The 226,355-nt window shown below is 64.3% G+C and carries 191 protein-coding genes, 2 tRNA genes and 1 pseudogene (2 of these 194 only partly in view); 94 read left to right on the forward strand and 100 right to left on the reverse strand.

The features are described 5' to 3' along the window. Positions 1-181 carry the final stretch of a family 43 glycosylhydrolase gene (locus tag VSX77_RS08180; protein ID WP_338427239.1) on the forward strand. The gene continues 1,325 nt to the left of window position 1, outside the view, so 181 of the gene's 1,506 nt are visible here — the last part of the coding sequence; the start codon falls outside the window, past its left edge; its stop codon occupies positions 179-181. On the opposite strand, the gene VSX77_RS08185 is transcribed toward VSX77_RS08180, so the two are convergent. Further along, positions 178-1,680, reverse strand: coding sequence for a UxaA family hydrolase (locus VSX77_RS08185; RefSeq protein ID WP_338427146.1), 1,503 nt, complete (start codon positions 1,678-1,680; stop codon positions 178-180). The two genes, VSX77_RS08180 and VSX77_RS08185, sit on opposite strands and share 4 nt — an antisense overlap. A 43-nt stretch (positions 1,681-1,723) precedes the next feature. Between VSX77_RS08185 and VSX77_RS08190 the strand changes: the two genes are divergently transcribed. The 4 genes from VSX77_RS08190 to VSX77_RS08205 are packed head-to-tail and all read left to right on the forward strand — an operon-like array spanning position 1,724 to position 6,572. Then, positions 1,724-2,506 (forward strand): 2-keto-4-pentenoate hydratase, encoded by a 783-nt coding sequence (locus VSX77_RS08190; protein ID WP_338427147.1) that lies wholly within the window; start codon positions 1,724-1,726, stop codon positions 2,504-2,506. Between the two features lie 22 nt (positions 2,507-2,528). Further along, positions 2,529-3,836, forward strand: a complete 1,308-nt coding sequence (locus VSX77_RS08195; RefSeq protein ID WP_338427148.1) for an MFS transporter — start codon at positions 2,529-2,531, stop codon at positions 3,834-3,836. A 4-nt stretch (positions 3,837-3,840) separates the two neighbouring features. Next, positions 3,841-5,253, forward strand: coding sequence for a glucuronate isomerase (uxaC, locus tag VSX77_RS08200; RefSeq protein WP_338427240.1), 1,413 nt, complete (start codon positions 3,841-3,843; stop codon positions 5,251-5,253). Beyond that, a complete protein-coding gene (locus VSX77_RS08205; protein WP_338427149.1) occupies positions 5,250-6,572 on the forward strand; it encodes a mannitol dehydrogenase family protein in 1,323 nt (440 codons plus the stop codon). The genes uxaC and VSX77_RS08205 overlap by 4 nt, the downstream gene beginning before the upstream one ends. Positions 6,573-6,686: 114 nt before the next feature. Here the strand turns inward: VSX77_RS08205 and VSX77_RS08210 are convergent, their stop codons facing one another. Next, entirely contained in the window at positions 6,687-7,574 is an 888-nt protein-coding gene (locus VSX77_RS08210; RefSeq protein ID WP_338427241.1) for a LysR family transcriptional regulator, read from the reverse strand. A 99-nt stretch (positions 7,575-7,673) separates the two neighbouring features. On the opposite strand from VSX77_RS08210, the gene VSX77_RS08215 reads away from it, so the two are divergent. From VSX77_RS08215 to ppa, 9 genes are all read left to right on the forward strand, one after another. Then, a complete protein-coding gene (locus tag VSX77_RS08215; protein ID WP_338427150.1) occupies positions 7,674-9,170 on the forward strand; it encodes a CoA-acylating methylmalonate-semialdehyde dehydrogenase in 1,497 nt (498 codons plus the stop codon). Positions 9,171-9,234: 64 nt separating this feature from the next. Further along, on the forward strand, positions 9,235-9,759 hold the full coding sequence (locus VSX77_RS08220; RefSeq protein WP_338427151.1) for a hypothetical protein: 525 nt from the start codon (positions 9,235-9,237) through the stop codon (positions 9,757-9,759). Positions 9,760-9,784: 25 nt separating this feature from the next. Beyond that, a complete protein-coding gene (locus tag VSX77_RS08225; protein ID WP_338427152.1) occupies positions 9,785-10,087 on the forward strand; it encodes an I78 family peptidase inhibitor in 303 nt (100 codons plus the stop codon). Between the two features lie 60 nt (positions 10,088-10,147). Further along, complete coding sequence (locus VSX77_RS08230) at positions 10,148-11,293, forward strand: acyl-CoA dehydrogenase family protein (RefSeq protein WP_338427153.1); 1,146 nt, start codon at positions 10,148-10,150, stop codon at positions 11,291-11,293. Continuing rightward, positions 11,290-12,333 carry an enoyl-CoA hydratase/isomerase family protein gene (locus VSX77_RS08235; RefSeq protein WP_338427154.1) on the forward strand — a complete coding sequence of 348 codons (1,044 nt, stop codon included), beginning with the start codon at positions 11,290-11,292 and terminating at the stop codon, positions 12,331-12,333. Before VSX77_RS08230 ends, VSX77_RS08235 begins: the two co-directional genes overlap by 4 nt. Next, a complete protein-coding gene (locus VSX77_RS08240) occupies positions 12,330-12,674 on the forward strand; it encodes a YunG family protein (protein WP_338427155.1) in 345 nt (114 codons plus the stop codon). The genes VSX77_RS08235 and VSX77_RS08240 overlap by 4 nt, the downstream gene beginning before the upstream one ends. Before the next feature lie 14 nt (positions 12,675-12,688). Further along, the gene (locus VSX77_RS08245; RefSeq protein WP_338427156.1) at positions 12,689-13,471 is read left to right on the forward strand and encodes an enoyl-CoA hydratase-related protein; all 783 of its coding nucleotides are present in this window, start codon (positions 12,689-12,691) and stop codon (positions 13,469-13,471) included. Positions 13,472-13,619: 148 nt separating this feature from the next. Next, the gene (gene mmsB / locus VSX77_RS08250; RefSeq protein ID WP_338427157.1) at positions 13,620-14,495 is read left to right on the forward strand and encodes a 3-hydroxyisobutyrate dehydrogenase; all 876 of its coding nucleotides are present in this window, start codon (positions 13,620-13,622) and stop codon (positions 14,493-14,495) included. Positions 14,496-14,565: 70 nt separating this feature from the next. Next, the gene (gene ppa, locus VSX77_RS08255; protein WP_338427158.1) at positions 14,566-15,102 is read left to right on the forward strand and encodes an inorganic diphosphatase; all 537 of its coding nucleotides are present in this window, start codon (positions 14,566-14,568) and stop codon (positions 15,100-15,102) included. Here ppa and VSX77_RS08260 read toward each other — a convergent pair. From VSX77_RS08260 to VSX77_RS08280, 5 genes are all read right to left on the reverse strand, one after another. Beyond that, on the reverse strand, positions 15,099-16,049 hold the full coding sequence (locus tag VSX77_RS08260; protein WP_338427159.1) for a mechanosensitive ion channel family protein: 951 nt from the start codon (positions 16,047-16,049) through the stop codon (positions 15,099-15,101). The genes ppa and VSX77_RS08260 overlap by 4 nt on opposite strands. Continuing rightward, a complete protein-coding gene (gene metC, locus VSX77_RS08265; RefSeq protein WP_338427160.1) occupies positions 16,046-17,251 on the reverse strand; it encodes a cystathionine beta-lyase in 1,206 nt (401 codons plus the stop codon). Before metC ends, VSX77_RS08260 begins: the two co-directional genes overlap by 4 nt. A gap of 21 nt (positions 17,252-17,272) precedes the next feature. After that, complete coding sequence (gene chrA, locus VSX77_RS08270) at positions 17,273-18,604, reverse strand: chromate efflux transporter (protein ID WP_338427161.1); 1,332 nt, start codon at positions 18,602-18,604, stop codon at positions 17,273-17,275. A 158-nt stretch (positions 18,605-18,762) separates the two neighbouring features. After that, on the reverse strand, positions 18,763-19,602 hold the full coding sequence (sseA, locus tag VSX77_RS08275; RefSeq protein ID WP_338427162.1) for a 3-mercaptopyruvate sulfurtransferase: 840 nt from the start codon (positions 19,600-19,602) through the stop codon (positions 18,763-18,765). Between the two features lie 186 nt (positions 19,603-19,788). After that, entirely contained in the window at positions 19,789-21,165 is a 1,377-nt protein-coding gene (locus tag VSX77_RS08280) for a hypothetical protein (RefSeq protein WP_338427163.1), read from the reverse strand. Positions 21,166-21,215: 50 nt separating this feature from the next. On the opposite strand from VSX77_RS08280, the gene queF reads away from it, so the two are divergent. Together queF and VSX77_RS08290 are read left to right on the forward strand one after the other, a co-directional pair. Continuing rightward, positions 21,216-21,686, forward strand: coding sequence for a preQ(1) synthase (gene queF, locus VSX77_RS08285; protein ID WP_338427164.1), 471 nt, complete (start codon positions 21,216-21,218; stop codon positions 21,684-21,686). Between the two features lie 45 nt (positions 21,687-21,731). After that, positions 21,732-22,142 (forward strand): acyl-CoA thioesterase, encoded by a 411-nt coding sequence (locus VSX77_RS08290; protein ID WP_338427165.1) that lies wholly within the window; start codon positions 21,732-21,734, stop codon positions 22,140-22,142. A gap of 111 nt (positions 22,143-22,253) precedes the next feature. On the opposite strand, the gene VSX77_RS08295 is transcribed toward VSX77_RS08290, so the two are convergent. The 9 genes from VSX77_RS08295 to VSX77_RS08335 all read right to left on the reverse strand — a co-directional run bounded on the left by VSX77_RS08295 (position 22,254) and on the right by VSX77_RS08335 (position 33,181). Beyond that, positions 22,254-24,287 (reverse strand): 3-hydroxyacyl-CoA dehydrogenase NAD-binding domain-containing protein, encoded by a 2,034-nt coding sequence (locus VSX77_RS08295; RefSeq protein ID WP_338427166.1) that lies wholly within the window; start codon positions 24,285-24,287, stop codon positions 22,254-22,256. 123 nt (positions 24,288-24,410) lie between these two features. After that, on the reverse strand, positions 24,411-25,613 hold the full coding sequence (locus tag VSX77_RS08300) for a serine hydrolase domain-containing protein (RefSeq protein ID WP_338427167.1): 1,203 nt from the start codon (positions 25,611-25,613) through the stop codon (positions 24,411-24,413). 10 nt (positions 25,614-25,623) lie between these two features. Continuing rightward, the gene (locus tag VSX77_RS08305) at positions 25,624-26,427 is read right to left on the reverse strand and encodes an SDR family NAD(P)-dependent oxidoreductase (RefSeq protein WP_338427168.1); all 804 of its coding nucleotides are present in this window, start codon (positions 26,425-26,427) and stop codon (positions 25,624-25,626) included. Next, entirely contained in the window at positions 26,427-27,203 is a 777-nt protein-coding gene (locus VSX77_RS08310; RefSeq protein ID WP_338427169.1) for an SDR family NAD(P)-dependent oxidoreductase, read from the reverse strand. Before VSX77_RS08310 ends, VSX77_RS08305 begins: the two co-directional genes overlap by 1 nt. Beyond that, entirely contained in the window at positions 27,200-28,267 is a 1,068-nt protein-coding gene (locus VSX77_RS08315) for a phosphotransferase family protein (protein WP_338427170.1), read from the reverse strand. Before VSX77_RS08315 ends, VSX77_RS08310 begins: the two co-directional genes overlap by 4 nt. Further along, entirely contained in the window at positions 28,264-29,355 is a 1,092-nt protein-coding gene (locus VSX77_RS08320) for a Zn-dependent alcohol dehydrogenase (RefSeq protein WP_338427171.1), read from the reverse strand. The genes VSX77_RS08315 and VSX77_RS08320 overlap by 4 nt, the downstream gene beginning before the upstream one ends. A gap of 111 nt (positions 29,356-29,466) precedes the next feature. Then, positions 29,467-30,756, reverse strand: a complete 1,290-nt coding sequence (locus tag VSX77_RS08325; protein WP_338427172.1) for an acyl-CoA dehydrogenase family protein — start codon at positions 30,754-30,756, stop codon at positions 29,467-29,469. A 110-nt stretch (positions 30,757-30,866) separates the two neighbouring features. Continuing rightward, complete coding sequence (locus VSX77_RS08330) at positions 30,867-32,327, reverse strand: MFS transporter (protein ID WP_338427173.1); 1,461 nt, start codon at positions 32,325-32,327, stop codon at positions 30,867-30,869. Further along, the gene (locus VSX77_RS08335) at positions 32,324-33,181 is read right to left on the reverse strand and encodes an SDR family NAD(P)-dependent oxidoreductase (RefSeq protein WP_338427242.1); all 858 of its coding nucleotides are present in this window, start codon (positions 33,179-33,181) and stop codon (positions 32,324-32,326) included. Before VSX77_RS08335 ends, VSX77_RS08330 begins: the two co-directional genes overlap by 4 nt. Before the next feature lie 172 nt (positions 33,182-33,353). On the opposite strand from VSX77_RS08335, the gene VSX77_RS08340 reads away from it, so the two are divergent. The 4 genes from VSX77_RS08340 to VSX77_RS08355 all read left to right on the forward strand — a co-directional run bounded on the left by VSX77_RS08340 (position 33,354) and on the right by VSX77_RS08355 (position 37,273). Then, positions 33,354-34,535: an acyl-CoA dehydrogenase family protein gene (locus tag VSX77_RS08340; RefSeq protein WP_338427174.1), complete on the forward strand. Its 1,182-nt coding sequence runs from the start codon at positions 33,354-33,356 to the stop codon at positions 34,533-34,535. 3 nt (positions 34,536-34,538) lie between these two features. Continuing rightward, complete coding sequence (locus VSX77_RS08345; protein WP_338427175.1) at positions 34,539-35,657, forward strand: acyl-CoA dehydrogenase family protein; 1,119 nt, start codon at positions 34,539-34,541, stop codon at positions 35,655-35,657. Positions 35,658-35,794: 137 nt separating this feature from the next. Then, positions 35,795-36,598, forward strand: a complete 804-nt coding sequence (locus tag VSX77_RS08350; protein ID WP_338427176.1) for an SDR family oxidoreductase — start codon at positions 35,795-35,797, stop codon at positions 36,596-36,598. A gap of 156 nt (positions 36,599-36,754) precedes the next feature. Continuing rightward, positions 36,755-37,273, forward strand: coding sequence for a hypothetical protein (locus VSX77_RS08355; RefSeq protein ID WP_338427177.1), 519 nt, complete (start codon positions 36,755-36,757; stop codon positions 37,271-37,273). A 111-nt stretch (positions 37,274-37,384) separates the two neighbouring features. Here VSX77_RS08355 and ppc read toward each other — a convergent pair whose 3' ends face one another. Beyond that, positions 37,385-40,063, reverse strand: coding sequence for a phosphoenolpyruvate carboxylase (ppc, locus tag VSX77_RS08360; RefSeq protein WP_338424149.1), 2,679 nt, complete (start codon positions 40,061-40,063; stop codon positions 37,385-37,387). A 192-nt stretch (positions 40,064-40,255) separates the two neighbouring features. Between ppc and VSX77_RS08365 the strand changes: the two genes are divergently transcribed. From VSX77_RS08365 to sdhA, 7 genes are all read left to right on the forward strand, one after another. After that, a complete protein-coding gene (locus tag VSX77_RS08365; RefSeq protein WP_338424150.1) occupies positions 40,256-42,664 on the forward strand; it encodes a ligase-associated DNA damage response DEXH box helicase in 2,409 nt (802 codons plus the stop codon). 82 nt (positions 42,665-42,746) lie between these two features. After that, on the forward strand, positions 42,747-43,772 hold the full coding sequence (locus tag VSX77_RS08370) for an aspartyl protease family protein (RefSeq protein ID WP_338424151.1): 1,026 nt from the start codon (positions 42,747-42,749) through the stop codon (positions 43,770-43,772). Positions 43,773-43,811: 39 nt separating this feature from the next. Then, positions 43,812-44,528, forward strand: a complete 717-nt coding sequence (pdeM, locus tag VSX77_RS08375; RefSeq protein ID WP_338424152.1) for a ligase-associated DNA damage response endonuclease PdeM — start codon at positions 43,812-43,814, stop codon at positions 44,526-44,528. A gap of 145 nt (positions 44,529-44,673) precedes the next feature. Beyond that, complete coding sequence (locus VSX77_RS08380; RefSeq protein WP_338424153.1) at positions 44,674-47,469, forward strand: TonB-dependent receptor; 2,796 nt, start codon at positions 44,674-44,676, stop codon at positions 47,467-47,469. 163 nt (positions 47,470-47,632) lie between these two features. Further along, entirely contained in the window at positions 47,633-48,076 is a 444-nt protein-coding gene (gene sdhC / locus VSX77_RS08385) for a succinate dehydrogenase, cytochrome b556 subunit (protein ID WP_338424154.1), read from the forward strand. Beyond that, a complete protein-coding gene (gene sdhD, locus VSX77_RS08390; RefSeq protein WP_338424155.1) occupies positions 48,069-48,473 on the forward strand; it encodes a succinate dehydrogenase, hydrophobic membrane anchor protein in 405 nt (134 codons plus the stop codon). The genes sdhC and sdhD overlap by 8 nt, the downstream gene beginning before the upstream one ends. A 1-nt stretch (position 48,474) precedes the next feature. Next, entirely contained in the window at positions 48,475-50,277 is a 1,803-nt protein-coding gene (sdhA, locus tag VSX77_RS08395) for a succinate dehydrogenase flavoprotein subunit (protein ID WP_338424156.1), read from the forward strand. A gap of 24 nt (positions 50,278-50,301) precedes the next feature. Here sdhA and VSX77_RS08400 read toward each other — a convergent pair whose 3' ends face one another. The 6 genes from VSX77_RS08400 to leuC all read right to left on the reverse strand — a co-directional run bounded on the left by VSX77_RS08400 (position 50,302) and on the right by leuC (position 54,947). Further along, the gene (locus VSX77_RS08400) at positions 50,302-50,595 is read right to left on the reverse strand and encodes a hypothetical protein (RefSeq protein ID WP_338424157.1); all 294 of its coding nucleotides are present in this window, start codon (positions 50,593-50,595) and stop codon (positions 50,302-50,304) included. 75 nt (positions 50,596-50,670) lie between these two features. Beyond that, a complete protein-coding gene (locus VSX77_RS08405; protein WP_422397192.1) occupies positions 50,671-50,880 on the reverse strand; it encodes a DUF167 domain-containing protein in 210 nt (69 codons plus the stop codon). Between the two features lie 65 nt (positions 50,881-50,945). Beyond that, entirely contained in the window at positions 50,946-51,941 is a 996-nt protein-coding gene (locus VSX77_RS08410) for an NADPH:quinone oxidoreductase family protein (RefSeq protein ID WP_338424159.1), read from the reverse strand. Positions 51,942-52,053: 112 nt separating this feature from the next. Continuing rightward, on the reverse strand, positions 52,054-52,644 hold the full coding sequence (gene leuD, locus VSX77_RS08415) for a 3-isopropylmalate dehydratase small subunit (RefSeq protein WP_338424160.1): 591 nt from the start codon (positions 52,642-52,644) through the stop codon (positions 52,054-52,056). Position 52,645: 1 nt separating this feature from the next. After that, a complete protein-coding gene (locus tag VSX77_RS08420) occupies positions 52,646-53,494 on the reverse strand; it encodes an N-acyl homoserine lactonase family protein (RefSeq protein WP_338424161.1) in 849 nt (282 codons plus the stop codon). Between the two features lie 22 nt (positions 53,495-53,516). Continuing rightward, a complete protein-coding gene (gene leuC / locus VSX77_RS08425; protein WP_338424162.1) occupies positions 53,517-54,947 on the reverse strand; it encodes a 3-isopropylmalate dehydratase large subunit in 1,431 nt (476 codons plus the stop codon). 217 nt (positions 54,948-55,164) lie between these two features. Between leuC and VSX77_RS08430 the strand changes: the two genes are divergently transcribed. Further along, entirely contained in the window at positions 55,165-55,683 is a 519-nt protein-coding gene (locus tag VSX77_RS08430; RefSeq protein WP_338427243.1) for a sterol desaturase family protein, read from the forward strand. 83 nt (positions 55,684-55,766) lie between these two features. Here VSX77_RS08430 and VSX77_RS08435 read toward each other — a convergent pair whose 3' ends face one another. From VSX77_RS08435 to VSX77_RS08460, 6 genes are all read right to left on the reverse strand, one after another. After that, positions 55,767-56,447, reverse strand: coding sequence for a glutathione S-transferase family protein (locus VSX77_RS08435; RefSeq protein ID WP_338424163.1), 681 nt, complete (start codon positions 56,445-56,447; stop codon positions 55,767-55,769). Beyond that, the gene (locus VSX77_RS08440) at positions 56,435-57,412 is read right to left on the reverse strand and encodes an NAD-dependent epimerase/dehydratase family protein (protein WP_338424164.1); all 978 of its coding nucleotides are present in this window, start codon (positions 57,410-57,412) and stop codon (positions 56,435-56,437) included. Before VSX77_RS08440 ends, VSX77_RS08435 begins: the two co-directional genes overlap by 13 nt. A 79-nt stretch (positions 57,413-57,491) precedes the next feature. Further along, positions 57,492-58,658 carry a serine hydrolase domain-containing protein gene (locus VSX77_RS08445; protein ID WP_338424165.1) on the reverse strand — a complete coding sequence of 389 codons (1,167 nt, stop codon included), beginning with the start codon at positions 58,656-58,658 and terminating at the stop codon, positions 57,492-57,494. Positions 58,659-58,767: 109 nt separating this feature from the next. Beyond that, entirely contained in the window at positions 58,768-59,412 is a 645-nt protein-coding gene (locus VSX77_RS08450) for a CoA transferase subunit B (RefSeq protein WP_338424166.1), read from the reverse strand. 1 nt (position 59,413) lies between these two features. Beyond that, positions 59,414-60,277 carry a 5'-nucleotidase, lipoprotein e(P4) family gene (locus VSX77_RS08455; RefSeq protein ID WP_338424167.1) on the reverse strand — a complete coding sequence of 288 codons (864 nt, stop codon included), beginning with the start codon at positions 60,275-60,277 and terminating at the stop codon, positions 59,414-59,416. Beyond that, the gene (locus tag VSX77_RS08460) at positions 60,274-60,984 is read right to left on the reverse strand and encodes a CoA transferase subunit A (protein ID WP_338424168.1); all 711 of its coding nucleotides are present in this window, start codon (positions 60,982-60,984) and stop codon (positions 60,274-60,276) included. Before VSX77_RS08460 ends, VSX77_RS08455 begins: the two co-directional genes overlap by 4 nt. 90 nt (positions 60,985-61,074) lie before the next feature. Between VSX77_RS08460 and VSX77_RS08465 the strand changes: the two genes are divergently transcribed. Continuing rightward, complete coding sequence (locus VSX77_RS08465; protein ID WP_338424169.1) at positions 61,075-61,968, forward strand: LysR family transcriptional regulator; 894 nt, start codon at positions 61,075-61,077, stop codon at positions 61,966-61,968. A gap of 159 nt (positions 61,969-62,127) precedes the next feature. On the opposite strand, the gene VSX77_RS08470 is transcribed toward VSX77_RS08465, so the two are convergent. The 7 genes from VSX77_RS08470 to VSX77_RS08500 form a co-directional block, all read right to left on the reverse strand. Further along, complete coding sequence (locus tag VSX77_RS08470; RefSeq protein WP_338424170.1) at positions 62,128-62,778, reverse strand: HAD-IA family hydrolase; 651 nt, start codon at positions 62,776-62,778, stop codon at positions 62,128-62,130. Between the two features lie 56 nt (positions 62,779-62,834). Continuing rightward, positions 62,835-63,224: a hypothetical protein gene (locus VSX77_RS08475; RefSeq protein ID WP_338424171.1), complete on the reverse strand. Its 390-nt coding sequence runs from the start codon at positions 63,222-63,224 to the stop codon at positions 62,835-62,837. A 47-nt stretch (positions 63,225-63,271) separates the two neighbouring features. After that, positions 63,272-64,375 carry a DUF2855 family protein gene (locus VSX77_RS08480; protein WP_338424172.1) on the reverse strand — a complete coding sequence of 368 codons (1,104 nt, stop codon included), beginning with the start codon at positions 64,373-64,375 and terminating at the stop codon, positions 63,272-63,274. Between the two features lie 87 nt (positions 64,376-64,462). Then, positions 64,463-65,152, reverse strand: coding sequence for a VIT1/CCC1 transporter family protein (locus VSX77_RS08485; RefSeq protein ID WP_338424173.1), 690 nt, complete (start codon positions 65,150-65,152; stop codon positions 64,463-64,465). A gap of 10 nt (positions 65,153-65,162) precedes the next feature. After that, positions 65,163-65,540 (reverse strand): type II toxin-antitoxin system VapC family toxin, encoded by a 378-nt coding sequence (locus VSX77_RS08490; RefSeq protein WP_338424174.1) that lies wholly within the window; start codon positions 65,538-65,540, stop codon positions 65,163-65,165. Positions 65,541-65,551: 11 nt separating this feature from the next. Beyond that, a complete protein-coding gene (locus tag VSX77_RS08495; protein WP_338424175.1) occupies positions 65,552-65,830 on the reverse strand; it encodes a type II toxin-antitoxin system Phd/YefM family antitoxin in 279 nt (92 codons plus the stop codon). A gap of 32 nt (positions 65,831-65,862) precedes the next feature. Then, positions 65,863-66,783, reverse strand: coding sequence for an SMP-30/gluconolactonase/LRE family protein (locus VSX77_RS08500; protein WP_338424176.1), 921 nt, complete (start codon positions 66,781-66,783; stop codon positions 65,863-65,865). 174 nt (positions 66,784-66,957) lie between these two features. On the opposite strand from VSX77_RS08500, the gene VSX77_RS08505 reads away from it, so the two are divergent. Beyond that, complete coding sequence (locus tag VSX77_RS08505; RefSeq protein WP_338424177.1) at positions 66,958-67,557, forward strand: TIGR02466 family protein; 600 nt, start codon at positions 66,958-66,960, stop codon at positions 67,555-67,557. Between the two features lie 138 nt (positions 67,558-67,695). Next, positions 67,696-69,129, forward strand: coding sequence for an NAD-dependent succinate-semialdehyde dehydrogenase (locus VSX77_RS08510; RefSeq protein WP_338424178.1), 1,434 nt, complete (start codon positions 67,696-67,698; stop codon positions 69,127-69,129). A 148-nt stretch (positions 69,130-69,277) separates the two neighbouring features. On the opposite strand, the gene VSX77_RS08515 is transcribed toward VSX77_RS08510, so the two are convergent. Beyond that, positions 69,278-70,039 (reverse strand): SDR family oxidoreductase, encoded by a 762-nt coding sequence (locus tag VSX77_RS08515; RefSeq protein ID WP_338424179.1) that lies wholly within the window; start codon positions 70,037-70,039, stop codon positions 69,278-69,280. Then, positions 70,036-70,407, reverse strand: coding sequence for a dihydroneopterin aldolase (locus VSX77_RS08520; RefSeq protein WP_338424180.1), 372 nt, complete (start codon positions 70,405-70,407; stop codon positions 70,036-70,038). Before VSX77_RS08520 ends, VSX77_RS08515 begins: the two co-directional genes overlap by 4 nt. Positions 70,408-70,497: 90 nt before the next feature. Between VSX77_RS08520 and VSX77_RS08525 the strand changes: the two genes are divergently transcribed. The 4 genes from VSX77_RS08525 (at position 70,498) to VSX77_RS08540 (ending at position 73,902) form a co-directional block, all read left to right on the forward strand. Continuing rightward, the gene (locus VSX77_RS08525) at positions 70,498-71,001 is read left to right on the forward strand and encodes a GNAT family N-acetyltransferase (protein ID WP_338424181.1); all 504 of its coding nucleotides are present in this window, start codon (positions 70,498-70,500) and stop codon (positions 70,999-71,001) included. A gap of 539 nt (positions 71,002-71,540) precedes the next feature. Beyond that, positions 71,541-72,125 carry a DUF1285 domain-containing protein gene (locus VSX77_RS08530; protein ID WP_338424182.1) on the forward strand — a complete coding sequence of 195 codons (585 nt, stop codon included), beginning with the start codon at positions 71,541-71,543 and terminating at the stop codon, positions 72,123-72,125. Beyond that, positions 72,125-72,709 (forward strand): CoA pyrophosphatase, encoded by a 585-nt coding sequence (locus VSX77_RS08535; protein WP_338424183.1) that lies wholly within the window; start codon positions 72,125-72,127, stop codon positions 72,707-72,709. Before VSX77_RS08530 ends, VSX77_RS08535 begins: the two co-directional genes overlap by 1 nt. Continuing rightward, complete coding sequence (locus VSX77_RS08540) at positions 72,706-73,902, forward strand: CCA tRNA nucleotidyltransferase (RefSeq protein WP_338424184.1); 1,197 nt, start codon at positions 72,706-72,708, stop codon at positions 73,900-73,902. The genes VSX77_RS08535 and VSX77_RS08540 overlap by 4 nt, the downstream gene beginning before the upstream one ends. On the opposite strand, the gene VSX77_RS08545 is transcribed toward VSX77_RS08540, so the two are convergent. The 3 genes from VSX77_RS08545 to glpX all read right to left on the reverse strand — a co-directional run bounded on the left by VSX77_RS08545 (position 73,875) and on the right by glpX (position 79,003). Next, complete coding sequence (locus tag VSX77_RS08545) at positions 73,875-75,557, reverse strand: putative bifunctional diguanylate cyclase/phosphodiesterase (RefSeq protein WP_338424185.1); 1,683 nt, start codon at positions 75,555-75,557, stop codon at positions 73,875-73,877. The genes VSX77_RS08540 and VSX77_RS08545 overlap by 28 nt on opposite strands. An 89-nt stretch (positions 75,558-75,646) precedes the next feature. Next, a complete protein-coding gene (gene parC / locus VSX77_RS08550; protein ID WP_338424186.1) occupies positions 75,647-77,947 on the reverse strand; it encodes a DNA topoisomerase IV subunit A in 2,301 nt (766 codons plus the stop codon). Positions 77,948-78,031: 84 nt separating this feature from the next. Continuing rightward, positions 78,032-79,003 carry a class II fructose-bisphosphatase gene (gene glpX, locus VSX77_RS08555; RefSeq protein WP_338427244.1) on the reverse strand — a complete coding sequence of 324 codons (972 nt, stop codon included), beginning with the start codon at positions 79,001-79,003 and terminating at the stop codon, positions 78,032-78,034. Positions 79,004-79,126: 123 nt separating this feature from the next. Here glpX and VSX77_RS08560 point away from each other — a divergent pair, with 123 nt between their 5' ends. After that, positions 79,127-79,522, forward strand: coding sequence for a hypothetical protein (locus tag VSX77_RS08560; protein WP_338424187.1), 396 nt, complete (start codon positions 79,127-79,129; stop codon positions 79,520-79,522). Here the strand turns inward: VSX77_RS08560 and VSX77_RS08565 are convergent. Further along, on the reverse strand, positions 79,519-80,838 hold the full coding sequence (locus VSX77_RS08565) for a homoserine dehydrogenase (protein ID WP_338424188.1): 1,320 nt from the start codon (positions 80,836-80,838) through the stop codon (positions 79,519-79,521). The two genes, VSX77_RS08560 and VSX77_RS08565, sit on opposite strands and share 4 nt — an antisense overlap. Before the next feature lie 112 nt (positions 80,839-80,950). Continuing rightward, positions 80,951-81,760: a hypothetical protein gene (locus tag VSX77_RS08570; RefSeq protein WP_338424189.1), complete on the reverse strand. Its 810-nt coding sequence runs from the start codon at positions 81,758-81,760 to the stop codon at positions 80,951-80,953. Positions 81,761-82,110: 350 nt separating this feature from the next. On the opposite strand from VSX77_RS08570, the gene VSX77_RS08575 reads away from it, so the two are divergent. The 5 genes from VSX77_RS08575 (at position 82,111) to VSX77_RS08595 (ending at position 85,799) form a co-directional block, all read left to right on the forward strand. Then, positions 82,111-82,764 carry an energy transducer TonB gene (locus VSX77_RS08575; RefSeq protein ID WP_338424190.1) on the forward strand — a complete coding sequence of 218 codons (654 nt, stop codon included), beginning with the start codon at positions 82,111-82,113 and terminating at the stop codon, positions 82,762-82,764. A gap of 140 nt (positions 82,765-82,904) precedes the next feature. Continuing rightward, entirely contained in the window at positions 82,905-83,642 is a 738-nt protein-coding gene (locus tag VSX77_RS08580; protein WP_338427245.1) for a MotA/TolQ/ExbB proton channel family protein, read from the forward strand. A gap of 100 nt (positions 83,643-83,742) precedes the next feature. Next, a complete protein-coding gene (locus tag VSX77_RS08585; RefSeq protein ID WP_338424191.1) occupies positions 83,743-84,264 on the forward strand; it encodes an ExbD/TolR family protein in 522 nt (173 codons plus the stop codon). A gap of 32 nt (positions 84,265-84,296) precedes the next feature. Then, entirely contained in the window at positions 84,297-84,722 is a 426-nt protein-coding gene (locus tag VSX77_RS08590; RefSeq protein ID WP_338424192.1) for an ExbD/TolR family protein, read from the forward strand. 498 nt (positions 84,723-85,220) lie between these two features. After that, on the forward strand, positions 85,221-85,799 hold the full coding sequence (locus VSX77_RS08595) for a superoxide dismutase family protein (protein WP_338424193.1): 579 nt from the start codon (positions 85,221-85,223) through the stop codon (positions 85,797-85,799). Between the two features lie 4 nt (positions 85,800-85,803). Here the strand turns inward: VSX77_RS08595 and VSX77_RS08600 are convergent, their stop codons facing one another. Further along, complete coding sequence (locus VSX77_RS08600; RefSeq protein ID WP_338424194.1) at positions 85,804-87,411, reverse strand: spinster family MFS transporter; 1,608 nt, start codon at positions 87,409-87,411, stop codon at positions 85,804-85,806. 107 nt (positions 87,412-87,518) lie between these two features. On the opposite strand from VSX77_RS08600, the gene VSX77_RS08605 reads away from it, so the two are divergent. Then, positions 87,519-88,007, forward strand: a complete 489-nt coding sequence (locus VSX77_RS08605) for a low molecular weight phosphotyrosine protein phosphatase (RefSeq protein WP_338424195.1) — start codon at positions 87,519-87,521, stop codon at positions 88,005-88,007. On the opposite strand, the gene thpR is transcribed toward VSX77_RS08605, so the two are convergent. Next, positions 87,917-88,531: an RNA 2',3'-cyclic phosphodiesterase gene (gene thpR, locus VSX77_RS08610; protein WP_338424196.1), complete on the reverse strand. Its 615-nt coding sequence runs from the start codon at positions 88,529-88,531 to the stop codon at positions 87,917-87,919. The genes VSX77_RS08605 and thpR overlap by 91 nt on opposite strands. Positions 88,532-88,691: 160 nt before the next feature. Between thpR and VSX77_RS08615 the strand changes: the two genes are divergently transcribed. Then, positions 88,692-89,420 carry a Bax inhibitor-1/YccA family protein gene (locus tag VSX77_RS08615; protein WP_338424197.1) on the forward strand — a complete coding sequence of 243 codons (729 nt, stop codon included), beginning with the start codon at positions 88,692-88,694 and terminating at the stop codon, positions 89,418-89,420. Positions 89,421-89,611: 191 nt separating this feature from the next. Here VSX77_RS08615 and nth read toward each other — a convergent pair whose 3' ends face one another. Together nth and dapB are read right to left on the reverse strand one after the other, a co-directional pair. Continuing rightward, on the reverse strand, positions 89,612-90,280 hold the full coding sequence (gene nth, locus VSX77_RS08620; RefSeq protein ID WP_338424198.1) for an endonuclease III: 669 nt from the start codon (positions 90,278-90,280) through the stop codon (positions 89,612-89,614). Then, positions 90,277-91,014, reverse strand: a complete 738-nt coding sequence (gene dapB / locus VSX77_RS08625; protein WP_338424199.1) for a 4-hydroxy-tetrahydrodipicolinate reductase — start codon at positions 91,012-91,014, stop codon at positions 90,277-90,279. Before dapB ends, nth begins: the two co-directional genes overlap by 4 nt. A gap of 110 nt (positions 91,015-91,124) precedes the next feature. Between dapB and VSX77_RS08630 the strand changes: the two genes are divergently transcribed. After that, positions 91,125-91,829, forward strand: coding sequence for an NAD-dependent deacylase (locus VSX77_RS08630; RefSeq protein ID WP_338424200.1), 705 nt, complete (start codon positions 91,125-91,127; stop codon positions 91,827-91,829). A gap of 5 nt (positions 91,830-91,834) precedes the next feature. On the opposite strand, the gene VSX77_RS08635 is transcribed toward VSX77_RS08630, so the two are convergent. Then, a complete protein-coding gene (locus VSX77_RS08635; RefSeq protein WP_338424201.1) occupies positions 91,835-93,928 on the reverse strand; it encodes a RelA/SpoT family protein in 2,094 nt (697 codons plus the stop codon). A 170-nt stretch (positions 93,929-94,098) separates the two neighbouring features. Here VSX77_RS08635 and VSX77_RS08640 point away from each other — a divergent pair, with 170 nt between their 5' ends. The 4 genes from VSX77_RS08640 (at position 94,099) to VSX77_RS08655 (ending at position 97,538) form a co-directional block, all read left to right on the forward strand. After that, positions 94,099-94,938, forward strand: coding sequence for a glycosyltransferase family 2 protein (locus tag VSX77_RS08640; protein WP_338427246.1), 840 nt, complete (start codon positions 94,099-94,101; stop codon positions 94,936-94,938). 86 nt (positions 94,939-95,024) lie between these two features. Then, the gene (locus VSX77_RS08645; RefSeq protein WP_338424202.1) at positions 95,025-95,546 is read left to right on the forward strand and encodes a winged helix-turn-helix transcriptional regulator; all 522 of its coding nucleotides are present in this window, start codon (positions 95,025-95,027) and stop codon (positions 95,544-95,546) included. 64 nt (positions 95,547-95,610) lie between these two features. Further along, complete coding sequence (locus VSX77_RS08650; RefSeq protein ID WP_338427247.1) at positions 95,611-96,735, forward strand: sensor histidine kinase; 1,125 nt, start codon at positions 95,611-95,613, stop codon at positions 96,733-96,735. Further along, a complete protein-coding gene (locus tag VSX77_RS08655) occupies positions 96,732-97,538 on the forward strand; it encodes a LytR/AlgR family response regulator transcription factor (protein WP_338424203.1) in 807 nt (268 codons plus the stop codon). The genes VSX77_RS08650 and VSX77_RS08655 overlap by 4 nt, the downstream gene beginning before the upstream one ends. Before the next feature lie 88 nt (positions 97,539-97,626). Here the strand turns inward: VSX77_RS08655 and ribA are convergent, their stop codons facing one another. The 4 genes from ribA to VSX77_RS08675 form a co-directional block, all read right to left on the reverse strand. Continuing rightward, positions 97,627-98,694, reverse strand: coding sequence for a GTP cyclohydrolase II (ribA, locus tag VSX77_RS08660; protein WP_338424204.1), 1,068 nt, complete (start codon positions 98,692-98,694; stop codon positions 97,627-97,629). Further along, positions 98,691-99,485, reverse strand: a complete 795-nt coding sequence (locus tag VSX77_RS08665; protein ID WP_338424205.1) for an exodeoxyribonuclease III — start codon at positions 99,483-99,485, stop codon at positions 98,691-98,693. Before VSX77_RS08665 ends, ribA begins: the two co-directional genes overlap by 4 nt. 630 nt (positions 99,486-100,115) lie before the next feature. Then, positions 100,116-100,760: a LolA family protein gene (locus tag VSX77_RS08670; protein ID WP_338424206.1), complete on the reverse strand. Its 645-nt coding sequence runs from the start codon at positions 100,758-100,760 to the stop codon at positions 100,116-100,118. A gap of 110 nt (positions 100,761-100,870) precedes the next feature. Then, a complete protein-coding gene (locus VSX77_RS08675; RefSeq protein WP_338424207.1) occupies positions 100,871-103,186 on the reverse strand; it encodes an FtsK/SpoIIIE family DNA translocase in 2,316 nt (771 codons plus the stop codon). Positions 103,187-103,498: 312 nt separating this feature from the next. Here VSX77_RS08675 and VSX77_RS08680 point away from each other — a divergent pair, with 312 nt between their 5' ends. Then, positions 103,499-104,740, forward strand: a complete 1,242-nt coding sequence (locus VSX77_RS08680; RefSeq protein ID WP_338424208.1) for an FAD-dependent monooxygenase — start codon at positions 103,499-103,501, stop codon at positions 104,738-104,740. Between the two features lie 21 nt (positions 104,741-104,761). On the opposite strand, the gene VSX77_RS08685 is transcribed toward VSX77_RS08680, so the two are convergent. After that, positions 104,762-105,412, reverse strand: coding sequence for an LON peptidase substrate-binding domain-containing protein (locus VSX77_RS08685; RefSeq protein WP_338424209.1), 651 nt, complete (start codon positions 105,410-105,412; stop codon positions 104,762-104,764). Then, positions 105,412-106,323, reverse strand: a complete 912-nt coding sequence (locus VSX77_RS08690) for a tetratricopeptide repeat protein (RefSeq protein ID WP_338424210.1) — start codon at positions 106,321-106,323, stop codon at positions 105,412-105,414. Before VSX77_RS08690 ends, VSX77_RS08685 begins: the two co-directional genes overlap by 1 nt. Positions 106,324-106,483: 160 nt before the next feature. Between VSX77_RS08690 and VSX77_RS08695 the strand changes: the two genes are divergently transcribed. Next, a tRNA-Gly gene (locus tag VSX77_RS08695) sits at positions 106,484-106,558 on the forward strand. Between the two features lie 41 nt (positions 106,559-106,599). Here the strand turns inward: VSX77_RS08695 and VSX77_RS08700 are convergent. Continuing rightward, a complete protein-coding gene (locus tag VSX77_RS08700) occupies positions 106,600-107,385 on the reverse strand; it encodes a transglutaminase-like domain-containing protein (protein WP_338424211.1) in 786 nt (261 codons plus the stop codon). 60 nt (positions 107,386-107,445) lie between these two features. Between VSX77_RS08700 and VSX77_RS08705 the strand changes: the two genes are divergently transcribed. Beyond that, positions 107,446-108,684, forward strand: a complete 1,239-nt coding sequence (locus VSX77_RS08705) for an MFS transporter (protein ID WP_338424212.1) — start codon at positions 107,446-107,448, stop codon at positions 108,682-108,684. Here VSX77_RS08705 and VSX77_RS08710 read toward each other — a convergent pair. Further along, the gene (locus tag VSX77_RS08710) at positions 108,657-109,418 is read right to left on the reverse strand and encodes a competence/damage-inducible protein A (protein ID WP_338424213.1); all 762 of its coding nucleotides are present in this window, start codon (positions 109,416-109,418) and stop codon (positions 108,657-108,659) included. The two genes, VSX77_RS08705 and VSX77_RS08710, sit on opposite strands and share 28 nt — an antisense overlap. A gap of 101 nt (positions 109,419-109,519) precedes the next feature. On the opposite strand from VSX77_RS08710, the gene VSX77_RS08715 reads away from it, so the two are divergent. Next, positions 109,520-110,155, forward strand: a complete 636-nt coding sequence (locus VSX77_RS08715) for a glutathione S-transferase family protein (RefSeq protein ID WP_338424214.1) — start codon at positions 109,520-109,522, stop codon at positions 110,153-110,155. A gap of 474 nt (positions 110,156-110,629) precedes the next feature. Here VSX77_RS08715 and VSX77_RS08720 read toward each other — a convergent pair whose 3' ends face one another. Genes VSX77_RS08720 through gdhA form a run of 5 tightly spaced genes read right to left on the reverse strand, consistent with a single transcriptional unit; the run spans position 110,630 to position 121,719 of the window. After that, complete coding sequence (locus VSX77_RS08720; RefSeq protein WP_338424215.1) at positions 110,630-114,931, reverse strand: hypothetical protein; 4,302 nt, start codon at positions 114,929-114,931, stop codon at positions 110,630-110,632. Position 114,932: 1 nt separating this feature from the next. Beyond that, on the reverse strand, positions 114,933-116,846 hold the full coding sequence (locus VSX77_RS08725) for a hypothetical protein (protein WP_338424216.1): 1,914 nt from the start codon (positions 116,844-116,846) through the stop codon (positions 114,933-114,935). A 3-nt stretch (positions 116,847-116,849) separates the two neighbouring features. Then, positions 116,850-118,826: a heme-binding protein gene (locus VSX77_RS08730; RefSeq protein WP_338424217.1), complete on the reverse strand. Its 1,977-nt coding sequence runs from the start codon at positions 118,824-118,826 to the stop codon at positions 116,850-116,852. Positions 118,827-118,830: 4 nt separating this feature from the next. Then, entirely contained in the window at positions 118,831-120,315 is a 1,485-nt protein-coding gene (locus VSX77_RS08735; RefSeq protein ID WP_338424218.1) for a multiheme c-type cytochrome, read from the reverse strand. 48 nt (positions 120,316-120,363) lie between these two features. Continuing rightward, positions 120,364-121,719 carry an NADP-specific glutamate dehydrogenase gene (gene gdhA / locus VSX77_RS08740; protein ID WP_338424219.1) on the reverse strand — a complete coding sequence of 452 codons (1,356 nt, stop codon included), beginning with the start codon at positions 121,717-121,719 and terminating at the stop codon, positions 120,364-120,366. Positions 121,720-121,877: 158 nt separating this feature from the next. Between gdhA and VSX77_RS08745 the strand changes: the two genes are divergently transcribed. Further along, positions 121,878-122,828, forward strand: a complete 951-nt coding sequence (locus VSX77_RS08745) for a tetratricopeptide repeat protein (RefSeq protein ID WP_338424220.1) — start codon at positions 121,878-121,880, stop codon at positions 122,826-122,828. Between the two features lie 174 nt (positions 122,829-123,002). On the opposite strand, the gene putA is transcribed toward VSX77_RS08745, so the two are convergent. After that, positions 123,003-126,098, reverse strand: a complete 3,096-nt coding sequence (putA, locus tag VSX77_RS08750) for a bifunctional proline dehydrogenase/L-glutamate gamma-semialdehyde dehydrogenase PutA (protein ID WP_338424221.1) — start codon at positions 126,096-126,098, stop codon at positions 123,003-123,005. Positions 126,099-126,195: 97 nt separating this feature from the next. Between putA and VSX77_RS08755 the strand changes: the two genes are divergently transcribed. Further along, a complete protein-coding gene (locus VSX77_RS08755; protein ID WP_338424222.1) occupies positions 126,196-126,666 on the forward strand; it encodes an Lrp/AsnC family transcriptional regulator in 471 nt (156 codons plus the stop codon). A 641-nt stretch (positions 126,667-127,307) separates the two neighbouring features. On the opposite strand, the gene VSX77_RS08760 is transcribed toward VSX77_RS08755, so the two are convergent. Genes VSX77_RS08760 through VSX77_RS08770 form a run of 3 tightly spaced genes read right to left on the reverse strand, consistent with a single transcriptional unit; the run spans position 127,308 to position 130,178 of the window. Beyond that, entirely contained in the window at positions 127,308-128,387 is a 1,080-nt protein-coding gene (locus VSX77_RS08760; protein WP_422397313.1) for a response regulator, read from the reverse strand. Beyond that, positions 128,384-128,830 (reverse strand): response regulator, encoded by a 447-nt coding sequence (locus tag VSX77_RS08765; RefSeq protein WP_338424224.1) that lies wholly within the window; start codon positions 128,828-128,830, stop codon positions 128,384-128,386. The genes VSX77_RS08760 and VSX77_RS08765 overlap by 4 nt, the downstream gene beginning before the upstream one ends. Further along, positions 128,823-130,178, reverse strand: a complete 1,356-nt coding sequence (locus VSX77_RS08770) for a sensor histidine kinase (protein WP_338424225.1) — start codon at positions 130,176-130,178, stop codon at positions 128,823-128,825. The genes VSX77_RS08765 and VSX77_RS08770 overlap by 8 nt, the downstream gene beginning before the upstream one ends. A gap of 484 nt (positions 130,179-130,662) precedes the next feature. On the opposite strand from VSX77_RS08770, the gene VSX77_RS08775 reads away from it, so the two are divergent. The 8 genes from VSX77_RS08775 to VSX77_RS08810 all read left to right on the forward strand — a co-directional run bounded on the left by VSX77_RS08775 (position 130,663) and on the right by VSX77_RS08810 (position 139,896). Beyond that, positions 130,663-131,091, forward strand: a complete 429-nt coding sequence (locus tag VSX77_RS08775; protein ID WP_338424226.1) for a hypothetical protein — start codon at positions 130,663-130,665, stop codon at positions 131,089-131,091. A gap of 163 nt (positions 131,092-131,254) precedes the next feature. Further along, positions 131,255-131,953: a polysaccharide biosynthesis/export family protein gene (locus VSX77_RS08780; RefSeq protein ID WP_338424227.1), complete on the forward strand. Its 699-nt coding sequence runs from the start codon at positions 131,255-131,257 to the stop codon at positions 131,951-131,953. A 4-nt stretch (positions 131,954-131,957) separates the two neighbouring features. Further along, complete coding sequence (locus tag VSX77_RS08785) at positions 131,958-134,162, forward strand: GumC family protein (protein ID WP_338424228.1); 2,205 nt, start codon at positions 131,958-131,960, stop codon at positions 134,160-134,162. After that, positions 134,128-135,360: a hypothetical protein gene (locus VSX77_RS08790; protein WP_338424229.1), complete on the forward strand. Its 1,233-nt coding sequence runs from the start codon at positions 134,128-134,130 to the stop codon at positions 135,358-135,360. Before VSX77_RS08785 ends, VSX77_RS08790 begins: the two co-directional genes overlap by 35 nt. Beyond that, a complete protein-coding gene (locus VSX77_RS08795; protein ID WP_338424230.1) occupies positions 135,357-136,856 on the forward strand; it encodes a sugar transferase in 1,500 nt (499 codons plus the stop codon). Before VSX77_RS08790 ends, VSX77_RS08795 begins: the two co-directional genes overlap by 4 nt. 17 nt (positions 136,857-136,873) lie before the next feature. Beyond that, positions 136,874-137,962, forward strand: a complete 1,089-nt coding sequence (locus VSX77_RS08800) for a glycosyltransferase (protein WP_338424231.1) — start codon at positions 136,874-136,876, stop codon at positions 137,960-137,962. Positions 137,963-137,994: 32 nt separating this feature from the next. Next, positions 137,995-139,101 carry a hypothetical protein gene (locus VSX77_RS08805; protein ID WP_338424232.1) on the forward strand — a complete coding sequence of 369 codons (1,107 nt, stop codon included), beginning with the start codon at positions 137,995-137,997 and terminating at the stop codon, positions 139,099-139,101. A gap of 114 nt (positions 139,102-139,215) precedes the next feature. Next, a complete protein-coding gene (locus VSX77_RS08810) occupies positions 139,216-139,896 on the forward strand; it encodes a class I SAM-dependent methyltransferase (RefSeq protein WP_338424233.1) in 681 nt (226 codons plus the stop codon). A 3-nt stretch (positions 139,897-139,899) separates the two neighbouring features. Here VSX77_RS08810 and VSX77_RS08815 read toward each other — a convergent pair whose 3' ends face one another. The 6 genes from VSX77_RS08815 to VSX77_RS08840 all read right to left on the reverse strand — a co-directional run bounded on the left by VSX77_RS08815 (position 139,900) and on the right by VSX77_RS08840 (position 146,697). Then, positions 139,900-141,318 (reverse strand): O-antigen ligase family protein, encoded by a 1,419-nt coding sequence (locus VSX77_RS08815; RefSeq protein WP_338424234.1) that lies wholly within the window; start codon positions 141,316-141,318, stop codon positions 139,900-139,902. A 48-nt stretch (positions 141,319-141,366) separates the two neighbouring features. Then, entirely contained in the window at positions 141,367-142,260 is an 894-nt protein-coding gene (locus VSX77_RS08820) for an FkbM family methyltransferase (RefSeq protein ID WP_338424235.1), read from the reverse strand. Positions 142,261-142,264: 4 nt separating this feature from the next. Then, positions 142,265-143,488 (reverse strand): HAD-IIIA family hydrolase, encoded by a 1,224-nt coding sequence (locus VSX77_RS08825; protein ID WP_338424236.1) that lies wholly within the window; start codon positions 143,486-143,488, stop codon positions 142,265-142,267. A 19-nt stretch (positions 143,489-143,507) separates the two neighbouring features. Then, positions 143,508-144,008, reverse strand: a complete 501-nt coding sequence (locus VSX77_RS08830; RefSeq protein ID WP_338424237.1) for a D-sedoheptulose 7-phosphate isomerase — start codon at positions 144,006-144,008, stop codon at positions 143,508-143,510. Between the two features lie 80 nt (positions 144,009-144,088). Continuing rightward, complete coding sequence (locus VSX77_RS08835; protein WP_338424238.1) at positions 144,089-145,165, reverse strand: dehydrogenase; 1,077 nt, start codon at positions 145,163-145,165, stop codon at positions 144,089-144,091. An 83-nt stretch (positions 145,166-145,248) separates the two neighbouring features. Further along, entirely contained in the window at positions 145,249-146,697 is a 1,449-nt protein-coding gene (locus tag VSX77_RS08840; RefSeq protein WP_338424239.1) for a lipopolysaccharide biosynthesis protein, read from the reverse strand. Between the two features lie 303 nt (positions 146,698-147,000). On the opposite strand from VSX77_RS08840, the gene VSX77_RS08845 reads away from it, so the two are divergent. Then, entirely contained in the window at positions 147,001-148,023 is a 1,023-nt protein-coding gene (locus tag VSX77_RS08845) for a glycosyltransferase family 4 protein (protein WP_338424240.1), read from the forward strand. Positions 148,024-148,164: 141 nt separating this feature from the next. Here the strand turns inward: VSX77_RS08845 and VSX77_RS08850 are convergent, their stop codons facing one another. After that, positions 148,165-148,884 (reverse strand): class I SAM-dependent methyltransferase, encoded by a 720-nt coding sequence (locus VSX77_RS08850; protein ID WP_422397196.1) that lies wholly within the window; start codon positions 148,882-148,884, stop codon positions 148,165-148,167. Positions 148,885-148,941: 57 nt separating this feature from the next. Then, on the reverse strand, positions 148,942-149,715 hold the full coding sequence (locus tag VSX77_RS08855; protein ID WP_338424242.1) for a metallophosphoesterase: 774 nt from the start codon (positions 149,713-149,715) through the stop codon (positions 148,942-148,944). A gap of 231 nt (positions 149,716-149,946) precedes the next feature. On the opposite strand from VSX77_RS08855, the gene wecB reads away from it, so the two are divergent. Further along, positions 149,947-151,068 (forward strand): non-hydrolyzing UDP-N-acetylglucosamine 2-epimerase, encoded by a 1,122-nt coding sequence (wecB, locus tag VSX77_RS08860; protein ID WP_422397198.1) that lies wholly within the window; start codon positions 149,947-149,949, stop codon positions 151,066-151,068. After that, entirely contained in the window at positions 151,058-152,353 is a 1,296-nt protein-coding gene (gene wecC / locus VSX77_RS08865; protein WP_338424243.1) for a UDP-N-acetyl-D-mannosamine dehydrogenase, read from the forward strand. Before wecB ends, wecC begins: the two co-directional genes overlap by 11 nt. Here wecC and VSX77_RS16450 read toward each other — a convergent pair. Further along, a complete protein-coding gene (locus tag VSX77_RS16450) occupies positions 152,336-152,890 on the reverse strand; it encodes a sigma factor (RefSeq protein WP_422397200.1) in 555 nt (184 codons plus the stop codon). The two genes, wecC and VSX77_RS16450, sit on opposite strands and share 18 nt — an antisense overlap. Before the next feature lie 749 nt (positions 152,891-153,639). Between VSX77_RS16450 and VSX77_RS08870 the strand changes: the two genes are divergently transcribed. Continuing rightward, positions 153,640-153,713, forward strand: a tRNA-Gly gene (locus VSX77_RS08870). A 226-nt stretch (positions 153,714-153,939) separates the two neighbouring features. On the opposite strand, the gene VSX77_RS08875 is transcribed toward VSX77_RS08870, so the two are convergent. Continuing rightward, the gene (locus VSX77_RS08875; RefSeq protein WP_338424244.1) at positions 153,940-154,863 is read right to left on the reverse strand and encodes an endo alpha-1,4 polygalactosaminidase; all 924 of its coding nucleotides are present in this window, start codon (positions 154,861-154,863) and stop codon (positions 153,940-153,942) included. A gap of 366 nt (positions 154,864-155,229) precedes the next feature. Then, the gene (locus VSX77_RS08880) at positions 155,230-155,718 is read right to left on the reverse strand and encodes a PilZ domain-containing protein (RefSeq protein ID WP_338424245.1); all 489 of its coding nucleotides are present in this window, start codon (positions 155,716-155,718) and stop codon (positions 155,230-155,232) included. A 482-nt stretch (positions 155,719-156,200) separates the two neighbouring features. Here VSX77_RS08880 and VSX77_RS08885 point away from each other — a divergent pair, with 482 nt between their 5' ends. From VSX77_RS08885 to VSX77_RS08910, 6 genes are all read left to right on the forward strand, one after another. Further along, a complete protein-coding gene (locus tag VSX77_RS08885) occupies positions 156,201-168,173 on the forward strand; it encodes a beta strand repeat-containing protein (RefSeq protein ID WP_338424246.1) in 11,973 nt (3,990 codons plus the stop codon). Positions 168,174-168,219: 46 nt separating this feature from the next. Next, entirely contained in the window at positions 168,220-168,948 is a 729-nt protein-coding gene (locus VSX77_RS08890; RefSeq protein ID WP_338424247.1) for an OmpA family protein, read from the forward strand. Further along, positions 168,948-170,342, forward strand: coding sequence for a TolC family protein (locus VSX77_RS08895; RefSeq protein WP_338424248.1), 1,395 nt, complete (start codon positions 168,948-168,950; stop codon positions 170,340-170,342). Before VSX77_RS08890 ends, VSX77_RS08895 begins: the two co-directional genes overlap by 1 nt. An 81-nt stretch (positions 170,343-170,423) precedes the next feature. Beyond that, the gene (locus tag VSX77_RS08900) at positions 170,424-172,526 is read left to right on the forward strand and encodes a type I secretion system permease/ATPase (RefSeq protein WP_338424249.1); all 2,103 of its coding nucleotides are present in this window, start codon (positions 170,424-170,426) and stop codon (positions 172,524-172,526) included. Further along, complete coding sequence (locus VSX77_RS08905; RefSeq protein ID WP_338424250.1) at positions 172,523-173,617, forward strand: cell wall hydrolase; 1,095 nt, start codon at positions 172,523-172,525, stop codon at positions 173,615-173,617. Before VSX77_RS08900 ends, VSX77_RS08905 begins: the two co-directional genes overlap by 4 nt. Then, entirely contained in the window at positions 173,614-174,879 is a 1,266-nt protein-coding gene (locus VSX77_RS08910) for an HlyD family type I secretion periplasmic adaptor subunit (protein ID WP_338424251.1), read from the forward strand. The genes VSX77_RS08905 and VSX77_RS08910 overlap by 4 nt, the downstream gene beginning before the upstream one ends. Here the strand turns inward: VSX77_RS08910 and VSX77_RS08915 are convergent. The 6 genes from VSX77_RS08915 to VSX77_RS08940 all read right to left on the reverse strand — a co-directional run bounded on the left by VSX77_RS08915 (position 174,825) and on the right by VSX77_RS08940 (position 181,315). Next, the gene (locus VSX77_RS08915) at positions 174,825-175,862 is read right to left on the reverse strand and encodes a transglutaminase-like cysteine peptidase (protein ID WP_338424252.1); all 1,038 of its coding nucleotides are present in this window, start codon (positions 175,860-175,862) and stop codon (positions 174,825-174,827) included. The two genes, VSX77_RS08910 and VSX77_RS08915, sit on opposite strands and share 55 nt — an antisense overlap. A gap of 98 nt (positions 175,863-175,960) precedes the next feature. Continuing rightward, complete coding sequence (locus tag VSX77_RS08920) at positions 175,961-177,418, reverse strand: cobyric acid synthase (protein WP_338424254.1); 1,458 nt, start codon at positions 177,416-177,418, stop codon at positions 175,961-175,963. Between the two features lie 25 nt (positions 177,419-177,443). Further along, complete coding sequence (locus VSX77_RS08925; protein ID WP_338424255.1) at positions 177,444-178,895, reverse strand: S41 family peptidase; 1,452 nt, start codon at positions 178,893-178,895, stop codon at positions 177,444-177,446. 49 nt (positions 178,896-178,944) lie between these two features. Continuing rightward, positions 178,945-179,637: an RlmE family RNA methyltransferase gene (locus tag VSX77_RS08930; RefSeq protein ID WP_338424256.1), complete on the reverse strand. Its 693-nt coding sequence runs from the start codon at positions 179,635-179,637 to the stop codon at positions 178,945-178,947. Further along, on the reverse strand, positions 179,634-180,725 hold the full coding sequence (locus VSX77_RS08935) for a Ppx/GppA phosphatase family protein (RefSeq protein WP_338424257.1): 1,092 nt from the start codon (positions 180,723-180,725) through the stop codon (positions 179,634-179,636). Before VSX77_RS08935 ends, VSX77_RS08930 begins: the two co-directional genes overlap by 4 nt. A 191-nt stretch (positions 180,726-180,916) precedes the next feature. Beyond that, positions 180,917-181,315 (reverse strand): glycine zipper 2TM domain-containing protein, encoded by a 399-nt coding sequence (locus tag VSX77_RS08940; RefSeq protein ID WP_338424258.1) that lies wholly within the window; start codon positions 181,313-181,315, stop codon positions 180,917-180,919. A 149-nt stretch (positions 181,316-181,464) separates the two neighbouring features. Here VSX77_RS08940 and VSX77_RS08945 point away from each other — a divergent pair, with 149 nt between their 5' ends. Continuing rightward, entirely contained in the window at positions 181,465-182,466 is a 1,002-nt protein-coding gene (locus tag VSX77_RS08945) for an esterase-like activity of phytase family protein (protein WP_338424259.1), read from the forward strand. Between the two features lie 36 nt (positions 182,467-182,502). Here VSX77_RS08945 and rpmB read toward each other — a convergent pair whose 3' ends face one another. Further along, the gene (rpmB, locus tag VSX77_RS08950) at positions 182,503-182,796 is read right to left on the reverse strand and encodes a 50S ribosomal protein L28 (RefSeq protein ID WP_037556081.1); all 294 of its coding nucleotides are present in this window, start codon (positions 182,794-182,796) and stop codon (positions 182,503-182,505) included. Between the two features lie 130 nt (positions 182,797-182,926). On the opposite strand from rpmB, the gene tadA reads away from it, so the two are divergent. Continuing rightward, on the forward strand, positions 182,927-183,382 hold the full coding sequence (gene tadA, locus VSX77_RS08955) for a tRNA adenosine(34) deaminase TadA (protein ID WP_338424260.1): 456 nt from the start codon (positions 182,927-182,929) through the stop codon (positions 183,380-183,382). A gap of 294 nt (positions 183,383-183,676) precedes the next feature. Here the strand turns inward: tadA and VSX77_RS08960 are convergent, their stop codons facing one another. The 6 genes from VSX77_RS08960 to VSX77_RS08985 form a co-directional block, all read right to left on the reverse strand. After that, entirely contained in the window at positions 183,677-187,150 is a 3,474-nt protein-coding gene (locus VSX77_RS08960; protein WP_338424261.1) for a TonB-dependent receptor, read from the reverse strand. A gap of 270 nt (positions 187,151-187,420) precedes the next feature. Beyond that, positions 187,421-188,692, reverse strand: a complete 1,272-nt coding sequence (gene clpX / locus VSX77_RS08965) for an ATP-dependent Clp protease ATP-binding subunit ClpX (RefSeq protein ID WP_338424262.1) — start codon at positions 188,690-188,692, stop codon at positions 187,421-187,423. A gap of 241 nt (positions 188,693-188,933) precedes the next feature. Beyond that, positions 188,934-189,584: an ATP-dependent Clp endopeptidase proteolytic subunit ClpP gene (gene clpP, locus VSX77_RS08970; protein WP_338424263.1), complete on the reverse strand. Its 651-nt coding sequence runs from the start codon at positions 189,582-189,584 to the stop codon at positions 188,934-188,936. A gap of 152 nt (positions 189,585-189,736) precedes the next feature. Then, positions 189,737-190,075, reverse strand: coding sequence for a ferredoxin FdxA (fdxA, locus tag VSX77_RS08975; RefSeq protein WP_338424264.1), 339 nt, complete (start codon positions 190,073-190,075; stop codon positions 189,737-189,739). Between the two features lie 114 nt (positions 190,076-190,189). Continuing rightward, positions 190,190-190,540 carry an RNA-binding S4 domain-containing protein gene (locus tag VSX77_RS08980; protein WP_338424265.1) on the reverse strand — a complete coding sequence of 117 codons (351 nt, stop codon included), beginning with the start codon at positions 190,538-190,540 and terminating at the stop codon, positions 190,190-190,192. Positions 190,541-190,547: 7 nt separating this feature from the next. Next, a complete protein-coding gene (locus VSX77_RS08985; protein ID WP_338424266.1) occupies positions 190,548-193,301 on the reverse strand; it encodes a helicase-related protein in 2,754 nt (917 codons plus the stop codon). 293 nt (positions 193,302-193,594) lie between these two features. Here VSX77_RS08985 and VSX77_RS08990 point away from each other — a divergent pair, with 293 nt between their 5' ends. From VSX77_RS08990 to VSX77_RS09005, 4 genes are all read left to right on the forward strand, one after another. Next, a complete protein-coding gene (locus VSX77_RS08990) occupies positions 193,595-195,112 on the forward strand; it encodes a M23 family metallopeptidase (protein WP_338424267.1) in 1,518 nt (505 codons plus the stop codon). A gap of 171 nt (positions 195,113-195,283) precedes the next feature. After that, a complete protein-coding gene (hemB, locus tag VSX77_RS08995) occupies positions 195,284-196,282 on the forward strand; it encodes a porphobilinogen synthase (protein ID WP_338424268.1) in 999 nt (332 codons plus the stop codon). 4 nt (positions 196,283-196,286) lie between these two features. Beyond that, the gene (locus VSX77_RS09000; protein WP_338424269.1) at positions 196,287-198,545 is read left to right on the forward strand and encodes a spermidine synthase; all 2,259 of its coding nucleotides are present in this window, start codon (positions 196,287-196,289) and stop codon (positions 198,543-198,545) included. After that, positions 198,542-199,093: a gamma carbonic anhydrase family protein gene (locus VSX77_RS09005; protein ID WP_338424270.1), complete on the forward strand. Its 552-nt coding sequence runs from the start codon at positions 198,542-198,544 to the stop codon at positions 199,091-199,093. The genes VSX77_RS09000 and VSX77_RS09005 overlap by 4 nt, the downstream gene beginning before the upstream one ends. 148 nt (positions 199,094-199,241) lie before the next feature. On the opposite strand, the gene VSX77_RS09010 is transcribed toward VSX77_RS09005, so the two are convergent. From VSX77_RS09010 to VSX77_RS09035, 6 genes are all read right to left on the reverse strand, one after another. After that, positions 199,242-199,814: a urate hydroxylase PuuD gene (locus tag VSX77_RS09010; RefSeq protein ID WP_338424271.1), complete on the reverse strand. Its 573-nt coding sequence runs from the start codon at positions 199,812-199,814 to the stop codon at positions 199,242-199,244. A gap of 78 nt (positions 199,815-199,892) precedes the next feature. Then, positions 199,893-200,564, reverse strand: coding sequence for an inner membrane-spanning protein YciB (locus VSX77_RS09015; protein WP_338424272.1), 672 nt, complete (start codon positions 200,562-200,564; stop codon positions 199,893-199,895). Then, entirely contained in the window at positions 200,561-201,487 is a 927-nt protein-coding gene (gene ftsY / locus VSX77_RS09020) for a signal recognition particle-docking protein FtsY (RefSeq protein WP_338424273.1), read from the reverse strand. The genes VSX77_RS09015 and ftsY overlap by 4 nt, the downstream gene beginning before the upstream one ends. Further along, entirely contained in the window at positions 201,484-202,806 is a 1,323-nt protein-coding gene (locus tag VSX77_RS09025) for a MiaB/RimO family radical SAM methylthiotransferase (RefSeq protein ID WP_338424274.1), read from the reverse strand. The genes ftsY and VSX77_RS09025 overlap by 4 nt, the downstream gene beginning before the upstream one ends. Further along, the gene (dapF, locus tag VSX77_RS09030; RefSeq protein ID WP_338424275.1) at positions 202,803-203,609 is read right to left on the reverse strand and encodes a diaminopimelate epimerase; all 807 of its coding nucleotides are present in this window, start codon (positions 203,607-203,609) and stop codon (positions 202,803-202,805) included. The genes VSX77_RS09025 and dapF overlap by 4 nt, the downstream gene beginning before the upstream one ends. Before the next feature lie 49 nt (positions 203,610-203,658). Next, positions 203,659-205,290, reverse strand: a complete 1,632-nt coding sequence (locus VSX77_RS09035) for a putative bifunctional diguanylate cyclase/phosphodiesterase (RefSeq protein ID WP_338424276.1) — start codon at positions 205,288-205,290, stop codon at positions 203,659-203,661. A gap of 248 nt (positions 205,291-205,538) precedes the next feature. Between VSX77_RS09035 and ffh the strand changes: the two genes are divergently transcribed. The 5 genes and pseudogenes from ffh to VSX77_RS09060 all read left to right on the forward strand — a co-directional run bounded on the left by ffh (position 205,539) and on the right by VSX77_RS09060 (position 210,900). After that, positions 205,539-207,005, forward strand: coding sequence for a signal recognition particle protein (ffh, locus tag VSX77_RS09040; protein WP_338424277.1), 1,467 nt, complete (start codon positions 205,539-205,541; stop codon positions 207,003-207,005). Between the two features lie 39 nt (positions 207,006-207,044). Further along, positions 207,045-207,506: pseudogene (gene rpsP, locus VSX77_RS09045) on the forward strand (30S ribosomal protein S16); the annotation flags it as partial. A 175-nt stretch (positions 207,507-207,681) separates the two neighbouring features. Beyond that, positions 207,682-208,173: a ribosome maturation factor RimM gene (rimM, locus tag VSX77_RS09050; RefSeq protein WP_338424278.1), complete on the forward strand. Its 492-nt coding sequence runs from the start codon at positions 207,682-207,684 to the stop codon at positions 208,171-208,173. A 203-nt stretch (positions 208,174-208,376) separates the two neighbouring features. Next, positions 208,377-209,249 carry an OmpA family protein gene (locus VSX77_RS09055; RefSeq protein ID WP_338424279.1) on the forward strand — a complete coding sequence of 291 codons (873 nt, stop codon included), beginning with the start codon at positions 208,377-208,379 and terminating at the stop codon, positions 209,247-209,249. Positions 209,250-209,382: 133 nt separating this feature from the next. Continuing rightward, the gene (locus tag VSX77_RS09060; protein ID WP_338424280.1) at positions 209,383-210,900 is read left to right on the forward strand and encodes a serine hydrolase domain-containing protein; all 1,518 of its coding nucleotides are present in this window, start codon (positions 209,383-209,385) and stop codon (positions 210,898-210,900) included. Between the two features lie 72 nt (positions 210,901-210,972). Here the strand turns inward: VSX77_RS09060 and VSX77_RS09065 are convergent, their stop codons facing one another. Continuing rightward, positions 210,973-211,173: a hypothetical protein gene (locus VSX77_RS09065; RefSeq protein ID WP_338424281.1), complete on the reverse strand. Its 201-nt coding sequence runs from the start codon at positions 211,171-211,173 to the stop codon at positions 210,973-210,975. Between the two features lie 100 nt (positions 211,174-211,273). On the opposite strand from VSX77_RS09065, the gene VSX77_RS09070 reads away from it, so the two are divergent. From VSX77_RS09070 to VSX77_RS09085, 4 genes are all read left to right on the forward strand, one after another. Then, positions 211,274-212,194 carry a LysR substrate-binding domain-containing protein gene (locus tag VSX77_RS09070; RefSeq protein WP_338424282.1) on the forward strand — a complete coding sequence of 307 codons (921 nt, stop codon included), beginning with the start codon at positions 211,274-211,276 and terminating at the stop codon, positions 212,192-212,194. After that, complete coding sequence (gene trmD / locus VSX77_RS09075) at positions 212,191-212,928, forward strand: tRNA (guanosine(37)-N1)-methyltransferase TrmD (protein WP_338424283.1); 738 nt, start codon at positions 212,191-212,193, stop codon at positions 212,926-212,928. Before VSX77_RS09070 ends, trmD begins: the two co-directional genes overlap by 4 nt. 4 nt (positions 212,929-212,932) lie before the next feature. Further along, positions 212,933-213,310, forward strand: a complete 378-nt coding sequence (gene rplS / locus VSX77_RS09080; protein WP_011542989.1) for a 50S ribosomal protein L19 — start codon at positions 212,933-212,935, stop codon at positions 213,308-213,310. A 108-nt stretch (positions 213,311-213,418) separates the two neighbouring features. Next, positions 213,419-214,444, forward strand: a complete 1,026-nt coding sequence (locus VSX77_RS09085) for an aspartate-semialdehyde dehydrogenase (protein ID WP_338424284.1) — start codon at positions 213,419-213,421, stop codon at positions 214,442-214,444. A 39-nt stretch (positions 214,445-214,483) separates the two neighbouring features. Here VSX77_RS09085 and VSX77_RS09090 read toward each other — a convergent pair whose 3' ends face one another. Next, positions 214,484-216,421, reverse strand: a complete 1,938-nt coding sequence (locus tag VSX77_RS09090; RefSeq protein ID WP_338424285.1) for a M61 family metallopeptidase — start codon at positions 216,419-216,421, stop codon at positions 214,484-214,486. Positions 216,422-216,535: 114 nt separating this feature from the next. Here VSX77_RS09090 and hisS point away from each other — a divergent pair, with 114 nt between their 5' ends. The 6 genes from hisS (at position 216,536) to VSX77_RS09120 (ending at position 224,068) form a co-directional block, all read left to right on the forward strand. Further along, positions 216,536-217,792 (forward strand): histidine--tRNA ligase, encoded by a 1,257-nt coding sequence (gene hisS, locus VSX77_RS09095; RefSeq protein ID WP_338424286.1) that lies wholly within the window; start codon positions 216,536-216,538, stop codon positions 217,790-217,792. Positions 217,793-217,871: 79 nt separating this feature from the next. Continuing rightward, positions 217,872-218,939 (forward strand): peptide chain release factor 1, encoded by a 1,068-nt coding sequence (gene prfA, locus VSX77_RS09100; RefSeq protein WP_338424287.1) that lies wholly within the window; start codon positions 217,872-217,874, stop codon positions 218,937-218,939. 129 nt (positions 218,940-219,068) lie between these two features. After that, entirely contained in the window at positions 219,069-219,902 is an 834-nt protein-coding gene (prmC, locus tag VSX77_RS09105) for a peptide chain release factor N(5)-glutamine methyltransferase (RefSeq protein WP_338424288.1), read from the forward strand. 271 nt (positions 219,903-220,173) lie between these two features. After that, positions 220,174-221,013 (forward strand): DUF4167 domain-containing protein, encoded by an 840-nt coding sequence (locus VSX77_RS09110; RefSeq protein ID WP_338427249.1) that lies wholly within the window; start codon positions 220,174-220,176, stop codon positions 221,011-221,013. 63 nt (positions 221,014-221,076) lie between these two features. Next, positions 221,077-222,501: a DUF4139 domain-containing protein gene (locus VSX77_RS09115; RefSeq protein WP_338424289.1), complete on the forward strand. Its 1,425-nt coding sequence runs from the start codon at positions 221,077-221,079 to the stop codon at positions 222,499-222,501. A gap of 10 nt (positions 222,502-222,511) precedes the next feature. Further along, a complete protein-coding gene (locus VSX77_RS09120; RefSeq protein ID WP_338424290.1) occupies positions 222,512-224,068 on the forward strand; it encodes a DUF4139 domain-containing protein in 1,557 nt (518 codons plus the stop codon). Here the strand turns inward: VSX77_RS09120 and VSX77_RS09125 are convergent. Both VSX77_RS09125 and VSX77_RS09130 read right to left on the reverse strand, forming a co-directional pair. Next, positions 224,065-224,457 carry an acyl-CoA thioesterase gene (locus VSX77_RS09125; protein ID WP_338424291.1) on the reverse strand — a complete coding sequence of 131 codons (393 nt, stop codon included), beginning with the start codon at positions 224,455-224,457 and terminating at the stop codon, positions 224,065-224,067. The genes VSX77_RS09120 and VSX77_RS09125 overlap by 4 nt on opposite strands. Further along, complete coding sequence (locus VSX77_RS09130; protein WP_338424292.1) at positions 224,454-224,756, reverse strand: hypothetical protein; 303 nt, start codon at positions 224,754-224,756, stop codon at positions 224,454-224,456. Before VSX77_RS09130 ends, VSX77_RS09125 begins: the two co-directional genes overlap by 4 nt. Before the next feature lie 124 nt (positions 224,757-224,880). Here VSX77_RS09130 and VSX77_RS09135 point away from each other — a divergent pair, with 124 nt between their 5' ends. Further along, positions 224,881-225,306, forward strand: a complete 426-nt coding sequence (locus VSX77_RS09135; RefSeq protein ID WP_338424293.1) for a CBS domain-containing protein — start codon at positions 224,881-224,883, stop codon at positions 225,304-225,306. Here the strand turns inward: VSX77_RS09135 and VSX77_RS09140 are convergent. After that, positions 225,291-226,355, reverse strand: the 3' portion of a protein-coding gene (locus tag VSX77_RS09140; protein ID WP_338424294.1) for a lipopolysaccharide biosynthesis protein. Its footprint extends 468 nt past the window's final position; the window shows 1,065 of its 1,533 coding nt (coding positions 469-1,533); its start codon lies beyond the right edge, outside the window; it ends in the stop codon at positions 225,291-225,293. The two genes, VSX77_RS09135 and VSX77_RS09140, sit on opposite strands and share 16 nt — an antisense overlap.

The following is a 226,355-nucleotide window of genomic DNA, read 5'->3' on the forward strand; positions in this document are numbered from 1 at the left end:
CGTCACCTATGACACCAGCGGCGACGGCGGAAAGACGTGGGTGCGTTTCGACCGCGGGATGGAAGTGTCGGGATACCACCATAATGTGCGCGGCGGTTTCCTGATGTTGCGCCCCGGCCTCTATTCGGCGGGCGCTGGCGAAGCGCGCTTTCGCAATTTCGTCTTCCGCGCGCTCGATTAAAGCGTCACGCCCGATTTCCAGATTGCGATGTCGCGCTCCTCATTGCGCTCGGCCTTGGTCGGGACGCCCGAAGCGGCGGCGGCGATCAGATCGAGCAGGGCACCGGCCGACTGATCGAAGCCGCTCTCGAGCACTTGCCCCGCGTCGAAGTCGATCCATCCCGCCTTGCGCGCCGCGAGGTCGCTGTTCGATGCGATCTTCAGCGTCGGTGCCGGAAAGCCGAGCGGGGTGCCGCGTCCGGTGGTGAACAGGATGATCGTCGCGCCCGCCGCGGTCAGCGCGGTCGAAGAGACGGCGTCGTTGCCGGGCGCTTCGAGCAGCGTCAGGCCCGGCACGCGCGCTTCGCCACCATAGCGCTGCACATCGACGAGCGGCACCTGCCCGCCCTTCTGCACCGCACCCAGCGATTTTTCCTCCAGCGTGGTGATGCCGCCGGCGATATTGCCGGGCGAGGGGTTCTCGCTCACCGGTTCGCCGTGGCGGATGAAATATTGCTTGAAATCATCGACCAGCGCCACCGTGTCGTCGAACACCGCGCGCGACACCGCGCGGTCCATCAATATCTGTTCGGCGCCGAAGATTTCGGGAATCTCGGTCAGTACCACCTTGCCGCCCGCCCCCGCGACCGCATCGGCCATGCGCCCGACGAGCGGGTTGGCGGTCAGGCCCGAGAGGCCGTCCGAACCGCCGCATTTTACCCCCAGCACCAGCTGCGACAACGGCACGTCGGTCCGTGCCATGCCACCGCAACCCTGGACTAATTCATCGACGAGCGCGAGGCATGCGGCCTCGTCATCCTCGACCGCCTGCGCGGACAGCGTGCGAATATGCGCGCGTCGATCGGCGGGAATCAGGTCGAGCAAAGCGTCAAGCTGGTTGCTCTCGCACCCCAGCCCGACGATCAGCACCCCGCCCGCATTGGGGTGCTGGGCCAGCGCGGCCAGCAAGCCGCGCGTGTGGCCCAAGTCATCGCCAAGCTGCGAGCAGCCGAAGGGATGCTTGAAGGCATGGACGCCGTCGACGCGCCCGGCGTGGCGCTGACCTGCGATCCGCGCAATGCGCGCGGCCAGATTGCCGACGCAGCCGACGGTCGGCAGCACCCAGATTTCGTTGCGCGTCCCGACCCGGCCGTCGGCGCGGACATATCCCCGAAAGCCCGGTGCTTCGGCGGCGGGTACGGCGCGAACCGGCGGCGGCGCATAATGATAATCCTCCTCGCCGCCGAGTGCCGTCGCGAGGTTGTGGCTGTGAACATATTCGCCCGGCGCGATGTCGGCGGTCGCGCGCCCGATCGGAAAGCCATATTTGACGACCGGCGCGCCGCACGCGATCGGCGCAAGCGCGATTTTGTGTCCGCGCGGCACTGTCGCCGCGGCGCGAACCTCCTCATCGGCGAACAGCGGCTCGCCCGCCGCAATGTCGGCAATGGCAGTCGCGACATTGTCGCCGTCAGCGACACGGATCGCGACATTAATCGGATATTCGCTTGCTATTGACACCGGTGTCTCTTACACCGCTTCGCGGAAGAGGGAAATGAGAAAAATGGCGGCAACAGTCGATCAGGAAAATGTGGCGCGCGCATTTATCGACGCGCGTGCGGGAAAGACACCGCTTACCGTCTATCCGGGCGCGATGCCGCAAACGATGGCGGAGGCTTATGCGATCCAGGATCGCGCGATCGCTCTCGACGGGCGGCGCGTCGGCGGGTGGAAGGTCGGGCGAATCGCTCCCGAACTCGTCGATCGCTTTGGCGGCAACCGCCTAACCGGCCCGATTTTCGCCGATGAAATTTTCGATGCCGCGGCTGATCCGGCGATGCCCGTCTATGCCGACGGCTTCGCCGCGGCCGAGGCCGAGGTGCTGCTCTGCCTGGGCGAGGTCGGCGCGCGCGACTATGACATCGACAGCGTGAAGCAGTGCATCGCCGACGTCCGGACGGGCATCGAGATCGCGAGCTCGCCTTTTCCCGACATCAACCGCCATGGCCCCGCGGTGACCGCGTCCGACTATGGTAACAACAAGGGGCTGATCCTCGGCCCGTCGATCCCCGGCTGGCAGGGCGCCGACCTTATCCACATGCCCGTCGAGATGTTCGTCGATGGCGCGCGCGTCGGCGCCGCGACGATGGAGGCGATGCTCGATGGGCCGTTCGGATCGGCGCTGTTCCTGATCGACATATTGCGCGCGCGCGGCATCGCGATTGCGCCCGGCACCTGGGTGTCGGCGGGCGCGATCACCGGTATCCACGAGGTTCGGCCGGGCCAGCGGGCCGAAGCGCTGTTCGACGGAAAAATCCGCGTCGGCTGCACGATCACAAGCTATTAGAAGCCAAACACGGGAGAGCAGGATGGCACAGGCAATCGCAGACACAGGTGCGGCGGTGCCGGTGCCCCGTACGGGTCGCTATCGCTGGATGATCGTCGCGGTGCTGTTCGCCGCGACCACCGTCAACTATATCGACCGCACGATGCTCGGCCTGCTCGCGCCGACGCTAGGCGACGAGCTCGGGTGGAGCGAGAACGACTATGGGAACATCGTCACCGCTTTCCAGGCCGCCTACGCGCTCGGCTTCCTGCTCATGGGCTGGCTGATAGATCGCTTCGGTCCCAAGGTCGGCTATGCGATCGCCATTTCGATCTGGACGATCGGCCATGTCGCGCATGGCTTTGCCTCGTCGGTCGTCTCCTTCATGCTCGCGCGTGTCGTGCTGGGTGTTGGCGAAGCGGGGCATTTCCCGTCGGTCGTTCGCGCATCGAGCGAGTGGTTCCCGCAAAAGGAACGCTCCTATGCGATCGGCTGGGTCAACAGCGCGACGACGATTGGCGTCATCCTGACCGCACCGACAGTCGCGCTGTTCATGCGCGTGCTTGGCTTCGACTGGCGCGAAACCTTTATCTATACCGGCGCCTTCGGCGTCGTCCTGCTGATTCTGTGGCTCTGGCTGTACAGTAATCCGCGCGAGAGCGGTAAGGTCAGTGAGGCCGAACTCGCATGGATCGAGCATGACCCGCCCGAGAAGGTCGAGCGCATCGGCTGGGGAAAGATCGTCACCAAGCGTGAGGCCTGGGCTTTTGCCATCGCGAAATTCCTGACCGATCCCGTCTGGTTCCTGATGCTCTTCTGGCTGCCCAAATATTTCAGCTCGACCTATGACGTCGATCTCAAGATCGTGCTGCTGCCGATGATCGTCATGTATCTGCTGTCCGACGTCGGCAGCATCCTTGGTGGCTGGGCGTCCTCGAAACTTATCCAGACCGGGCACAGCGTCAATTTCGCGCGCAAGGTAACGATGATCGGCGCGGGATTGTGCGTGTTGCCGCTGTTGTTCGTCACGGGTCTGGATAATATGTGGCTCGCAGTGGTGCTCATCGGCATCGCACTGGCGGGGCACCAGGCCTTTTCGTCGACGATTCTGTCGATCCCGCCTGACATGTTCCCGAAACGCGCGGTCGGTTCGGTGATCGGACTCGGCGGCTTCATGGGCGGCGTCGGCGGCATGATCATGGCGAAGTCGACCGGGCTCGTGCTCGATGCGACGGGGGGCAATTACACGCTCATCTTCGCCGCCTGCACCACCGTTTATTTCCTTGCCGTGCTTGCAGTCCATATCCTCAGCCCGCGCCTCGCGCCGGTCGGCGTGGAAGATGCAAAATAGCGCCATGCCGCGTCCGCTGCACTTGTCGCCTGACCGCCTCTTTCCGTCCGACCCGGCGCAGCGCGACATCGCGCGCCGGCTATACAAGGAGGTCGCGGGCCTGCCGATCGTCAGCCCGCACGGGCACACCGATCCGAGCTGGTTTGCGGGCAACGCATCCTTCGGCAATGCGGCCGAGCTGTTGCTCCATCCCGACCATTATGTGTTCCGGATGCTCTATTCGCAGGACATTTCGCTGGACGAACTGGGTATCGGCAATCGCGACGCCGACCCGCGCGAAAGCTGGCGCCTGTTCGCGGAGAATTACCATCTGTTCCGGGGAACCCCGTCGCGGATGTGGATGGACTGGGTGTTTGCCGAAGCCTTCGGGATCGATGTGCAATTTTCGGCCGAGACGTCGGACCTCTATTACGACCGCATCACCGAAGCGCTGGCGACCGACGCCTTTCGCCCGCGCGCGCTGTTCGACCGTTTCGGGATCGAAGTGATCGCGACGACCGAAAGCCCGCTCGACACGCTGGAGCATCACGCCGTGATCCGCGCCGCCAATGCCCGCGGCGAATGGCGCGGGCGCGTCATCACCGCCTATCGTCCCGATCCCGTCGTCGATCCCGAATTCGAGGGCTTCCGCGACAATCTCGCGCGCTTCTCGGAACTGTCGGGCGAAGATGCGTTCAGCTATGCGGGCTATTTTGCCGCGCACCGCAATCGCCGCGCCTTCTTCGCCAGCATGGGGGCGACCTCGACCGATCACGGCCACCCGACCGCGGCGACCGCTGACCTGTCGGACGCCGAGGCCGAGGCCTTGTTCGCGCGCGTCACCGGCGCTGAAGTCAGCGCTGCCGATGCCGAGCTGTTCCGCGCGCATATGCTGACGGTGATGGCGGGGATGAGCCTCGACGACGGCCTCGTCATGCAGATTCACCCCGGCGCGTTCCGCAATCACAATCCCTGGCTGTTCGCCAACTATGGCCGCGACAAGGGCGCCGACATTCCGATGGCGACCGACTATGTCCACGCCCTGCGTCCGCTGCTCGGCAAATATGGCAATGAAGCTGCGCTGACGATCATCCTCTTCACGCTCGACGAGACGAGCTACGCGCGCGAACTGGCGCCGCTTGCGGGCCATTATCCGGCGCTGAAGCTCGGCCCCGCCTGGTGGTTCCACGACAGCCCCGAAGGGATGCGGCGGTTTCGCTCGCAGACGACCGAGACCGCGGGCTTCTACAACACAGTCGGCTTCAACGACGACACGCGCGCTTTCCTGTCGATCCCCGCGCGGCACGATGTCGCACGGCGCATCGACTGCGGCTTTCTGGCGCAGCTTGTTGCCGAACATCGACTTGAGGAATGGGAAGCAGCCGAACTCGCGGCCGACCTCAGCTACAATCTCGCCAAGGCCGCGTACAAGCTGTGAGGCTCGGCCCCGAGACGGTGCTTCCGGCGTCGGTGGAGACGCCGGGCTACGACCGCGGCGCGCAGGCCGCAGGCATCGTCCATATCGGCATCGGCGCGTTCCACCGCGCGCATCAGGCGGTCTATACCGACGACGCGATGAACGCGGGCGACCGCGACTGGGGCATCATCGGCGTGTCTCTGCGTTCGGGCGACGTCGCGGCGCAGTTGAACCCGCAGGGCGGGCTTTACACGGTCAGCAGCCGCAGTGCGGAGGACGGCCAGATTCGCGTCGTGGGGGCGGTTCGAACGGTGCTGGTCGCGACTGACTACCCGCAGGCGGTGATTGACGCCATCGCCGCACCGGCAACGCATATCGTCAGCCTTACCGTGACCGAAAAGGGTTATCTACGCCGCCCTGACGGGTCGCTCGACCTTGATGCGGCGAGAGCGCCGACGAGCCTCTATCATTTCCTCGCCGCGGGCTTTGCCGGGCGCAAGGCGGCGGGGCTCGGCGGGCTGACCTTGCTCAGCTGTGACAATCTGGCGAAAAACGGCGCCGTGCTGCGGCGGCTGATGCAGCAATATCTCGCCGCCGAACACCCCGACCTAGTCGACTGGTTCGACACCGAATGCCGCTGCCCCGCGACGATGATCGACCGCATCGTTCCCGCGACCACCGACGCCGACCGCGCCGCGGTCGAAGCCGCGCTCGGCGCGCGCGACGAGGGCGCCGTCGTCACCGAGGGCTTTAGCCAGTGGGTGATCGAGGATGATTTCGCCGGTCCGCGCCCGTGCTGGGAAGCGGTCGGGGCCGAACTGGTCGCCGATGTCGCGCCTTATGAGACTGCGAAGCTCAGGATGCTCAACGGCGCGCATTCGGCGCTCGCCTATATCGGGCTGGGGCGCGGGCATGAGTTTGTCCATCAGGCGATCGCCGATCCCGACATCCGCCCGGTGATCGAGCGGCTGATGCGCGAAGAAGCCGCGTCGACGATCGACGCCGCGCCTGGGCAGGATCTTGGCGCCTATGCCGATGCCTTGCTCGACCGTTTCGCCAATCCGGCGCTCGACCACCGGCTGATCCAGATCGCGATGGACGGCAGCCAGAAGATCCCGCAGCGCTGGCTGGAAACACTGGCGTGGCATCAGGCGCACGGGGCGCGCTGTCCCTCGCTGGAAGCGGCGATTGCGGCTTGGATTGCCTTTCTGCGGAGCGATCATGCGATCGACGATCCGCTGGCGGACAGGTTGCGCGAAGCGGTGGCGGGCCAGGACGCGGTGGCAAAATTGTTCGGCGAAGGCGGCCTGATCGCGTCGGAATGGCGGCCGCAAGGCTGAGGCCATTTGAGTTCCGTTCGCCCTGAGCTTGTCGAAGGGCCGTCCTTTCTTTGCGACGTCGAAAAGAAGAACGGTGCTTCGACAAGCTCAGCACGAACGGGTTTAGGGAGCGCGCTAACCCGGCACCAGCAACCCCCGACTCTCGCGCACCTCGGCATCCAGCCAGTCGATAAACGCCCTGATCCGCGGCTGCGGGGCGACGTCGCGGTGGAGGGCCAGCCAGAAGGCGCGCGCGATCGTCTGTTCGCCCCGTACGCGGACCAGCGCCGGATCGCCGCTCGCGAGGAAGCAGGGCAGCACGCCGACCCCTGCGCCACCCGCGATCATCCGACGCTGTGCAAGTATGCTCGACGAGCGTACGGTGGCGCGAAGCCCCGGTTCGATCTCGCCCAGATAATCGAGCTCGGGCGCGTAGAGGATGTCGGGAATATAGCCGATCACCGGAATGTCTGCGCGCGACAGCGGCATGGCGGCGACCGCAGCCTGCCAGTCGGGCCGGTCGGCGGGGGCATAGAGGCCGAGGCTATAGTCGGCGAGCTTGCGCGTGATCAGTGGACCCTTGCGCGGCCGCGCGAGCAGCACCGCCATATCGGCCTCGCGCCGCGACGGATTGAGGAAACCCGAGGAGGCAACAAGGTCGATCTCAAGCTCGGGATGCGCCGCGACGAAGCCCCCGAGCCGCGGCGCGATGAAACTGTTGCCGAAGCCTTCGGACACGCTCACGCGCAATTGTCCCGACAGCGCCGACCCGCCTTCGCGCGCGGAATGGATGCGTGCCGCCGCCGCCGCCATCGCTTCGGCGTGCGGGACGAGCGCCCGGCCCGCGGCAGTCAGAACGAAACCCATCGGCGCACGTTCGAACAAGGTCTGCTGGAGCGCCGCTTCGAGCGCGCTGACATGACGGCTCACCGTCGTCGCATCGACATGCAGCGCCGCCGCGGCGCGCGCGAGCGTGCCGTGGCGCGCGACCATCAGGAAATATTGCAGCCTGTCCCAGTCCATATGCTGCGAATATGCAGGATTATGCTGCAAGTCTATCCCTTGCAATCGCGCCCCGATTAGTCTGTTGCAGCGGCAACATCTTTTGGGAGACTCACAGCTATGCGACAGATCGACCATCATATTGCCGGCGGCGGCGTACAGGGTTCGGGCCGCTTCAGCGACGTCCTCGACCCCAATAATGGCGGCGTCCAGGCGCAGGTCGCGCTCGGTGATCGCGCGATCCTCGACCGCGCGGTGGCGGCGGCAAAGGCGGCACAGCCCGCGTGGGCCGCGACCAATCCGCAGCGCCGCGCGCGCGTGATGTTCGAATTCAAGCGCCTCGTCGAAGCCAATATGAACCAGCTCGCCGAAATGCTGTCGGCCGAACATGGCAAGGTGATCGCCGATTCGAAGGGCGACATCCAGCGCGGGCTCGAGGTCATCGAATTCTGCTGCGGCATCCCGCATGTGCTGAAGGGCGAATATACGCAGGGCGCAGGCCCCGGCATCGACGTCTATTCGATGCGCCAGCCGGTCGGCATCGGCGCGGGGATCACGCCGTTCAACTTCCCTGCGATGATCCCGCTGTGGATGGGCGGCGTCGCGACCGCGACGGGCAACGCCTTCATCCTGAAACCCAGCGAGCGCGACCCCTCGGTGCCCGTGCGCCTGTCGGAGCTGTTTCTCGAAGCGGGGATGCCCGAGGGCATCTTCCAGACCGTCCATGGCGACAAGGAAATGGTCGATGCGATCCTCGACCATCCCGACATCGGCGCGGTCAGCTTCGTCGGATCGTCGGACATCGCCCACTATGTCTACAACCGCGGCGTCGCGAACGGCAAGCGCGTGCAGGCGATGGGTGGCGCCAAGAATCATGGCATCGTCATGCCCGACGCCGACCTCGATCAGGTGGTGAACGACCTGACCGGCGCCGCCTTCGGCTCGGCGGGCGAACGCTGCATGGCGCTGCCCGTCGTCGTCCCCGTCGGCGAGGATACTGCCAATCGCCTGCGCGAAAAACTGATCCCGGCGATCGAGGCGCTGCGCGTCGGCGTTTCGACCGATGCTGAGGCGCATTACGGCCCAGTGGTGACGCAGGCGCACAAGGAAAAGGTCGAAGGCTGGATCGCCAAATGCGCCGACGAAGGCGCCGAGCTGGTCGTCGATGGCCGCGGCTTCACCTTGCAGGGACATGAAAAGGGGTTCTTCGTTGGCCCGACGCTGTTCGATCATGTCACGCCCGACATGGAAAGCTACAAGGAAGAAATCTTCGGCCCCGTGCTGCAGATTGTTCGCGCGCCAGATTTCGAAACCGCGCTCGAACTGCCCAGCAAGCACCAATATGGCAACGGCGTCGCCATCTTCACGCGCAACGGTCACGCCGCGCGCGAATTCGCTGCGCGTGTGCAGGTGGGCATGGTCGGCATCAACGTGCCGATCCCCGTACCGGTCGCCTACCACACGTTCGGCGGCTGGAAACGCTCGGCGTTCGGCGACACCAACCAGCACGGCATGGAAGGCGTCAAATTCTGGACCAAGGTGAAAACCATCACCGCGCGCTGGCCCGATGGATCGCCCGATGGCGGCAACGCCTTTGTCATCCCGACCATGGGTTGATCGGCAAACGCCGATGAAACCCATGCGCCGGGTCGGACATTTCTCCCAGCGAAGGAGAAGGACGATGATGCGAAGGATAATGCCGGCGGCGATCCTGATGCTAGCCGCGTGCAGCGGCGGGCAGGATGAGGATAGGGGGCCCGAGGACAGCGCCGCGATCAGCCCGGTGCAAAAGGCCGAGCGCCCGGCGCTCGCCGAACCGTCGGTCGCCGATGCTGATGTCGATGCCGAAGTCTCCGCACCGGACGCGTCCGGGACTCGCAGCGGCGGTGACACGATCCCGGCCGCAATCCGTGGACGCTGGGCGCTGAAAGCCCCCGATTGCACGGCAAAGAAGGGTACCGACCTCACCGCACTAACCATCGATGCCACCGATTTGCGCTTCTACGAATCGCACGGCGAACTCGCACGCGTGCAGGAAAGCGATGCGAACCGCATCGTCGCCGATTACCGCTTCAGCGGCGAAGGCGAGCAATGGGATCGGCGGATAACGCTCACGCTCGTGGACGGCGGCAAGACGCTCGTGCGCCGCGATACGGGCGAGGGTGCCGCTGCGGGCGCGATGCGCTATACGCGCTGCGCCGGATGACCGCATTTTGAAAGGGAGACTCACCATGGACGTTCGCCTGCTGGCTATCGCCGCCGCCCTGCCGCTCGCCGCTTGCATGAGCAGCGAGGCGCCCGCCGAATCGACCCCGCCGCCGCCCGGCGAAATGACGTGCAACGCCGATGCCGCGCAAAGCTACGTCGGCCAGACCGCGACGTCCGATGTCGGCGCCGCGATCCTCAAAGCTACCGGCGCGCGCACGCTCCGCTGGGGTCCGCCGCGTTCGGCGATGACGATGGACTACCGCCAGGACCGCGTGAACATCATGTATGACGACGCGTCGAAAATCACGCAGGTTACCTGTGGCTGACGGCCGGGCGGCATCGGCAATCGATGCTGATTTTCGTCATCATGACGGCAGAGAAGAGATATGACCGACCAGTTCCAGCTTACCGACGACCAGCTTGCCATTCAGGACATGGCGCGCAAATTCACTGCCGATCGCATCACACCCTTCGCGGCAGAGTGGGACGAAAAGAGTCATTATCCCGTCGACGTTTGGAAAGCGGCGGGCGAACTCGGCTTCGGCGCGATTTACGTTGCTGAAGAATCGGGAGGCATCGGGCTCGGACGGTTGGAGGCGGCGCTGATCATGGAGGCGATGGCCTATGGCTGTCCTGCGACCAGCGCCTATGTCTCGATCCACAATATGGCGGCGTGGATGATCGACCGCTTCGGCGGGGCTGCCATCAAGGAACGGTTCCTGCCTGCCCTCGTCAGCATGGAAAAGATCGCGAGCTATTGCCTGACCGAGCCCGGTTCGGGGTCCGACGCTGCGGCGCTCAAGACGACCGCGAAGAAGGACGGCGACCATTATGTGCTCAACGGTACGAAGCAGTTCATCTCCGGCGCGGGTGTCAACGACATCTATGTCTGCATGGTCCGCACCGGCGAGGAGAAGTCGAAGGGCATTTCCTGCCTTGTCGTCGAAAAGGATACGCCGGGACTCAGCTTCGGCGCGCCAGAAAAGAAGCTCGGCTGGAATGCGTCGCCCACCGCGCAGGTGATCTTCGAAGATTGCCGCGTGCCCGTCGAAAATCTGGTCGGCGCGGAGGGCGACGGTTTTCGCTTCGCGATGGCGGGGCTAGACGGCGGGCGGCTCAACATCGGCGCCTGCTCGCTCGGCGGAGCGCAGCGCTGCCTCGACGAGGCGATCGCCTATACCAAGGACCGCCAGCAGTTCGGCCAGCCGATCGCCGATTTCCAGAATACGCAGTTCATGCTCGCCGACATGGCGACCGATCTCGAGGCCGCACGCGCGCTGCTTTACATGGCGGCGGCCAAGGTCACTGCGAATGCGCCCGACAAATCGCGTTTCTCAGCGATGGCGAAACGGCTTGCGACCGACAGTGGCAGCAAGATCGTCAACGACGCGCTCCAGCTGTTCGGCGGCTACGGCTATTTGAAGGATTATCCGATCGAACGTTTCTGGCGCGATCTCCGCGTCCATTCGATCCTTGAGGGCACCAACCAGGTGATGCGGATGATCGTCGGAAGGGATTTGCTGCGCCAATGACGGAAGATGTCCTTGTCAGCGTCGATGGCCGCGTCGGCCGCCTGTCGCTCAACCGCCCCAAGGCGATCCACGCGCTGAACCTCGCCATGTGTCAGGCGATGATCGACGCGCTGCTGAAATGGCGCGCGGACGATGCGGTCGAAGCCGTCATCATCGACCATAGCGAAGGCCGCGGCTTCTGTGCCGGCGGCGACATACGGATGCTCGCGGAAAGCGGGGCGAAGGACGGCGAGGAGGCGCGGACGTTCTTCCACACCGAATATCGCCTCAACCATCTGCTCTTCACCTACCCCAAGCCTGTCGTTGCCTTCATGGATGGCATCACCATGGGCGGCGGGGTGGGCATTTCGCAGCCCGCCAAATATCGCGTCGCGACCGAACACACGCGTTTTGCGATGCCCGAAACCGGGATCGGCCTGTTCCCCGATGTCGGCGGCGGCTGGTATCTGCCGCGGCTCGAGGGGCGCGTCGGGGTGTTCCTCGCGCTGACCGGCGCGCGGCTCGACGGCGCCGAATGCCTCGCGCTCGGCCTCGCGACGCATTATCTGCCCTCGGAAAAGCTCGCCGAAGCGAAGGAACGCGTCGCCGCGCACCCCGACCGCATCGGGGGTATTTTGGGCGAGCTGTCGGTCACCGCGCCGCCCGCCGACATCACCCTGCACATCGACAAGATCAACCGGCTGTTCGCCAGCGACACCTATGAGGAGATTCTCGCGGCGCTGGACGCCGACGGCGGCGACTGGGCGACAAAGCAGCGCGACATGCTCGGCACCAAAAGCCCGCAGACGTGCAAGGTCGCGCTGCGTCAGCTGAAAGAAGGCGGCGAGATGCACGACTTCGCGGCTCAGATGGTTCAGGAATATGCCATCGGCAGCCGCGTCGTTCAGATGCACGACTTCATCGAAGGCGTCCGTGCGCTGATTATCGACAAGGACAACAGCCCGAAATGGGATCCGCCGACGCCGGAGGCGGTGACCGACGACTGGATCGACGCGATATTTGCGCCGCTTCCTGAAAACGAAAAATGGACGCCGCTATGAGCTTTGCCGATCCGGTCGCGCTTTATCACGCGGTAAAACAAAGCTGGTCGGCGGAGACGATATCCGATCCGTTCGACCCTGCGAACCCTTGCCGCAACCAGTGCGCAGTCACCGCGCTTGCCGTACATCATCATTTCGGCGGTGACATCGTGAAGACCGCGACGAAGGGCGGCACGCATTTCTACAACCGGATCGACGGGCGCTACTGGGATCTCGCGGCCGACCAGTTCGACGAGCCCATTCCCTATGACAACCGGCTGACCTCGACCAACGAGGCGCACGAACATGCCACCCCGGCGCAACTCGATGCGCTGCTGCGCAATATCGATGCCAACCGCTGATACAGGACAAGACCATGACCTACGAAACCCTCCTCGTCGAAACGCGCGGCGCCGTCACACTGGTGACGCTCAACCGCCCGCAGGCGCTGAACGCGCTCAATTCGAAGGTGCTGGACGACCTCATCGCCGCCTTCGGGGCGTTTGAAGCCGACGACAGCCAGCGCTGCGCGGTGCTCACCGGATCGGGCGACAAGGCGTTTGCCGCGGGCGCCGATATCAAGGAAATGGCCGACAAGCCCGCCGCTGATTTCTACCTCGAAGATTTTTTCTCGAAATGGACGAGCGATTTCGTGAAGAAGATAAGGAAGCCGTGGATCGCCGCGGTCAACGGCTTCGCGCTCGGCGGCGGCTGTGAGCTCGCAATGATGGCCGATTTCATCATCGCGTCGGACAAGGCGAAGTTTGGCCAGCCCGAAATCAAGCTCGGCGTCGCGCCGGGCATGGGTGGATCGCAGCGGCTGACGCGCGCGATCGGCAAGGCCAAGGCGATGGAGATGTGCCTGACCGGCCGGATGATGGACGCCGAGGAGGCCGAGCGTTCGGGCCTCGTCGCGCGCGTCGTCCAGCACGAAAGCCTCGTCGACGAAGCGGTGAAGACCGCGACGACGATCGCCGCGATGCCGCCGATGGCCGCGATGGTGAACAAGGATATGGTCAACGCCGCATTCGAAACGACGCTCGACCAGGGGCTTATCTACGAACGCCGCCTGTTCCAGATCCTCGCCGCGACCGAGGACAAGGCCGAAGGTATGGCCGCCTTCATCGAAAAGCGCGAAGGCGTGTGGAAGGGGCGGTGAACGTCGTAACGAAGCCGACCGCCTAATAAAACCCTGTGCCCCCGCGCAGGCGGGGGCCCATCACACGCCAGAGCCATTTTGCACCGCCGGATGATGGATCCCCGCCTTCGCGGGGATACTCAATCTTTCCTAGGTTAAGGAGAACAGCATGAAAATCGCCTTTATCGGACTGGGCAATATGGGCGGCGGGATGGCCGCGAACCTCGCGAAGGCGGGGCATGAGGTTCGCGCCTTCGACCTCAGCGAAGAGGCGCTCGCGCGCGCGGTCGAAGCGGGCTGCACTCGCGCCTTGTCCGCCGCCGAAGCCGTGACCGGCGCCGAAGCGGTGGTGACAATGCTCCCTGCGGGTAAGCATGTCGCGGGCGTTTATGAAAATGACGTCTTTCCGAACGCTGCGCCCGGCACGCTGCTCCTCGACTGCTCGACGATCGACGTCGCGACCGCGCGCGCCAATATCGAAGCCGCGACCGCGAAGGGTCTCGTTGCGGTCGACGCGCCCGTGTCGGGCGGCATCGCTGCGGCCAATGCGGGAACGCTGACCTTCATGGTCGGCGGCACCGCTGAAGGCTTTGCGCGCGCCGAACCGATCCTCGCCAAAATGGGCAAGGCGGTGATCCACGCGGGCGATGCGGGCGCGGGGCAGGCGGCGAAGATCTGCAACAATATGCTGCTCGGCGCGTCGATGGTCGCGACGTGCGAGACGCTGGCGCTCGCCCAGAAACTCGGGCTCGATCCGCAAAAATTCTTCGACATCGCCAGCGTGTCCTCGGGGCAATGCTGGTCGCTCACCAGCTACGCGCCGCTACCCGGCGTCGGACCAACGACGCCTGCCGACAATGATTATAAGGGCGGGTTCGCCGCGGCGCTGATGCTCAAGGATCTTCGCCTCGCCATGGAGGCCGCCGCGAGCGTCGATGCGGACGTGCCGATGGGCAGCAAGGCGCGCGAGCTTTATGAAGCATTTGTCGAGGCGGACAAAGACGGCCGCGACTTTTCGGCAATCATCCGCACGCTTCAGGGTTGATTGGTCTCGACTTGGCGCGTCCACCGGGGTTAAGGCCGCGCGCGAATCAAGAAAAGACAGGACTTCTCCCATGCGTATCGACCTCATCCCGGCGGGCGACAGCCCGCCCGACAGCCTCAACGTCCTGATCGAAGTGCCGATCGGCGGCGAGCCGGTGAAATATGAGTTCGACAAGGCGTCGGGCGCGCTGTTCGTCGACCGTTTCCTGCACACGCCGATGCGCTACCCCGCCAATTACGGCTTTATCCCGCACACGCTCGGCGACGATGGCGACCCGTTGGACGCGTTGGTTGTCGCGCGCTCGCCGATCGTCGCGGGGGCGGTGGTCAAATGCCGTCCGATCGGTGTACTGATGATGGAGGATGATGCCGGCGGCGACGAGAAGCTGCTCTGCGTGCCGGTCAACAAGACCTTCCCCTATTACAAGGATGTCGCAAGCTACACCGACATGCCGCCGATCGTGCTGCAACAGATCGAGCATTTCTTCACCCATTACAAGGATCTGGAGCCCGGCAAATGGGCGAAGCTCAACGGGTGGGGCGATGTCGACGAGGCCAAGCGCATCATCGTCGAATGCGTCGAACGCGCGAAAAAGGCAGGATTTTAATCGGCGACGTCAAACGGGCGCCCGGCCGGAATGGCCTCCCGCCCCGGCGACACATGGACATCGGCCCGCGGATAGGGGATGCGGATCGCCGCCGCCTGAAACTTGTCCCATATCCCAAGGAAAACCTCGCCCTGAATATTGCCCAGCCCTGCCTCGGGATCTGAAATCCAGTATCGCAGTTCGTGCTCGACGGCACGTTCGCCGAAGGCGGTGATCCAGACGGCGGGTTCCGGGCTCGCAAGGATACGCGGATTTTCGCTGGCGGTTTCGATGATCAGCCTTTGCGCGAGGCGCAGGTCGCATTCATAGGGAACGGGGATGCGCATCCGCACGCGCACTTCGCGGCTTGAATAGCTCCAGTTTTCGACAGGCTGCGTCATCAGCAGCTCATTGGGAATCAGGTGCTTCTTGCCGTCGCGGGTGATGACGTTGACGGCCCGCACGCCGATCTTCGCCACCCGGCCGACATTGGGAATGCCGCCGGGCAGCGACGAGCCGCCCATCACGCTTCCGTCGCCGACGACGATCACGTCGCCCGGCTGGATCGACCGGTCCATCAGCAGAATGATGCCCGCGATCAGGTTGCCGACCGTCTTTTGCAGCCCGAACCCGATCGCCAGACCCGCGGCGCCCGAAAAGACGGTCAGCGCGGTCAGGTCGATCCCCAGCAGATCGATGCCGAACAACATGGCGAGCGTGAACAGCGCGATCGCGATCAGTTTTTCGGTGAGCAGACGCTGCGCATCGTCGATCTGGCGGTTGCGCCGCAGCAGCCATTTGATCGCGCGCATCGCGATCCGCACTGCGATGTACAGCAGAACAGCAACGACGATCGCGGAGAAGATGCCGTAAAGCGACAGGCGATAGGAGCCGACGTCGAGCCCGATGGCCTTCATCGTCGCCACGGCGCTCTCGAAACCGCCGCGCAGCGTGGCGTCGACGCTCATGCCGCCATCGCGGCGAAACCGCGCTCCAGATCGGCGATCAGGTCGGCGGGATCTTCGAGCCCGATCGACACGCGGACGAGCGGGTCGGGGTCGCTCCAGCGTGTCGCGGTGCGAAGGCTTGCCGGGTCGGCGGGTACGATCAGGCTTTCATAGCCGCCCCAGCTGAAGCCGATGCCGAAATGCGAGAGTGAATCAACGAAACGCGTCCGCGCGCCCTCGTCGGCGCCCTTCAGCGTGAAGCCGAAGAGCCCGCTGGTGCCCGCAAAATCGCGCGACCAGATCGCATGGCCCGGATCGCCCGCCAGCGCAGGGTGGAGCACGCGGCCGACCTCGGCGCGTCCAGCGAGCCACTTCGCGACCGCCAGCCCGTTTTCGCCATGCCGCTGCATCCGCACGTCGAGCGTGCGCAGCCCGCGCAGCATCAGCGCGCAGTCGTCGGGCGAAACCGACTGGCCCAGCTGATAGGCGGCACTGCGCAGCTTCGGCCACACGGCGCGCGTCGCGGTGAGCGAGCCCATCATCGCGTCGCTGTGCCCGCCGACATATTTGGTAAGGCTCATCATCGCGACATCGACGCCGTGCGCTAGCGCGGGGAACAGCAGCGGCGTCGCCCAGGTATTGTCGATCATCGTCAGCACACCGCGCGCGCGCGCGACGCGGGTGATCGCGGGCACATCCTGCACTTCGAAGGTCAGGCTTCCCGGCGATTCGAGGAAGATCAGCCGCGTCTCGGGTCGGATCAGCTCGGCAATGCCTGCACCCACGAGCGGATCATAATAGGTCGTCGTCACGCCCAGCCGCGCGAGCATGCCGTCGCAAAAGGCGCGCGTCGGCTCATAGGCGCTGTCGACCATCAGCAGATGATCGCCCGGCGACAACAGCGCGAGCAGCCCCGCCGAATTGGCCGCGACCCCCGAAGGATAGAGCAACGTCCCTTCGGCCCCCGGCTCCATCGCGGTCAGCGCGTCGGCGAGCGCCCACACCGTCGGCGTTCCGCGGCGCCCGTAATACAGCTTGTCGTGCGTTGCGTGGCCGCGCGCCTTCAGGTCGGCGATGCTGTCGTAAAGGATGGTCGAAGCGCGCCAGACGGGCGGGTTGACAACGCCCCCGCCCAGCCGCGGATCGCCCGTCCATTCGGGCCGCCGCCCGCCCTGCACCATCCGTGTCGCGGGGCGGAGGCTGTCATCGTCATTCTTGCTCATCCCCGCCTTGTTAGCGAAGCGCTAGGTAAAATCCAGTGGCGCACCGGCAAAGCCGACCAGCAACCCTGCCGCCGAACAGATCGCGAGCACCGGCACGATCCCCATCCTGAAGCGAAAGAGCAGCAACGCCGCGAGCAGCGCAAGCGCCAGCGCGCGAAGGTCGATACTGGCGAGCACCGGCAGTTCCATGCCCCAACCGCTATGGACAAGATCGCGGAACAGCACATGCAGCGCGAACCACAGCGACAGGTTGGCGATGACGCCGACGACCGCCGCCGTGACAGCCGCAAGCGCCCCCTTCAGCCCTGCCGCCCGCTCGAGCCGGTCGATCCACGGCGCAAAGGTGAAAATCCAGAGGAAACAGGGCGCAAAGGTGACCCAAAGCGTCAGTCCCGCCCCGAGCAAGGCCGCGACAAATGGCGTGAAGGGTGCCGCATCGCGATAGGCGGCCAGAAAGCCGACGAATTGCGTGACCAGGATCAGCGGTCCCGGCGTCGTCTCCGCGAGCCCCAGCCCGTCGGCCATCTCGCCGGGCCGCAGCCAGCCAAAGCCGCTCACCGCCTCCTGCGCCATGTAGGCGAGCACGGCATAGGCGCCGCCGAAGGTTACCACCGCAAGCTGCGAGAAAAAGACGCCAATGTCCCAGAGCACATGGCCGCGTCCCAGAGTGACAAGGATCAGCAGCATGGGCGCAGCCCAGATCGCACCCCAGCCGAGCACTGCCGCAACGCTTTGCCGCCACGCCGAGCGCAGAGGCGCGATCGGTGCGGCGGCGGCGGGGGCCAGCTTGAGCCAGCCCGGCCGCCAGCGCGCCGCCGCCCAGCCGATCAGCAGCGCGGCAAGAATGACGAGCGGGAAGGGCAAGGTCAGGATAGCGATGGCGACGAAGGAGGCGACCGCGATGCCGCGCTGCAGCGGGGTTGTGAGCGCACGCCCGGCGATGCGCAGCAACGCCTGCACGACGATCGCGAGCACTGCCGCCTTGATCCCGACGAAGAGCGCGGCGAACCAGCCCAGACCCGCAGCGAGAACATAGAGAATCGACAGGGCGAGCATCACGGCGGCGCCTGGCAAGACGAACAGCAATCCCGCCGCGAGGCCACCTTTCAATCCGTGCAGCCGCCAGCCGATCCAGGTCGCGAGCTGCTGCGCTTCGGGGCCCGGCAGTAGGTGACAGAAATTGAGCGCGTGCAGGAACGTCGCTTCGTCGATCCAGCGGCGTTCGTCGACGAACTCGCGGTGCATCAGGGCAATCTGCCCTGCGGGACCGCCGAAACTCAAAAACCCGACGCGTGCATAGGCGCGCACTGCTTCAGCAAAACCGGGCACTATGGAATTTGGCAAATCGGTCATCGTCACGCTTCTCCAGCCGGCAAAGCCGAGTGAAAAAGCAACGCTTGGGCGGATGCCTGACCGGGAGGTTGCCTTGCCCCGATGCCGCGAGATTAGCGCGGAGCCGGGGCGCGACAAGCCAGAAAAAGCATCGCGGCGTGCAAGCCGCGCTTCGTGCGTCAGGCCGCGCCGGTCGCTTTCGGGGTCGCGGCGTCGGCGCCCCATTCCAGCCAGCTACCGTCATAGACGGCGACATCGTCCTTGCCGAGCAGGTGCGCGCCGAAAGCGACGACGGTCGCCGTCATGCCGCTGCCGCAGGTTGCGACGAGCGGCTTGTCGAGGTCGATTCCGGCGGCGTCGAAAGCGGCCTTGAGTTCATCGCCGCGCTTCCACGTGCCGTCGGCGTTGAACAATTCGCTGTGCGGCAGGCTGCGCGAGCCAGGGATATGGCCAGGTGCGAGGCCGGGGCGCGGATCGCGCTCCTCGCCGGTGAAACGCGCCGCGGTGCGCGCATCGACGACCTGTTCGGCGCCGCTGTCGACGTTGGCGAGCATTTCTTCCTTGGTCCGCACCGCCTTGGCATCGCGCCACACAGTGAAGTGCCGGTGGCGCAGCGTCTGCTTGCCCATTTCGAGCGCGCGGCCTTCGGCCTTCCATTTGGCAAGCCCACCATCGAGCAGCGCGACGTCATGCGCACCGAACAATTTGAGCAACCACCAGGCGCGCGCCGCGCTCTTGAGCGGGCTGTCGTCGTACAGCACGATACGGCTACCGTCGCCGAGGCCAAGCGTTTGCATCCGGCTCGCGAATTTTTCGGCGGGCGGGGCCATATTGTCGATCGCGCTCGACGTGTCGGTCAGGTCCGCCAGATCCATGAACACCGCGCCGGGGATATGGCCCGCCTCATATTCGGCGCGCGCGTCGCGATCGGTCCCGAGGAATTTCGTCGCATCGACCACCCGAAGGTCCGATGCGCCCAGTTCGCGTTCCAGCCAGTCGGTTGAGACCAAGGCGTCCATGTCATGCTCCTGTTACGGCCGGTCGGGAACCTTTTGCCGGTCCCTCGCCCCGCCATCCTGCTGCGGCTTTGTTCCTGGGGCCGTCCAGCCTATGCCCCCACCTGTGCTTTTTCAAGCGGGCTCCGTCCTGCCCCAGCCTTTGTTGCGCTGCAACAGAAAAGCTGTCCGGTCGGTGCCTCAATGCGGCTATTGGCTGCGGCGGATCGCGGTTGGCCGGGCGGCGGGGCGATCGACCACATAGGCGGCGCGGTCGAGGGCAAGCGGTGCGAGCTTCTCATTCGCTCCCGGCCCCTGTTCGCGGCCGAGGACGAAGCTGCCGGCATTCTGGCCGAATGCGTCGCCGTCGCCGTCCCAGTGATAGGTGACGTCGATCGCCATCACCGGAACCAGCATCGGTTTGCCGCCGATCATCAGCGGTTCGATCGTCGCGCGCGGCAGCATCACCTCGGTCGACAACTCCTCGCCCGCGCCGGGCGCCAGCGCCATGTCGTCGCGCAGCACGCTGCCGCCTGCGCCGTCGAAGAAGCGGCCGAGCACGGGCTCGGTCATCGCCGATCCCTGATTCAACGCCAGCCGCACCATCAGGCCCGTCGCGGCGGCGGTGCCGTCGTTCCGCAGGTCGAGCGCGAAGCCCACCGCGACATGGTCGGCCGCAAAGCGGATCGAACGAATCGCGAGCGTCATCGTGACGAGCGCGCGGCTCTCGGCGGCCGGGCGCGTAACCAGCGGCGAAGCGGGGCGCGGTGCGGGCGCGGTGGGGGCAGGCGGCGCGGGCGGGCGCGGCGCCGCAGCTTTGGGAAGTGGCGACGGGGCGGGGCGCGGCGCGGGTGGCGGAGGCGCGGCTTTGGGAGCCTCGTCCAACGCGGGTCCAGCGGGTGCGGCGCGGCGGCGCCAATACCAGAGGCCTGCGCCAAGGGCCGCGAGCGCGGCCAGGGCCCATGCCCAAAGCGGCGTACCCGACGGTGCGTTCGCGCGCGTGGCGACGACCGGTGCCGCGTCGTCCGACTCGGACGCCGACATGTCGGGCGTGGTAGACAGAGCCGAATCGATCGATGGTGGCGCCGTCGCGTCTCCGGCTGCCATGGATTCCGCCGGTTGCGCGGCGGCAGGCGCTGCGTCGGTTTCCGTCGGCGCGGGGCGCCGTGCGGGCGCTGGTGCCGGGGTGGTTGTGGCATCGGGCTGGGTCGGGACGACGCGCGGCGGCGCGGCGGGCGACGTCGGCGCGGGTGTTGGCGCCGGGCTGGGCGTCGGCGTCGGCTGGCCGCGCCGCTCGCCCGGCGCGACCGGCGGCAGGCCGTTGTCGGAGGGGCCCTGCACCCCCGGCGCGCGCCCATCGTCTTCGGGCGGGAGGCGGAAATCAATCTGGCGTGGCGGGGTTTGCGTTGTGGTCCCGCTGTCCTGCGCATATGCAGACGTGCTCGCGGCGAGCATTGCCGCCGCCAGTGCGATCCGTGCCGCCCGATCCTGCCCAAAATTTCGCACGCTCATCTTGTCCGCGATCCCAAACTGCCATATCTCGGCCGCGCCGCTGAATTGGCGCTGAACCCCGTGGCCGTCATCCAAGTGCAATCCACCCGGATGACATCGACCGCGCTGCGCACTAGAGCCTTTCCATGACCGATTCCACCCCTACACCGCTCGCGCCGAAACATCTCGGCCAATCGAGCGAACTGCCTGCCTCGCCCGAGGCCGCCGTTCTCGACTATGTGCCCAATCCGCGCGCGGATGAGCTCTATCTCGTCCGCTTCGCCGCGCCCGAGTTTACCTCGCTCTGCCCGGTGACCGGCCAGCCCGATTTCGCGCATCTGGTGATCGACTATGCGCCCGGCAAGACGATCGTCGAATCGAAGAGCCTCAAGCTTTTTCTCGGCAGCTTTCGCAACCATGCGGGCTTTCACGAGGATTGCACCGTCGGTATCGGCCGCCGCCTCTTCGACGAGATGCAGCCCATATGGCTGCGCATCGGCGGTTACTGGTATCCGCGCGGCGGTATCCCGATCGATGTCTTTTGGCAGTCGGGGCCGCCGCCCGCGGGGCTGTGGCTCCCCGACCAGGGCGTCGCGCCCTATCGCGGACGCGGGTGAAGATTCATCTTTCCGTCACAATATATTGACACTAGTGTAAACGATATGAGCAGCGCTGCATTGCCCCACGATCACGGCATCAAGGTTGGGCCCGAAGTCATCGACTTCATGGGGCATGTCAACAACGCCCATTATTTGAGCTGGGTGCAGGAAGCGGTGCTGTCGCACTGGCGGCATATCGCTCCGCCCGATGCCGTCGCGGCGCACCTGTGGGTCGCGCTCAAGCATGAAATCACCTATCGCCGCCCCGCCTTCCTCGACGATCAGGTCATCGCGACGGTCATCCTCGAAAAGGTGCAGGGCGCGCGCGCCTTTTACGAAACGGTGATCCGGCGCGGCGAAGAAGTGCTGGCCGAGGTCAAGTCGAGCTGGTGCTGCATCGACGCCGAAACGCTGCGCCCCGCGCGCCTCGCGAGCGACGTGATCGCGCGCTTCTTTCCCGGCGACAGGGCATAGACGTAACCCCTGAACAGCTGCTCTCCGGTCGCGTCCCGGCGCGTCGGAAACAAATAAAAGACCGCCCGCCCCGTGGGGACGGACGGCCTTCTTATTGCCAGACGCAGGTCGTCAGAACCCTGACTTTGCCTCCGCCTTTTCCTTGAGCAGCGGCGCGATCTCGAACCCGTGCTTTTCGAGCGCGGCCACGATCTTGTCGGTGCCTTCCAGCCCCGCCCAGAACATCGGGCCGCCGCGATAGACCGGCCAGCCATAACCATAGATCCACACGACATCGATGTCCGACGCGCGCTGCGCCTTGCCTTCCGCCAGGATCAGCGCGCCTTCGTTGACCATCGGATACAGCGTGCGCTCGATGATCTCCTGGTCGGTAATCTCGCGTTTCTCAACTCCGGCCTTCGCGCGGAATTGTTCGATGATCTCGGCGACGCGCGCGCTTTCCGATGGTTTGCGCTTGTCGTCATAATCGTAAAAGCCCGCCTGCTTTTTCTGTCCCCAGCGGCCTTCGGCGCAAAGCGCGTCGCGGATGCTTTCGATGCGGTTGGGGTCGCGGTGCCAGCCGATGTCGACGCCGGCCAAATCGCTCATCTGGAATGGCCCCATCGGCATCCCGAATTCGACATGCACCTTGTCGACCTGCGCCGGGGTCGCGCCTTCGAGCAGCAGCTTCATCGCCTCCATCTGCCGCGGTTTCAGCATCCGGTTGCCGATAAAGCCGTCGCAGACGCCCGCGACGACGGCGACCTTGCCGATCTTTTTGCCGATCGCCATCGCCGTCGCCAGCGCGTCGGGCGCGGTCTTGTCGCCGCGCACGACTTCGAGCAGTTTCATGACATTGGCGGGCGAGAAGAAATGCATCCCCAGCACGTCGCCCGGGCGGCTCGTCGCGGTCGCGATCTCGTCGATGTCGAGATAGCTGGTGTTCGACGCGAGGATCGCGCCGGGCTTGGCGATCTTGTCGAGCTTGCCGAAAATGTCCTTCTTGACGTCCATATTCTCATAGACCGCCTCGATGATGAGGTCGCAGTCGGCGAGGTCCTCCAGGTTCAGTGTCGGCGTGATCAACCCCATCATTTGATCGACCTGCTCGGGCTTGAAGCGGCCCTTGGCGGCCGAGGCATCGTAATTCTTGCGCACGACGCCCAGCCCGCGGTCGAGCGCGTCCTGCTGCATTTCGACGATCGTGCAAGGAATGCTCTTTTGCAGGAAATTCATCATGATGCCGCCGCCCATCGTCCCGGCGCCGATGATGCCGACCTTCTTCACGTCGCGCAGCTGCGTGTCCTTGGGCAGGCCGTCGATCTTCGCTGCCTGACGCTCGGCGAAGAAGATATGGCGCTGTGCCGCCGACTGGCTGCCGAACATCAGCTTCATGAACTGTTCGCGCTCGAACGCCAGACCTTCCTCGAACGGCAGGCGCGTCGCGGCTTCGACACAGGCGAGATTGGCATAGGGTGCCTCGAAGCCGCGCCAACGCTTGGCATTGGCGGTCTTGAGCTGTTCGATCACCGCAACGTCGCCGAACACCGGGCGTTCGCGCGTCGGACGCGGGCCGTCGGCGATCTTCGCGCGGGCAAAGGCAACCGCATCGGCGGCCAGGCTGTCCTCGCCGGCCAGCGCATCGACCAGGCCCATTTCCTTCGCCTTGGTGGCGGGAACCGGATTGCCTAGCGAGGTCATCGTCGCGGCGGCTTCGACCCCGACGATGCGCGGCAGCCGCTGCGTGCCGCCCGCGCCGGGCAGCAGGCCAAGCTTCACCTCGGGCACGCCGAGCTTCGCCGACGGCACCGCGATGCGGTAATGACAGACGAGCGCGGTTTCGAGGCCGCCGCCGAGCGCCGTACCATGGATCGCCGCGACGACGGGCTTCGACGCCGCTTCGATGCTGTTCAGCACCGCATTGAAATCGGCACCGCGCGGCGGCTTGCCGAATTCGCTGATGTCGGCGCCCGCGATGAAGGTCGCGCCGGCGCAGCGCAGCACAATCGCCTTGACGCTATCGTCGGCGAGCGCGGCGGTGAAATGATCCTCCAGTCCCTGCCGGACGTGCCAGCTCAGTGCGTTCACCGGCGGATTGTTGACGATGATGACGGCAACCTCGCCATCCTTTTCCATCGTGACGGATACGGGGGTGTCTTCGGTCATGGGAGAACTCCTTCAAATAAGCCCGCTCGCATCGAGCGAAGTCGAGATGCCCCTCGGGCTAGGCGCCCGTTCGATGGGTGTCTCGACTTCGCTCGACACGAGCGGTGAGGTGGTGTTGCATCTTCAGTCATCAATCGCGGCGTGGATCAAGGTCTTGACCTCACGCCGCACGGGATAGGTGGAGGAGGGCATCAGCTGGGTCATGAAAACCATGCAGATTTCCTCGACCGGATCGACGAAGAAGCCGGTCGAAAACATGCCACCCCAGTAAAAATCGCCGACCGATCCGGGAATGCCCGCGCGCGCGGGGTCGAGCGTGACCGCAAAGCCGAGCCCGAAACCGACGCCGGCATTTTCGTCCTCGCTGAACAGGCCGACGCTGTGCTGCGTCAAATCGCCGCCGCCGGGCAGATGGTTCGACGTCATCAGATCGAGCGTCTTGCGGCTGATGATCCGGGTGTCGCCAAGCTTGCCACCGCCAAGCAGCATCAGGCAGAAACGGTGATAATCTTGGAGCGTCGAGGCAAGCCCGCCACCGCCCGAATGGAAGCTCCTCTCCTTCGCCCAGCGACTGCGCGCGCCTTCGTCAAAGCCCTGCATCTTCTCTTTCGGGTGAAAGGCATAGGCGTCGGCGAGCCGATGCTGCTGCTCGGCGGGCACCTTGAACCCGGTGTCGACCATAGCGAGCGGGCCAAAGATGCGCTCCTGCAACACCTCTGCGAACGGCTTGCCTTCGATCCGTTCGATCACCGCACCGAGCACGTCGGTCGCCATCGAATAATTCCAGTGCGCGCCCGGATCGAATTGCAACGGGATTATCGCGAGGTCGGCGATGAAGCTGTCCATCGTGTAATCGGCGTCGAAATCGTCGATTCGCGCCTTGCGATACGCGGCATCGACGGGTGTGCGCTCCTGAAACCCGTATGTCAGTCCCGACGTATGGCGCAGCAGGTCGACCATGCGGATCGGCTGTGCCGGGGGCCGCGTCAGGAATGGCACATTGCCGCCCCCTGCGACGAACACGCCGGTGCCCGTGAACTCGGGGCAGAACTTCACGAGCGGATCGGACAGCGCGACCTTGCCCTCCTCGACCAGCATCATGAAGGCGATGCTGGTGATCGGCTTGGTCATGCTCGCGATACGAAAGATCGCATCGTCCTTCAGCGCATCGCCCGGCCGCGCATCGCCGATGACGGACTGGTGCGCGATCTCGCCGCGCCGCGACACGAGCGTCGCGGCGTGCGGCAGGCGGCCGGTGCCGACATATTTGGCCTCAAGAAAGGCGGGAATGCGGCCCAGCCGCGCCGTGTCGAAACCGTGACCCATATCTATCCTGTCAATGCGATGTCTGGCCAAGCAGCTGGCGCGTCACCGGATGCGAACTGGTGAGCCCGCCGTCAACCGCGATCGCCTGCCCGTTGACGTAACTTGCCTGATCGCTCGCGAGGAAGAGCGCGACATTGGCCAGCTCCTCGGGCTGCGCTGCGCGCTTGAGCGGATTGAGCTGGCCCAGCTTGTGCGTGACTTCCTTGGCCTTGGCATAGTCGAACGTCGGCTTGGTCATCCCCGTTTCGGTGAGGCCGGGGCAGATCGCGTTGACGCGCACGCCGCTCGTCGACAGCTGCTGCGCCGCGACCTTGGCGAGGTTGATGACGCCTGCCTTCGATGCCGAGTAAGCGCCCGGACCCGCGCCCGAATTGATCCCCGCGACGCTCGCGGTCAGCACGATCGCACCGCCGCGGCCCTGATCGACCATCGCCTTGCCAGCGTGCTTCACCATCAGCGCTGGGCCGATCAGGTTGACGCGCAGCGTCTCGGCCCATGCGGCGGGGTCGAAATCGAAGATGCCGCCCATGTCGCCGATGATCCCGGCATTGGCGAAGGCGACATCGAGGCCGCCAAAGCTGTCCTTGGCGGTCGCAACGAGCTTCGCGACATCGGCTTCGACGCCCGCGTCGATTTCCAGCGCGACGGCCTCGCCGCCTGCATCCTTCACCATTTGCGCGGTCTCGTGGACCGCCGCCGTCTTGTCGCCGAGCACCAGCTTCGCGCCCTCGGCGGCAAAGCGCAGCGCGCTCGCGCGACCGATGCCGCTGCCCGCGCCCGTGATGATCGCAACCTTGCCGTCCAATGCGCCCATTATCCGCCTCCCGAAATCGTGGCTCCGCCATCGCACACGATGGTCTGGCCGGTGGTGAATGCTCCCGCCTTGCTGGCAAGGAAAACCGCGGCGCCCGCAATCTCGTGCGGCTCGCCGATGCGCTTCAGGGTCGAGGCCGCGGTCGAGCGCCGCAGATTTTCTTCATTTTCCCACAGGGCGCGCGCCATGTCGGTGCGGATCAGCCCGGGTGCGATGCAGTTGACGCGCACGCCCTTCGGCCCGAACTCGACCGAAAAATTGCGCGCGACCTGCATGTCGGCGGCCTTCGAAATCCCGTAAGCGCCGATGATCGGCGACCCTTTCAGTCCGCCGATCGAGCTGATGATCGTGATCGACCCTTCGCCGCGGTCGAGCATTTCGGGCGCGACCATCGAAATCAGCCAGTGGTTGGACAGGATATTATTGTCCATGATCTTGCGGAACTGCTCGTCGCTGATCCCCAGGCCGGGGCCATAATAGGGATTCGACGCCGCGTTGCAGACGAGCGCGGTGATTTTCCCGAACGCGCGCCGCGTTTTGTTGACGAGGTTCTGGAGGTCCTCCTTCGACGAGATATTGGCGGGGACCGCAATCGCGGTGCCCTCGCCGAACTTCGCGTTGATTTCCGCCGCGGTCGCGTCGCAGGCATCCTGCTTGCGGCTCGAAATCACGACCTTCGCGCCCTGTTCGGCCATCGCCTCCGCCGTCGCCTTGCCGATGCCGCGCGACGATCCGGTGATCAGCGCGACCTGGCCGGTCATGTCGAACAGGCTCATGCGCCGGCCTTTCGTGCAAAGTCCCACGCTTTTTCGGCGAGCGGGCGGACGCGCTCGGACATATCCTTCGCGTGCTGTGACGAAGCCGTCCCCTCGATCACGCGTTTCTTGATACCCTGGATGATGCCTGCGAGGCGGAAGAAGTTATAAGCGAAATACCAATTCATGTCGGGCACACCGTCGCGGCCGGTGGCGGCGCAATAGCGTTCGACCATTTCGTCGAGTTCGGGAATCCCCAGCGCCTTGCGGTCGATATCCTCGACCCCCGAGCGCCCGCCATTCTCGGTGACCCACGCCATCGCGACATAGGTGAAATCGGCGAGCGGATCGCCCAGGGTGGACAGCTCCCAATCGAGGACCGCCAGAACCTGCGGCCGGTCCTTGGCAAAGATCATATTGTCGATGCGATAATCGCCATGGACGACGCTGGTGCGCGTCTGCTCGGGCAACGTCGCTGGCAGCCACGCGATTAACTGCTCCATCTCGTCCATTGTTTCGGTTTCGGAGAGGCGATATTGCTTGGTCCAGCGATCGACCTGGCGCCCGAAATAATTGCCGGGCTTGCCGAAATCGGCCAGCCCCGCCGCCTCGACGTCGACCTCGTGCAGCGCGGCGAGCGTGTCGATCATTGCCTCATAGGTCGCGCGGCGGTTTTCCGGCGTCGATCCGGGCATCGATCCGTCCCAGATTGTGTGACCATCGACCATGGACATGACGTAGAACCAGCTGCCGACCACCTCGTCGTCGGTGCAAAGCCCATATTGGCGCGCCACCGGAAAGCCCATCTTATGAAGCCCCGCCTGGACCTTATATTCGCGGTCGACCGCATGTGCCGACGGGAGCAGCGGGCCGAAGGGTTTGCGGCGCAGAACGTAATTTCCCGACGGCGCGGAAATCTTGTACGTCGGGTTCGACTGACCGCCGGCGAACTTGCTCTGCGTCAGCGGGCCCTTGAAGCCCTCGACATTGGCCTCCATCCACGCGGTCAGCTTCGCCTCGTCGAGCAGATCGGCGCCCGCGGGCGCGACGGTGCCGCTGAACGCCTTTTGCGCGTCGAGCGTCATTGGTCGAACACGATCACCGACCGTGCGGCGTCGCCCTTTTTCATCTTGTCGAACCCTTCATTGATGCGTTCCAGTGGGATTGTCTCGGCGACGATCGAGTCGAGGTCGAGCAGGCCGCGCAGGTAAAAATCGACGAGCCGCGGAATGTCGACCGGGAAACGATTGCCGCCCATGATCGCGCCCTGCAATTTCTTGCCCGAGAGCAGGTCCATCGCGCCAAGCCCGACCTTTTCGGTCAGTGGCATCATGCCCAGAATCGTCGCGGTGCCGCCACGGCGCAGCGACGCAACCGCGAGGCTCGCCGACGCCGGACGCCCCACGGCCTCGATCGCATGGTCGACGCCGCCCTTCGAAATTTCGAGAATCTGCTTTGCGGCATTGGCGTCCATCGCATCGACGACATCGGTCGCGCCCAGCTTCATCGCCAACGCGCGCTTTTCCGGCACCGGATCCGCCGCGATGATCCGCCCCGCGCCCGCGATCTTTGCAGCGTTGATCGTCGCCAGACCCACGCCGCCGCAGCCGACAACCGCGACCGTTTCGCCCGGCGTCACCTTGCACGCGTTGAAGATCGTCCCCGCGCCCGTTGTCACCGCGCAGCCGATCACCGCCGCGCGGTCGAGCGGCATGTCGGGGTTGATCGCGACGCACGCATGCTCGTGGACCAGCATTACCTCCGAAAAGGCGCTGAGGTTGAGCATCTGGTTCACCGGCGACCCGTCGGGGCGCGTGATGCGCGGCGCCGACCCCGCCGGCCGCCGCGTATCGCCGCCCATGCACAGCGACATGCGCCCGGTGACGCAAAATTCGCAGTGGCCGCAGAAGGCCGACAGACAGGTAACCACCGCGTCGCCGACCTTGACCGTGCGCACTTCGCTGCCGACCGCCTCGACGATGCCCGCGGCTTCATGGCCGGGGATCGCGGGCAGCGGATGCGGATAGGCGCCGTCGATGAAATGCAGGTCCGAATGGCACAGCCCGCACGCCGCGGTGCGGATGCGCACCTCGTGCGGGCCGGGCTTGTCGATAACGACATCCTCGATGACGAGCGGCTTTCCCGGCTCGATCAGGATCGCGGCTTTGGTCATAATATTTCCCTCAAAGCCGTTCGTGCTGAGCTTGTCGAAGCACCGTTCTTTCTTCTTCGGTCGTCAAAGACAAGAACGGCCCTTCGACAGGTTCAGGGCGAACGGCGACTGTTAACGCGAAATCCCGATATCGCCCGACGAAAAGCCGGGATCGGCCGCGGGCGAATGTTTCGCAAACTCGATCCGCGCGATTGCGCGTGCGTGCACCTCGTCGGGACCGTCGGCGATGCGCAGCGTGCGCTGGTGGGCATAGGCCTTGGCCAGCCCGAAATCCTCGCTGACGCCGCCCGCGCCATGCGCCTGGATCGCATCGTCGATGATTTGCAGCGCCATGGTCGGCGCCTGCACCTTGATCATCGCGATCTCGGCCGCGGCCGACTTGTTGCCGATCTTGTCCATCATGTCGGCGGCCTTCAGGCACAAAAGGCGCGTCATTTCGATGTCGATCCGCGCGCGTGCGATCCGCTGTTCCCAGATGCTGTGCTCGGCGATCGTCTTGCCGAAGGCAACGCGCGACTGGAGCCGCTTGCACATTTTTTCCAGCGCCTCTTCGGCGACGCCGATTGTACGCATGCAGTGATGGATACGCCCCGGCCCGAGGCGCCCCTGCGCGATCTCGAACCCGCGCCCTTCGCCGAGCAGCATCGCCTCCTCGGCATTGACGCGTACATCCCTCATCTCGATTTCCATATGGCCGTGCGGCGCATCGTCGTAACCGAAAACAGGCAGGTGGCGCTTAATATTGATCCCTGGCGCGTCGAGCGGCACGACCAGCATCGACTGCTGCGCGTGACGCTTGGCGCCGAAATCGGTCTTGCCCATCACGATCGCTACCGAGCAGCGCGGATCGCCCGCGCCCGACGACCACCATTTGGTGCCGTTGATGACATAGTCGCTGCCGTCGCGCTCGATCCGCGTCTCGATATTCGTCGCGTCGGACGAGGCAACCTGCGGCTCGGTCATCAGAAAGGCCGAGCGGATTTCGCCATTCATCAGCGGCTTCAGATATTTGTCCTTCTGCGCGCGCGTGCCATAACGGTGGAACACTTCCATATTGCCGGTGTCGGGCGCCGAGCAGTTGAAGACCTCGCTCGCAAAGCCGATGCGCCCCATCTCCTCGGCGCAGAGCGCATATTCAAGGTTGGTGAGGCCGGGCCCTTCGAACTCGAACGTCTCGTCGACATGATGGTGCGCGGCGCTGCGCGGCGGCATGAACAGGTTCCAGATGCCCGCGGCTTTCGCCTCGGCCTTCAAATCCTCGACGACCTGGATGACCTTCCAGCGCTCGCCCTCAGCATCCTGTTCATAATAGGTCGGCACCGCCGGGCGCACCTTGCGTTCGATGAACTCGCGCACGCGGCCCTGCCAATGCTTCTGCCGTTCGGTGAGATCGAAATCCATCGCGCTATCCTTCCCTTTACGTTTACGTAAACCCTTGGACCGATTCGGCGGCCTTGCCAAGTCCTGCGGTCCGAAAATTACCTCATTTGGTCACGCCGCGCAGTTTTCGCTCACGGATGCGCCCCGCTTGCATCGGGTTCGGCGCGTGCCGCGTCGCTCAATATCGCAAGCCGCGCTTCATGGTCGGCGCGCGAAATGGGAAAGCGGCGCATCACGATCAGCCCCAGCGTCCCGATGACGAGGATCGCGAGCGCATAGCCGAGCGCGAGGTTGCCGAGCACATCGCTGCCCACCTCACCCGGCTTCGCATTCGCCGGAAAGGCCGCGAGCGACAGGATCAGCCCCGCGACAAAGATGCCGATGCCCGTCGCGCATTTCTGCATGAAGAAATAGCCCGCGAAGAACAGTCCTTCGGACCGCCGCCCGGTTTCGCTCTGCGATGCCTCGACGACATCGGCCATCATCGACGACGACAGGATCATCAGGATGATCGAAAACGTATTGCTGACGAACACCAGCGCGAACATCGCCGCGACGCTGGGCTTGCCGGGCAGGCCAGGGAAAATGCCCTGGATATAGGCGAAATAGATGCCGCTGTTGACGAGCAGCGCGACCGCGCCGGCAAAGATCGCGCCGTCGCGCTTGCCGAGCCGCGCCGAGATCGGCGCAACCAGAATGAACGCCGCAATCATCGTCGCAAAGAGCAGGAAGACATAAGCGACCATCTCGCTCTGCGTGAACTGCCAGAAAAAGCCGAGCAGATAATTGTTCATCGAAAATGTGATGCCCTGATTGACGAAGCCGAACAGCGCCGCGAAGATCAGCCACAGAAAGGCGCGGTTCGACAGCGTGTCGCGCATTTCGCCGAGCACCTGCCGCAGCGTTGTTCTGGGTTTGACGTCGGCGACGTTCGACACCGCGATGCGCTTGTGCTGCCCCGCCGCGGACAGCATCACCGCCCCCGCCATGAGCAGCGCGCCGGTCAGCGCATAGGGGAAATAGCCGTCGGGATCGACGAGCCCCTTCGCGCCGCCGAAAAAGACCCCGTAAGCGAGCAGCAGGATCAGCAGCCCGCCGCCCCAGCCGAACAGGAAGCGGTAGCGCATCACCGCGGTGCGCTCGTCATAATCGGCGGTGAGCTCGGGGACGATCGCGACCGACGGCACTTCGCACATCGACACGAGCGAGCGCACGATGATCGCAAAACCGATCAGCCAGGCGACGGTCATCGTGTCGCTCATTTCGGGCGGGTTCCACAGCAGCATCCACATGATCGCCAGCGGAATCGGCGCACCGTAGAGCCAGGGCAGGCGGCGGCCCCAGCGGCTGCGCGTGCGGTCGGTCAGCTCGCCGATCACCGGGTCGACAAAGGCGTCGGCGATCAGCGCGACCATGATTGCGGCGCCGACGATCCCCGCGTCGAGCCCGATCACCTGATTGTAGAACAGCAGCAGGAAGGTCGAAAAGCCGTTGTCCTTGACGCCATAGGCGATGCTGCCCAGCCCGTGCATGGCCTTCAGCCAGACGGGCAGGCGTTCGGGACGCGGAACTGCCGCGCTGGCCGCGTTCACGCTCCGGCCCCGGCCTTGGCGGCCTCCTCCATCGCCGCCAGCGCGTCGAACATTCCCGGCGTTTCGGGATCCCATGCGTGGCGCTGACCGATGGTCAGCCCGCCGTCGACGAGCAGGTGCGTGCCGGTCATGAAGCTCGACTCGTCGCTCGCGAGATAGGCGACGGCATTGGCAATATCCTCGGGCTGGCCGCCGCGCGCGACGGGCTGCGCCTGCGCGCTCATCCCGGCGATGATCGCGTTCGCCTCTGCCTTCATCGCTTCGGGCACGTCGAGCGACGCGGCAAAGATGTTGGTGTTGATAAAGCCGGGGCAGATGGCGTTGACGCGGATGCCATAGCGCGCGAGGTCGGTCGCCGCGACTTTGCTGAGGTGCAGCACGCCCGCCTTGGCCACCGCATAGGCGATCGGCGAATAGCCCGCGCCCAGCGCCGCGACGCTCGCCGTGTTGACGATGCTGGCGCCTTTGCGGCCCTTCATATGCGGTGCGGCATAACGGATGCCCATCGCGACCGATTTCAGCACGAGGTCCATCGTCCGGTCCCAGCCTTCGGGCGTAATCTCGTCGATCGGCGCGCGGTCGCCGCCCGCGGCGGCATTGTTGAACACGATGTCGATGCCGCCGCCCTTCGCCGCCGCTTCGTTCATCAATGCTTCGATGTCGGCGGGCACGGTTACGTCGCAGCGGACGAAATCGATCTTGCCGTTCGATGCTTCGGCGAGCGCGCGTCCGCCCGCTTCGTCGATGTCGGCGGCAAAGACATGCGCGCCTTCGCCCGCCAGCTTCAGCACCGCCGCCTTGCCGATTCCCGACGCGGCACCCGTGACGACGGCAATCTTGCCCGCGAATCGCATCACCCATTCTCCCGTTTTCTTTTGCCACTTAGCTTAGGCGCCAAAGGACACGCGTCAACGGCGGTCAATCCGACGCTACGGCGCCGTAACGGCAGGTGCGCACCTCCAAGTTGACGCTTGCGTAAAGCGGCCAAGCGGACGTAGGTTTGCGGGCAGAAGAGGAGCCAAAAGGATGAGCGAACTGGACGCTTTCCGCACCGAGGTGCGCGAATGGCTGGAGGCCAATTGTCCCCCCGAAATGCGCGAGCCGATCCGCGACGAGGACGACGTCTGCTGGGGCGGGCGCAAATGGGTGTTCAAGAATGACGCGCAAAAGGCCTGGCTCGAAGCCTGCGTGTCCAAGGGCTATACCGTTCCCGACTGGCCCAAGGCCTATGGCGGCGCCGGCCTGACCCCCGAACAGACCAAGATCCTCAAACAGGAAATGAAGCGCATCAAGGCGCGTTCGCCGCTCGACAGCTTCGGCATCTGGATGCTCGGCCCCGCGCTGCTGCAATTCGGCACCGAGGAACAGAAGGTCCATTATCTGAACCAGATCGCGCGTGGCGAAATCCGCTGGTGCCAGGGTTATAGCGAACCCGGATCGGGCAGCGACCTCGTCAGTTTGCAAACCTTCGGCGAAGACAAGGGCGACCATTGGGTCGTCAACGGGTCGAAAATCTGGACCAGCTACGCCGACAAGGCCGACTGGATCTTCTGCCTCGTGCGCACCGACAAGGCGAACAAATATCAGGGCATCACCTTCATGCTCTTCGACATGGAGAGCCCCGGCGTCACCACCAAGCCGATCCTGCTGATTTCGGGCAATTCGCCCTTCTGCGAAACCTTCTTCGACGATGTGAAGGTGCCCAAGACGCAGTTCATCGGCGAGATCAACCGCGGCTGGGACGTCGCCAAATATCTGCTCGGCCACGAACGCGAGATGATCTCGGGCGGCGGCGCGGGCGGCGACATGGTCAGCATCGGCGGCGCCTTTGCCAAGGTGTTCGGCAAGAATGCCGCGGGCGAACTCGACGATCCGATCCTGCGCGCGGAAATGGCGGCCTTCGATACCGACGTCTTTGCCTATCGCGCGATGGGCGAGCGGTTCATGGACATGTGGAAAACCGGCCGCGCGCATCCGGCGTCGTCGAACATGATGAAATATGTCGGCACCGAACTCAACAAGCGCCGCCACGAACTGGTGATGTCGGGCGGCGGCAGCGACGCGCTCGAATGGGACAGCGAAGAAAGCAAGGGCGGCGCCCGCGCGCGCAGCTGGCTTCGCACCAAGGCCAATTCGATCGAAGGCGGGACGAGCGAAGTCATGCTCAATGTCATCGCCAAGCGTATCCTCGATCTGCCCGGAGCCTGACCCATGCCCTTGTACCACAATGACGACCAGACGATGCTCAAGGACAGCGTCGCGCCCTTCGTCGCCGAACAGGCGCCGGTGTCGCATCTGCGTAAACTCCGCGACAGTGCCGACGCCACCGGCTTCTCGCGCGACCTCTGGGCGCAGTTTACCGAAATGGGCCTGCCCGGAATGCTCGTTCCCGAGGCGCACGGCGGGCTCGGCATGGGGCATATCGAGGCAGGGATCGTGCTCGAGGAAATCGGCCGCAACCTGACCCCGTCGCCGTTTCTCGCGACCAGCGTCGGCGCGGTCGCCGCGCTGGCCAAGGCGGGCGGGACGCAGGCGGGTCGCTGGCTCCCCGCGATCGCATCGGGCGAGGCAATCATCGCGCTCGCGATCGACGAGGGCGCGAAGCACCGCCCCGATCGCATCGCCACCACCGCGACGCGCGCCGGGAATGGCTTCCGCCTCGACGGCAAGAAAAGCTTCGTCCTCCACGGTCATGTCGCCGACATGAGCATTGTCGCGGCGAAAACCGACGGCGGCATCACTTTGTTCGCGGTGCCGAAGGATGCGAAAGGGGTCTCCGCCGATCCGCGCCGCCTGGTCGACTCCAGCCTTGCGAGCCACGTCACCCTCGACGGGGTCGAGGTCGATGCCGACGCGGTCATCGGCGAGGTCGATGCGGGCGGCGAAATCCTCGACGCGCTGCTCGCCGCCACCCGCACCGGTGCCGCCGCCGAAATGGTCGGCGTCGGGCAGGGCGCGATGGACATGACTGTCACCTACCTCAAGGAACGGAAGCAGTTCGGCAAGCTGATCGGCGAGTTCCAGGGGCTCCAGCACCGCGCCGCGCATCTCTATGGCGAAATGGAAGTCGCGCGCGCCACGGTGATGAAGGCGCAGCAGCTGCTCGACGAGGGCAGCGAAGGGGCGAAGCTGATGGTCTCGGTCGCCAAGGCCAAGGCCGGGCGTGCCGCCAATCTCGCGGTGCGCGAGGGTGTGCAGATGCACGGCGGCATCGGCATGACCGACGAATATGACATCGGCCTCTACATGAAACGCGACCGCGCGCTCGCCGAATATATGGGCGACGTGCATTATCACATCGACCAAGTGGCGCGGATGAACGGCTACTAATCTTATCCCCTCCCGCTTGCGGGAGGGGCAGCGAGACTTGCGAGCTTGCTCGCTAGTCGCAGCGGGGAGGGCATCGAGAGCCCACATGCCCCACCCCAACCCTCCCCTGAAGGGGAGGGAGCAAAAAGGATAAGACAATGAACCTCCAAAACATGTTCGGCCTCGACGGCCGCATCGCGCTCGTCACCGGCGGCTCGCGCGGCATCGGCAAGATGATCGTCGAGGGCTATCTCGCCGCGGGCTGTGCGCGGGTGTACATTTCCGCGCGCAAGACCGCGCAGATCGAGGAAGCCGTCGCCGATTTCGAAACGCGCTATCCCGGCAAGGTCATCGGGCTTCCGGTCGATCTCGCCACGGTCGAAGGCTGCCGCGCGCTCGCCAAGGAACTCGAAGCGCGCGAGGAACGCCTCGACATCCTCGTCAACAACGCCGGCGCGGCGTGGGGCGAACCCTTCGAGGGTTTCCCTGAGGCCGGCTGGGACAAGGTGATGGACATCAACGTCAAATCGCCCTTCTTCCTGACGCAGGCGCTCCACGGGCTGCTCAAGGCCGGCGGCACCGCCGATCGCCCGGCAAAGGTCATCAACATCGGCTCGATCGACGGCATGCGCCTCAATCCGTGGGAAACTTACAGCTACCACGCGTCGAAGGCGGCGATCCTCTACCTCACCAAGCGCATGGCCGCGCGGCTCGTCACCGATCATATCCTCGTCACCGCGATCGCGCCGGGCGCCTTCCAGTCAGACATGAACAAGGCCGCGCGCGACCATGGCGATGCGGTCGCCAAGAGCATTCCGGTGAAGCGCATCGGCGTGCCCGAGGACATGGCCGGCGCCGCGATCTTCCTCGCGTCGAAGGCGGGCGACTATGTCGTCGGCGACACGATTACCGTCGATGGCGGGCTCGTCCACGGCGATCTGAAGACCAGCATCGACGCCTGACACGACCTTCTTTTCATCGTCACCCCGGACTTGATCCGGGGTCCGCGACCGCGCGGGCGGAATGGATGCCGGATCAAGTCCGGCATGACGATGCAGGGAAATTGACTCTTCAACTCCTTGGTGTATTATATCAATAATGCACCAAGGAGATAGTCCATGCGTCTTGCCGTCCTCATTCTCCCGATGATGCTCCTCGCCGCCTGCGGATCAGAGGAGAAGAAAGCCGATGACAGCACCGAAATCGCGATCAACGCGGGCGACGAAGGCGGCGGAATCCAGATCAAGTCGGGCGCCGACGGTGGCAAGCTGAAGATCGACGCCGACGGCGTCAATATCGGGCTCGACATCCCCGATGTCGGCGATCTCGATATTGGCCAGGATTTCGACATCGACGGGGTCGGGCTTTATCCCGGCAGCAAGATCACCAGCATGGACATCGACGCGAGCGACAAAAACGGGTCGGACAAAGCCACCGCGAAATTCGGCTTCACCGCACCCGCTGCGCCGGCGATCGCCGCCGACTGGATGGCCGGCGAATTCGCGAAAAAGGGCATCAAAATCACGCGCAGCGGCGACGCGCTGGCGGGCACGGCCAAGGATGGCGATGATTTCACCATCCGTTTCAGCCCCGACGGCGAGGCTGCGAAGGGCGAAGTGTTAATAACTGAGGGCTGAGGGCCAGCCCAAGCCCACCTCCGTTTGTGTCGAGCGAAGTCGAGACACGCTTGCGCGGCGCCGACGTGTCTCGACTTCGCTCGACACAAACGGGACGTGATTGACTGGTCGCTACCCGCTGTTCCTCAGCGCCGTCGCGATCGCGTTGATCGTCAGCTGGATGCCCTCGGCAATCCGCGGGTCGGTTTCGCCCGCGCGGTGGCGTTTCATCAACTCAATCTGGAGCAGGTTCAGCGGCTCGATATAGGGTAGCCGCAGCCGGATCGATGCCTCGAGCGCCGGGTTCTTCTCCAGCAGCCGCGTCTGGCCGGTAATCTCGAGCAACCCGTCGTGCGCGCGGTTCCACCCGTCCCTGATCCGCCCGAAAATCGCGTCGTGCCCGTCGACCTGGCTCGCCAGCGCCGCATAGCGCGCCGCGATCCCCATGTCGGATTTGGCCAGCACCATCTCCATATTGCCGAGCAGCGCGCCGAAAAAGGGCCAGCTTGCCGCCATGTCGGCCAGCAATACCTTGTCTTCGAACGCCGCGAACGCCTCGCCGGTGCCGTACCAGCCGGGCAGCATCGTGCGCGCCTGCGCCCAGCTGAAGACCCAGGGGATCGCGCGCAGATCCTCGATCGCGCTCGACTTGGTGCGGCTCGACGGCCTCGACCCGATCTTGAGGCCCGCGATCTCGGCAATCGGGGTCATCGCGCGGAAAAAATCCTTGAAAGCCGGGGTGTCATAGACGAGCCCGCGATAGGCGGCGAAGGCGCTGCCCGACAGCGCGTCCATCGCCTGCGTAAAGCGCGCGCCCTCCTTCGCACCCATCGCCTCGGGCTCGAGGCTCGCGAGCAGGCTCGCCGATACCATCGCTTCCAGATTGGTCGCCGCGCCGTCGACCGTGCCATATTTCGCCGCGATCACCTCGCCCTGTTCGGTGATGCGGATGCGCCCCTGCACCGTGCCCGCGGGCTGCGCGCGGATCGCGGCAAAGGCGCTGCCGCCGCCGCGCCCGACCGCGCCGCCGCGGCCGTGGAACAGCTGCATCGACGTATCGAATTCCTCGAACACCGGGGTCAGCGCCTGCGACGCCTGATGCAGCCCCCAGGTCGAGGTCAGGTAGCCGCCATCCTTGTTCGAATCCGAATAGCCGATCATCACTTCCTGATGCTCGCGCGCGCTGATCTGCGGGCCGATTTCGGGCAGCGCGAAATAGCGCTTCATGATCGCGGGCGCGCGCGCCAAGTCGTCGATCGTCTCGAACAGCGGGACGACCATCAGGTTCGACTTGCCCGCCGCAGCGCCGCTGCGCCACAGCCCGCCTTCGCGTGCGAGCAAATGGACTTCGAGCAGGTCGGACAAGTCCTGCGCCATGCTGATGATCCACTGGCAGATCGCGTCGCCGCCCAGCCGGGCGCGGATGTCGGCCGCGGCGTGGACGATCGCCAGCTCGCCCGCGGTTTCTTCGCTCCATTCGTGCCATGGCGCGGCGAGTGGGCGGTCGCTTTGAAGCTCGGCGGTGAGCAGCGCGACGCGCGCCTCCTCGTCCAGCGCGCGATAGTCGCCGCACACCCCCGATACCGACAGCAGCTCGGCGAGCACGCGCTCGTGCACCGCGCTGTTCTGCCGCATGTCGAGCGTCGCGAGATGGAAGCCAAACACCTCGACCGCGCGGATCAGCCGCCCGAGCGCGCCGATCCCCGCCAGCTGGCCCTTGCCGCTTGCCGACAGGCCGCTGGCGATGGTGACAAGATCGCGGCGGAAATCGGCGGGCGCGGCATAGGGCTCGCCCTTCAGCGCGCCGGGGCGCGGCGGCGCCTTGCCGGTGACCGCGGCATAAGTCGCCGACAGCCGCGCATAGATGCCTGACAGCGCACGGCGATAGGGCTCGTCGCTGCGGCTCGGTGCGGTATCGCCGCTGGCTTCGGCCAGCGCTTCGACCGCTTCGGGGACCGGCGCGAGCGCCGACGACACCGACAGTTCGGCGCCGAGCGCATGAACCTCGTCGAGATAATGGCCGATCACGGCGGCGGCGTTGCGGCTGGTCGCCATGCGCAGCGTCTCGGCGGTGACGAAGGGGTTGCCGTCGCGGTCGCCGCCGATCCAGCTGCCGACGCGCAGGAAACTCGCGGGCCGCGCACCCAGCTCCTTTTCCCAGCGGGCATAAAGCTTGGGCACCACGGGCAGGAAGACGTCGCGCAAATAGGTAAGCGCATTGTCGATTTCGTCGGCGACGAACAATTTCTGCGTGCGCAGCGGGCGCGTTTGCCACAACAGCACGACTTGCCGCCGGATCGCGTCCTCGATCACATCGCCCTCGGGCGTTTCGTCGAGGCCCGCATCGCGCATCCGCATCAGCTCGGCGATACGGTTCTTGTGGTCGAGCATCGACTTGCGCCGCACCTCGGTCGGGTGCGCGGTCAGCACCGGTGCGATCAGCGCGGCGTTCAGCAGCGCCGCAACCGCTTCACCGTCGATCCCGTCGGCCTTCAGCGTCTCAAGCGCCGCCGCGACGGTCGCCTGCGGCTCCGCGGCAACGCCCTGCCGGTCCTCGGCAAGGTTCGCGAGCATCGAAAACAGCATGAACCCGCGCACAAAGGCGATCGTGTCGTCGAGGCTGAGCGCATCGAGCCCCGGATCGATCGCCTCTGCCCCCGCGATCCCGCGGTGCCTATCGACGCTCGACGAGCGGATATATTCGGTCTGGCGGAATAATTTGTCACCGCCATAGGCGCGGATGACGTCGCCGAGAATCCGCCCGAGATAGCGGATGTCGGGATTTTGCGAGATCTGGATAGGCGGGCCCATGCGGCCAGCTTGCTGCACCTGCGAAGGGGCAGGGTCAAGCGGCGCATAGCTATGCGCCGTCCCGGACTTCGCCCGGATGGCGATGGAATAAAGGTCGCAATTGGTCGTTTCCAACGATCCCACCCCGACCATCGCAGACTTCAGTCATTCGCAACCCTTGCCCCTGCGCGCCGCGACCGCCACATCATCTTCATGCACCTCCCCGCCCCCTTCACCGACTGGTTCGCCGCGCGCGGGTGGCGGCTCAGGCGGCATCAGGCCGATATGCTCGCCGCGGGCGAGCGCGGCGAGCATGCGCTGCTCGTCGCGGCGACGGGCGCGGGCAAGACGCTTGCGGGTTTCCTGCCCAGCCTCGTCGATCTCGCGGCGCATCCGTCCGACCGGCTGCACACTCTCTATGTCTCGCCGCTGAAAGCTCTGGCCGCCGACGTCGAGCGCAATCTGCTCGGCCCGATCGCCGACATGGGCCTCGACATCAGCGTCGAGAGCCGCAGCGGCGATACGTCGTCGGACAAGAAGGCGCGCCAGCGCAGCCGCCCGCCGAACATTTTGCTGACCACCCCCGAATCGCTGTCGCTGCTGCTCTCCTATCCCGACAGCTTCACGATGTTCGCCGACCTCAAGACCGTGGTGATCGACGAGATTCACGCCTTCGCGCCGGGCAAGCGCGGCGACCTGCTCAGTCTCGCCATGGCGCGGCTCCAGCAAATCGCCCCCGGCCTCCGCCGCGTCGGCCTGTCGGCGACGATCGCCGACCCCGACCAGTATCGCGCGTGGCTCGCGCCCGATGCCGATGCGGACAAGGTCGCGCTCGTCGCGGGCGAGGCGGGCGCCGATCCCGACATCGCCATCCTGCTGCCCGAAGGCGCGGTGCCGTGGGCGGGCCATTCGGGGCGCTGGGCGGTGCATCAGGTGATGGCGGAGGTGGCGCGCAACCGCACGACGATCATCTTCTGCAACACGCGCGGGCTCGCCGAGCTGATCTTTCAGGAGTTGTGGAAGGTCAACGACCTGTCGCTGCCCATCGCGATCCACCACGGCAGTCTCGACCGCGAAGCGCGCCAGCGCGCGGAGCAAGCGATGGCGGAGGGGCGGCTGCGCGCGCTCGTCGCGACCTCCAGCCTCGACCTCGGGCTCGACTGGGGCGATGTCGATTGCGTGATCCAGATGGGCGCGCCCAAGGGGTCGTCGCGGCTGCTCCAGCGCATCGGCCGCGCCAACCACCGCCTCGACGAACCGAGCCGCGCGCTGATCGTGCCGGGCAACCGCTTTGAATATCTCGAGGCGCGCGCGGCATTGGACGCCGTCGATGCCGGCGAACGCGACGCCGATCGCTTCCGCCCCGGCGCGCTCGACGTGCTCGCGCAGCATGTGATGGCGCTCGCCTGCGCCGCGCCGTTCAAGGAAGACGAACTGCTCGCCGAAATCCGCAGCGCCGCGCCCTATCAGTGGATCGATGCCGACATTTTCGCGCGCCTGCTCGGCTTCGTGCGCGACGGCGGCTATGCGCTCAAAAGCTACGACCGCTTTCGCCGCCTCGCGCCGGATGGGCAGGGCGGGTGGCGCATTTCACACCCGCGGCTCGCCGCGCAGCACCGGCTCAATGCGGGGATCATCGTCGATGCGCCGACGCTCGACGTGCGCTTCAAGAACGGCCGCCGCCTTGGCAGCGTCGAGGAATATTTTGCCAGCACGCTCGTTCCCGGCGATACCTTTGCCTTTGCGGGTTTGAGCCTCGAGGTCGAATCGATCCGCGACACCGACCTTCTCGTCCGCGCGACGACGCGGCCGGCGCGCATTCCCTCCTATATGGGCGCGCGCATGGCGCTCTCGACGCGGCTGGCCGATCGCGTGCGCGGCTTCCTTGCCGATCCCGCGAGCTGGGCGCGCTTTCCCGACGACGTGCGCTTCTGGCTGGAAATGCAGCAATTGCGATCGGCGCTGCCGCGCACGGGCGAACTGCTCGTCGAAACCTTCCCGCATGAAGGGCTGCACTATTTGGTCGCCTATCCGTTCGAGGGGTGGAATGCGCACCAGTCGCTCGGAATGCTCATTACCAAGCGGATGGACCGTGCCGGGATGCAGCCGATGGGTTTCGTCGCGTCCGACTATGCGCTCGCCATCTGGTCGCTCAAGCCGGTCACGCGTCCCGAATCGCTGTTCGACGCCGAAATCCTGTCGGACGAATTTGTCGAATGGGTCGAAAATTCACACCTTCTGAAGCGCGCCTTTCGCGAGGTCGCGGTGATCGGCGGACTGATCGAGCGCCAGCACCCCGGCAAGCGCAAAACGGGCAAGCAGGTGACCTTTTCGACCGACCTCATTTTCGACGTGCTGCGCAAATATGAGCCCGACCATCTGCTGCTCGAAGCCGCCTGGGCCGACGCGCGCGAGCGGCTCACCGACGTCGCGCGGCTCGGCGACCTTCTCGACCGCGCGGCGGGGACAATGCTCCACGTCGCGCTCGACCGGATCAGCCCGCTTGCGATTCCCGTGCTCGTGCTGATCGGGCGCGAAAACGTCGCGGCATCCGACCTCGACGACGCGCTGCTCGGCGAACTCGCCGATTCGCTGGCCGAAACGGCGATGCGTGCGGGTTAACGCGCTTTGCGCCGACGGCCTTTCGCTTGCTGCGCGCCCCGATGAGGCGTATCTTGCGGCCAGATATACGAGGATGCCGGTAATGACCCTGACTGTCAGACGATCCGTCCGTTCGGTGCTGCTTGCCGTCGCTGTTCCGGCTTTGCTGGGCGCGACCCCGCCGGGCGCTGCGCCGGCCCCCGCCACCGCTGCAGCCGAAACGACCGCGCCCCCGGTGGGCGTCGTGCCGGTCATCGAGCCCTTCGATCTCGACGCGACGCGGCGCATGGCGGTCAACGTCACGGTCGGTGGCCAGGGCCCCTTTTCCTTCCTCGTCGATACCGGCGCCGAGCGGACGGTGATCGCGCGCGAACTTGCCGAACGGCTGGGCCTTGTCGAAGGCGAGCAGCTTCGGATGGCGACGATCGGCGGCCCGGCGACGGTGCCAAGCTATCGCATCGCGGGGCTGCAGATGAAGGAACTGCACCTCGCCCACGTCCAGGCACCCGCGTTTCACGGCCGCCATATCGGCGCGGCGGGGCTGATCGGCGTCGACATGCTCGAGGAACGGCGCGTGCTCATCGATTTTCGCAAAGAAACGATGGAAATTTTGGAATCGCACAAACGTGCGCGCGCGATCATCCGCGACGATGATGCGATCGTCGTCACGGCGCGCAACGCCGCGGGGCGGCTGATCCTGTCGGACGCGCGGCTCGACGGCAAACGCATCGACCTGATCGTCGACACGGGCGCGCAAACCAGCGTCGGCAATCTCGCGCTGCAAAGGCTGGTGGCGGCCAAGCGCGCAAATAGTCTGCCCTTCTTTTCCACAACGCTGGCCGCCGTAACCGGTGAGGACGTTCCGGCCCTGCGCTCGGCGATCAAGCTGATCCGGGTCAACGGTCTGGACATCACCGATTTGCCTGTCAGCTTCGCCGACGGGCAGGCGTTCCGGGCGCTTGGTCTTAATGAGCGACCGGCCTTATTGCTCGGGATGGACAGCCTGTCGCTGTTCGACCGTGTCGAGATCGATTTTCCGAACCGGCGGGTCGTTTTCGACCTTCCCGAACGCGCACAGCGCAGCGCGGGCCAGCGTTTTGCCGCTCGCGCGGCCGCTGCTGGCGGCTAACGCCTTGCCGCGGCGCCTGGCGGGCGCCATAGCGGCACCATGTCCGACGCCGCGCCTTTCGACTTTGCGGGCCAGCGCTTTCACATGCTGGCCGACCGTGCGCTGTTCTGGCCGCGGCACGGGGCGCTGATCGTCGCCGACCTACATCTGGAAAAGGCGAGCTGGTACGCGGCACTCGGTCAGCCGCTGCCGCCCTATGACAGCCACGACACGCTTGACCGGCTCGCGGCGCTCGCGGCGCGCACCGGCGCGCGGGCGATCTGGTGCCTCGGCGACAGCTTCCACGACCAGGCCGCCGCCCACCGCATCGTCCCCGCCATTGCCGCGCGCCTCGCCGCGCAGGCGCAGTCGGCGGAGATTCTGTGGATCGCGGGCAATCACGACGGGCTGAGTGCCGGGGCCTGGGGCGGAACGATTGCCGACGAAATGATCGTCGACGGCATCATCTTTCGCCACCAGAGCGTGCGCGGCGAGGCGCGTCCCGAAGTGTCCGGCCATTTCCATCCAAAGCTTCGGACGAATATTCGCGGCCGCCATGTCGCGCGCGCCTGTTTCGCCGCCGACGATCGGCGGCTGATTCTCCCGGCGTTCGGCAGTCTTACCGGCGGATTGGTAGTGGATCACCCTGCGATCGCTGACAATTTCGCCGGGCCCTACCAGGCGATCCTCGTCGCCGGCGGGCGGCGGCTCGCTTTCCCTTGCGCGGGCCGGATCGCCGCTGACGCTACGGCACGCCGGACTGTTGCCATCCGCTAGACCACCGGTCCTTTTTAGGCTGTGGCCAAAAAACATCACCCTGCCAAAAACGACGCAAATACAGGGCTCCCGCTGGATTGGCGGCACAATTGCGTTATTCTCTCACCGCAACAAAAAAAATGAATTTTTGAGAGGAGTGCCCGAAATGAAATCATCATCCCTTCCGGCTGCCCGCTTGCTGCGTACGACGGCGATGGGCGTATCGATCGCGATCGCCGCGATGGCGGTTCCCGCCTTTGCGCAGGACACGGCTGCTGCCGACACCGCGACCGACGACAGCGACGACACGCCGATCATCGTCACCGCGCAGGGGCGTTCGCAGCTTCTGTCCGACGTTCCCGTCGCCATCTCGGCGGTCAGCGCCGAAACGCTTCAGAACAGCGGCGCGAACGATATTCGCCAGCTGAACCAGGTCGCGCCGTCGCTGCTGGTGTCGTCGACCGGATCGGAAGCCAATGGCTCGGCGCGTATCCGCGGCATCGGCACCGTCGGCGACAACCCCGGCCTCGAAAGCTCGGTTCCGGTGTTTATCGACGGCGTCTACCGCTCGCGTTCGGGCATCGGCCTCAACGAATTGGGCGAGATCGACCGCATCGAAGTGCAGCGCGGCCCGCAGGGCACGCTCGGCGGCCGCAACTCGTCGGCAGGCCTGATCAGCATCTATTCGAAGAAACCCGATTTCCAGTTCGGCGCCACGGGTGAAGTGACGTACGGCAATTATGATTACTGGCGTCTCGGCGGCAGCGTTACCGGGCCGATCGGCGAAACGCTCGCCGCGCGCCTCGACGGCGTGTGGGTCAAGCGCGACGGTTTCTACAACGACACGGCAAACAACCGCGACGTCAACAATCGCGACCGCTATTTCCTGCGCGGGCAATTGCTGTTCGAACCGACCGATGCGCTGTCGATCCGCCTGATCGCCGACTATACGTCGCGCGACGAGGAATGCTGCGCCGCGACCTACATCGACAGCAGCGTCAATCCCTATATCGGCAACCTCAACAATCCCGGCGTCCCGGCGTCGAATACGACGAACAATATCACCCGCGTGCTCGCCGACCTCGGACAGGATCTGAGTGCGTTCAACCAAGGTTATGGCCGCGACATTTCGGTCACGCCCGGCCGCAGCTTTGCCGGCAAGACCAAGGATTACGGCTTTTCGGGCCAGATCGACTATGATTTCGGCGGCGCGACGCTGACCTCGATCACGGCGTATCGCGAATATCGGTCGAGCCAGGCGGGCGACGTCGATTATGGCACGGTCGACATCCTCTATCGCGCCCCCGACGCCGACGCCTATCGCCAGTTCCACACCTTCACGCAGGAATTGCGCCTGCAGGGTGAAGCTTTCGACGGCAAGCTCGACTGGCTCGTCGGCGGCTTCTACGCCAATGAAAAGCTGCGCGTGCGCGACAATCTGCGTTTCGGCGAAGATTATGGCCGCTTCGCGGCGTGCCGCCTCATCACCGGTTCGGCGCTCGCCGGGCTTTATTCGCCGAACAACCCCTCGTGCATCATTCCGGGCGTCGGCCCGGCGACGCTGCTGGGCGCTTTTGGTGCGGCAGGGCCGGACATCGTCGCGGGGCTGGCGGCGCTCGACGGCATCAGCGATCGCGGCAGCATCAACGACGTCTATCGTCAGGATGGGGAAAATTGGGCGCTGTTCACGCACAATATCTTCCACATCACCGACAAGCTCGATTTCACTTTCGGGCTCCGGTACACCAACGACAAGAAGAAGTTCTCGGCCAGCTTCACCAACGACAACACCGCCTGCACGACGATCCAGGGCCTGTTGCTCGACGATCTTCAGAACCCCAGCGCCACGATCCGCGCGGTGGCGGGCGGTCTGATCGGGTTGGGCTGTCAGGGCAATTCGACCGCCGAACTCAACGGCGTTTCGATCAGCGACGACCGCAGCGAGGATGAATTCACCGGCACCGCGATCCTGTCGTACAAGCCGGTCGATGACCTGATGCTCTATGCCAGCTATTCGCGCGGCTATAAGGCAGGCGGCTTCAACCTCGACCGTTCGGCGCTCAAATCGCCGATCCTGCCGTTCGCGGCGGTCGGCGGCGCGCAGGCGCTAGTCAGTGCGCTTCAGTTTGATCCCGAAACGGTCGACAGCTATGAAATCGGCGCCAAATATGCGACCGGGCCGTTCTCGGTCGGCCTGACGCTGTTCCGCTCCGACTTCTCGAGCTTCCAGCTCAACACGTTCAACGGCACCGTCTTCCTCGTCCAGAACATCAATGGTTGCGACAGCGACCTCGCCGGCGGGGACCGCGACCAGAGCAAGTTCCTCGGCGCCCCCAACTATAATGCGGCCGCAGGGACGACGGGTGCGTGCCCGAGCGACGATGTCGGCTATGGTGTGCGATCGCAGGGTTTCGAACTCGAAGCCTCGCTCGTCCCGGCGCGTAACTTCCGCATGACCGCGGGTCTGACCTATGCGAAGACGAAGTATCGCGACCAGCTGGTCGGCAATGACTCGGGCGCGCCGCTCGATCAGGCGCTGCGCCTGTTGCCGGGCAACAATCTGTCGAACGCGCCCGAACTGGTCGCGACCGGCAGCGTTGCCTGGACCCCGGACATCGGCAGCGGCGGGCTTTCGGGCCTCGTCTATATCGATGGCCGCATGACCAGCGATTACAACACCGGCTCCGACCTGTTCCCGCAAAAGGGGCAGGACGGCTATGCGATCTTCAACGCGCGTATCGGCATTCGCGGCCCCGACGAGAAATGGGGCATCGAATTCTGGGGGCAGAATATCTTCAACAAACAATATGCCCAAGTTGCGTTCAACTCGCCGTTCCAGGAAGGCGCGACATCGACCGGCACCGCGTTCGCCGACCCGCAATATCCGGGCGGGCGCCAGATCTTCTCGCAGTTCCTTGCCGAACCGCGGACCTATGGCGTGACGCTGCGCGGCAAATTCTGACCGCTTTAACCTATGATAACGGGGGCGGGCCATCGCGGTCCGCCCCCTTTTCTTTTGGCATTTCGTGTTGGTGCCGCCCGTAAAGTCTCTAAGCAATTGCATATCGCGCCGGGAAGGCTTAACCGGCGGCGCATCGACCGTTTAGAGTCAGGACAGGGCTGATATGGCTGGCAACGAACCGAGCGCGCGTCCGCGTTCCCCCCACCTGCAGGTGTATAAATGGACGCCTGCCATGGCGGTTTCCATCTTTCACCGCGTCAGCGGCGACGGGCTCGCGATCGTCGGCGCGTGCATGTTCCTCTGGTGGCTCGGCGCGCTGGCCGCGGGCCCCGAAGCCTATGCCGTCTTCATCGCCTGCGTCTGGCACGATCCCGACGCCGGAACGGTGCATCAGATCACCAATATCTTGGGCAAGATCGTGCTGATCGGCCTGACCTGGGCCTTTTTCCAGCATCTCTTTTCGGGCCTGCGCCATTTTGTGCTCGATGCGGGCGCGGGTTATGAACTGAAAACAAACAGGCTCTGGTCGACGCTCGTTTTCGTCGGCGCGCTCTTTGCGACCGCCGCGACCTGGCTCTACATTCTGCAGGGGACGTTCAATGGGTAATGGAACGCGCCTCGGCCGCGTGCGCGGGCTCGGCTCGTCGCATCATGGCAGCGGCCACTGGCTGCAACAGCGGCTGACCGCGCTCGGCAACATTCTGCTTGTCGGCTTCCTCTTCGTCTCGCTCCTGCGCCTGCCGCTCGCCGATCATGGCGCGGTGCTGCGCTGGGCGTCGAACCCGACGGTCGCGCTCGCGCTGATCCTGATGCTGGTCAGCGTCTTCTGGCATCTGCGGCTGGGCCTGCAGGTGATGATCGAGGATTATGTCCATGGCGAAGCGACGCGGCTCTTCGCGCTCGTCGTTCTGAATTTCTACGCGATCGGCGGCGCCGCTTACGGCATTTTCGCGATCGTGCGCATCGTGCTGGCGCCCGCGGCGCCCGGCCCCGGGGGCATGTAAGATGACCGAAGCCTACAAGATCATCGACCATATCTATGACACCGTCGTCGTCGGCGCCGGCGGCTCCGGCCTGCGCGCCACGATGGGCAGCGCCGAGGCGGGGCTCAAGACCGCCTGCATCACCAAAGTTTTCCCGACCCGCAGCCACACTGTCGCTGCGCAGGGTGGCATCGCCGCCAGCCTCGGCAACAATTCGCCCGACCATTGGCAATGGCATATGTACGACACCGTCAAGGGCTCCGACTGGCTCGGCGACCAGGACGCGATCGAATATATGGTGCGCGAGGCGCCCGCCGCGGTCTACGAACTCGAACACGCGGGCGTGCCGTTCAGCCGCAACGCCGACGGTACCATCTATCAGCGCCCGTTCGGCGGTCATATGCAGAATATGGGCGAAGGCCCGCCGGTGCAGCGCACGTGCGCCGCAGCCGACCGCACCGGCCACGCGATGCTCCACGCGCTTTATCAGCAGTCGCTGAAATATGACGCGGACTTCTTCATCGAATATTTCGCGCTCGACCTCATCATGGAAAATGGTGAGTGCCGCGGCGTGATTGCGCTGTGCCTGGAGGATGGCAGCATCCACCGCTTCCGCAGCCAGGCCGTCGTGCTCGCGACGGGCGGCTATGGCCGCTGCTATTTCACCGCGACGTCGGCCCACACCTGCACGGGCGACGGCGGCGGTATGGTGCTGCGCGCGGGCCTGCCGCTTCAGGACATGGAATTCGTCCAGTTCCACCCGACCGGCATTTACGGCGCTGGTGTCCTGATTACCGAGGGCGCGCGCGGCGAGGGCGGTTATTTGACCAACAGCGAAGGCGAGCGGTTCATGGAACGCTACGCCCCGTCGGCCAAGGACCTGGCCTCGCGCGACGTCGTTTCGCGCTCGATGGCGCTCGAAATCCGCGAAGGGCGCGGCGTCGGCCCGCACGCCGACCATATCTACCTGCACCTCGATCATATCGACCCCGCGGTGCTTGCCGAGCGGCTGCCCGGAATCACCGAAAGCGGCAAGATTTTTGCCGGCGTCGACCTGACGCGCCAGCCGCTGCCCGTCGTGCCGACGGTCCATTACAATATGGGCGGCATTCCCTGTAACTATCACGGCGAAGTCGTCACGCTCGGCAAGGATGGTCCCGACACCGTCGTCCCCGGCCTGTTCGCGGTCGGCGAAGCGGCGTGCGTGTCTGTCCATGGCGCGAACCGCCTCGGCTCGAACAGCCTGATCGACCTTGTCGTCTTCGGCCGTGCGACCGGCCATCGCCTCAAGGAAATCCTGACCCCCGGCGCCGCGCAGCAGCCGCTGCCGAAGGACAGCGCCGACCTCGCGCTCGCGCGCCTCGATCATTTCCGCCACGCCAGCGGCGGTTCGCCGACCGCCGAAGTGCGCACCGAAATGCAGCGCGCGATGTCGGCGCACGCGGCGGTGTTCCGCACCGACGAACTGATGGCGGAGGGCAAGGACAAACTCGCGAAAACCTACGCGCGGATGGCCGACATCCACGTCAGCGACCGCAGTCTCATCTGGAACACCGACCTGGTCGAAACGCTCGAACTCGACAATCTGATCGCGCAAGCCACCGTGACGATGCATTCGGCGTTCAACCGCAAGGAAAGCCGCGGCGCCCACGCGCACGAGGATTTCCCGAACCGCGACGACGCGAACTGGATGAAGCACACGGTCAGCTGGTTCGACGGCTGGGGCGGCAAGGGCGGCGGCGTCCGCCTCGATTACCGTCCGGTCCACGAATATACGCTGTCGGACGACGCCGAATATATCAAGCCGAAGGCGCGGGTTTATTGATTCGGGCCGGGCTGCTTCCCGGCGTTAATCCCCGAACAGGTTGTGCACGGGATTGATGTCGGAAAAGGGCACATCGACATCCTTGCCCATGATCCACAGCTTCTGGCACGCGATCGCAAAGAACAACAATGCGATCGTCCAGACGATGAAGGTCTTGCGCGCGATCCAGCGACGCTCGGCCTCTTCGGCGGCAGCGCGCGCCTTATAGTCGATCCCGAGCTCGCCCTCGAACTCGGCGACCAGCTGCGCGCGGCGGGTTCGCGAAATATTGGCGATGCTCGCATCTCCCTCTGCGCGTGTCGATCGGCGTTTCGCCATGATCCACCCTGGTCCAGCCCGTCCTGCCGCCGGATATAGCGTCGATGCCCTGCCAATTGGTTAACCCGCATTGGGTCAATCCAGCGCGACGCCGATCAATTTGATCCGCGCCGATGCGCCGCGCAGCAGCGTCAGGTCGCGCACCGGTCGCCCCAGCGCGGCGGCGAGCAGGCGCAGCACCGCGTCGTTGGCGGCGCCGTCGGCCGGCGGGGCGGTGACGCGCAGATGCACGGCGCCGCCCTCGATCCGCACCGCCTCGCTGCGGGCGCCCGGCGTCACGCGCACCTCGATCCGCCCTCCGGCGGCGAGCGCGTTCAGCGCCGCGGTGAGCGCGGGATCGGGCCGGTATTTCAGATGGTGACGACCAGCTTGCCGACCGCGCTGCGGTCGCCAAGCTTGGCGATCGCCTTGCCGCCGTCGGCAAGGCTGTAGCTGCCGGTGACGCGCGGGCAAATCTTGCCATGCTCCCACAGCTGGAACAGCCGCGCGATATTGGCGCGGTTGCGCGCCGGCTCGCGCGCGACGAACGCGCCCCAGAACACGCCGGCGACGTCGCAGCTCTTGAGCAGCGTGAGGTTGAGCGGCAGGCGCGGGATGCCCGCGGGGAAGCCGACGACGAGGTAACGGCCCTCCCACGCGATCGAACGCAGCGCGGGTTCGGCATAATCGCCGCCAACCGCGTCATAAATGAGGTTCGCGCCGCCCGGCCCGACGGCTTCCTTGAATTTGTTCGCCAGTTCCTTCGACTGATCCTTGTCGAACGGCTGGCGGCCATAAATCACGATCTCGTCGGCGCCCGCGTCGCGCGCGATCGCTGCCTTTTCCTCGCTCGACACGCCTGCGACGACGCGCGCTCCAAATGCCTTGCCCAGCTCGACCGCGGCGATGCCGACCCCGCCCGACGCGCCAAGGACGAGCAGCGTGTCGCCTTCCTTGATATGCCCGCGATCGACAAGTGCGTGGATGCTGGTGCCATAGGTCATCAGCAAGGAGGCACCTTCGGCAAAGTCATGACCTGCGGGCAGGTGATAGACGTTATGCACGGAAACTGCGACCGCCTCGGCCATTCCGCCGTTGCCGCAGCCCGCAATTACCCGATCGCCAACCTTGAACTCGGTCACGCCTTCGCCGACCTCGGCGACCAGCCCTGCCACCTCCCCGCCGGGGGCAAAGGGACGGTCGGGTTTGAACTGATATTTATCCTCGATGATCAGCGTGTCGGGAAAATTGACCGCGCAGGCCTTTACATCGATCACGATCTGCCCCTTGCCTGCGCTTGGGCGCGGCAGCTCGCCAAGAACTAGCGTTTCGGGGCCGCCGGTTGCGGTCGACAAGAGCGCCTTCATCACCTTCTCCTCTTCTTCGTTGTGGCGGCACCGTCCCTCTCCCCCACCCGGCCTCCCAACAGCCTATCCTGACATGGGAGGCCGGGCGGGGGATCGGGCCGGTGCCTTTATCTCACGCCGCCGGACGCATCCACGGACGCTCGGCGTCGAGCCTGTCTTCATAGGCACCGATCGCCGCATCGCTCTTTTCGGTCAGCGAAATCTCGTCGAGCCCTTCGAGCAGGCACATCTTGCGGAACGGGTCGATTTCAAAGGTGAAGCGGTCCTGAAATGGCGTCGTCACCGTCTGATGCTCCAGGTCGATCGAAACCGGATCGGTTGCCGCGACTTCGATCAGCCGGTCGATCGCCGCTTGCGGCAAGACGACGGGCAAGATGCCGTTCTTCACCGCATTGCCTGAAAAAATGTCCGAATAGCTGGGCGCAATCACGACGCGGATGCCCAGATCGCCCAGCGCCCATGCCGCATGTTCGCGGCTCGATCCGCATCCGAAATTGTCGCCCGCGATCAGGATCGGTGCGCCTTTATATTCGGGCCGGTCGAACAGATTGTCGGGATCGGTGCGCAGGCTTTCGAACGCACCGCGTCCCATCCCCTCGCGCGTCGTGGTTTTCAGCCAGTGCGCGGGGATGATGACGTCGGTATCGACATTTTTCAGGCCCAGCGGAATCGCGCGGCCCTCGACCTGATTGAGCGGCGTCATGTCATTCGGCCGCCTTGGGAAAGGGCGGCAGCTTGGCGATGTCGCGCGACTCGTGCTGGATGATGACCGTCGCGCCGAGATTTTTTGCCAGCGCCTTGAACCGGTCGAACGAGGCGAGCGTCTGCGCGCGGTCGGTATTGAACTCCGGGACGCCGTTGCTGTCGTAATTTTCCTGAAAATGCGCCTGATCGCCGCTGAGCAGGACCGGCCCCATGCCCGCGAGCCGCACGAGCAGCGTGTGGTGCCCCGGCGTATGCCCCGGCATGTCGAGCATCACGACGCGGCCGTCGCCGAAAATATCCTTGTCGCGCGCCACGGGTTCGACCGTGCCGCCGCCGCTTATCCAGCGGGCGAAGGGCTTCGGATTGATATAGCTTGGCGGTTCGCTTTGCGACACGAGATCCCAGTCACCTTTGCCGATATGAAGTTTCGCGGCCGGGAAATCGGCCAGCTGGCCGATATGGTCGAAATGCAAGTGGCTGATGCCGACGACGTCGATGTCCTCGGGCTTGATGCCCAGCTCGGCGAGCTGCTCGACCACGCTTTTGCGCACCGTTGCCGACATGTCGCCGTCCGCTTTGAACGCTGCGCCCTTCAGCGCACCCGGCAGGCCGGCATCCCACAGCATCAACTGGTCGCCGTGGCGGATCAGGTAGCAGCCGACGGTCAAATCGCGGCTTTGCCCCGGATAGGCCTGCGTATCAGAAAAGGCGTTGAGCCGGTTGACGCGCACCGACCCGCAATCGAGCCGGGTGAGGTTGAGCTTCGCATCGGTGGGCTTGTCCTGCGCAAGCGCAGGTGCGGCCAACACCAGCGCCGCCGCGATCGATGCCATAGCTTTCCGGATCATGCCATTTTGCTCCTGTTGTTGTTTAATCGATCAATTCCCGGACGTCGGTCAGCTTGCCGGTCACCGCCGCCGCCGCCGCCATTGCGGGGCTGACAAGGTGGGTGCGCGCGCCCGGACCCTGGCGGCCGACGAAATTACGGTTGCTCGTCGATGCGCAGCGCTCGCCCGCGGGCACCTTGTCGGGGTTCATCGCCAGGCACGCCGAACAGCCCGGCTCGCGCCATTCGAGGCCTGCGTCGATGAAGATGCGATCGAGCCCCTCGGCCTCGGCCTGCGCTTTCACCAGCCCCGACCCGGGGACGACGATCGCCCATTTGACGTTCGGCGCCTTCGTGCGGCCCTTCAGCACCGCCGCTGCGGCGCGCATATCCTCGATCCGGCTGTTGGTGCAGCTGCCGATGAAGATATTTTCGACCGGCACATCCTGCATCCGCGTCCCGGGTTCCAGCCCCATATAGGCCAGGCTCTTGGCGGCGGCGGCCTGTTTCGATGGGTCGGCGAAGCTTGCGGGGTCGGGCACCGTACCGGTGATCGGCACGACATCCTCGGGACTGGTGCCCCAGGTCACGCTCGGCGCGATGTCGGCGGCGTCGATCACGACTGTCTTGTCGTACACCGCGCCCGGATCGGTGGCGAGGCTCCGCCAATATTCGACCGCGGCGTCCCAGTCGGCGCCCTTCGGCGCATAGGGGCGGCCTTTCAGATAGGCGAAGGTCGTCTCGTCGGGCGCGATCAGCCCGGCGCGCGCACCGCCCTCGATCGCCATATTGCTGATCGTCAGCCGTCCCTCGATGCTGAGCGCGCGGATCGCGCTGCCGGTGTATTCGATGACATGGCCGGTGCCGCCCGCGGCGCCGATGACGCCGGTGATGTGGAGGATGATGTCCTTCGCGCTGACGCCGGGGCCGACGTCGCCCTCGACGCGCACTTCCATCGTCTTTGCGGGCTGGAGCAGCAGCGTCTGCGTCGCGAGCACATGCTCGACCTCACTCGTCCCGATGCCGAAGGCGAGCGCACCGATGCCGCCGTGGCACGCCGTGTGGCTGTCGCCGCAGACGATCGTCGCGCCGGGCAGCGAGAACCCCTGTTCGGGGCCGACGACATGCACGATGCCCTGTTCGGGTGCGACCGCGTCGATGTAGCGAATACCGAACTCGGGGGCATTTTTTTCGAGTGCCGCCAATTGCGCCGCGCTTTCGGGGTCGATGATGGGCAGCCGGTTGCCCGCCGCATCCTTGCGCGGCGTCGTCGGCACATTATGGTCGGGCACCGCCAGCGTCAGGTCGGGGCGGCGCACCGTGCGGCCACTCGCGCGAAGCCCGGCGAACGCCTGCGGGCTGGTGACTTCGTGGACAAGGTGGCGGTCGATGAAGATCAGGCAGGTGCCGTCGGCACGCCGTTCGACGATGTGCGCGTCCCAAATTTTTTCGTAAAGCGTGCGGGGCCGAGTCATGCGGGTTCACTTACGCGGCCTGCCTAACTTTGCAAGCGAGTGGCGAACGAAAACGCAATTTTCGGTCGTTGCGGCAATGATCGAGAGCCCTTTTTCCCGTCATCCCGGCGAAGGCCGGGATCTGACCCTATCGATATGACGCACCGGCGGGATTCCGGCCTTCGCCGGGATGACGAGGATAGGTGCATTGGGCGCTGAACACGCCTATAATAAATCCATGTCGCTCCCCGCCATCCTCGCTGTCGTCCTTGCCACCGTTATCGCGATGGAATTTGTCGCCTGGGCGTCTCACAAATATATCATGCACGGCTTCGGCTGGGCGTGGCACCGCGACCATCACGAACCGCACGACCAGGCGCTGGAAAAGAACGACCTGTTCGCGCTGTTCGGCGCGGCGATGAGTATTTCGGCCTTCGCGGTCGGCAGCCCGATCATCATGGGCGCCGCGGCATGGGAGCCGGGTACGTGGATCGGGCTCGGCATCCTCCTCTACGGCATCATCTATACGCTCGTGCACGACGGGCTCGTCCACCAGCGCTATTTCCGCTGGGTGCCGCGGCGCGGCTATGCCAAGCGGCTCGTGCAGGCGCACAAGCTTCACCATGCGACGATCGGCAAGGAGGGCGGGGTGAGCTTCGGTTTCGTCTTTGCGCGCGATCCGGCGAAGCTGAAGGCCGAACTGAAGGCGCAGCGCGAGGCGGGGATCGCGGTGGTACGCGAGGCTTTGACGGATTAGTCGTCGCCCCCGCGAAGGCGGGGGCCGCTATCGGCGTAGCACGGATTCCCAGCGGCCCCCGCCTTCGCGGGGGCGACGTATGTTCAAGCCGCCCGATAATCCGCCGTAATTACTCCGGCCGCCGCCAACTCAGCCTCATGGCCTTCCTCGCGCCACCCTTCGGCGAGCGCCTGCCGCTCCCATTCCAGCATCGCCGGATGCGCCAACATATGATCGACCCACGCCTGCCCGGCGCCGACGTCGAGGCCATAGGTGCGGATGCGGAACGCGACGGGGGCGAAAAAGGCGTCGACCGCGGAGAAATTTGCGCCCGCGAGCCACGGGCCGCCAAAGCGCGCCAGTCCCTCCTCGAACAATTCGCGGAGGCGTGCGACGTTGGCTTTAAGGGCGTCCGACATCGGCTTCGGCGTCACGCGCACCCCGATGTTCATCGTGCAATCGTTGCGCAGCGCGGCAAAGCCGCCGTGCATCTCGCACGCGGCGCAGACCGCCCAGGCGCGCGCGTCGGGATCGGTCGGCCATACTCCGTCGTGCCGGTCGGCAAGGTAAAGCGCGATGCCCAGCGAATCGTGGATCGTCCGGCCCTCGTGCAGCAGCACGGGCACTTGCCCGGTCGGCGAAAAGGCGCGGAACTCCTCGTAATTGCTCGGCTTGGTAAAGGGCTCGATGCGGTCCCGAAACGCGATGTCCAGTCCCTTCATCAATATCCACGGGCGCAGCGACCAGCTCGAATAATTGCGGTTGGCGGTGATCAGCTCGTACATGCTTCGCGCTCCTGGGCCAGGATGGGGGAGGTGTAATCGGGGTCGTGCGCAAAGGGCATCGGCGCGCCGTCGCGCAGTGCCGCGAGCACGCTGCCGAAGTCGCTCTTTGCCCGCCAGCCGAAGCGGCGCTCGGCGCGCGACGGGTCGTATACGCGGCCGATCGTCTCGGGCAGCACCCAGCCCGCGGCGGCATAAAGCTCGGCGGCATCGGGATAGTGGCGCGCGATCACAGCGCGGGCGTCGCGCGCCAATTCCTCGGCATCGCCGCGCACAAAGGGCGGCGGCGCGGACAGGATGAAGGTATCGCAGCCGATCGCGGGCGCCGCCTCCAGCGCGGCGAGATGCGCCGCGGCGGCATCCTCGACCGTCAGGCGGCGGTGGAGCAATTCATTCGCTTTCAGGTTCGGTCCGCTCGGCACGACGTGCGTATCGTCGTCCTCGGGAAAGAAGCGCCCCGTGCGCAGGATCTCCACGTTGATGCCATGCTCGCGGTGGGCCAGCTTCACCACCTGCTCGGCGGCAAGCTTGGTGATGCCATAGATATTGCGCGGTTCCAGGGGCGCGAAATCCTCGTCCATCCACCATGCGCCGCGCTCGCCCGCGCCCGCGCGGACATCGGCGCGCACCATCAGCGAGGTGGTCGAGGTGAACAGGAAACGGTCGTTCCCCGCGGCAACCGCGGCTTCGATCAGGTTGAGTGTGCCGGTCACGTTGACGTCGATGAAGGCTTGCCGCGGATAGCGCACGATGTCGGGCTTGTGCAGCGCGCCGCCATGGATGATGGCGTCGGTCCCATGCTCGCCCATCGTCCGCTCGATCAGCGCGCGGTCGGCGACGGTGCCGACGACGTCGGTATGCACGCCGGGGACGACGTCTAGTCCGGTCACCCGATGGCCGTTTTCGGCCAGCAGGGGGGCCAGATAACGACCTAGCCAGCCCGACGATCCGGTCAGCAAAACGCGCATATTGGATTCTCCTCCGGCCGGGCGGACGCCTGATACTTAGGGGACGGATCGAGCGGCAAGTGCCCTTGTTTTGCCGGTGTCACCGTGCTCGCTCCGGCCCCGCTGCGTTGCCCCTCGCTGGCGGCAGCTCGCCAAGGTCGAGCCACTGCGTATCGGTGCGCCCGTGATAGCTGTCGATCGCCGCGAACGGGATGCGGAAAGGAAAGCCCCAGTCGCTGTTCCACAGCGCGACGACGCCCGTCCGCGTCGCGGGTTCGAAGATCATCGTCGCGCGATACCCCGACACCGCGCCCGAATGGCCGGCAAGTCGGCGCCCGTCATAGGTGAAGTTGCGCCAGCCGAGCGCGTAGGATGCGTCGCTGTTCGCTTGCCGCAATTTGCTGCCATAAAGGCTTTGGGTGCGGACGCGCGGATGATGCGCGAGCTGCAACACGGCCGCGGGCAAAACATCGGGGCGCGTGCCCATCATCGCCTGCATCCATTTGGCGAAATCGACGATGTCGCTCTCCACCCCCGCCGCGGCCGGAACGCGCCAATAGGCTTCGCTGAGCGGGCGGACCTGCGCGCCGCGGTGCGGCCGCGCCCAATCCTTCGCGCTCGTCAGATGCGCCATTCCGTAACCCGCGCTCGCCATCCCCAGCGGCCGGAAGAAGCGATCCTCCACTGCATTGGCGAACGGCTCGTTCGCGGCCCGCGCCAATATCTCGCTCGCCACGTCGAAGGCGATGTTCTGATAGGTATGGCAGGTACCGGGCTCGCACTGCAGCGGCGCCAGCGCCAGGCTCGCGCGCAGCACGCGCGGACTCCGCCCCTCTTCCAGCTTCTCGTCATAGGCGTGCTTGGTAAGGCCGGTGCGCTGGGCGAGCACATCCTCCAGCGTCACCCGCTCCTCGGCACCCCCGGGCAGCCGCAGCGAGGTTCCCCACCGTGCGACCGGCGAATCAAGGTCGAGGGCGCCGCCGTTCGCCAGCGCGGCGGCCAGCGTGCCGGCCGCGGTCTTCGAAACCGAGGCCCAACGGAACAATGTTTGCAGGGTAACCGGCGCGCCCGTGTCCTTGTCGGCGACGCCATAGGTGCGGACGAAGCGCAATTCGCCGTCCTCGACGACCGCGACCGCCAGCCCCGCCATTTCGGGCCGCGCCGCCATCGCAGCGAGCTGCTGGTCGAATGCGCGATAGTCGATTCGTCCGCGCCATTCGCCGGGCGTATCGGGCAGGTTTTCGGCCGGTTTGAACGGAATTTCCACGCTCGCGAGCGAGCGGCCCCCGCCTCCGAGAGCATGGACCCCGAACCAGCCGGCAAGTCCCAGTGCGATACCCGCGACAAGGCAGGCCAGGACCCGCTTTATCGACCTTTTATTGGATGGCGACCTCATAATTGGCCGTCGTCTTAGCGGCGACTTCCTCCGCCGTCACCCCCGGTGCAAGCTCGATCAGCTTGAACGGGCTGTCATGATCGTCGCGCCGGAACACCGCCAGGTCGGTAATGATCATGTCGACGACATTCTTGCCGGTCAGCGGCAGCGTGCATTCGGGAATGAACTTCGGGCCGCCGTCCTTGGCATTATGCTCCATCACGACGATGATCTTCTTGACCCCCGCGACCAGATCCATCGCGCCGCCCATGCCCTTGATCATCTTGCCGGGGATCATCCAGTTGGCGATATCGCCATTTTCGGCGACCTCCATCGCGCCCAGCACAGTGAGGTCGATATGCCCGCCGCGGATCATCGCAAAACTGTCGGCCGAAGAGAAATAGGCCGATTGCGGCAGCTCGCTGATCGTCTGTTTGCCTGCGTTGATCAGGTCGGGGTCTTCTTCGCCCTCCAGCGGGAAGGGTCCAATGCCGAGCATCCCGTTCTCGCTTTGCAGCGTCACCGTCATCCCCGCAGGGATGTGGTTCGCCACCAGCGTCGGGATGCCGATGCCGAGGTTGACGTAATAGCCGTCCTGCAGTTCCTTTGCGGCGCGCGCCGCCATATCGTCGCGGGTCCAGGGCATATTATTTCGGCTCCCATTTGGTGTCGGAGGGGAAGGTTTCGTCCCAGCCCAGCCGGTCCCACGGACCATAAACGGGGTTGGGAAAAAGGAACCAGCCGCGGTCCCACAGCGCGGTCGCCGCAGGGCCGGTGGCGAGTGCCATGCGGCGGGCGGCAGGCAGCGCCTTGTCGTTGAACTGCTGACTGAAGTCGCCAAGCTGATCACCCGCCATCAGAATCACGCAATATTTCGACGCAATCGCCGCGCGGCGCGCGTCCTTGCTCGACCCGCTTGCGTCGTCGCCCATCAGGAACAATGTCTCGCCATGCCTGAACTCGCCAAGGCCGGCGGCGCGCAGCGTATCCTCGCTGCCCTTTGCATTGGCGGCGGTGCGGTTGGTGTTGGCGACGACTGTGATCCCGGCGGCGCGCAGCTTGGCCAGCATGTCGGCGGTCCCCGGCATGGCAACCGCCTTGCCCGCGCCACTCTTTTCCCACTGGTCCCAGATCTTGGAATCAAAGGCGATGCCCTGCTCGGCAAACCAGCGCATCGACCCCACGTTCCAGATCAGCGTTTCGTCAGCATCGAACACCGCGGCAAAGGGCTTGTCCCCGCACGGCTCAAACGTCGGCGCGTCCATCGACGCGCCGGGCGCCAGGACGACACTGTCCGTCGGCCGCTCCTTGATTCGCCACACGCCATAATCGGCGATGCGCGCATTGACCCGGCGTACCGCAACGGCGGCCTCGGCCGAGCCATAGAGATATTGCAGCGCGACCGGCGGCTTGGCCGGCTCGACAGGAGCGGGCGGCGCCGACGCCATCCCACCGGGGTTCGCGCAGCCCGCCAGGAGCAGGCCGATGGTCAGGGCCAGCGCGCGTTTCACGCGGCCTCGCGCGGGCGCACCGTGCGGAATTCGATCTTCTTGTCGTAAGGGGCGCCGACGATCATCCGCTTCACATAGATGCCGGGCAGGTGGATACAGTCGGGATCGAGGCTGCCGGTGGGCACGATTTCCTCGACCTCGGCGACGCAGATTTTCGCCGCGGTCGCCATCGGCTGGTTGAAATTGCGCGCGGTCTTGCGGAAGATCAGATTGCCGCTCTCGTCGGCCTTCCACCCCTTGATGATCGCGAGGTCGGCAAAGATGCCGCGCTCCAGGATATAATCCTGCCCGTCGAAGCTCTTCACTTCCTTGCCCTCGGCAACCAGCGTTCCGACGCCGGTCTTGGTATAGAAGCCCGGAATGCCTGCGCCGCCCGCGCGGCAGCGCTCGGCAAGCGTGCCCTGCGGGCAGAACTCGACCTCAAGCTCGCCCGCCAGATATTGCCGTTCGAACTCCTTATTCTCACCGACGTAGGAGGAGATCATCTTCTTGACCTGCTTGGTGCGGAGCAGCTTGCCGAGGCCTTCGCCGTCGATCCCGGCATTGTTGCTCGCGATGGTCAGATCCTTGACCCCCGCATCGCGGATCGCGTCGATCAGCCGTTCGGGGATGCCGCACAGGCCAAAGCCCCCCGCGCAAATCTGCATTCCGTCAAACAGCAGGCCGTCGAGGGCGGCGGCGGCGTCGGGATATTGCTTCTTCCCCATGGGACGGCTCTCCTGAATCGTGTCGCGCGCGACCTTGGCGCATTTGATCCATCAATTCTAATTGTTCGATTTTTGGATTATGGATAAATAATGTCTATTAATCGCGTCGCGCTCTATCATCTCGAAACCCTGCTCTGGATCGACCGGCTCGGTACCTTTTCCGCCGCCGCCGAGCGGCTCAACACGACGCAGCCGACGGTATCGGCGCGGATGCGCGAGCTTGAACAAAGATTGGGAACGCCGCTCTTTCGCCGCGACGGGCGGGCGATGTCGCTCACGGCTGCCGGACGCAAGCTGGTGCGCGATTGCGATCCGCTGCTGCGCGACATGCAGCTCGCACTGCTCGGCAGCGGCGGCTTTGCCGAGGCAAGCGGTGTCGTGCGCATCGGCGCGGGTGAGATTGCGGCGGCCAGCTGCCTGCCCGCCTTTGTCGCGCGGCTCAAGGGCGACATGCCCCAGGTTGCGCTGGAAATCGAGATCGACCTCACCGCCAACCTGATCCAGCAGCTGCTCACGGGCCGCACCGACATCGCCTTTGCCGCGGGGCCGATCGCGCACCCGGCACTCAAGACGCGCCCGATCGGCGAGGTCGAACTGGTGTGGCTTGCCAGCCCCGCGGTGGCGTCGGCATTTGCGGGCGGCGATGCCGGCTTGCCCGTCTGGTCGCTCGCCAGCCATTCGCCGATCCACGGCCGGATGCGCGAGGCGATCGCCGCGTCGCGCATCGCGCAAAAATCCCTGAACCTCTGCAACAATGCGCGCACGATGATCGACATCGCAAAGGCGGGCGGCGGCATCGGCATTTTCCCCCGGCCGATGGTGCGCGGTGAGATCTCGGCTGGTGCGCTCGTCGAAATCGCCGCCATGCCTGCACTGGCGCCCGTCGCTTTCCACGTGGCGATGCGCGTCGCCGATACCGAGCCGCTACTGACACAGATTTTCGAGCGCGCAGCCAAGCTGGACCTCGCCAAAGCGGCGGTTTGACCGAACGGCCCCTACCGACCAGAAAATGTCGTCGCCCCCGCGAAGGCGGGGGCCGCTGTCGGTTTACGTAGCGACGCGGGAAAAGGCCGAAGGCGGCCCCCGCCTTCGCGGGGGCGACGGTCAACTGGAATGACCGCTATCAAAAAAAGGGCCGCCAATTCAGGGCAATTCCACCCCCAGCATCGCCGACAGGTCGGCGAGCGCCTGTTCGCCGCTCGTCACCTTGATCGCGTGCATCCCCAGCTGGCTCGCCGGTTTGCAATTGATGCCGAGGTCGTCGAGATAGATGCAGGTCGCGGGCTCCGCCCCCAGAGCCTCGCACATCATTTCATAGATTCGCGGGTCGGGTTTGCGCACGCCGACCTTGCTCGATTCGATGACATGGTCGAACCGCGCCATGATCGCCGCGACCTCGGCGGCAAGGTCTTCGCTGCGCGCCATCCCGGCGCCTTTGCCCGACGGCACATTGTTGGTGATGCAGGCAATGCCAAAGTCGCGCGCCTTCAGCGTATCGAGCGCCGCGACCATCGCCGGACGCACTGCGCCCGCGAGCACCGCCAGCACCGCCTCGCCCTCCAGTTCATGCCCCATCGCGCGCGCCTCGGCCGCGAACAGGCTGTCGAACGCCGCCGCGTCGATCTCGGCGCGCTCGAAACGGGCCCAGGCATTGCCGTCGGGGTCTGCGGCGTTGACGCGGCGAATGAAATCGCGCGGCAGCCCGCGCTCCTCCTCCAGCCGGTTGAAGGCTTCGAAGGGCGAGGCGGTGATAACGCCGCCGAAATCGAAGATGACATGCGTGTATCGAGACATGCCGCGGCTAGAGCGCAGATTGACGTTAACGTCAATCAGACCCTGCGCGCCCGAAGCTATTTCACGCGCGTGCCCGACCAGCTCGCATCCTCGATCGTCAGGTCGAGCCGGTCGGGCGAGCGCACGGTATCGAGAAGGAATACCGACGGCCCGCTCGCCGCAAGGATCGCGTCCATCGCCTTTTCGAGCGCGATGGTGACGGTCGGGAGGCGCGAATAGTCCGACTTGATCTCGACCGTGTTCGGCCCCGTTCGCGTCACGGTGATCGTGACCCCGCTTTTCGAAGCGCCGCGCGCATCGGAAATAACGTCGCCCTTGTAAGTGCCCGCGACGCGGTCGGCGAGGTCGGCCTTGCGTGCCGCAGCCGCCTTCGGCGTTTCGGCAAGTACGCCGCCGGCAGGCAGCGACAGCGCGATGGTCATGGCAGCAACAAGGGAACGCAGCATCATCGATCCTTTCGTGCGGCGGGGAAACGGACTGCCCTGTGCGACCCTTATGGAACGATAACGATCCCTTTTTTGGGGTCGGTCCGTCCTGCGAGCATTTCCCGATAGGCGGCAAGCGCCGCGTCGCCGCCGCTGCGCTTATCGACCGAAGTCAGCCGCGGCGCAACGTCCATGAAGGCGAGCCATGCTTCGGCGATCTTCTCCCCGAACGCCGCGCCGCCCCAGTCGGCGATGCGCTTCTGGCTGCGTCCGGGCGCGAAAAAGCCCTGCCGCTGGGGACCGGGCAGTCCCTCGACGTCGGCCTGCGCATCCCAATGCGATTTGCCGACGACGATTGAGGCCTTGAGGTTGTTTCCGAAATGGCTGTGCACGACGCGCGTCACCGCGCCGTTGCCGGCCATGTCGACCAGCGCCGCGGGCGTTGCAGCGTTCAATGTCATGATCTGGTCATAGCTGATGACGCGGTCGTAGATGCCTTGCGCCGCGAGTGCATCGACATTGGCCGCGCTGGTCAGACCGATCGTCTCGGGCCGGTCGGCGCGCCGCTTGAGCGAAAAGCCGAGTCCGACCGCAGTCTTGCTCGACGCGCTGGCGATCAAAATTTGCTGGACGCCATAATCGCCCTCGTCCTCGAACTGGTCGGCGATCAGCCAGCCGGTCAGGAACAGCGGGCGGAACACCGGCCAATAATCATGGTCGGCGGCGCGATAGTCGGGCAGCGCCGCGATCCGCTGATACTGGTTATAGATGGGGGGCAGGGTGGTGCGGCGCGGCGTTACGTCGATGAAACCACCGGGCCCGGCCTTGCCCACGGTCAGCACCGCGTCGCTCGCCATCGGATAATAGCCATAGAGGCGGTCGCCGACCGCGACGCCCTCGGCCGCGCTTTCGGTCACCGTCGCGAACCCCCACACCGGCAGGCGGCCGGGGCCGCCGGGCTCCGAAAAGAAATCCCAATAGCCCTGGTCGTTGCCGAACAGGCCCGCAGGCTTTCCGAACACGGCATAGGTGATGTTGTTCGCAGTCATCGCATAGCTGTCCAGATGCACGCGCACCTGACCCGGCGCGAGCGGCGCGGCCGTTTCCTCGACCAATCGGGCTTGCGTAATATCATCGCGATCGATGTCGATCGCCCAGCTCGTTGAGCTCATTTCGGACCCCTCCGATAGATTTGCCCACGGGCGCGGGCCGGTCGCCAGTCATACAGATGGGGGCGCCGCTGGCAATCGCAGCTGGCCTCAACCCACTGTCGTGCCCATCAGCGATCCGATCGCGATCGTCGCCGCCATTGCAAAGGCGCCCCAAAAGGTCACGCGGACGACCGCGCGCACCATCGGCGCCTGCCCCGCCCACGCGCCCAGCGCGCCGAGTATCGCAAGGAAGACGAGCGACGCCGCCGACACCGTCCAGGGCAGCGATGAACCGCGGTCGAGCAGCACTGTCGCGAGCGGCAGCGCCGCGCCGACCGAAAAGCTCGCCGCCGATGCGGCTGCCGCCTGGATCGGCCGCGCCGCGGTCACCGCGCTCATCCCTAGCTCGTCGCGCAAATGCGTGTCGAGCGCGTCGTGTGCGGTCAATTGCACCGCAACCTGTTCGGCGAGCGGCCGGTCGAGCCCGCGCGCCTCATAGATTTGCGTCAGCTCTTCCAGCTCGAACTCGGGATCGGCGGCAAGGTGGCGCTTCTCCAGCTCGACATCGGCCTTTTCGGCGTCGCCCTGCGAGCTGACCGAAACATATTCGCCCGCCGCCATCGACATCGCGCCCGCGACCAGCCCGGCGCTGCCGGTGATCAGGATCGACGCCTGCGACGCGCCGGCCGCCGCCACGCCGGCGATCAGACTGGCGGTCGATACGATGCCGTCATTTGCCCCCAGGATCGCGGCGCGCAGCCAGCTGATCCGCGTGACGCTATGCGTTTCCTCGTGCACGACCAACTCCCTACCAGAAACGGATGACGCCGAATTGGTCGAACAGCGCTTCGTTCGAAATCAACGTCAACTCTTCGATTTGCGCCTGCGCGATCAGCATGCGGTCAAAAGGATCGCGGTGCGGTATCTGCAACGCGCCCGCCAGCCGGGCGTGGTCGGCTGTCAGCGGCAAGGATTCGAAATCGTCTTTGGCGATTTCGTCGGAGAATTCGAGTGCATGGGCTCGTGCAAAATCGAGTTTTCCGACGCGATGTTTCTGTGCGATTTCAAAGGCTGAAATCGCCGATGCATAGATCGGCGCATCTCGTTGTTGCAGGAGGTTCTTGACCCGGGACGGCAGCACGTCCGGTGAGTAGGTGGCCCACAACAAGCTGTGGGTATCGAGCAAATATCCCTCGCTCACAGCTTGTCGTCAGGGTCGTCGGCGTCGCAATTCCACAACGCGAGATCTTCTTCGGGCAGCGGATCCCAGAACCCATCTTCCAGGGGATCCTTGCCCGGTGGGATCATGTGCGCAAGACGGCCGAGTTGCCGCTTTGGCTTCACCACATCCTTCACCGGCATCAGCTTCACCACCGGTTCCTTGCCGCGCGCGATCGTCACCTCTTCTCCCGCGAGGACGCGGGCGATCAGGCGCGACAAGTGCGTCTTGGCTTCATGGATGGTGACGATAGTCATAGCAGGAAATTTAGCTAAGCCGATTAGCTAAGTCAATATTGCAGCTGCAATCCCGGCCGGGCCCAGCGCGTCTTCACCAGCCGCCCCGTCCCCGACAGGGTGATATAGGCGTCCTGCCGGTCGGGACCGCCAAAGGCGATGTTGGTCGTGAAAATATCGTCGGTCGCGACGAATTCGACCAGCTCGCCCGCGGGCGACACGACGCTGATCCCGCATTCGCCGATCGTCGCGACGGCGATATTGCCGTTCGCCTCCATCGCGAGGCTGTCGAAGAATTTATAGCCCGCGGGGCGATAAAGCGGAATGCCCGGGCCGCCCGGCCCCGCCGCATCGTCGACCTTGCCCGGCGCGACGATGTTGAACTGGGTCAGGCGGCAGGTGTAGGTTTCGGCGGCATAAAGCCTGCTCCCGTCGGGCGAAAGGCCGATACCGTTGGGGTTATAGCTCGGGAAGATCACTTCCTCGATGAAACTGCCGTCGGCCTTGGCATAGAAGATGCCGACGATGTCGTGGCAGCGCTTGGCATAATCGACCTTGCCATGGTCGGTGAACCAGAAGCCGCCATGGCCGTCGAACATCAGGTCGTTGGGTCCGCGCAGGCTCACGCCATGGTCACCCGATTGGTAGAGAGTTTCGACCGCGCCCGTCTCGATGTCGATGCGCTCGATCCGCCCGCCCGAATAATCGTCGGCGATGCCATGCGGCGCCAGATAGCCGTTCGATTCGACATATTCGAAACCGCCATTGTTGCAGCAATAGAGTTTGCCGTCGGGGCCGAAGGCGAGGCCGTTGGGGCCGCCGCCGGGGGTCGCGATCACCTCCTTGCGCCCGCCGGGCCAACAGCGCGTGATCCGCCCTGCGGCGATTTCGGTGACGATGACGCTGCCGTCGTCCATCACCACCGGCGCTTCGGGAAAGCGCAATCCGTCGGCGATCAGTTCAAACTCGGCCATATCCTCTCCTCTTCCCTCGCTTATACCTACCCCGTCACCCCGGGCTTGATCCGGGGTCCCGCTTGAATTCGAAGCCGGTCGACGCCTCGAAAAGCGGGATCCCGGATCAAGTCCGGGATGACGAAGGGGTGCGTCTCGCTTGCTCTTCGCTATCCGCTGTGCTTTGCGGCCATCATGCCCGTTCGCACGCTCTTCGCCAGTACTTTCTACGAAGCCGACATCGGTACACACGACGTGCTCGATGCGCTGGAGGAAAGCTGCCGCCTGTTCGCCGAGGAGGATGGCGCCGGGAGGGCATGGAGCCGCGAGCATGGCTATAAAGGCTATACCAGCTACGCCAGCCTCGGCGACCTGCCCGAACGCGACCCGGCCTTTTACGATCTGAAGAGACTGCTCGACAAGCAAGTGAAGGCCTTTGCGGGGGCGTGCCACTTCGACCTCGCCAAACCCCTCAAGCTCGACAGTCTGTGGGTCAACATCCTGAAACCCGGCGGCACGCACAGCGGCCACATCCATCCGCATTCCATCGTCTCGGGCACCTTCTATGTCGCCGTCCCGCCGGGATCGGGTGCGCTCAAGCTCGAAGACCCGCGCCTGCCGATGCTCATGGCGGCGCCGGGGCGCACCGACGATGCGCCCGAACATCTGCGTCCCTTCGTCTACGCGCAGCCCGCCGCGGGCCGCGTCTTCCTGTGGGAAAGCTGGCTGCGGCATGAGGTGATGCCGCATTCGGGCAGGGGCGAACGGATCAGCATCAGCTTTAACTATCGCTGAGCCGATCCTATATCGCGCTCCGTCATTGCGAGCGAAGCGAAGCAATCTCCAGCTATCGACCTTGGCTATGGTTGATAGCTGGAGATTGCCGCGTCGCTTTGCTCCTCGCAATGACAGGATCAAAACGGAGCCCTACAAATGACCGCCACCTACGACGCCGACCTTCAGCTCTTCATCGCCGGCGCCTGGCGGAGCGGCGAGGGGCGCGACGAGCGGCCGGTTTATAACCCCGCGACCGCGGGCACCATCGCCGAACTGCCGGTGGCGACCGCCGCCGACCTCGACGAAGCGCTCGCGGCGGCGGACCGCGGCTGGCCCGTCTGGCGCGCGAAGACCCCCGACGAGCGCGCGGCGCTGATGCACAAGGCTGCGGGGCTGATCCGCGAGCGCGTCGATCATATCGCCACCCTGCTGACGCTCGAACAGGGCAAGCCGATCGCTGAAGCGCGCGGCGAGGTGCTCTCGGCCGCCGGACTGTTCGACTATTTCGCCGAACAGGGCAAGCGCATCGAGGGGCGCGTGCTCCAGCGCCCGCTGGGCCAGCGCGCGATGGTCACCAAGCACCCGGTCGGCCCCGTCGCGGGCTTCAGCCCGTGGAACTTCCCCGTCAATCTGATGGTCAAGAAAATCGCCCCCGCGCTCGCCGCGGGCTGCGTCGTGATCGCGAAAGCGCCCGAGGAAACCCCCGGCTGCACCAGCGCGGTGATGCGCTGCATCGCCGATGCGGGCATCCCCGGCGACGTCGCGCAGCTCGTCTATGGCGACCCCGACATGATCAGCCGCCACCTGCTCGCCAGCCCGGTGATCCGCAAGGTCAGCTTCACCGGCTCGACCGCGGTCGGCAAACATCTGATGAAGCTCGCCGCCGACGGGGTGAAGCGCATCACGATGGAGCTCGGCGGCCATGCGCCGGTACTGATCTTCGACGATTGCGACCTCGAAGCGACGCTCGATCGCGTCGTGTGGCAGAAATTTCGCAACGCGGGACAGGTGTGCATCTCGCCGACGCGCTTCTACGTCCAGCAAGGCATCTACGACGCTTTCGTGAAGGGCTTTGCCGAGCGCACGGCCAAGGTAAAGATCGGCAGCGGTCTCGACGTCGACACGCAGATGGGCCCGCTTGCCAACGCGCGCCGCATCCCCGCTCTGGAGGCGCTCGTCGCCGATGCCAAGGCGAAGGGCGCGCGCGTGATCGCGGGCGGCGAAGCGACGGGCGAGGGCTATTTCTTCCAGCCCACCGCGCTCGCCGACGTGCCCGTCGAGGCGGACGCGATGAACCATGAACCTTTCGGTCCGATGGCGCTGATCCGCCCGTTTGGCACCGAGGAGGAGGCCTTGGAACAGGCGAACCGCCTGCCTTACGGCCTCGCCGCCTTTGCTTTCACCGAAAATGGGCGGCGGATTAACCGGATCGTCGATAGCATCGAAAGCGGGATGGTCGGGGTGAACAGCTTCGTCATCTCGGCGCTCGACATGCCTTTCGGCGGGATCAAGGAATCGGGCTTCGGGAGCGAAAGCGGACCCGAGGGACTGGACGGCTATCTGGTGACCAAGGCCGTGCATATTTATTGAAATAAATCCTCCCTGTGCCCGCAGGGCATGGGGAGGGGGACCGCTCGCGCAGCGAGTGGTGGAGGGGCCGCGACGTTGGCGTCATAGCCCCTCTGTCAGCGCTTCGCGCTGCCACCTCCCCATGGCTTAGCCACAGCGAGGATTTTGCTCAATCCCGCTCCAGCGCCACGAAATCGCGGCCCAGCGGCGCCAGATGCGCGCCGCCGTCGACGAAGATCGTCTGCCCCGTCACCACCTCGGCGCGCGCGAGCCAGGCGACCGCGTCGGCGACCTCGGCGGGTGTCGGCAGCGCGCCCAGCGGCATCCGCTTCGCCAGCCGCTCGATCTGCGCCGCCGAATAATCGTCGGTCGCCAGGGTCAGCCCCGGCGCGACGGCATTGACGCGCGCGCGGTTCCCGAAGGCCACCGCCAGCGTCGCCGTCGCCTGCCACAGCGCCGATTTCGACAGGCTATAGGCGATCTGATCGGGCACCGGATGCGCGACGCGCTGGTCGACGATATTGACGATCGCGGGGCGCTTGCCCTCGCTCGCGGCAACCAGCGCCCTGGCGAGCAGCACCGGCGCATGATGATTGACCTGCATCATGCCGGTCAGCGCATCGGCCGACAGATCGGCCCATTCGCCCTCGGCGAACAGCGCGGCATTATTGACGAGCAGGTCGGGCGCGCGGCCGAACTTGTCGATCACCGCGGGGATCAAGGCATCAACCGCCGCCGGATCGGACAAGTCGGCGGCAAAACGCTGGCTGACCGCGCCGGTCTCGACGAGCGCTTTGGCCAGCACCGGATCGGCATCGCCCGGGCTGCGCTTGTGGATCGCGAGCGCATAGCCCTCGCGCGCCAGCCGCGCCGAAATCGCGGCGCCGACGCGGTGGAGCCCGCCCGTGACGAGAGCGAGCTTTTGCGTCATTTCCTGACCCGCCGCATCGTGATGCCGATCTCCTCGCCCTCTTCGGCGATCGCCAGCTTGACGATCTTGACCTCGACTTCCTCCACCTTCTCGTCCTGCAGGAACAGCGTGTCGATGATATGATCGGCGACGCTTTCGATCAGCACGAAATGCACATCTCTGGGAATGCCCTCGGTCGCCGCAAATTTCAGGTGCATGTAATTTTTGGAACGGCTGAGCGGCGTCGTCGGATCATAATGATCGGCCATGGCAAGCTTGGCGCGCACCGAAATGCGCAGCGGCTGCGGCAAGTGTGTTTCTTCGGAATAGATGCCGGTAAGCACCTGGGTGGTGATACCGTCCACCTCCAGCCACAATGTATCGGTCACAAGAATTTCCTGTTCGGCAGGACCGTTATTCGGCTTTCCTTCGCCGACCCCGGACCCTAAAGCGCCGCCGCATTAGCGAAAGGGTGCGCGTTGGTCGAGTTACTTCCATTGTCGAACATCGAACCGGCGGCGGTCGAGGATCTGCTCGACGCAGCGTTCGGGACCGACCGCTTTGGCCGCACCGCCTATCGCATCCGCAAAGGCATGGATGCCGTGCCAGCGCTCAGCTTTGCCGCGGTCGAGGACGGCGCCCTCGTCGGCACGATCCAGTGCTGGCCCGTCGCGCACCGCGCGGCGGACGGCACCGCGACGCCGCTCGTCATGGTCGGCCCCGTCGCGGTGCGCCCCGACCTCCAGCGCGGCGGGCACGGCCGCGCGCTGATGGCGCAGATGCTCGCCGCCGCCGAAAAAGCGGCCGACGGCGCGCTGATGATGATCGGCGATCCCGAATATTATGGTCGCTTTTTCGGCTTCACCGCCGATGCGACGGGCGCGTGGGATTTGCCGGGGCCGTATGAGCCGCGCCGCCTGCTCGCGCGCGCGGCGAACGGGCACAACCTCCCGACGGGCGCGGGGACGATCGGCCCACGCTAAGTTGCGTGCAGTTCGGCGTTGGCGCTAGTGTCCCCTCCCGCAAGCGGGAGGGGCAGCGAGGCTTGCCAGCTTGCTGGCTAGCCGCAGCGGGGTGGGCCCTCCGCGACGTCGCTGCCCACCCCCGGCCCCTCCCGCTTGCGGGAGGGGAGATTGCGTCCGCTATCTACCGCTTCCGGCCATTTAAAATCGGGGCGCGACCCTTGAGGGCTATAAAATCGCTGTCCTACATCGGTCCGTCGGCATAGCCTTGGTTCATGGCCTCCTTCTCCTTCCCCGACATGCGTTTTGCGAATGAAGTTGCGCAGATTTCTGGGCTATTCCGTGCCGCGCCTATTTTTTTCCAGTCCTCAAGCCGGGCTCGATCCGGCGTCGATAACGGCGATGCGGCCACACGGCGTCGCGAACCTTGTCAGGGAGGGCAAAAAACGGCAATCGCGAATGAACTTGCCCGGTTTTCCGCCGCTTTTCGTCGCGGAGCTTCGCGCGCTCTTCGGCACAGTGCGGCTTTACTTGCGCCCGTACATTCCTATGTCGGTGTCATGGTCACCCCCGCGCCTTCGCTGCCCAAGGACTTCGCGCAGCTCTCGCTCGCCGAAGCCGCCGAACTGCTCGCCGCGCGCAAACTGCCGCCGGTCGAAAGCTGGCACCCCGAGCGCGCCGGCGACAGCGCGATGGAAATCCGCGCTGACGGCAGCTGGTATCATGATGGCGGGCGGATCAACCGGCCGGCAATGGTCAAACTCTTCTCGACGATCCTGCGCCGCGAGGCTGATGGCAGCCATGTGCTCGTCACGCCCGCCGAAAAGCTCGCCATCGCGGTCGAGGACACGCCGTTTCGCGCGGTCGAGATGAAGAGCGAGGGCGAGGGGATGGCGCGCAAACTCGTCTTTCGCCTCGACACCGACGATCTTGTACTCGCGGGCGCCGAGCATCCGCTGTCCTTCGGCGGCGACCCCGACCACCCCGACCCGCGGCTGCATGTGCGCGGTGCGATCGGCAACGGGCTGCAGGCGCGCATCGACCGCGCGCTTTATTACGAGATTGTCGACATGGCGCTGACCGCGGGCGAAGACCCGCCCGCGATCTGGTCGAACGGCGCCCGCTTTCCCTTGGTGGATCGCTGATGCTGTCCGAAAAATTGCGCGATGCGCTCGATAATCTGTTGCCCGAACCGGGGGAGGACGAGGCGCATCTCGCCGCACCGACGCTGCGCGACGCCGCGGTGCTCGTCGCCTTCACCGACCGCCCCGACCCCGGCGTTATCCTGACTCAGCGGCCGCAATGGCTGCGCAGCCATGCCGGGCAGGTCGCCTTTCCGGGCGGCAAGATCGATCCCGGCGACCGCGATGCCATCGACGCGGCGCTGCGCGAGGCGGAGGAGGAAATTGGCCTCGGCCGCCGCGACGTGATGGTGGCGGGCGCGACCGAACCCTATCATTCGGGCAGCGGCTATCGCATCACCCCCGTGCTCGGCGTGATCCCGCCCGACCTGCCGCTCGATCCCAATCCCGACGAGGTCGAGGACTGGTTCGAGGTGCCGCTCGACATATTGTTCGACCCCGACAATTATGCCCGCCAATATGCGCATTGGCAGGGGCAGGGCCGTCATTATTATGACATGGACTGGCAGGGACGGCGGATCTGGGGCGTGACCGCGGGAATCATCGTCAATCTGGCGCGGCGCCTGCCCGCGGGGTGGCACCGGTGACGCGGCTGCCCGACGCGCCATGGCGCGAGCGGCAGGGGCTGCATCGCATCGTCGCCGCGCTGTCGGCCGATGGCGGCGCGGTCAAGATCGTCGGCGGCGCGGTGCGCGACACGCTGCTCGGCATTGCCGTCACCGACATCGACCTGGCGACGCCGCTGGTGCCCGAAGAGGTGACGCGGCGGCTCGAGGCGGCGGGGGTCAAGGTAATCCCGACCGGCATCGCCCACGGGACGGTCACCGCGATCGCGAGCGGCGACCATCACGAGATCACGACGCTGCGCCGCGACGTCGCGACCGACGGCCGCCGTGCAACGGTCGCTTTTGCCGACGACTGGCGCGACGACGCGGCGCGGCGCGACTTCACGATCAACGCGCTCTATGCCGACCCCGAAACGGGAGAGGTCGACGACTGGTTCGGCGGCCTTTCTGACCTGGCGGCGGGCCGCATCGCCTTCATCGGCGACGCCGCGACGCGCATTGCCGAGGATCATCTGCGCATCCTGCGCTTTTACCGCTTTGCAGCGCGCTTCGGGCGCGGCGCGCTCGATCCCGCCAGCCACGCCGCCGTCGTCGCAGCGCGACAGTCGCTCAAAAGCCTGTCGCGCGAACGCATCGCCGACGAGCTGACCAAGATTTTGTCGCTCCCCGACCCGCGCGCGATCGTCGCGCAGATGCACGCCGACGGCATCTTCGCGGTGCTGCTGCCCGAACTCGATCCGGGCTTTGCCGCGGCGCTCGACCGGCTGCTTGCCAGCGAAGCCGCGGCGGGCATCGCCCCCGCGCCGCTCCGCCGCCTCGCCGCGCTGCTCCCCGCCGATGCCGCGATTGCCGAACAGGTGGCGAGCCGCCTGCGCCTTTCGACGCGCCAGCGCAAGCATCTCGCCGCGCTCGGCGGCCACCGCCATGACGTCGCGCGGCCGATCCGCCAGCTGGCGCACGCGATCGGCATCGACGCGGCGCGCGACGTGCATCTGCTCGCTGGCGATCCGGCGGCGGTTCAGGCGCTGGCCGACTGGCAGGTTCCCATGCTCCCGGTGAAGGGCGGCGACATCGTCGCGCGCGGCATCGCCGCGGGGCCGGAGGTGGCGCGCATCCTGAAGGCGGTGGAGGCCGCGTGGGTGGCGGAAGATTTCCCCGGCGCGCCGCGCGTCGCCGAGCTGGTCGATCAGAAGATCGGCCGGGTGAGCGACTGACGCCAATATTCGAGCGCCGCCTTGCCATCCATCGGCCGTGCGAACAGATACCCCTGCCCAAAGTCGCATCCCAATGCCGACAACAGCCGTGCCTGGTCGGTCGTCTCGACCCCCTCGGCGGTCGTCTTCATCCCCAGCACCTCGGCCAGGCTCTGGATCGTCCGGACAATCGCCACCTTGTCGCGGTCGTCGACCATATGTTCGACGAAGCTGCGGTCGATCTTGAGCACGTCGATCGGCAGCCGCTGGAGATAGGCGAGGTTCGAATAGCCGGTGCCGAAATCGTCCATCGCCACCCGTGCGTCGAGCGCCTTCAACTCGCTCAGCACCGACAGCGCCAGATCGGGATCGCCGATGATCGCGCTTTCGGTCAGTTCGATCATCAGCCGTTCGCCGCCGATGCCGTGCTTCTGGAGCGCCTGGCGGACGACGCCGGCGACATCGTCGCGCACCAGCTGGATCGCCGAAACATTGACCGAGAAATAGGCGTTGACGACCTCCCCGCCATTCTGTCGGTCCCAGTCGGCAAGCACTGCGGCCGCCTTGCCGATCGCCCATTGACCGAGCGGGACGATCAACCCCGAATCTTCGGCGATCGGGATGAATTCGGTCGGCGCCACCGCAACGCCGCTGCCATTGTCCCACCGCGCGAGCGCTTCGAAACCCGCAACGCGCCCGCTCGCCAGCTCGATCAGCGGCTGAAAGGCCAGGTGCAGCCGGTCTTCCTCGATGGCGTTGCGCAGCTCGGTTTCCATCCCGAACCGATTGTCGGACAGCATCGCCGCCTCGGGCTCGTATATTTCGATGCGGTCGGTCTGTTTGGCCCGCTTGAGCGCGATCTGCGCGTGGCGGATCTGGTTGGCGACCTCGATCTCCGTCGCGGGCATGATCGAACAGCCGACGGCGCAATCGACGCTGACCTTGAGCTCGCCGATGCGGAACGGATGGTCGAAGCATCCGCGGATGCGCCGCGCCATTTCGCGCACATCGGCGCGGCCGCCGGCAATGCGCGTCGAAATGGCGAACTCGTCGCCGCCGGTGCGCGCCAATATGTCGCCGCTGCGCAGGCTCGATTTCAGCCGCCGCGCGACGGTGATGATCAGTTCGTCCCCTGCCATCGGGCCGATATGTTCGTTGATGCGCGAAAAGCGCGCGAGGTCGAGCAGCAGGATGGTGTGATCGGCGCCCGGCGCTTCACCGTGCGATCGCTGTTCGACCAGCTCCTCGAACCCGGCGCGGTTGGGCAGGCCGGTCAGGCTGTCGGACACCAGTTCGCGGCGCAGGTTGCGCTCGGTCATCATCTCCTGCGTCCGGTCGACCAGCGTCAGCAGGAACAGCCCGTCGTCGCCCGATTCGGTAGGCAGCGGACCGATCGATCCGCGCAGGTCGCGCGCCGCCGGCCCGTCGCCGAGCTGGCACGAAAATTCCTGGGTATCGCCATCCTGCTGCGACGCGCGTTCGATCGCGCGAAGCATCTCGATCGGCGCGTTGGCGCCGACGGGCGACAGGTTCAGCCGGTCGAACGCGGCGTTGCTGGCATGGAGACGAAAATTGCCGCGGGCCATCGGCCTGATAAGCGCCGCGGGGACAGGAAGCGCGTCGATCCAGCCGACAAACAACAAGGGCCGGTCTTCGCCGGTTCTATCGATAGGCATAACAGCGGGTTTTGTGCGACCTTTCCCCATTGCCCCATGCCTAGAGTGCGGGGAGTAAATAAGGGATTTACGGCAACAATCTTTTGTCGTCAGCCGAAGCGATTGTTGCGCGGGAAACCAGTGGGCGGCATCCGCCCCGCCGCGCCGCGCGCGACGCGCCAAGGCGCCAGATCGGTCTCGGTGCGCGTGCGGCCGCTGTCGCCGCCCATCGCCCAGCTCAGCCCCTCGGCAAAGACGAAGCTGACCGCGTCGGACAGACCCCCGTCGCGATAGCGTTGCAGCATCACCCCCTGGCCGCGCGCCATCACCGGCACCTCGGCGAGCGGGAAGACGACCAGCTTGCGATTCTCGCCGACGACCGCGACGCTGTCGTCGCCGCTCGCGACCGGGCGTACGACGGTTAGCGCTGCCCTGGGTTTCAGGTTGACGACATTGCGGCCCTTGCGCGTCTCGGCGATCACGTCGGCTGCCTGGACGACGAAGCCATGCCCGCTCGACGAAGCGAGCAGCAACCGGCCGTCGGCGCTCGCGGGGACCATCGCGACGATCCGCGCGTCGGGATCGATGTCGACCATCAGGCGCAGCGGTTCGCCGAACCCCCGACCGCCGGGCAGCTTGTCGGCGCCGACGGTGAAGAAGCGCCCGTCGCTTGCGGCGATCAGCAGCTTGTCGGTCGTCTGCGCGTGCGCGGCGAACAGCAGCTCGTCGCCTTCCTTGAATTTGAAATCGCCCCACTGGTCGACGGCGACATGCCCGCGCTGCGCGCGAATCCAGCCGCGTTTCGACAGGATAACCGTCACCGGCTCCTTCTCGATCATCGCATCGAGCGGAATCTCGCGCGTCGGCGCGGCTTCGGCGATCGTTGTCCGGCGCGCGCCGAGCAGCGTATCGAGGCCATAGACGGTGCGCAGCTTTTCCAGATCCTTGCGCAGCCGGGTGCGCTGCCGCGCGGGGCTTTCGACGAGCTTCGCCAGCTCCTCGCGCTCGGCTGTCAAATCGGCCTGTTCGCGCTTCAGCTCCATTTCTTCCAGCTTGCGCAATGACCGCAGCCGCATGTTCAATATGGCCTCGGCCTGCCGGTCGGTCAGGATGAACTCGGCGATCATCACCGGCTTGGGCTCGTCCTCGGTGCGGATGATCTCGATGATCCGATCAAGGTTGAGGAAGGCGATGATATAGCCCGCGACCAGCTCGAGCCGGTCGTCGATCTTCGCGATCCGGTGTTGCGCACGGCGGACGAGCACGACGATCTGGTGCTGGAGCCATTCGGTGAGCAGCTGTTTCAGCCCCATCACCTTCGGCGTGCGCGTCGCGTCGAGCACGTTCAGGTTGAGCGCGAAGCGGCTTTCGAGGTCGGTCAGACGATAGAGGCTTTCCTTCAGCACCTCGGGGTCGACGTTGCGGCTCTTGGGTTCGAGCACGATGCGCAGATCCTCGGCGCTTTCGTCGCGAACATCCTCCAGGATCGGCAATTTCTTGTCGGCGATCAGCTGGGCAATCTGTTCGATCAGCTTGCCCTTGGCGACCCCGTACGGAATTTCGCTGATGACAAGCTGCCAGGTGCCGCCGGACAGCTTCTCGATCCCGCTGTCTTCCCAGTCGCCACCATCCGGCTTGCCGGTCGAAAAGCGCGCGCGGACGCGAAAGCCGCCGCGCCCGGTTTCATAGGCGTGCGCGATCGTCTCGGCGCTGTCGACGACGATCCCGCCCGTCGGGAAATCGGGGCCTTTCACATGCTCAAGCAGTTCGGCGAGCTCGGCATTCGGATTTTCGATCAGCAGCAGCGCGGCGCCGATCACCTCGGCGGCGTTATGCGGCGGGATGTTCGTCGCCATGCCGACCGCGATCCCGCTCGCCCCGTTTGCAAGCAGGTTGGGGAACAAGCCCGGCATGATCTCGGGCTCTTCATCCTCGCCATTATAGGTCGGCCGGAAATCGACGGTGCCTTCGTCGAGGCCCTGCATCAGGTCGATCGCGACGCGCGTCAGCCGCGCCTCGGTATAGCGATAGGCGGCGGCGTTATCGCCGTCGATATTGCCGAAATTGCCCTGACCGTCGACCAGCGGATAACGCAGCGAGAAATCCTGCGCGAGGCGGACCATCGCGTCGTACACCGCGGTGTCGCCGTGCGGGTGGAATTTGCCGATGACGTCGCCGACGACGCGCGCCGACTTCTTGTAACCCTGCGACGGGTCGAGCCGCATCGCACGCATCGCCCACAAAAGGCGCCGGTGGACCGGTTTCAAGCCGTCGCGCAGGTCCGGCAGCGACCGCGCAGTAATCGTCGACAGCGCATAGACAAGATAGCGTTCGGACAGCGCGCTGTCGAACGGGGTATCGATGCTGTTGTCGGGGTCGGACGGAGGAAGATCGTCGGTTGTGCTGGCCATTATCGGCCGCCGATAGCAAGGCTAGCGCGCCATGGCAAAGCCTTGCGTCGGCGCGCCGCAGCATCGCCGACGCAAGGAACGCAGTCAGTCTGCGCGATGCTCACCCCTGACCCAGCGCACCGTGCCCGACGAGGCGCGCATGACAACGCTTTCGGTGGTCAGCACGCCGTCGCGGCGATGTTTGACGCCCCGCAGCAGCGATCCGTCGGTGACGCCGGTGGCGGCGAAAATCACGTCGCCCTTGGCCAGATCGCCGAGGTCATAGACGCGGTCGAGGTCCTCGATCCCCCATTTTTTTGCGCGCAGCCGCTCGTCGTCGTTGCGGAAGAGCAGGCGGCCCTTAAACTGGCCGCCGACGCAGCGCAGCGCCGCGGCGGCGAGCACGCCCTCGGGGGCGCCGCCCGACCCCATATAAATGTCGATATTGGTGTCGGGGTTGGTCGTCGCGATCACCCCGGCGACGTCGCCATCGGGAATCAGCGCGACGCCGCAGCCGATCGCGCGCAACTCGGCGATGATCGCCTCGTGGCGCGGGCGGTCGAGCACGCACACGATGATCTCTTCGGGTGCGACGCCCTTTTCCCGCGCGACCGCCGCGACATTCTCGCTGACGCTCTTGTCGAACCCGATGACGTCGGGCGAGTAGCCGGGGCCGACCGCCAGCTTGTCCATATAGACGTCGGGAGCATTGAGCAGGCAGCCTTCCTCGGCGATCGCGAGCACTGCGAGTGCGTTTGGCCCGGCCTTGGCGGTGATCGTCGTGCCTTCCAGCGGGTCGACAGCAATGTCGATCTTGGGCCCTTTGCCGGGCGCATTGCCGACCTTTTCGCCGATATAGAGCATCGGCGCCTCGTCGCGCTCACCCTCGCCGATGACGATCGTGCCGTCCATATACAGCGTGTTGAAGGCGTTGCGCATCGCCTCGACCGCGGCGGCGTCGGCAGCCTTTTCGTCGCCGCGGCCGATCAGCTTCGCGGCGGCGATCGCCGCGGCTTCGGTGACGCGCACCATTTCGAGCACGAGCACCCGGTCGAGGTTGCTGCCGCTTTTCGTCATCTCCGCCACTCTCCGTCTTTACTTGCTGCGCCGGTTCGGCATGGTGCGCGCCATATGGCCCGTCGCCCCGCTTGTCGAGAATGCTTCGCCCGATTCGCCGCGGCTTTCGTGCTCTCGTGCGTCATGCCCGTCACGGCGGGTGCGCAGATGCAGGGGCCGCCCGCGCCGCCACCGCCGCGCGACGCCGAAAGTGCGGCCGCAAACACAAAAGAACTGGTCGATCCGATCCGACGCTGCAAGCCTGCCGAGGACGGGACGATCACTGTCTGCGGCACGGACACCGAACGCCACCGCCTGACCCCCGAACTGCGCGCGATCGCGCAAGAGGGCCGCGAGGCGCCACCCAAGCTGCCGCGGGCCGAAGCGCGGGCGATGAGCCTCGACAAATTGCCTTATAACTGGGTGTCGATCGGCGGCCGGATGAAGCCCGGCCCCGAATATAACGCACTCTATGAAATGGCGAAGAAACGCACCGATCCCGAAACCGGAACGCCGGCGCCTGTGGAGGAGGAACCCTAGAGCGCCAGGATCGGCATCCGCATTGGCGCGCCGACGACATGGTCCGATGCGCCCAGCACGTCGAGAGCTGCGTGGATCGCGCTCGCCGGGCCCTCGTGTGTCACGAGCACGATGACGACCCCACCTTCACCCTCGCTCCCGCGCTGGATAAGGCTTTCGATCGATACGCCCGCATCGCGCATCGCCGTCGCGATCTCGGCGAGCACGCCGATCCGGTCCTCGACGATCAGGCGGACATAATGTTTGCCGACGCGCGCGCCGGCATCGGCGGTGGGCGCGGCGTCGAGCGCATCGACCGGCATCGCAAAGGCCGGGCCATATTCGTCGCGTGCGATGTCGATGATGTCGGCAACGATCGCCGACGCCGTGGGCCCCGCGCCCGCGCCCGCGCCCTCGAAGAAGAGGCGGCCGACGAAATTTCCTTCGGCGACCACGGCATTGAGGGCGCCAGGGACATAAGCCAGCGGATGGTCGGCAGGCACGAGGCACGGCTGGACATGCTGGTAGAGCCCGTTTTCGTTGCGCTCCGCCATGCCGATCAGGCGGACGCGGTGCCCCAGCGCCTCGGCCTCGCGGATGTCGGCGGCGATCAGGTTCCGGATGCCGTCAGCGGTCACCGCGTCGATGTCGAGCCGTGTTCCGAAGCAGAGTGCGGCGAGAATCGACAATTTATGCGCGGCGTCGATGCCATCGACGTCGAAGGTGGGATCGGCCTCGGCATAGCCCTCGGCCTGCGCGGCGGCGAGCGCGTCGGCGAAGCTTGCGCCGTTCCGTTCCATCTGCGTCAGGATATAATTGCAGGTGCCGTTGAGGATGCCATAGACGCGCGCGATCTCGTTCGCCGACGCGCCCTCGCGGATCGCCTTGATGACGGGGATGCCGCCCGCGACCGCGGCTTCATATTTGAGCGGCGTGTCTTTTTCTTCGGCGATGCGCGCCAGATCCAGCCCATGATGCGCGATCATCGCCTTGTTCGCGGTTACCAGCGCCTTGCCCGCGCCGAGCGCGCGCCGCGCCATCGTCAGCGCCGATCCGTCGGCGCCGCCGATCATCTCGACGACGACATCGACGTCGTCCGCCGCGACGAGCGCGTCCATATCGTCTTCCCAGCGATAGCGCGACAGGTCGATGCCGCGGTCCTTGTGCCGGTCGCGCGCCGACACCGCGACGATCTCGATCGGCCGCCCCGCGCGCCGCGCGATCAGCTCGCGGTTCGCCTCGAGCAGGCGGACGACGCCGCCGCCGACGACGCCGATGCCGGCGAGCGCGACGCGCAGCGGCGGGCGGGGAGCGGTCGGGGCGATATGGGGCGACATGGCTTCAGGACTCCGTACGGGCGGGCGGGGGCCGTCCCCGCCATCGCCGCCGCCCTATCGGCTTTTGCGCGAGAGACAAGCCTGCCGCGCTTTCGGACGCCCAAGCGCTGCTTTAGCCTTCGGGGGGCTTGCGCGTCCGCGTGCAGTCGCCGAGCGCCCCCAATATGACGCCATAATCCGCGGCGGCCTTGCTCCGGTCTGCGGGCGCGGTGCCGGCAAGCTTGTCCAGCGGCAACCGGCGCGGCAGCCCACATGCGAGACGATACCACGCAAGGGTGTCGCGCGCCGGGACCGCGGCAGATCCGTCAACGATCTCGCCGAACGCCGCGGCCCAGCGCCGCGATCCGTCCGCGGCGGTCAGGACGGTCAGCGATACCGGCTCGCCCGTCGCGGTGTTCAGGAACAGCTGCGTCTCGCCCTCGCCGGGAAGCGTGCCGGGAACGTGGAAGCCGTTGGCGATGCCGGTGATCGCGGGCGGCGCGCCGGGCTTGACCAGTTCGGTCAGGATCGCGCGGAGCTGCGCCTCGGTCGCCGCGTCCCACGGCAATTGCGCATCGGGTGCGATCAGCTGGACGCTGCCGGTGCTGCTGGCTCCTGCCGCGGCGCCCGCGACGGGGCGGGCGAAGAGCAGGACCGGCTGCTTCTTTTTCAGCTTCGCGGGCTTGCCCCGCGCATCGTTCGGCAGGTCGACGAGGTAGGAGATTCGCGCGGCGAGCGGCCCGCGGCCGCGAATCAGGCTGACGACATCGGCCTCGACATAGAATCGGCTGTGGCCCGCTGCGACTCCGGGCGCGCGTTCGGCTTTGAGCGCCGCGGCGCTATGGATGCGCGCGTGCAGGGCGATCGGCGCCGCCGTGGCAAGATCGGCGATGTCGGCATAGGTGTAAGGGCTTGCGGTCGCAGCGGCCTCTGTCCGCTGCATTGCCGAAACGCTTGGAATTCCAAAGGCTAAAGTCAAGGCGCCGACGATAGCGGCCGTGTGGGGGAGGCGCATGATCGATCCTCTTTCCTGGTTTTTTCATCATCGATGACACCGGTATCGGTGCCGAAAACCCCATCATGGGACAGGGCACATTAACCGCTGATAAAGGGTTTGCGAATGTGCCGCCACCGCGATAGGACGGGCGCGAAGTGTCCGGCGAGAACATAATAAGCCGGATGCCGCGCCGTCGGGTCTGTGGAAACGCATCGGAAATCATCCGGGCATTTGGCAACCGTCCCGAGGGTTGGGAATTGGTGTCAGGATGATCTAGCAAGGAGCGTCGTCCCTGAATGGCTTATGGTGATAATGTCGACCCTAAAAATAGGGTAGTGGCAATCGTCTTGGTCGGTCTGTTCACTGCTGTTCTGGGCTACGGCCTGGTCAACGGCCTGAATATCAGCATCGTTAAGAAGATTGCCGAAAAATTGGACGTGGTGGACGTCGAAGAGCCGCCGCCGCCGGAAGAACCGCCGCCGCCGCCGCCGCCGGACAATGTCCTGCCGCCGCCGCCGCCGGTTGTCACGCCGCCGTCGCCGATTCCGCCGCCGGTGACGACGAATACGATCCAGTCGGTGCCGAAGGCGCCGCCGACGCCGCCGCCGCCCGTCTTCACGCCGCCTGCGCCCCCCGCGCCGCCGGCCCCCGACCTCAGCCAGGCCGGTTCGCCGCGCGGCAACCCGGGTCGTTGGGCGACGAACGACGACTATCCGGCACGTGCGATGCGCGAAGAGCGCGAAGGCACGACGGGTTTCCGCGTGACCTATGGGGCCGATGGCCGCATCACCTCGTGCGACATCACCTCGTCGAGCGGTCATTCCGACCTTGATGCCGAAACGTGCAAGCTCATCACCCGCCGCGGCCGGTTCAATCCGGGGAAGGATCGCGAGGGCAATCCGACGGGTGGCACGTACAGCAACCGTATCCGCTGGCAGATCCCCCGCTGATCTGGCGCGACCCTATCTGTTTTCGATTTGAACAAATTCTTTGAGAGGGAATTTCCTATATGTTTAATCTGATCGCAAACGCCGCCGCTGCGGCGCCGGCTGCCGCTCATGAGGCAGGCCTGAGCCTGATGCCCGCATCGATGTGCGTGAAGGAAGAAGGCCAGAACCCTTATGGTCTGGTTCCTGCACTGTGCGAAGGCGGCATCGTGTCGCAGCTCACCTTCCTGATCCTGCTGATCATGTTCGTCGGCACGCTCTACATCCTGTTCACCAAGCTGTTCGAACAGAATAAGGTGATCAGCCAGGGCAAGACCGTCGATGCCAATTTCTGGCGCGCGCCGACGCTCGCCGATGGCGCCGCGAAGCTCGAAAAGAACAGTGCTTATCGTCAGGTTGTCGAAGACGGCCTGCGCGCCAACGAAGAGCATAACAAGCTGACCGACCCCGTCGAAGCGCATGACTGGATGCACGGCACGCTCGAGCGTTCGCAGAACCACATCAACTCGAAGCTCAACGGTGGCCTCGCCTTCCTTGCGACCGTCGGTTCGACCGCGCCGTTCATCGGTCTGTTCGGTACCGTTATCGGTATTCTGCGTGCGCTCGTGAAGATCGGTGCGTCGGGTCAGGCGTCGATCGACACCGTCGCCGGTCCGGTCGGTGAAGCGCTCATCATGACCGCCATCGGTCTGATCGTTGCGGTTCCCGCGGTGCTCGCGTTCAACTGGCTCCAGAGCCGCAACAAGATGATCGCCCGCCGTCTCTCGATCTTCTCGAACGACGTTCTCGGCTCGATCATGTCGAATGGCCAGGTGAAGCCGACGTCGGCGACGGTGGCAAAGGCTGCTGCCGCATCGGCCGCGGCTCCGAAAAAGGCCTGATTAGGCTCCTGGATCCCCGTCCCCTTCGCGGGGGCGGGGTCCGCTGGACGGAGAAGCTTTCCGTCCATGACAGATAATTTTGTGACAGGATGCTAATCCTATGGCGATGAGTGTAGGCGAAAAGGGCGGCGAAGACGCCCCGATGTCCGAAATCAACACGACCCCGCTCGTGGACATCATGCTCGTGCTTCTCATCATCTTCCTCATCACGGTTCCCGTGGTGTTGGAGACGGTGGACCTCGAGCTGCCCGACGTGGTTTTTGAACCGACGACGACGAAGCCGGAAAATGTGCTGCTGTCGATCCGTTCGGCCGATACCGACGGCGATGGCCAGCCGAACGCCGAAAGCTCGGCGTGCGAAGTTTACTGGGGCCAGACCCCGGTCGATTCGCGGCAGCTGCTCGAACGCGGGCAGGCGAAGCTGGAAAAGCTGCTCGAAGACATTGGCGGTCCGCAGAACATCACCGAAGAAAACTTCCCCGAAGTGCATATCCGCGGCGACGTCAACACGCCGTATCAGTGCATCGGCGGCGTGATCTACACGATGCAATATGCTGGCTTCCAGAAGATCGGGTTCATCTCGGAACCGGCTCCCGGCTCGGGCACGGTGGGTCGCCTCTAAGGCGATCCGCTCAATTATGAAGGAATAACCCTATGTCCATGGCAGTTGGAGAACGGGACGACAACGAACCGATGATGGACATGAACACGACGCCGCTGATCGACGTCATGCTCGTGCTTCTCATCATGTTCATCATCACAATCCCGGTCCAGACCCACGCTGTGAAGATCGACCTGCCGGTTCCGAACAACGACACCAGCAATGTCGATCCCGAAAAGAACAAGGTGATGATCGATCCCGCCGGAACGATCACCTGGAACGGCACGCCGGTCGATCTGGCGCAGCTTGCGCAATATCTGGAACAGACCAAGGCGCTGCCGGTCGAACCCGAATTGCAGGTCCAGCCTGACCCATTCGCACGCTATATCGTCGTCGACAATGTCATGGCGGTGATCAAGCGCAGCGGCGTCGGCAAGCTCGGCTTTGTCGGCAACGAACAATATGCCCGCGTTTTCTGATCTCTGAAATCAGAACCGCAAGGCAAAACAGGGGGCCGCGAAGCGATTCGCGGCCCCTTTGTTGTGCATGGCGCTGGCTGCTCACGACCGGAAGCAGACATAAGGAAAAGTCAGCCCCTCCCCTTCAGGGGAGGGGCAACGAAGACTTGGCAGCTTGCTGCCTAGTCGTAGTGGGGTGGGGCCTATCGGCCTCGCGCAAGGCCGGTAGGCCCCACCCCAACCCCTCCCCTAAAGGGGAGGGGCTTCCGTCGCGCCGAACGTCCGCTTTCCACCCCAAAGCGGACACCGCAGAACGGCCTTTTCTACCTACGCTGTCGCGACAGCCCTCCCCGCGCATTTCTCTTGGCGCAACTAAAGTCGCTGCCCGCCCCGCCGGTGCACCAAACCACGCGCGACTATAGTCTTGGAACGGGAACCGAAAACCGGCATCGTCGCGCACGGGATCGAAACGCGACGTCACCGCGTTCTGACTCCGACGCGACAACAGGGAGCAGCAATATGACGATCGGTTCGCAGCATAAACGGTTTCTCGTCCCCGGCGGCGTTCTTGCAGCCGCGCTGCTTCTCGCCGGCTGTGCGGGGACCAGCAAATCGCCGACGGCGACGCTGCCGCCGCCCGACGCCTTTGCCCAGCTTTACGACGCGAGCGGCGCCAACCGTGGGCGCGCCGACATCTACCGCGACGCCAGCGGCCTGCGTGTCGAGCTGATTGCGCGCGGTTTCGGCCCGGGCACCTATGGCATGCACGTCCACGCGATCGGGCAATGCACGCCGCCCGAATTCACGAGCGCGGGACCGCATTGGAACCCGTCGGGAGCTCAGCATGGCCGCGAAAATCCGATGGGCGCACACCATGGCGACCTGCCTAATCTGGTCGTCGAACCCGACGAAATCGGCCGTGCGACGCTGCGTTTGGTTGGCTCGCGCTTGAATGGCGACGGGGGCCTGCTCGACGCCGACGGCGCGGCTTTCGTCATCCATGCCGGTCCCGACGATTACAAAACCGACCCAAGCGGCAACAGCGGCGGACGCGTCGCCTGCGGCGTGATCGTCGCCGGCGGGACCGGCGACGACTGATCGGTCAGGCGCGCCGCGCCGCCGCTGCACGCTCAACAAGCGTCGCCTCGGCTTCGGGAAGCGCACGATAAGCATAGATCAGGAGCGCGACCGCAACCGGTGCGACCCCGATCAGCGACAATATGCCCGTGCGCAGGTTGCCGACTGGCTGACCGTTCACCACCGTTCCTGTAAGGTCGGAGATCTGCCCGACCATATAGGGACCGAACGACAGGCCGATCAGCGTGGTGCCCAGGAAAAAGGCCGCGGTGGCGGTGCCGCGCATCTGCGGCAGCACCAGATCCTGTGTCGTTGCCGCCGCCGCACCCAACGCCGCCGCGCCGAACAGCCCGGCAAGGAAGTTCATCGTATAAAAAAGGATGGCATTTTCGGTGGTATAGCCGATCCAGATGGGAAGGATCGGCGCGACGACACCGAAGAGGATCATCAAGATGCGCCCTGACGGATGGCGCGCGCGCAGCGCGTCGGCGACGCGGCCGCCGACGATGACGCCGACAAAGCCGCTGAGCGCGCCGCTGCCGCCGAGGATCTTGGCAAGTTCTTGCTTGGGAAGCCCCAGCACGACCTCGGCATAGGGCGCCGACCAGAAAGCAAGCGCATAGGCGGCGAGCGCGACAAGCCCATAGCCGATCGTCGTGCAGATGAACGCCGGCGTGCCCCAGATCAGGCGGAAAGTGGCCGGATCATTGGCGCGCAGCGTGCTCGCCCATGAAAAGACGGCATAATAGCCGAGCGCGACCGCCGACCATTGCGGCAGATTGCCCGTAAGTTCGATCATCCACCAGGCAAAGGCGGCGAGGGCGGCGGCGGTTCCGACGTTTATCGCGAGCGCGGCGGGGCCGCGCTGCCACGCACCATAGAGCGTCAGCGGCGGAACGATCATCGACAGATCCTTGCCGAACGCGCGAAACGGCGTCGGCGAACTTGCGGTCGGCACGCCGTCCATCGCGCCGCGCACCGGTTCGCGCAGGCTGGCGACCCACAGCGCGAGGAGCAGTCCAGGGATGCCGACCGCAAGGAATGCCGCTTGCCATCCGACAAGCCCCAGCGGCCCGCCCGCCGGATAGGTCTGGTTCCAGCTTTCGACGATCACCGCGCCGATGAACAGCGACACGCCGCCGCCAAGATAAAGTCCCGACGAATAGATGGCGAGCGCCGTCGCCTTTTGCCGTTTCGGGAAATAGTCGGAGATCAGCGAATAGGCGGTCGGGCTCGCGGTCGCCTCGCCAACACCGACGCCCATGCGCGCCAGCGTCAGCGACATGCGGTCATAAGCGAAGCCCGACAGTGCGGTCATCGCCGACCACAGCGTCAATCCGATCGAGAGCAGCTTTACGCGGCTCCAATTGTCGGCAAGGCGGCCGAGCGGGATGCCGAATAACGCGTAAAAGACGGCAAAGGCCGCGCCGCCGAGAAACCCCATGTCCGAATCGGTGAGCCCCAGGTCGGCCTTGATGTCGACCGCCAGGATGCTGATGATCTGCCGGTCGATAAAGTTCAGGATATAGACCACAACCAACACCGACAACACATACCAGCTATATCCGCTGGCCTTCGGATCGGCGGCAGGCGGCGCGCCGGACGTGTTGTTTTCGCTGGTGGTATCGGCCATCTGGCAACCCTCTCCCTGACCCTCTATCTGTTATATGCCATGGCTAGCAGAGCCGCGCCGCGGCGCAAGTTGAAAGTCGGTTCACCTTTTATGGGAAGCGAATAGCGATGAATGACGAGCGCGATCCGACGATTCCGGCAATCCTGTTCCTGTGCCTCGGCAATATCTGCCGGTCGCCGCTTGCCGAGGGCGCGGCGCGCGCGGCGTTTGCGCGCGCCAACATCGCGGCGCATCTCGATTCGGCGGGAACCGGCGACTGGCATGTCGGCCATCCGCCCGACCGCCGGGCACAGGCCGAAGCGCGGCGCCGCGGCATCGACATATCTATGCTGCGCGGACGCCAATTGTCGCCCAGTGATTTTCACTATTTCGACCTGATCCTTGCCGCCGACGAGACGAATCTGTGCGACGCGATGGTGATCCGTCCCTCGGACGCGCGCGCCGAACTGCTGCTGATGCTGGATCTTCTGCCCGGCCGTGCGGGCGACAGCGTCGCCGACCCCTATTATGGCGGCGACGACGGCTTTGCGGCGACATGGGACGATGTCGATGCGGTTGCGGCGGCGCTGGTCGATCGATTTTCGGCGAGCGGATAGCGCGCGACGGGATGATAGCGCGAGCCGCCGTGCGCAAGCTCGCTTTCATAGAGGAACACTTCGGAAAAATCGAAGCCCGGACTTGCGAGGTCGCTGTTGAGCGCCAGAAACGGCGCGACCGGACCCGACCCGCGGTTCAGCCGCGCCAGCGTGACGTGCGGGACGAAGGCGCGGGTTTCGGGCGCGATGCCGACGCGCGCGAGCCGCTGGTCGACCTTGCGATGCAGCGCCGCGATCGGTTCGTGGGGTTCGACCTTGGCCCAGACCATATGCGGCCGCCCATGCCGTTCGAACAGGTCGACACCGGCGATCCGCGCCGTGATCGCCGGGGCATGGAGTGCACCGAGCGCCGCGGCGATGTCTTCGGCGCGGTGATGGTCCACCTCACCGATGAAGCGAAGCGTCAGGTGAAGCTGCTCGTCGTTTTGCCAGCGCGCGCCCGAAATGCCGTGCATCGCGCGGATCAGCAACGTGCGAATGGGCCGCGGCGGGCGCAGGGCGACAAACAGGCGGTGCGTAGACATCGCGCCAGCATAAGGCGCCTTGCCGGACATCGCGACCCCAAGCCGCTTGCACGAAACCCGGCCTTCCCATTGCTATGTCCGGTTTCGCTTGAAACAGATAAAGAAAGCCACGATATTGAAGGCACGGCCGGTATGGGCTGGCCGGTTATGGAGATGAAAAATGGCGAATTGGAACGACCCCAATATGGCGGCGTCCGGTTTTGGCGCCGGCGCGAACGCAATGGACCAGGCCGTCGATGCCGGCCTGCGGTCGTACATGCTGTCGGTTTACAACTATATGGCCTCGGGCGTGCTGCTGACCGGCATCGTCGCGCTGCTCGCCTTTCAGTCGGGCTTTACCGCCTCGATGATTGGCAGCCCGCTGATGTGGGTGGTGATGCTGGCGCCGCTGGCCTTTGTGCTGGTGCTGAGCTTTGGCATTAATAAGCTGTCGACCCCGGCCGCGCAGGCGATCTTCTGGGTCTACGCCGCGGTGATGGGCCTGTCGATGTCGACGATCTTCTTGGCCTTCACCGCCACGTCGATCGCAACGACCTTCTTTGCGACGGCGGCGGCCTTCCTGGGGCTTAGCCTCTATGGCTATACCACCAAGAAGGATCTGTCGGGTTTCGGCACCTTCCTGATCATGGGCGTCGTCGGCATCCTCGTCGCGATGCTCATCAACATCTTCGTGCAGTCGAGCGCGCTTGCGATGGCGATCAGCGTCATCGGCGTACTGCTTTTTGCAGGCCTGACCGCCTATGACACGCAAAAGATCAAGAGCATGTATTTCTATGTCCGCGGGACCGACTTTGTCGGCAAGTCGGTGGTGATGGGCGCTCTGTCGCTCTACCTCGACTTCGTCAACATGTTCACCTTCCTGCTCAACCTTTTGGGCAGCCGCGAATAAACGTAGAGGCATCGAAAAAAGAAACCCGGCGGAGCGATCCGCCGGGTTTTTGTGCCGATGTGGCCCTATGGCCTTGGGCTGAATTTCCCTGAACTTTGGAACGGTGTCGCGACCGCTACGCGGACCGACCCGAGGCCAGCCCCCCATAACCAAAGATGGCAGGGGCCATTCACCGTCTCAAACGGACCGCTTCACGCCGAACCTGCGTCAGTCTTTTTCCCCTTGGGTGTCGCGGTCTTGTGCTTGTAGCGGCAAAGATCCGCCACCGGACAGCGCCAGCATTCGGGGGTGCGCGCCTTGCAAATATAGCGGCCGTGCAGGATCAGCCAGTGATGCGCGCCGACGCGGAAAGGCGCGGGCGTCTCCTTCTCGAGCCGTTTCTCGACCGCGAGGGGCGTTTTTCCCGGCGCCAGTCCGGTGCGGTTGCCGACGCGAAAGATATGCGTGTCGACCGCAAACGTCTCCGCCCCAAAGGCGCAGTTCATCACGACATTGGCGGTCTTGCGCCCGACGCCGGGAAGAAGTGTGAGCGTGTCGCGATCGGCGGGCACTTCGCCGCCATGATCGCGGATCAGGATTTCGCTCAGCGCGATGACATTTTTGGCCTTGGCGTTGAACAGCCCGATCGTCTTGATATGCTGTTTCAACCCCTCTTCGCCCAGATCAACCATCGCCTGCGGGGTCTTCACCGTCTCGAACAGCTTGCGCGTTGCCTTGTTCACGCCGGCATCGGTCGCCTGCGCCGACAGCACGACCGCGACGAGCAGCTGATAGGTGTTGCCGAACTGCAGCTCGGTCTCGGGACTGGGGTTGAGTTCGGCGAGACGGCGGTAGAATTCGAAGATGTCGGCTTTCTTCATTGCCGTTCGGACAATCCCAGCACCTGCGGCATCGTATAACGCCCCCGCTTCTGGTGGACCAGCCACAACGCCGCCCGCACCGCACCGCGCGCAAAGATCATGCGGTTTTCGGCGCGATGGGATAGCGTGATCATCTCCTCCGGCCCGGCAAAGATCACGTCATGGTCGCCCGCGACAGTGCCGCCGCGCAGGCTGGCGAAGCCGATCTTTCCGTGCCCGCGTGCGCCGGTGAGGCCGTTGCGCCCGCGTTCGGAACAGGTTGCAAGATTGATTCCGCGCCCCGCAGCGGCGGCTTCGCCCAGCAACAGCGCGGTGCCGCTCGGCGCATCGACCTTGTTCCGGTGGTGCATCTCGACGATCTCAATGTCATAGTCGGCGTCGAGCCGCGCCGCCGCCTCGCGCACCAGATGCGCGAGCAGCGTGACGCCGAGCGAGGTGTTGCCCGTCTGGAGAACGGCAATGTCGCGCGCGGCATCGTCGATCAGATAATGGTGGCGCTCTTCCAGCCCCGTGGTGCCGATGACGATCGGCTTGCCTGCCGCGACGCAGGCGTCGAGCGTCGCTTCGAGCGCCGCAGGCGAGGAGAAGTCGACGAGCACGTCGGCGCCCGCGGTAAGCTGTGCGACATTGCCGCCCTTGTCGATGCCGCAGCTGGTCTGCCCCGCCTCGGAGGTTGCCGCGGCGAGCGCGACGCCCATGCGTCCCTGGCTGCCGATGATACCGATGCTCGTCATGATTCAAACCCCGTGCGCCCTGAGCTTGCCGAAGGGCCGTCCTTGTTCCATCACCGCCATAGGAGGAAGAACGGTCCTTCGACAAGCTTGGGACCGACGGAGGTTGAGCATTGAGTGAAATCCGGAATATCGTCATCCTGACCGGCGCCGGTGTTTCGGCCGAAAGCGGCATCGACACGTTTCGCGACGCCGGCGGATTATGGGAACAGCACCGCGTCGAAGATGTGGCAACGCCCGAGGGCTTTGCCCGCGACCCCGATCTTGTCCTGCGCTTTTACGACATGCGGCGCGAGGCGATCCAGTCGAAACAGCCCAACGCCGCGCACCACGCGCTCGCGCGCCTCGATGCCGAATGGCCGGGCGAACTGCTGATCGTCACGCAGAATGTCGACGACCTGCACGAACGCGCGGGCGCGCAGCGGCTCATCCATATGCACGGCACGCATCTGAACGCCTGGTGCACCGGCTGCGACGTGCGCAGCTCGTGGACTGCCCCGCTGATCGACCGGCCGCCGTGTCCGGCGTGCGGCGTCGCCGGGCATCTGCGCCCCGACATCGTCTGGTTCGGTGAGATGCCCTATCGGATGGACGAGATTTATCATGCGCTCAATCGCGCCGACCTGTTCGTGTCGATCGGCACCTCGGGCGCGGTCTATCCCGCCGCGGGGTTCGTGCGCGAGGCGCGCGCGTCGGGCGCCCGCACGCTCGAACTCAACATGGAACCGAGCCAGGGCAGCCACTGGTTCGACGAGGCACGGCACGGCCGTGCGACCTGGCGGGTGCCCGAGTGGGTCGAAGAGATGCTTGGCGGTTGAGGCTGCTAAAGCCGCTCCGCCTGCACCACCGTGTCCGACGCGCGAAGCGCCGACAAAATGCGCATCACATGGTGGACGTCGCGCACTTCGACGACGACGTCATAGGTGTGAAAGCCCCCCTCGCGGTTCGACAGGCGCAGATTGGTGATGTTCGCCGAATTGGCGGCAAGGATGCCCGACATTTCGGCGAGCGTGCCGGGTTCGTTCAGGATGACGATGCACAGCCGTGCATTGCCGCCCTCGCTGTCCTCCTGCCAGCGCAGGTCGATCCAGTCGGCATCGACCCCGTCGGCGAGGCTGGGGCAGTCGATCACATGCACCTCGATCCCCTCGTCGGCGCGCGCGAGACCGACGATACGGTCGCCGGGCACCGGATGGCAGCAGTCGGCGAGCTTGTACGCGACCCCGGGGGTCAGGCCCTCGATCGACACCGCCGCGCCCTGTCGCAGCTTGCCCGGCTTTGACTTCATCTCGGCGGTGATACCGGGCACCAGCGCCTCGAGCAGCATATTGTCCGAAAGCTGGCGCCGGCCGATCGCGACATACAGCGCGGTGTCGTCATCGAGCCGCAGCCGTTCGCGCGCCGCCGCGCGCGCCTTGTCGCCGATCTTGTTGGGCAGGCGCGCGACGATTTCGTCGTACATCTTGCGCCCCAGCGCAGCGAGTTCGACCTTTTCCTTCGATCGCACATGGCGCCGGATCGCCGCGCGCGCCTTGCCGGTGACGGCGAAGCCGAGCCAGGCGGGCTGCGGCGTCTGTTTGTCCGACGACAGGATTTCGACCGTGTCGCCGTTGGCAAGCTGGGTGCGCAGCGGGACAAGCCGGCCGTTGACCTTTGCCCCGACGGTGCGGTCGCCGAGCCCGGTGTGGACCGCGTAAGCGAAATCGACCGGTGTCGCGCCCTTCGGCAATTGGTGCAGGCTGCCCTTGGGCGTGAAAGCGAAAATGCGATCCTGATACATCGCGATCCGCGTATTTTCGAGCAGCTCGTCGGGATCGTGCGTCTGTTCGAGAATTTCGATGAGGTCGCGAATCCATCCCGCCTGACCGTCGGGGCCGCTGCCGCCCTGTTTATACGCCCAGTGCGCAGCATAGCCGAATTCGGACTGCTGATGCATGGCAAGGCTGCGGATCTGGATTTCGATCCGCATATTCTGCTGGTGCATGATCGTCGTGTGCAGCGACTTGTACCCGTTGCGTTTCGGGGTCGAGATATAATCCTTGAAGCGCCCGGGGACCATTTTCCACTTGCGGTGGATCAGCCCCAGTGCGGCGTAGCAGTCGGCATCGGTAGGCGTCACGATGCGAAACGCGATGATGTCGGTCACCTGTTCGAAGCTGACGTGCCGTTCCTGCATCTTGCGCCAGATCGAATAGGGGTGCTTCTCGCGCCCCGACACCTCGGCCTCGATCCCCGCGGCGGCGAGGAGCTCCTTGAACTCACGGCTGATCGCCGCGACCTTGTCCTTGCCGCCCGCGGTCAGCTTGGCGAGGCGGCCGGTGATCGTCGCATAGGCTTCGGGTTCGAGCTCGCGAAACGCGAGCAGCTGCATCTCGCGCATATATTCATACATGCCGATCCGCTCGGCGAGCGGCGCATAGATATCCATCGTCTCCTTGGCGATGCGCCGCCTTTTGTCGGGATTCTGGATGAAGTGCAGCGTGCGCATATTGTGCAGCCGGTCGGCGAGCTTGACGAGCAGCACGCGGATGTCGTCCGACATGGCGAGCAGGAATTTGCGCAGATTTTCCGCCGCACGCTCATTCTCGGTCTGCGCCTCGATCTTGCTGAGCTTGGTCACCCCATCCACCAGCCGCCCGACGTCGGGGCCAAACAACCGTTCGATTTCCTCGGGCGTCGTCAGCGTATCTTCGAGCGTGTCGTGGAGCAGCGCGGTGACGATCGTCTCGCTGTCGAGGTGGAGGTCGGTCAAAATGCCCGCCACCTCGACCGGATGGCTGAAATAAGGATCGCCCGACGCGCGCTTCTGGCTGCCGTGCTTTTGCACCGTGAAGACATAGGCGCGGTTGAGCAGCGCCTCGTCGACGTCGGGATCATAAGCGCGCACGCGCTCGACAAGTTCATATTGCCTCAGCATCGCCTTCAATGTCGTCGCTGGCGCTTATATTGCAATGCGAAATTTGCGGGCGTGCGGCCCAACAGGTTAGCAACTTTGGTAAAGCGCGTTGGAAGCATCGTGCGTCGCCGCTACGACGGGCGCGAATGGGGACGAAAACTCTTGATTCGACAGCGTCGCCGCGCGTGTCGATGGTCATGCCCGTGCACAATGGCGCACGCTGGCTGGCGGAGGCGATTGAGTCGGTCCTTGCGCAGGATTTTCGCGATTTCGAGTTGATCCTGGTGGACGATGCCTCGCACGATGCGTCGCCTTCAATCATGGCCGAGGCTGTCGCGCGTGACGTGCGCGTCCGTCTCTTGCGGCTCGATACCAATGTCGGCCTTCCCGCGGCGCTCAATCACGGCTTTGCCGCCGCGCGCGGCGAATTGCACAGCTGGACCTCCGACGACAATCTGCTCCGCCCGCAGATGCTGACGCGCCTCGTCGCGACGCTCGACGCGAACCCTCAAGCCGACATTGTTCACGCCGATTTTATGACGATCGACGATAGCGGCACCGAAGTTGGCCTGTCGCGCGTCGGGCCTGTCGAACGGTTGCTGTACGGCAATAATATCGGTGCCTGCTTTCTGTATCGCGCCCATGTGACCGAAACCCTCGGCGGTTATGACGCCAGCCTGTTTGGCGTCGAGGATTATGATTTCTGGCTCCGCGCGGCGCAGCGTTTCACCTTCGCCGCGCTGCACGAGGATCTCTATCTCTATCGCAAGCATGGTGGCAGCCTGACGAACCAGCGCGCCCGGCAGATTCAGGCGCTGACCGTGCAAATCGTCGAGCGCGCGCTGCCCGACACATTGCCCGCGCGCAGTCGTGCCGAGATCCTCGTCGGGCTGGCGTTGCGCAGCCAGCGCAGCTGGCGCTTCGATCTGATCGGCCGCGCACTGTGCGCGCACCCGGCGCCCGTTGTCGCGCGGCTGCCCGAACTAGTGCACTGGTCGCTCGTCGTCGCGCGCAACCGGCTCGCCGCCTGAGGCGGTGCGCGCTTCCCGTTGCGAAATGCAACGCAGGCCCTATATTTTTTTGGCACGTGCGCCGATTTTACGTTAGGGCTTTGGTCATGGGAAAATTACGCGAAGTCTTGAACGATCTGAACGGCGGCAATTGCGCGCTGCCGCTGGCGCTCGAAGCGATGGGCGAACGCTGGTCGTTCATGATTCTGCGCGCAGCCTTCAACGGCGTCCATCATTTCGAGGAGTTTCAACAGGAACTCGGCATCGCGCGTAATATCCTGTCGAACCGGCTGTCGAAGCTGGTCGATCATGGCATCATGGCGCGCGAGGTCATGGCCGAGGACCGGCGCAAGGTGCGCTACCAGCTCACCGAAAAGGGCATCGACCTGCTGCCCGCGATGATCGCGCTGCGCCAATGGGGCGAAAAATGGGGCGCCGGGGTGCCCTCGACCCCCGTTTTGGTTGACGCGCGCGATGAACAGCCGATCGGCCCGGTCCGGCTGACCGCGCACGACGGCCGTGTGATCAGTTACAAGGAACTGCTTTGGAAGCATCGCGCCGAACTCCAGCCGCTCGGCCAGGCGCGGGTGCGAGCCGACGCACCCGCCGCCCCGGTCGCGGCCGAATGACCGGCCGCGGCGCCGCGTGCCCTCTTTCGCGCGGCCGTTGACCATCACTCTTGCGCAGACCCCTATGCCGCTGTTTCGACTGACCTCCCCCGGTCCCTTTTTCGATAACAAGGTCCGCGCCTTCTGGAATTTGCAGCTGTTGGGCTGGGCCGCTTGGCTTGGTCTGCGCGGCGTGTCGGGACTGGCGAACGGGCAGGCGTTCACCTTCTTCATCCCGCAAACGATTTCGGCGATCACCGGCTTTTCGCTGACGCTGATCCTGTCGGTCTGCTACCGGGCACTCATCAACCGCCGACCGCTGCTGATGTGGGGGGTCAGCTTCGGGCTGGCCGGGCTGGCGACCGCGCTGTGGGCGTTCATCGATGCCTGGGTCGCGCAGATTCAGAATCCGGCGAGCGAGGCTGGTTTCACGAGCCTTTTGCTCGGCGCGGTCTATATCGACGCGACCTCGCTTGCCGCCTGGTCGGCGCTCTATTTCGCGATCAACTATTTCCTCCAGCTCGAGGAACAGAATGATCGCGTGCTGCGGCTTGAGGCGCAGGCGGCGTCGGCGCAGCTTGCGATGCTGCGCTATCAACTCAATCCGCATTTCCTGTTCAATACGTTGAACAGCATTTCGACGCTCGTGCTCTTGAAACAGGCCGAGCCTGCAAACGCGATGCTCTCGCGCCTCTCCGCCTTCCTTCGCTACACGCTCGCCAACGAACCGACCGCGCAGGTGACGCTGGCGCAGGAGATCGAGACGCTGAAGCTTTATCTCGACATCGAAAAAATGCGCTTCGAGGACCGGCTGCGGCCGCATTTCGCGATCGATCCGGCGGTCGCGCGCGCACGCCTGCCTTCGCTCCTGCTGCAACCGCTGATCGAAAATGCCATCAAATATGCGGTGACGCCGCAGGAAGAGGGCGCCGACATCACCATTTCCGCACAGTTGGCCGGTCAAAATGTCCGGATCACCGTGTCGGACACCGGCGCGGGATTGTCAGGCGACCGCGCCGACCCCACCACGGGCGTTGCAACGGAATCGACCGGCGTGGGTTTAGCCAATATCCGGGACCGCCTGGCGCAGGCTTTTGGCGACCAGCACCGGTTCGACGCTCATGCGGGCGCTGAGGGCGGCTTCACGGTGGTGATCGAGTTTCCGTTCCAGCCCGATGGGCAAACAAGAATTGGAACCGAAGGCACATGACGATCAGAACCATCCTCGTGGATGACGAAAAATTGGCGACTCAGGGGCTGCAGCTCCGGCTCGAGGCGCATTCGGATGTCGAAGTGATCGACACCGCTCTGAACGGCCGTGAGGCGATAAGAAAGATCAAGACGCACAAACCCGACCTCGTCTTCCTTGACATTCAGATGCCGGGGTTCGACGGTTTTTCGGTTATTCAGGGGTTAATGGAGGTCGAACCGCCGCTCGTCGTTTTCGTCACCGCCTATTCCGATCATGCCATCCGTGCGTTCGAGGCGCAGGCGGTCGATTATCTGGTGAAGCCCGTCGAGCCGGAACGCCTTGCCGATGCGCTCGACCGTGTGCGTCAGCGGCTCACCGAAAAGCGCGGCGCTGCCGAGGTCGAACGACTGAAAACGGTGCTGGCCGAAGTCGCGCCCGATGCGGTCGACGACTATGGCGCCGACGCCGTGCCCGACGCGCCGTCGGCCGACCGATATGAAAAGATGATCAATATCAAGGATCGCGGCCAGATTTTCCGCGTCGATGTCGACAGCATCGAACGCATCGACGCCGCGGGCGACTATATGTGCATCTATACCGCCGACAACAGCCTGATCCTGCGCGAAACGATGAAGGATCTGGAAAAGCGGCTCGATCCGCGCAACTTCCAGCGCGTGCATCGCTCGACGATCGTGAACCTCAGTCAGGTCAAGCAGGTCAAGCCGCACACCAACGGCGAATGTTTCCTCGTCCTGGGGTCGGGCGCACAGGTTAAGGTCAGCCGCAGCTACCGTGACGTGGTCGCGCGGTTCGTGCATTAAACAAATCGTCGCCCCCGCGAAGGCGGGGGCCGCTGGCAGCCTTGCGCTACGCCGATAGCGGCCCCCGCCTTCGCGGGGGCGACGACTGTTAAAGCTGGTGCCCCGTCCGGTCGCGCTTCGTCGCCAGATACTGCTCATTGTGCGGATTTGTCGGCAGCGCGAGCGGCAGGCGCTCGACGACCTCGACGCCCTCCTTTTCGAGCCGCGCGACCTTCTCGGGATTGTTCGTCATCAGCCGAATGCGCGGGATGTTCAGCAATTCGAGCATCCGCCCGGCAATTGCAAAATCGCGCGCTTCGACCGGGAAACCCAGCCGCAGATTGGCGTCGACCGTGTCGTAACCCTGGTCCTGCAACGCATAGGCGCGCAGCTTGTTGACCAGCCCGATGCCGCGGCCCTCCTGCCGGAGGTAAAGCAGCACACCCCACGGCGCATCGGCCATCGCGTGGAGCGCGGCGTGAAGCTGCGGCCCGCAGTCACATTTGAGGCTGCCGAGCACGTCGCCGGTCAGGCATTCGCTGTGCAGGCGGACCACCGGCGGATTGCCGTCGCGTTTGCCGATAACCAGCGCGACATGATCCGACGCCTCTTCGGGCGAGCGGAACGCGACGATCTCGGCGCTTTCGCTCGCCGTGACGGGCAAGTGCGCGCGCGCGGCGATGTCGAGCCGCGCCGGGTCGAGCAGGGTCGCGACATCGTCGGCGCTGCACATGGTTTCGGCTTCGCCCGCCGCCACGCGCACGAAGAAGGCGGGGAGCAGGCCCGCGTGGCGCGCCATCGTCATCGCCGCCGCGGCCGCCGCATCGCCGCCGGTCGCCACGGTACGGAATGGGCCTTTCAATGGATTGGCAAGGTCGAGCGCGGGGTCGGCAATCGCGAGTGCCGCCGCGACCGTATCCGCGGCACCCGCAAGCCGCACGGGTCCGGGCGTCGCGGCCGCGCGCTGGTTGGTGAGCTTCAGCGTCACGGCGCGCTCGCCCGACAGCAGCACGTCGCCGCTCGCAAATTCCGCGAGCGCGCCGTCGCGCGCGCTCTCGACCGCAAGCAGGTCGAGCGCACCGCCGGCGCCTTCGACGCGAAAGGGCCAGCCGCGGCGCAGCGCGTCGATCGCGCGCGCCGCCTGCCGAGCGCCTCGATCCCGCGGCGCGCCGCTCAAAAGGCAAACTCGGTGATGAGCGGGATATGGTCCGACGGCCGCTCCCAGCTGCGGGCAGGCTGGACGATGCGGTGCGCGACCGCCTTGTCTTTAAGGTCGGGTGTCACCCACATATGGTCGAGGCGGCGGCCGCGGTTCGACGCCTCCCAATCCTTCGCGCGGTAACTCCACCAGGTATAGAGCGGCGTCGGCGCAGCGATGAAATGGCGCCCCAGGTCGACCCAGTTCGACGCGGCCTGCAAGCGGGCGAGCGTTTCGACCTCGACCGGCGTATGGCTGACGACATCGAGCAGTGCCTTGTGGTTCCACACATCGCTTTCGAGCGGTGCGACGTTGAAATCGCCCGTGAGCACCGTCGGCGTGCCGCTCAGCGCGCCCGACCATAGGGTCATGCGCTCAAAGAAATCGAGCTTCTGTCCGAATTTGGGGTTGAGGTCACGGTCGGGAATGTCGCCGCCCGCGGGAATATAGACATTGTCGAGCCGCACCCCCGACGGCAGCGTGACGCCGACGTGGCGCGCTTCGCCGTTCGCCTGCCAGTCATATTTGCGCACATCGGACAGCGGCACCTTGCTGACGATCGCGACGCCGTGGTGCATCCGCTGGCCGTGGGTGACGATGTGCCGATACCCCAGCGCCTCGAACATCGTTTTGGGGAACAGCCCGCACTCGACCTTGGTCTCCTGCAAACACAGGACATCGGGCGCTTCCTCGCGCAGAAATTTCTCGACGATGCCGATGCGGGCGCGAACGCTGTTGATATTCCACGAAGCGATGCTGGTGCGAGTCATGCGGGTGGCTCTATCGGTGCGTGGAGCCGTTCGCAATGGCCGCCGCCGTGCAAGGGTCCGTCGGGATGGGGCGGAAACGACCGCCAGCGGCCCTTTCCTCACGCGGCATATCCGCTGCGAAAAAAAGCGCTGTCCTACATGACGCGCCTGTGCCAGCCTTCGTCCCGGCTCTTTCGATATGTGGACAACAGTGGTCACTGCCCCGATTTTCGAGGCAGCCAAGAACCGGGCGCGGCTTGTCCGCCGGGGCCGCTAAACCGGGCGTCGCGCAAGGCTGACTTTTCCTGACCTTTGCAATGAGCGCGCCGCTCATGCGCCAGCGGAAGACAGGCGCAGGACACATTAAACCCCCGTCCCAGGGGCGGTGGAACGGGGGTTCAAGGTCAGCGTTCGTCACGCTCTTGAAAGAAGGTGCCGGCCAGCCCGGGAGGGGCAACAGGGGGAAACCCAAATCCGGGGGCCGTGTTGGCGCCTTCGAGAGATGAAATACCCCCTCTTCCCTGTCGCCAAGCTGAACGAAAAGCGACGCAGCGCCGCCATATTTGTCGTTCGTCGATGCCTGACGTCGGTTGGTCGGCGATCCGGCGCATCGCGGCATTGGCAAACGGCGCCGGTCGTCCGGAAACCGGATTAGCGGCCGCGACGCGTGGGCCGCGGATCGGTCCAGCGGAACGCCGAATCGGCGACCGCGACGTTGAATTTCTGGTTCGACAAGTCGATCCGCGTGCGATTGTTCTGCGAATCGAGCGCGACCCAGCCGCGCAGCCGCAACCCGGCCGGCGATGCGGCATCGCGCACGAACACCATCGTGATCGTGCCATATTCGGGGCGCTTCGGGTCCTTGACCTCGACGCTCAGCACGTCGTTGTTCCCCGTCGGCAGCAGCCGCGCATATTTCGACAGGTCGCGGTCGGGATCGAGCAGCGCGCCCAGCGGCGAGTTTTTCACCGGCCAGCTTTGCACCTGCCGCACTTCATAGTCGATCACCGTCAAACGGCTGCCGTCGCCGACGATCAGCATCGGTACGCCCTTTTGATACTGGAAACGGATCTTGCCGGGGCGCTTGAGGGTGAGCTTGCCCGACAGGCGCTGGCCGTTGCGGTCGGTCTGCACGAAATCGGCGGTCATCGTGCTCGTCGCTTTGAGATGTGACTGCACCGCCGACAGGCCGTTCGCTGATTGGGCAAGCGCGGGCACGCCGATGGCAAGTCCGGCCGCGGCCGGAACGGCGAGGGCAATCGCGGCGAAGCGGGTCAACTTGGTCTTAAAAATCATCTGGCTCTCAATTCTGGAACGGGTCGCCGGGTCTTGGCAGCCGGGCATTGAACCGGCCGTGAACCCTGCGGTCAGAGGCGGTTAAAGTCGCGGGAGGCGGAAAAGGTTGCTCAGCGCGGCTGGCCATATTGATCGGTGAGCACGTCGCGGCGCCCGACATGGTTGGGCGGGCTGACCAGCCCCTCCTCCTCCATGCGCTCGATCAGCCGCGCGGCGCTGTTATAGCCGATGCGGAGTTGCCGCTGGAGCCAGCTGGTCGATGCTTTCTGGCTTTCGACGACGATCTGGCACGCCTTGGCATACATGCGGTCCTCGGCGCTGTCGCCGCCCGCGGGCGCGCCCTCCATCGCAAAACCGCCATCCTCGGGATCTTCGGTGACGCTTTCGATATAGTCGGGCCGGCCTTGCCCCTTCCAGTGATCGGCAACCGCGCGCACCTCGTCATCGGAAACAAAGGGGCCGTGGATGCGCGTAATCTGCTTGCCGCCGGGCACATAAAGCATGTCGCCCTTGCCGAGCAGCTGTTCGGCGCCCGCTTCGCCCAAAATGGTGCGGCTGTCGATTTTCGACGTCACGTTAAAGCTGATGCGCGTCGGCAGGTTCGCCTTGATCACGCCGGTGATGACATCCACCGACGGGCGCTGCGTCGCGAGGATCAGGTGGATGCCCGCCGCCCGCGCCTTTTGTGCGAGCCGCTGGATCAGGAATTCGACTTCCTTGCCCGCGGTCATCATCAAATCGGCAAGCTCATCAACCACCACCACGATCTGCGGCAGCGGCGCATAGTCGAGCGTCTCTTCCTCATAGACCGGCTGGCCAGTGTCGGGGTCATAACCCGTCTGGACGCGGCGGCCCAGGGATTTGCCTTTGGCGAGCGCGGCGCGAACCTTGTCGTTGTAGGAAGCGAGGTTGCGGACCGACAGCGACGACATCATCCGGTAGCGGTCCTCCATCTGCTCGACCGCCCATTTCAGCGCCCGGATCGCCTTCTTGGGTTCGGTCACGACGGGGGCAAGCAGATGCGGAATATCGTCATAGACGCTGAGTTCCAGCATCTTGGGATCGATCATGATCATCTTCACCTGGTCGGGACCTAGGCGATAGAGCAGCGACAGGATCATCGCGTTGAGCCCCACCGACTTGCCCGATCCGGTCGTGCCCGCAATCAGCAGATGCGGCATCGGCGCCAGGTCGGCGATCATCGGGTCGCCGCTGATATTCTTGCCGAGGATGATCGGCAGCGCGCCGGTGTGATCCTGGAACAGCGCGCTGCCGATGATTTCGTGCAGCACCACCGATTCGCGGTGCGCATTCGGCAGTTCGATGCCGATAACGGTCCGGCCGGGAATGGGCGCGATGCGCGCCGACAGCGCCGACATATTGCGCGCGATGTCGTCCGCCAGGTTCGACACGCGGCTCGCCTTGGTGCCCGGCGCGGGCTCGAGCTCGTACATGGTGACGACAGGGCCGGGGCGTACCGCAGTGACCACCCCTTTGACCTGAAAATCCTCGAGTACCGATTCGAGCAGCCGGGCGTTGCGCTCGAGCGCCGCCTTGTCGATCTGTCCGGCGGGTCGTTCGGGCGCGGGCGTCAGCAGGTCGATCGACGGCAACTGGTAGTGCGTGAACAGTTCGGTCTGCGGCTTGGGTTTCGGCTTCGACGGCACGGTGCGCTGCACCGGCTCGGCGATCTCGGGCGGGGCGCGGTCGACGGGTTCGGCCAGGGCGCGCGGCCGCACGGCGCGGTCCATAAAGCCGGGCGCCTTTTCGGCCTCGTATGGCGCGGGGCGTCCGGGTTCAACCACACGGCTGCTTGTCGCCGCGGGCAGGCGGAAGCGCGAGGCCCAGCCCTTTTCCAGCCGCAGCGCCCGCCACGCGAGGAACAGGCCAAGCCCGACGAGCAGCAGGATCGTCGCAAAGCGGATCAGCGCCGCGGCAGGCTCGCCCGCGCTGGCAAAGAGCGGCGCAATCGCACCCCCGACCAGCAGCGCGATGATTCCGCCCCAACCCGCCGGCATCGGCGCGCTGGTCGCGGGCGACCAAAGCTCGGCGCCCAGCCCGACGAGCAGGATGCCGATGAAGCTGTACGATAGCTGGCGCGGCCAGTGCGGCTGGGCTTCCCCCTTCCACATCCGCCACGCGATGATCGCGAGCAGCGGCAGCAGCAGGACAACGCCGACACCGCCGATCGACAGTCCGATGTCGGCGAACCATGCGCCGGCATTGCCCATCCAGTTCGCCGCGGTACCGTCGGCGGCGGTGTTCAGCGCCGCGTCGGTGCTGTCATAAGTCGCAAACGCAAGGGTCAGGAACAGCGTGAACAGGCCAAGCGCCGCCGCCGCCGCGATCACGATCGACCGGGCGATACTCTGGCGGAAAACCGTGCGCCAATCGGCCTTTCCAGGTGCGGCCTTGCGGCTAGCCATGCTCTCTTCATGTCCCTGATGATGTCCCATAGCGATATGCGCATGGGGCGGAGTCGCCGTCAAGCGCGGGCCGAACGGCGCGGTGGGTTATGGAAGTTCACGCGGCGGCGCGGAGACGCGGAGAGGATTTCCACTTCCGTTCGTGCTGAGCTTGTCGAAGGGCCGTTCTTTCTTCTCGTGGCGTCAAAAAGGAGAACAGTGCTTCGACAAGCTCAGCACGAGCGATATTGAGAAAATCTCCGCGTCTCCGCGTGAACCCGATATGAGCGGAGGCCGCTTTCCACTCGGCCGGTTGTCGGCTAGTGCAAAGTCATGACCGAAATCCAACGCAGCGACGTGATCATCTCCGGCGGCGGGCTCGTCGGACAGACGCTCGCCCTCGCGCTCGCGCATCACGGCCTGTCGGTGCAAGTCGTCGATCCCGCAGATCCGGTTGCCGCAATCGCGCCCGGCTTCGATGGCCGCGCTTCCGCAATCGCCAGCGCGACGTGGCAGATGTTCGAGGTGCTGGGCATCGCCGACCGCCTCGCCGGTCATGGTTGCGCGATCCGCGCGATCAAGGTCGGCGACGGCGCCCCCGACAGCGGCCGCGGCGGCGATCTCGATTTCGTGACCCAAGAGGGCGATCCGCCGCTCGGCACGATGGTCGAAAATCGCCAGCTGCGGATCGCGCTTGCCGCCGCGATCGCCGACGCACCGCTGGTGCGGCTGAAAATGCCCGCCACCGTCGTTACGCGCGAGGTTGACGCGCATGGCGTAACCCTCGCCCTCGCCGACGAAACAAAGCTCGCCGCGCCGCTGCTCATCGTTGCCGAAGGCCGCCGTTCGCCGACGCGCGACGCCGCGGGCTTCCACATCGCGAACTGGTCCTACCATCATCACGCGATGATCGGGGCCGTTACGCACGACCGGCCACACGGCCACGTCGCCTTTGAAATCTTCTATCCCTCCGGCCCCTTCGCGCTGCTCCCGCTCGTCGACGATGCCGATGGGCGGCATCGCTCGGCCTTTGTCTGGACGGTGTCCGAAAAGGACGGACCGGGTTTTGCCAAGCTCGGCGACCGTGGTTTCACCGCCGAACTCGAAAAGCGCGCGGGCGGCGTGCTCGGCGCGATGCAGCTCGTCGCGCCGCGTATGACCTATCCGCTCGGCTTTCACCACAGCGCCTCGATCGTCGCCGACCGCATCGTGCTGGTCGGCGATGCCGCGCATGGCATCCACCCGATCGCGGGGCAGGGGCTGAACCTTGGCCTGCGCGACGTCGCGGCGCTGACCGAAGTGCTCGTCGAAGGCGCACGGCTCGGCCTCGACCTCGGTGATGCCGCTTTGCTTGCGCGATACCAGCGCTGGCGCGGACTCGACAATCTGATGGTCAGCCTTGCGACCGACGGGCTCACGCGCCTGTTCGGCATTCCCGGCCGCGCCGCCGCCGCGGTACGTCGCACGGGGCTCGGCGCTGTGCAGCACATGCCGATGCTCAAACGCTTCTTCATGGACGAAGCGCGCGGGGAAGCGGGCGACCTGCCGCGATTGCTGGCGGGGGCGGAGGTTTAGGCGCGCACCTTCAGAGGCGGATTATTGCAACGTGGCGCGCCCGTCGTCGCTGTCGAAACGGCCGAAAAACTGCATCAGCTGGATCACCAGTTCGGCGCGCGCGTCGATCGGCGTCGCTTCGAGCAGCGCCTGCTTGGCCGCGGCGTCGAACGGCGCAACCTGCGCGATCCCGTTGACCAAAGTTTCATCGTCGAGCTGGCCGACCGAATCCCAGTCGACGACATAGCCTTGCCGTGCGGCGAAGCGCTTGGCCTCACGCTCGAGGCTCGCGCGCTCGATGCTCGACAGCACCGCGTGATCCTCGGCTTCCAGCTCGATTTCGGCCTCGACCTGCCGGAACGGCGTCGTGACGTCGAGCTCGCGGCGGACGCGAAAGCGCGCGACGCCTTCCAGAACCAGGTTGAAACGCCCTTCGTCGAGCGCCTCGACATCGACGATGCGCCCGACACAGCCCACATCATACAGCGCCGGCGGCTCACGATCCTCTTCACCGGGCAGCTGGCGCGGCTGAATCATCCCGATCTGGCGATCGCGCGCCAACACCTCCTGCACCATCGCCGAATAGCGCGGCTCGAAAATATGCAGCGGCAGGTGGAGCCCGGGAAACAGCACCGCGCCGGTGAGCGGAAAGACCGCGATCCGCTGAATAGTCAAAGGCGCGGCTGCGCTCATTATCCAAACAGGATCAGCGACAGGCGGCGGCGCTGCGCCGAAACCCAGGCATCTTCCAACCCCACCGCTTCGAACAGCGCGAGCAATTTGGCGCGCGCGGCGCCGTCCTGCCAATCGCGGTCGGCGGCGATGATATGGAGCAGATTGTCGGCGGCGGCATCGCGTTGCCCCGCGCCGATCTGCGCCGCGGCGAGGTCGAATCGCGCCTGATGGTCGTCGGGATTCGTGGCGACCGCGGCCTCGAACGCAGCAAGTTCGCTGGCGTCGGGCGCATCGGCGGCCAATGCCAGCGCACTCTTCGCTTGCGTTATCGCCGGATCGGCCGTCATCTCGGCGGGAAGTGCGTTGAGCACCGACTGCGCTCCCGCGACATCGCCCGCTAGCAGCATCGCACGGATCAGGCCACCGTGCGCCGCGGCATTGTCGGGCGCGATCTCGACGATCTGGCCAAAGATGCTTGCGGCGCGCGCGCCATCGCCTTCGGCGAGCACATTCTCTCCCATCTCAAGCAGCGGCGCGATCTCGATCGCACGGGCGGTCGCCTCGCTCTCTATCGGCAGCTGCGCAAGCAACTGGTCCAGCATCGACTTGAGCTGACTTTCGGTCCGCGCATTGGTCAGGTTCGCGACGGGCTGCCCCTGAAAGATCGCATAGACGGTGGGGATCGACTGGACCTGAAACTGGCTGGCGATGAACCCGTTCGCATCGACATCGACCTTCGCCAGCACGACGCCCTTGTCGGCATAATCGGCAGCAACCTTTTCCAGCACGGGGCCGAGCTGCTTGCACGGTCCGCACCATTCGGCCCAGAAATCGAGGATGACGAGGCTGGTCATCGACGGTTCGACGACGTCGCGACGGAAGGCTTCGACGGCTTCCTTTTCCTGGGGGTTCAGACCGAGAGTGGCCACGGCGGCGGTGCTCCTTGTTGCGCGTTTGACCGCTTATGTGGGAATTCCCTACAATATGCCAACCCTTCCCCAAAAAACGCAAACAGGGCTTGCCGAGTCAAAAAGCCGGTGCTAATCGCCCGCCTCACCCGCTGGCACCACCCGGTCGCCAGCCGCCAGAGCGGGCGTAGCTCAGGGGTAGAGCACAACCTTGCCAAGGTTGGGGTCGAGGGTTCGAATCCCTTCGCCCGCTCCAGTTTTCTTCCGCAGCACCAACCGCGCCGCCTTACCGCGGGATCATGTGTCCCCGGCGGGCACTACCTCCACCGACTGGCTGACAAGTTCAATCGCGCTATAGGCTGTCAGAAAAGCGATGTCCGCGGCGTCGCGGCCGACGCAGATACGTACGCTTTCGGACGGCCTGCTCATTCCCGTCGCGTCGACCATGTGCCATTCGTCTGCCAGATAGACTTCGGCGACGGCGTGGAAATCCTGTGGGTCGACCCCGAGAGCATAGACGCTCGCCATGCGAGCGGGGATCTGCGCCGAACGGGCGAGCGCGATCATGACATGGGCATAGTCGCGGCACACGCCGCGACGCTCGACGAAGCTGTCCAGTGCGCCCGTTTCGGCATCGCTCGACCCCGCGACATAGGTGAAGCGGCTTTCGATCCAGTCGCGCATCCGCTGGACCTTGGCCCCGCCGTCCAGTTCGCCGAAGCGGCGCTCGACAAAGGCGTGAAACTTGTTGGACGGGCAATAGCGCGATTCGTTGAGATAGGGCACCGCGTCGGCCGGAAGCCGGTGCAGCGGAACCGCGGCCAGCGCGGCAAGCTCGGCGTCGGGGCGGTCGACGGCAACGCGCGCATGATAGGCGACATCGAGCACCCCCTCCGTGCGCAGCCAGACCGGCTCGCAAACGCCAGTGGCCGCAGCGACGCGCGCCAGCTGCGCCGGTTCGCCCAGATCGAGCGCGGCCTCGATCACACGTTGACCGCTGCCGTCCGCCGCCTCGATCTGGAGCATCAGGTCGACGGGTTCGGGCAGCCGGTAATTTAAGGAGGCGGAAATTTTCAGTTTCATCTATCGGCAACGCATGAGCACAGGATCGGTCGCGCTAATGACAGCCAGGGAAGAAAACAAGTGAGCGCGGGGCGCACCATCCCGTTCATCGTTGCGACGATCTTCATGGACGCCGTCGGTTTCGGCATCATCATGCCCGTGCTGCCGCAGCTGGTGATGGAGGTCGGACGGATCGACCTGCCTCACGCGATCGAGGTCGGTGCGTGGATCGGGCTGGTGATGGCCGTCGCAACCTTCCTCGCCTCGCCCGTGCTTGGCAACCTGTCGGACCATTTCGGACGGCGGCGGATCCTGCTGCTTGCGCTCGGCGGCCTCGCGCTCGATTATGCGTTGCTGACGGTCGTCGATACGCTGCCGTGGCTGTTCGTCGCGCGCGCGCTGTCGGGGGTTTTCGGTGGCAGCTATGCTGCTGCACAGGCCGCGATCGCCGACATCACGGCGCCCGCGGAGCGCGCGCGCAATTTCGGCTTCGTCGGCGCAGCATTCGGCGTCGGTTTCGTGGCCGGCCCCGCGATCGGCGGTTTCCTGGGCGAGATCGGCCCCCGCGCGCCGTTCGTCGCCGCCGCGATCCTCGCCGCGGCAAACATGCTCTATGGCTATTTCATCTTTCCCGAAACGCTGCCACCCGAACGGCGCCGGACGTTCGACTGGCGGCGCGCCAATCCGCTCGGCGCCTGGCGCACGATGCGCGCGCTGCCGGGAATGGACGGCGTCGCCGGGGTACTCGTGCTGTGGCAGATCGCCAGCCTCGTCTATCCGATGACCTGGAGCTTTTACTGCATCGCTCAGCTCGGCTGGAGCCCCGCCATGATCGGCGCGAGCCTGGCCGCGGTGGGCGTGATGATCGCGCTCGGGCAGGTGTCCGTCGTCGGCCCCGCGGTGGCGCGCTTCGGCGAGCGCGATGCCGCGACGCTCGGCATCCTGGTCGCCGTCGCGGTCTACATCGGTTACGCCTTCACCACATCGACGATCGGCGCCTTCCTGCTGCTCATCCCCATCGCGTTGCAGGCGCCGGTGCAGCCGTCGCTGATGGCGATGATGTCGCGCCGTGCCACCGCCGATACGCAGGGCGAGGTGCAGGGGATTTCGGCGATGGCAATGGGGCTGGGCCAGCTTGCCGCACCGATGCTGCTGACGGGCACGATGGCTTATTTTACCGCCGCCGCCGCGCCCGTGCATTTCCCCGGCGCTGCGTTCATCGTCGCGGCGATTTTCGGGCTATTGGCGATTCTGATGCTTCGCCGCCTGCCGCGGGCGACGCCGACGACGGATCAGATGCCGCCGTCGGTCACCATATAACCAAGCGCTTCAAGTTCTGCGGTGAGCATCGCTTTACACGCCGCGACCGCGGCACCCTCGACCGAGCGGATGACGAAATTGGCGCCGACCTTGCCTTCGCGGAAGAAAGGATAGCTGCCGATCGCGACCCCCGGATGCTCGCTTTCGCCGCGGCGGAGCAGGTCGGCGACCTCGCTCTCCGCCGCCCATGCGCCGATCGTGTGCGCGACGAGCGGTGCGCCGCCCTCAAGCTGGCCGGTCAGCGCATCAAGCATACCGGCGGTGATGTGCGGCACCCCCGCCATCACGAACAGATTGCCGATACGGATCCCCGGCGCGCCCGACATGCGATTGGGAATCAGCTCGGCGCCTTCAGGGGTGCGCGCCATGCGCAGCCGCGCCTCGGTCAGTTCGCCGCCGCGCGCGGTGTAATAGCGTTCGAGGATCGCGCGGGCGTCGGGGTGCACGATTACTTCCACGCCGAGCGCCTTCGCCACCGCGTCCACGGTAATGTCGTCGTGCGTCGGACCGATGCCGCCCGTCGTGAAGACATAATCATAGCGCGCGCGCAGAGCGTTGAGCGCATCGACGATCTCGTCCTCGACATCGGGGACGATCCGCACTTCGCGCAACCGTATCCCCTGCACGTCGAGCCAGGTCGCAATCTGCGACACATTCTTGTCCTGCGTGCGGCCCGAGAGAATCTCGTCGCCGATCACCAGTACAGCGGCGGTCCAGATGCGTTCGTCGCTCATCGCTTTGCCTTACCGCGCTGCGATGACAAAACAAGAGCGCTGGAGTCGGTTGTTCGTTCCTGATATGTTCGCAAACGATTCGCATTGCAAAGGAAAGCGCCATGGCCGACGAACTGATTTTCTACACCAACCCGATGTCGCGGGGGCAGATTGTTCGCTGGATGCTCGAAGAAGTCGGTGCGCCCTACGAACCGCGCATTCTCGATTATGGCACGACGATGAAGGACGCGGCTTATCTGGCGATCAACCCGATGGGTAAGGTTCCGGCGATCGTCCACAATGGCAGGGTCGTCACCGAATGCGCCGCGATCTGCGCCTATCTGGCTGACGCCTTTCCCGACGCCGGGCTCGCGCCCGAGACCGCCGATCGCGCGGATTATTATCGCTGGCTGTTCTTCACCGCAGGGCCGGTCGAACAGGCGATCACCGCCAAGCATTTCGGGATCGAGCCTGACGTCGAACAACAGCGCATGGCGGGTTTCGGATCGCTCCCGGCCGCACTCGACGCATTGGAGAGCGCGGTTGCAGGCAAGGCGTTCGTCGCTGGCGACCGGTTCAGCGCCGCCGACGTCTATGTCGGCAGCCAGATAGATTGGGGCCTGCAATTTGGGTCGATCCCGTCGCGCCCGGCGTTTGAAGCCTATATCGCGCCCCTGCGCGAACGCGCGGCGTATAAGCGCGCGAAGGACATCGACAACGCGTTGATCGCGGAAATACAGGCGGGCGCCCCGAGCTGATCCGAACGTCAGTTCGGGATGGGAAGCTGCCGATGCTGTTGTTGATCAGGCCTGCCGCAGCGATCCGGTCGGCGAAAGGGCGCGGGATTCTTCCAAAGTTCAGGAAAGGTCAGCCTAGTGCGCTCGCCCATTCCTCCCTCCGGCCGGATATGCCGCGCCGGACTGCTGTGCCCGCCCACTGGCGAGACAATCATCGCTTTGTCCACATATTGAAAGAGCCGGGATGAAGGCTGGCACAACCGGATCATGTAGGACAGCGTTTTTTTTTTGGGATGTCCGCTTTGGGGTGGTTAGCGGACGTTAAATCCTCCCTGTGGCGAAGCCATGGGGAGGTGGCAGCGCGAAGCGCTGACGGAGGGGCTTGGCGCAACCGTTGCCGCCCCTCCACCACGCCCTTCGGGCGCGGTCCCCCTCCCCACCGCTTCGCGGCAGGGAGGATTTTATGCCCGCTATCGGTCGAAACCGGCCTTGCCCTCAATTCGCGTGTAGGAGCGGCGGGCGCCAGGCGCTCTCGTCGATCTCGTCGCGCACCTTGTAGACCATCCCCTTGCTGTTCAGGAACAGCTTTTCCATCTCGGGCCGGGTGAAGGGGCGCGATCCCAGGCGTCCGAACACCGCCATCTGGCCGCCCGTTTCATCGACACCGCGGTCTCGGTCGAGCCCCTTCGACAGCGCGAGCGCGGGCGAGGGGGTTTTGGCCCAAGCGATCAGTTCGGGCGTCGGCTTGGGCGAGAAGCCATAGAGGCCGGGATTGTTCGGGCTGGTCAACTGGATCACCTTGATGCCGCTCCGCCCGTCGGCGACATAGGCAAAGAGCGAGGCGTTGGTCGATGCGACGATCACATCCTCGGCATCCTGCATCGCGCCGTCAAAGGTCAGCGCCGGCCAGACGAGCGGTGCTGCGGGGCGCGTGACATCGACAATGACCAGTCCGTCGGCCTTGGCGGCGACATACATATAGGTGCGGGCAAGATAGAGCTTGCGCGCATTGGCGAGGCGGACCGTACCCGACGGAACCGCGACCGGCTGCGCCATGTTGGTGACGTCGAACAGCTTTACGCCATCGGCATCGGTGACCCACAGGTAGCGGAACTGCACCGCGCTGGCGCGCGCGTCGGTGAGCGCCACTTGCGCGGTGACCTTCGGCTGGAGAGGGGTCGAAAGGTCGAGCACGACGAGGCCCGCATCGGTGGTGATATAGGCATAGCTGCCCGCGAGCGTGACATGCCGCGCGCCCGCGAGCACATTGCCCTCGTTCCACGTCAGCGCGCGCTTGAGCTTGTTGTTGCGGAACTCGCCGTCCGCCAGCGTGTCGACATCGACGAGCACGAGCCCTTCGACGCTGTCGGTGATGACGGCGTAGCGATAGATGTCGTGCATCACCTGTTCGTGATTCTCGGGGAAATTCTTGACGATATTCTCGTTGCGGCTGACGCTGATCGGCTGGGTGGTCGCGAGCGCCATGCAGGTCGCATTTTTCGTGCGGACATGCGTGTCGTGGCCAAGCGGCGAGAAGGGGGCGCGGACGATGCGTTCGGAAAAGCCCTTGTTGCCGATCGACGCGACGTCATAGACGCGGAAGCCCCCGCGGCCCTCGGCAACGAACATATATTCGCCGCGCTGTTGCAGGCAGTTCACGCGCCCGCTGGTGTCCTGAACGATGTTGGCAAACTCCTCGAGCGCCTGCGTTTCGCCCGATCCACGCGCGTCAAAGGTCTTGCCGCGCACCCAGTTTTTCAGCTCGCGGCCATTCTGGTCGACGTGGAGCTTCCAATAATCGGGATAGGCATAGCGGTGGAGGTAGGAGCCGATCACCGCCTGCGGCTCGTCCCATTCGGTGACGCGCGTCGCCTGGAAACCATTCTCCATCCCCGACCAGACGTTGAGCCCGACGAAATTGACGAAATTGGTGCCGAGGAGCAGCAGCTGCGACATGATCGCATTATTGTCGTCAGCGGCCGAGAGGTGACAGTCGCTGCACTGCTTGGTTTCCTGGCGCCGCACCGTGTGCGGGAAATGCGGCGCAAAGGCCTGGCTCGAATAGCCCGCCGACGAAATCGGCGGTTGCTGGATATAGATGCGCTCGCGGTTGATGTTCGTCGATGACAGGATCAGCGCTGAGGTCGAGCGGACGGGAGTGATGATACCGCGCACTTCGCCGTTCGGGCCGGGTTCACCGGGCTTGGTGAGCTGGTGGCGGCCGAGCTGGAACATCTCGTCGCGCGCGACCTGCGGATTGTAGGTCGCGAAATTGCGCGTCTCTTCACCCTCGAAATGGTGCATCTTGGTCTTCCAGTTTGCCTCGATCGGCAAATGGCACCCGCCGCAACTCGTCGTCCAACTGAGGTGACAGGTGAAACAGGTCATCTTGTCGTCGCCGTGCGCGCGGTCCTCTTTTGCCACGCCCGGTCCCCATTCATATTTGCCGTCGTCACTGCCAGCGCGCGCCATCAGCTTGGCGCGCGCGGCCTTGGCGTTGAACTGCGGCCCCGGCGTCACCGCCTGCTTGACGAGGCTGACCTGCCATTCGAGCTTGGGATCGACGATCGACCGCTGGATCAGGCCGATCACCTCGGCATCGTCATTATATTGGAATTCGAAGCGCCGCCGCCCGTCGGGGTTGCGCAGGAGCGCAAGGTTGGTCCCCTGCGGCCTTGCCGCGACGTTCGAGGTGAGCAGGTTGGGCAGCGCGTCGGCGGTACCGTGGCAATCCTTGCAGCTGATCTCGACCGCGTTCGCGACCTCGCCCTGAATATAGCCGTTGCCGTGCGCGTCCTGCGCGAAATGGCAGTCGGCGCACTGCATCCCCTTTTCGGCGTGGATGTCCATCATATGGACCGATTTGCCGGGGTTGATGCCCGGCGGCACGAACTTGCCCTCGACCCCCGGGCGCTCCGGATCGGCGCTGAGGAGGCAGAGATCGCGTTCCTTCGCATCGCTGTACTGCGCGCAGCTCTTGCGCCATTTCTCGGGATCGGCAGGATCGACGATATGCGCGGTGTCGGTGCCGTAAGTCGCCATATTGCCGTCGGCGGTGAGCAGATTGCCGCTCCGGTCGCGCTTGAAGATGCCGCGGAAGTTCCAGCCGTGGCCGTGATAGTCGGCGAACTGCGTATCCTTGTTGCTGTCGTTGACGTCATAGACGTTGCGCAGGAACTCGACATCGGCCCAGAGGCCGCGCGTCGCCGCGCCTTCGGGATTGCGTTCGAGGACCTTGTGCGCCTCGGCGGCGGTCGGATAGCGCTGCTGCTTATATTTCGCCTGATACTCCGCATCGCTCATCCCGGGCGGGCGCGGCGCGGTGTTTTCGAGGCCGGGCCACAACTGCGGCGCGTCCGATTCATAATCCCACATCGTGTAGCCGAGGTAGGAGTTCAGGAAGATATTGGGCTGGTGCATGTGGCACGTCATGCACTGCGCGGTCGGGATCGCGCGCGTGAAGGCGTGGCTGAGCGGGTGGCCCGATTCGCGGCGCGGCTTCTGGCCGGGACGCGCCGGGACGTCCGGATCGGCGGGGTCGATCAAGCCGCCATGGCCGCCGCCGGCATGATGTCCATCGTCGGGCGCCCCGTGCGCTGCGCCGTCATGCCCGCCGCCCTTCCATTTTTTCCCCGCAATCGTCGGATCGACCGTCGCCGTCTCGCCGTCGCGGCCGAACTGCGCATAGGTCAGGCTGTGCCGCGGCTCGCGATCGTTGGCATAGATGACGTGGCAGCCCGCGCAGCCCGAATGGCGATAGTCGCCCGGCTGGTCGTTGGTGCCCATGAACCACATGAGCGGATCGTTGAGACGCGTCTTGTGGATGTTGAGCACGGGGATCGCGACGCGCAGGCCGGTGCCGGGCCCGCGGTTCGACTGTTTGAGGTCGGGGCGTCCGGGCTCCTCGAGCCGCTGGATGCTGCCCGTCGGGTTGGGCAGGCCGATTTCGGGGAATTGCGTGTTGATGTTGCGCCCGCCGCGCTCGAAGACGCGGAAGACGTCGCCGGGCGGGATCACGCTCCAGCGGGGCAGGGGATACATGCGGGCGAGCGCGCCGCGTTTCTTCTCGGCATCGGTCAAGATCTTGTCGGACGGAAAGGCGGGCTTGCACGCCTCGGCATATTCCTCCGCCGTCAGCCGCGACGAGGGCGACAGGATGCACGCGGGTTCGCCGGTGCGCGTATAAGCCTCGCCAAACACATAATTTTTATAGGGGACGATGCCGTTGTTATACGCCGCCCCGCCCCACAGCATCGCCGAGGTCGACATCAGCGAGCGTTCGGTCGCCTCGATCACCTCCATATGGCACGCGCCGCACGCTTCGCGCGCGACGCGATAGTCGCTGGGGTTCACGAAGCGGATGAATTCGGGGGCTTCCTTGTTGAGCAAGGTGTAGCTGCGTTCGGGGTTCGCCGAACTGTCGTGCCATGCGCCGGGCAGGGTCGGCTGCGGATGCGCGACCTTCATCGCGGCGATATTGTAGGGGTTCTTGTAACCCAGCTCGGGCTTGCCGAAAGCGGCGGGCGAGGTCGAATCGCCGCCGTGGCAGTCGGTGCAGCCGAGCTTGACCGCCGGGGTCGCGTGCATCGACGGCTGGTCGGTCTGCGTGTGGCAGCTGTAACAGCCCGCCGATTTCGCCGCGACGTCGGCGTCGCTCTGCTCGCGCGGTGCGGGCGGGGTGAAGCGATAGGTGATCTTGAGCGGCTTTTCCTCTTCGGCGGCGCGGCCGACGCTCGCGCCGAAAGCGGCGCAGAGCGTGACAAAGGCCAGCAGGGCGAAGAGTTTGCGTATCACCATCTCAAAAACTCAGAATCACATTGGCGAGGATCGACACATAGGCGTCGTTCTTCTGCTTGTTGTCGAACAGATCCTTGAAGCCGTCGCCGGGCAGCAGCACCGCGGCGCTGAGCCGCCCGACGATATTCTGCGTCGCCTTCGGCCGCCAGATCGCCGCGACCGACAGGTCGAAACCGATGTCCTTGGGGATCGAGCCTTCCATGCGCAACGCCTGGAGCGAGGAGGTGTTTTCGAACCACAGATGGTTGGCGTTGACGCTGACACGCGTCTGCGGCGACAGGTCGAAATCGGCGCCTGCGCCGATGAAGATGGTGCCGGGGTTGTTGAAGTTCGACTGCCCCTCTTCCTTTGACGAGCGCAGCGAGTTCAGGATGCCGTTACGGCCGTTGATCGAAATGACGCGCCCGCCGCCCGCGAAGGGGATCGTCTGGCGAATCCAGTAGCTCGTGTCGGCGCCGCCGAAGATCGGGTTTTCAAAGATCGCATCGAAGCCGCCCTCGGTCTTGTTATACGGGTCGCCGTCGCCGGTGGCATAAAGCCCCGACAGGCGAAAGCGCATCCAGTCGTAATCGTAACTGAGTTCGACCGCGCCGAAACCGGCGCGGATTTCGGCGGGCTGGCTGGTGAAAAAGCTGTTCCGGTCCTCGCCCAGCGCGGCGTAAAAGCTGGCGGTGACATTGATCCGCCCGATCCGCCCGTCGGCGCTGTAGCCGAGGTACACCACATCATATTCGCGCCCGCGCAGGTCGCCGATCAGCGCCGGGCGCACCGGAAAGCCGTTGTGGTCAATCTGCACGTCGTTCTTTTCGCGGTTCATATTATAGGTCACGCTGACCTGGCTGGTCAGCCCGACGACCGGGAAATCCTGGCGATAGAGGTTGGCGGTGAGGATGAAATCGTCGCGTGGCGTTTGGGTGATGTCGTTGAGGCCCGAATTGGTATCCTTTTCGAGCCGCCAGAAGGCCGCGAAATTATACTGGAAGCGGTTGTTGTCGCGATTGCCGAAGAAGCGCAGCCCAAGCTGACTGTCGTTGAACAGGAAGCCGCGAAAATCGCTCTGGAACGGCTGGATGCCGAGGCGCACCGAATAGAAATCATAGCGGTCGGACGTGTTGCCGAGATGCTTGTCGACGAACAGTTCCTGCACGCCGAGGAAGCTGTCGTACCGATGGCTCGGCCGCGACGGGCGCACGTCGAGCACGCGCCGTTCGGGGACGTCGACATAATTAGCCTGATAAGCGAGCGTCAGGCGATATTCGATGTCGGGCGGCTTGAACGCGGTCGAGCCCTTGATCAGCGCGACGCCGCCGATGAAGGTCTGTGCAAAGACGAAGCTGCGGTCCTTGCCGAACACATCAAGGCTGCCCGGCCGCTCGGTCGTCTGGACGCCGACGGGGATGGGAAAGGTGCGCGGTTCGAACACCGTGTCGGACACCGCATTGGCGACGAAGAACCAGTCGTCGCCCTTGATCGGCAGCCATTTGACCTTGTCGGGATCGATCGCGCGGTCGCCCTTCAGCGTGTTCTGGTGATAGGGGTCGAACCAGCGTTCCTTGACCACGCCCAATGTCTCGATGAGCCGCCAGCGGTCGGGGACGGGAAGCTGGTCCTCGATCCCCGGAAAGGCCTGCGGCGGCGGCGGGCGCAATGCGCCGACATTGTCCTGGGTCAGCGCGTCGGGCAGGTCGGGGCGATAGCCGGGGCGGCGGCGGCCCTCGATCATGTCGGTGACGAGGTCGTCCGGCACCATTTCCTGCCAGTCGACCGGCGGCGGGGGCGGGGTGAGGTCTTCGGGCGGTTGCTCGGCGGGTGCGGCATCGACCGGCGCGGGCGGTGGCAGCGGCGCATCGGCCCCCGGCGCCCCCTGCGCCGCGAGCGTCGCGATGATCGGCCAAAGGCTGCCCCCCGTCATCATCGCCTATAGCCCGTCGCAGACATTTTGCTGCGCCGTGTCGAGGAAGGGCGCGAAGGGGCAACTGATATAGCGGAGGCGCACGGTGCGATTGTCGGCGAGCGTTACGACGACATTATCGGCGCGGATCGATTTTGGCGCATTGCCGATGCCGCCGATGCGCGCGCCGGCGTTGTGCGTGCCCAAAAAGCTGATCATATCGTCCTGGTCGATGCCGTCGCCCGAGACGCCGATCGCGCCGATGAGCGTCGAACCGCGATAGATGGGGACCGATCCGGGGAAGATCTGGATACCGTTCTGGAGCCGGTTCTGGCCCGGCGCGGCGTCGGGCAGGGTCGTGCAGCGCTGCGGCGTGTCGGTCGGGCTGGCGCCCGACACGAAGCCCAGATGCGCGCCGAGGTTCCCGATAATCAGCGCCGATTGCAGCCCGGTCGAGAAGGGGTTGAACTGCGCGATCGGGCGCGACAGCGGGCCCTGCGGGCGTCCCACCTCGCCATCGGGGAAATAGGGGCGCGACAAATTGCCGCCCGAGCGGTCGGCGAAGGCGATGGTGCCGGTGAGCGCGGCGGGATCGTTCAGGAAACTGCGCACCGCGGGCACGAACTGGCGGACATCGGCGCTGGCATTGGCGGTCAATTCGGCGGCGGCTTGCGGACCCGAGAAAAAGGCCGCGGTGCGCGCCTTCTGCAAGCTGACGTCGGTGCCGAAGATCGGCGCGTCGGGCGAGCGGACGATGCCGAGCACCGCGCCGTGCGTATCGACGAGACTGATTGTCACCTGCGCGCGGCTGTCGAGCGGGCGCCGGATCTGCGCGCGCGCGCGGCTCATCACGGTAAAGGCTTCCTCGAGCACCGCGCGCGCCTCGGCCGCGGTCAGCGGCGCGGCGACGCTGGCGCCGTCGGTGGCGGCGCGGATCGGGTAGCGGTTCGTGCCGCTGCCGTCGGTCAGGATGAAGGCGTCGCGGTTCGAAAATTCGGCCGGGGTCGAGGCGCGGATGCCCGACGCTTCGCTGCCATAAGCGACCCCTGCGGTGATCGCGGCATTGGCATAGCCGATGACCGCGACCAGGTTGCCCGCGCTGCCGTTGAGGCTCGCGAAGCTGGCGCCGCCGCTGGTCATCACCCCGGCGAAGGTCGCGTCCGAAAAGCGCAGCGTGGTGCCGTCGACCGCGATCCGGTCGGCGGTGATCGTCGCCGGTGCCTCGAACCCGCGCGTTCCGGCCAGTGCGATAAACTCCTCGTCATCGTCGTCGATGTCGAGGATATTGGGATCGCTGCCATAGACGCCGTCGCCCATCACGCCGATGCCGCCGACGAGCACGCCATTCTTGTAGAGTGGCAGTCCGCCGGGATCGGCGGCGAGGCCGAGCGGCGAGCGTTTGGGGCCGATCAGCGCCGCGGAACCCGCAGCGCCAAAGCGCGCCGACAGGTCGCTGCATGGAAGCTGGCTGAACTGCACGCCGAACAGCGGCCCGCTTTCGAGTCCGACGGTCGTGGGCGCGGGCGGGAAATGTTCCTGAACGATCTGGCTCGCGGTGCGCGTCGAAAAGGCATTGCCGCCGCTCGAGAGATAGGCGCCGGTCACCGCCTTCGCGATCGCGCCGCCTTCGGCCGGAAAGGTGACATTCTGCGCGTCGATATTGTCGCCATTGGGCGCCGCCGAGGTCGTCGCCGTCGCCGCCGCGCCATTCATGCGAAAGACGCCCAGCACATTGCCGACGCGGTCGGTCACCGCGATCACCGAGGGCAGGCCGCGTGCCTGCGCTTCCGATATCGCATTGGCGAGGATTGTCTGCACGTCGCCCACGCCGAGCGATTCGGCGGCGGGCGGGGTGTAGAGGCCGCCGGTCGGCGTGGGGGTCGGGGTCGGTGTCGGCGATGGCGTGGGCGTGCCGCCGCCACCCCCGCCGCCGCACGATGTCAGCAGCAACGCACTCATCGCGGCAAGCGCGCCCGAACGGAAAAGATGGCTGCTGCTTCGCATGATCTTACCTGAGCGCCCCGATCGCGCGCACCGCGCTGCCGAACGAGGTCTGGAATTCGGCGGGCTTATAGCCATTGGGATCCTTCACCGCGGCATAGGCACGGTCGATGTCGCCGCGGATCCCCGCCGCCGCGCCGACGGTGATCCGCCCCGACGAGACCATCGCGCCCAGCAGTGTATCGACCCCCATCACCGCCTGCTGCGACCCCGAATAGTCGGTGTAGCGTTCGCTGATCGCCTTCGCCGCGATGGCATCGACCATTTGAAAGGCGTCGGCGCCCGAGAAAGTGCGCGACGCGAACGCGCTTTTCAGCGCCGCGACCGTCTGCGAAAGCTGTGCCGCCGCGGCGACGGCACTCGGCCGGTCGGTGGCCATTGCCTTGTGGAAGGCTGCGGTACGCGCCGCGAGCTGGTCGGCGAGCGCGGGCGATGCCATGCGCGCCGCGGCGGCGAGCATGATCAGATTTTCGTCATTATAGGGCGGCATCCCTTCGGGGAGGTTGCGACCCGGATTGTCGAGCCCGGTGCGCACGGGCTTCGCCTGATCGAAGATGCGGCGATGACAGCTGTGGCAGTCGAGGAAATAAAATTCGGGGAACATACCCTCAGTCCCGCGGCGCGTCTGGAAGAGGGCAAGACTGCGTTCGATCGCGGTCGCCTGTCCCACCGCCCACATCTGGACATGGTCGGTGCGCCGGTTCGCCGCGCCGAACTTGCGCCAGCCATAATCGGCGTCCTCCTGATGGTGCGCCTGCAGCGAGGAGAAGAGGTCGAGCTCGAACGATATGCGCGGATGCCCCGCCGCCATGATGCGGTGGGTGACGAACTGACCGTCGGTCGCCGATCCGAAATGGCAATCGACGCACAAGCCCGCGCGCACTACCGGATCCTCAAGCTTCTTGAGGCCCGCCGACAGGTTGGCGAGATGTTTCTCGCGCATTTCGCGATCAGGATCGGCGTTGGTGCCGACCCCGGCATAATGGTTCGCCAGCCAGCCGCCCGCGGGGCCATGGCACGATTCGCAGCCGACGCCGTCTTCGAGCGGAACCGTGCCGCGCACCGCGCCCTTCGCCGCGACGGCGCCCGCGGTGGCATGGCAGCCGAGGCACGTCTGCGCGGTCGCCGGATCGCCGATGCCCAGATTGCGCGCGATGAACCGGCTGCGACTATTGTTCAAAACCGCCCAGGCGCGGCTGTGCGCGCCGCCGGGGGTTGAGGGCTCCTGCCATTTCATCAGCTCATCCTGGCGGACGACGGTGCCGTCGCCCTCCATCCGGCCGTGGCAGGTCGATCCGGCGCACGAGGCGACGCCGGTGTAGCGCGCGGCGCTTTCGCCCTGCGATTGTGCAGGAGGGGCATAGACGAAGGCGGCGATCGCCAGCGCGCACATCGTCGCAGCAAGGACGGCAAACGCCGCGCGCGTAGGAAGATGGGCGGCAAACGCCGCCCAAGGCCGATGGCTCCGCTCCTTCCCAGCGTGCGCCGTCATCGCATTACCCCTTTTCCCCAACCCGGCGCTTTTACGCCCTGGATCGAATTACACCACCCCGAAAGCCAGCATCGCGTCGGCAACCTTCTTGAATCCGGCGATATTGGCGCCCTTCACATAATCGATATAGCCGTCGCCCTGGTCGCCATAGGTCAGGCAGCGCGTGTGGATGCCGTCCATGATGTCCTTCAGCATCTGTTGCAGCTCGCTCTCGCTCCAGGCGCGGCGTCCGCTGTTCTGGCTCATTTCCAGCCCCGACACCGCGACGCCGCCGGCGTTGGCGGCCTTGCCCGGCGCGAACATGATCTTTGCATCCTTAAAGACGTGCACACCGTCGAGGTTCGTCGGCATGTTGGCGCCCTCGCTGACCGCGATGCAGCCGTTGGCGACCAGCGTCTTTGCATCCTCGCCGAGCAATTCGTTCTGCGTCGCGCACGGCAGCGCGACGTCGCACGGCACACCCCACGGCGTTTTGCCGGCCGTGAAGCTCGCGCTTTTATACTGGTCGCAATATTCCTCGATCCGCCCGCGGCGGTGCGTCTTGTGCGCCTTCACCCAGTCGATCTTTTCCTGCGTGATGCCGTCGGGGTCGTGGATGAAGCCGCCCGAATCGGACAGCGTGAGCACCTTGCCGCCCAGCTGGACGATCTTTTCGGCGGCGTGCGTCGCGACATTGCCCGAACCGGAAATGACCGCCGTCTTGCCGCCCAGATCCTGTCCCTTTGCGGCGAGCATATTGGCAAGGAAATAGACCGCGCCATAGCCGGTCGCCTCGGTGCGGATCAGCGAGCCGCCCCATTCGAGCCCCTTGCCGGTCAGCACCCCGGTAAATTCGTTGGTGATGCGCTTGTACTGCCCGAACATGAAGCCGATCTCGCGCCCGCCGACTCCGATGTCACCCGCCGGGACGTCGATGTCAGCGCCGATGTGGCGGTAAAGCTCGGTCATGAAGCTCTGGCAAAAGCGCATGATCTCGCGCACGCTCTTGCCCTTGGGATTGAAGTTCGATCCGCCCTTGCCGCCGCCCATCGGCAGGCCGGTCAGTGCGTTCTTGAACGTCTGTTCGAACGCCAGGAATTTGAGCACGCTCTCGGTGACGCTGGGGTGAAAGCGGATGCCGCCCTTGTAAGGGCCGATCGCATTGTTGTTCTGGACACGCCAGCCGCGCTGGACGCGGATATTGCCATTGTCATCCTCCCAGCAGACGCGGAAGGATACGACCCGGTCGGGTTCTGCGATGCGGCGCAGAATCTGCTGCGCGTGATATTCTTCCTTGTCGGCGATGAAATCGAAAATGTCCTCGGACACTTCCTGCACTGCCTGGACGAACTCGGGTTGCCCCGGGTTGCGTCGTTTCACGCCTTCCATGAACGTCGCAAAATCGACGTGATCCGAAACTGCCATGCACCCCTCCCCTGTATGACTGGGAAAGCCGGTGCGACCCCTGACGACTTAATCGTTGACCGACCTTGTATGCCAAAGGCTACACCATCGCCAAACAAAGGCAATATGACGCCGCGCACAGGCCGTGTTTTTTCATGCGCTGCGCGAGAGGGGTAAAAATGAGCGAGAGCAAGGACATGGGCACCAGCGCCGCGGGCACGATGACGGGCGCTAACCGCGCGATATTGATTGCCGCATTCGTGCTGCTTGCGGCCGCGATCGGCTACGCAATCTGGCGGGATTCGGCGCCTGAGGCCGCCGATCCGGTCGTCACGGGCGCTGCCGCGCCGGGTGACCAGCTCGCCGAACTGGAAGCGCGCGTGCAGCGCGAGCCGGGCAGTGCCGACGCCTGGACCGCGCTCGGCGCCGCCAAATTCGACCTTGGCGATTTTGTCGGCGCGACCGCGGCTTATGAAAAGGCCGTGGCGATTTCGCCCGAGTCGGCGGGCCTCTGGGCGGCGCTCGGCGAAGCGCGCGTGATGGCAAGCGAGCGCGATCCGATGCCTGCTGCGGCGTCCGAGGCCTTTGACAAGGCGATCGCGCTCGACACCAAAGACCCGCGCGCGCGCTATTTCCTTGCGGTGAAAAAGGACATCGGCGGCGATCACAAGGGCGCGATCGAGGATTGGTTCGCGCTGCTCGCCGACACGCCGCAGGGTGCGCCGTGGGAAGCCGACCTGCGCCGCACGATCGAACAGGTCGGCGCGATCCACAAGATCGACGTCGCATCGCGGCTGGCGGCAACGCAGGCGCGGCCGTTGACCGCCGACGAAATGCCCGTTGCGGCGCGCGCGATTCCGGGGCCGAGCCGCGCCGATATGGAAGCCGCGTCGCAGCTTCCCAAGGGGCAGCAGGACGCGATGATTCAAAGCATGGTCGATGGGCTCGAAGCCAAGCTTCAGGCCAATCCCGCCGATGTCGATCGTTGGATCATGCTGATGCGCAGCCGCATGACGCTGGGCGAAACGTCAAAAGCCGCACAGGCGCTGAAGGACGGCATTGCTGCCAACCCCGCCGCCGCGGGCCGCCTGAAGGCGCAGGCGCAGCTGCTCGGTGTGCCGGGCGCATAGGCGGGCTTGGCGTCAAGCCGTCAAAGGCGTAGGACAGGCCCGCTGCGGGGGGCAACCATAACAAAGGGTCGCCGCGGCATAATGCCGCGAGACGCTTTCGGACGTATTGCCCGGGACAGCCGTCCATTCTGTATCGGGCCTCGTGGTTCACCCGCGTCACTGCGCGTGTGCACCTTACCCCGCCATCAGCGCCGCATTGCCGCCCGCCGCGGTGATGTCGGTCGAAATCGATTTTTCCTCCGCAAAACGGTGCAGATAATGCGGCCCGCCTGCCTTGGGGCCCGTTCCCGACAGGCCGCGCCCGCCAAAGGGCTGCGACCCGACAATCGCACCGATCTGGTTGCGGTTCACATAGACGTTCCCCACCGCCGCGCGCGCGGCAATATGCGCCGCCACGCCATCGATGCGCGTATGAATCCCCAGCGTCAGACCGTATCCTGAGGCATTGATGGCGTCGATCAGCGCGTCGAGCTCGCCACCCTTCCACGTCGCGACGTGCAGCACGGGTCCGAAAATCTCGCGCTTCAGGTCGGTCACATGGTCGAGGTGGATCAGCACCGGCGGCACGAAATGGCCGCCCACGGGCAGGCTCGTGCGCCCCGCTTCGGCGATCACGCGGCCCGCGGAGCGGGCTTCGGCGACATAGGCGGCGATAGTCGCGCGCGCCTCGTCGTCGATGATCGGGCCGACGTCGGTCGCCAGGATCGACGGATCGCCGACGTTGAGTTCGGCCATCGCACCCGCGACCATCGCGATCATGGTGTCGGCAACATCCTCCTGCACGCACAGCAGACGCAGCGCCGAACAGCGCTGCCCGGCCGACTGGAACGCGCTGGCGACAGCGTCGCGCGCGACCTGTTCGGGCAGCGCCGTCGAATCGACGATCATCGCGTTTGCGCCGCCGGTTTCGGCGATCAACGTCGCGATCGGCCCGTCGCGCCCGGCAAGGCTGCGATTGATTGCCCGCGCGACCTCGGTCGATCCGGTGAAGGCAACGCCGATGATGTCGTCATGGCTGGTCAGCGCCGCACCGACGCTCTCGCCCCGGCCGGGAAGGAAGGCCAGCACGTCGCCGGGGATTCCGGCTTCGAGCAGCAGTTCGACCGCGGCATGGGCGATCAGCGGCGTCTGCTCGGCCGGCTTGGCGAGCACGGCATTGCCCGCGGCGAGCGCCGCCGACACTTGCCCCAGGAAGATCGCGAGCGGGAAGTTCCACGGGCTGATGCACACAAACACGCCCTTGCCCTCAAGCATCAGCTCGTTGCGCTCGCCCGTCGGGCCCGGCAGCGAGATCGGATAGGTGAAATCGGCACGCGCCTGGCGCGCATAATAGCGCAGGAAATCGACCGCTTCGCGCACTTCGGCGACCGCATCGACAAGCGTCTTGCCCGCCTCGTCGATCGCGAGGCCGAGTAACAGCGCGTCACGCTCCTCGAGCAGGTCGGCGGCGCGTTCGAGCCGATCCGCCCGGAAAGCGCCGCCGGCAAGGCTCCAGTCGTCCTGCGCCTTGCGCGCCGCGGCAACGGCATCGGCGATGGCTGCGGCATCGGCCTCAATCACCTGCCCGACGATGGCGCCGGTTGCGGGGTTGCGCACGGGTTCGGCCTTACCGTTGCGGGTCACGCCGCCGACGATCGGCGCGGCGACAAGGTCGCCGCGCCGCGCCGCGCCGATCGCCGACACCAGCGCCTCGGGCACGCCGGGGTCGCCAAGGTCATAGCCGCGCGAATTGCGCCGCTCCGGATCGAACAGGGCGAGGCCGGTGGTGATATTCGTCGATGCCGCGCTCGCGACGCTGCGCGGATCGACCGCCAACTCTTCGGCGGTAACGCCAGGATCGGAAAACTGGTGCACAAAGCTGGAGTTGGCGCCATTTTCGAGCAGGCGGCGGACAAGATAGGCGAGCAGGTCGCGGTGCGTTCCCACGGGTGCGTAGACGCGCACAGGTCGCGGCGGCGGGAACAGCGCAACGAGCGCGTCATGCGCCCCCTCGCCCATGCCGTGCAGCCGTTGCAATTCATAATCGGCGCCCGCGAACAGTTCGGTGACGAACGCCAGCGTCATCGCATTATGGCTGGCAAAGGCTGGATAGATGTAGTCCTGGCAATCGCGAAGCAGCTGCGCGCAGCGCATATAATTTAGGTCGGTGTGAAGCTTTGCCGTGAACACCGGAAAATCGCCAAGGCCCAGGGTCTGGGCGCGCTTGATCTCGGTATCCCAATAGGCACCCTTGACCAGTCGCATCGATAGCTTGACCCCGCGCGTCCGCGCGCGGTTCGCGAGCCAGTCGATCACCGCCGGCGCGCGCTTCTGATAGGCCTGGATGACGATGCCGAGCCCGGTCCAGCCATCGGCGATGCCGGCGTCGATCAGCGCCGCGAACACGTCCATATGCGGTTCCAGCCGGTCGCTTTCCTCGGCGTCGATCATCAGCGGGATATTCACCGCGCGCGCCGCCTTCGCGAGCTCGATGACGCGCGGGACCAGTTCTTCGCGGACGCGCGCCGCTTGCAGATATTCGTAACGCGGGTGAAGCGCCGACAGCTTGATCGAAATGCCGTGGTTGGCATGCGGGTCGCCGGGCTTCGCATCCTTGCCGATGCGCGCGATCGCATGGGCGTAGCTCTCATAATAGCGGTCCGCATCTTCGGAGGTACGCGCCGCTTCGCCCAGCATGTCGAAGCTTGCAAGTTCGGACTTCTCCTTGTCGGCGCGCTTGACCGCGGCGTCGATCGTCTCGCCCATCACGAATTGCTGGCCGAGCAGCTTCATCGCGGCAAGCGCCGCCTGGCGGATCACCGGTTCGCCCGAGCGGCGGATCATCGATTTGAGCAGGCTCAACGGGTTCGCCTTGCTACCCATCGCATCGAGCATGAGCGTCGCCGACCCGATCGACAGGCCGCGCGCCGAAAGCGCGACGATCAGCGGGCTGTCGTCATCATCGCCCTCGGCCCAGTGGCGCCCGGCGATCTTGTCGCGGATCAGCGCGTTGGCGGTCGCATTGTCGGGAACGCGCAGCAGTGCCTCGGCCAGGCACATCAGCACGACGCCTTCCTCGGTCGAGAGGCGATAGCGGTTCATCAGCTGCGCGACGAGCGTCTCGCGCTCGCCGTCCGCTTTTGCCTTGCGGATCAGCTCGAGCCCGCGCTGCGTCACCGCGGCGACGCTCGCGGAGGAGGCGGCGAGGGCGCTGCGCAGCTCGGCGACGATGTCCGTTTCGCTGCGGCGGGCGAGGGCGCGGATGGCGGCGCGGTCAGGGTTCGGGATCATGCCGTCTGTTAGCATATCGTAGCCAGGCGATCCGACTTGTTTTATAAGGATCGATATGCAAATCGACCAAGATCGGTATCGAATATAGGTGATAATCGTGAAGAACAGCTCATCGACAGTCGAACTGGACGATTTCGACCGCAAGATCCTCGCAATCCTGGGCCGTGACGGGCGGATCACCTTCACCGAACTTGCGCTGCAAGTGGGGCTTTCCAAAACGCCGTGCCAGCAGCGCGTTAAACGCCTCGTCGACAGCGGGCTGATTATCGGCTTTCGCGCGATCGTCGATCCGGCCAAGGTCGGCCTTGATCATGTTGCCTTCACCGAGGTCAAGCTGTCCGACACGCGCGAGGAGGCATTGAAACGGTTCAACGATGCGGTGCGCGAGATTCCCGAAGTCGAAGAATGCCACATGATCGCAAGTAGCTTCGACTATCTGCTCAAGGTCCGCACCCCCGACATCCGCCGCTATCGCATCGTGCTCGGCGAAAAAATATCCAGCCTGCCGCACGTTGCCAGCACCTCAACCTTCGTCGCGATGGAAACGATATGCGAATCGGCGCGCTGAAGGATTGGCCGCCGCGCAAAGGCGGCAAAGACCGGAGCGACCGGAGCCGTAACCAAATGGTAGAGCAGAAGTGTCCCAAACTTATGTAATTGTTTAATCTCTATATGTCCGAGCAAAACGGCTCTGAAAATTTGGGAATTATTTCAAGAATTTGCGAAACTGATTGTCATAACTGAATGTCGGAAATGTTCGTTGAAAGTGCGTTTATGCGATAGTGAAGTGGCGGCTTCGGAAAACCCTGAATTTGCATACCGGACTTTAGAACTCGGCGCGCAGCTGATCGCGTCCGTTAGGGTTCGGCGAGCGCGTTCAGCACGGTCTTTGCGCGGCAGGTCAGTGTACCGCCAAACGTTACGCGAGGGCGTCGGCCTAGGAGGGTCTACCACCGCTGCGGCCGTCAGCGCAGTGCCAGGCGACCAATTGGACGCAACCGGAACGGTCAGCCGTGCGCACTCTCGTTGGCCGCGGCCCTCAGCCGCAGGTGGCGGGCCGCGAGATCCATTTCGGACCCTCTCATGATAGCTTTCTGACTATCAAAATGGCTAAGGGCGAGGCTGGAGCCAGCCTTGCCCATTGCTGGCCGCCCGTTTTCAAGGGCCGATGTCAGACGAGCAGGCATTGGCGGCTTGCTGCACCGACAGCTAGGCGTCCGTCTTCATCTCGCCCGACCGAAGCTCGATAATGATTGATGCTCGCGTTCCCGGAGTGTCGCTCGCCTCATTAACCGGCAGATACCGCAAAGCGGCTTTATGGGTGCGGGCGAGCGCTTCTACAAGGCGTGTCCCAAGTCCGGTCCCCCGGGCGATGCCATCGACCGGCATACCCGCGCCATCGTCTTCGACTGCCAGTTCGATCGTCGACGATGCCGTTCGCCGGAGCGATATGCGAACCTCGCCGGCCTCGCCGGCCGAATAGGCGTATTTGCAGGCGTTGCTGACCCATTCATTGGCGATCATGCCAAGTGCGACCGCTTTGTCGGTCGCGATCCGCAGAGGTTCGGCGGATGCCGTCACCCGACGTTCGCCCGTCCCGTTCGACCATGTCTCGGAAAGATCGGCGGCAAGGCCAGACAGATACTCGTCCATCGCGACGAACTCGACATCATCGGTCGTGTAGAGGCGCCGGTTGACCTGCGCGACTGTTGCGATGCGTTGCTGCGTCTTCTGAAGCGCCTCGCGCGCGCCGGGATCGGACAGGCTCTTCGACTGGAGTGCGACGAACGACATCACCATCTGGAGGTTGTTCGCAACGCGGTGGTTCACTTCCTTCAGAAGCGCTTCGAGACGTGCATTGCTGGCACGAAGTTCGGCTTCGGCTTCCTCACGCGCCCGGCGCAGTTGCGCCCGCTCCAAAACCTGCACGAAGCTCGAGGCGAGAAGATCGAAGAAATCCTCGCCGACCGACTTAACGACATAATCGTCGGCACCAGACTTGAGTGCCGCAACCGCTATCCGGGATTCTTCCGAACCGGTCACATAGACGACGGGAGGGCAGGGGGCGAGCGAGCGGAGCGCTTCCAGCGTCGCAAGGCCGTCTTGCCCCGGCATGTAGTGATCAACCACTATGAGATCGAACGCGGCGAGCTTCGCCATTTCGACGCCCTCCGCGCCGCTCGCCGCGACGCTCACGTCATATCCTTTGCGGCCAAGGGCGCGCGACGCAAGCCGGCGCAAGCCGTCATCGTCATCAATATAGAGAATGTGGGGCAGGGAAGGTCTCAGGCCAGGTCGGGGTCGGGGACCTGGATCACCGACAGGAAGAGGCCGAGTTGCCGAATGGCATCGGCGAAATTCTCGTAATTCACGGGCTTGGTGATGTAGACGTTGCATCCGAGATCGTAGCAGCGCTGGATCTCGACCTTGTCATCGGTCGTCGTCAGCACCACCACGGGCGTGCGGCGCAGCGGGCTGCCGTCGGCCTTGAGCTTGGCAAGAATATCGGTCCCGCTCATGTCGGGCAGATTGAGATCCAATAGCACGAGCGCCGGCCCGTTCCGTACCGGGCCATCGGCCCCATCATACAGAAACTCGAGCGCGGATGTTCCGTCGAGAAAATGGTGGATCGTGTTCGAAATTCCCGCGCGGCGGATATTCTTCTCGATCAGCCGGGCGTGCCCCTCGTCGTCCTCGACCATCACGATGTTGACGGGCTTCTGGTCAGGCATCTTCTTCTCCGCTTTGCCATACGAGGGGCAGGATCAGCCGGAAGGTGGACCCCGCACCCAATTCGGACTGGATTTCGATATTTCCGCCGAGGCGATAGGCAAGAGCACGGGCGTGCGCAAGACCGATGCCCTCGCCTTGCTGATCCTGCACGCCCGACCGGCGGAAGAGGTCGAAGACCCGTTCATGATCGCGTGGTTCGATGCCGCGACCATTGTCGATAACGGACACCCAGGCGCGCCCGAGGTCGGTGCCGCCAGTCACGCGGATTATGCCCGCGCGTCCCGGCTGGAGATATTTGAGCGCATTCTCGACTAGGTTCGAGAGAATCTGCTCGACCGCAACCCGGTCGCTCACGATCACCGGAAGATCCTCTACGGTCACTTCCGTGCCGGTCTCGGCGATACGGTGCTGCAGACTATCGACGATCCCGCCCACTACAACGCTTAGCTCGAGCCTCTCGGGTGCCAATGTGCGGCGTCCCTGGCGCGAAAGATTGAGGATTGCGTTGATCAATCGGTCCATCTTCTGCGTGGAGGTACGAATGAACCCGATCGATTCGGGCAGATCTTCTTCGATCGCGAGGCGCGTCGCGGCATCAGGGGCCTGCCAGCCCTCGGCGTCGCCCCTCTCGAGATATCCGGCGATCGCCTTGCGCGCGGTCTCGAGTTCAGCGGTAAACCCCATAACGTTGACGAGCGGCGAGCGCAGATCGTGCGACACGATATAGGCGAAACGCTGGATCTCCGCATTCGCGAGCTTGAGTTCGCCAGTGCGGGCTTCGACGAGTTCTTCAAGCCCTTCGTTGAGGCGCCGAAGTTCGGCACGCGACCGCCTGAGCTCGACAAGGTTGCGCCGGACAAGGAGTAAAGTGGCGGCTGCTACGATGATGATCAGAATGCCCGAGCCGATCAGCGACAAGGTGAACAGCTGCTGTGTCCGTTGCTGCCGCGCCTCGCGTTCGTGAAGCAAAGAAAGCTCATCGGCGAGCATCGATTCAACGATTTTTCGCGACGCCCGAACCTCGAGAACTCCCCCATCATTCGCAAAGCCGGCGATCCATGTCGCGCGATCACGGCCCTGCAACCCCAGGGTCGCACGATGGTGACGGTTATACGATGCAAGATGTCGGCGTAGCTGCGTTACCCGCGCGCGTTGTTCGGGGTTGTCGCTGACCAGCTTCTCGAGAGTGGACAATTGGCTAAGCGATTGTGCTTCGGCCTCCTCCATGATCGTCGCAAATTGGGGATTTTGTGTAAGAATAAGGCCGCGGCGCGCGGTTTCCACCCGCTCGGTCGCGCTAGCGAAAGCACCGAGATTGGCCTGGACCGCCAGCGTGTGCGCGACCAACCGCGCGTCGACCTCATTCTGACGCTGAACATAATAGGCGGTTGCAGCTGCAGCGAGCAGCGCGGCGAAGCCGATCGACAGGAGCAGGATAATGAGGCGATTGGCGCGCGTGTCGCGCCCGAGCGCCGATAATCTGGCCGATTCCACCTGACTGCCCCTCGGCCCGATCTGATTGCGGCCTCATCGATGTTCTAAAATCCGGCCATAAGCAAGCAAAGGCGTTGCGCTCCTTAACATAGGTTATAACCGCTTTGCGCAATTTGAGGGCGATGAGGGGTGAAGAGGATCACCCCGTTCAAGCAGAGCAATGTCGTCACTCAATCTGCGCTGAAATTTCAGCCAGGTGCTCATCGTCAAGATTTCCAGCGATTTCGAAGTCTCTGCGAAGATGATCGATGGAAAGTCGCTGCCGAAAATCAGGTAATCGGCTACAGCTCGATTGGGCACGTTCGATCTCGCGCTGGCTGATGGCTAGGTGGCGTCGATGCTGATCGCGCCTGAGGAGCCCGGTGTCGAAACGCTCCGCGTCCCCGTCCTGAAAGTATTCGACGGCGATGGATTTCTGAGCCGTATCTATCATCCGCCACGTGGCTCATCGATCGAAGTGACAATCCGTTTTGGCTTCATTGACGCGCCGGAGATGGATCAGCGCGGCGGTCCAGAGGCGCAGGCATTTCTCCAATCCCTCGACGGGCATGTAAAAGAACTGGTCGCCGCATATGAACGCGCCTGCGGTCACCCGATTCAGGTCGAGATCGTCGATCGACGCCCCGGCGACGTGGCAAGCAGCTATGCCGCGACCGCAAAGGCGGAGGCGCTGCTCGGCTGGCGGGCATCGCTCGATGTCGACGCGATGTGCGCATCGTCTTGGCTGTGGCAATCACAAAATCCGAACGGCTACGCGACGAGCTGAAACGAAAGCGAGATGAAATACCATTCTACCGCAATTTCGGTAGCTCGTGGGCAACAGTCTTTGCATCAAGCCACCGGCTCTTCTAGAGATTTTCGTTTGCAGCCGATGGACAAGTCACTAAGGGGCGATCATTGCCTCCTCGCCGTCAGAATGGGACAATTACATGATTCGTCGCGCGCCGATTGCGCTCGTTTGTTTGACTTTAGCTGCTTGTGCAGGTCCGAGATCAACTGCTCCTGCTGGCAATGCCGCCTATGCGATCATTCCGACACCGGTTGCCGGAGTACTGCCGGCCGAATATCGCATCGGACCGTCCGATGTGCTCAGCATGAAGGTCTTCCAAGAACCCGAACTGTCGAACGACCAGTTGCCGGTCGATGCGGCCGGAACGATCTATGTCCCCCTGATCGGCATGGTCGCTGCCGCCGGCAAGACGCGCGCCGAGTTGGCGGGCGAGATAGCGCAAAAGCTCGATCAGCGATTCCTGGTCAACCCGCAAGTGGCGATCAACGTCGTCACCGCGGTCACCCAACGCGTCACGGTTGATGGCGAGGTTCGAAAGCCCGGCGTTTTTCCGAAAGCGGGCCAACTCACGCTGTTGCAGGCAATCGCACTGGGGGAAGGAACCAGTGACGTCGCCAAGCTCAACCAGGTGATCGTTTTCCGGAATATCGGCGATCAGCGCCTCGTCGCCCGTTTCGATCTTGGCGCGATCCGAGCGGGCAATGCCCCCGATCCTGAGATACTGGGCAACGACATCGTGGTCGTCGGCGAATCCGCAGCCCGCCGCATCTACCGTGACGCAATAATGGTGCTCCCCGCTCTTGCCGGTGCCTTCGTCACCGTCACTGATGGAAGATAGTTCAATGAACAATAAAGCTCCATCGCCTGCAGGGAAGGCGTTCGACTCTTATCATGCTCAAGACATTCTAGATGATGATCAGCAAGGTGCCGAAGACGCGCGCCTGATCGATCTCCGCGAGATATGGGCGATCGTCTATCGCTCGCGCTTCTGGATTGCGACAATCATGGCCTCGGCCATCGTGTTGGGCATTATCGTAACACTATTGATGACACCGCGATATCGCGCTGATGCTGCGGTCCAAATCGATCAGGAAGCAATCAAGGTCCTCGGTACTGAGCAATCCGAATCATCCGCCTCTATCCAGGACGCCGAACGCTTTCTGAAAACGCAGGTCGATGTCATCAACAGCCGAGCCGTCGCGCGTGCTGTCGCCAATGAACTGCGTTTGTTCAATGGCGATCGCTTCCTCGAACAAATGCGCGACAGCCAAGAAGTTGAAGCCACCTCGTCCGTCTCGCTTGCCGATGCCAAGCGGGAGCGTGTGCTGACCGTCCTGCAGAAAAACCTTACCGTCGAACTGCCGCCGCAATCGCGTGTTGTCCGGATATTCTTCACGAGCCCCGATCCGGCACTGGCAGCGCGCGTCGCGAACAGTTACGCGGAGAATTTCATCCGGCTCAACTTGCGCCGCAAATTCGATAGCTCATCCTACGCTCGCGAATTCTTGCGCGAACAGCTCGACGAAGCGCAGCAGCGCCTAGCCCGTGCCGAACGAAGCGCGGTCCAATATGCGCGCGAGAAGAAGATCATCGACGCCAGCGCCGCTGCATCGACCAGCGATCGCCCCAGCGCCCCGCGATCGCTGACGACGGGCACTCTTGTTCAGTTAAACCAGCAGCAGGCCGAAGCTACGGCAAAGCGCATCCAGGCCGAACAGCGCTGGAATAGGGCTCGCGCGGTCAATTCGCTCAGCATTCCAGAGGTACTTGAAAACACGGCTGTGCAGGCTCTGCTCGCCGAAAAGGCACAGCTGAATGCTCAGCTAATGGAAGAAACGCAGCGGCGGCGTGACGATTATCCCACTGTCCGACAAGGGCGGGCGAGAATTATCGAGCTGGATCAGCAGATCGGCGCGATCGCGTCGAGCATCCGCTCGACGATCCGGACGGAATATGAGGTTGCCCGTACAAATGAACAGGCCCTCGGCAACCGCGTCGAACAGTTGAAGAGTTCGACATTCTCGGAACAGAGCGAAAGCATTCAATTGTCGATACTCCGTCGCGAAGCCGACACGTTTCGTCAGCAGTATGAATTCCTGCTTGCCCGGTTCAATCAGTTGAATGCGGAAGCGGGAGTGCAAGCAAACAACATATCGCTAATCGATCAGGCGGTAACGCCGATCAAACCGTCGTCGCCCAAGATTGTTTTGAACCTGTTTCTCGCCGCGATCTTGGGCGGGATCATCTCAACCATTTTCTGTTACGTCCGTCATACCGTATTCGACACTATCCGGACGCCCGACGATGTTGCGCGGAACTTGAACCTGCCTTTGTTGGGCGTGGTCCCCAAGCCCGAAAACCCGGAAAACCTCGCGAACGAGCTGCGCGATCCAAAGCAACCCATTTCGGAAGCTTTCAGCAGCCTGCGATCGACGCTTTCGATGATCTCCACCCATGGCTTGCCGAAGACGCTGGCATTTACTAGTACGACAGCGGCGGAAGGAAAGTCGACGGCCTGCTTTGCCACCGCGCTGTCGCTTGCGCGTACCGGCAAGCGCCTGCTGGTCATCGACCTCGACCTTCGGCGACCGAACCAACATAACCAGTATGGTATCAAAAATACCGAAGGCATGAGCGAACTTCTGTCGGGCAATCGCACATTTGCGGATGTCGTGCGCAAGACCAATGTCGAGCGGGTAGACATGATCACTGGCGGCGCCATTCCGCCGAACCCCACCGAACTGCTCGATCCCGGTTCAATCCGGGCGATGCTGGCCGCGCATTCAGCCGACTATGACGTAATCCTTGTCGATAGCGCGCCGGTTTTGGCGATCGCCGATGCAATCAGCGTGGGCAATTCTGTTGAAGCCGTGATCTACGTTATCGAGTCGAACAAGAATCTGCCCAAGACTATCCTCGCGGCTCTCAGCCGCCTGCGTGATGCTCACGCAAATGTCTCGGGTGTATTGTTGACCAAGTTCGATGCGTCATCGTCGGGCTATGGCAATTCGTATGAATCGACGTATCAATATGAATATGGGCATTAAGCCACTTGGAGAGCGGCCGCGATTGAACCCAGTCGGGGCCGCATTTGCGGCGGTCTCGGCGATCGTTTTCGTTGCGCTCGTTTTCCATGCTTACACAGCCGACAAGGAGGATGCGGCGATACTCAGCCTCGCACTGACACATTTTGCCGATGAAGCCGAAACGAAGAAGGCGGCGCCGCTAAGCCGGGCAAACCTGGCACTGATCGAAAGTAACGCGGCGGAACAGCCGTATCGGCAGGATCTGCTTTACCTTCTTTATCGTGACGCGGCAGCGAGAGGCGACAGCAGCAAGGCCGACCGTTATGCGACGCAGATGGCGAAGCTGGGCTGGAGAAACACCAACGCGCAGCGAAGCTTGATGATCAAGGCTGTGACAGCCCGGGACTATGTTGACCTGTTGAACCGCGCGGACGCGATGTTGCGACGCGATGTCTTGGCAGGCCAAGCGCTTCAGCTAGTTTTCCTTTTCGAATTGAACGCCGATGTTCGAGAACCGCTGGTGCATGCGTTGGAACGCAGGCCGCCCTGGCGAGCGGCGTTTTTCACTCAGGCGAGAACATTGCAGCTGCCGCAGTCCAGACTGGCAAGACTCGATACGATCAATCATCTCCTCGACGCGCGTTCAAAGGTAAGCCGCGAGGAGATCGCTCCGCTCGTTAACGCGTTCGAGGTCGCTCGCGAGGATCGCCGCGCGGAAGCTCTCTGGGTTCGCTTCGTCAAGCCAGGCGGCCGCTCCCCCGGATATGACCCGACGTTCGAGAAGCTGGCTAGAATGGACCAGGACCGAACCGACCTTATTATGCCATTCGAGTGGCGGCTTGGCCAGGGAACCGGATCCAATACTTACGTGGATTCAACGGGAGGTATCCGCGTCGAGTGGGATGGTCGCGGGGTTCCAAGCTTTTTGAGACAGAGATTGCGGCTTAAAGGAAAGCGTCCCGTTACCGTTGCAATCGCGTTGGGCTCGGACGTCATGACCGGGGCCGCCGCACTAGATTTGGCCCTGATCTGCAACGGTTCGGGCCAAATAATTCCGCTGGAGAACACGGATATTTCTGCGGATCAAGACCTGATCACATTCTCAAGCAGTGCCCCGATCAGCTGCGACCTCCCCGAACTGCGGATATCGGGCGCATTACGCGATACCGCTTCGCCCGTCGATTTCACCATTCGATCTGTTGAGGTGACTCAGCCATGACGCGCGATAGTGACATGATCAGCGCTAGAGATCGGGAGCCATCTGCGGACGCACACTTAGGCGGACTTGATGCTGGAAGCGTCAAATCAGCTCTATCGACGCATTTGGCCGTGCAGCTCGAGCCGTCGCTTGACGCTTCGCAACGTATGGCGGCGAGACGCAAGCGCGAGATGTCGCGCGCTTCCTTTCTCCTGCTGATCGCAATGGTCGACTACCTAGCGCTGATATCCGCGTTGGCATTTGCCGGAACCGTCCGGTTCGGAACCCCGTTCAACGCGATGATCGGAAATGCCCTGCTGTTCATTTCGCTTATCTATCCGGTCTGCGCGGGATATGGCGGGGCGTTTTCTCCGCAGGTATTATCGGATACCAGATCGTCCGTGGTTCGGGGCGTGCGGGCGGCGGTTCTCGCGAACATCTTGTTCATCATAGCCCTGTTCTGCTTCAAGGCTGGGATCGAATTTTCGCGCGTACTTATCGTCACTTCCATCGTCGCCAGCGCAGCATTCATCGCCGCCGGACGATTTGTCGCGAGCTGGCTGATCGTCCCCCGTGCGCGCCGACACCAAATGATGGACCTCGCCATCGTCGACGACAGCGCACCGCCCGAGCAATTGCCCGAAGGCATGGTTCACGTCATTGCCCATGATCTGGAGCTCTGGCCCGACGCAAGCGATCGCGTTCAGATCGACCGGCTCGTTTCGCTTTGCGCCGACTATGACATGGTGCGGGTCTATTGCCCCCCCGACAAGCGCGCGGCTTGGACGCATATGCTGCGCTGTCTGGATACGCGCAGCGAAATCCGCCTTTCGGATCTCGACGGCATACGTCCGCTGGAACTGATCCGTCATGGCGATCGGTGCCTCGCGTTAATTTCGCGCAAACCGCTGGAATGGCATCAGGCGCTTACCAAGCGCGTTCTCGATCTGGCCGTCGTGCTGATCGCGCTTCCGTTTCTGCTCCCGTTGATGGCGATCTTCGCCATCGCCATCAAAGTTGAGAGCCCGGGCCCGGTCCTGTTCCGTCAGGAGCGCATCGGACTGGGCAATCGGAGCTTCTGGATGCTGAAGTTCCGCTCGATGCGCCATGAGCTTAGCGACGGAAACGGCAATATGCTCACGGCACGGAATGACGCACGAGTCACGAAAGTAGGCGCGTTCATCCGGAAGACGAGCATCGACGAACTTCCGCAGATTTTTAACGTTCTTCGCGGCGATATGAGCATCGTCGGACCTCGCCCTCACGCTTATGGCGCGAAGGCCGGCAATCGGCTCTATTGGGAAGTCGACAGCAGCTATTGGCAGCGCCATATCGCAAAGCCAGGAATCACGGGGCTCGCACAAATACGCGGTTTCCGGGGCAACACTTTTGAAGAGAGCGACCTGCAAGACCGGCTCGATGCTGATCTTGAATATGTTTCGCAATGGTCGCTGGTTCGCGACATTGAAATCATGTTCGCGACCTTGCGCGTTCTGGTCCACGACCGCGCCTTCTGATCGGAAAGACGTCGAGCATGAAGGTTTTACACGTCGCCGAGACGACGATCGGTGGCATCGCTTCGCACTTGGCGGAAATATTGCCACTTCAGATCGAAGCGTTGGGCAAAGGCAATGTGGCATTGCTGATGCCGGAGAATGAACGCGAGCATATCGCACCATTCGACGGCCTGGCGCTCGAATATTTTCGGAGCGATGCACGCCGGCTGCGCTCGGCATGGACATTGTCGCGCGAAATGGTGCGATTTGGCGACACCTACCGCCCTGATGTCGTCCATGCCCACAGCAGCTTCGGGGGGCTCGCGGCGCGGCTGTTCGGCGGCGCGAAAGGGACGCCGACAATTTACTGCCCGCATGGTTGGTCGTTCACCCAAGACATATCGGAATGGAAGAAGCATATATATGGTTTGGTGGAGCGCGCGCAGCTCTATCAAACCAGCTTCGTCGTCAATGTCTCGCACTATGAGCGGAAGGTTGCGCTCGACTATGGGCTTCCCGACACGCTCAAGCTCGCGGTCATCGAAAACGGGATAGCTGCCTCTCCACCCGTATCGGAACAAGCGCAAATCGTGATTGATCCCGACAGGATCAATCTCGCTTTCATCGGCCGATCAGGACGACCGAAGGGCTTGGACATCCTCTTGGACGCAGCACGTCAACTGGAAGATGAGCCGATCGCTTTTCACCTCGTCGGACCCTCGCTTGAACACGATGCGCCAGTACTCGGCGACTTGCCAAAGAATGTGATCGTATATGGGTGGCAACCACGAGAGTTTGCGTTAGCAATGCTGGAGAAGGTTGACGCCTTGGTCATGCCATCGCGATGGGAAGGTCTGCCGATGGTCGGTATCGAGGCGATGCGCGCCTCTAAGCCGGTTATCGCCAGCAAACGCTCTGCCCTGCCCGAATTGGTCGAAGATATGGTAACGGGGCTTCTGGTCGATATCGATCAGCCCGGCTCATTGGCTTCCACATTGCGCGGACTATCCAAAACGCAGCTGCAGCGGATGGGGATCGCCGGGCGCAAAGTGTTCGAGCGTAAATATGTCGCTGAAAAGCAGATACGAAAGTTCTTGACCCTCTACGAACGATCGATGGCCGCATGATTTCGTCAACATTTAGCTCAAAGCCTAAAAAGGTGCGAAAGACGGCGCAGAGCCCCGAACAGAAATTTTTTTTATACGTGAAAAGAGCGAGACTTTTCGCGCTGGTGGTGATTTTTTTATTTTACCTTTCTATACTATATTTCGGCATTTCAACCATTATTCCATCTCAGGAGAATGATGCTGATACGATTGCGCGTATGGCAACATCGGGTAATGAGATTGACCAATTTGATGGTTATGCCGCCATGGCTTATATTTATGGCGTGACAAATGACGCCCTAAGATATTTTATGGTAATACTTATATCATTGGGATTTTTCCATAATTCCTTGAAATGGTGCCGTGGAATGATTTCCATATCGATAGCATCATTTCTCTGCTTATCTCCGATTCTTCTTTTTCTATGTCTATTTGTGAAGGATACTATGTACCTTCCGTTCATGATGGCTTGCCTTTTTGTTTTGACGTCGGTCCGCGGGACAGCGTTGTCGTCGATTTTATCAGCCGCTCTGATCATTATATACGCTTTAGTGTTCCGGCAATATTTCCTTATTGTCGCATCTGTCTTTCTGATCTTGGTGATCTTTAAGAAAGTGAATGTTCCGACCAAATTTATATTCGTGCTCTTGGTTCCCGTTATCGCCCTGATGATACCCAAGGAAGCTTATGTGCTTTTGCAGGAACAGCGTGATATCGTTAATTATCATCGCATCGGCTTTGCCGGGTCGGGTACGCGCACCGCTTTCCTGAACATCATGCGGCCGGACGGACTGTACAGTTTCGTCGTGAATTACGGCTACGCATTCGCGCGACTGAATTTTCCGATATTCTTCGGTGCGGCGGGGGCCAAAGAGACCTTTCTCATGATCAACGTGCTTGTGTACGGCGTCCTCGTGTGGATCGCGGTACGCAGTCGCGATCCTCGCATATGGCGCCCTGGCCTGCTTTTTCTGGCGCACGTTCTGACGCTGCTGCTCTTCGAGCCGGACTTGGGCTCCTATCTTCGGCACATCGGAACTTCGCTGCCGTTACTGGCACCGGCGCTGGGAACGATAGGCGCGGCGGCAGCGATCAAGGCGAAATCGGGCAAGACGGAGCGCGAGGTGCCGGCGCACCGAGTTCTCGCCGCTCGGCGATAACATTCCGCCCACATGTCCATCGACAGCCGATTAAATCGGCCGATCGTTTAGACAAAAGACGGGTTTGACGATGTTGCGACAATTATAGCAGATCAGAAATTTCACCCAGGAGCATTGGGGCCTTTCCTTAACCCATATTATTTCCTGCGGCGAGGCCTGCTGCGCGCGGTTCGAACGGAAGCGCCCGGCATGACCCGCACCGTCATCGATTTCGGCTGCGGATCCCAACCCTACCGCCGCTATTTTACAAATGTGTCATCCTATATCAGAATGGATATCGAGGTCAGCGGCCACGATCACGCCAGGCTGAACAGTCTTGTCGATGTCTATTACGATGGCGCGACTTGGCCGTTCGAAACTGGTTCGATCGATAATATTTTCTCTTCGGAAACCTTCGAGCATGTGTTCAACCTACCCGAGAATCTCGCCGAAATGCGGAGGGTGTTGAAGCCCGGTGGGAAGTTGCTCGCAACGATCCCCTTTGCATTCCCCGAACATGAGCAGCCATATGATTTTGCACGCTATACCGAATTCGGGATGCGTCATCTTCTGGAAAAGGCCGGCTTCGACCAAATCGAGATTCAGAAGTCGGGCACGTTCGTCACGGCGATTTCGCAGCTCTGGTCGACCTATATCTTCCAGAAGCTGGGGGCAAAGAACGCCGTGTTGAACCTTCTTGTCCAGATCGTTCTGGTGGCGCCGGGTACCATTTGGGGCGCGATCTTGAATGCACTGCTTCCGACCAGCCGTGACCTTTACTGCTCGCTGGTGATCAAGGCAAAGAAGCCCGGCTAGGCTTCAGGCTTCAGCATTATCGGCGATCTGTGTCGGCGCGCCTTCCTTCATGGCGCGATCTTCCCTCGTCGATCGAAACAATAAACCCAGCATCAGCGCAAGCGGAACGGCAATGGCCAGCCTGCGCATGGGATAATCGACGACCGAATGCCCGAGTGCGAGGACAATGAAGAGGATGGCAGGAACATAGGCAGATAACAGTCTCGCCTTCCAGATTTGCGGCGCCAGCTTCCAGGATTGCAACGCGATTAAGATCAGCAGTCCCAGAAGAAGAATGATCGCTGGATAGCCGCCTTCAATCAGCAACTCGAGATAATCGTTGTGCGCGTTGTTCACATATTGCGGCGAAACCATCGCGATTGGCTCGAGCGGATCATAGGCAAGGCGATAGGTCCCGAAACCGCTCCCCAGAGGCAGATAGGCTTGGGCGACGACCCAGCTCTGCTTCCATATCTGCCATCGGAGGTCGGCGGACACGCTGTCGAACCGCTGCATGACGGCGAACAGGCGTTCGCTGAACAGGATCGGCGAAGCCGCCAGAAGCAGAACGCCCCCCCCGGCCGCTATCCGCCATGGCGATTTTACCACTTTCGATGTGAAGCCGACCATTACCAAAGACGCCACGGCGCTGATCATACCCATGACCAACCCCGCACGCGACGTGGTGACGACAACGCCAACGAGCAGTAATATGATCCCGGCAATCGAAAAATATCGAGCATGGCGGCGCATCAGGCCGTGGCTGGTGGAAATCAGATAGGTCAGCAAGGGGATCATCGCCGACAGGTAAAGCGCCGCATGATTGCGATTGGCGAAGAAGCCGATGAGGTTTGCGCGATGCCCGCTCCCATGAAAATCGAAAATGCCGCCACCGGTCGCTACCTGGAACGAACCCACGAAGATGTTGAGAAAGGCAATCGCGCAAAGCGCCCAGAGCAAGAGCCGCATCTGGCGGCGGCCCAGTGAAAGCGCGCCGATAAATGCCACCATGAACACCGTCACGGCAAAAAAAGCGACCCAGGTCGAGGCTGGATCTATGCTAAACGGATAAAATCCCGCGCCCGGTGATACCACGTCCCGAACCGATGCGGCGATCGTTCGCCCGGGCAATTCGCGCCAAATCCCCGGTGGCAGTGGAATGAGCTGAACCAGCGGAGCAATCCAGATCGCCCCCAGCACGAGGGTGAAATATCGTGGAAGCTCAGGACGCTTTCCTAAGCTCCTTTCGTAGATAAGAACACCCAAGCAGACGGCGGCGGCAATGCTGATTATGATCAGGGGGATACCGGCTGCTACCGGCCCTCCGCCTAGCAGGCAGGCCGACATCAGCAAGGCGAACAAGGCACCGAACCGGACGCTCCGGATACTCTCTTCGCCGGCGCGTTCTTCCCGCGCTTGAGAACTATTGCTGAATTTCATCATGATCATGATTCCGGACCAAAGTTGCAATTGGCAAAACCCAAGGTCTGACTAGCCCGCCATTTCCGCAAAAACCGAAGAATCTCGGCTTAATACCACATCATGAATCTGCCCGTCGCGAAACATCGCAGGAGCCAGTTTCACCGACGAAGCGGCGCGATAGAAGTTTGTATTGTATTCATTCTCAATCAATCGTGATGAGAAGCCGGAATCGGCGAATGGCTTAAGAATCTCTTCGGCCCGACCGGCATTGTCGGGGCTGATTTCGATAAACAGGACGACGTCGTCGCGCAGCTTTTCCAGAAAGCCTACCATATTCCGGATCACTCGATCTTCAGCGCCTTCGACGTCGATCTTTATCAAACGGAGCTTTTCCAAAGGTACCTGTTCGGCGAGGTCAGCGAAAGTAATGCATTCGACGAGGTCGAAAAATTCGGTTTCAGCACCGATCAAAGACGAATTTCCCTGGAGATTGTCACCTCCGTAGTAAAATTTCGCGACTTCGCGTTTGTCCGAGATCGCATTCTCGAACACTGTGATGTTTCGACAGTCGTTGATCTCGATATGCTTATGCAGTTGAGGGAGAACGCGGCGTCCCGGCTCCACTGCGTAGACATGACCCTGTGGCCCTACCGACGTTGCGGCGAGCAGGCTATGATATCCAACGTTAGCGCCAATATCCAAAACGCTGTCGCCCGGGCGCAATATCCGCTTCCATGCGAGGCTTACCTGCGGTTCTAGCTCGCCAAAATAGTAAACGTGCCACTTCACGGCATCCAGACGGTCGGCGAAAATCTGAAAGCCATGTTTGGTATCGACCAAATGGCGTCCTCGGAAGAGCCCATACTCGGCGAGTCTGCGCATGGCGCGGGGATAAACATCCTTCAGAAAATTGGTCGGAAGCCTTCGAGCAAGCGAGCGCTCTATGTCGTTAATTGCAGTCATATGCCTACCTAAGGGAAAAAGGCGGGAAAGGCGGACATTGCCGCTCCAGCCATTGATTGAGGGGATCTCGTTCAGCGTAAAGGACTGCTCGTATCGATGCGCGTCGCGCTGCCTCGATGTCGCTCTCCTTGTCTCCCACAAGAAAGGATTGCCCAGCGTCGACCGGCCATCTCTCAAGTAGATCCAATATCATTCCTGGCCCGGGTTTGCGATCAGCGCAGAGCATCGAATAATCGGCCACGCTTCCTTCCGGGTGATGCGGGCAGTAACGGAATTCATCGACGTGTGCGCCCGCGCGGCGGAGCTCGGACTGCATATGCCGGTGCAGCACCTGAACGGACTGTTCGTCGTAATAGCCTTTCGCAACGCCGGCCTGGTTTGTCACGACGAACGCGAACCATCCCGCGTCGTTCACCGCTCTGATAGCGTCGATGGCGCCCGGCATCCATTCGAAACGATCGACGGACCCGACATGCCCATGATCCACGTTCAGCACACCGTCGCGATCGAAGAAAACGGCAGGTCTGCGGTAATGCTCGACAAAGTCGCTTCGAGCTTCCGTCAAGGTCGAGGGGATACCGATATCGATAAAATAGCCGTCGAAAGTCACATGGCCGACCCTCCGCGCATCGACCAACCGCGGAAGGACGTCGCGCTCCAGCGAACAGTCAGGCGTCAAATAGCCCAGTATCTCGCGAGACATCGCATAGACGCCGGCATTGATATATCCCTCGCCCGATCCAGCGTTCTTTTCGGCGAATGAGGTTACAAACTTCCCATCGACCGTGACCTGGCCATAGCGTTCGACATCGGGGACGCGCCGCAACGCGATCGCGACCTCGACATCTTCGCCCCGCAAGATATGCGACAAGCTCAGGTAGTTTCCATTCACCCAGCTATCGCCGTTCAGCAACAGGAAGCGATCATCCAGATGATCGCGCGCATGCCACAGAGCACCGCCTGTCCCCGCACGATCGGGCTCGACAGCCACGTTCATCGAAAGCCCGAACCGCGCGCGCAGCGGCGTGGAATTGCAATAATCGCTAACCTGATCAGCCTCGAACTGCGCCAAGAACAGGACATCGGTAATTCCATGGCGCGCAATGTCCTCGACCAAATAGTCGAGGAACGGCCTTCCCGAAACGGGAAGTAACGGCTTCGGCGTCTGCCTTGTTACATCACCAAGACGCGATCCAAGTCCGCCGACAAGAAATACTGCCTGCTTCATTCCCTATGAAATGATCGCGTCATGCCGGCTTGCTGAACAGCGTCTGTTCGACTGCTCCGCAGATGATGTGCGCCGCCACGATATGAATTTGCTGGATCAGCGGGGTATCCCCTGACGGAGCACGCAAGTGATAATCGCACAGCGGCCCCATATCGCGCGGATCTTCGCCACAGAAGGCAACAGTCGTCATCCCTATTGCCTTCGCTGCTTCCAACGCGGCGATGATGTTGCGCGAACGTCCCGAAGTCGAAATGCCGATGAAGACGTCGTTCGGCCGACCCAAACCTCTCACCTGCCTCTCGAACACGCGCTCATAACCATAATCGTTACCGATAGCGGTCAGAACTGAGGTATCGGTGGTGAGCGCGATCGCAGCGAGCGGTGCGCGGTCGAAATTCAGCCGCGACAGGAACTCGCCCGCGATATGCTGTGCGTCGCCGGCGCTTCCGCCATTTCCGGCGAGCAGCACCTTACCGCCCTCGCGCATCGCAGTGGAAATTATCGCCGCAATGTCGATCATGCTGTCGTGAAAGCTCCGATCCGATTGAGCCCGCGTCAGCACGTCGATGCTGGCTGCCATATGCTCATCGGCTAGAGTCGTCAGTAGGGTCGCATCCATGCTTCACATCCTCGATCGGTAAATTGCACGGCCTGTGCCTGTGCGCCTTGTTCATTCAACTTGCGGATCAGGCGCGGTCGCGCCTCTGGATGGGCCACGAAAACGACAAATCCGCCTCCGCCCGCCCCGGAAACTTTCCCCGCGATTGCGCCGTTCGCGATCGCAAAATCGTACAGATCCTCGATTTCCTTATTGCTGATCGAGGAAGCGGTGCGCTTTTTCGCGAGCCAGCTGCGCTCCATGATCTCCGCGACGAGACGGATGTTGCCCGTTTGCAGCGCCAGCTTCATGTACTGGGCATCGGCTTTCAGCGAATGCAGAGCGTCGATCACGTCGCCCCGCTTTTCCGCCATGTTCGAGCTTTGTTCGGTGATAATCTTGCTTGAGACACGCGACTGCCCGGTAAAGCAGGTCAGCATCGAAGCCTCAAGCTCATCCACATAGGCCTGATTGATCCGAAGCGGATTGACGATCACGACGTCGTTGGCGAGGAACTCGATATAATTGGCACCACCGAACGCCGCCGCATATTGGTCCTGCCTGCCTCCGGCGAGCTTGAGGTCGATACGCTCGATCTCATAGGCAATATGGGCCACGTCATAGCGTCCAAGCGGCAGATCGAACATCTCGCGGAACGCGTCAACCAACGCGACCACGAGTGCCGACGAGGTGCCGAGCCCTGACCCGGCAGGAGCGTCGGCATGGGTGGTCAACGTCATAGGAATACGTTCGCCGCCGAAATAGTCGCGCATCATGCGTTCATAGACGCCGCGATGGAGGGCGAGTTGCCTCGCGCTCGCCGTGTCGCCCGCCTCATATTCTTCCCGAAGATCAAGGTCGCTGGCAATAAACTCCACGATCCCGTCGGCACGCCGCTCGACATAGGCATAGGCGAAACGCGGTATCGTGATATTCAGCACCGCTCCGCCATATTCGTCGCAATAAGGCGAGACGTCGGTTCCGCCGCCAGCGAGTCCGAGCCGTAACGGTGCGCGCGCGCGAACGACCAGACGCTGCTTTTGCGACGGCACCGACGCCGGCGACCGAAAATCCTGCATCGAAAATCTTTCAACAACATCGAACGACTGAGGGAGGGACTCGTCCGTGCAAGGAAGCGCGTTAACAACCAGCCCTGTACTCTTCAATATCCCTTCCTTCGATTAAATACAGGAAGAAGCTCTGAAACTTCGCTGGCACGAAGCAGCCATGCGACAAGCAGATAGACAAGACCACCGATGAGCGCCGCAGCCAGCGCCATGATCAAGCCATCGCCGTGCGGAACAAAGAAAACAGCGCAGCCAGCGGCGGCAGCCGCCACCGCCGACCGCCCTATGGATTCCAAGGGCAACACAGATGAGCCGGAAACAAAAGCGGACAGCACAAGCGCAGCGAAAGATGCGGCAACGCCGAAAACGGCGAACCAGTACAGGCTCTTCATCACCATACCGCTAAAGGCCGCGACGAGGATGAAACAAAGCGAAATCAGGACGGTCAACCAGACCTTCCGCTTCTGCCCCGAAGCCAGAAGCAATTGCGTGTAGGCAACCATCATGGTGACTAGTGCAGTTTGTAGTGCGCTCCAGCTTGCTACGATCACAGCGTCCGTTCGCATTCCGTCCGATACTATGGGCGCGATCAACGATGGTGCCAGCAAAAAGCCGATCGCCCCATAGCCGATCACGGTGAATGCGATGACGCCCAAAAAACGCGAATACTCAGCCTCCCGGACATCTTTCGCGGCGTCCGCAAGCGAGTAAAGATGCGGCTGACGGGAAAGACTATATGCCGCAGCCAATAAGGTGATCGGCGCATAAAACATATCGCCGACCAATGCATAGACGCCCGTCGCACCAGTTCCGAGGCTGTAGAACACGGCGTTCCGAAAAACTCCATTCATTATCACGAGAAAACTGAAAACCATCGTCCCCGAAAAGCCGAACGCCAGCAGTTCGAGCAACGAGAAGTTCCCGGAAGAGCCCCGCGTGCCAACGCTCGGGTCAGCACGCGAATTCGCCGCCATACCCGCGAGTTGCCAGACAGAAGAGGACGCGGCCACGGCTATCAGAATCGCCGCAACCTGCCCCGTCACGACCCACGACGCAGGCAGGCCGGCAAACGCCAAGGCGACGCAAAACAATAGCGCGAGCAAATTTCGCGCGATCGACATGCTCATATAGGATTTACCCGCCGACAACCCGTTCTTCGTCGCCAGAACGACATCATAGATGATTGTCGCCATGGCCCAAGCCAAAGTCAGCACAAGCAGCGGCACGTCCGCCTCGCGACCCAATGCTATAGCTCCCACGGCTAGCACGGTGCCAACCGCGAGTTGCAAGATCAGCACATAGGCGGTGATCCGCGCGATCCGCGCTATGGCGCCCCCCCGCTCGTCCGGGCTGCAGATGGCAATCAGACGCGTCGCGGTCGTGGCAATCCATGTTCCCGCAAGATTTGACACGACAAGCGCGTTAACGGCGACGAGCGAATAAAGCCCGAAATCAGCGGGCCGCATAATATGTGATAATGTCAACAGCAGTGCGAATGCCAACCCTCGGTTGGCAACGATCGCAACGAAATAGCTCCAGCGCACGAAAGGCCCTTCAATAATCCGACGATTGCACGCCAGCAACTCGCAAACCGCGGAGGCGTAAGGCAGCGCGCCTGATATTCGCGGTACCGGAGCCGGTCAAGCGGGACAGGTGCTTGGCGGCGGAAATTATGAGGCAGAGGCTTGCTCGCGACGTCTCCCTTTCACAGCGGCAAGGACGCCGAATGAGTGTTGACAAAGCGGCGACCGGGCGGCCAGACGGCGCGCATGTTGCCTCCCCACTCCGATCTTGCACCCGTCTTGTGGACGCTTTGTCGCTACTCCGGTTCTCTCTTTCAGGCTCCCTTGTTCGCCGCGCTGGAAGCGTCGCACGGGGCGTGGGCCGTATGCTCGACCGATAATGTTGCGCGAGCCGACTACCAGCGCGCCGGACGTTTGCTCGGAGAGGTAGAGATGCGTCCGACAGCGCTGCTCGATATCGCACGCATTCGCGCTCCACTGCGACGACGTGTGGCAGAGCGCGGTTCGATCGTCCATGTCACGATGCACAGCCCCCTCGATCTCCTGCTACTGCCATCCCGGCAACAGACCGACGCACCCGTCTTGTTCACGGTCCACGATCACGAACGCCACGCGGGGCACGAGAATGCCTTGGTGGAGGGCATCGAGCGATGGGTGATCGAAAAGCGGGTCGATCACCTCGTGACACTTTCGCGCTTCGTCTATGACGAAATGCGCAAGCGCAGCTTCGATATTCCGCTCCACTTTGTCGAAGGCGGGCTTGCGACCCGCGCGACGCCGGGGCTCGCGCCCCGTGACGGAATGAAGGGATCGTGCCCGAAGCTTCTATTTCTGGGACGGATCAATATTTACAAGGGTATCGACGTGCTGCTCGATGCCCTCCGGATTCTCGTCAATCGCGGCATCGATTTCGAATGCACCATAGCCGGGTCGGGTGATGCAGACCCGTATCTTCCGAAGATCAAGGCATTGCCTCAGGTTACTCTCATCAACGAGTGGCTCACCGAGGCCATGGTTGAAACGTTGCTTGCCGATGGCGACCTGCTCGTCCTGCCCTATCTCGAAGCCACGCAATCGGGGGTCGCCATCGATGCACAATGGGCGGCGATCCCTACAGTCGCGACGCCGGTCGGTGCCCTGCCGGAACAATTCGGTCATGGTGAAACCGCCGAACTGACAGCAGATCTGCAACCGCACTCGCTGGCCGACAGCATTGAAAAGCTTTTGAAGAATCCGGATCTGTTCGCCGCCATGTCGCGCGCTGCGCATGCCGCCTATCGTGACAAGGACCTCCCCGCGATCAGCGTCCGCTGGGAGGAGCTGTATCGCCAGATAGGACGCCGTTAAGTCTCCGTGCCATAACGAGCCGGAATCGCAACATGAGGAACGGGCGACAGATGGCGACGATACTGGTTTCTGGTGTGGCAGGTTTCATCGGCATGAGTGTTGCCGGACGGTTGTTGGCACGCGGCGATAAGGTTGTCGGCATTATGCCCGCGGCTTGCGTGCCCAGACGATACTTTCGAAACCCCAGAGCGCCCATATTGCGCCATAATGATCGACCCGATTCCGGATCGCCGACCATGGCTCCAACAGCAGCCCCGCAATGGCATACATCAGAGGACGACTGCGGGGGATCGCCTTTTCCAGGCGCATGCCATTCGCCTCGAGCCGCGCCGCCAGTGCAGCAAAGGACGGGACGACGCGATGCGTGGGGTCATCGTAAAAATTGAGCGTTCCCTCGCGCTTGGGGAAATCCACGGAAGCCTCTGTGGGAAACGCAAGATACAACACGCCTCCCGGTTTGAGCACAGAACACATTGCATCGATCACGGCGTCCGGATCCTCGCAATGTTCGATATTGTGCGAAGAGATGACGCCATCGAAGCTTTCGCCGATATCTCGGATCGTTGAGGCAAACTGTTCCGAGGTGGTGACTATGTAACGATCCATGGAGGCGAAGGCCATTTCGGTCTGATGATAATCGCCTATATCGATCCCGACATATCGTATCTCCGGCGCCGCCTGCTTCAGCCTCGCAGCAGACCCGTTTCCGCAGCCAATATCGAAAATCGCGGCATCTGGCCGCAAGGAGTGTACGAAAGCCGATTTATTCGCAGGCCGCAGAATTCGTCCCACGCTTGCCTTGAAACCCATGCATATCCCACTTCGGAAAGGAATGTTCGACCATAAACCGGCGACGACCATTGCTCCCTATCAAAGCTACTTTGACTCGCAAGTGATTCATTCCAAGCCTGCAAGGCTTTAGGCAGCAGCAGTCTGGATGAACCAGCGCTCATTACCCACAAGCCCCAACGCGGTCAGTTTCCCCGAAGCATAGGCCCCGGTATCGATTCCGATCCTGTTAGAGTGTTCCTCCACTTCGCTGGAAATCGTATGCCCGTGAACAATGATCACTTCGCGCTCTGCGCGGCTTTGCAGAAACTCCTCCCTGATCCAGCGCAGGTCGCTCGTCTTCTGCCGATCGAGCGGTGCATTATCGCGCACACCGGCATGAACGAACATATAGTCTCCATAAGTCACCCAATCCTCGCCGCTACCGAGGAAATCGACATGGTCCTGCGGCACTGCGGCCGGAAACGCGTCAGCCAACTCCTCGAACGAAGCGGCGTCATATCGCGCGTCGTCGCGAAGATAGCTACGCACGGTCGCATCCCCGCCGATACGCACAAAATACCGCAGCGACCGGACGTCGCCAGACAGCGCCGCCAACATGCATTCTTCATGATTGCCGATCAAAAGATGAAAATTGTCGAACCGGGCGCTGAGCGTCATCGCCCGAGCGACTACGCGATCCGAATCGGGTCCGCGATCGACCAGATCGCCAAGCAGGACAAGCGCACTCCGATCGTGCGGGCGTGATCGCCGATCGGCGTCGATGCGATCAAGAATGTCGGCAAACAGGTCGTCGCGGCCATGGATATCGCCGATCGCGTATATAAGCAGCCCATCGGGTACGCGGTGCCGTCTTGTCACAGGGCCACTACCGCCCCGCCGAAAGCGGGAAAAAAATCGCATTTATCAAAACCCTTGATCAGGCATCCGCGTCTCCGCCGAGCGCTCTTAACGCCGCACGCTGTCGCTGGCCAGCGCAGATGCTGCACGCCAGCGCCTTTCCCCTGCCCAAACTTTGCTGGCTAATGCCTTTCGGTCAAGATTTAAAGGAAAAACAAGGGTTCAAGTCTAAACAGCGTCCGGTATCGCGATGATACCACTGTGTGCGATCGAGAATCGGGAACTGAATATATCATGGCTGTGCGGATTATCACTGTCTTTGGAACGCGTCCGGAAGCGATCAAAATGTTTCCCGTCGTCCATGCGCTGCGCGACCGGAAGGATATCAAGGCAATACTGTGCGTTACCGCGCAGCATCGCGAAATGCTCGATCAGGTACTTGAAATCGCGCAGATAACGCCAGACGTCGACCTCAACCTCATGACCCCCAACCAATCGCTCGACGCGCTGCTCGCGCGGCTCGTCACCGGGCTTGGCGAGACCTTTGACCGCGAAAAGCCCGACCGGGTCTTGGTCCATGGTGACACGCTAACGACCATGGCCGCGACGCTCGCCGCTTATTTCCATAAGATTCCCGTCGGCCATGTCGAAGCTGGCCTGCGTAGTGGCGATATCTACCATCCATGGCCCGAGGAGGTGAACCGCAAGGTCGCTGGTGCGGTCGCTGATCTGCATTTCGCGCCGACCGAGACTGCGGCCGCGGCGCTGCGGGCAGAAAATGTACCCGCCGACCGCATCCATGTCACCGGCAACACGGTGATCGACGCGCTGCTCGCGACCCGGGCGCGGATCGATGAGGAGCCGTCGCTGGCCGCCGGGCTCGATCCGCTAGTGGCGCGCTTCGCCGGCAAGCGGATCATCGCCGTCACCTCGCACCGCCGCGAAAATTTTGGCGACGGCATGAAGGCCATTGCCGAAGCCATCGCCGGCATCGCGGCGCGCCCCGACGTTGCCGTGATTTTCCCCGTCCATCCCAATCCGCATGTGCGCAGCGCGATGGAGCCGATCCTTGGCGGCCTTGCCAATGTCGCGCTGATCGACCCGCTCGACTATCCGCATTTCGTTCGGCTGCTCGCGCTGAGCACGCTGGTGCTCACCGACAGCGGCGGGGTGCAGGAAGAGGCGCCTTCGCTCGGCAAGCCGGTGCTCGTCATGCGCGAGACGACCGAGCGGCCCGAAGGCATCGCGGCGGGCACCGCGCGACTGGTCGGCACCGACAAAGATCGCATCGTTTCTGAAATATTCAGCCTTTTGGACGATGACGGCGCCTATAACGCCATGGCGCGCGCGCATAATCCCTTCGGAGACGGCAGCGCCGCGACACGAATTGCGGAGATTATTGCGCGTGCGCATTGAAACCGACCAAAATGTTACCGTCCTCGGCTTGGGCTATATCGGCCTGCCGACCGCCGCGCTGATCGCGCGTTCGGGCAGCAAGGTGACCGGCGTCGATGTCAGCAAACATGTCGTCGAGACGGTTAACAGCGGCAAGGTGCATATCGAGGAGGTCGACCTCGACGGTCTGGTTCAAGGTGTTGTTTCGCGCGGTACACTAGTCGCCTCGACCGAGGTTGCGCCTGCCGACGTTTTCGTGATTGCGGTTCCAACCCCGCACGACGAAGACCATCGCCCCGACATCAGCCATGTCCTTTCAGCCGCTCGCGCAATCGCGCCGAAGCTCGCGGTGGGCAACCTCGTCATTCTCGAATCGACGTCTCCGGTCGGCACGACCGAAAAAGTCGCGGCGCTGCTCGCCGAACTTCGCCCCGACCTCAAGGTTCCGGGCGCCTGCACCGGCGCCGCCGACATCTTCGTCGCCTATTGCCCCGAGCGCGTGCTGCCAGGCCGCATCCTGGTCGAGCTGGTCGACAACGACCGTTGCATCGGGGGAATCACCCCGCGGTGCGCCCGCCGCGCGATGACCTTTTACCGCCAGTTCGTTCGCGGGGCGTGCGTTACCACATCGGCGCGCGCGGCTGAAATGGTGAAGCTGGTCGAGAACAGCTACCGCGACGTGAACATCGCCTTCGCCAACGAGCTGTCGATGATGGCCGAGCATATGGGCGTCGACGTGTGGGAGGTCATCCGCCTCGCCAATCGCCACCCGCGCGTCAACATCCTTCAGCCCGGGCCCGGGGTCGGCGGCCATTGCATCGCGGTGGATCCCTGGTTCCTCGTCCATGGCGCGCCCGAGCAGAGCCGGCTGATCCGCACCGCGCGCGAGGTCAATCTCGCCAAAACCGCGCATGTCATCGGTGCCGCCGAAATGTTGGTGTCACAGCATCCCAAGGCGCGCGTCGCCTGCCTCGGCCTCGCCTTCAAGCCCAATATCGACGATTTCCGCGAAAGCCCGGCGGTCGAGGTTGCCGCCGCGCTCGCGCGCCGCTTCGGCCAGCAGATCCGGATCGTCGAGCCTTATGCGCGGGGCCTGCCGATGGAATTTGGGGGCACCGGCGCCGAGCTGATCGATCTCGACAGCGCCTTGGCAAGCTGCGACCTGCTCATCGTCCTTGTCGACCATGACCTGTTCAAGTCGATCCCGCTCGAGGAGCGCGGCGACAAGATTGTGTATGACACCCGCGGGCTGTGGCTCGATCAACCGAACGGCAATGGCAGCAACGGTTTACGTAAGGCCGCGTGACGCTGCCCGGTCCCGCTCGCATATTAGACACTGTAACCCCCCCTCGAAACCAACGTTCTTCCGGTTCACCAGCGGCAAAACGCAGCCGCCTTTCAGCACCGCGCGAGAGCGCGCATCTTTTGGTATTCGACACCCTTCTCCAGGATGCCAAGCTATAGAGCAATTTCGCGGTAGGCCTGGCTCCGTAACCAGTGCATCAAGCGAGAAACGTGCGGCGTAGCCCCGCCGCAAATCCGACGCCTCCATGGACAACGTCTGTTCTGGGTCAGCGGGCGCATCATGATCGTCATCGAAAGGGAATTGTTCTGTGCCTTTGCGTGAATGCTCGATTACGAGATCGCGGGCAGCGCGAAATAGGTAGGATTGAGGATTTTCGACCCTTTCAAACGCCTCGGTACGCAACATTCGCGTGAACACTTCCTGCGACAGGTCGGAGGCTTCCTGGCGTCCCACTCGACGCCTAAGAAAATGGAACAGCTGTCGATTCTCGCACCGATAATATCCGTCGAATGACGTGAACGAAGAGGGAGAGGTCATAACAACCTCTCCCGCTATTCGCGAGATGACAGGGACGCATCTCGCGAAGCGCGATAGAGGCAGATATCGGCTTCGATCAGGTCGAGAATGAACGTGTCACGCTCAGCCTTCGCGGTTCAGATGTCCGACTTGCAGTAAATCTCGACATCGACGGCGCGATACCCTCGCGAAATGAGCGGAATGTCTTTTTCGAGAATGGGCTGAAAAGTTCGCGCAAAGGATGGAAAAGATTTTCCTATTGATCCCGGCGCTGACACGGCCGCCACCTTTGCTCTCGTGATCGCCGACGCGTTGAGGCGGAACTTTTGGGACATCGCCGGCTAAGGTAAAACATATTGCACGACTGACAGGGGCCAAAGTGCGGACTGTCCAAAATTGGATTTATGCACGCAACGAGCCAAACGGAGCTGGGCCGGTCGTTCTCATGCGGCATTCCGACGCGGTAATGGATGCGGTGCTCTCACTCGCCGGGCGCGCCGAAATTCAGGACCAAGCAAAACTTGGAAAGGCCGCGCATCATCTGCGCGTTGCCGCCGCGTTGATACTAGATTGCCTCGGCCCTGAATGAAGCCACGGTGTCGAACCCCGTTGGAACTCGGACGCATTCCAAACGCGTATTTAGATAACCTTGTTGGCTGCCTCAATCCCATTGACCGGAGATACAGATCGCGGCAAAGGCATTGCCTTCGATCGCTCCTGTAAAAACCATTGTAAAAAATGCGTTTTGAGTGCAGCTAAGTGATTGAAATGCGGGTGTAGCTCAATGGTAGAGCAGAAGCTTCCCAAGCTTACGACGAGGGTTCGATTCCCTTCACCCGCTCCAGTTTTCAGGCTCGCAGCCAGCTGGTTGGCCGGTCGGATTGGGGCTCTGCCGCGAGCTTTCCTTAAGCGACATCGATAAGCTCATTGCGAACGCCAAATCCGACCGGCCGCAAAGCGGTGCCGAAGCGGCAATATTATGCCAAATCAATCATTGCGCTGATTGTACGCGGAACGACCATTCGTCCGTCTCGATGCCCTAACGAACCTGCGATGTTAGGGTAACGATCTCACCACTCCGTCGCAGTCGAGCAGGGCAACCGCCCCCCGTTATTTGGGAGGCCAAGTTTGAAACGCGTCGTATTGAAACGCTGAGTGGCCGACTTTGCGCAGATCTTTCTCCATTTTTCGTCACCAAATTTTTTATATTCAACAATGAAGACTGCTTTGTTCTGCTGAACATATAGCTGGAGCCCGGGGAGAGTTTCATCTGTAATCGGGTTGTAGGGATTAGTGCACTCATTGTACTGAAAGCATTCTTCATTCAGCGTGAAGTCGAAATAATCGACCAGATCGCGAGTTTGGGTAATGTCGCCCTTTTGACCGATCGCCAGGCCAAGATCGTGAGCCCAACCCGCCAAGGCTCGGTTGTAGGCCAACTGATCGTCATAGGTGATCGGAAAGCCCGTATCGTTTTCCCAGCCATTGATCTCGTCGGGCTCCACCGCGTCGAAACCCTTGTCCTTGCACATTTGCATGCGGGCTTTCATAATCGGCTCAAGTTCGGAAATCCGGCGGATGTCGAGCCAATAGCTGCCCGGCCAGCCCACATCGGCCTTGCCCCAAATCTTCGGCGTGAGAGCCTTGAACTTATACGCATCGCCGCGATAGGTTTCATATACTCCGGCGTCGAAGTAGCAGATCACCTTCTTGCCGCGGTTCTGAAGAAAGCGCACCGTTTCGCTTGTATTGAACTCGCCGTCGATATCGTAGACGTCAGGTTCGGGAAGCGGGTTTCCCGCAAAATCCCGCAGCCCCATCTGGACCGGATCGTTGATGTCCAGAGGGTCGTAGAGAACCCAGTGCAGAGACAGGGGCTTTTCTGCGGTCGGCCGCCACCAATCGGCTTGGGTTGGGGCGTCGGGTGCCACTGCGATGACGAACATGAAGCTCTGAAACAGTCCAAAGCAGTATCCGGCCATTTTCTCGAACATAATGCGTCACCTCCATGGCACAGGCCCATCCGTGCGGCCATGTCGCGGCGCTTATGAGCGCAGTGTCACAGCGCGGGCGAACGGCTCGCAAAGCCCTGCTCACCCGGCCATCCTTCCTGATCCATCGCACATGAGTTATGAGCACGGCATCGTTCGGGCGGCCGCCTTTACAGCACGACGCTCTCAGCCTCTAATCGCCGGCTATTATCGTGCAATCCCAAGCCGCTAAGTGGGCGAAGTGGACGGCTGAACGAATGCGCAACGCGTTTTCCGAACGCAGAGCAAGTGGTCTCCGCGTCAAGGCGAGTTATTGCAGTGCATGAGCTGCTTTATAACTGGCGCCGGGACGGCCTTAGTTTTGGCGATTCAGGAAAAGGTCAGCGAGGCCAAAGCGAGAATGAACAGCAGGATCGCCGCCGTGAAAAGTACTGTGACCGCCGTGAACAGCAGCGCGCGTGTCGGCTGCGGCGCATAGAGTCCATCTGCGCTCTGAGCGTCGGTAAGGTGCGGCACCGTATCGTCATCGGTATCGTAAGGCGTTTTGAGCAGCGCCGCGCTGATCGCGCTCGCGGGGATTGGCGACAGAAATTCGCAGCCGAAGCGCTTGCCGTCCACCCGGACAATCCGGGCGGGAGCTGCGCCGATCTCGGGCAGGATCAGGATGAAGGTCTCACCCAGCTCGAAATCGGCGTCGGTCTCGATGAGCAAACCTGTCCGCGACAGGTCGCGGATAACCACCGCCGATTCGGCGGACGTGGTGCGCGCGGGAACGTCGAGCCGCAGGGTACGGCGCTGGGTCCGTCGGCGATCGGCGGTTTCGGTCGGTTCCGCGATATGAGCCAGCAAATGTCGCACCGGCATCTCCTTCGGGAAACAGCCATTGCGCACCAACCCTTAATATTTCGCCCTGTCGCGGCGGGTCACGTACCGATCGCGGCGGCACCTCAGTCGGGCCGACGAGCCTAAGCCCCTGACGCGACTTAATAACGACCCCGACGGTTCTGCGATCTCGTCCTTTGCGACGCAAATGGATGAAATTTGCTTCTAATCGGGACAAAATTGACAAATCATCGGATCATGAATTTGACCCGATATGTTGATCAAGTATATGATATTAAATAATTTGATCGACAATTGACATCGAGACAAGGCGAAAATCTCGCCCGGTCCGGTTCGCCCAGAAAATTGTTAACGCGCTTGCGGAGTCTCGAGAACCCATGCTCTCCTGATGCGTGGGGAAAGTCCGAGTCGTTCGGACGGTAGGGTCGCACTGACATTGTGAGAATTTTGCTGTGCCGTTTTTTCGGCAGGGCGAGGTGCGCGCGAGGGAAATGGACATGGACGCTTTTGACAATCCGGCCCGGAACCAAATGGATGGACTCCAGCGCGACGGTGCATCGATTGACCCGTCGAACGGGGCGGTTGCGGGCAGCGATCTTCTGGCCGCCACCGCGCAGGTCACGGCGGCCGTTTCGGCGACGCCGCTTGCGATCCAGGCTATCCTCGTTCCCGACGCAAGCGGCCGTATCGTCCTGCCCGCGGGCACCTCGATCGACGACATCACGGTCTCGGGCACCGACCTCATCGTCGCGCTGCCGAACGGGCAGGTGCTGATCATCCCGAATGGCGCGGTCGACGTCCCGGCGATCGTGATCGATGGAGACACGGTGCCCGCGAGCACGGTCGCGCAACTCCTCGAAGGCCTTGCGGACTTCAATCCCGAAGCGGGTCTCCGCAGCTCGGGCGGGAATTTCGCCGATCCCGAAGGTCCGATCCAGGACGCTTATGCGCTTGGCGATCTGCTGCCCTATACCGAACTGGCCTTTCCGCAGCCCGAGGACGAGGAACTGATTCCGGATGTTCCCGATGAGGAACCCACCGTCGTTATCGTCACGCCCGATCAGCCCGCCGGTGCGACTGCCGCGACGGCAAGCGTCGACGAGGCAGGGCTGCCCCAGCGCGGCGAAGAGCCCGCGGGCAGCAACAGCGCCGCGACCAGCGAAACGACCACCGGATCGATCGTCTATGACGCAGCCGATGGTCTGGGTTCGATCACGATCAACGGGACCGCCATTACCGCGGTCGGCCAGGTCGTCACGACGCCGCTTGGCCAGCTGACGATTACCGGCCTGACCACGGGCAATGTGGGATACAGCTATACGCTTGCCGATAACACGGATGCGGGCGCCAATCTGACCGACGTCTTCACGGTCTCGGTCACCGACCGCGACGGCGACACCGCGACCGCGACGCTGACGATCGACATCATCGACGATGTCCCGACCGCACGCGCCGATATCGATCAGGTCGCCGTGGGCAGCTTTGCACCCGAAACAGGCAACGTCCTCACCGGCGTGGGGACGACAAGCGGTGCGGCGGGGAGCGACACGACCGGCGCCGACGGCGCGTCGCTGACGGGCGTCCGGCCCGCGGGCAGCGAGGGCGGTTTTGCCGCACCAGGAACGGTCGCCGGTCAATATGGCGCACTGACGCTGAACGCCGACGGCAGCTATTCTTATATCCGCAGCCCCGGCACGCCGGGCGGCGTCGACGATGTCTTCACCTATCAGATTACCGACGGCGACGGCGATATTTCGACGGCGACCCTGACCATCAGTATCGCCGATTCGCCGGCCGTCATCACTTTCGTGCCCGGCGAGGGCGAAGGCGGTACCACCGTCTACGAAGCCGACCTGCCGGGCCGCAATGGCGAAACCCCGGGTTCAGCCTTCGGGGGCGGTGGAGGCGGCGGTGCTTCGACCAGCGCCACCATCACCTTTACTGCGATCGATGGCGTGGGCAGCGTGTCGCTCGGCGGGACGATCATTACCCCCGGCTCGCTGCCGCAGACGGTGTCCAGCGACGCGACGGGGACGCTGGTCGTCACCGGTTACAGTCATGATCCGGCGACGGGCGAGGGATCGATTACCTATGTCTATACGCTGACCGACAATAAGCTCGACGCTGACGGCACGACAGTCAGCTTTGACCTCACGATCACCGATGTCGATGGCGATGCGGCGTCGGATACGCTCGACATCCAGATCGTCGACGATGCGCCGGCGGCGCGCGACGATGCGGACAGCGTGACCGAGGATGGGCCGCTGACGGCCGATGGCAATGTATTGACGGGCTTGGGTGGCGGCGACGCCAATGCGACCGACGGCGTCGCCGACACTCAAGGCGCCGACGGGGCCGCCGTGACGGCGGTCACCGGCGGCGCGATCGGTGAACCGCTCGTGGGCGCTTATGGCACGCTAACGCTGAACAGCGATGGCAGCTATTCCTATGTGCTCAACAATGCGGCGCAGCCGGTGCAGGGGCTGTCGACGGGCGATACGCTCACCGAAGTGTTCACTTATACAATCACCGACGGCGACGGCGATCTGTCGAGCGCGACCCTGACGATCACAATCAACGGCGCCGACGACGGCGTGACGATCGAGGGTCTTGAAGCCCAGGGCGGCGAAGTGGTTGTCGACGAGGATAATCTGGCCGATGGCTCGTCGCCCGACGCAGCAGCGCTGACGCAGCCGGGCAGCTTTACGATTTCGTCTCCCGACGGGCTTGACGATGTGACGATCGGCGGAGTGCAGGTCGTGACGAACGGGGTGTTCACCGCGGGCACCGCGACGAGCCCGCTCGGCACGATCAATATCACCGGCTTCACGCCCGTGACGGGCGCCGATGGCTCGGTGATCGGCGGCACCTTCACCTATGAATATGTCCTCGCCGACAGTACGCTGACGCACCCGGACGCCGGCGAGGATTTCGTTGGCGACAGTTTCGCGGTGCTCGTGACCGACAGCGACGGCTCGAGCGCCAATGCCAGCCTCGACGTGCGGATCATCGACGATGTTCCGGCCGCGGCCGATGACAGCGCAAGCGCGGCCGAAGATATGGCGATTACGATCGATGTGCTCGCCAACGACGTGCGCGGCGCCGACGGTGTCGACGCGGCGACCAGCGTGGCGCTGGCGACGGCGCCCGCCAAGGGCAATGTCATCTATAACGGCGACGGCAGCTTCACCTACACCCCGACGCCGGGCGAGGAAGGCGAAGACAGCTTCACCTATACGATCACCGACGGCGACGGCGACACCTCGACCGCGACGGTGACGGTGACGCTTGCGGACGATTCGACACCGACGCTCAGCCTCGGCGCCGACAACAGCGTCGACGAAGCGGGCCTTCCCGCGGGGTCGGACGCCGCGTCGAACGGCGAAACGGCAACCGGCAGCTTTGTGTTCACAACGGGCAACGACGGCGTCGCCTCGCTCGTCATCAACGGCGTCGACGTCACCGCGGGTGGCACGGTCACTACGCCGTTCGGCGTCCTGACGGTCACCGAGAACGCCGGCACCTACAGCTACAGCTATACGCTTACGACCAATACCGCAGGCGACGGCACGTTCGACAGCTTCTCCGCCGTCTTGACCGACAGCGACGGCGACACAGCGGCCGATACGCTGGTGATCGACATTATCGACGATGTGCCGACCGCACGGCCTGATACCGACAGCGTGACCGAAGACGGCCCGCTGACCGCTGACGGTAATGTGCTGACCGGAAGCGGGGGAAGCGATTTCAACGCTACCGATGGCGTCGCCGATACGCAGGGCGCCGATGGCGCGACCGTCACTGCGGTCGGTTTCGGCGCGGCGGTAGGCAGCGTCGGCGCCGGACTTGCGGGCGCCTATGGCACGCTGACGCTGAACAGCGACGGCAGCTACCGCTACGTGCTCAACAATTCCGCGCAGCCGGTGCAGGGGCTGTCGCAAGGCGATACGCTTTCCGAGGTTTTCACCTACACCATCACCGATGGCGACGGCGATCCGGCGACCGCAACGCTGACGATCACGATCAACGGTGCCGACGATGGCGTGACGATTACCGGGCTCGACGCACAGGGCACCGAACTTGCGGTCGATGAAGACGATCTGCCCGTGCGCACCGGCGAAGCGCCAGGGTCGGACACCAGCCCCGAAGGCGTGACCGATGGCGACAGTTTCAGCGTATCGACGCCCGACGGCATGGGCAGCGTTGTGCTCGACAGTTTCAACGGTGTCCCGCTCGGCACGCCGCTGACGCTCGTCACCGCCGATGGCAGCTTCACGCCGCAATCGGTCGCGACCGCCTATGGCACGCTGAACATCACCGGCTTCACGCCCGTCACCGGCGCCGACGGCTCGGTGATCGGCGGCACGTTCACCTACAGCTATTTGCTTACCGACAATCGCACCGATCATTCGGCGATGGGTGAGGACGATCGCACCGTCAGCATCGGTGTCACCGTCACCGACATCGACGGCAGCAGCGCGAACGATTCGATCGACATCCGCATCACCGATGACGTTCCCGATGCGATCGATGATGCCGCGACGCAGACGCTCGAAAACGCGCCGGTAACGATCGATGTGCTCGGCAATGATGTTCAGGGCGCCGATAGTGTGCAGCCGTCGGCGGTCGAACTCGTTCAGGGATCGCTGACTGGTACGGGTTCGCTCGTTTATAACGGCGACGGCAGCTTCACCTATACGCCCGCCGCGCAGGAAATCGGCACCGTCAGTTTCCAATACCAGATTACCGATGGCGACGGCGATACCGACATCGCCACCGCGACGATCACGCTCGTCGCCGATTCGATCCCGCAGATTCGCAACGCAGACGATGTCACGGTTGATGAGGACGGGCTTCTGGGCGCCAACATTGACAACGGCCTGCCGGGCGAAGTCACCTCGACCGGCAGCGCGAGTGCCAGCGGCACGATCACCGTCGATTTCGGCAGCGACATTCCCGCCGTGCTGGCGGGATCGCTGGTGCTCGATGACAGCGCCGCGCTGGATGCGCAGCTTACTGTCGGCGGCGTGCCAGTGACTTTTGCCAAGGACGGCGGCGACCTAGTCGGATCGGTCGGCGGCGATGAGGTGATCCGCATCAGCCTGACCACCGCGACCGCCGGCCCTGGCGCGACCGAAGTCACCTATGGCTATTCGGTCACGCTGTCGCAGGCGATCGATCAAACGGCCCCCGGCAGCGAGGATAGCGATTTTCTCTCGGGCATCGGGTTCATCGTCACCGACAACGACGGCACGCCCGTTTCGGGCGCGTTCGATGTCACGATCGTCGACGACCTGCCTGCGCTCACCGTCTCCGACATCCCGACCAGCGTCGTCGAGGGTGCGACCGTCGGCGGCAGCTGGACGCTCGATGCCGGCGCCGATGGTGTCGCGTCGGTGCTCGTCGAATTCGGCAGCGGCAGCGCGACGCTCGCGTTGACGCCGGGCAGCAGCGTGTCCATCGCTCAGCCGACAGGAACGCTGACCGTTAATTCGGACGGCAGCTTCAGCTTTGCCGCGGTGAACAACCAGAATAACGCTGCGAATCCGTCCGCCACTTTCACCCTGTCGGCGGTCGATCGCGACGGCGACCCCACGTCCGACAGCCTGACGATCGCGATCACCGACGGCGCCGACCCGCTCGATGCCGCGCCGATAACGCTGACCGTGAACGAAGCTGCGATCGATACGGTTGGCAGCGATCCGGCCAGCGGCGACGAGATCGACAGCGGCAGCCTCAGCTTCACCGCGGGGTCGGACACGCTATCGGGTTTTGCCTTCACCGGGGTTTCCGGACTGGTCACCAGCCTCGACGGTGCCGGCCCCGACATCTTCTGGTCGATGGCACCCGATGGCCAGACAATCACCGGCTCGCTGGCGATGGGTGGCCCGGCCGCGATCACGATCAGCCTGACCGCGCCGGCCAGCATCGCGCCCGGCGCGACCGCGAACGCAATCGTGACCGTAACGCTTGCCGACAATCTGCCGCACGCACTGGCGATGGCGGCGCAAACGCAGGCGCTCGGCACCGTCACCGTGCAGGCAAGCGACACCGACGGCGACGTAGCGAGCGGCGTCGTGACCATAGAGGTCACTGACGACATTCCGGCGGCCGCGCCCGACACCGACAGCGTGACCGAGGATGGCTCACTGGTAGCCGACGGCAATGTGCTGACGGGCAACGGCGGCGGCGATACCACCGCCACCGATGGCGTCGCCGACGAGCAGGGAGCCGACGGCGCGAGCGTCACCGCGCTTCTCGGCGGCACCGTCGGGGTACCGCTCGTCAGCACCTATGGCACGCTGACGCTAAACAGCGACGGCAGCTATTCCTATACGCTCGATAACGCGAACAGCGTGGTGCAGGGCCTGTCGGCGGGCGAGACGCTCACCGAAATCTTCACCTACACAATTACCGACGGCGACGGCGATCCATCGACGACCACACTGACGATCACAATCAACGGCGCCAACGACGGCGTGACGATCAACCGCCTCGCGATTCCCGACGGCGAAGAAACCGTCAACGAAGATGACCTTGCCAACGGATCGTCACCCAACGCTGCGGCGCTGATCCAGCCGGGCAGCTTCACCGTCGATGCGCCCGACGGGTTGAACGATGTCATCATCGGCAGCGCGCATGTGATGGTGAACGGCGTTTTCACGCCGGGTCTCACGACGAGCAGCGCGCTCGGCACGGTAACGATCACCGGTTTCACGCCGGTTCTCGCGGCCGACAATTCGGTCATCGGCGGCACTTTCACTTATGAATATGTGCTCGACAACAATACGCTGACCCACCCCGCGCCCGGCGAGGACAAAGTGACCGACAGCTTTGCCGTCACCGTTACCGACAGCGACGGGTCGATCGCGAACGCAAGCCTTGATGTCAGGGTTATCGACGATGTGCCCACCGCCGCATCCGATCCCGCAATCGTCGTTGCCGAAGATGCGGCGCCGGTCGGCGGCAACCTCCTCGCGAACGATGTGCAGGGCGCCGACGGCGCGACCGTGACCTCGGTGACGATCGGCGGCACTGTCACCGCCATCAATGCGGTCGGCACGACAGTGATCGCGACCGCGAACGGCACGTACAGCTTCACCGCCACCGGCGTCTGGACCTTCGATCCCAACCCGGTGAGCAACGCCGCCGCGGTCGATGCGGGCTTCAGCTACACGATCACCGATGGCGATGGCGACATCTCGACCGCGGTGCAAGCGATCAGCCTCGTCGATGGCGAGAATCCCGGCGATGCCGATTCGATCGCGCTTGCCCTCGATGACCAGAATCTGGCCGACGGATCGACCCCCGCCGGAAGCGATTCGGACAGCGACATGCTTGTCTTCACGCCAGGATCGGACGCAATCGCTTCGATCGTGTTTGGAAACAGCCTCGCCGGCCTCGGCGGCGGGCTGACCTGGGAGCGCGTCTCGGACACGCAGATCACCGGGTCGGACGGCACGCGGCTTGTCGTTACGCTCGACTTGGTACGCAGCGGCGACAGCGCGACGGTGTCTGCGACGCTCAATGACAATTATGATGGCCACCTGGTTCTCGATGTCGATGATCTGGCCGCCCTGGGCTCGGTGGATGTCATCGCAACCGACACCGATGGCGACACGGCGACGGGTAGCGTTGCGGTCACGATTTCGGACGACGTGCCGACGGCGCGCGCCGACACCGATGCCGTGGCGGAAGACGCGACCGGCGGCGCGACCGGCAATGTCATCACCGGCGCCGGGACGACCAATGCACCGGGCAGCGCCGACACGCAGGGCGCCGACGGGGCCGTCGTAACCGGTGTCGTTGCGGGTGCTTCGCCCACTGCGGTATCGGGCAATGTCGGTTCGGCGCTTGGCGGCAGCTATGGTTCACTGACGCTGAACGCCAGCGGCGGTTACACCTATACGCTGAGCAATTCGAACGCGACGGTTCAGGCGCTGGGTGTCAATGAAAGCCTGACTGAAACCTTTACCTACACGATCACCGATGGCGACGGCGACACCTCGACAACAACGCTGACGATCAGGATCGACGGCTCGAACGACGCCCCGACGATCGGGTCGGCGACGACCGCGGTATCGGACGAGGGGCTGGCGGGCGGTTTTCCCGACAACCTCGGCACCGTCGACACGACCAATCTGGCCGTTCGCACCGGCACGATCGCGGTCGGCGACGTCGATGGCGACGCGCTGACCGTGTCGCTCGGCACGCCCGCGATGGCGCTGTCATCTGGCGGGCAGCCCATCCTATGGGATACGTCCAACCCGCAAATGCTGTTGGGCAAGGTCGGGACCGAAACGATCGTCAGCGTCGCGATCGACAACAGCGGCAATTTCAACGTTTCGCTGCTGGGCCCGATCGATCATCCCGACACGACACAGGAAGACGCGCTGTCGCTCGTCATTCCGGTCAGCGTCTTTGACGGCACAACGACGGTTACCAACGCGACCGCGCTCACCATCGGGCTGGAGGATGATTCACCGATCGCGATCGCCCCGCTGGCCGCATCGCTCATCAACGCGCCGGGATCGTCGGTTTACCAGGCGCTCGACGCCGACCTGGACGTCGACAATAATTATGGCGGCGACGGGCCGGGAAGTGTCATCTTCACCGCGGCGACGATCGCTGCGCTGCATGCGCAGGGCCTGACCTCGGGCGGGCAAGCGCTGGCATACAGCATTTCGGCCGACGGTACCGTGCTGACCGCCGAAAAGCCTAACGGCGACGATGTTTTCGTCATCCGTCTCCAGCCCGCGGGTCATGCGGACCAATATCAGGTGCAAATGATCCAGAAGCTCGATTCGAACACGACGGTCGATTTCAATAGCGGCGGTTACAACTTCGTTGGGGGCAATACGGCGTGGGTCGGTTTCGTAAAAGCCGGCGACAACAACAGCCAAGACCTTCTCATCACTCCGATGAAGAATAACGCCGATGGCGGCACGGTGAACGCCAACGACAACGAAACGGGCGTCGACAACAATAATGTCGGCGCAAACGAAGCGGTGCGTGTCGATTTCGTGATCGACCTGACCGGGACCCCCGGAAACGGTCAGGACTATGGCACGCTCGCAAATCAGAACCACGCCTTTGATTCGCATTATAAAGCGAACGGGGCCTCGGCGCTGTTTACGAACATCACGAGCAGCAGCAGCGTCCGGCTGGTCGCGCGCGACGACGTCGACACCGACAATGATATCGGCGACGGCGTGAAGGACACGATCACGAAAGTATCGATCAGCTTCAACAACGCGACACTCTCGGCGACGACGAACGGAACCTACAATGTCGGCGGCCAGAATTTCACGGTAACCTTCGCCAATGGCGAAGCGACCGTCACCGGCGTTGTGTCGAACACCGTGATCGCTGGCTTCACGGCCGACGGCTATAACAGCATCGAATTCCACCATGCCGGTGGCAACACGTTCAAGATCGGTGATTTCGGTGCGGTCGTACAGACCGAAGATCCGGTTAATTTCGACGTTCCCGTGACGATCGTCGATGGGGACGACGATACGGCGCAGGGGTCGCTGGCGATCACCACGGCATCGCCGCTTCTGGTGATCGGCTCGGCTCAAGGCGATGTTGCCGGCGAACCGACCGACCATGTCGTGGCCAATCCGCAGGGTCTCGCCGACGGACCGATCGAGGGAGGAAATTTCGACGATACGCTGGTCGGCGATCCGGGTTCGGTGACGATCACCGAAGGGCAGCAGGCGAATGTGGTGCTGGTGCTCGACAGCTCGGGCAGCATGACCGACAGCATTTCCTTCGGCGGCGGCACAGTCTCGCGGATGCAGGCACTCAAAAATGGCGTGAATGCGCTGATCGACAGCCTGTCGCAGTCAGGTGCGCAGGATATTCGCATCACGGTAATCGATTTCGACGCAAATGGCTCCAATCTCGGCACGTTCAACCTGATCGTGAACGGGGTTGTCCAGAATGCGCAGGTCTTGTCGGCGAAAGCCGCCGTGAACGGGATGAGCGCTGCGGGCGGTACCAACTTTGAAGACGGTCTGCAGGACGCGCTGAGCTGGATCAACGGCGGCAACGGTATCGCAGGCGCCGATGTCAACAAGGTGGTTTTCGTTTCCGACGGTAACCCGACCTATTGGAACAGCGGCGGCACGGGTCAGGAAACCTCGACCAATATCCAGAACGCGATGAACCAGGTGCTCGGTTCCGACGGATCGAACGAGCCGCAACAGATCCTCGCGACCGGCTATTCGATCGATGCTGTCGGCATCAACGTCAGTTCGACGCTGCTGGCACGCCTCAGCGATGTCGAGGACGGCAATGCTTCGGGGGGTAGCGGGAGCGCGACCAACGCGACATCCGCCGAACAGCTTGCTGCGGTCCTTCAGGTATTGGGGGGTTCGACCGACCTTGCCGCAGCTGGGAACGATGTGATCAACGGCGGCAACGGCGCCGATGTCATCTTCGGCGACGTACTCTATACCGACGCTCTTGCGGCACAGCTCGGCGTCAGCCTGTCGCCGGGATCGGGCTGGGCGGTGTTTCAGACGCTCGAAGGACGGGTAAACGCCGAATCCATCGACCCCGCGAACAACGGAGCCGACTGGAACCGACAGGACACGATCGCCTATATCCGCGCCAATTATACGGCGCTGGCGCAGGAAAGCGGTCGGAATGGCGGCAACGACACGATCAATGCCGGTGTCGGCAACGACATCATCCTCGGCCAGGAAGGCAATGACACGATCAACGCCGGGGGCGGGGACGACCTGATCCGCGGCGGCACCGGCCGCGATGTCATGACCGGCGGAGCCGGGAGCGATACCTATATCTTTAACGCGGGCGACAGTCGCCCGACGCTGGGTGGCAGCGGCAATGGCGGAACGATCACCGGTCACGACGTAATCACCGATTTCAACCTCGCGGCCGACATTTTGAACCTGCCCGGAACGCCGGTCCCCGACGGAAACGGCACCGTGGACGGCACAAATTCGGTACTGACAATCAGCGGGCAGGCGGTCCGGTCGCACTCGGTGACAAACGGTGTGATTACGTTCGATGATGCCAACAGCTTCTCGACCGCGCTCACCCTGTCGAGCGACGCCCATGTCGCCGCGGCGGTCGATTATCTACAGCGAAACGACCTTGGCCCGGCGGGAACGACGGTCGCCTTCGTCGCGGAAACGCGGACCTTCGTCTATCAGCAGGTTGGGACCACGCCGGACCCTGCCAACGACATTTTGGTCGAGCTGCAAGGCGTTACGATCACCAATCTGTCGACGCTGATCGGCACGCGGATCACCCCCGTCACGCTCGATCTCGACGGCGACGGACTCGACTTCGTGTCGGCGTCGGCGGGCGCGGCGTTCGACTACGACGGCGACGGCGCGCGCGAAGCGACCTCGTGGGTGGGTTCGGGCGACGGCATCCTTGCCCGGGATGCCAATGGCGACGGCGTCGTCAACGACGGCGGCGAGATCGTCTTCTCGGTGGGTGGTTCAACGGACCTTGAGGGGCTCCGCCTGCAATATGACAGTAATGGCGACGGCCGTCTCAGCGCCGAGGATACGGCGTTCGCCAGCTTCGGCGTATGGCAGGACGGCAATGGCAACGGCATCAGCGAAGCCGGGGAATATCGCTCGTTGGCCGACCTTGGCATCGTGAGCATTACCCTCGCATCGGACGGCAACGCATATGTCGCCGGCGCGGGCGAAGTGATCGTGCATGGCGAGGCGAGCTATACGCGCGCCGACGGTAGCACCGGGGCGGTGGGTGATGTTTCCTTTATCACGCCGCGCGCGGCGAACGACACAGAACGGACCGCGGGGCATCAGGCGCTGACCAGCACACTGGTCGCGGCGTCGCTTGTCGCGATGATCGATGCCGTGCAGCCCGACGAAGCGATGACCGCGAAGTTCGCCGCCGAACCGCTTGCAACAGCAGAGGCGGGCGTGCTTGTCGAGGCAAGCGAACCCGATACTGCGATTGCCACCGATCCGTCGGCACTGGGGATCGTCGAAGCGCAAGAACTGCGCGCTGCACCGGACGCCGAACGCACCGCCGTGAACCATGAGAACGAGGCAGTGGCAGCAACGCTCGATATGGTCGAGGACCGCGGCGACCGATCGAACGATCACGGCGCCAGCGATGAGCCGGCCGAGGCGCTGTTCGACTTGTCCGGTCATCGTGCCGAGGGACCCGGCGGCACAATGGACGGTCTGCTCGCGCTCGGCGAACACCCCGTTGCGGCGGTCGTTGCGGCGACGGAGGACCCCAATGCTAATGCGGTGCTCGCGGAGGTTCTGGATGATGGCAACGCGATCGACCGGTTGATCAATGCGGTCGCGGGGGCCGCTCCGGTCGAAATGGCGCATGGCGAAAACCCGGCTTTCGATCTGGCGCAACTGCTGGATCAAAAGGTGGTGCCCGACGCGGCCTTTGCGCCCGCGCATTCAATCGAGATCGATCTGCATCAAATGGCGACCGCGTGACCGCGCCGGTTTCCGGATCAAGGAAAAATTGGGGGACGATTGCAACATGACACATCACAGGGAAAAATGGATGGCGGGCGCGGTTACCGCGTTGGCGCTGGCGCAGCCGGGCAGCGCGCTGGCGCAGGCACTGGCCAACCGTCCCACCAGCGAACTTCGGAGTGAGGTTCAGACCCGCTACGACGCAGCGCTGGCGATGACGATCGACCGCGCGGTCGTCGCGGCCGACAGCAACGTCTACGCCTGGGCGTCCGAGGCCAAGGTTCAGTGCGGCATCGCGATGGGCTTCCTGAAATCGAACACGCGCGACGCCGAGAGCCTGCGCCGTTGTGATTTCGCCTATGGCATGATGACGCGCCAGCCGACACCGCCGACCGAAGCGCCGCTTGTGCCACCGCCGCCGCCACCCAGCACCGAAAATTGTCCACCCGCTGTGGCGTCGACCTTCTTTTTTGACTGGGATTCCACCGTACCACCGGCCGATGCGTCGCGGTCGGTCGGGTTCATGGCCGACAATCGCGATCGGTGCGGCTGGCAAAGCTTTACCGTCGTCGGGCACACCGACCGGTCGGGTCCCGACAGCTATAATGATGGGTTGGCGCTTCGCCGTGCCCGGGTCATCGCCGACATGATGGGCGGAGCGGGCATCCCGGCCGCGGCCATCGCGGTGTCGGGCATGGGCGAGCGCCAGCCGCGCGTCCAGACCCTTGATGGCGAACGGACGCCGGAAAACCGCCGTGTCGAAGTCGAAATTAATGGGATGGGGGGACAGTGATGAAAGCGCAACACAAGCTCGCCGGCTTTGCGTCGGCTCTCGTCATCGCCCTCATCGCGGCGCCCGCGTTCGCCGAGCCGGTGACGATGCAGAATGTCATGGCGGTCGCGATCGATTCGAACCCGCAGATCCATCAGGCGGAAATGAACAAGCAGGCGATCGAGTTCGAGCTCGAGCAGGCGAAGGGGCTTTATCTGCCGCGCGTCACGCTCGAACTGTCGGCCGGCGTCCGGCGGCTTGAAAATTCGACGCGCCGCGCGCTCGGCATCGCGAACGAAGAGCTTTATCCGCTCGAAGCGGGTATCCGCGCCGAACAAACGCTGGTCGATTTCGGTCGCCGTCGCGGCGAGAAGCTGCGCCAGGCGGCGCGCGTCGACGGCGCCGCATTGCGCGTCGTCGAACGATCCGAGTTCATCGCACTCCAGACCGCGCGCCAATATCTCGACGTGCTCCTTCAACAGCGCGTTGTCGCAGCGGCCGAAGACAATATGAGCTTTCACAATAGCCTCGTCTCCGACTTGTCGAGCGGGGTGACCGCCGGCTCGATCAGCGTCGCCGACCTGCAACAGGCGCAGGAGCGCGCGAAAGCGGCAAGCGTGCGCGTTAGCGAAGCGAAGGAAGCGCTGCAGAATGCGAAGATCGAGCTGCTGGCACTGAGCGGGCTTCAGGTCGACGAGGTTCAGATGCCGCCGGCGATGGCCGAAAAGCTGCCGGTCAGCCTGAGCGAAGCGGTCGGGCTGACGCGCGCCAAGCACCCCAAGGTGCTTGAGGCGCAGGCCGATGTCGACGCCGCAAATGCCGAGGCAAAGAAGGCGAAGGGCGATTTCTTCCCGACGATCGACCTCGAACTTGCGGGACGGATCGGCGACGACATCGATGCGTTCCGCGGAGAGACGAATGACCTGCTCGGCCGCGTCGTGATGCGCTGGGATATTTTCGACGGCGGGATCAATCGCGCCAAATATCAGGAAATGGTCCGCCGTGCGAGCGAGAGCCGCTTCCGGCTGCACGAGGCCGAACGCAATGCCGAAGCCGATACGCGTCGCGCGTGGAACAGCCGCGAAACGCAGACCGCGGTGTTCCGCGATCTCGTCGACCAGACCAAGGCGACCGACGAGTTGCTCGTGTCGTACCGCGACCAGTTCTCGGTCGGCCGCCGCTCGCTGCTCGACGTACTCGATGCCCAGAACACCCGCTTCAACGTCCAGGTCCGTGCCGAAACCGCGCGTTTCTCGGAAATTTTTGCGGGGTATCAGGTGCTGGCAGCGACCAACAATCTGCTGGACGCTTTCAACCTGACCGCACCCGAATCGCGCCGTGTCTATGCGCGCGAAGACGTCGGTTACGGCCCGCCGGCACCAGCCGAACTCCAACGCCGACGTTATCCGCAATAATCACCAACAGATTGATTCTCAGCAGAAAATAACGACATGTCCCAGGATCAATCCTCGGTTGCACGTATCGGCAAGGAAAGTGTGGGTGATCCCCTGATCGCCTGCATCCTCTTTGTCGCGCAGCATTTTGGCCAGACGTTCCAGCGCGGCGCCCTGTCGTCGCTTGCGCGCGACGAGCGGGGTTTCCTCCCCTTTCACCAGGCCGAAGCGGCGCTCGACCTTTGCTTCATTAACAACGACCGCCTCCATGCGCGCAAGGTGCGGGCTTTCGCGCGCGACCTGCCTGCAATCATTCGTCGCGGCGATGGCCATTGTGCCGTTCTGATCGAGGCGAAGGACGATCAATATCTTGTCTGGGAGCCGGGAGCTGATGCGCCGGTATGGGTCGACGAGGACGCGGTCGAGGCGAGCTACGCAGGGCAGGCAGTTGCCGTTTCGGCCGATCCCACCGCGATCCGCGCCGAGGAACGGCCGTGGGACGAAGCGGCGAAGCGTCATTGGTTCTGGGGTGAAGTGCGGCGGATTCGCCGGTCCTTCTATCCGGTGCTTGGCGCGGCGCTGATGATCAACCTGCTCGGCTTTGCGCTGCCGCTGTTCACGATGAACGTCTATGACCGCGTGATTCCGAACAAGGCGGTATCGAGCCTGTGGGTGCTCGCTGTCGGCGCATTGCTCGCCTTTGCGGTCGAATTTGCGCTGCGTCTCGCGCGCGCGACGCTGCTCGACGATCTGGGGCGCGAGCTCGACGTCAAACTTTCGGAGAAGATTTTCTCGAAGGTGCTGAACATGCCGCTCGCCGACCGGCGCGGCAGCACCGGGATGCTCGCGCGGCGCGTGTCCGAGTTCGAAAACGTCCGCGATTTCTTTGCCTCGACGACGATCGTCCTGATCGTCGATGTCGTCTTCCTGGTGCTGTTCATAGCGATGATCGCGGTGCTCGCCGGCTGGCTGGCGCTCGTTCCGCTGGCGATCATCGTCGCGATGGGCGTCGCGGGCTTTTTCCTGCAACGCCGCATGATGCAGGCGTCGCTTGATAATCAGGCCGACGCCGCGATCCAACATTCGATGCTCGTCGAAGCGATTGGCGGCGCCGAAACGATCAAGAGTTGTGCGGCGGAAGGCCGCATACTCGGCCAGTGGCGCCGGATGGTCGACACTGCCGCGCGGACGCAGGCCTCGCTGCGCCGGACGAGCGCGGCGGCAATCAATCTTGCAACGCTCGGACAGCAATTTTCCAGCCTCGCGCTTGTTGTCGGCGGCTTCTATCTTTTCGACGCGGGCGAGATTTCGATGGGCGCGATCATAGCGATCGTGATGCTCGCGGGCCGATCGATGGCCCCTGTCGGCCAGCTTGCTTTCCTGATCACCCGCGGGCGTCAGGCGATCACGACGATGGCGAGCATCCAGCAGATGATCGACGCCAGTGACGAACGGCGGATGGGCAGCAGCGCACTTAACCTGACAATCGACACCGGCGACATCGCCGTCGAGGGGCTGTCCTTCACCTATCCGGGCGCGTCGGCACCGTCGCTGTCCGACATCGACCTGAAGATTACCGCGGGCGAGCGGATTGCGATCGTCGGCCGTGTCGCTTCGGGCAAATCGACGCTTGGGCGGCTGCTCTGCGGTCTTTACGCGCCGGAGGCGGGCAATATCTTTATCGACGGGCTCGACAGCCGCCAATATTCGCCGATTTACCTCCGCTCGCAGTTCCGCTTCGTCGGGCAGGATGCAGTGTTGTTCAGCGGATCGATCAAGGCGAATCTGCAATATTGCGCGCCCGCGGCGACCGACGCCGAACTGCTCGCGACGCTTCAGTCGATCGGCGCCGACCGCTTCATGGGTCGCGACGAGACGGGGCTCGACCGCGGCACCGGCGAACGCGGCGGTCAATTGTCGGGCGGGCAGCGCGGTTTCCTGACCATCGCGCGCGCGCTCGCATCACCGTCGCGCCTGCTGTTCCTCGACGAACCCACCGGCGCGATGGACACGCAAAGCGAACGCCTGTTCATCGAGGCGCTCGGTCGCTCGGTTGTGAAGTCGCAGACGGTGATCATCGCGACGCACCGCGAGGCGATCCTTCAGATGTGCGACCGCATCATCGTCATCGACGGCGGCCGTATCGTCGCCGACGGCCCGCGCGCGGATATTCTCGCGCGATCGACCAAGGAACCGACCGCATGATCCCCGAACTCAACATCGCGCGCGCTGGCGCCGCGCCTGCCGAGGCGCCGTGGAGCTATGGCGATGCGGCGCGGCCGACGTCGAAGAATGTGAGGCTGGTGCTGCTCGGGCTTGCACTTCTCGCCGCGGCGATCCTGTTCGCCGCGTCGAACGACCGACTGACACGCTTCGTGGACGCGCAGTTTGCCCTGTGGACGGCCGACCCCGCTGTGACTGCGAAGGCTGCTAAAAAACAGGCAATTGCGCGATTGATCGCGGCAACCGAAAGCGACGCGGTGCTGCCCGCCGCCGAGGGTGCCGATGCCGTGGCGCGCAACGCGCTGTTGCCTGTATCGACGCTGCCGGTAGAGGCCGCGCGGCCGTTCCGGCTGCCGACGATCAACATGGCACAGGCGACTAACGCCGAACGCTGTCTGACGCAGGCGATCTATTATGAAGCCGCGACTGAATCCGATGCGGGCAAGGCGGCGGTCGCGCAGGTCATTCTAAACCGGATGCGCCATCCCGCTTATCCCAACACGGTTTGCGGCGTCATCTATCAGGGCAGTTCGCGCCCCGGCTGTCAGTTCAGCTTTGCCTGCGACGGATCGATGCGGCGCGCGCCGGTGCCCGCGCTGTGGCGTCGTTCGGGCGAAATCGCGCGCGCAGCGCTTGCCGGGCGGGTCGAGGCGAGCGTCGGCATGGCAACGCATTATCACGCCAATTATGTCCTGCCGCGCTGGGCGCCGAAGCTGACCAAGATCGACCAAATCGGCGCGCATATCTTCTATCGCTGGCCGGGTTCGTGGGGGAAGCCGGGGGCTTTTTCGGATGCCTATGCCGGCGCCGAATGGATACCGGCGTTCAGCCAGCTCTATCAGGGCGGCGCGGCGGGCGCGGCCGCGCCCGCCGACGCTGTCACCCTCGTCGCCGCCGCGCCGCCGCGCGACCCGACCGACCATCGCGCCGACAATGACGTCGGCGGCCGCATCGATGTGACGAAGGGCTGGGTGCCGAGTATCCCCGATCCGACCCGCAGCAAGTCGCGTTTCGACAGCCTGACGAGCCAGCAAGGTGCGGCGCCCGCGACGGATGGTGTGCCCGGACAATGATCAAGCGAATCGTCACATTCTGGCAGCGCCTGCGCGGCAGCGAACAGATCATGGTGGCCGCCGCCGCCGGCCTGGTGCTGTTCCTGCTGTGGGCGAGCATCGCGCGCGTCGATGAAGTTTCGCGCGGGCAGGGGCGCGTCATCCCGTCGTCGCGGGTGCAGATCATCCAGTCGGCCGAACCCTCGACGATTCGCGAAATCCTCGTCCGGTCGGGGCAGACGGTGGCGAAGGGCCAATTGCTCGTGCGGCTCGACAATACGACGTCGCAGTCCGAACTGGGGCAGCTCGAAACCGAAAATGAGCGGCTCGCGCAGCGCGCGGCACGCCTGGCGGGCGAAGGCGGCAGCGGCGCGGGCTGCGTTGGCGCCAATTGCGGGGACGAAGCGCAGCTCGCCAATGTGCGGCGGTCGGCGCTGCAAAGCCAACTCGCCGCGCTGTCCGCCAGCGTCGAACAGCGCCGCCGCGATCTTGGCGAAGCACAGGCGACGGCATCGTCGCTCGAAAGCAGCCTGCGGCTCGCGCGCGAACAGGTGGCGATGCTCGAACCGCTCGCGGCGCGCGGTGTCGTACCACAGACCGAACTGCTCACCGCGCAGCGCGAGGTCGTCGATATTCAGGGCCGCCTCGCCGCCGCGCGTCAGGCGATGTCCCGCTCGCAGGCGGCGATCCGCGAGGCGAGCGCCGAGGTGTCGCGCGCGCGGTTCGACTTCCAGCAGGAGGCGCTCAACGAGCGCAGTCAACTCACGACAAAGATGGCGGTTAACGAAGAAACGATCCGCGGCGCGCAGGGGCGGCTGGCGCGCTCGGAAATCCGCTCGCCCGCGCGCGGCGTGGTCAACGACCTGCTCGTCAACACGCTCGGCGGTTTCGTCAATGCGGGCGAACAGATCATGCAGATCGTGCCGCTGGGCGACAAATTGCTGATCGAAACGCGCGTCACGCCGCGCGACATCGCCTTCATCAAGGTCGGCGACCCCGCGAACGTCAAAGTCACCGCCTATGATTTCTCGATCTATGGCGGGCTGAAGGGCAAGGTGGTGCGCGTGTCGGCCGACAGCATCTATGACGAGGTCGAACGGCAGGCCTATTTCACGGTCGTCGTCGAAACGACGAACAGCTATCTCGAATCGAACGGCCGCCGCTTGCCGATCACGCCCGGAATGCTTTGCGATGTCGAAATTCTGACCGGCAAAAAATCGGTGCTGAGTTACCTGTTGAAACCGGTCTTGAAGGTCAGCGGGACGGCCTTGACCGAACGCTGATCGTTGAAGGCCAGCGTGACGGTCTTGCGCGAGGCCGGGACGACGCGGGCGTCGGGCGCCGCGGCCGCGGTGCGATAGGCATGAACCCAGCGCCGGTCGGCGCTGAACGACAGCACCGGGCGTACGGCCTGCGCGCGGCTGCCGTCATAGAGGCGGTCCGTCACATTATCGAGCACCAGCTTGCCGCCGTCGGTGTCGACGAGCAGGAAGGCATGGTCGGCGTTCGCGGCAAGATCGCGAAGCAGCACCAGTTTCATGCGTTCGGCGTCGACCCCTGCGGCGCGCAGCATCTGCATCTTCAATATCGCGAAATCCTCGCAGTCGCCGCTGCCGCGTGCGATTGTCTGCTCGGCGGTCGCCCAGAAATCGCGGCGGCGGTAATTGCGGTCGTCGCCGACATAAGCGATCTCGCGGTTGACCCACTGGTTGACGCGCGCGAGCAGGTCGCGCTCGTCCAGGCCGCGCGCGGCACCGGCGCTATCGAGCTTGCGCTGCATCAGCGCGGCGGGCGCGGCGCGGCGAACGCGGTCCCAGCGATCGTCGAAACGCGTGCGTTTCACGCGAATGGCGCGCGTGCCGAGTTCGGAGTCGGCATCCTGTTCGGCGGCGGTGCCCGGCAAAGCGCGCGCGCCGCTGCAATCGGCCGGGCCGGAAAGCGCAAACGAAACCGGCGTGCGGCTCGCGGGTTCGAGCGGCGCGCGCGCCGCGACCACGGCGACGCTGGCGGGCGAAGGCACGGATGCACCCTGTTGCTGCATCCGGATGCGATCGAGCGCGCTTGGCGCCCCACCCAAAATGCGCTGCGACAGCGTTCCCGCGGTCGGCGTCGCCGCAGCCTGGCAAGCGACCTTGCCAAGCTCTGCCGCTTTGACATTGTCCAGCTTGGTCGATGCCTCTGCCGCTGCGGGCGCGAGAATCGCTGCTACCGCGATCAGCGGGAGCGTACACCGCGCGGTGCGGGCTGGAGAGGCATGACGGAGCATGCTGCCCCATTTGCCGCAGCGGGGTGAGGATAGGCTTCATGGTGATGGTAAACAGTGTCTTCACCATGTTTTGCGCAGCATCGCGACTGACGGCCCGGCTACGCGGCCTGCGCGGCGATCCGCAGCAGCCCGTCGATGTCGATATGCGCCGCCAGCTCGGCGGCGATCGCATCGAGCGCGGCGTCGACATCGGCGGCGTGGTCGCGCCCGCTGCCCGCGACGCCGATCCTTGCGAGCAGCGCCCCGCGCAGGTCCGGCGACGCCAGCAGGCCGTGCAGGTAGGTGCCCGTGACATTGCCCGCGGCGTTCATTGCCCCTTCGGTCCTGCCGCCCTCCAACAGCGCGAAGGGTCGTACGGTATCGGGGCCGGCGGTTTCGCCCATATGCATCTCGTAACCTGCGACCGGGCCGCCCCACGCGGTCCCGGCCACCTCGCGCAATGTCTTGGCGGGGGCCAGCCGTGTGGTCACGTCGAGCAGGCCGAGCCCCGCGGCCTCGGACGGCGCGCCCTCCACGCCCAGCGGATCGGCGATCCGCTTGCCCAGCATCTGATAGCCGCCGCACAGGCCTAGGATCAGCCCGCCGCGGCGGTGATGCGCCAGAATGTCGATGTCCCAGCCTTCGCGGCGGATCGCCGCAAGGTCGGCGATCGTCGCCTTCGATCCGGGCAGGACGATGATCGCCGTCTCGGCGGGAATCGGCTGCCCCGGCGGCACCATCACCAGCTCGACGCCGGGTTCCTGCTTCAGCGGGTCGAGGTCGTCGAAATTGGCGATGCGCGGCAGGATCGGGCAGGCGACGATCCGGCGGCCCTCGCGCGCGTCGGCGCGGCGTTCGAGGATCACGGCATCTTCGCTCGGCAGGCGCGCCGCCGCGGAAAGCCAGGGGACCACCCCCAATCCCGGCCAGCCGGTGCGCTCCGCAATCGCGCGATAGCCATCGTCGAACAGCGTCGGGTCGCCGCGGAACTTGTTGATGATAAAGCCGCGGATCATCGCGGCATCTTCGGGGGCGATCACCGCGCGCGTGCCGACGATCGCCGCGATCACCCCGCCGCGGTCGATGTCACCCAACAGCACGACGGGGACATCGGCCGCGCGGGCAAAACCCATGTTGGCGATGTCGCCCGCGCGCAGGTTGATTTCGGCCGGCGATCCCGCGCCTTCGACAAGGACGATGTCACATTGGCTGCGCAGCCGGCCGTAACTTTCGAGCACTTCGGTCAGCAGCGCGCCGCGCCCCTCGCGAAAATTGCCGCTGCCCAAGGTGCCGCGCACACGGCCGTGGACAATCAGCTGCGAGGTGCGATCGGCTTGCGGCTTCAGGAGCACCGGGTTCATGTCGCTGTGCGGCGGGACGCGGCAGGCGAGCGCTTGCAGCGCCTGCGCGCGGCCGATCTCGCCGCCGTCGATGGTGACCGCGGCATTGTTCGACATATTCTGCGGCTTGAACGGACGAACGCGGAGCCCGCGGTTGGCGAGCGCGCGGCAGAGCCCGGCGACGAGCACCGACTTGCCGACGTCGGAGCCGGTGCCTTGCAGCATCAGCGCGGCCATGCGCTGCCTCCTCCGGACCTTGCGGTCAGAACAGCCCGGGCAGTTCGCGCTGCGCCGCGCTCGGCCGGTCGGGGACGAGCATCTCGGGCGTGGCGCGGGCCACGGCGCTGCTGCTCCGCGCTGCTGCGCCGACGCTCGCTTCGGCGATACGCGTCGTGCAGGCGTTACCCGCTAAAAAGTCGATCGCGGTGCGGATCGATGCCTCGCGCGGATCGCCGAGAGGGAAAGTGAGATCGTCGGCCGCGGCGCAACTGTTTGCGATTTTCGGTCCCAGTCCGTCATAATAATCGCTCTGGCCCGCCGAATTGCCGGTCGCAAAGGCGACGACACGCATCCGGTCGTCACACTCGGTGCGGTCGACCGCGATCTGGCCGACCGGCTTGCCATATGTGTTGCTGCCGACGAGCGTCATGTTGGCCCCGAGATACGGCAGCATCGAATTGATGACCAATTCGCTCGCCGATGCGGTCGAATCGGTGCCGATAAAGGCGATGCGCGTCGGCGCGATCGACTGGCTGCCCGGGTTGAAGCGATGCTCGTCATTCTCCGCTGCCTTGCTGGCGCGGAACACGGTTTGCGAGAAAATTTGGCCGCTCCGTCCGGTGCCCATCAGATCGCCCATCAGATTGGCGGTCGAGATAAGGCCGCCGCCGTTATAGCGAAAATCGATGATGATGTCGGTAACGCCCTGCGCGCGGAAATCGGCAAAGGCGGCACGCAGCTGATTGTCGGCCGAGCTGATGAAGGTGCGCAGGTTGAGATAACCGTAATTGCGCCCGCCCTCGCTGATGATCTTGGCGCCATAACGGTCGGACACGGGATCGAGTGCATAATCGGCCTTGGTAACCGTCACGTCGCGAGTCCCGGTGGCATCGGTGATGCGCAGCACGCGCGTGACGCCGGGGTCGTTGGGGCCGAGCGCGTTGGTAATCCCGGCCGTGCCTTCGGCCGCCACGATGCTTGCAACGCTGCGCAAATTGCCCGCCGTCGTGCCGATCGCGACGATCGTCGTCCCGCGATCGATCCCCGCGGCAAAGGCGGGCGCGCTTTCATATGCCTCGGCGATCAGCAGCTGCTGACCGATAGCATCATAGACGAGGCGAATGCCGAACCCCGCGCTCGATCCGCTGGAGAAAAAGGCATTCTCTTCGGCGATCGAGGTGATGTAGGTGAAGAAGCGATCCTTGTTCAGCGCGCGCGCCGGTGCAACGAGCGCGTCGATATAGGATTGGACGTTGCTGAAGCTTGCGGGATTGACCCCCGTCGCGACGTCGCCAGGGAACAGATACCATTCGTCGATCACCGCCTTCGCAAAGCTCTGGCGCGAAGCGAGCGCGCACGTCGGTGTTGGGGTAGGCGAGGGTGTCGGCGTGACGGTGACCGGACCGCCGAGGCTCGAATCGCCGCCACCGCCGCACGATGTAAGCATCAGCGCCGCGAGTGTCATCAGTGCGACCGGCTGCCTCGACTTGATCATTCGCTTGCCTCCCCGGCCCGATTCCGTTCGATCACATGGCTACAGGGGGTTATGCCGCATCGCCGCGCCCCTTGAAACCCTGTGCGATTACATAAAGTTCGGGCGACCCTTTGCGGCTTGCCGGCGGCTTGGCGTGCTTGACCGTCGCGAAGTGCCGCTTGAGCAGCGTCAGCAATTCGCGATCGGCGCCGCCGGCAAATACCTTGGCGACAAAAGCGCCGCCGGGAAGCAGGTTCTGCACCGCGAAATCGGCCGCAGTTTCGGCAAGGCCGATCGTGCGCAGATGGTCGGTCTGCGGATGCCCGACGGTGTTCGCGGCCATATCCGAAATGACAAGGTCGGGGGCGCTGCCGAGCGCCGCGATCAAGGCATCGGGGGCGGCATCGTCCATGAAATCCATTTCGAGGATTTCGACACCCTCGATCGGTTCGCACGGCAAAAGGTCGATTCCGGTGACGCGCGCGCGGGGATTTGCCTTGCGCACCACCTGCGACCAGCCGCCGGGGGTGATGCCCAGATCGACGACCGCACGGGCTTTCTTGATGAGACCGAATTTTTCGTCGAGCTCGATCAGCTTGTAAGCGGCGCGCGAGCGATAGCCTTCAGCCTGCGCGCGGCGGACATAGGGGTCGTTCAATTGCCGTTGCAGCCAGCGCGTCGAGGACACGCTACGCTTTTTCGCGGTCTTGACGCGCACATGCAGGCCGCGGCGCCCGCCGCCCTTTCCGCCGCTGCCGCTCATTTGCGATATTCACGGCGGGTGACGGGGATGTCGCGGCCCTGCATCGCCAGCGTGCGCAAGATGCCTTCGCGGATACCGCGGTCGGCGACGCCGACGCGCACCGCGGGCCACAGGTCGATGATGCTTTCCAGGATCGCGCAGCCCGCGACCACAAGATCGGCGCGCTCGCGGCCGATGCACGCGATCTCGGCGCGGTCGGCGATGCTCGCGGCGGCGAGGCGGCGGCTGATCTCGCGCATTGCGTCACTTGGGACGACCAGCCCGTCGACCGCGCGGCGATCATATCGCGGCAGGTTCAGGAACACGCTGGCGAGCGTCGTCACCGTGCCGCTCGTTCCGAGCAGGCGCAGCGGCTGGCCCGCAAAAACCCCGGCGCGATCGGCAAAGGCGGCAAAGGCCTGACGCGTCACGTCACGCATATGGGCATAGGCGACCTGGCGTCCCTCCAGACTGTCGTCGGGCAGCGGCGCATGTTCGGTGAGCGAGACGACGCCCCACGGCACGCTGATCCAGTCGTGGATCTGGACGTCATGGTCCGACACATCGACGCGCATCAGCTCGGTCGAACCGCCGCCGATGTCGAAGATCAGCGCCGGGCCGTCGCCGGGTTCCATCAGATTGTGGCAACCAAGCACAGCGAGTCGGGCCTCCTCGGCGGCCGATATGATGTCGAGGACGATGCCGGTTTCGCGGCGGACGCGCTCGGCGAGTTCGGCGCCGTTGGTCGCGCGGCGACAGGCTTCGGTCGCGACCGCGCGCGACAGCGAGACATGGCGGCGGCGCAGTTTGTCGGCGCAGATCGAAAGCGCCGCGACGGTGCGGTCCATCGCCGCCTCGCTGATCCGCCCGCTACTGTGCAATCCCTCGCCGAGGCGGACGATGCGCGAAAAGGCGTCGATGACGACCAGCTCGCCGTCCTGCGGTCGCGCGATGAGCAAGCGGCAATTGTTGGTGCCAAGGTCGATCGCGCCATAGCTGCGCGGCCGCACGATAGGAACCGGTCGCCGGGGAGCGCTCGCCTTGTTTCGTCCTTTTGCCGCCGGGCCGGGCCGCGGCGGTCGCCCAGATGGCGCTGCCATTTGCCGCATGGCTAGTATAACCTGTTCTGCTCACGCGCCCGCAGAACCGCGGACGTGCACTTGGCGCCGAACCTAGGCGCCCCCCGTCACGATGGCAAGCATCTCCTCTTGTGGTGATCCGGACAAGGAAAACCCCGCCCGGCGCATGGCCGGACGGGGCAAAGGAGGAAGAGGAAATTATTGGGGGTCGGGACTGCCTCTTAACGGCAGCCGTCATTCCCCTTGTCGATCGCGCGGCCCGCGATTGCGCCGACGGCGCCGCCGATGATCGTGCCGACGGTCTTGTCGCCGCGGCCGGCGATTTCATGGCCGGCGAGGCCGCCCGCGATCGCGCCGATGATCGTGCCACCGGTGCCCTTGTCGCACTGGCGATAATAGTTGTTCGACCGGTACTCGCGGCGCGCGTCGCGGCGGTCGTAACGACGATCGTAACGGCGGTCATAGCGACGATCATAGCGGTCGCCGCGATCATAGCCGCTGTAATAGCTCGAATAGCCGTTCTGATCATAATAGCCGTTCTGCGCCGCGGCAGGCGTTGCCAGGCCCAGCGTCGCGGTGGACATCAGGGCGGCGATCGAGAGGGTCACCATCTTTTTCATCGTCGTTCTCCTTCTTTCGTCGGTCGGCCCTTTGGGGCTGTGATCGATGAAGGAGGTTCTGCCCGATTCGCATTGAGCCAAGCCTGAACATCATTGTTGGCTGGCGTTCAGCTTGCGTGCCGGGGTGCGATGGCCCTATCGCCGCCGCGATGCGCCGCATTGTCCTCGCTGCCCTGATCTTTCTCGCCATCGGACCCGTGCCGATGCAGACCGTTCGCTATACGAAAGATAATTTCGTTCAGCAGGCGTCCGCGCGGCCGCTTGAGGTTCTCCCGGCGTCGGCGGGCACGCTGCGTTTTGTTCGCGGCTGGCAGCTGATGAGTCCGCACAGCCGATTCGGCGGCTTTTCCGCTGTGGCGCGCCTCGGGCCCGACGGTGTCCTGCTGCTGGGCGACAATGGTTATGCGACGCGGATGAGGCTCGATCGATCGGGGGAGCTCGCGCTGGTTCGTATCGCACCTTTGCCGGTGCCCGACGGGCGGCCCGACCGCAAACCGATGGTCGATTCCGAATCGCTGTTCGTCGATCCAGATACGGGATCGCTGTGGGTCGGGCTCGAGCGCACCAACCAGCTGTGGCGCTTCGATGAAGCAATGAGCCGGCTCGAAGCGCGCTTTGCGCCCGCAGTGATGCGCGACTGGCCGAAAGGCCGGGGACCCGAAGCCATGGTACGGCTGGCCGATGGGCGCGTCGTCATTTTTGCCGAGGGCGGGCGCCGCGATCCGCGATCGAATCGGGCGGTGATGCTTGCGAGCGATCCCGGCGCAGTTACGCCTCCGCCCGTGCAATTCTATTATGACAGCGAAGGCAAAGGTGCGGTCAGCGATGCCGCGCTGCTGCCCGACGGTCGGATACTGCTCGTGCATCGTCACGTCGGCTGGAGCCCGATATTCACCTCGACCATTGCGATTGCCGATCCCGCCGACATCCGCACGGGGGCCGTGCTGCGGTCGCAAACGATCGGCGTCGTGCCGCGCGCGCTCGCCGACAATTTCGAGGGCGCCGCCGTCGAAGTCGCGGACGGCCGCACCTATCTTTGGCTCGTCTCCGACGATAATTTCCAGCGTTGGCAGCGTAGCCTGCTGGTGCAGTTCGAACTCGTCGATCTGCCGCCGAAACGCACGGCAGACAGCAAAAAGGCCGCGCGGTAACCCGGCGGCCTTCATGCTTCAGCGAAGGGGAAGCGATTAAGCGGCCTTTTCGGCCAGCTTCTTCGTGACTTCCTTCTTCAGCTTGCGGGCGTTAGCCGAGAGCTGGTCGTCGCCGGCCTTCAGCAGCCAGTTGTCGAGGCCGCCGTTGTGCTCGACCGAGCGCAGGCCGTGCGTCGACACGCGCAGCTTCACGCCCTTGCCGAGCGCGTCCGACAGCAACGTCACATTCTGCAGGTTGGGCAGGAAGGTGCGCTTGGTTTTGTTGTTGGCGTGGCTGACATTGTGGCCCACCTGGCGGCCCTTGCCGGTCAGTTCGCAAATGCGCGACATCGTCTTCTTCCTTACAAAATCTGGGCGGCGTGCCGGTTGGCGCCAAAAGCACCGAAGGGACCGGTTGTGCCGGGAAAGGCGCGCGCTTATCGGCTTGCAGGGGATTCGTCAAGGGATTAGCGGGAAAGTCATGCCGCAATTCTCGCTCCCCGAACCGATGTGCCGCGCGCTCGACCTCGCCCGCATCGCCGCCGAATGGGGCGAAGTGCCCGTCGGCGCGGTGATCGTCAAGGACGGCGCGATCGTCGCCGAGGGACATAATCGCCCGCGCGAAGCGCACGATCCCACCGCACATGCCGAAATCGTCGCGATTCGCATGGCGGCAGCAAGGCTTGGCAATGAGCGGCTCGACGGCTGCGATTTGTACGTAACCCTTGAGCCGTGCGCGATGTGCGCCGGCGCGATCGCCCACGCGCGAATCGCGCGGCTCTATTATGGCGCCGACGATCCCAAGGGCGGCGCGGTGGCGCACGGCCCGCGCCTGTTCGCGCAGCCGACGGTGCATCATCGGCCCGAGGTTTACGACGGCATCGGCGACGATGAGGCAGCGGCGCTGCTCAGGGATTTTTTTGCGGCGCGGCGGTGATCGCAGCGAAGGGGCCGCCCAATCCGCCCAAAGGTCAGTAAAGGTCAGCCTTGCGTGACTGGCGATGTGTTGTGCTGGGCGGGGGGGGGGTGCCCGGCTCCCACACCTATACGACACGGATAGCGACCGCAGTTATCGACATGTTGAAAGAGCAGAGACGAAGGCTGGCACAGCCGGGGAATGTAGGACAGCGTTTTTTTGGTGACCGTCCGCAAACACGACCGCGCCCCCGCTCGCTAAAAAAGGGCGCGGGAGTTTCCTCCCGCGCCCTGTTTCATGTCCGTCGTTCTACGATCAGAATTCGTAGGAAACGCCAACCTTCAGGCGCCACACCGACGAGCTGGTGTTGATCGCATTGTCCGCGGCGATGCCGCTGTTGAAGGCCGTGAAGACGTAGCGGCCTTGCGCATCGACACGGCTGACGGTGGCGATATCCTGGCGACCCGCAAAATCACGGCGGCGCTGAACGTTCCAGTCGTTGTCGAGGAAGTTCAGGAAATTGTCCATCGTCGCGTAAAGCTTCAGCTTGTCGTTGCGGCCGAACAGGCGGCCCGGCCCCGGAATTTCCTGCGAGAAGGACAGGTCCATGTCGAAATACCAGTCGTTGGAGCAGGTGTTCCGCGGCACCGAGGAGCCGATATACTTCTTCGCGCAGCCAGTGCCGTTGATGTAATCAACGAGCGATTGCATGTCTGCCGCCGAAATCGTCGACTCCGGCGAGACGTTGGGATCGCTGAGGCCGGTCGGCAGATAAGCCAAGGCGTTCTCGAAGCCCGAAGCGCTGTCGTTGAAGACGCCGCCGCCGGTGAAGGTCAGGCTGTAGGGACGGCCCGACCTGGCGATGAAGCTGATCGCGAAGCGCGTCGACAGATCGTTGAAGAATTCTTCGCGGAAAGCGAGGCGCGTCGAGATATTGTGCTTGCTGCTGTAGAAGCCCCGCGATGCGGCGGGATTCTGACGGTCGAACGCGGCGGTCAGGTCGTAGTTCGAACCCGCCGTCGAGTTGTACATGTTCCGGCGATCCTGCGCATCGGTGTAGCTGTAACCGATGTTGAAATCGACATTGCCATTTTCCGTGAACAGCCCGCCTTCGAAGGTCTTCGACAGGATGAACGACGCGATATGGCTGCGGAAGCCGGGACCGTTGGCGAGTTGCAGTTCGTCATCACGGCCGGTGTTGAAGCAGACCGCGTTGACGTTCTGGTAAACGGGAGCTGGGTTGAGATCGACCAGCTCCGCCGTACACCCCGCGACGTTCGGATCAATTGCCAGATAGATCGGACGTCCGTCGATCGTATAGCCATTGAGGCCGATCGCCGGACCCGCGGCTCCTCTGACCCAGCTGGCGACCGCAGGGGTTTGCGACAGATCGACGATCGTGAACGGATCGCGATATTTGCTGTAGATATAGTCGAGATTGACGTTCCAGCCGCTGAAAAACCCTGAGTCGGTAAAGTCGAGGCCCGCCGAGAAACCGATATTGGCGCGCAGCACCGACGGCATCTTGATGTCGGGGCTGATCGACTGGGTATCGCCGAGACCGCGCGCGGCGCTGTCCGACGCCGACTGCTGGAAGCAGCCCGGAACCCCGGTAAACTGGCCGCCGGTAATGACGTCGATCTGGCCATTGGCGTCCTTGAGCGCTGCGCATTGGGCGTCGCTGGTCGTGCCTGTAGCGAAACCCCGGCCGTCGTTCTGGAAGGCGTTGCCGAACCACACCAGCGGATCGCCGCCCGAGAAGATGCCGACACCGGCGGTCAGCTTCGGCCGGGCAAATACCGCAAAATCGTCCATATCATAGGTCATCGCGACGCGCGGCATGACGATCGGAGCCAGATTGCTAAAGCTCGTGTTGTTCGGGATGCCGTAGCGATCGACGAATACCGAATTCAGCGCGGGGCGCCCGCCGTCGTACCAGTCCGCCCGGACACCGATGACGGCGTTCAGGCGGTCCGATATTTCCCAGTCATCCTGCGCAAAAACCGAATAGGCGGTGCGCTTGAACGCTGCCGCCGCGTCGGTGACGATGCCGGTTGCGGTGAAGTTGCCTTCGGCGCCCACCGCAGAGCCTTGCGCTAGCTGCTGTGCAGTCGGATTGGTTAAGGCGCCGCCCGACAAGAGGCCTTCGCGAAGATCATCGATATTTTCGAAATAGAGCGTGCCCGTCGCGTTCTGGACGAACAGGTTGAAAATGTCGGCCTGGTTCATTTCGAACCCGGCCTTGAGCTGATGCGCGCCCTTGTCCAGCTTTGCCACCGCGCGGAAGGCATCGACGGTCGTGCGCAGGTCGTTCGCGGCGCGCGAAAAACCGGGGCCCGCAAGAACTTGTCCATACGTCGCAGTCGCGCCGGTTCCGTTGGTGATACCCACGATGATGCGCGGAATCGGATTGTCGGATTGCGCCTCGCCGCCGCCGATCGGATCCTGACGGTCGGTGATCTTCGACCGCGAATAGCGGATTTCGGTCGACAGTTCGTCCGACCATTGCGAATAAAGGCGCGCCGAATAATAATCGGATTTGGTGCCGCTGACGTAAAAAGTATTCTCGCCGGTAACGCGCGGATTGGCCGCGGCCGTGCTGAAATCGTCGGCCCGGGTCGACCCTTCTTCCAGCCGCTGATAGGTCAGTTCGAGGCGATGATCGTCGTTGACCTGCCAGTCGAGGCGCCCGAAATAGCGGTCGTTTTCGAACGGACGGCTGCGAACCAGCGGGCCCGTTTCGATTCCGTAGACGTTGCTGAGAACGTCGGAAATCTCGTTGAAGTCCTCGACGGAAACGCCCGACAGCTCGTTCGGATAGCCGGCACCTGCGGGGCCGAAATCCCATGCTTCGCCAGCTTCCTGATGCTCATAGGCGCCGAAGAAGAAGAGGCGGTCCTTGATGATCGGGCCGCCGGCCCAAACCCCCCAGCGCTTTTCGGCCTCGATCGGCGCGACCGGCTCGCCCGCGACGCTGTTACCCCGCAGGCCGTTGTCCGAATATTCGAAGAAGCCGCCAAAGCGGTAGTCGTTGCTGCCCGATTTGGTCACGACGTTAATCGCGCAGCCCGTGAAGGCGCCGTAATCGACGTCGAATGGCGCGAACTGCACCTGCGTTTCGCGCACCGCGTCATAGGGGATCGGCGTCGAGCTGCGCGACGAGAAGCCGGTGTCGTTGAGGCCGTAGATGTCGCCCTGGCTGATGCCGTCGACGGTGAACGCGTTGCCGCGGTCGTTGCCGCCCAGGCAGGAGATGCGGTCCTGGCCCGAGCCGCCGTCGTCGCGGTCGAGGCTGACGCGCGGGTCGAGGCGGATGATGTCGCGGACGTCGCGGTTAAACGACGGCGCGCTTTCGAGGACTTCGGTGGTGAAGCTGGTGCCCGGGCCGACTTCGAGCTGCGTCACGCGGACGCGGCTGCCGGTGACGACGATTTCCCCGCCGCCCGAGGTGAGCGAAAAGGTGAGGTCGGTGCTGCCCTGCAGCGTGGTGTAGATATTCTGAAGCGACTGGCCTTCATAGCTGTCGGCGTTGACGCTGACGGTGTAGGGGCCGCCGGTGGTGAGGCCGGTGGTCGAGAAACGGCCGTCGGGGCCGGTCGTGATCGTGCGCGCGGCGCCGGTGCGGGTGTCGGTAATGATGACCGTCGCTCCGCCGATCGCGGCGCCGCTGTCGTCATTCACCTGACCCTGAATGCCGGTGGTGATCTGCTGCGCCTGCGCGGGCGCGGCGACGACGGTGGCGACGCTGATAGCCATCAGGCTAGCGGCGACCGAATAACGAAGTTTCATATCAGGATGTCCCCTATTGATGCGATCGGCAGGCGCGCAATCGGGGCGCGCCAAGACCTGCGAGCGCCCCTGAAGCCCGCATGTGGCACGATTGTGACAGCAATTGTGACAGTGCAAGCGGCGCGGCGCGTGCGCGGCGCGCGCGGATCAAAAAACCGCTGATTTTCGTGGCGCGCCCGATCTTATCCACAGGCGTGAATGCGTTTTTGGCGGCAACTGTTGCTGCAATGCAACATAAAAGTCGCGCGCGGCGCTCGCGCGCGACTCGGATCAGGCGGCGTCGCCCGCCGCTTCCTTCGCCTTGTCAGCGTAAACGCGTACGGGGTCCTTGCGGCCCTCGACGACATCCTTGTCGACGACAATCTCGACGACGTCGGTCAGGTCGGGCAGGTCGAACATCGTGTCGAGCAGGATTGCCTCGACGATCGAGCGTAGCCCGCGCGCGCCCGTCTTGCGTTCGATCGCCTTTTTGGCGACCGCGACCAGCGCGTCGTCGGTGAAAGTCAGCGCGACCTCCTCCAGGTCGAACAGCTTCTTATATTGTTTGACCAGCGCATTCTTGGGCTCGCCCAAAATCTTGACGAGCGCATCGATGTCGAGATCTTCCAGCGTCGCGATGACCGGCAGGCGGCCGACGAATTCGGGGATCAGCCCGAATTTCAGCAGATCCTCGGGCTCGATATTCTTCAGCACCTCGCCCGCGCGGCGTTCATCCGGCCCGGCGACATGCGCGCCGAAACCGATCGACTTGCCCTGCAGGCGGTCGCCGATGATCTTTTCGAGACCGGCAAAGGCGCCGCCCGCGATGAACAGGATGTTGGTCGTGTCGACCTGCAGAAACTCCTGCTGCGGATGCTTGCGCCCGCCCTGCGGCGGAACGCTCGCGGTCGTGCCTTCCATCAGCTTGAGCAGCGCCTGCTGCACGCCTTCGCCCGACACGTCGCGGGTGATCGACGGGTTTTCGGCCTTGCGGCTGATCTTGTCGATTTCGTCGATGTAGACGATGCCGCGCTGCGCCTTTTCGACATTATAGTCGCTGGCCTGCAGCAGCTTCAGAATGATGTTCTCGACATCCTCGCCGACATAGCCAGCCTCGGTCAGCGTCGTCGCGTCGGCCATGGTGAAGGGCACGTCGAGGAAGCGCGCGAGCGTCTGCGCGAGCAGGGTCTTGCCGCTGCCGGTCGGCCCGACGAGCAGGATGTTCGACTTTGCGAGTTCGACCTCGTCGCCGCGCCCCGAGTTGGCGAGGCGCTTGTAATGATTGTGCACCGCGACCGACAGGACGCGCTTCGCCTTGTTCTGGCCGATCACATAGGCGTCGAGATGCTGGCAGATTTCAAGCGGCGTCGGCACCGCCCCGTCCTTGCGGGCGGCGACTCCGCCCTTGATCTCTTCGCGGATGATGTCGTTGCACAGCTCGACGCATTCATCGCAGATGAACACGGTCGGCCCGGCAATCAGCTTGCGGACTTCGTGCTGCGACTTGCCGCAGAAGGAGCAGTAAAGAGTGCTCTTGCTGTCCGAGCCGCTCAATTTCGTCATAAATCATCCTTTGGCGCGCGCCAAAAGGGCGCTGCCATCCTTATCCTAGCCCCCGGCCAACCAATTACAATATGGCAATTGGGTGACATTGCATCAATGTCCCGCTTGGCGCCAGCGCGTCAAACGGATGTCAACAAACAGGGTTACTATTGTTCGTCACCCCGGACTTGATCCGGGGTCCCGCTTCTCGATGTTCAATAGCGGGACCCCGGATCAAGTCCGGGGTGACGAGGGTGTTGTGTTAGGGTGTCGGACCTTCGCTCACATCGCGCGCGGCATCGTCGCCGGGCAGGCCGGGGCGGCGGTCGTAGACATGATCGACGAGGCCGAATTCCTTGGCCTCGTCGGCTTCGAGGAAGGTGTCGCGGTCCATCGCCTTTTCGATCTCTTTCAGCGACCTGCCGGTATATTTCACATAAAGGTCGTTCATCCGCTTGCGGATGCGCAGGATTTCCTTGGCCTGGATTTCGATGTCCGACGCCATGCCGCGCGCGCCGCCCGACGGCTGGTGGACCATGACCCGCGCGTTGGTCAGCGCGACGCGCATCCCGGGCTCGCCTGCGGCGAGCAGGAAGCTGCCCATCGATGCCGCCTGGCCGATGCAGACCGTCCCGACGCGCGGGCGGATATATTGCATCGTGTCGTGGATCGCCATGCCCGCCGTGACGACACCGCCCGGCGAGTTGATATACATATAGATGTCCTTTTTCGGATTTTCCGATTCGAGGAACAGGAGCTGGGCGACGATCAGCGACGCCATCTGGTCTTCGACCTCGCCCGTCACAAAGACGATCCGTTCGCGCAGCAGGCGCGAAAAGATGTCGAAGCTGCGTTCGCCGCGGCTCGTCTGTTCGACGACGACGGGAACAAGGGCGGCGAGCGGGTCGATCATGCGAATGAGTCCTTGTCGATTATCGGGTTACCCGGCCGAGGACCGGCGGGCTCCCCCTTCGGCACCCTACATCGGCGCCAAGCGGAGTGGTTTCAAGAGGGCAAAAAAAGGGGCGGGATGTCCCGCCCCGGCATGGTGTCGTCTCGCGGCGATCAGTCGCCTTCGCCCGGTTCGGGCGAGAAGAACTTCTCAAACTTGCCTTCGACGCCCTTATATTCGTCGGCGTCGGCGGGGCTGTCCTTCTTCACCGTGATGTTCGGCCATTCGGCGCTGAACTTGGTGTTCACTTCCAGCCATTTCTCGAGGCCGCTTTCGGTATCGGGCAGGATCGCTTCGGCCGGGCATTCGGGTTCGCACACGCCGCAGTCGATGCATTCGTTCGGATTGATGACGAGCATATTCTCGCCCTCATAGAAACAGTCGACGGGGCATACCTCGACACAATCCATATATTTGCACCGCACGCAGGCATCGGTGACGACATAGGTCATGGGTTTCCGGCTCCCTAAAGTGACGGCGATCGGGCCGTCAGAATGTCATATTGGCCTGCCTCTATGCCGCGCGACGGCGGTGCGTCAACGCTAAGCGACAGTTGCGAATCACTCTCACTGGTTAACGCGATCGAGCCCGTCGGCGTGCAAAGCATTTCCATCGCCATCGATAGCCGATGGCCCGGCGGTGGCGGAGAGGCGGACGTAGCAGGCCTGTGCTTCGGGAGCCGGGCCGCGGCGTAGCGGCAGCGACACGAGGCGGATTACCTCGATCCGTTCGCCCAATGGCAGCACGAGCGTCGCCCCGGCGTGAACCGCGCACGACGCGCGGGCGACACGGCGCCCGTCGAGCCGGATATGCCCCGCCGCGACCATTGCCTGCGCGATGCTGCGCGAGCGGGCAAAACGCAGGAACCAAAGCAGCTTGTCGAGCCGGATACTGCCTGCGGCGCCGGGGCTGGCCATCGGCGCGTCAGTCCTTGCGCGCGTCGGCGAGCAAGGCGGCCAGGCCGGCGAAGGGGCTGTTGGGCGAGGGGCCGCGCCGTTCGGGGCGGTCGCGCCGCGGTGCGCGGGGGGCGTCGGGCCGGGGCTTGGCGGGTTTGGCTTTCGCCGGTTTTGGCGGGGCGCGCCGCGCTTCGCCATTGACGGCGCTCTTCAGTGGCGCCCCGCCGCCGCTCCGCCGCTGTTTGCGGCGCGGGCGCTTGTCCGCGGCCTTGCGCAGCCCCGACCAGCGCCAGCGGTGCAGCGCCGGCTCGCCGACGCTGCGGAAACCGAAGCTGCCGAGCAGCGCGCGGCGCGTTTCCTCGTCGAGCCCCAGCGAGGTGGCGAGCGCGGGGTCAATCACGAAACCGGCGGGCGGCGGGCTGTGCGCCTCGTCGCCCGGTTCGTCATGCTGGTGATCGTCGCCGCCGGTGATCGGCGCGGTTGGCGGCGCCGCGGCCTGCATCCGCGCGGCGTGGGCTTGCCGTGCGAGCTTTTCGGCCATGTCGATCCGCAGCCAGCCCGATGCGCAGCGGCGAAAACCCGCGGTGGTGAGCCCCGCCTGACTGCCGGTTTTTTGCAACACGGCGCCATGCGGGGGGAGCGCCGGGACCGGCGTCGCCTGCTGCGCGGCGATCAGCGCCGCGCGCCAGCGAACCGCCTCGGGTTTCAGGAGCTGCGGATGAAAAATGTCGAGCGAGCCGATCGTGAGGCCAAGCTTGCGCAGTTGCGGCCGTTCGTCTGCGGCCAGTGCATTCAGCTGATCCTCAACCACCGCGCGCCCGATCGTGCCGCTGTTGTCGGTGAGCGCCGCGAGCAGCGCCCGGACACGCGGCGGGGTGAACAGGTCGCCTGCCGCTTCGCCCATGGCGGCAAGCGGCGCGGCATGACGCGTAAGCTGGCTGGCGACAAAGCGGTGCAGCCGGTCGGCGATCGCCTGCACCTGATGGGGTTCGAGGCGGCGCAGCGAGGGATCGAGCTGGATCGCCGGCTGCACAAGCGTGGGCCCGCGCGCGAGTGCGGCGATGACTTGGCCGTGCCAGGCGAGACGCGGCGCGCCCCCTGGCTCGGCGACGAGCGACAGCGCGCTGTCGTCGCTGTCGGCCAATGCGGCGGCGCGGCGTGCCAGTTCGGTGCGCAGATGTTTTTCGGCCGCGGCAAGCAGCATCCGGTGGTCGCTGGCCTTGGCCACGGGATCGACCTTAAACTGGAAGCCTTTGAGCGTGCCGATCGATTCACCATCGACCGCGACGGTACCGTCGGCTCCGACCGCGACGGGCAGGCTGTTGCCGCGTTGCCCCGCGTCGCGGAGCAGCAGTGCGAGCCGCCGGTCGACGAAGCGCTGCGCCAGCGCGGCGTGCAGCGCATCGGACAGCCGCGCTTCGAGCGCCTGCGTCCGCTCGGCCCAGCCCGCGCCGCCCGCGATCCAGTCGCCGCGCTGCGCGATGAAGCAGAGCGTCCGGACGGCCGCAATGCGGCTCGCGAGCTGGTCGATGTCGCCCTCGACATCGTCGAGGCGCGCCAGCCGCCGCGCGAACCAGTCGGGGTCGATCATCCCGTCGCCGCTCGTGCGCCATTGCCACAGCTTGAACACGGTACGGCTGTGGTGTTCGGCGCCCAATTGCTCAAAATCGGGGAGGCCGCACACGTCCCAAAGCCGCTGGACCGCGTCGAAATCGCTGCCGCGCGCGCGCACTTCCATATCGCCGGCCAGATGCTTGAGCACGGCAATATCGACCGCCTCGGGCGCCGGGCGCAGCCCCGGCAGCGTCGGGGGCTGCGCCAGATCGGCGAGCAGCTGGTCGAGCGAGCCGAAGCGCGGGTTGGGCTCGCGCCAGAACAGGTTCGCGACCGGCGGGAAATGATGTCCCTCGATCGCCGCGATTTCCTCTGGTGTGAATCCGCCTTGCGGGAGGCCGACGGTGCCGAAGCTGCCATCCTGCTGGTGGCGCCCTGCGCGGCCGGCGATCTGCGCCATTTCGGCGATCGTCAGGCGGCGGAGGCGGCGGCCGTCGAACTTTTGCAAGGAGGCAAAGGCGACATGCTTGACGTCGAGGTTGAGCCCCATGCCGATAGCGTCGGTAGCGACGAGATAATCGACCTCGCCCGCCTCGAACATCGCGACCTGCGCGTTGCGGGTCCGGGGGCTGAGCGCGCCCATCACGACCGCGGCGCCGCCCGAAAAACGGCGCAACATCTCGGCAATCGCATAAACCTCTTCGGCCGAGAAGGCGACGATCGCCGATCGCTTGGGCAGTCGCGACAGCTTCGACGATCCGGCATAGCTCAGCGTCGAAAAGCGCGGCCGCGTGACGATCTCCGCCTCCGGCACCAGCTCGCGGACCAGCCCGCGTATGCTCGCCGATCCCAGGATCATCGTCTCCTCGCGCCCGCGGGCGCGCAGCAAGCGGTCGGTAAAGACATGGCCGCGCTCGGGGTCCGCACCCAGCTGCGCCTCGTCGATGCCCACAAAGGCGACGTCGCGCTCCACCGGGAGCGCTTCCATCGTGCCGAGCAGGTAGCGCGCCTGCGCCGGCACGATCCGCTCCTCGCCGGTGATCAACGCGACTTGGGGCGCGCCCTTGATCGCCACGATGCGGTCATAGACTTCGCGCGCGAGCAAGCGCAGCGGAAAGCCGATCATGCCGCTGGCATGGGCGGTCAGGCGCTCGACCGCCAAATGGGTTTTGCCGGTATTGGTGGGGCCAAGGACAGCCTTGACCGGCTGGGAGAAAGAGGAGGTCATTTTCTTGGCCCCAAGCTGGCATGGCCGCGAGCGCGGCGCAACAGACGATCGTCGGGCGATGGGGCGGCGCGTCATTTTTCCGTAGCGGCGTGCGTGATATCGCGCCCGCGCCCCGGCCCGTCGCAACGCGGAGCACGGAAAAGCCCATTAAATTGACTTTAACGACCTTTCTTTACAGACAAGGCTTCGATTATGTCATGCGGCGGCCGGGGAGGCTGCCGGGCGGGGATTGCAATTTGTTCCAGCGTCACGAACCCATCGCGGGGATGTCCGGTAATGCTGCCGCCCTCACGATGTCGCAAGCGATCCCGCTGCGGCGCACAGGCCCCGATTCGGCCGATCGGCTGGGTTGGCGCGAGCGGCTTGCGCAGCTAGACCTCGTCCCCGACCTTGGCAGCAACATCGGATCGGCCGAATGGTGGCGCGGGCTCGCCACGCTCACGCTGTTGTGCGGGACCGCGATCGCAACCTTTCCGGGCGTCCGGCCGCTGACGGTCACGACCACCCCCGCGCTCGACGCGGCCGATTTCAACGAAGCGCGCGGCCAGATGATTGTGCCGCTGGCCTTCGGCGGCGACACCGGGCGGCATATGGCGGCGACCGACGCGGTTCGCCCGCTCAACCAGACGCCCGAACGCCCGCAGATCGAGCTCACCGCCACGCTGGGCCGCGGCGACAGTTTTGCGCGGCTGCTCGAACGCTCGGGCGTGGGCAGTAGCGAGGCGCAGGCGATTGCCGACAAGGTGTCGGGCGCGGTGCCGCTCACCGACATTGCGCCGGGAACGCGGATCGACCTGATCCTCGGCCGCCGCGCGGCGCGCACCATGCCGCGCCCGGTCGATGCGCTGGCGATGCGCGCGCGCTTCGACCTGCGGATCGAAATGGAGCGCGTCGGCGGCCAGCTCGTCCTTCGCCGCATCCCGATCGCGGTCGATGCGACGCCGCTGCGCATTCGCGGGCGGGTTGGCGACAGCCTCTACCGCTCGGCGCGCGCTGCCGGGGCACCGCCGCAGGCGATCCAATCCTATCTGCGCGTCATCGGCCAGCAGGTTTCGATCGGCAGCGGCATTCGGGCGGGCGACGAATATGACATCATCGTCGAGCATCGCCGCGCCGAAACGGGCGAGAGCGAAACCGGCAAGCTGCTTTATGCGGGCCTCGTCCGCGATGGAAAGCCCAAACTGTCGATGCTTGAATGGAATGCAGGCGGGCGCAGCCAATGGTTCGAGGCGTCGGGCGTCGGGCAGCAGCGCGGCGGCATGGCACGGCCCGCCAACGGGCGCATCACCTCGACCTTCGGGATGCGCCGTCACCCGATCCTCGGCTACAAACGGATGCACAGCGGCATCGATTTCGGCGGCGGTTATGGCGCGCCCATCTATGCCGTCACCGACGGCGTTGTGTCGATGGCGGGGCGCAAGGGCGGTTATGGCAATTATGTCCGGCTGAATCACGGCAACGGCCTCGGGACCGGTTATGGCCATATGAGCCGGATTGCGGTGCGATCGGGCCAGCGCGTCAATCGCGGCCAGGTGATCGGCTATATCGGCTCGACCGGGCTGTCGACCGGCCCGCACCTTCATTACGAGCTGTATCGCAACGGCCGCGCGGTCAATCCGTCGTCGGTGACCTTCGTGACGCGCGCATTGCTTGAGGGTCGCGAGCTCAACGCCTTCCGTGCGCGCATCCGCGAACTCACCGCGATCGCGCCGGGCGCCGCGCTGGCGCCGATCGCGCCGAAGCAGATCGAAGGACCGAAACTCGGCAGCCTCGCCGATGTGGCGTCGAAGCGGGCGGGCGGCGGGCTCTAACCTGCCGCCGATCGACCTCTAAACCGCTCGTGTCGAGCGAAGTCGAGACACCCTCCGGCCTGCGCCAGATCGAGGGGCATCTCGACTTCGCTCGATGCGAACGGAATGTGCGGGCTTCGGAATCTCCCAATATCCATTTGCCCTGCGCCGCCGCGCCGCTATGCACCCGGCATGACCCACGCCGCTTTTCCCGACCTGCGCCTGCGCCGCACTCGCCGCACATCATGGAGCCGTGCGATGGTGCGCGAAACGCACCTGTCGCCCGCGAACCTCATCTGGCCGCTGTTCGTTTGCGACGGGTCGGGTGCCGAGGAGCCGATCGCCAGCCTGCCGGGGGTGTCGCGCTGGTCTGTCGACCGGCTCGTCGACCGCGCGAAGGAAGCGGTCGCCGCAGGCATCCCGTGCCTGGCGCTTTTTCCATATACGCAGACCGATCGGCGCAGCGAGGACGGGAGCGAGGCGCTCAATCCCGATAGCCTCATGTGCCGCGCGACCGCGGCGATCAAGGATGCGCTCGGCGACAACATCGGCATCCTCACCGACGTTGCGCTCGATCCCTATACCAGTCACGGGCAGGACGGGCTGATCGACGATGCAGGCTATGTCCTCAACGACGAAACGGTCGATGTTCTCGTCGGGCAGGCGCTCAATCAGGCGCGCGCAGGCGCCGACATCATCGCGCCCTCGGACATGATGGACGGCCGGATCGGCGCGATCCGTGCCGCGCTTGAGAGCGAAGGCTTCGGTCATGTCCAGATCATGAGCTACGCCGCCAAATATGCCTCGGCCTTCTACGGACCGTTCCGCGACGCGGTGGGCTCGCGCGGGCTCTTGAAGGGCGACAAGAAGACCTATCAGATGGACCCGGCGAACAGCGAGGAAGCCTTGCGCGAGGTCGCGCAGGATCTGGCCGAGGGCGCCGACAGCGTGATGGTCAAGCCCGGCCTGCCCTATCTCGACATCGTGCGTGCGGTGAAGCACAATTTCGCAGCGCCCGTCTACGCCTATCAGGTGTCGGGCGAATATGCGATGATCGAGGCTGCCGCCGCGGCGGGTGCGGGCGAGCGCGATGCACTGGTCCTCGAAACCTTGCTCGCCTTCCGCCGCGCGGGGGCGTCGGGTGTGCTCAGCTATCATGCGCTCCACGCCGCGCGGCTGCTCGGCGCCTGATTTCGTGACCGACACCGCATCGCCGCGGCGCTGGCTGTTCGTGCTGACGATCCTCGTCGGCAGTTTCCTGCTGTTCCTTGTCCAGCCGATGGTCGCGCGGATGGTGCTGCCCAAGCTTGGCGGGGCGCCCGCCGTGTGGAACAGCGCCATGCTCGTCTACCAGGCGCTGCTGCTCGGCGGTTATGCCTATGCGCATTGGCTCGGGCGCTTCACTGTGCGGCGGCAGGCGATCATCCACCTCGCGCTTTTCCTCATCGCGGCGCTCTGGCTGCCGATCGGTATCGCCGCGATCGCGCCGCCGGGGCCCGGGCAGGAGGCGCTGTGGGTGCCGCTCCTGCTCTTCGCGTCGATCGGGCCAGTGTTCTTTGTTGTGTCGGCGCAGGCGCCGCTGATGCAGCGCTGGTTCGCCGCCGATCCCCAAGCCGGCGATCCCTATTATCTTTATGCCGCGTCAAACCTCGGCAGTTTTGGGGGGCTCATCAGCTACCCCGCGCTCGTCGAACCCAATATGCCGCTCGCGGTGCAAAGCTGGGGCTGGACTGGCGGCTATGCGCTGCTCGTGCTGCTCGTGGCCGGGGCGGCGGCGGCGCGCTGGCACGGCGCCGCCGAAAGCCACGCCACAGCGGAAACCGCCGAGCCGCGCCCGACGTTGCGGCGCCAGCTTCACTGGCTGCTCATTGCCGCGGTGCCGTCCGGGCTGATGCTGTCAACGACTACGCACCTTACCACCGACATCGTCGCGATGCCGCTGCTCTGGGTGTTGCCGCTGGGGCTTTATTTGCTGAGTTTTGTCATCGCCTTTTCGCGCCTGCAGGGGCCGACGCAGATCATCACGCTGCTCGCGCCGGTCGTGCTCCTCGCGGTCGGCGGGCTCGGGCTGCTGAGTTCGGGCGGCGGGTCGATGATGGTCGCGCTCGCCAGCCTCGCGATGCTGTTCATCGTCGCGACCGCGCTTCATGGCTATCTCTATTTCCTGCGGCCCGCGCCGCAGCATCTGACGCTTTTCTATCTCCTCATGTCGGCGGGCGGCGTGCTGGGCGGGCTGTTCGCCGCGCTCGTCGCGCCGCTCCTCTTCGACTGGGTGTACGAGCATCCGCTGCTCATCCTCGCCGCCGCCATGCTGTTGCCGTTGCCGGCGCTGCTACCGTGGGGCAAATGGCTGGGGCTGGAAGCAAAAACCGCACGCGGCGTCGCCGCGCTGCTCGTCGCGCTCGCCGCCTTTGCCGCCTGGCACATGGTCGATAACTGGACGGGCCGCCTCGACGGGGAGAACGCGCCCTGGGGCATCGCGATCTTCGTCATCGGCATCCTCGTCATCGGCTGGCGCTGGGCGTTCGTGTCGGTGCTTGCACTGTTGATGATCGGCGTCGGCGGCTGGGACACGATCCAGGAAAGCTTCAGCGGTGCGCGCGTACGCAGCTATTTCGGCGTCTATACGGTTACCGACTATCCATACGCGAACCAGCGCCGCCTCGCGCATGGCACGACGCTTCATGGGCTTCAGCGCACCGACGCGGCGCACCGCCGCGACCCGACGACCTATTATGGTCCGCAATCGGGCGTCGGCCTGACGCTGGCGCAGGCGGAGGCGCTCGCAGGCCCGAACGCCGCGATCGGCATCGTCGGGCTGGGTGCGGGCACGCTCGCCTGTTACCGCCAGCCGGGACAGGACTGGACGATCTTCGAGATCGATCCGGTGATGGTCGACATCGCGCGCGATCCGGCAAAATTCACCTTCCTGTCCGATTGCGCGCCCGATGCGGCGATCGTTATCGGCGATGCGCGGCTTCAGCTTGCGAGCCAGCCGCCGGGGCGCTTCGACGTTATCGTCATCGACGCCTTTTCGTCCGACGCGATCCCGCTCCACCTGCTGACCCGCGAGGCGATCGGCATTTACGCGCGCGCGATGAAGCCCGACGGCATATTGCTCATCCATATCTCGAACCGCTTTTTCGGGCTCGAACCCGTGCTTGCTGCCGAGGCGAAGGCGCGCGGATGGGCTGCGGCGATCCGCATCGATCCCGGGCCGGCGAGCGGCAGCGATTATGACGATCTGACCGCGTCGAACTGGGTCGCGCTCACCGCGACGCCGCAGCGGATGCAGCAGCTCACCGGCGGCATCCGGCCGCGCGATCAGGCCTTTGCCGAGGGTGCCTGGGTGCCGCTCGAAGCGCGTGCGAATTTTGAGCGCTGGACCGACGATTATGCATCGACGCTGCCGGTCCTGATCTGGAAGAATATCATCGGAGGCCGCGAGGAATGATCGACATCAGCATCATCAGCGTCAACGACAAGACGCCGCAGATCGACCCCAGCGCCTTCATCGCGCCGGGATGCCGGATCATCGGTGATGTGACGATCGGGCCCGACGTCAGCATCTGGTATAATTGCGTGCTGCGCGCCGATGTCAGCCGCATCGTCGTCGGCGCGCGGTCGAACATCCAGGACGGCAGCGTCGTCCATTGCGACGGCCCGATGCCGCACCGGCCGGAGGGTTTTCCGACGATCATCGGTGAGGATGTGCTGATCGGCCATATGGCGATGGTGCATGGCTGCACGCTCGCGGATCGCGCCTTCGTCGGCCTGAAAGCCACGGTGATGAACGGATGCCGCATCGGCAGCGACGCGATGCTCGCGGCGGGCGCGCTGCTGACCGAGAACAAGGAAATTCCCGATCGCGAGCTGTGGGCCGGATCGCCCGCGCGGCGAGTGCGCGAAATCGACGATGCGCAGGCCGCAGGGATGCAGGTCGGCGTCGCGCATTATGTGATGAACGGCCGGATGCACAAGGCGGCGGTGGAACAAAGCTAAACCAATTCCCGTTCGCATCGAGCGAAGTCGAGATGCCCCTCGATCTCGCGCCGACCCCACGGGTGTCTCGACTTCGCTCGACACGAACGGAAATGAAAGGGCGCTCCGGTTTGCCGAAGCGCCCCCATCGATTTACCGCTGCGTCAGATCAGCTGAAGTTCACCATCGCATAGAGCATCGGGATCGACAGCAAGGTGTTGGTTCGCGAAAAGATCATCGCGGTCTTTGCGGCCTTCGCCTTGGTCGCATCGTCGGCCTCGACGATGCCGAGTGCCTTTTTCTGGTTCGGCCAGATCACGAACCAGACGTTGAACGCCATGATCAGGCCCAGCCACATGCCGACGCCGATCAGCTTGTACGGATCCTGAAGTGCCAGCGCGGGCGCCAGATATTTGGCGTGGCCGGCAATGCCGATGCCGAGCAACACGGTCAGCAGCGCCGCCCAGCGGAACCAGAACAGCGCGGCGGGCGCGATATGTTTGCCGACCGCGGGTTTCAGTTCGGCCGGAATCTTGGGCATCGTCGGTATCTGAACGAAGTTGAAATAATAGAGCAGCCCGATCCACAGCACGCCGAAGAAGGTGTGCAGCCAGCGCATGATCGCGTTACCCGCGGCGACCCCATCCTCGAAATTCTGGCCGTTGAGGCCGAGCATCAACGCGATCGCGAGTAGCAGCCCGACGCCGAGCACGGCGTGCAGATTACCGAAAAATTTGTCCATGGCAGTTCCCCCTGTTTATCGCGGCGCCGTATGCGACCCGGTGCCGGTGACCCGCTATGCCAGCGACGGGGGGCGGCATCAACTTTTGTCGGCGACGGCCTCGTCGGGCACGGCGAGGCCGTTCTTCAGCATCACGGGGAGCTGGCTCAGCGTGAAGAGGAAGGAGAGGGCGGTGACGCCCCAGACCTTGATCGTCAGCCACAGGTCGAAGCTCATCTGTTTCGCCTGGATCAGCTCGTACATCACATGGTTGGCGATGCCGAGCGCGGCGAAGAAGAGGCCCCAGTTGCGCGACAGGAGCAGCCAACCCTTTTCGGTCAGCCCTTCGAGCGCCGATTGCAGCAGATATTTGAGCATCGGTTTCTTAAACCACCAGCCGCCGAGCAGCATCGCGGCAAAGGCACCGTAGATGATCGTCGGCTTCATCACGATGAAGCGTTCGTCGTGGAACCAGATCGTCAGCGCGCCGAAACCAAGCACGAGGATGCTCGACATCCAAAGCATCGGCGAAATCTTGCCGAGCTTCCACTTCGATACCGCCATCGCGATAACGATCGCGACCATGAAGGCGACCGTGCCCTTGATCGCCGCCGTCGTCGCCGCGAACGCTCCTTCGCCGCCGGAAGAGAATTTATAGGCGAGGAAAAAGACGAGCAGCGGCCCGAAATCGATCGCGAAGTTGAGCCAGCCATGCTTGGCGGGCGGCGGCGCCGGAACGGGCTCAGGGCCGCTGGGGAGGACGTCGCTCATCTGATATTTCCTGCAATGATGCCCGCGATCTCGTCGGCGTCGAAGGGGCGCAAATCTTCCATCGTTTCGCCAATGCCGATCGCGTGGATCGGAAGCCCGTGGCGTTCGGCCGCGGCGACAAGGACGCCGCCGCGCGCGGTGCCGTCGAGCTTGGTCATGACGAGCCCGGTCACGCCCGCAACCTCGCGAAACACGTCGATCTGCGCCAGCGCATTCTGCCCCGTCGTCGCGTCGAGCACGAGCACGACGTCGTGCGGCGCCGCAGGATTGAGGCGGCCGAGCACGCGCTTGATCTTGGCGAGCTCGTCCATCAGCTCGCGCTTGTTCTGAAGGCGTCCGGCGGTGTCGACGATCAGCACGTCGATGCCCGTCGCGGTCGCCTGCTTCACCGCGTCGAACACGATGCCCGCGCTGTCGCCGCCTTCGGGTCCCGCCATGATCGGCACGCCCAGCCGCTCGGCCCAGACCTTCAATTGCCCGATCGCGGCGGCGCGAAAGGTATCGCCCGCGACGAGCATCACGCCATAATCCTGTTCCTGGAACAGATGCGCCAGCTTGGCGATGGTCGTGGTCTTGCCCGATCCGTTGACCCCGATCACCAGGATCACCTGCGGACGCGGAAAGGCGTCGATGTCGAGCGGCTCGGCAACCGGGCGCAGCACCGCGGCGATTTCTTCGGCGACGACCCGGCGCAGCTCCTCGGTGCCGTTCGCCGCGACGTCGCGCCGCCCGGCCAGGCGGTCGCGGATGCGCGCGGCCATCGCGGGGCCGAGGTCGGCGGTAATCAGCGCTTCCTCGATCCGGTCGAGATCGTCCTCGTCGAGCCTCGCCTTGCCGGTCAGCCCGGCGAGATTCTCGCCGAGCCGTTCGGACGTGCGGCGAAAGCCGCCGAGCAGCCTTTCGCTCCAGCTTTTGCCGGTCATGCGGCGTTATCCTTTGCTTGTATGGGGGTTGCGACCATGCGGTCGCCGTCGCGCGCCAGCAGGCGCACGTCGATGATGGTGCCGGGCGCGACGGGAGTGGTCAGCGCCACGGCGGCAAAATTTTCGGCGTGACCGGTCAGCCCATCGCGCTCGACGAGTATCGCTGCCGTACGGCCAACCTGCGTATCGAGCCAGTTCTGCCGCCGCCGGGCATTGGCTTCGCGCAGCGTCGCGGCGCGATGGCGCGCAATTGCGCGGCCGACCTGCGGCATCCGCGCCGCGGGCGTCCCGGCGCGCGGGCTGTACGGAAAGATATGGCCAAAGACGATGTCACAATCGTTGATCAACGCCAGCGAGTTCGCGAACATCGCGTCGTCCTCGGTTGGAAAGCCCGCGATCAGGTCGGCGCCGATCGCGATCTCGGGGCGCGCGGCCTTCAGCCGTTCGATCAGGCGCACGGCGTCTGCGCGGCGATGGCGGCGCTTCATGCGCGTCAGCACCATGTCGTCGCCCGCCTGCAACGACAGGTGAACATGCGGCATCACGCGCGGTTCCTGCGTCAGCAATGCGAACAGCGCGTCGTCGATCCGGTCGGGATCGAGCGAGGAGAGACGTAGGCGTTGGATGGGCAAAGTCAGCAACGCCTCGACCAGCGCGGCGAGGCTCGTGCCGCTGTCGTCGCCATAGCTCGCGAGGTCGACCCCGGTCAGGATGATCTCACGCTGACTGCGGTGCCATGCGGTGCGCGCGGCCTCGACGACCGCTTCGATGGTCGCCGACCGCGCGGCGCCGCGTGCGAGCACCGTCGCGCAGAAAGTGCAGCTGTGCGCGCAGCCCGTCTGGACGCCCAGGAAAGCGCGCGCGTGATCGGCGCCGGAGAGGGCCGGCTGGTAGGAAAGGGAAGAAGAACGGCCCTTCGACAAGCTCAGGGCGAACGGTTGAGGGATTCGGCCATCATCAAATTCCGTTCGTGCTGAGCTTGTCGAAGCACCGTTCTTTTCTTGCGGAAGATAGCTTTCAACCAAACCCTTCACATCGTTACCGACAACTCGCGCACCCATCGCCGCAAAGCGTTCGGCCTCCAGTTCCCCCGCACACCCCGTCACCACGACCTCGGCATCCGGCCGCTTGCGCAAAGCGCGGCGCACCGCCTGCCGCGTCTGCCGCACCGCTTCATCGGTAACCGCGCAGCTGTTGAATATGATCGTATCGCGCGCACCCGCCTCGCGCGCAGCAGCACGGATCGCCTCACCCTCGGCGATGTTCAGCCGGCAGCCGAAATTGACGACCGAGGGGCCGTCGATAACCGCGTTGCTCATCCGAACTGCGCCCAATCGGTCTCACCGTCGAACACGCGCGTCGCCGCGCCGCTCATCAGGATCAGCTCGCCCGGTGCCCAGCGGATGATCAGGTCGCCGCCCGGTAGCGCGACGGTCACCGGCGACTGGACAAGGCCCGCGCGGATTGCAGCGACCGCGGTCGCGCAGGCGCCGGTGCCGCACGCCTGCGTCAACCCAACGCCACGTTCCCATACGCGCAGCTGCAACTGGTTCTCGCCGTCGAGGCTTGCGACATTGACGTTGACGCGTTCGGGGAACAGCGGGTCGGTCTCGATCCGCGGGCCCAGCTGGTCAAGCGCGACCGCGTCGGCTTCGGGCACGAAAAAGACGATGTGCGGATTGCCGACATTGACGGCGGCGCCATGCTCCAGTTCGTCCCACGCGACGGGCATGTCGCGCGTGTCCATCGGCATCGCGAGCGGAATATGCTCCCAGTCGAAGACGGGTTCGCCCAGCGTAACTTCGGCGCCGCCGTCGGCCGGGGTCACGCGCAGCATCCCGCCCAGCGTCTCGATCACCGCGGGCTTGCCGATCAGCGTTGCGACACAGCGTGTCGCATTGCCGCAAGCCTCGACCTCGCCGCCGTCGGCGTTGAAGATGCGCATCTTCACGTCCGCGCTGGCCGACGGTTCTAGCAGGATCAGCTGGTCGCAACCGATGCCATGACGCCGGTCGGCGATCGCGTGCGCGCGCGCGGCCGTCATCTCGACGCTGTGTTCACGGGCGTCGATCACGACGAAGTCGTTGCCGAGGCCGTGCATCTTGGTGAAGCGGTCCGCCATAGCCGCGCATGTAAGGGCGCGGGCGAGCGAAGTCTAGCGAGGCCGCGGATTACGCCGTTTTACGCAGGGGCTCTTCCACGCCGGCGCCTTGCCGCGGCTCCGCAATCGCCGCTTCGCGCAGCAGCCCGCGTTCGGCGAGCAGACGGTCGGTGTCGACGGCCGAGGCCGCGCGTCCGTAATACCAGCCTTGGCCCTTCGCACAGCCGAGCCGCGTCAGTTCGATCGCGGTTGCTTCGTCCTCGACGCCCTCGGCGGTAATCGGCATCGCCAGGCTTTCGCCCAGCCGCACGATCGCGAGTATGATCGCCTGCGCGTCGGGGCTGCCCCCCATGGCGGCGATGAAGCTGCGGTCGATCTTGATCCGGTCGAACGGCAGCGCGCGCAGGTGCGACAACGAGCTGTAGCCGGTGCCGAAATCGTCGAGACTGAGCGATACGCCCTGATTCTTGAGGCTGGTGACGATCGAGCGCACCAGCGGCAGGTTTTCGAACAGCGAGCTTTCGGTGATCTCGACCTCGAGCTGTGCCGCGGGAAAGCCCGTTTCGACGAGCAGCTTGGTCAGCTTTTGGCTGAACCATGGATCTTTAAGCTGTTGCGGCGAGATGTTGACCGCGAGGACGATGGATGGGTCCCAGCGTTTGGCGATTTCCATCGCTTCGCGGATCACCAGCAGCGACAATTCGCCGATCAGCCCGCTTTCTTCGGCGACCGGAATGAAGCGTTCGGGCGGGATCAGGCCATATTCGGGTGACTCCCAGCGCATCAGCATCTCGAAACCGATCAGCCGCCCGGTGGCGATATGGACCTGCGGTTCGAAATGCGGCACGAACTCGCCGCGCGGCATTCCTTCGCGAATTCCCGTTTCGATCTGGTTGCGGACCTGCACCGCCATTTCCATGCCCTGTTCGAACCAGACATGGCGATTCCGTCCTTCGTCCTTGCAATGATACATGGCGATGTCGGCCTGGCGGACCATCGTCTCCATCGTGATGCTGGCATCGCGGGCGAGCGCGATGCCAAGCGATGCGCCGATGCGAATCTGCTGCGAGTCATGCGTGACCGTGTCGTCAAGCGTGGTCACAAGCTCCGCCGCCAGCGTGTCGATGTCGCTTCGTGCGGCCGGATCGAAGCTTATCATGGCGACAAATTCGTCGCCGCCCAGCCGCGCCTTGGCGGCGCTGGGCGGCAACACGGCGGCGATGCGTTCGGCCGCGACCTCGAGCACGCGGTCGCCCGCGGCGTGGCCGTGGATATCGTTGACCCTCTTGAAATGGTCGAGGTCGAGCAGGAACAGCGCGACCTCGCGTTTTTCAGCCGCCGCCTCGGCGATCATCCGCTGGCCGGTCACGAGCAGCGCGCGGCGATTGAGGAAACCCGTCAGCGGATCGGTGTCGGCCAGGTAGCGCGCGCGCCGTTCGGCCTCGGTTCGTTCGCGGATTTCGCGGTTGAGATCATTGTAGCGACGCCAGCCGAACAGAATCAGCGCGATGTTGAGCACGAGCGCGGTCGCCAGCACCCGGTCGGGGCCGCCGCCGATTCCGATCAGCGCGCGCACGACAGCCTGCATCACATTGCCGCCCGTGCCGATAAACAGCAGGATCGCGGCGACGACGATGCCACCGGTAATGATGTCGCGTTTGGCGCCCTCGCTGCGGTCCAGGGGCTTCGGCGTAGAATTCATATGAGTTTGTCCCACCCTCGCCGGTCTTATGGCGCCAAGCGGTGAAATTTGGGTTAAGTTGGGACTCACTGGGGCTACCTTGCTTTCCCGCGGATATTTGTGTAGTGGCCCCGCGTCCGGGCGCATCTTGCGCAAGGACAGACACGACATCCGCGACGGAAAATCTGTCCACGGATAGCCGCTGGTTGGCGAGGTTTCGCTCACCGGCGTCTTTTGCGTTGCGGGCTGTCAGAAGGGATTTTGGGCGCATGTTCGACAGTCTGAGCAATCGGCTTGGCGATGTTTTCGGAAAGCTCCGCGGCCGCGGCGCGCTGACCGAGGCCGACGTGCGCGCGGCGATGCGCGAAGTGCGAATCGCGCTGCTTGAAGCCGATGTGGCGCTGCCCGTCGTGCGCAGCTTCGTCGATCAGGTCACCGACCTCGCGATCGGCCAGAATGTCCTGCGTTCGGTCACCCCGGGGCAGCAGGTCGTCAAGATCGTCAGCGATGCGCTGACCGAAATGCTCGGCTCCGAAACCGCCGAGCTTGATCTCAATGTTGCGCCGCCCGCGGTCATCATGATGGTCGGCCTGCAAGGCTCGGGTAAAACGACGACAACCGCGAAGATCGCGAAGCGGCTCAAGGAGAAAGAGCGCAAAAAGGTGCTGATGGCGTCGCTCGACGTCAATCGCCCCGCCGCGCAGGAACAGCTCGCTGTCCTCGGCACCCAGATCGACGTCGCGACCTTGCCGATCGTTGCGGGGCAGCAGCCGGTCGAAATCGCGCAGCGCGCGATGCAGGCGGCGAAGCTTCAGGGCTTTGACGTGCTGATGCTCGACACCGCGGGGCGCCTCCACGTCGACCAGCAGTTGATGGACGAGATGCAGGCGGTTTCGCGCACCGCGAACCCCGCCGAAACCTTGCTCGTCGTCGACAGCCTGACCGGGCAGGACGCGGTGCAGGTGGCGCAGCGGTTCAGCGATCAGGTGCCGCTCACCGGTGTCGTCCTGACGCGCATGGACGGCGACGCGCGCGGCGGTGCCGCGCTGTCGATGCGCGCGGTGACCGGCAAGCCGATCAAGTTCGCCGGCACGGGTGAGAAGCTGGGCGAGATCGAGCTGTTCCAGCCGTCGCGTATCGCTGGCCGTATCCTTGGCATGGGCGACGTCGTCAGCCTCGTCGAGCGCGCCGCCGAAACGATCCAGGCCGAAGAGGCTGAGGCGATGGCGGCGAAGATGGCCAAGGGCCAGTTCGACCTCAACGACCTTCGCACCCAATTGAACCAGATGCGCCGCATGGGCGGGCTCGGTGCGCTTGCGGGCATGATCCCCGGCCTTAAAAAAGCGCAGGTCGCCGCGGCGCAAAGCGGCGCCGACGACAAGACGCTTGTTCACATGGACGCGATCATGGGGTCGATGACCCCCAAGGAGCGCGCGAAGCCCGAAATCATCAACGCCAGGCGCAAGATCCGCATCGCCAACGGGTCGGGCACAACGGTGCAACAGGTGAACAAGGTGCTAAAAATGCATCAGGAAATGTCCACCGCGATGAAGAAAATCCGCAAGATGGGCGGCCTCAAGGGTCTCGGCGCGCTGTTCGGGCGTGGCGGCGGCATTCCGGGAATGCCGGGACTTGGCGGTGGAATGGGCGGGGGCGGAATGGGTGGCGGCCTGCCCGGCCTCGGCGGCGGTGCGATTCCGCCGGACCTCGCCAACCTGATGAATAAAAAGAAATAATTCGATTAGTTTGACCATTAGACACTGAAGGAAAATATCATGGCTACCTCCATTCGCCTTTCGCGCGGCGGTTCGAAAAAGCGCCCTTATTACAAGATTGTCGTCGCCGATTCGCGCAGCCCGCGCGACGGCCGCTTCATCGAGCGTATCGGCAGCTACAACCCGCTGCTCGCCAAGGACAATCCCGAGCGCGTGAAGCTCGACGGCGAACGTGCGGCGCACTGGCTCTCGGTCGGTGCGCAGCCGAGCGACCGCGTCGCCCGCTTCCTTGACGCCGCGGGCATCAAGGAGCGCGCCGCGCGTAACAATCCGAACAAGGCGGTCCCGGGCGAGAAGGCCAAGGAACGCGCCGAGGAAAAGGCCGCAAAGATCGCTGAAGCCGAAGAAGCTGCCGCAGCTGCTGCCGCCGCTCCGGCGCCCGAACCCGAAGCGGTCGAAGAAGCCGCTCCGGCCGAAGAGGCTGCTGCCGAAGCGCCCGCCGCTCCCGAAGCTGCCGAATCGGACGCGACGGGTTCGGTGAAGAGCGAAGCGACCGCCGAAGCTGTTGCCGACGCCGTCGCCGACGAGACCCCGGCCGAAGCGACCACCGACGACGCGACCGCGATCGCCGAGGAAGTCGCCGAGGGCGGCCCGGTCGCTCCCGAAGCCGAAGAAAAGGCCGAAGGCTAAACCCCAGATGACCGCCGATCGTCCCGTCACCCTCGCCGCCATCGCCGGCGCGCATGGGGTGCGGGGCGAGGTGCGGCTCAAGCTGTTCGGCGAAGGCGCGGAAGCTCTCCGCGCCTTTTCCGTTTTCGATGCGGGGGGCGCCAAGCTGACGCTCAAATCGGTGCGCCCCGCCAATCAGGGCGCGGTCGCGACCTTTGCCGAAATTGCCGACCGCAGCGCCGCCGAGGCGCTGCGCGGAACGCTCCTGACCGTGCCCCGCTCGGCGCTGCCGCCGCTCAGCCCCGGTGAATATTATCACCACGACCTGATCGGACTGCCGTGCGTATCGACCGACGGGACGCCGATCGGCCATGTCGCCGCGGTCGAAAACTTCGGCGCAGGCGATATCCTCGAAATCGAAAAGCCCGGCGGCAAGCGTTTCATGGTGCCAATGACCGCGCAGGCGGTGCCTGCCTGGGACGCCGCCGCGGTGACGGTGAACGCGGCGTTCATCGAATAAAGTCCCGGGGAACCACGGGACCGGGCGTCCCTGACCAGTCCTGCAACCCGCCCACAGCCTCGTTTTGAGGCCGACTGCGCTCATTTCATCGCACAATGCACTCCAATTACCGGCCCAATGCGCCAATCCTCTTGCCGGACATCATCGGCTCGCGGAAAGGGCAAACCGATCACGCGGGGGCGGCTCATTGAAGGAGTAGCGTAATGAGTGCGGTTTCCAAAAGTCCGAAATTGCTGTTGCTGCTGACCATGCTGGCTGTGCCGGCGACGGCCATGCAGTCCCAGGAAACACCTGACAGTGACGTCATGACCACCGTTTATGGCGAGCGAATGCCCGACCCGTCGGAAATGACGAAGGGCCCGCCAGTCGAAGGCATCATCTCGGCGCGCAGCGGCAACCAGATCCAGGTCACGACCGCCGATGGCACCAAGACGCTCCTCGTCGTCAACGAGAATACCCGTGTAAAGTCCAGCGGTGGCTTCCTCGGCCTCGACCGCGATAAGCTCGCGACCGACGCGTTGCTCAACGGCCTGCCCGTCAAGGTCGATACGCTGCAATGGTCAGGCGGTCTGTTCGCGAGCGAGGTCGATCTCAAGAGCAAGGATTTGCGTACCGCGTCGATGATCCACACCGGTACCGATCAGCGCTTCGCCGAACAGACCGCCGCGACCGAGGCGCTGCGCAGCCGCGTCGGCGACATCGACCAGTATAATGTCAAAAACACCACCAATGTGAATTTCGACGTCGGCAAGGCCGTGCTGTCGGCGCAGGCAAAGGCCGATCTTTGCGCGACCGCGACCGCGGCGGATGCGATGGATAACGCGCTGCTGCTGGTTGTCGGTTACACCGACTCGACCGGCAGCCAGGAATTCAACCAGATGCTCAGCGAAAAGCGCGCGGGCGCTGTCGTCAACCATCTGCAACAGGCATGCGGCTGGAAACCCTACCGGATGCTGACGCCTACCGGCATGGCCGAAGCCGATCCGGCGGCGGACAATGAGACACCCGAAGGCAAGGCGCAGAACCGCCGCGTCGCGGTGAACGTGCTGGTCAGCAAAGGCCTCGACGGAATGTAAGACTTGAAGGGGTGGGTCTCGGCCCACCCCGCATTGACGATAAATCATTGCGATAGATCGAGCTGCGCCTTCGCCCGATTGTTGGCGCTGCCGCGGCCTGCTAGCGTCGCATTTTCCATTGCCGGAGAATGTCATGCGCTTGCGATCAGCTTTTCCCCTGTTCCTCCTGCTTGCTTTTGCATCACCCGTCGCCGGACAAAATGCTGCCGCCGACGATCTCGCTGCCGTCACTGCCGACATCGACGCGTTTTTCATGCGCCACCAGGCCGAACAGCATGTGCCCGGCATGGTCTATGGCGTGGTCAAGGACGGCCGGCTGATATATGTGAAGGGCAACGGCGTTCAGGATCTTGTCGAACGCCGGCCGGTAACAGCCGACAGTCTGTTTCGTATCGCCTCGATGACCAAGGCGGTGACTGCGCTCGCGATCCTGAAGCTGCGCGACGACGGCAAGCTTCGCCTCGACGACCTCGCCGAGCAGCACGTGCCCGAAATGAAGGGCTGGACCTATCCGACCGCCGACAGTCCGCGCATTCGTGTGCGCGACCTGCTCCATCATGTCGGGGGTTTCGTCACCGACGATCCGTGGGGCGACCGGCAGCAGATATTGCCGCAAGAGGATTTCACGCGGATGATCGCCGCAGGCGCGCCGTTCAGTCGCTCGCCGCAGAGCCAGTTCGAATATTCGAACTTCGGCTACGCCTTGCTCGGCCGCATCGTCGCCAATGCTTCGGGAATGAAATACGCCGACTATGTCCGGCAGGCGATTCTGGCCCCGCTCGGCATGACCGCGAGCGGCTTCGACGTTACCCGTGCGCCCAAAGCGCGCACCGCGGTCGGCTATCGCTGGGAAAATGAGCGATGGACGGTCGAACCCGAAATGGTCGACGGCGCCTTCAATGCGATGGGCGGGCTACAGGTCAGCGCGAACGACTATGCCAAATGGGTTGCGTTCCTGCTTGCGGCATGGCCGGCGCGCGACGATCCCGATACCGGCCCGGTAAAGCGGGCCACGGTGCGCGAGATGGCGCAGGGGCTCAATTTTGTGAGCATCACCAGTCGCAGGGGCGCGGACGGGGCGGCCGCCTGCACGCAGGCGGTCGCCTATGGCATGGGGTGGCGCGTTGTACAGGATTGCGAGCTGGGCTTCACGATGACGCATGGTGGCGGCTATCCGGGTTATGGCAGCTACATTCTCCTGATGCCCGAGCGCGGCGTCGGCGTCTTTGCCATGGCCAACCGCACCTATGCAGCGCCGTCCGCGCCGACGTGGGATGCCGCGGCGGCGATGGCGAAATCGGGGCTGATCGAGGCCCGCGGGGTCCCGGTGACCGCGGCGGTGGCGGGCGCCTATGCCGCGGCCAAGGCAGCTTATGCCGAGGGCGATCTGGGCCCGCTCGAAGGCAAGCTCGCGATGAACTTCCTGCTCGACCGGTCGGCCGATAACTGGAAGGCCGAATTTGCGAGGCTGAAGGCGGAGGTCGGCGAATGCCCGACCGACGAGCCGCTTGCACCGAACGGCGCAATGTCGGCCGCCTTCCGCCTCAATTGTCAGAAGGGCAAACTCGACGGAATGTTGCTGCTCGCACCAACGACGCCGGCGACGATACAGGCGCTGCGCCTGCGCGTCGTGCCGCCCGAGGCGCAATAGTCCGAATGGGGCGGGGTCTAGGCAAGGATGGCCCCACCCCGCTTCATACTGGATTTTGAAGGGGGCAGGGAATTATCGCGCGCGACGCGGCCGGATGCCGCAACGCGCGGCGGCACGCGTGAACACCGTGTCTTCGCCGGGTGCGCTCGGCAATGCGATCCATCGGCCAATGCTCCGGAACCACGCCGCGAGCCGCCCGAGGCCGCGGGTGACATCGCTGCTGAACCGGTTGTGACCTTCGTTCCAATCCCGCATGAAATGTTCGTCTTGCATCGCAGGTCTCCTTTGTCTGGTGCCCCAAGAATGCGCCTGTCGGCGACGCACCGCCAACAAAAGGCGTGGACCATTATATAAGGCAGGCTTATAAAGTCTTATGATCCGCCTGCCGCCGCTCGCCGCCATACGCACCTTTGAAGCTGCCGGTCGTTTGCAGAATTTCTCGCGTGCGGCCGAGGAGCTCGGGCTGACGCAGGCGGCGGTGAGCTATCAAATTCGCCAATTGGAGGATCGGCTGGGGCGCGCGCTGTTCGTGCGCGAAAAGGGGCGCGTGCGCCTGTCCGAAACCGGCCAGCGTTTGCTCCCCGCGATGAGCAATGCCTTTGCCATGATGACCGATGCCTTCGCCGCGCTCGGCAGCGACGAGGCCGATGTGCTGACGATCAACGCCGCCACCAGCTTTGGCGGCACCTGGCTCAGCGCGCGTATCGGCAGCTTTCAGCTCCTATATCCCGAACTCGCCGTGCGGATGTCGATGAGCAATGACCTGATCGACTTCGATGCCTCGAACGTCGATGTCGCGATCCGCATGGGGCGAGGCGAATGGCCGGGGCTGCGCGCCGATTTCCTGATGCGCCAGCATCTCGCGCCTCTCGCATCGCCGGCTTTTATTGCGGCGCATGAAATCCGCGAGCCTGCCGACCTGCTGGGCGTCCAGCGTCTCGCGCCGAACGATAGCTGGTGGACCGACTGGTTCGCGACTGCGGGGGTCGATACCCCGCCTGTGCCGTCGCAGCGCGGAATCGAACTCGACAGCCAGCTTCAGGAAGCGAGCGCGGTTCAGGCGGGTTATGGCGTCGCCATGATGAGTCCGCTGTTCTGGCAGACCGAACTCGCGAGCGGGCGGATGGTCCAGCCGTTCGACACGATCCACATTTCGGATCGCGCCTTGTGGCTCGTCCACCGCGAAAACCGCGTCGGCGTGCGCAAGATCGAGCGCTTCCGCGAATGGCTGCACGCCGAACTGGCGAAGGATCGCCACCTCATGCCTGACGCGCTATGGGAACCGCCGTCATGACATTCACCGCCGTCCCCCTGACGCTTTATCCCGACATGTTCCCCGGGCCGCTGGGGCACAGCATGGCCGGGCGCGCGCTCGAAAGCGGAACGTGGGCATGCGCGCCGGTTCAGATTCGCGATTTCGCGACCGACAAGCATCGCACGGTCGACGATACGCCCGCGGGCGGCGGCGCGGGCATGGTGCTGAAGGCCGACGTGCTCGGCGCGGCAATCGACCACACCATGGCAGCGCATCCCGGTTTGCCCGTCCTCGCGATGACCCCGCGCGGCACGCCGATCACGCAGGCGCGCGTGCGCCAGCTTGCGGCCGGTCCGGGCGCGATCATTCTTTGCGGCCGGTTCGAGGGGTTTGACGAGCGCATCTTCGACGCGCGCCCGATCGAACAGCTGTCGATGGGCGACATTATTTTGTCGGGCGGCGAGATGGGGGCGCTGCTGTTGCTCGACGCTTGCATTCGCCTGCTTCCCGGCGTAATGGGCGCGGCTTCAAGCGGGGATGACGAATCGTTCGAAAACGGTTTGCTCGAATATCCGCACTATACCCGGCCCGTTACCTGGGAAGGGCGCACGATCCCCGAAGTGCTGCGATCGGGGGATCATGCGAAGATCGCCGCCTGGCGGAAACAACAGGCGGAGGACATTACTCGGTTACGCAGGCCGGACCTTTGGGAGCGCCATGAGGGCGCTCGGGCCCGACCTGCCTCTGGCGCGCGGCGAAAAGAAGAGGACTAGAGGCATGAACCTCATCCAGACGATCGAAGCCGAAGAAATTGCCAAGGCTGGCAAAGATATTCCGACCTTTCGCCCCGGCGACACGCTGAAAGTCGGCGTGAAGGTGGTCGAAGGCGAACGCACCCGCGTCCAGAATTTCGAAGGCGTGTGCATCGCACGCTCGAACAAGGGCATGGGCTCCAACTTCACCGTGCGCAAAATGTCGTTCGGCGAAGGTGTCGAGCGCGTCTTCCCGCTCTATTCGCCCAACATCGACAGCATTACCGTCGTCCGCAAGGGCGCCGTCCGCCGTGCGAAGCTTTACTATCTGCGCGGGCGCACCGGTAAATCGGCACGTATTGCGGAACGCCGCGATTACCGGTCGGAAGCCGGCGAAGGCTAAGGAGAAGTTTCTCCCCACAAAGCCGAAACAGCTTTCCAAAACGACCGGTTCGGCCAAGGGGCGGAACCGGTCGTTTTTCGTTTCAAGACATAACAAAAGGACAATTTCATGGGTTACCGGATCGTCGTCGCGGGTGCGACGGGCAATGTCGGACGCGAAGTCCTCGCCATTCTGGCCGAGCGTGAATTTCCCTATGACGAGCTGGCAGCAGTGGCCTCGTCGCGCAGCCAGGGTGACGAGCTCGAGATCGGCGACAGCGGCAAGACCGTGAAATGCCAGAATATCGAGAATTTCGACTGGGCGGGCTGGGACATCGCGATCTTTGCCATCGGCAGCGATGCGACCGCGATCCACGCGCCCAAGGCCGCGGCGGCGGGCTGCGTCGTGATCGACAACAGCTCGCTTTATCGCATGGACCCCGACGTGCCGCTGATCGTGCCCGAGGTGAACCCCGATGCGATCGACGGCTATGTGAAAAAGAATATCATTGCGAACCCCAATTGTTCGACCGCGCAGATGGTCGTCGCGCTGAAGCCGCTGCACGATGCCGCGACGATCAAGCGTGTCGTCGTGTCGACCTATCAGTCGGTCAGCGGCGCGGGCAAGGCGGGCATGGACGAACTGTGGAACCAGACGCGCCAGATTTTCGTCGGCGACGAAAAGGATGTGCAGAAGTTCACCAAGCAGATCGCCTTCAACGTCATCCCGCACATCGACAAATTCCTCGACGACGGATCGACCAAGGAGGAATGGAAGATGGTCGTCGAGACCAAGAAGATTCTCGATCCCAAGATCAAGGTGACGGCGACCTGCGTCCGCGTTCCCGTCTTCGTCGGTCATTCGGAAGCGATCAACATTGAGACCGAAGAAGAGCTGTCGGCCGAGGACGCGCAGCGCATCCTGCGCGAAGCCCCTGGCGTCGTGCTTCACGACAAGCGTGAGGACGGCGGTTACATCACCCCCGTCGAATGCGTCGGCGACTTCGCGACGTTCGTGAGCCGCGTGCGCGAGGATCCGACGGTCGAGAATGGCCTCAACCTCTGGTGCGTGTCCGACAACCTCCGCAAGGGCGCGGCGCTCAACGCGGTGCAGATCGCCGAGCTGCTGGGGCGCCGGCATCTGAAGAAGGGGTGATCGATAAGGGGGAGGGTCGTTGCGCCCTCCCCCGCACTGTCAAAGCGCGCGTTTCGGCGCGAAAAGGCGATCGAACCCGTCCGCCGTGCCCGCGACCTTTTCCAGATGCGGCCAGCGCAGGCCGCCGTGATAGGCGATCTCGACATTGCGGTAACGCCCGCCGCGCTCGACGAGCAGGCGCACGGGCGTCTTGCCGTCCGCCGCGGCGCGGACCGCGCTTTCGATGCGTTCGCGGCTGTAGCTCATCCCATCGACCGCCACGATCTTGGTGCCGTTGACGATGTCGGCGCGAAACGCCGGGCCGTCCCATAATATGCCCCCCGCCACGCCGTCCTTGTCGATCGTCAGGCCGAGCGAATGGGTAAGGTCGACATTTTTTCCCTGCGCCATCCGGTCGCGGTCATAGGCGTTCGGCGCGTCGCGCCATACGAGACGGTAGCCGGCACACTCGATCCCGCCGAGGGGCGCGGGGCGGCCCGGCGCCTGCATCCGATCGCTCAGAAAACCTGCCCAGTCGTAGGGATGCACTGCGTTCAGCGCCGCGACGACGTCGCCGAAAACATAAGTCGACTGGCCCCAGTCGCCCTCGCGCCCACCGAAAAAGGCACGCGCAAAATCGTCGAGGCTTTTCGCATCGTTCGTGGCACCGCGGATCAGCATGTCGGCCTCGAGCCACATCAGCGATCCTTCGTTGTAATAATCCTCAGTCCGCGACCAGCTTGGGAACGGCTTGGGCTTGCGCGCCGCGATGATGGGATCGAGCGTGGTATCTTCGACCGAACGCCAGCTCCGCCCCGGCTGAACGCTGAAATTGGCGGCGTTGCTCGCCCACTCGCCGAGGATCGTTTCCTTCGATTGCATCCCCGACCGGCCGGCGAGAACAAGATCCCAGAAACTCGTCTGCCCCTCATAAACCCACAGCAGATTGTCCTGCATCGGCGTGCGGAAGTCGGGGGTCCACAGCTTGTCGGGGCGACGATATTTGCCGTTCCAGCTGTGCACCAGTTCGTGCGGCAGCAGCCCGCGTTCCCAGTCATTCTCGTCCCATTTGGTGAAATAATCGACCGCGCGGCTGTTCTCGCTCGACCGGTGATGCTCAAGCCCGATGCCCCCGAGTTCGTCGGTCAGCGCGAGCAGGAACTCGTACCGGTCGAAGTGCCGCATACCGAACAGCGCGACCGCCTCCGACACCAGTGCCGCGTGGCGCGCGATATGGTCCGGGCTCGCGGCAAGATAACGGGCCTCGTCAGCGACGACGTTCAGCGTAACCTTGTGGCCAAGGTCCCATTTGCGGAAATGGGTCCCTGCGAACATCGGGCTGTCGATCAGCACTTCGTAACTCGTCGGCGCATAGCTGTAGCGATTGCCCGAGGTCTTGAGCCCGTCGAGCGCCGCGACGCCGGTCCAGCCGTCGGGCAGCGTCACGTCCAGCTGCACGGGGATTTGCCGCGTGAAATAGCCGGCGGGATAGAGGCTGACCTGTTCCCACTGCAAATTCATCATCGTCGGGGTGACAACGACGCGGCCCTCGCTGCCGCGCGTAGGCGACAGGAAATCGAACGCGACGTCGACGCTCTTTGTGCCCGCGGGCACGTCGATGTCGAAGGCGTAGACGTCGGTCGGCTGGCGCGTCCAGGCGAGCTTCCTGCCCCCGGCCGATGCCGTGAAGCCCGCCATTTCGGCGATTGCGCCGCGCGGCGCGTGCTTGCCGGGCAGCCATTCGGGATAGAGCAGGGTCAGCTTGCCGGGCTTTGCCACCGGGATCGTCTGGCGGACACGAAAGATACCCCGCGCGACGTCGGTCGCATCGACCTTCAGCACCATCGTGCCGGGATAGGGCTTGTCGGCGGGCAGCGGAATGGTGAGCGGCTGGACGACCGGCTGCGGGCGGCTGTTGCCGTCCTGCGCGAGCGCGGCGGGAACAAAGGCAAGGGGGGCGGCGAGGAGCGCGGCTGCGACGAACGGTGCTGTTTTCATGGCGACATTCTTTAGACAGGGATGAAGGGGCAGGTCCAGCGAAAGCCCCTCCCCTGAAGGAGAGGGCTTTGGGGGACTTTGCGCTCTCCCGAAAATCGACTAGACGCCGCGGCCATGAGCAAGGAAAAAAGCGCCAGAATTCCGACGCCGCAGCCGATACGCGGCACGCAGGACATGCTCGGCGATTTCGCCGACCGGTTCGCTCACGTCGTCGACACGTTCGAGCGCGTGCGCCGCCTCTATGGCTACAAGCGGATCGAGGTGCCGGTGATTGAGCCGACCGCGGTGTTCGCGCGCTCGCTCGGCGAGACCACCGATGTGGTGTCGAAGGAAATGTATTCGTTCGACGATCGGGGCGGCGAATCGGTGACGCTGCGCCCTGAATTCACCGCGGGGATCGCGCGGGCCTATATCACCAATGGCTGGCAGCAGTTCGCACCACTCAAGGTCGCGACGCATGGGCCGCTGTTCCGTTATGAGCGCCCGCAAAAGGGGCGCTATCGCCAGTTCCATCAATTGGATGCGGAAGTGCTGGGCAGCGACAGCCCGCTGGCGGATGCCGAACTGCTGGTGTTCGCCGATCAGCTGCTAAGGGAATTGGGGATCGCCGAGGGCGTGACCTTGACGCTCAACACGCTGGGTGATGCGGAAAGCCGCGACGCCTGGCGCGCGGCGCTGGTCGAGCATTTCATGGCGCATCGCGGCGATCTGTCCGAAGACAGCCTCGCGCGGCTCGACAAGAATCCGCTGCGTATTCTGGACAGCAAAGATCCCAAGGATCGCCCGATCGCCGACAGCGCGCCCGACATCGATGCCTTTCTGACCGCCGAAGCGCAGGATTTCTTTAGTGCGGTGACCGCGGGCCTTGATGCCGCGGGGGTCGCGTGGGAACGCAATGCGCGGCTGGTGCGCGGGCTCGACTATTATCGGCACACGGCGTTCGAATTTGTAACCGACCGGCTCGGCGCGCAGGGCACCGTGCTTGGCGGCGGGCGGTACGACGGGCTGATCGAAGCACTCGGCGGGCCGCCGACCGCGGCGGTCGGCTGGGCAGCAGGGATTGAGCGTTTGGCGATGCTGGTCGCAGCCGATGCGATCGACACGAGGCTCGATGCAGTGATCGCGGTGGAGGATGACGGACAACTTGCGGTCGCGATGAAGGCGCTTTCGGTGCTACGCAACGACGGCTTTGCGACCGAGCTCGTGGCCAGCGGGTCGCCGCGCAAGCGGTATGACAAGGCGGCGAAGATTCCTGCGCATGCATTGATTTCGATCGGGACGCGCGATGGCGTTCCGCATGTCAATGTGCGCGGTGAAAGCGATCGTGCAAAGGCAATCAAAACTTGCCTGCAATCGTCACCCCGGACTTGATCCGGGGTCCAAGCGGCACCGGCGTCAATGGATCCCGGATCGAGTCCGGGATGACGAAAATTGAAATGACAGTGAGTAGATGACCAACGTATCCGCCCGCCAGATCGACGCCATCATCGAACGCCACGCCGCCTTGCAAGCGCGCATGGCGACCGGCGATATGGCGCCCGCCGATTTTGTCGCGGCGTCGAAGGAGTTTGCCGAGCTCGAACCCGTCGCGACCGCGGCGCGCGAGGTCGTGCGGCTGCGCGAAGAACTCGTCGCACTCAATGAAATGCTCGCCGATCCCGAGATGAAGGCGATGGCGGCCGAGGAAATTGCGGCGGTTGAGGAGGCGCTACCCGCCGCCGAACATGATCTTGCGATCAAGTTGCTGCCCAAGGATGTCGCCGACGAGCGGGCCGCGATGCTCGAGATCCGCGCCGGCACCGGCGGCGACGAGGCGGCGCTGTTCGCGGGCGATTTGCTCCGCATGTACAGCCGCTATGCCGACACACGGGGGTGGAAGGTCGAGATCATTTCGGCGAACGAGGCCGAGGTCGGCGGCTACAAGGAAGTCGTCGCGTCGGTCAGCGGTCAAGGTGTGTTCGCCAAGCTCAAGTTCGAAAGCGGCGTCCACCGCGTCCAGCGCGTTCCCGTCACCGAAAGCGGCGGGCGCATCCACACCAGCGCCGCGACCGTCGCGGTGCTGCCCGAGGCCGAGGAGGTCGACGTCGCGATCAACGACAATGACCTGAAGATCGACATCTATCGCGCGAGCGGAGCCGGCGGCCAGCACGTCAACACGACCGATTCGGCGATCCGTATCACGCACATCCCAACCGGCCTTGTCGTGATCCAGCAGGACCAGCGCAGCCAGCACAAGAACCGCGCCAAGGCGATGCAGGTGCTGCGCGCGCGGCTCTACGACCTCGAGCGCGAGAAGATCCACAGTGCCGAAGCCTCGGCGCGCAAATCGATGGTCGGGTCGGGCGACCGCTCCGAACGCATCCGCACCTATAATTTCCCGCAGGGGCGCGTGACCGACCACCGCATCAACCTGACGCTCCACCGCCTGCCCGAAATATTGGAAGGCGCAATGGACGAGCTGATCGACGCGCTGATCGCCGAGGATCAGGCGCAGCGGCTGGCGGGGCTGGGTGAATAACCGCGGGGGCCTTGTTCTTCCAAACCCGTTCGCATCGAGCGAAGTCGAGATGCCCATGGGGTCGGCGTCATTCCGCGGGGTGTCTCGATTTCGCTCGACACGAACGGAAGCGAGCGTGGGTGGACGGCCGTGAATGAAGTTGCCGACAATATCCGCACGGCCGCCAATCTGCTCACCGGCATCAGCGACACGCCGCGGCTCGACGCCGAACTGCTGATGGCGTACGCGCTCGGCGTCGACCGACAGCAGGTGTTGCTCGATCCTGCCCGTTACGAGGTGCCCGAGCTTTACGCGCATCTGGTCGCGCGCCGCATGGCGCATGAGCCGATCGCCTATATTCTCGGCTATCGCGACTTCTGGACGATCCGCGTCGAGGTCGGGCCCGGTGTGCTGATCCCGCGCTCTGACAGTGAGGCGCTGATCGAGGCGTGTCTTGACCTTCACCGCGAGCGCGGGGCGGGGTGGCCCACCACGATCCTCGATCTCGGAACCGGCCCGGGCACATTACTTCTGGCTGCGCTAAGCGAATTTCGGGCGGCGAGCGGGTTGGGCATCGACGCATCGGAATGTGCGCTGGCCTACGCCCGCGACAATGCCGCGGCGCTGGGTCTGGCCGATCGCGCGTCCTTCCGCGCGGGCGACTGGACAGCGGGCGTGACCGGCCAGTTCGACCTTATCCTCTGCAACCCGCCCTATATCGCCGACAGCGAAGCGTTGATGCCCGATGTTGCCGATCACGAACCCGCGACCGCGTTGTTCGCGGGTGCCGACGGCCTCGACGATTATCGCCGCATCATCCCCGATCTGCCGCGCCTGCTCGCTCCCGGCGGCGCCGCGATCCTTGAAATCGGACATATGCAACGCATATCGGTGAGCGAGCTCGCCCACGCCGCGGGGTTTGCAGTCACATGCCGTCAGGATCTTGGTGGCCGCGATAGGGCGCTTTTGCTGACCCGCGCTTGAGCCCCGCACAAGAATTCGCTTGGTTTTGGCGGCAAAGGGCGGTAGGGGCGGCTTACAGACCTGATCAGGGTCCCTTTGGCGGTGCAGCGCATCGATACTGGTCCGGCGGGTCTGCTTCCCAATTGCGATGCTCGTGCGGAACCGTGGGGTTCGGTGCAGGCGGTAAAGGGCAAGGCCGCGCAGAAAGCGTGGGCGCGACGCGCAAAGAGCGCGGTCGGCCAAAAGGGGTTGGCATAGCTATTAGCTTTTCGACAGGATGTCTCAGTTGAACATGAACAACCGGCAGAGCGGTCGCCGTCGCGGCCGCAACAATAACAGCAACAACAATAATCGGTCGCAGTCGGGCGGGCGCGGAGGCGTCGATCAGGCCAACCGCATCGACAGCCGGGCGCGCGGCAACGGCGCGCAGATGATCGAGAAATATCGCAACCTCGCGCGCGATGCGCAGCTGGCGGGCGATCGCGTCCAGACCGAATATTATCTCCAGTTCGCCGACCATTATTTCCGGGTCGTCAGTGATTTCCGCGCGCGGCAGGAAGAAAAGGCCGCGGCGAACGGGCAGGAACGCAGCCACGACCGTGGCCGCGAAATTCGCGGCGTCGAGGATTTCGACGGCCATGACGATACCGACAGCGATCTCGACGCCGACAGCGGCCGCGACGATGGCGACAATGGCGATGAGCGTAACGACCGCAGTGATCGGAACGATCGCGGCCAGCGCGACAATCGCGGCAACCGCGAACCGCGCAGCGAGCGCGATGACGACAATCGCGGCAACCGCCAGCAAACGCGCGGACGAAATGCGCGCCATCGCGACGAGGACGAGGGCCGCGACGACCGCAGCGATCGCGGCGAAACCCCCGCGCGCGACGACGTGGCCGAACAGGAAGCTGCGCCGCGCCCGTCGCGTCGCCCCGCGCGGCGTGCGCGTCCGGACGACGGCACTGATAAGGACAATGCCGGGATCGACACCGCCGTGCTGCCGCCCGCGATCGGGCGCAGCGAGCGCGCTGCCGAAGCCGAAACCGCCGACGAAGCGCCGGCCGCGAAGCCGCGTCGCGCCCGCCGTACGCTGGCGGCGCGCAACACCGATGTCGAGGCGGCCGAATAGGCCTGGCCTTTCAACGGCACATGCCATAGCCTCCCCGCGGGATAATCGCGGGGAGGCTTTTTTATGCGCGTCTTGTCAGGGCTTTGTCGTCCGCTGATCCTGGCAGCCGGGCTGATCGCGATCCCCGCGGGCGCGCAAGATCCAACCAAAGGCAATGCGCAGGGCGAGCTGGCCGTTACTATCTATAATGGCGGGCAATCGCTGGTGCAGGATATTCGCCAGATTGCTTTGCCCGCTGGTCGGGCGCGACAGGAGTTTCCAGACGTCTCGGCCCAGATTCGGCCGCAGACGGTCTCCTTCGCTGCGGCCGACACCGCGATCGTCGAACAGAATTTCGATTATGACCTGCTCTCGCCCAATGCGCTGATGCAAAAGGCGGTGGGGGAAACGGTGACGCTGCTGCGCACCAATCCCGCAACCGGCGCCGAAACGCGCGAGCGCGCCAAGGTGCTCGCGGTCAATGGCGGCGTCGTGCTCCAGATCGGGCCGCGGATCGAAATCCTGCGCGACGACGGGATGCCGGTGCGCGTGATCTTCGACAAGATTCCGCCGAACCTGCGCGCCAAGCCGACCTTGTCGATCACGCTCGACAGCACGCGTGCGGGCACGCGGCCCGCGACGCTTTCCTATCTGACGAACGGGCTCGGCTGGGCGGCCGATTATGTGTCGCTCTATGACGAGAAAGCCGGGACGATCGACGTTCAGGGGTGGGTTACGCTCACCAACAGCACCGGCACGACCTTCGATAATGCGAAGACCTTGCTCGTCGCAGGGACGCCATCGGCGGGCGGAGCGGTCTCGCCGCGCTATCGGCCGCGACCGCAGCCGCCGGGCAATCTGCGCCGCGCCGGCACCGAAACCGCCCCGCGCGAGCAGCTCGGCGACTATTATCTCTATCCGCTCGCCGAACGAACGACGATCGCCAATGCGCAGACGAAGCAGGTGAGCTTCCTCGACGTCAGCGGCGTGCCGGCGCAGAAAATCTATGAATTTACCGTCGGCGGGTTCGAGACGATGACCGAACCCGCGAGCGCGGCCAGCGTCATCAAGTTCAACACCAGCGCCAAAGGCGGCGGCCTTGGCGATGCCCTGCCAGCCGGAGCGGTGCGCTTCTATCAGCGCGATCTGCGCGGCGACCCCCAGTTAATCGGCGAAAACAGCATCGGCCATACCCCGATGGGGAGCGAACTGGGCCTCGCGACGGGCCTTGCCTTCGACGTCAAGGTGCAGGCGACCGTCGTAAAGCGCGAGCGCGTTTCGGACCGTCGCTGGCGGACGCAGATGTCCTATCTGCTCACCAATGCGCGGGCGCAACCGGTAACACTCGACCTCGTCCAGCGCGGACTCGACTGGTATTGGGATGACACGCGAATCCTGACCGAAAGCCAGAAGAGCCAGCGGCTCGACAGCGACGGCACGCGCTGGCGGGTCGAATTGCCCGCCAACGGCGAGGCGACGATCACCGCGACCTTTGAAACGCGCTACTGAGTCGCGGCCGATGCGCCGCTGGTCGCTCCTGCTGACGCTGCTCGCCGCATCCCCGGCGGCGGCGCAGCCCATCGTCACCTCGCTCGCGCCTGAAAAAGTGTCGGTCAGCGTGTTCCGCGATCCGGGCCGCACCGAGGGCGGCGCGATTTCGCCGAACTGGCTGGAGGGCTTCGCGCTCATTTCCGAAACGCGCACCGTCGATCTGCCCGCGGGTGAGGCGGTGTTGCGCTTTGAGGGCGTGGCCGAGGGGATGATTGCCGTCAGCGCGATCGTCACCGGCCTGCCCGGCGGCGTGGTGCAGAAGAATCGCGACGCCGCCCTGCTGTCGCCCGCGAGCCTGCTCGACGGTTCGCTGGGCAACCGCGTCCATATCCGCCGCACCGACCGCGCGACGGGCAAGGTCACCGAAGAGGAGGCAATCATCCGCTCGGGACCGGAGGGCGCGGTCGTTCTCCAGACCGCTGCGGGCTATGAAGCGCTCCGATGCACGGGAATACCCGAAACGATCATTTATAACGGCGTCCCGCCGGGACTCACCGCCAAGCCGACCTTGTCGGTGACGACGCGCAGCCCGGCGGCAGCGCGCGCGATGGTGACGCTGACCTATTTATCGACCGGCTTCGACTGGGCGAGCAACTATGTCGCGCGCGTGCGCGAGGACGGAAAGACGCTCGACCTTTTCGCATGGCTGACGGTGGCCAACAGCAATGGCGAAAGCTTTGCCGATGCGGGGCTCGCGGCGATCGCGGGAACGCTGAACCAGGTCAGCAATTTCGAGGCGCTCGCCGATCGTCCGCGCACGCCGCCGCTTCGCCTGAGCTGCTTTCCGACCGGCAGCGGGCGTTACGGCGCCCCGCCGCCTCCTCCGCCGCCCCCCGCTCCACCACCGCCGCCGGCCGTGGATGCCGGGATGGAGATCGTCGTTACCGGCGCGCGAATGCAGCGCGCCGAAATGATGTCGCCGGTGTCTGTCGTCGCAAGCCAGGAAGATCTCGGCGATCTCAAACTCTATCGCGTGCCGGTCCCCGTCACCGTCGCGGCGAACGGGCAGAAGCAGGTGGCGCTGCTGGTCAAGGACCGCGTGCCCTTTCGGACCATCTACCGGATGCGGATCGGTCTTACCGACGAAGGTCAGGCGATGCGGCCTGAAATCCTGTTGCGGATGCAAAATAAGGAAGCGGGCGGGCTCGGCGTGCCGCTGCCGAGCGGGCAGGCGGCAGTGTTCGAACGCGTCGGCGACCAGGAACTGCTCGTCGGCGAAGGCGCGATGCGCGACCATGCGGTCGGCGAAAAGGTCGACCTTGTGATCGGTGAGAGCAGTCAGGTGCGAATCGACGTCGAAAATTTCGTGCCGCCGAAAAATGGCGCGAAGGATTACCGCGTGACCGTCACCAACGCGAACCCGCGCCCGGCCGATGTCGAGATCGGCTTTCTGATCGACGACCATGACGGCCTCGATTCGCGCATCCGCAAATTGCCGCGCCGCGATGGCCTGCTCAGCTGGACCGTCCGCGTACCTGCGAACGGCACCAAGAGCTTCGACTACCGCGTGAAGGCGGCGGACTAAATCGGCGGCAACGCGCGCGGGCGGTGGTTTTCGTCGAGCGCGACGAAGGTGAAAAGCCCGCCCGTCACCTTTTCCTCGGTGCGCCCGCCGTCGCGCGTCGCGATGACCTCGATCCGAATGCCCATCGAGGTGCGGCCGCGGCGTTCGAGATGCGCGTAAACGGAAATAATGTCGCGCAGCAGGATCGGTGCAATGAATTCCATCGATTCGATGGCGACCGTCGCCACCGCGCCCTGGGCGATTCTTCCGGCGACGATGCCGCCCGCGATGTCCATCTGGCTCAGCACCCAGCCGCCAAAGATATGGCCGTTGGCATTGATGTCGGCGGGGCGGGGGACGACGCGCAAAATCGGGTCGCGTGCCTCGCGCCGCGGGGTCGGGTCGGTCATGGTTTCAAATCCGGATCGTCGGCAAACGGGTCTTCGATCGATTCGTCGTGGCCGCTGCCGCTCGACAGGAATACCAGTCCCATCAGCGCCGCGCCGAGCATCACCGACAGGCCGACGCCCGCCGCTGTGGCGATGATCATATGAATCGTAAGCGCTTCGCCCATCGAAAAGCGCAGCCAGCCAAGCGCGCCGACCACGGCGACGAGCGACACCAGCGCCATGCCCTTCATCAGGCGGCGATAGCGCGCCCAAGCGACGTTGGAAGTATCGCGATTGTCCAGCGGTGAACGTTTTACCATCGCGTCTCCATGGACCAACGCGCTGCTGCGGCCAAGCATGATCGGCACGGGTGGGACGTTTCGTCCACCGCGCGAATCATGATAGGATTGCCCTGCAACACGGACAGACATGGGAGCGACAGCTATGACGATCGGAGCGATTCTTCGTGAACGGAGCGGCGCGGTCGTTTCGGCACGGCGGGACGATACGGTGCGTGCGGTCGCCGATCTGCTTGCACGGAACCGGATCGGTGCGGTGCCAGTGGTCGAGGGCGACGCGGTGGTTGGCATCTTTTCGGAACGCGACATTGTGCGGCTCCTGTCCTCCTACGGACCCGATGCGCTCGATCGCACGCTCGACGATGTCATGACCAAATCGCCGGTGACCTGCGATTCGCATACCGCCGTGATCGCGGCGCTGTCGCAGATGACGCAGAAACGCATCCGCCACCTGCCGGTAGTCGATGGCGGCCGGATGGTCGGATTCGTGTCGATCGGCGATCTGGTGAAATATCGCATCGACCGGATCGAGGCCGAAGCCGCAGCAATGCGCGACTATATCGCGTCCTGAACGGGCGTGTCGGCGACGGGCGCCTGACGGCGGATCACGAGTCGAACCACCTCGGCCAGCGCCTCGCGCTCGAGCAGCCAGAGCAGCGCGCCATAGAGCGCGGCGCCCAGGGGAACGAGCAGCGCAAGCTGCACCGGCGCTCCAAGGCCAAATTCACTGAGCGCCTGCCCCGCAATCCCCACCCCGATCGCCATCACGAGCGCCGGTGCCAGCCCCGGCAGCATCGCGCGCGCGATGTCCCACAGCGACACGCCGATCAGCGGTCCCGCCAGGCGCGCGGTGACAAGGAGGAGCAGCGGCGCGGCGACCAGCCACGCCCACGCCATGCCGATAAGCCCCCACTGGGCGCCGACAAGAAAAGCGGTGGGGAAGAGAATCGCGCCGCTCATCGCGCTGAACATCGAAATCGACGGCTTGCCGAGCGCATTGGTGACCGGCGCAAAGAGGATCTGCACCGTCATCAGGATCAGCGCGAACGAAATGAGCTGGATATAGGGCACCATCCCCAGCCATTTTGCCCCGAACAGCGTCTCGACCATCGGCGCCGCGACCACCGCAAGCCCGCAGTAAAAGGGCGCCGCCACCAGCATCAGGATTCGCACGGTCTTGAGGAAGGACCAGCGGACCGCGGCGGCGTCGGTCTTGATTCGCGCATAGGCGGGGAAGGCAACCTCGTTCAGCGGCGGCACGAACTTCGCCATGAAAATCTGCGCGAGGAACAGCGCCTCTGCATAAAGGCCGAGCGCCTGCGCATCGAACCTGGCGCCCGCGATGAAAATATCGGACTGGCTCTGAACCAGCCAGAAAAGCTGGGCGAACAGCACCGCCGACCCGAATCCGATGATCTGGCCGCAACCGCGGAAATCGAAACTCGGCCACACGAGCAGGCGCGCGACGAGCGTCAGGCCGACCGCGCGCGTCCAGAACATCGCAAGCGGCGCATAGACAAGCGTCCACACGCCATAGCCCGCGAGCGCCGAGGCGAGCGCGGTTCCCGCGCCAGCGAGCGCGGCGAGCAGGTTGACGATCGCCTGCCGGCGGAAATCGAG

The sequence above is a fragment of the Sphingopyxis sp. TUF1 genome (assembly GCF_036687315.1).
Lineage (GTDB): Bacteria > Pseudomonadota > Alphaproteobacteria > Sphingomonadales > Sphingomonadaceae > Sphingopyxis > Sphingopyxis kveilinensis.

Coding starts and splice junctions, on each gene's coding strand:
- VSX77_RS08190 (WP_338427147.1), top strand. CDS start 1,724: ATGGCGGCAACAGTCGATCAGGAAAATGTGGCGCGCGCATTTATCGAC.
- VSX77_RS08195 (WP_338427148.1), top strand. CDS start 2,529: ATGGCACAGGCAATCGCAGACACAGGTGCGGCGGTGCCGGTGCCCCGT.
- uxaC (WP_338427240.1), top strand. CDS start 3,841: ATGCCGCGTCCGCTGCACTTGTCGCCTGACCGCCTCTTTCCGTCCGAC.
- VSX77_RS08210 (WP_338427241.1), bottom strand. CDS start 7,574: ATGGACTGGGACAGGCTGCAATATTTCCTGATGGTCGCGCGCCACGGC.
- VSX77_RS08215 (WP_338427150.1), top strand. CDS start 7,674: ATGCGACAGATCGACCATCATATTGCCGGCGGCGGCGTACAGGGTTCG.
- VSX77_RS08220 (WP_338427151.1), top strand. CDS start 9,235: ATGATGCGAAGGATAATGCCGGCGGCGATCCTGATGCTAGCCGCGTGC.
- VSX77_RS08225 (WP_338427152.1), top strand. CDS start 9,785: ATGGACGTTCGCCTGCTGGCTATCGCCGCCGCCCTGCCGCTCGCCGCT.
- VSX77_RS08230 (WP_338427153.1), top strand. CDS start 10,148: ATGACCGACCAGTTCCAGCTTACCGACGACCAGCTTGCCATTCAGGAC.
- VSX77_RS08235 (WP_338427154.1), top strand. CDS start 11,290: ATGACGGAAGATGTCCTTGTCAGCGTCGATGGCCGCGTCGGCCGCCTG.
- VSX77_RS08240 (WP_338427155.1), top strand. CDS start 12,330: ATGAGCTTTGCCGATCCGGTCGCGCTTTATCACGCGGTAAAACAAAGC.
- VSX77_RS08245 (WP_338427156.1), top strand. CDS start 12,689: ATGACCTACGAAACCCTCCTCGTCGAAACGCGCGGCGCCGTCACACTG.
- mmsB (WP_338427157.1), top strand. CDS start 13,620: ATGAAAATCGCCTTTATCGGACTGGGCAATATGGGCGGCGGGATGGCC.
- ppa (WP_338427158.1), top strand. CDS start 14,566: ATGCGTATCGACCTCATCCCGGCGGGCGACAGCCCGCCCGACAGCCTC.
- VSX77_RS08260 (WP_338427159.1), bottom strand. CDS start 16,049: ATGAGCGTCGACGCCACGCTGCGCGGCGGTTTCGAGAGCGCCGTGGCG.
- metC (WP_338427160.1), bottom strand. CDS start 17,251: ATGAGCAAGAATGACGATGACAGCCTCCGCCCCGCGACACGGATGGTG.
- chrA (WP_338427161.1), bottom strand. CDS start 18,604: ATGACCGATTTGCCAAATTCCATAGTGCCCGGTTTTGCTGAAGCAGTG.
- sseA (WP_338427162.1), bottom strand. CDS start 19,602: ATGGACGCCTTGGTCTCAACCGACTGGCTGGAACGCGAACTGGGCGCA.
- queF (WP_338427164.1), top strand. CDS start 21,216: ATGACCGATTCCACCCCTACACCGCTCGCGCCGAAACATCTCGGCCAA.
- VSX77_RS08290 (WP_338427165.1), top strand. CDS start 21,732: ATGAGCAGCGCTGCATTGCCCCACGATCACGGCATCAAGGTTGGGCCC.
- VSX77_RS08295 (WP_338427166.1), bottom strand. CDS start 24,287: ATGACCGAAGACACCCCCGTATCCGTCACGATGGAAAAGGATGGCGAG.
- VSX77_RS08300 (WP_338427167.1), bottom strand. CDS start 25,613: ATGGGTCACGGTTTCGACACGGCGCGGCTGGGCCGCATTCCCGCCTTT.
- VSX77_RS08305 (WP_338427168.1), bottom strand. CDS start 26,427: ATGGGCGCATTGGACGGCAAGGTTGCGATCATCACGGGCGCGGGCAGC.
- VSX77_RS08310 (WP_338427169.1), bottom strand. CDS start 27,203: ATGAGCCTGTTCGACATGACCGGCCAGGTCGCGCTGATCACCGGATCG.
- VSX77_RS08315 (WP_338427170.1), bottom strand. CDS start 28,267: ATGACGCTCGACGCGCAAAAGGCGTTCAGCGGCACCGTCGCGCCCGCG.
- VSX77_RS08320 (WP_338427171.1), bottom strand. CDS start 29,355: ATGACCAAAGCCGCGATCCTGATCGAGCCGGGAAAGCCGCTCGTCATC.
- VSX77_RS08325 (WP_338427172.1), bottom strand. CDS start 30,756: ATGGATTTCGATCTCACCGAACGGCAGAAGCATTGGCAGGGCCGCGTG.
- VSX77_RS08335 (WP_338427242.1), bottom strand. CDS start 33,181: ATGCGATTCGCGGGCAAGATTGCCGTCGTCACGGGTGCCGCGTCGGGA.
- VSX77_RS08340 (WP_338427174.1), top strand. CDS start 33,354: ATGAGCGAACTGGACGCTTTCCGCACCGAGGTGCGCGAATGGCTGGAG.
- VSX77_RS08345 (WP_338427175.1), top strand. CDS start 34,539: ATGCCCTTGTACCACAATGACGACCAGACGATGCTCAAGGACAGCGTC.
- VSX77_RS08350 (WP_338427176.1), top strand. CDS start 35,795: ATGAACCTCCAAAACATGTTCGGCCTCGACGGCCGCATCGCGCTCGTC.
- VSX77_RS08355 (WP_338427177.1), top strand. CDS start 36,755: ATGCGTCTTGCCGTCCTCATTCTCCCGATGATGCTCCTCGCCGCCTGC.
- ppc (WP_338424149.1), bottom strand. CDS start 40,063: ATGGGCCCGCCTATCCAGATCTCGCAAAATCCCGACATCCGCTATCTC.
- VSX77_RS08365 (WP_338424150.1), top strand. CDS start 40,256: ATGCACCTCCCCGCCCCCTTCACCGACTGGTTCGCCGCGCGCGGGTGG.
- VSX77_RS08370 (WP_338424151.1), top strand. CDS start 42,747: ATGACCCTGACTGTCAGACGATCCGTCCGTTCGGTGCTGCTTGCCGTC.
- pdeM (WP_338424152.1), top strand. CDS start 43,812: ATGTCCGACGCCGCGCCTTTCGACTTTGCGGGCCAGCGCTTTCACATG.
- VSX77_RS08380 (WP_338424153.1), top strand. CDS start 44,674: ATGAAATCATCATCCCTTCCGGCTGCCCGCTTGCTGCGTACGACGGCG.
- sdhC (WP_338424154.1), top strand. CDS start 47,633: ATGGCTGGCAACGAACCGAGCGCGCGTCCGCGTTCCCCCCACCTGCAG.
- sdhD (WP_338424155.1), top strand. CDS start 48,069: ATGGGTAATGGAACGCGCCTCGGCCGCGTGCGCGGGCTCGGCTCGTCG.
- sdhA (WP_338424156.1), top strand. CDS start 48,475: ATGACCGAAGCCTACAAGATCATCGACCATATCTATGACACCGTCGTC.
- VSX77_RS08400 (WP_338424157.1), bottom strand. CDS start 50,595: ATGGCGAAACGCCGATCGACACGCGCAGAGGGAGATGCGAGCATCGCC.
- VSX77_RS08410 (WP_338424159.1), bottom strand. CDS start 51,941: ATGAAGGCGCTCTTGTCGACCGCAACCGGCGGCCCCGAAACGCTAGTT.
- leuD (WP_338424160.1), bottom strand. CDS start 52,644: ATGACGCCGCTCAATCAGGTCGAGGGCCGCGCGATTCCGCTGGGCCTG.
- VSX77_RS08420 (WP_338424161.1), bottom strand. CDS start 53,494: ATGATCCGGAAAGCTATGGCATCGATCGCGGCGGCGCTGGTGTTGGCC.
- leuC (WP_338424162.1), bottom strand. CDS start 54,947: ATGACTCGGCCCCGCACGCTTTACGAAAAAATTTGGGACGCGCACATC.
- VSX77_RS08430 (WP_338427243.1), top strand. CDS start 55,165: ATGTCGCTCCCCGCCATCCTCGCTGTCGTCCTTGCCACCGTTATCGCG.
- VSX77_RS08435 (WP_338424163.1), bottom strand. CDS start 56,447: ATGTACGAGCTGATCACCGCCAACCGCAATTATTCGAGCTGGTCGCTG.
- VSX77_RS08440 (WP_338424164.1), bottom strand. CDS start 57,412: ATGCGCGTTTTGCTGACCGGATCGTCGGGCTGGCTAGGTCGTTATCTG.
- VSX77_RS08450 (WP_338424166.1), bottom strand. CDS start 59,412: ATGCCCTGGACCCGCGACGATATGGCGGCGCGCGCCGCAAAGGAACTG.
- VSX77_RS08460 (WP_338424168.1), bottom strand. CDS start 60,984: ATGGGGAAGAAGCAATATCCCGACGCCGCCGCCGCCCTCGACGGCCTG.
- VSX77_RS08465 (WP_338424169.1), top strand. CDS start 61,075: ATGTCTATTAATCGCGTCGCGCTCTATCATCTCGAAACCCTGCTCTGG.
- VSX77_RS08470 (WP_338424170.1), bottom strand. CDS start 62,778: ATGTCTCGATACACGCATGTCATCTTCGATTTCGGCGGCGTTATCACC.
- VSX77_RS08475 (WP_338424171.1), bottom strand. CDS start 63,224: ATGCTGCGTTCCCTTGTTGCTGCCATGACCATCGCGCTGTCGCTGCCT.
- VSX77_RS08480 (WP_338424172.1), bottom strand. CDS start 64,375: ATGAGCTCAACGAGCTGGGCGATCGACATCGATCGCGATGATATTACG.
- VSX77_RS08495 (WP_338424175.1), bottom strand. CDS start 65,830: ATGACTATCGTCACCATCCATGAAGCCAAGACGCACTTGTCGCGCCTG.
- VSX77_RS08500 (WP_338424176.1), bottom strand. CDS start 66,783: ATGGCCGAGTTTGAACTGATCGCCGACGGATTGCGCTTTCCCGAAGCG.
- VSX77_RS08505 (WP_338424177.1), top strand. CDS start 66,958: ATGCCCGTTCGCACGCTCTTCGCCAGTACTTTCTACGAAGCCGACATC.
- VSX77_RS08510 (WP_338424178.1), top strand. CDS start 67,696: ATGACCGCCACCTACGACGCCGACCTTCAGCTCTTCATCGCCGGCGCC.
- VSX77_RS08515 (WP_338424179.1), bottom strand. CDS start 70,039: ATGACGCAAAAGCTCGCTCTCGTCACGGGCGGGCTCCACCGCGTCGGC.
- VSX77_RS08530 (WP_338424182.1), top strand. CDS start 71,541: ATGGTCACCCCCGCGCCTTCGCTGCCCAAGGACTTCGCGCAGCTCTCG.
- VSX77_RS08535 (WP_338424183.1), top strand. CDS start 72,125: ATGCTGTCCGAAAAATTGCGCGATGCGCTCGATAATCTGTTGCCCGAA.
- VSX77_RS08545 (WP_338424185.1), bottom strand. CDS start 75,557: ATGCCTATCGATAGAACCGGCGAAGACCGGCCCTTGTTGTTTGTCGGC.
- parC (WP_338424186.1), bottom strand. CDS start 77,947: ATGGCCAGCACAACCGACGATCTTCCTCCGTCCGACCCCGACAACAGC.
- glpX (WP_338427244.1), bottom strand. CDS start 79,003: ATGACGAAAAGCGGCAGCAACCTCGACCGGGTGCTCGTGCTCGAAATG.
- VSX77_RS08560 (WP_338424187.1), top strand. CDS start 79,127: ATGCCCGTCACGGCGGGTGCGCAGATGCAGGGGCCGCCCGCGCCGCCA.
- VSX77_RS08565 (WP_338424188.1), bottom strand. CDS start 80,838: ATGTCGCCCCATATCGCCCCGACCGCTCCCCGCCCGCCGCTGCGCGTC.
- VSX77_RS08570 (WP_338424189.1), bottom strand. CDS start 81,760: ATGCAGCGGACAGAGGCCGCTGCGACCGCAAGCCCTTACACCTATGCC.
- VSX77_RS08575 (WP_338424190.1), top strand. CDS start 82,111: ATGGCTTATGGTGATAATGTCGACCCTAAAAATAGGGTAGTGGCAATC.
- VSX77_RS08580 (WP_338427245.1), top strand. CDS start 82,905: ATGTGCGTGAAGGAAGAAGGCCAGAACCCTTATGGTCTGGTTCCTGCA.
- VSX77_RS08585 (WP_338424191.1), top strand. CDS start 83,743: ATGGCGATGAGTGTAGGCGAAAAGGGCGGCGAAGACGCCCCGATGTCC.
- VSX77_RS08590 (WP_338424192.1), top strand. CDS start 84,297: ATGTCCATGGCAGTTGGAGAACGGGACGACAACGAACCGATGATGGAC.
- VSX77_RS08595 (WP_338424193.1), top strand. CDS start 85,221: ATGACGATCGGTTCGCAGCATAAACGGTTTCTCGTCCCCGGCGGCGTT.
- VSX77_RS08600 (WP_338424194.1), bottom strand. CDS start 87,411: ATGGCCGATACCACCAGCGAAAACAACACGTCCGGCGCGCCGCCTGCC.
- VSX77_RS08605 (WP_338424195.1), top strand. CDS start 87,519: ATGAATGACGAGCGCGATCCGACGATTCCGGCAATCCTGTTCCTGTGC.
- thpR (WP_338424196.1), bottom strand. CDS start 88,531: ATGTCTACGCACCGCCTGTTTGTCGCCCTGCGCCCGCCGCGGCCCATT.
- VSX77_RS08615 (WP_338424197.1), top strand. CDS start 88,692: ATGGCGAATTGGAACGACCCCAATATGGCGGCGTCCGGTTTTGGCGCC.
- nth (WP_338424198.1), bottom strand. CDS start 90,280: ATGAAGAAAGCCGACATCTTCGAATTCTACCGCCGTCTCGCCGAACTC.
- dapB (WP_338424199.1), bottom strand. CDS start 91,014: ATGACGAGCATCGGTATCATCGGCAGCCAGGGACGCATGGGCGTCGCG.
- VSX77_RS08635 (WP_338424201.1), bottom strand. CDS start 93,928: ATGCTGAGGCAATATGAACTTGTCGAGCGCGTGCGCGCTTATGATCCC.
- VSX77_RS08640 (WP_338427246.1), top strand. CDS start 94,099: ATGGTCATGCCCGTGCACAATGGCGCACGCTGGCTGGCGGAGGCGATT.
- VSX77_RS08645 (WP_338424202.1), top strand. CDS start 95,025: ATGGGAAAATTACGCGAAGTCTTGAACGATCTGAACGGCGGCAATTGC.
- VSX77_RS08650 (WP_338427247.1), top strand. CDS start 95,611: ATGCCGCTGTTTCGACTGACCTCCCCCGGTCCCTTTTTCGATAACAAG.
- VSX77_RS08655 (WP_338424203.1), top strand. CDS start 96,732: ATGACGATCAGAACCATCCTCGTGGATGACGAAAAATTGGCGACTCAG.
- VSX77_RS08665 (WP_338424205.1), bottom strand. CDS start 99,485: ATGACTCGCACCAGCATCGCTTCGTGGAATATCAACAGCGTTCGCGCC.
- VSX77_RS08670 (WP_338424206.1), bottom strand. CDS start 100,760: ATGATTTTTAAGACCAAGTTGACCCGCTTCGCCGCGATTGCCCTCGCC.
- VSX77_RS08675 (WP_338424207.1), bottom strand. CDS start 103,186: ATGGCTAGCCGCAAGGCCGCACCTGGAAAGGCCGATTGGCGCACGGTT.
- VSX77_RS08680 (WP_338424208.1), top strand. CDS start 103,499: ATGACCGAAATCCAACGCAGCGACGTGATCATCTCCGGCGGCGGGCTC.
- VSX77_RS08685 (WP_338424209.1), bottom strand. CDS start 105,412: ATGAGCGCAGCCGCGCCTTTGACTATTCAGCGGATCGCGGTCTTTCCG.
- VSX77_RS08700 (WP_338424211.1), bottom strand. CDS start 107,385: ATGAAACTGAAAATTTCCGCCTCCTTAAATTACCGGCTGCCCGAACCC.
- VSX77_RS08710 (WP_338424213.1), bottom strand. CDS start 109,418: ATGAGCGACGAACGCATCTGGACCGCCGCTGTACTGGTGATCGGCGAC.
- VSX77_RS08715 (WP_338424214.1), top strand. CDS start 109,520: ATGGCCGACGAACTGATTTTCTACACCAACCCGATGTCGCGGGGGCAG.
- VSX77_RS08720 (WP_338424215.1), bottom strand. CDS start 114,931: ATGGTGATACGCAAACTCTTCGCCCTGCTGGCCTTTGTCACGCTCTGC.
- VSX77_RS08725 (WP_338424216.1), bottom strand. CDS start 116,846: ATGATGACGGGGGGCAGCCTTTGGCCGATCATCGCGACGCTCGCGGCG.
- VSX77_RS08730 (WP_338424217.1), bottom strand. CDS start 118,826: ATGCGAAGCAGCAGCCATCTTTTCCGTTCGGGCGCGCTTGCCGCGATG.
- VSX77_RS08735 (WP_338424218.1), bottom strand. CDS start 120,315: ATGACGGCGCACGCTGGGAAGGAGCGGAGCCATCGGCCTTGGGCGGCG.
- gdhA (WP_338424219.1), bottom strand. CDS start 121,719: ATGGCAGTTTCGGATCACGTCGATTTTGCGACGTTCATGGAAGGCGTG.
- VSX77_RS08745 (WP_338424220.1), top strand. CDS start 121,878: ATGAGCGAGAGCAAGGACATGGGCACCAGCGCCGCGGGCACGATGACG.
- putA (WP_338424221.1), bottom strand. CDS start 126,098: ATGATCCCGAACCCTGACCGCGCCGCCATCCGCGCCCTCGCCCGCCGC.
- VSX77_RS08765 (WP_338424224.1), bottom strand. CDS start 128,830: ATGCCTGACCAGAAGCCCGTCAACATCGTGATGGTCGAGGACGACGAG.
- VSX77_RS08775 (WP_338424226.1), top strand. CDS start 130,663: ATGCTGATCGCGCCTGAGGAGCCCGGTGTCGAAACGCTCCGCGTCCCC.
- VSX77_RS08780 (WP_338424227.1), top strand. CDS start 131,255: ATGATTCGTCGCGCGCCGATTGCGCTCGTTTGTTTGACTTTAGCTGCT.
- VSX77_RS08785 (WP_338424228.1), top strand. CDS start 131,958: ATGAACAATAAAGCTCCATCGCCTGCAGGGAAGGCGTTCGACTCTTAT.
- VSX77_RS08790 (WP_338424229.1), top strand. CDS start 134,128: ATGAATCGACGTATCAATATGAATATGGGCATTAAGCCACTTGGAGAG.
- VSX77_RS08795 (WP_338424230.1), top strand. CDS start 135,357: ATGACGCGCGATAGTGACATGATCAGCGCTAGAGATCGGGAGCCATCT.
- VSX77_RS08800 (WP_338424231.1), top strand. CDS start 136,874: ATGAAGGTTTTACACGTCGCCGAGACGACGATCGGTGGCATCGCTTCG.
- VSX77_RS08815 (WP_338424234.1), bottom strand. CDS start 141,318: ATGATGAAATTCAGCAATAGTTCTCAAGCGCGGGAAGAACGCGCCGGC.
- VSX77_RS08820 (WP_338424235.1), bottom strand. CDS start 142,260: ATGACTGCAATTAACGACATAGAGCGCTCGCTTGCTCGAAGGCTTCCG.
- VSX77_RS08825 (WP_338424236.1), bottom strand. CDS start 143,488: ATGAAGCAGGCAGTATTTCTTGTCGGCGGACTTGGATCGCGTCTTGGT.
- VSX77_RS08830 (WP_338424237.1), bottom strand. CDS start 144,008: ATGATCGACATTGCGGCGATAATTTCCACTGCGATGCGCGAGGGCGGT.
- VSX77_RS08835 (WP_338424238.1), bottom strand. CDS start 145,165: ATGCAGGATTTTCGGTCGCCGGCGTCGGTGCCGTCGCAAAAGCAGCGT.
- VSX77_RS08850 (WP_422397196.1), bottom strand. CDS start 148,884: ATGGTCGTCGCCGGTTTATGGTCGAACATTCCTTTCCGAAGTGGGATA.
- VSX77_RS08855 (WP_338424242.1), bottom strand. CDS start 149,715: ATGCGATTTTTTTCCCGCTTTCGGCGGGGCGGTAGTGGCCCTGTGACA.
- wecB (WP_422397198.1), top strand. CDS start 149,947: ATGGCTGTGCGGATTATCACTGTCTTTGGAACGCGTCCGGAAGCGATC.
- VSX77_RS16450 (WP_422397200.1), bottom strand. CDS start 152,890: ATGACCTCTCCCTCTTCGTTCACGTCATTCGACGGATATTATCGGTGC.
- VSX77_RS08875 (WP_338424244.1), bottom strand. CDS start 154,863: ATGTTCGAGAAAATGGCCGGATACTGCTTTGGACTGTTTCAGAGCTTC.
- VSX77_RS08885 (WP_338424246.1), top strand. CDS start 156,201: ATGGACGCTTTTGACAATCCGGCCCGGAACCAAATGGATGGACTCCAG.
- VSX77_RS08890 (WP_338424247.1), top strand. CDS start 168,220: ATGACACATCACAGGGAAAAATGGATGGCGGGCGCGGTTACCGCGTTG.
- VSX77_RS08895 (WP_338424248.1), top strand. CDS start 168,948: ATGAAAGCGCAACACAAGCTCGCCGGCTTTGCGTCGGCTCTCGTCATC.
- VSX77_RS08905 (WP_338424250.1), top strand. CDS start 172,523: ATGATCCCCGAACTCAACATCGCGCGCGCTGGCGCCGCGCCTGCCGAG.
- VSX77_RS08910 (WP_338424251.1), top strand. CDS start 173,614: ATGATCAAGCGAATCGTCACATTCTGGCAGCGCCTGCGCGGCAGCGAA.
- VSX77_RS08915 (WP_338424252.1), bottom strand. CDS start 175,862: ATGCTCCGTCATGCCTCTCCAGCCCGCACCGCGCGGTGTACGCTCCCG.
- VSX77_RS08920 (WP_338424254.1), bottom strand. CDS start 177,418: ATGGCCGCGCTGATGCTGCAAGGCACCGGCTCCGACGTCGGCAAGTCG.
- VSX77_RS08925 (WP_338424255.1), bottom strand. CDS start 178,895: ATGATCAAGTCGAGGCAGCCGGTCGCACTGATGACACTCGCGGCGCTG.
- VSX77_RS08930 (WP_338424256.1), bottom strand. CDS start 179,637: ATGAGCGGCAGCGGCGGAAAGGGCGGCGGGCGCCGCGGCCTGCATGTG.
- VSX77_RS08935 (WP_338424257.1), bottom strand. CDS start 180,725: ATGCGGCAAATGGCAGCGCCATCTGGGCGACCGCCGCGGCCCGGCCCG.
- VSX77_RS08940 (WP_338424258.1), bottom strand. CDS start 181,315: ATGAAAAAGATGGTGACCCTCTCGATCGCCGCCCTGATGTCCACCGCG.
- VSX77_RS08945 (WP_338424259.1), top strand. CDS start 181,465: ATGCGCCGCATTGTCCTCGCTGCCCTGATCTTTCTCGCCATCGGACCC.
- rpmB (WP_037556081.1), bottom strand. CDS start 182,796: ATGTCGCGCATTTGCGAACTGACCGGCAAGGGCCGCCAGGTGGGCCAC.
- tadA (WP_338424260.1), top strand. CDS start 182,927: ATGCCGCAATTCTCGCTCCCCGAACCGATGTGCCGCGCGCTCGACCTC.
- VSX77_RS08960 (WP_338424261.1), bottom strand. CDS start 187,150: ATGAAACTTCGTTATTCGGTCGCCGCTAGCCTGATGGCTATCAGCGTC.
- clpX (WP_338424262.1), bottom strand. CDS start 188,692: ATGACGAAATTGAGCGGCTCGGACAGCAAGAGCACTCTTTACTGCTCC.
- clpP (WP_338424263.1), bottom strand. CDS start 189,584: ATGATCGACCCGCTCGCCGCCCTTGTTCCCGTCGTCGTCGAACAGACG.
- fdxA (WP_338424264.1), bottom strand. CDS start 190,075: ATGACCTATGTCGTCACCGATGCCTGCGTGCGGTGCAAATATATGGAT.
- VSX77_RS08980 (WP_338424265.1), bottom strand. CDS start 190,540: ATGGCCAGCCCCGGCGCCGCAGGCAGTATCCGGCTCGACAAGCTGCTT.
- VSX77_RS08985 (WP_338424266.1), bottom strand. CDS start 193,301: ATGACCTCCTCTTTCTCCCAGCCGGTCAAGGCTGTCCTTGGCCCCACC.
- VSX77_RS08990 (WP_338424267.1), top strand. CDS start 193,595: ATGTCGCAAGCGATCCCGCTGCGGCGCACAGGCCCCGATTCGGCCGAT.
- hemB (WP_338424268.1), top strand. CDS start 195,284: ATGACCCACGCCGCTTTTCCCGACCTGCGCCTGCGCCGCACTCGCCGC.
- VSX77_RS09005 (WP_338424270.1), top strand. CDS start 198,542: ATGATCGACATCAGCATCATCAGCGTCAACGACAAGACGCCGCAGATC.
- VSX77_RS09010 (WP_338424271.1), bottom strand. CDS start 199,814: ATGGACAAATTTTTCGGTAATCTGCACGCCGTGCTCGGCGTCGGGCTG.
- VSX77_RS09015 (WP_338424272.1), bottom strand. CDS start 200,564: ATGAGCGACGTCCTCCCCAGCGGCCCTGAGCCCGTTCCGGCGCCGCCG.
- ftsY (WP_338424273.1), bottom strand. CDS start 201,487: ATGACCGGCAAAAGCTGGAGCGAAAGGCTGCTCGGCGGCTTTCGCCGC.
- VSX77_RS09025 (WP_338424274.1), bottom strand. CDS start 202,806: ATGAGCAACGCGGTTATCGACGGCCCCTCGGTCGTCAATTTCGGCTGC.
- dapF (WP_338424275.1), bottom strand. CDS start 203,609: ATGGCGGACCGCTTCACCAAGATGCACGGCCTCGGCAACGACTTCGTC.
- VSX77_RS09035 (WP_338424276.1), bottom strand. CDS start 205,290: ATGAATTCTACGCCGAAGCCCCTGGACCGCAGCGAGGGCGCCAAACGC.
- ffh (WP_338424277.1), top strand. CDS start 205,539: ATGTTCGACAGTCTGAGCAATCGGCTTGGCGATGTTTTCGGAAAGCTC.
- rimM (WP_338424278.1), top strand. CDS start 207,682: ATGACCGCCGATCGTCCCGTCACCCTCGCCGCCATCGCCGGCGCGCAT.
- VSX77_RS09055 (WP_338424279.1), top strand. CDS start 208,377: ATGAGTGCGGTTTCCAAAAGTCCGAAATTGCTGTTGCTGCTGACCATG.
- VSX77_RS09060 (WP_338424280.1), top strand. CDS start 209,383: ATGCGCTTGCGATCAGCTTTTCCCCTGTTCCTCCTGCTTGCTTTTGCA.
- VSX77_RS09065 (WP_338424281.1), bottom strand. CDS start 211,173: ATGCAAGACGAACATTTCATGCGGGATTGGAACGAAGGTCACAACCGG.
- VSX77_RS09070 (WP_338424282.1), top strand. CDS start 211,274: ATGATCCGCCTGCCGCCGCTCGCCGCCATACGCACCTTTGAAGCTGCC.
- trmD (WP_338424283.1), top strand. CDS start 212,191: ATGACATTCACCGCCGTCCCCCTGACGCTTTATCCCGACATGTTCCCC.
- rplS (WP_011542989.1), top strand. CDS start 212,933: ATGAACCTCATCCAGACGATCGAAGCCGAAGAAATTGCCAAGGCTGGC.
- VSX77_RS09085 (WP_338424284.1), top strand. CDS start 213,419: ATGGGTTACCGGATCGTCGTCGCGGGTGCGACGGGCAATGTCGGACGC.
- VSX77_RS09090 (WP_338424285.1), bottom strand. CDS start 216,421: ATGAAAACAGCACCGTTCGTCGCAGCCGCGCTCCTCGCCGCCCCCCTT.
- hisS (WP_338424286.1), top strand. CDS start 216,536: ATGAGCAAGGAAAAAAGCGCCAGAATTCCGACGCCGCAGCCGATACGC.
- prfA (WP_338424287.1), top strand. CDS start 217,872: ATGACCAACGTATCCGCCCGCCAGATCGACGCCATCATCGAACGCCAC.
- VSX77_RS09110 (WP_338427249.1), top strand. CDS start 220,174: ATGAACAACCGGCAGAGCGGTCGCCGTCGCGGCCGCAACAATAACAGC.
- VSX77_RS09115 (WP_338424289.1), top strand. CDS start 221,077: ATGCGCGTCTTGTCAGGGCTTTGTCGTCCGCTGATCCTGGCAGCCGGG.
- VSX77_RS09120 (WP_338424290.1), top strand. CDS start 222,512: ATGCGCCGCTGGTCGCTCCTGCTGACGCTGCTCGCCGCATCCCCGGCG.
- VSX77_RS09125 (WP_338424291.1), bottom strand. CDS start 224,457: ATGACCGACCCGACCCCGCGGCGCGAGGCACGCGACCCGATTTTGCGC.
- VSX77_RS09130 (WP_338424292.1), bottom strand. CDS start 224,756: ATGGTAAAACGTTCACCGCTGGACAATCGCGATACTTCCAACGTCGCT.
- VSX77_RS09135 (WP_338424293.1), top strand. CDS start 224,881: ATGACGATCGGAGCGATTCTTCGTGAACGGAGCGGCGCGGTCGTTTCG.